This window comes from Streptomyces sp. NPDC023573 (assembly GCF_055559735.1).
Window position 1 is genome coordinate 619,115 of sequence record NZ_JBVHKB010000001.1, and the last position, 228,512, is coordinate 847,626.

195 protein-coding genes, 4 tRNA genes and 2 pseudogenes (2 of these 201 running past the window's edge) are annotated in these 228,512 nt (G+C 70.8%); 92 read left to right on the forward strand and 109 right to left on the reverse strand.

Annotated features, from left to right (window positions below):
* Nucleotides 1-232: the end of an MOSC domain-containing protein gene (locus ACZ32T_RS02865; RefSeq protein ID WP_467263491.1), read on the forward strand. The gene continues 314 nt to the left of window position 1, outside the view; 232 of the gene's 546 nt are visible here — the last part of the coding sequence; the start codon falls outside the window, past its left edge; the stop codon is at nt 230-232.
* A 12-nt stretch (nt 233-244) separates the two neighbouring features.
* On the opposite strand, the gene ACZ32T_RS02870 is transcribed toward ACZ32T_RS02865, so the two are convergent.
* Nucleotides 245-721: a DUF6194 family protein gene (locus tag ACZ32T_RS02870; RefSeq protein WP_467365012.1), complete on the reverse strand. Its 477-nt coding sequence runs from the start codon at nt 719-721 to the stop codon at nt 245-247.
* Between the two features lie 63 nt (nt 722-784).
* Between ACZ32T_RS02870 and ACZ32T_RS02875 the strand changes: the two genes are divergently transcribed.
* Nucleotides 785-1,510 (forward strand): MerR family transcriptional regulator, encoded by a 726-nt coding sequence (locus ACZ32T_RS02875; protein ID WP_467365014.1) that lies wholly within the window; start codon nt 785-787, stop codon nt 1,508-1,510.
* A 97-nt stretch (nt 1,511-1,607) separates the two neighbouring features.
* Here ACZ32T_RS02875 and ACZ32T_RS02880 read toward each other — a convergent pair whose 3' ends face one another.
* Nucleotides 1,608-2,909 carry an LAETG motif-containing sortase-dependent surface protein gene (locus ACZ32T_RS02880; RefSeq protein WP_467365016.1) on the reverse strand — a complete coding sequence of 434 codons (1,302 nt, stop codon included), beginning with the start codon at nt 2,907-2,909 and terminating at the stop codon, nt 1,608-1,610.
* 253 nt (nt 2,910-3,162) lie between these two features.
* Nucleotides 3,163-4,014 carry a helix-turn-helix transcriptional regulator gene (locus ACZ32T_RS02885; RefSeq protein WP_467263498.1) on the reverse strand — a complete coding sequence of 284 codons (852 nt, stop codon included), beginning with the start codon at nt 4,012-4,014 and terminating at the stop codon, nt 3,163-3,165.
* An 86-nt stretch (nt 4,015-4,100) separates the two neighbouring features.
* Here ACZ32T_RS02885 and ACZ32T_RS02890 point away from each other — a divergent pair, with 86 nt between their 5' ends.
* Entirely contained in the window at nt 4,101-4,883 is a 783-nt protein-coding gene (locus tag ACZ32T_RS02890) for an SDR family NAD(P)-dependent oxidoreductase (protein ID WP_467263500.1), read from the forward strand.
* Between the two features lie 45 nt (nt 4,884-4,928).
* Here ACZ32T_RS02890 and ACZ32T_RS02895 read toward each other — a convergent pair whose 3' ends face one another.
* On the reverse strand, nt 4,929-5,579 hold the full coding sequence (locus tag ACZ32T_RS02895) for a TetR/AcrR family transcriptional regulator (protein WP_467263502.1): 651 nt from the start codon (nt 5,577-5,579) through the stop codon (nt 4,929-4,931).
* Between the two features lie 46 nt (nt 5,580-5,625).
* Between ACZ32T_RS02895 and ACZ32T_RS02900 the strand changes: the two genes are divergently transcribed.
* On the forward strand, nt 5,626-6,498 hold the full coding sequence (locus ACZ32T_RS02900; RefSeq protein ID WP_467365018.1) for an SDR family oxidoreductase: 873 nt from the start codon (nt 5,626-5,628) through the stop codon (nt 6,496-6,498).
* An 89-nt stretch (nt 6,499-6,587) separates the two neighbouring features.
* Here ACZ32T_RS02900 and ACZ32T_RS02905 read toward each other — a convergent pair whose 3' ends face one another.
* The 6 genes from ACZ32T_RS02905 to ACZ32T_RS02930 form a co-directional block, all read right to left on the reverse strand.
* Entirely contained in the window at nt 6,588-7,166 is a 579-nt protein-coding gene (locus ACZ32T_RS02905) for a dihydrofolate reductase family protein (RefSeq protein WP_467263505.1), read from the reverse strand.
* A 123-nt stretch (nt 7,167-7,289) separates the two neighbouring features.
* A complete protein-coding gene (locus ACZ32T_RS02910) occupies nt 7,290-7,535 on the reverse strand; it encodes a hypothetical protein (RefSeq protein ID WP_467365020.1) in 246 nt (81 codons plus the stop codon).
* 113 nt (nt 7,536-7,648) lie between these two features.
* Nucleotides 7,649-8,191, reverse strand: coding sequence for a DUF1707 SHOCT-like domain-containing protein (locus tag ACZ32T_RS02915; protein WP_467365022.1), 543 nt, complete (start codon nt 8,189-8,191; stop codon nt 7,649-7,651).
* Nucleotides 8,192-8,404: 213 nt separating this feature from the next.
* Nucleotides 8,405-9,295 carry an NmrA/HSCARG family protein gene (locus ACZ32T_RS02920; protein ID WP_467263510.1) on the reverse strand — a complete coding sequence of 297 codons (891 nt, stop codon included), beginning with the start codon at nt 9,293-9,295 and terminating at the stop codon, nt 8,405-8,407.
* Nucleotides 9,296-9,409: 114 nt separating this feature from the next.
* Nucleotides 9,410-9,835: a MarR family winged helix-turn-helix transcriptional regulator gene (locus ACZ32T_RS02925; RefSeq protein WP_467365024.1), complete on the reverse strand. Its 426-nt coding sequence runs from the start codon at nt 9,833-9,835 to the stop codon at nt 9,410-9,412.
* Nucleotides 9,836-10,017: 182 nt separating this feature from the next.
* Nucleotides 10,018-10,092, reverse strand: a tRNA-Val gene (locus ACZ32T_RS02930).
* A 202-nt stretch (nt 10,093-10,294) separates the two neighbouring features.
* Between ACZ32T_RS02930 and ACZ32T_RS02935 the strand changes: the two genes are divergently transcribed.
* From ACZ32T_RS02935 to ACZ32T_RS02950, 4 genes are all read left to right on the forward strand, one after another.
* The gene (locus ACZ32T_RS02935) at nt 10,295-11,068 is read left to right on the forward strand and encodes a DUF4097 family beta strand repeat-containing protein (RefSeq protein ID WP_467263513.1); all 774 of its coding nucleotides are present in this window, start codon (nt 10,295-10,297) and stop codon (nt 11,066-11,068) included.
* A 70-nt stretch (nt 11,069-11,138) separates the two neighbouring features.
* A complete protein-coding gene (locus ACZ32T_RS02940; RefSeq protein WP_467365026.1) occupies nt 11,139-12,506 on the forward strand; it encodes a hypothetical protein in 1,368 nt (455 codons plus the stop codon).
* A gap of 174 nt (nt 12,507-12,680) precedes the next feature.
* Complete coding sequence (locus ACZ32T_RS02945) at nt 12,681-13,265, forward strand: DUF4383 domain-containing protein (RefSeq protein ID WP_467365028.1); 585 nt, start codon at nt 12,681-12,683, stop codon at nt 13,263-13,265.
* Between the two features lie 9 nt (nt 13,266-13,274).
* On the forward strand, nt 13,275-13,502 hold the full coding sequence (locus ACZ32T_RS02950) for an FmdB family zinc ribbon protein (RefSeq protein WP_467365030.1): 228 nt from the start codon (nt 13,275-13,277) through the stop codon (nt 13,500-13,502).
* A gap of 33 nt (nt 13,503-13,535) precedes the next feature.
* On the opposite strand, the gene ACZ32T_RS02955 is transcribed toward ACZ32T_RS02950, so the two are convergent.
* From ACZ32T_RS02955 to ACZ32T_RS02970, 4 genes are read right to left on the reverse strand one after another with little or no spacing between them, the layout of a single operon-like run.
* Nucleotides 13,536-14,195 carry an O-methyltransferase gene (locus ACZ32T_RS02955; RefSeq protein WP_467263518.1) on the reverse strand — a complete coding sequence of 220 codons (660 nt, stop codon included), beginning with the start codon at nt 14,193-14,195 and terminating at the stop codon, nt 13,536-13,538.
* A 56-nt stretch (nt 14,196-14,251) separates the two neighbouring features.
* Nucleotides 14,252-15,130, reverse strand: a complete 879-nt coding sequence (locus tag ACZ32T_RS02960) for an HAD family hydrolase (RefSeq protein WP_467365033.1) — start codon at nt 15,128-15,130, stop codon at nt 14,252-14,254.
* Nucleotides 15,127-17,613 carry a phosphoribosyltransferase gene (locus tag ACZ32T_RS02965; protein ID WP_467365035.1) on the reverse strand — a complete coding sequence of 829 codons (2,487 nt, stop codon included), beginning with the start codon at nt 17,611-17,613 and terminating at the stop codon, nt 15,127-15,129. The genes ACZ32T_RS02960 and ACZ32T_RS02965 overlap by 4 nt, the downstream gene beginning before the upstream one ends.
* Before the next feature lie 8 nt (nt 17,614-17,621).
* A complete protein-coding gene (locus ACZ32T_RS02970) occupies nt 17,622-18,782 on the reverse strand; it encodes an HpcH/HpaI aldolase/citrate lyase family protein (RefSeq protein ID WP_467365037.1) in 1,161 nt (386 codons plus the stop codon).
* Between the two features lie 221 nt (nt 18,783-19,003).
* Here ACZ32T_RS02970 and ACZ32T_RS02975 point away from each other — a divergent pair, with 221 nt between their 5' ends.
* Nucleotides 19,004-19,873 (forward strand): TerD family protein, encoded by an 870-nt coding sequence (locus tag ACZ32T_RS02975; RefSeq protein WP_467263522.1) that lies wholly within the window; start codon nt 19,004-19,006, stop codon nt 19,871-19,873.
* Between the two features lie 33 nt (nt 19,874-19,906).
* Here the strand turns inward: ACZ32T_RS02975 and ACZ32T_RS02980 are convergent, their stop codons facing one another.
* The 6 genes from ACZ32T_RS02980 to ACZ32T_RS03005 form a co-directional block, all read right to left on the reverse strand.
* Nucleotides 19,907-20,641 (reverse strand): TerD family protein, encoded by a 735-nt coding sequence (locus ACZ32T_RS02980; RefSeq protein WP_467263523.1) that lies wholly within the window; start codon nt 20,639-20,641, stop codon nt 19,907-19,909.
* A 162-nt stretch (nt 20,642-20,803) separates the two neighbouring features.
* Nucleotides 20,804-21,940 (reverse strand): DUF475 domain-containing protein, encoded by a 1,137-nt coding sequence (locus tag ACZ32T_RS02985; protein ID WP_467365039.1) that lies wholly within the window; start codon nt 21,938-21,940, stop codon nt 20,804-20,806.
* 71 nt (nt 21,941-22,011) lie between these two features.
* Nucleotides 22,012-22,587 carry a TerD family protein gene (locus ACZ32T_RS02990; RefSeq protein ID WP_356707529.1) on the reverse strand — a complete coding sequence of 192 codons (576 nt, stop codon included), beginning with the start codon at nt 22,585-22,587 and terminating at the stop codon, nt 22,012-22,014.
* A 139-nt stretch (nt 22,588-22,726) separates the two neighbouring features.
* The gene (locus tag ACZ32T_RS02995; protein ID WP_356707530.1) at nt 22,727-23,302 is read right to left on the reverse strand and encodes a TerD family protein; all 576 of its coding nucleotides are present in this window, start codon (nt 23,300-23,302) and stop codon (nt 22,727-22,729) included.
* 194 nt (nt 23,303-23,496) lie between these two features.
* Nucleotides 23,497-23,964: a peroxiredoxin gene (locus ACZ32T_RS03000; protein WP_467263527.1), complete on the reverse strand. Its 468-nt coding sequence runs from the start codon at nt 23,962-23,964 to the stop codon at nt 23,497-23,499.
* Between the two features lie 166 nt (nt 23,965-24,130).
* Complete coding sequence (locus ACZ32T_RS03005) at nt 24,131-24,568, reverse strand: DUF3052 domain-containing protein (protein WP_404105678.1); 438 nt, start codon at nt 24,566-24,568, stop codon at nt 24,131-24,133.
* Between the two features lie 489 nt (nt 24,569-25,057).
* Here ACZ32T_RS03005 and aceE point away from each other — a divergent pair, with 489 nt between their 5' ends.
* Nucleotides 25,058-27,790: a pyruvate dehydrogenase (acetyl-transferring), homodimeric type gene (gene aceE / locus ACZ32T_RS03010; protein ID WP_467263529.1), complete on the forward strand. Its 2,733-nt coding sequence runs from the start codon at nt 25,058-25,060 to the stop codon at nt 27,788-27,790.
* Nucleotides 27,791-27,881: 91 nt separating this feature from the next.
* On the opposite strand, the gene ACZ32T_RS03015 is transcribed toward aceE, so the two are convergent.
* Nucleotides 27,882-28,310 carry a peptidase inhibitor family I36 protein gene (locus ACZ32T_RS03015; RefSeq protein WP_467365041.1) on the reverse strand — a complete coding sequence of 143 codons (429 nt, stop codon included), beginning with the start codon at nt 28,308-28,310 and terminating at the stop codon, nt 27,882-27,884.
* A 266-nt stretch (nt 28,311-28,576) separates the two neighbouring features.
* Complete coding sequence (locus ACZ32T_RS03020; protein WP_467263533.1) at nt 28,577-30,187, reverse strand: MFS transporter; 1,611 nt, start codon at nt 30,185-30,187, stop codon at nt 28,577-28,579.
* Between the two features lie 193 nt (nt 30,188-30,380).
* On the opposite strand from ACZ32T_RS03020, the gene ACZ32T_RS03025 reads away from it, so the two are divergent.
* The 7 genes from ACZ32T_RS03025 (at nt 30,381) to ACZ32T_RS03055 (ending at nt 38,032) form a co-directional block, all read left to right on the forward strand.
* Nucleotides 30,381-30,995, forward strand: a complete 615-nt coding sequence (locus tag ACZ32T_RS03025) for a TetR family transcriptional regulator (RefSeq protein ID WP_467365657.1) — start codon at nt 30,381-30,383, stop codon at nt 30,993-30,995.
* Nucleotides 30,996-31,229: 234 nt separating this feature from the next.
* Entirely contained in the window at nt 31,230-32,441 is a 1,212-nt protein-coding gene (locus ACZ32T_RS03030; RefSeq protein ID WP_467365043.1) for an alpha/beta hydrolase, read from the forward strand.
* A 117-nt stretch (nt 32,442-32,558) separates the two neighbouring features.
* Nucleotides 32,559-33,479 (forward strand): DUF4429 domain-containing protein, encoded by a 921-nt coding sequence (locus ACZ32T_RS03035; protein ID WP_467263537.1) that lies wholly within the window; start codon nt 32,559-32,561, stop codon nt 33,477-33,479.
* A 109-nt stretch (nt 33,480-33,588) separates the two neighbouring features.
* On the forward strand, nt 33,589-34,938 hold the full coding sequence (locus ACZ32T_RS03040) for a sensor histidine kinase (protein ID WP_467273525.1): 1,350 nt from the start codon (nt 33,589-33,591) through the stop codon (nt 34,936-34,938).
* Nucleotides 34,935-35,615 (forward strand): response regulator, encoded by a 681-nt coding sequence (locus ACZ32T_RS03045; protein ID WP_467273527.1) that lies wholly within the window; start codon nt 34,935-34,937, stop codon nt 35,613-35,615. The genes ACZ32T_RS03040 and ACZ32T_RS03045 overlap by 4 nt, the downstream gene beginning before the upstream one ends.
* Nucleotides 35,616-35,783: 168 nt before the next feature.
* On the forward strand, nt 35,784-36,827 hold the full coding sequence (locus tag ACZ32T_RS03050; RefSeq protein ID WP_467365045.1) for an alpha/beta hydrolase: 1,044 nt from the start codon (nt 35,784-35,786) through the stop codon (nt 36,825-36,827).
* Entirely contained in the window at nt 36,824-38,032 is a 1,209-nt protein-coding gene (locus tag ACZ32T_RS03055) for an acyltransferase family protein (protein WP_467273531.1), read from the forward strand. The genes ACZ32T_RS03050 and ACZ32T_RS03055 overlap by 4 nt, the downstream gene beginning before the upstream one ends.
* Nucleotides 38,033-38,051: 19 nt before the next feature.
* Here the strand turns inward: ACZ32T_RS03055 and ACZ32T_RS03060 are convergent, their stop codons facing one another.
* Together ACZ32T_RS03060 and ACZ32T_RS03065 are read right to left on the reverse strand one after the other, a co-directional pair.
* Complete coding sequence (locus tag ACZ32T_RS03060) at nt 38,052-39,071, reverse strand: aldo/keto reductase (protein ID WP_467365047.1); 1,020 nt, start codon at nt 39,069-39,071, stop codon at nt 38,052-38,054.
* A 4-nt stretch (nt 39,072-39,075) separates the two neighbouring features.
* Entirely contained in the window at nt 39,076-39,537 is a 462-nt protein-coding gene (locus ACZ32T_RS03065; RefSeq protein ID WP_467365049.1) for a MerR family transcriptional regulator, read from the reverse strand.
* 87 nt (nt 39,538-39,624) lie between these two features.
* Here ACZ32T_RS03065 and ACZ32T_RS03070 point away from each other — a divergent pair, with 87 nt between their 5' ends.
* A complete protein-coding gene (locus ACZ32T_RS03070) occupies nt 39,625-40,452 on the forward strand; it encodes a serine hydrolase domain-containing protein (RefSeq protein WP_467365051.1) in 828 nt (275 codons plus the stop codon).
* A gap of 2 nt (nt 40,453-40,454) precedes the next feature.
* Here the strand turns inward: ACZ32T_RS03070 and ACZ32T_RS03075 are convergent.
* Nucleotides 40,455-40,862 (reverse strand): annotated as a pseudogene (locus tag ACZ32T_RS03075) (ATP-binding protein); the annotation flags it as partial.
* 83 nt (nt 40,863-40,945) lie between these two features.
* Between ACZ32T_RS03075 and ACZ32T_RS03080 the strand changes: the two are divergent.
* Genes ACZ32T_RS03080 through ACZ32T_RS03095 form a run of 4 tightly spaced genes read left to right on the forward strand, consistent with a single transcriptional unit; the run spans nt 40,946 to nt 42,919 of the window.
* The gene (locus ACZ32T_RS03080; protein WP_467273539.1) at nt 40,946-41,794 is read left to right on the forward strand and encodes a helix-turn-helix domain-containing protein; all 849 of its coding nucleotides are present in this window, start codon (nt 40,946-40,948) and stop codon (nt 41,792-41,794) included.
* Nucleotides 41,754-42,020, forward strand: a complete 267-nt coding sequence (locus tag ACZ32T_RS03085; protein WP_467273541.1) for a DUF397 domain-containing protein — start codon at nt 41,754-41,756, stop codon at nt 42,018-42,020. The genes ACZ32T_RS03080 and ACZ32T_RS03085 overlap by 41 nt, the downstream gene beginning before the upstream one ends.
* A gap of 3 nt (nt 42,021-42,023) precedes the next feature.
* Nucleotides 42,024-42,530, forward strand: coding sequence for an HAD domain-containing protein (locus ACZ32T_RS03090; RefSeq protein WP_467365054.1), 507 nt, complete (start codon nt 42,024-42,026; stop codon nt 42,528-42,530).
* Nucleotides 42,531-42,541: 11 nt separating this feature from the next.
* Complete coding sequence (locus ACZ32T_RS03095; protein WP_467273544.1) at nt 42,542-42,919, forward strand: hypothetical protein; 378 nt, start codon at nt 42,542-42,544, stop codon at nt 42,917-42,919.
* A gap of 533 nt (nt 42,920-43,452) precedes the next feature.
* Here ACZ32T_RS03095 and sigJ read toward each other — a convergent pair.
* Nucleotides 43,453-44,346, reverse strand: a complete 894-nt coding sequence (sigJ, locus tag ACZ32T_RS03100; RefSeq protein ID WP_467365057.1) for an RNA polymerase sigma factor SigJ — start codon at nt 44,344-44,346, stop codon at nt 43,453-43,455.
* A gap of 104 nt (nt 44,347-44,450) precedes the next feature.
* On the opposite strand from sigJ, the gene ACZ32T_RS03105 reads away from it, so the two are divergent.
* The gene (locus tag ACZ32T_RS03105) at nt 44,451-44,813 is read left to right on the forward strand and encodes a hypothetical protein (RefSeq protein ID WP_467273548.1); all 363 of its coding nucleotides are present in this window, start codon (nt 44,451-44,453) and stop codon (nt 44,811-44,813) included.
* 28 nt (nt 44,814-44,841) lie between these two features.
* Here the strand turns inward: ACZ32T_RS03105 and ACZ32T_RS03110 are convergent, their stop codons facing one another.
* The gene (locus tag ACZ32T_RS03110; protein ID WP_467365059.1) at nt 44,842-45,414 is read right to left on the reverse strand and encodes a maltokinase N-terminal cap-like domain-containing protein; all 573 of its coding nucleotides are present in this window, start codon (nt 45,412-45,414) and stop codon (nt 44,842-44,844) included.
* A gap of 210 nt (nt 45,415-45,624) precedes the next feature.
* Here ACZ32T_RS03110 and ACZ32T_RS03115 point away from each other — a divergent pair, with 210 nt between their 5' ends.
* From ACZ32T_RS03115 to ACZ32T_RS03125, 3 genes are read left to right on the forward strand one after another with little or no spacing between them, the layout of a single operon-like run.
* A complete protein-coding gene (locus tag ACZ32T_RS03115) occupies nt 45,625-47,832 on the forward strand; it encodes an MMPL family transporter (RefSeq protein WP_467365061.1) in 2,208 nt (735 codons plus the stop codon).
* Between the two features lie 4 nt (nt 47,833-47,836).
* The gene (locus ACZ32T_RS03120) at nt 47,837-49,021 is read left to right on the forward strand and encodes a sensor histidine kinase (RefSeq protein ID WP_467365063.1); all 1,185 of its coding nucleotides are present in this window, start codon (nt 47,837-47,839) and stop codon (nt 49,019-49,021) included.
* A gap of 1 nt (nt 49,022) precedes the next feature.
* The gene (locus tag ACZ32T_RS03125; RefSeq protein ID WP_467273556.1) at nt 49,023-49,673 is read left to right on the forward strand and encodes a response regulator; all 651 of its coding nucleotides are present in this window, start codon (nt 49,023-49,025) and stop codon (nt 49,671-49,673) included.
* A 2-nt stretch (nt 49,674-49,675) separates the two neighbouring features.
* On the opposite strand, the gene ACZ32T_RS03130 is transcribed toward ACZ32T_RS03125, so the two are convergent.
* Nucleotides 49,676-50,344 (reverse strand): pirin family protein, encoded by a 669-nt coding sequence (locus tag ACZ32T_RS03130; protein WP_467365659.1) that lies wholly within the window; start codon nt 50,342-50,344, stop codon nt 49,676-49,678.
* 81 nt (nt 50,345-50,425) lie between these two features.
* On the opposite strand from ACZ32T_RS03130, the gene ACZ32T_RS03135 reads away from it, so the two are divergent.
* From ACZ32T_RS03135 to ACZ32T_RS03160, 6 genes are all read left to right on the forward strand, one after another.
* Nucleotides 50,426-51,625 carry a PucR family transcriptional regulator gene (locus tag ACZ32T_RS03135; RefSeq protein WP_356707558.1) on the forward strand — a complete coding sequence of 400 codons (1,200 nt, stop codon included), beginning with the start codon at nt 50,426-50,428 and terminating at the stop codon, nt 51,623-51,625.
* Between the two features lie 89 nt (nt 51,626-51,714).
* A complete protein-coding gene (locus tag ACZ32T_RS03140) occupies nt 51,715-52,629 on the forward strand; it encodes an ACP S-malonyltransferase (protein WP_467273560.1) in 915 nt (304 codons plus the stop codon).
* A gap of 13 nt (nt 52,630-52,642) precedes the next feature.
* The gene (locus tag ACZ32T_RS03145) at nt 52,643-53,674 is read left to right on the forward strand and encodes a beta-ketoacyl-ACP synthase 3 (protein ID WP_467273562.1); all 1,032 of its coding nucleotides are present in this window, start codon (nt 52,643-52,645) and stop codon (nt 53,672-53,674) included.
* 63 nt (nt 53,675-53,737) lie between these two features.
* Nucleotides 53,738-53,986, forward strand: a complete 249-nt coding sequence (locus ACZ32T_RS03150) for an acyl carrier protein (RefSeq protein ID WP_467273563.1) — start codon at nt 53,738-53,740, stop codon at nt 53,984-53,986.
* A 79-nt stretch (nt 53,987-54,065) separates the two neighbouring features.
* Nucleotides 54,066-55,328, forward strand: a complete 1,263-nt coding sequence (gene fabF, locus ACZ32T_RS03155; protein WP_467273565.1) for a beta-ketoacyl-ACP synthase II — start codon at nt 54,066-54,068, stop codon at nt 55,326-55,328.
* 95 nt (nt 55,329-55,423) lie between these two features.
* Nucleotides 55,424-56,035, forward strand: coding sequence for a hypothetical protein (locus ACZ32T_RS03160; protein WP_467365065.1), 612 nt, complete (start codon nt 55,424-55,426; stop codon nt 56,033-56,035).
* Nucleotides 56,036-56,146: 111 nt separating this feature from the next.
* Here the strand turns inward: ACZ32T_RS03160 and ACZ32T_RS03165 are convergent, their stop codons facing one another.
* A complete protein-coding gene (locus ACZ32T_RS03165) occupies nt 56,147-56,641 on the reverse strand; it encodes a DUF3145 domain-containing protein (protein WP_467273568.1) in 495 nt (164 codons plus the stop codon).
* Nucleotides 56,642-57,003: 362 nt separating this feature from the next.
* Here ACZ32T_RS03165 and ACZ32T_RS03170 point away from each other — a divergent pair, with 362 nt between their 5' ends.
* The 3 genes from ACZ32T_RS03170 to ACZ32T_RS03180 all read left to right on the forward strand — a co-directional run bounded on the left by ACZ32T_RS03170 (nt 57,004) and on the right by ACZ32T_RS03180 (nt 60,959).
* A complete protein-coding gene (locus ACZ32T_RS03170; protein WP_467365068.1) occupies nt 57,004-57,900 on the forward strand; it encodes an SGNH/GDSL hydrolase family protein in 897 nt (298 codons plus the stop codon).
* 11 nt (nt 57,901-57,911) lie between these two features.
* Nucleotides 57,912-58,904, forward strand: a complete 993-nt coding sequence (locus ACZ32T_RS03175; protein WP_467365070.1) for an aldose epimerase family protein — start codon at nt 57,912-57,914, stop codon at nt 58,902-58,904.
* Nucleotides 58,905-59,030: 126 nt separating this feature from the next.
* Nucleotides 59,031-60,959, forward strand: coding sequence for a flavin monoamine oxidase family protein (locus ACZ32T_RS03180; RefSeq protein WP_467273573.1), 1,929 nt, complete (start codon nt 59,031-59,033; stop codon nt 60,957-60,959).
* Nucleotides 60,960-60,999: 40 nt separating this feature from the next.
* Here the strand turns inward: ACZ32T_RS03180 and ACZ32T_RS03185 are convergent, their stop codons facing one another.
* A complete protein-coding gene (locus tag ACZ32T_RS03185) occupies nt 61,000-61,791 on the reverse strand; it encodes an EI24 domain-containing protein (RefSeq protein WP_467365072.1) in 792 nt (263 codons plus the stop codon).
* A 111-nt stretch (nt 61,792-61,902) separates the two neighbouring features.
* On the opposite strand from ACZ32T_RS03185, the gene ACZ32T_RS03190 reads away from it, so the two are divergent.
* From ACZ32T_RS03190 to ACZ32T_RS03220, 7 genes are all read left to right on the forward strand, one after another.
* Entirely contained in the window at nt 61,903-63,057 is a 1,155-nt protein-coding gene (locus ACZ32T_RS03190) for a mandelate racemase/muconate lactonizing enzyme family protein (protein ID WP_404105582.1), read from the forward strand.
* A complete protein-coding gene (locus tag ACZ32T_RS03195; RefSeq protein WP_467365074.1) occupies nt 63,054-64,073 on the forward strand; it encodes a zinc-dependent alcohol dehydrogenase in 1,020 nt (339 codons plus the stop codon). Before ACZ32T_RS03190 ends, ACZ32T_RS03195 begins: the two co-directional genes overlap by 4 nt.
* Nucleotides 64,074-64,184: 111 nt before the next feature.
* Nucleotides 64,185-65,168 (forward strand): hypothetical protein, encoded by a 984-nt coding sequence (locus ACZ32T_RS03200; RefSeq protein ID WP_467273578.1) that lies wholly within the window; start codon nt 64,185-64,187, stop codon nt 65,166-65,168.
* A 131-nt stretch (nt 65,169-65,299) separates the two neighbouring features.
* Nucleotides 65,300-66,409, forward strand: a complete 1,110-nt coding sequence (gene chvE, locus ACZ32T_RS03205; protein ID WP_467273580.1) for a multiple monosaccharide ABC transporter substrate-binding protein — start codon at nt 65,300-65,302, stop codon at nt 66,407-66,409.
* Between the two features lie 32 nt (nt 66,410-66,441).
* Nucleotides 66,442-67,992: a multiple monosaccharide ABC transporter ATP-binding protein gene (gene mmsA / locus ACZ32T_RS03210; RefSeq protein ID WP_467365076.1), complete on the forward strand. Its 1,551-nt coding sequence runs from the start codon at nt 66,442-66,444 to the stop codon at nt 67,990-67,992.
* Nucleotides 67,989-69,233 (forward strand): multiple monosaccharide ABC transporter permease, encoded by a 1,245-nt coding sequence (gene mmsB, locus ACZ32T_RS03215; protein WP_467273584.1) that lies wholly within the window; start codon nt 67,989-67,991, stop codon nt 69,231-69,233. Before mmsA ends, mmsB begins: the two co-directional genes overlap by 4 nt.
* 30 nt (nt 69,234-69,263) lie before the next feature.
* Nucleotides 69,264-70,430: an aldose epimerase family protein gene (locus tag ACZ32T_RS03220; protein WP_467365078.1), complete on the forward strand. Its 1,167-nt coding sequence runs from the start codon at nt 69,264-69,266 to the stop codon at nt 70,428-70,430.
* 53 nt (nt 70,431-70,483) lie between these two features.
* On the opposite strand, the gene arfA is transcribed toward ACZ32T_RS03220, so the two are convergent.
* Together arfA and ACZ32T_RS03230 are read right to left on the reverse strand one after the other, a co-directional pair.
* Nucleotides 70,484-72,001 carry an arabinosylfuranosidase ArfA gene (gene arfA, locus ACZ32T_RS03225; RefSeq protein ID WP_467365080.1) on the reverse strand — a complete coding sequence of 506 codons (1,518 nt, stop codon included), beginning with the start codon at nt 71,999-72,001 and terminating at the stop codon, nt 70,484-70,486.
* A 179-nt stretch (nt 72,002-72,180) separates the two neighbouring features.
* The gene (locus ACZ32T_RS03230) at nt 72,181-72,609 is read right to left on the reverse strand and encodes an organic hydroperoxide resistance protein (RefSeq protein WP_467273590.1); all 429 of its coding nucleotides are present in this window, start codon (nt 72,607-72,609) and stop codon (nt 72,181-72,183) included.
* Nucleotides 72,610-72,726: 117 nt separating this feature from the next.
* Between ACZ32T_RS03230 and ACZ32T_RS03235 the strand changes: the two genes are divergently transcribed.
* On the forward strand, nt 72,727-73,197 hold the full coding sequence (locus tag ACZ32T_RS03235) for an MSMEG_6728 family protein (RefSeq protein WP_467365082.1): 471 nt from the start codon (nt 72,727-72,729) through the stop codon (nt 73,195-73,197).
* Nucleotides 73,198-73,237: 40 nt separating this feature from the next.
* Here ACZ32T_RS03235 and ACZ32T_RS03240 read toward each other — a convergent pair whose 3' ends face one another.
* On the reverse strand, nt 73,238-74,257 hold the full coding sequence (locus tag ACZ32T_RS03240) for an NADP-dependent oxidoreductase (protein WP_467365084.1): 1,020 nt from the start codon (nt 74,255-74,257) through the stop codon (nt 73,238-73,240).
* A 114-nt stretch (nt 74,258-74,371) separates the two neighbouring features.
* Between ACZ32T_RS03240 and ACZ32T_RS03245 the strand changes: the two genes are divergently transcribed.
* Nucleotides 74,372-74,806: a MarR family winged helix-turn-helix transcriptional regulator gene (locus tag ACZ32T_RS03245; RefSeq protein WP_467273595.1), complete on the forward strand. Its 435-nt coding sequence runs from the start codon at nt 74,372-74,374 to the stop codon at nt 74,804-74,806.
* A 13-nt stretch (nt 74,807-74,819) separates the two neighbouring features.
* Here ACZ32T_RS03245 and ACZ32T_RS03250 read toward each other — a convergent pair whose 3' ends face one another.
* Nucleotides 74,820-75,509, reverse strand: a complete 690-nt coding sequence (locus tag ACZ32T_RS03250; RefSeq protein ID WP_467365086.1) for an SCO2400 family protein — start codon at nt 75,507-75,509, stop codon at nt 74,820-74,822.
* A gap of 123 nt (nt 75,510-75,632) precedes the next feature.
* Here ACZ32T_RS03250 and ACZ32T_RS03255 point away from each other — a divergent pair, with 123 nt between their 5' ends.
* The 3 genes from ACZ32T_RS03255 (at nt 75,633) to ACZ32T_RS03265 (ending at nt 78,904) form a co-directional block, all read left to right on the forward strand.
* Entirely contained in the window at nt 75,633-76,211 is a 579-nt protein-coding gene (locus tag ACZ32T_RS03255; RefSeq protein ID WP_467262424.1) for a hypothetical protein, read from the forward strand.
* Between the two features lie 133 nt (nt 76,212-76,344).
* Entirely contained in the window at nt 76,345-77,382 is a 1,038-nt protein-coding gene (locus ACZ32T_RS03260; RefSeq protein WP_467365088.1) for a rod shape-determining protein, read from the forward strand.
* A gap of 16 nt (nt 77,383-77,398) precedes the next feature.
* On the forward strand, nt 77,399-78,904 hold the full coding sequence (locus ACZ32T_RS03265; protein WP_467365090.1) for a sensor histidine kinase: 1,506 nt from the start codon (nt 77,399-77,401) through the stop codon (nt 78,902-78,904).
* Here ACZ32T_RS03265 and ACZ32T_RS03270 read toward each other — a convergent pair.
* Nucleotides 78,882-79,313, reverse strand: coding sequence for an Lrp/AsnC family transcriptional regulator (locus tag ACZ32T_RS03270; RefSeq protein WP_467262429.1), 432 nt, complete (start codon nt 79,311-79,313; stop codon nt 78,882-78,884). The two genes, ACZ32T_RS03265 and ACZ32T_RS03270, sit on opposite strands and share 23 nt — an antisense overlap.
* A gap of 233 nt (nt 79,314-79,546) precedes the next feature.
* Between ACZ32T_RS03270 and ACZ32T_RS03275 the strand changes: the two genes are divergently transcribed.
* From ACZ32T_RS03275 to ACZ32T_RS03290, 4 genes are all read left to right on the forward strand, one after another.
* A complete protein-coding gene (locus tag ACZ32T_RS03275; protein WP_467365661.1) occupies nt 79,547-80,686 on the forward strand; it encodes an MFS transporter in 1,140 nt (379 codons plus the stop codon).
* A 44-nt stretch (nt 80,687-80,730) separates the two neighbouring features.
* A complete protein-coding gene (locus ACZ32T_RS03280) occupies nt 80,731-82,188 on the forward strand; it encodes an acyl-CoA synthetase (protein ID WP_467365093.1) in 1,458 nt (485 codons plus the stop codon).
* A gap of 4 nt (nt 82,189-82,192) precedes the next feature.
* Entirely contained in the window at nt 82,193-83,542 is a 1,350-nt protein-coding gene (locus tag ACZ32T_RS03285) for a carboxyl transferase domain-containing protein (protein WP_467365663.1), read from the forward strand.
* Nucleotides 83,543-83,970: 428 nt separating this feature from the next.
* Complete coding sequence (locus ACZ32T_RS03290; RefSeq protein WP_467262431.1) at nt 83,971-84,768, forward strand: VOC family protein; 798 nt, start codon at nt 83,971-83,973, stop codon at nt 84,766-84,768.
* A gap of 12 nt (nt 84,769-84,780) precedes the next feature.
* On the opposite strand, the gene ACZ32T_RS03295 is transcribed toward ACZ32T_RS03290, so the two are convergent.
* On the reverse strand, nt 84,781-86,049 hold the full coding sequence (locus tag ACZ32T_RS03295) for an MFS transporter (RefSeq protein ID WP_467262432.1): 1,269 nt from the start codon (nt 86,047-86,049) through the stop codon (nt 84,781-84,783).
* A 179-nt stretch (nt 86,050-86,228) separates the two neighbouring features.
* Here ACZ32T_RS03295 and ACZ32T_RS03300 point away from each other — a divergent pair, with 179 nt between their 5' ends.
* Nucleotides 86,229-88,574: a GH92 family glycosyl hydrolase gene (locus tag ACZ32T_RS03300; RefSeq protein WP_467365095.1), complete on the forward strand. Its 2,346-nt coding sequence runs from the start codon at nt 86,229-86,231 to the stop codon at nt 88,572-88,574.
* Between the two features lie 274 nt (nt 88,575-88,848).
* Nucleotides 88,849-90,381 carry a PQQ-dependent sugar dehydrogenase gene (locus ACZ32T_RS03305; protein ID WP_467365097.1) on the forward strand — a complete coding sequence of 511 codons (1,533 nt, stop codon included), beginning with the start codon at nt 88,849-88,851 and terminating at the stop codon, nt 90,379-90,381.
* Between the two features lie 95 nt (nt 90,382-90,476).
* Here the strand turns inward: ACZ32T_RS03305 and ACZ32T_RS03310 are convergent, their stop codons facing one another.
* From ACZ32T_RS03310 to ACZ32T_RS03360, 11 genes are all read right to left on the reverse strand, one after another.
* Nucleotides 90,477-94,754 carry a discoidin domain-containing protein gene (locus ACZ32T_RS03310; RefSeq protein WP_467365099.1) on the reverse strand — a complete coding sequence of 1,426 codons (4,278 nt, stop codon included), beginning with the start codon at nt 94,752-94,754 and terminating at the stop codon, nt 90,477-90,479.
* 774 nt (nt 94,755-95,528) lie between these two features.
* Nucleotides 95,529-97,136: a glycoside hydrolase family 13 protein gene (locus tag ACZ32T_RS03315; RefSeq protein WP_467262440.1), complete on the reverse strand. Its 1,608-nt coding sequence runs from the start codon at nt 97,134-97,136 to the stop codon at nt 95,529-95,531.
* A 123-nt stretch (nt 97,137-97,259) separates the two neighbouring features.
* Nucleotides 97,260-98,135: a carbohydrate ABC transporter permease gene (locus ACZ32T_RS03320; RefSeq protein WP_467262442.1), complete on the reverse strand. Its 876-nt coding sequence runs from the start codon at nt 98,133-98,135 to the stop codon at nt 97,260-97,262.
* A 16-nt stretch (nt 98,136-98,151) separates the two neighbouring features.
* Nucleotides 98,152-99,111 carry a carbohydrate ABC transporter permease gene (locus tag ACZ32T_RS03325; RefSeq protein ID WP_467262443.1) on the reverse strand — a complete coding sequence of 320 codons (960 nt, stop codon included), beginning with the start codon at nt 99,109-99,111 and terminating at the stop codon, nt 98,152-98,154.
* 126 nt (nt 99,112-99,237) lie between these two features.
* Entirely contained in the window at nt 99,238-100,653 is a 1,416-nt protein-coding gene (locus ACZ32T_RS03330) for an extracellular solute-binding protein (RefSeq protein ID WP_467365101.1), read from the reverse strand.
* Nucleotides 100,654-100,826: 173 nt separating this feature from the next.
* Complete coding sequence (locus ACZ32T_RS03335; protein ID WP_467262446.1) at nt 100,827-101,870, reverse strand: LacI family DNA-binding transcriptional regulator; 1,044 nt, start codon at nt 101,868-101,870, stop codon at nt 100,827-100,829.
* Nucleotides 101,871-102,034: 164 nt separating this feature from the next.
* On the reverse strand, nt 102,035-105,451 hold the full coding sequence (locus tag ACZ32T_RS03340; protein ID WP_467365103.1) for a CARDB domain-containing protein: 3,417 nt from the start codon (nt 105,449-105,451) through the stop codon (nt 102,035-102,037).
* Nucleotides 105,452-105,855: 404 nt separating this feature from the next.
* The gene (locus ACZ32T_RS03345) at nt 105,856-106,527 is read right to left on the reverse strand and encodes a hypothetical protein (protein WP_467365105.1); all 672 of its coding nucleotides are present in this window, start codon (nt 106,525-106,527) and stop codon (nt 105,856-105,858) included.
* A gap of 90 nt (nt 106,528-106,617) precedes the next feature.
* Nucleotides 106,618-107,151, reverse strand: coding sequence for a MarR family winged helix-turn-helix transcriptional regulator (locus tag ACZ32T_RS03350; RefSeq protein ID WP_467262452.1), 534 nt, complete (start codon nt 107,149-107,151; stop codon nt 106,618-106,620).
* A gap of 155 nt (nt 107,152-107,306) precedes the next feature.
* Nucleotides 107,307-107,762 carry a hypothetical protein gene (locus tag ACZ32T_RS03355; RefSeq protein ID WP_467365108.1) on the reverse strand — a complete coding sequence of 152 codons (456 nt, stop codon included), beginning with the start codon at nt 107,760-107,762 and terminating at the stop codon, nt 107,307-107,309.
* A 39-nt stretch (nt 107,763-107,801) separates the two neighbouring features.
* On the reverse strand, nt 107,802-108,314 hold the full coding sequence (locus ACZ32T_RS03360; RefSeq protein ID WP_467365110.1) for a nitroreductase family deazaflavin-dependent oxidoreductase: 513 nt from the start codon (nt 108,312-108,314) through the stop codon (nt 107,802-107,804).
* Nucleotides 108,315-108,862: 548 nt separating this feature from the next.
* Between ACZ32T_RS03360 and ACZ32T_RS03365 the strand changes: the two genes are divergently transcribed.
* The 5 genes from ACZ32T_RS03365 (at nt 108,863) to ACZ32T_RS03385 (ending at nt 113,966) form a co-directional block, all read left to right on the forward strand.
* Nucleotides 108,863-110,398, forward strand: coding sequence for an alanine/glycine:cation symporter family protein (locus ACZ32T_RS03365; protein WP_467262456.1), 1,536 nt, complete (start codon nt 108,863-108,865; stop codon nt 110,396-110,398).
* 292 nt (nt 110,399-110,690) lie between these two features.
* Nucleotides 110,691-111,224 (forward strand): TerD family protein, encoded by a 534-nt coding sequence (locus ACZ32T_RS03370; RefSeq protein WP_467262458.1) that lies wholly within the window; start codon nt 110,691-110,693, stop codon nt 111,222-111,224.
* Between the two features lie 257 nt (nt 111,225-111,481).
* Complete coding sequence (locus ACZ32T_RS03375) at nt 111,482-111,919, forward strand: NfeD family protein (RefSeq protein ID WP_467365112.1); 438 nt, start codon at nt 111,482-111,484, stop codon at nt 111,917-111,919.
* Between the two features lie 35 nt (nt 111,920-111,954).
* The gene (locus ACZ32T_RS03380) at nt 111,955-113,064 is read left to right on the forward strand and encodes an SPFH domain-containing protein (RefSeq protein WP_467262462.1); all 1,110 of its coding nucleotides are present in this window, start codon (nt 111,955-111,957) and stop codon (nt 113,062-113,064) included.
* 62 nt (nt 113,065-113,126) lie between these two features.
* Complete coding sequence (locus ACZ32T_RS03385) at nt 113,127-113,966, forward strand: MBL fold metallo-hydrolase (RefSeq protein WP_467365114.1); 840 nt, start codon at nt 113,127-113,129, stop codon at nt 113,964-113,966.
* A 300-nt stretch (nt 113,967-114,266) separates the two neighbouring features.
* Here ACZ32T_RS03385 and ACZ32T_RS03390 read toward each other — a convergent pair.
* Nucleotides 114,267-115,462 (reverse strand): annotated as a pseudogene (locus tag ACZ32T_RS03390) (MFS transporter).
* A 6-nt stretch (nt 115,463-115,468) separates the two neighbouring features.
* Here ACZ32T_RS03390 and ACZ32T_RS03395 point away from each other — a divergent pair.
* On the forward strand, nt 115,469-116,260 hold the full coding sequence (locus tag ACZ32T_RS03395; protein ID WP_467365116.1) for an AraC family transcriptional regulator: 792 nt from the start codon (nt 115,469-115,471) through the stop codon (nt 116,258-116,260).
* Nucleotides 116,261-116,364: 104 nt separating this feature from the next.
* On the opposite strand, the gene ACZ32T_RS03400 is transcribed toward ACZ32T_RS03395, so the two are convergent.
* Nucleotides 116,365-116,832, reverse strand: coding sequence for a MarR family transcriptional regulator (locus ACZ32T_RS03400; protein ID WP_467365118.1), 468 nt, complete (start codon nt 116,830-116,832; stop codon nt 116,365-116,367).
* A gap of 208 nt (nt 116,833-117,040) precedes the next feature.
* Between ACZ32T_RS03400 and ACZ32T_RS03405 the strand changes: the two genes are divergently transcribed.
* Nucleotides 117,041-117,454 carry an adenine nucleotide alpha hydrolase family protein gene (locus ACZ32T_RS03405; protein WP_467365120.1) on the forward strand — a complete coding sequence of 138 codons (414 nt, stop codon included), beginning with the start codon at nt 117,041-117,043 and terminating at the stop codon, nt 117,452-117,454.
* Here the strand turns inward: ACZ32T_RS03405 and ACZ32T_RS03410 are convergent.
* The gene (locus tag ACZ32T_RS03410) at nt 117,408-118,670 is read right to left on the reverse strand and encodes an SMI1/KNR4 family protein (protein WP_467365122.1); all 1,263 of its coding nucleotides are present in this window, start codon (nt 118,668-118,670) and stop codon (nt 117,408-117,410) included. The two genes, ACZ32T_RS03405 and ACZ32T_RS03410, sit on opposite strands and share 47 nt — an antisense overlap.
* Before the next feature lie 373 nt (nt 118,671-119,043).
* Here ACZ32T_RS03410 and ACZ32T_RS03415 point away from each other — a divergent pair, with 373 nt between their 5' ends.
* Complete coding sequence (locus tag ACZ32T_RS03415; RefSeq protein WP_467365686.1) at nt 119,044-119,166, forward strand: hypothetical protein; 123 nt, start codon at nt 119,044-119,046, stop codon at nt 119,164-119,166.
* Between the two features lie 131 nt (nt 119,167-119,297).
* Nucleotides 119,298-119,882: a hypothetical protein gene (locus ACZ32T_RS03420; RefSeq protein ID WP_467262476.1), complete on the forward strand. Its 585-nt coding sequence runs from the start codon at nt 119,298-119,300 to the stop codon at nt 119,880-119,882.
* Here the strand turns inward: ACZ32T_RS03420 and ACZ32T_RS03425 are convergent.
* From ACZ32T_RS03425 to ACZ32T_RS03445, 5 genes are all read right to left on the reverse strand, one after another.
* Nucleotides 119,866-120,015, reverse strand: a complete 150-nt coding sequence (locus tag ACZ32T_RS03425; protein WP_467365124.1) for a hypothetical protein — start codon at nt 120,013-120,015, stop codon at nt 119,866-119,868. The genes ACZ32T_RS03420 and ACZ32T_RS03425 overlap by 17 nt on opposite strands.
* 180 nt (nt 120,016-120,195) lie before the next feature.
* Nucleotides 120,196-121,029: an alpha/beta fold hydrolase gene (locus ACZ32T_RS03430; RefSeq protein ID WP_467365126.1), complete on the reverse strand. Its 834-nt coding sequence runs from the start codon at nt 121,027-121,029 to the stop codon at nt 120,196-120,198.
* 107 nt (nt 121,030-121,136) lie between these two features.
* On the reverse strand, nt 121,137-121,976 hold the full coding sequence (locus ACZ32T_RS03435) for an alpha/beta fold hydrolase (RefSeq protein WP_467365128.1): 840 nt from the start codon (nt 121,974-121,976) through the stop codon (nt 121,137-121,139).
* Between the two features lie 386 nt (nt 121,977-122,362).
* Nucleotides 122,363-123,544, reverse strand: a complete 1,182-nt coding sequence (locus tag ACZ32T_RS03440) for a serine hydrolase domain-containing protein (protein WP_467365131.1) — start codon at nt 123,542-123,544, stop codon at nt 122,363-122,365.
* A 147-nt stretch (nt 123,545-123,691) separates the two neighbouring features.
* Nucleotides 123,692-124,165, reverse strand: coding sequence for a Dps family protein (locus tag ACZ32T_RS03445; protein WP_467262485.1), 474 nt, complete (start codon nt 124,163-124,165; stop codon nt 123,692-123,694).
* 538 nt (nt 124,166-124,703) lie between these two features.
* On the opposite strand from ACZ32T_RS03445, the gene ACZ32T_RS03450 reads away from it, so the two are divergent.
* Nucleotides 124,704-125,045, forward strand: a complete 342-nt coding sequence (locus tag ACZ32T_RS03450; protein WP_467365133.1) for a beta/gamma crystallin domain-containing protein — start codon at nt 124,704-124,706, stop codon at nt 125,043-125,045.
* Nucleotides 125,046-125,646: 601 nt separating this feature from the next.
* Here the strand turns inward: ACZ32T_RS03450 and ACZ32T_RS03455 are convergent.
* From ACZ32T_RS03455 to ACZ32T_RS03495, 9 genes are all read right to left on the reverse strand, one after another.
* On the reverse strand, nt 125,647-126,228 hold the full coding sequence (locus ACZ32T_RS03455) for a sigma-70 family RNA polymerase sigma factor (protein WP_467365135.1): 582 nt from the start codon (nt 126,226-126,228) through the stop codon (nt 125,647-125,649).
* A gap of 59 nt (nt 126,229-126,287) precedes the next feature.
* Nucleotides 126,288-127,121 (reverse strand): alpha/beta fold hydrolase, encoded by an 834-nt coding sequence (locus ACZ32T_RS03460; protein WP_467262490.1) that lies wholly within the window; start codon nt 127,119-127,121, stop codon nt 126,288-126,290.
* Between the two features lie 129 nt (nt 127,122-127,250).
* Nucleotides 127,251-130,001 (reverse strand): ATP-binding protein, encoded by a 2,751-nt coding sequence (locus ACZ32T_RS03465; protein ID WP_467365138.1) that lies wholly within the window; start codon nt 129,999-130,001, stop codon nt 127,251-127,253.
* A gap of 602 nt (nt 130,002-130,603) precedes the next feature.
* Entirely contained in the window at nt 130,604-132,061 is a 1,458-nt protein-coding gene (locus ACZ32T_RS03470; RefSeq protein WP_467262492.1) for an NAD(P)/FAD-dependent oxidoreductase, read from the reverse strand.
* A gap of 56 nt (nt 132,062-132,117) precedes the next feature.
* Nucleotides 132,118-133,290, reverse strand: coding sequence for a LuxR family transcriptional regulator (locus ACZ32T_RS03475; RefSeq protein ID WP_467263384.1), 1,173 nt, complete (start codon nt 133,288-133,290; stop codon nt 132,118-132,120).
* 75 nt (nt 133,291-133,365) lie between these two features.
* The gene (gene paaN, locus ACZ32T_RS03480) at nt 133,366-135,102 is read right to left on the reverse strand and encodes a phenylacetic acid degradation protein PaaN (RefSeq protein WP_467365140.1); all 1,737 of its coding nucleotides are present in this window, start codon (nt 135,100-135,102) and stop codon (nt 133,366-133,368) included.
* 88 nt (nt 135,103-135,190) lie between these two features.
* On the reverse strand, nt 135,191-136,069 hold the full coding sequence (locus ACZ32T_RS03485) for an SDR family oxidoreductase (protein WP_467365142.1): 879 nt from the start codon (nt 136,067-136,069) through the stop codon (nt 135,191-135,193).
* On the reverse strand, nt 136,066-137,304 hold the full coding sequence (locus ACZ32T_RS03490) for an FAD-dependent monooxygenase (protein WP_467365144.1): 1,239 nt from the start codon (nt 137,302-137,304) through the stop codon (nt 136,066-136,068). Before ACZ32T_RS03490 ends, ACZ32T_RS03485 begins: the two co-directional genes overlap by 4 nt.
* Nucleotide 137,305: 1 nt before the next feature.
* Nucleotides 137,306-144,532: an amino acid adenylation domain-containing protein gene (locus tag ACZ32T_RS03495; protein ID WP_467365146.1), complete on the reverse strand. Its 7,227-nt coding sequence runs from the start codon at nt 144,530-144,532 to the stop codon at nt 137,306-137,308.
* Between the two features lie 179 nt (nt 144,533-144,711).
* On the opposite strand from ACZ32T_RS03495, the gene ACZ32T_RS03500 reads away from it, so the two are divergent.
* Nucleotides 144,712-145,527, forward strand: coding sequence for an alpha/beta fold hydrolase (locus ACZ32T_RS03500; RefSeq protein WP_467365148.1), 816 nt, complete (start codon nt 144,712-144,714; stop codon nt 145,525-145,527).
* A gap of 130 nt (nt 145,528-145,657) precedes the next feature.
* Here the strand turns inward: ACZ32T_RS03500 and ACZ32T_RS03505 are convergent, their stop codons facing one another.
* Nucleotides 145,658-146,866, reverse strand: a complete 1,209-nt coding sequence (locus tag ACZ32T_RS03505) for an MFS transporter (protein WP_467365149.1) — start codon at nt 146,864-146,866, stop codon at nt 145,658-145,660.
* A gap of 122 nt (nt 146,867-146,988) precedes the next feature.
* Here ACZ32T_RS03505 and ACZ32T_RS03510 point away from each other — a divergent pair, with 122 nt between their 5' ends.
* Nucleotides 146,989-147,888, forward strand: coding sequence for a LysR family transcriptional regulator (locus ACZ32T_RS03510; protein ID WP_364947699.1), 900 nt, complete (start codon nt 146,989-146,991; stop codon nt 147,886-147,888).
* 432 nt (nt 147,889-148,320) lie between these two features.
* On the opposite strand, the gene ACZ32T_RS03515 is transcribed toward ACZ32T_RS03510, so the two are convergent.
* The 3 genes from ACZ32T_RS03515 to ACZ32T_RS03525 all read right to left on the reverse strand — a co-directional run bounded on the left by ACZ32T_RS03515 (nt 148,321) and on the right by ACZ32T_RS03525 (nt 148,756).
* A tRNA-Ile gene (locus ACZ32T_RS03515) sits at nt 148,321-148,394 on the reverse strand.
* Nucleotides 148,395-148,605: 211 nt separating this feature from the next.
* Nucleotides 148,606-148,678: transfer RNA gene (locus tag ACZ32T_RS03520), tRNA-Asn, on the reverse strand.
* Nucleotides 148,679-148,683: 5 nt separating this feature from the next.
* Nucleotides 148,684-148,756, reverse strand: a tRNA-Asn gene (locus ACZ32T_RS03525).
* 171 nt (nt 148,757-148,927) lie between these two features.
* Between ACZ32T_RS03525 and ACZ32T_RS03530 the strand changes: the two genes are divergently transcribed.
* The 4 genes from ACZ32T_RS03530 (at nt 148,928) to ACZ32T_RS03545 (ending at nt 154,533) form a co-directional block, all read left to right on the forward strand.
* A complete protein-coding gene (locus ACZ32T_RS03530) occupies nt 148,928-149,239 on the forward strand; it encodes a YtxH domain-containing protein (protein WP_467262524.1) in 312 nt (103 codons plus the stop codon).
* Between the two features lie 81 nt (nt 149,240-149,320).
* Nucleotides 149,321-150,766: an FGGY family carbohydrate kinase gene (locus ACZ32T_RS03535; RefSeq protein WP_467365152.1), complete on the forward strand. Its 1,446-nt coding sequence runs from the start codon at nt 149,321-149,323 to the stop codon at nt 150,764-150,766.
* 111 nt (nt 150,767-150,877) lie between these two features.
* Complete coding sequence (locus ACZ32T_RS03540) at nt 150,878-152,611, forward strand: ABC transporter ATP-binding protein (protein WP_467365154.1); 1,734 nt, start codon at nt 150,878-150,880, stop codon at nt 152,609-152,611.
* Nucleotides 152,611-154,533, forward strand: coding sequence for an ABC transporter ATP-binding protein (locus tag ACZ32T_RS03545; RefSeq protein WP_467262529.1), 1,923 nt, complete (start codon nt 152,611-152,613; stop codon nt 154,531-154,533). Before ACZ32T_RS03540 ends, ACZ32T_RS03545 begins: the two co-directional genes overlap by 1 nt.
* Nucleotides 154,534-154,605: 72 nt before the next feature.
* On the opposite strand, the gene ACZ32T_RS03550 is transcribed toward ACZ32T_RS03545, so the two are convergent.
* The 5 genes from ACZ32T_RS03550 to ACZ32T_RS03570 all read right to left on the reverse strand — a co-directional run bounded on the left by ACZ32T_RS03550 (nt 154,606) and on the right by ACZ32T_RS03570 (nt 161,494).
* Nucleotides 154,606-155,682 carry an RNA polymerase sigma factor gene (locus tag ACZ32T_RS03550; protein ID WP_467262530.1) on the reverse strand — a complete coding sequence of 359 codons (1,077 nt, stop codon included), beginning with the start codon at nt 155,680-155,682 and terminating at the stop codon, nt 154,606-154,608.
* A gap of 177 nt (nt 155,683-155,859) precedes the next feature.
* Nucleotides 155,860-157,767, reverse strand: a complete 1,908-nt coding sequence (gene dnaG / locus ACZ32T_RS03555) for a DNA primase (protein WP_467365156.1) — start codon at nt 157,765-157,767, stop codon at nt 155,860-155,862.
* Between the two features lie 96 nt (nt 157,768-157,863).
* Nucleotides 157,864-159,123 (reverse strand): NAD(P)/FAD-dependent oxidoreductase, encoded by a 1,260-nt coding sequence (locus ACZ32T_RS03560; protein WP_467262533.1) that lies wholly within the window; start codon nt 159,121-159,123, stop codon nt 157,864-157,866.
* Nucleotides 159,124-159,241: 118 nt separating this feature from the next.
* The gene (locus ACZ32T_RS03565) at nt 159,242-160,552 is read right to left on the reverse strand and encodes a deoxyguanosinetriphosphate triphosphohydrolase (protein ID WP_467262535.1); all 1,311 of its coding nucleotides are present in this window, start codon (nt 160,550-160,552) and stop codon (nt 159,242-159,244) included.
* 36 nt (nt 160,553-160,588) lie between these two features.
* On the reverse strand, nt 160,589-161,494 hold the full coding sequence (locus ACZ32T_RS03570; protein WP_467262537.1) for a sirohydrochlorin chelatase: 906 nt from the start codon (nt 161,492-161,494) through the stop codon (nt 160,589-160,591).
* 217 nt (nt 161,495-161,711) lie between these two features.
* On the opposite strand from ACZ32T_RS03570, the gene ACZ32T_RS03575 reads away from it, so the two are divergent.
* Together ACZ32T_RS03575 and ACZ32T_RS03580 are read left to right on the forward strand one after the other, a co-directional pair.
* Complete coding sequence (locus tag ACZ32T_RS03575; protein WP_467365158.1) at nt 161,712-162,464, forward strand: SanA/YdcF family protein; 753 nt, start codon at nt 161,712-161,714, stop codon at nt 162,462-162,464.
* A gap of 67 nt (nt 162,465-162,531) precedes the next feature.
* A complete protein-coding gene (locus tag ACZ32T_RS03580) occupies nt 162,532-164,607 on the forward strand; it encodes a molybdopterin oxidoreductase family protein (RefSeq protein ID WP_467262541.1) in 2,076 nt (691 codons plus the stop codon).
* A gap of 221 nt (nt 164,608-164,828) precedes the next feature.
* Here ACZ32T_RS03580 and cutA read toward each other — a convergent pair whose 3' ends face one another.
* Together cutA and ACZ32T_RS03590 are read right to left on the reverse strand one after the other, a co-directional pair.
* Nucleotides 164,829-165,167, reverse strand: coding sequence for a divalent-cation tolerance protein CutA (gene cutA / locus ACZ32T_RS03585; RefSeq protein WP_467365160.1), 339 nt, complete (start codon nt 165,165-165,167; stop codon nt 164,829-164,831).
* Between the two features lie 55 nt (nt 165,168-165,222).
* Nucleotides 165,223-165,807, reverse strand: a complete 585-nt coding sequence (locus ACZ32T_RS03590; protein WP_467365162.1) for an NADPH-dependent FMN reductase — start codon at nt 165,805-165,807, stop codon at nt 165,223-165,225.
* Nucleotides 165,808-165,875: 68 nt separating this feature from the next.
* Here ACZ32T_RS03590 and ACZ32T_RS03595 point away from each other — a divergent pair, with 68 nt between their 5' ends.
* The 4 genes from ACZ32T_RS03595 (at nt 165,876) to ACZ32T_RS03610 (ending at nt 168,926) form a co-directional block, all read left to right on the forward strand.
* Complete coding sequence (locus ACZ32T_RS03595; protein WP_467262547.1) at nt 165,876-166,670, forward strand: aminotransferase class IV; 795 nt, start codon at nt 165,876-165,878, stop codon at nt 166,668-166,670.
* A gap of 28 nt (nt 166,671-166,698) precedes the next feature.
* A complete protein-coding gene (locus ACZ32T_RS03600) occupies nt 166,699-167,175 on the forward strand; it encodes a DUF5990 family protein (protein ID WP_467365665.1) in 477 nt (158 codons plus the stop codon).
* Nucleotides 167,176-167,542: 367 nt separating this feature from the next.
* The gene (locus tag ACZ32T_RS03605) at nt 167,543-168,232 is read left to right on the forward strand and encodes a hypothetical protein (RefSeq protein WP_467365164.1); all 690 of its coding nucleotides are present in this window, start codon (nt 167,543-167,545) and stop codon (nt 168,230-168,232) included.
* A gap of 61 nt (nt 168,233-168,293) precedes the next feature.
* Nucleotides 168,294-168,926, forward strand: a complete 633-nt coding sequence (locus ACZ32T_RS03610; RefSeq protein ID WP_467262551.1) for a class F sortase — start codon at nt 168,294-168,296, stop codon at nt 168,924-168,926.
* 48 nt (nt 168,927-168,974) lie between these two features.
* Here ACZ32T_RS03610 and ACZ32T_RS03615 read toward each other — a convergent pair whose 3' ends face one another.
* Nucleotides 168,975-169,763, reverse strand: coding sequence for a sulfite exporter TauE/SafE family protein (locus ACZ32T_RS03615; protein WP_467262553.1), 789 nt, complete (start codon nt 169,761-169,763; stop codon nt 168,975-168,977).
* Between the two features lie 138 nt (nt 169,764-169,901).
* Between ACZ32T_RS03615 and ACZ32T_RS03620 the strand changes: the two genes are divergently transcribed.
* The 4 genes from ACZ32T_RS03620 to ACZ32T_RS03635 all read left to right on the forward strand — a co-directional run bounded on the left by ACZ32T_RS03620 (nt 169,902) and on the right by ACZ32T_RS03635 (nt 175,367).
* The gene (locus ACZ32T_RS03620; protein WP_467262555.1) at nt 169,902-171,140 is read left to right on the forward strand and encodes an NAD(P)/FAD-dependent oxidoreductase; all 1,239 of its coding nucleotides are present in this window, start codon (nt 169,902-169,904) and stop codon (nt 171,138-171,140) included.
* On the forward strand, nt 171,140-173,725 hold the full coding sequence (gene nirB, locus ACZ32T_RS03625) for a nitrite reductase large subunit NirB (protein WP_467262557.1): 2,586 nt from the start codon (nt 171,140-171,142) through the stop codon (nt 173,723-173,725). The genes ACZ32T_RS03620 and nirB overlap by 1 nt, the downstream gene beginning before the upstream one ends.
* The gene (nirD, locus tag ACZ32T_RS03630; protein ID WP_356707647.1) at nt 173,725-174,084 is read left to right on the forward strand and encodes a nitrite reductase small subunit NirD; all 360 of its coding nucleotides are present in this window, start codon (nt 173,725-173,727) and stop codon (nt 174,082-174,084) included. The genes nirB and nirD overlap by 1 nt, the downstream gene beginning before the upstream one ends.
* 116 nt (nt 174,085-174,200) lie before the next feature.
* Nucleotides 174,201-175,367: an alkaline phosphatase PhoX gene (locus ACZ32T_RS03635; protein WP_467262559.1), complete on the forward strand. Its 1,167-nt coding sequence runs from the start codon at nt 174,201-174,203 to the stop codon at nt 175,365-175,367.
* Nucleotides 175,368-175,414: 47 nt separating this feature from the next.
* Here the strand turns inward: ACZ32T_RS03635 and ACZ32T_RS03640 are convergent, their stop codons facing one another.
* The 5 genes from ACZ32T_RS03640 to ACZ32T_RS03660 form a co-directional block, all read right to left on the reverse strand.
* Nucleotides 175,415-175,837 (reverse strand): VOC family protein, encoded by a 423-nt coding sequence (locus ACZ32T_RS03640; protein WP_467365166.1) that lies wholly within the window; start codon nt 175,835-175,837, stop codon nt 175,415-175,417.
* Between the two features lie 180 nt (nt 175,838-176,017).
* Complete coding sequence (locus tag ACZ32T_RS03645) at nt 176,018-177,019, reverse strand: ArsR/SmtB family transcription factor (protein ID WP_467262562.1); 1,002 nt, start codon at nt 177,017-177,019, stop codon at nt 176,018-176,020.
* A 546-nt stretch (nt 177,020-177,565) separates the two neighbouring features.
* Nucleotides 177,566-180,277, reverse strand: a complete 2,712-nt coding sequence (gene ppdK, locus ACZ32T_RS03650) for a pyruvate, phosphate dikinase (protein ID WP_467365169.1) — start codon at nt 180,275-180,277, stop codon at nt 177,566-177,568.
* Between the two features lie 574 nt (nt 180,278-180,851).
* Entirely contained in the window at nt 180,852-182,000 is a 1,149-nt protein-coding gene (gene dusB / locus ACZ32T_RS03655; RefSeq protein ID WP_356707653.1) for a tRNA dihydrouridine synthase DusB, read from the reverse strand.
* A gap of 45 nt (nt 182,001-182,045) precedes the next feature.
* Nucleotides 182,046-182,981 carry a helix-turn-helix transcriptional regulator gene (locus ACZ32T_RS03660; protein WP_467262565.1) on the reverse strand — a complete coding sequence of 312 codons (936 nt, stop codon included), beginning with the start codon at nt 182,979-182,981 and terminating at the stop codon, nt 182,046-182,048.
* Between the two features lie 101 nt (nt 182,982-183,082).
* Between ACZ32T_RS03660 and ACZ32T_RS03665 the strand changes: the two genes are divergently transcribed.
* Nucleotides 183,083-184,552 carry an MFS transporter gene (locus ACZ32T_RS03665; RefSeq protein ID WP_467365171.1) on the forward strand — a complete coding sequence of 490 codons (1,470 nt, stop codon included), beginning with the start codon at nt 183,083-183,085 and terminating at the stop codon, nt 184,550-184,552.
* 70 nt (nt 184,553-184,622) lie between these two features.
* On the opposite strand, the gene ACZ32T_RS03670 is transcribed toward ACZ32T_RS03665, so the two are convergent.
* From ACZ32T_RS03670 to ACZ32T_RS03680, 3 genes are all read right to left on the reverse strand, one after another.
* Complete coding sequence (locus ACZ32T_RS03670) at nt 184,623-184,823, reverse strand: DUF6243 family protein (RefSeq protein WP_467262569.1); 201 nt, start codon at nt 184,821-184,823, stop codon at nt 184,623-184,625.
* Nucleotides 184,824-185,008: 185 nt separating this feature from the next.
* Nucleotides 185,009-185,212, reverse strand: coding sequence for a hypothetical protein (locus ACZ32T_RS03675; RefSeq protein ID WP_467262571.1), 204 nt, complete (start codon nt 185,210-185,212; stop codon nt 185,009-185,011).
* A 94-nt stretch (nt 185,213-185,306) separates the two neighbouring features.
* A complete protein-coding gene (locus ACZ32T_RS03680; protein WP_356707657.1) occupies nt 185,307-186,689 on the reverse strand; it encodes a glycine--tRNA ligase in 1,383 nt (460 codons plus the stop codon).
* Between the two features lie 259 nt (nt 186,690-186,948).
* On the opposite strand from ACZ32T_RS03680, the gene ACZ32T_RS03685 reads away from it, so the two are divergent.
* From ACZ32T_RS03685 to ACZ32T_RS03700, 4 genes are all read left to right on the forward strand, one after another.
* On the forward strand, nt 186,949-187,920 hold the full coding sequence (locus ACZ32T_RS03685) for a metal ABC transporter substrate-binding protein (protein ID WP_467365173.1): 972 nt from the start codon (nt 186,949-186,951) through the stop codon (nt 187,918-187,920).
* 41 nt (nt 187,921-187,961) lie between these two features.
* Entirely contained in the window at nt 187,962-188,738 is a 777-nt protein-coding gene (locus ACZ32T_RS03690; protein WP_467365175.1) for a metal ABC transporter ATP-binding protein, read from the forward strand.
* Nucleotides 188,738-189,637 carry a metal ABC transporter permease gene (locus ACZ32T_RS03695; RefSeq protein WP_467263388.1) on the forward strand — a complete coding sequence of 300 codons (900 nt, stop codon included), beginning with the start codon at nt 188,738-188,740 and terminating at the stop codon, nt 189,635-189,637. Before ACZ32T_RS03690 ends, ACZ32T_RS03695 begins: the two co-directional genes overlap by 1 nt.
* Nucleotides 189,638-189,702: 65 nt before the next feature.
* Nucleotides 189,703-190,137 (forward strand): Fur family transcriptional regulator, encoded by a 435-nt coding sequence (locus tag ACZ32T_RS03700; protein WP_356707660.1) that lies wholly within the window; start codon nt 189,703-189,705, stop codon nt 190,135-190,137.
* A 60-nt stretch (nt 190,138-190,197) separates the two neighbouring features.
* Here the strand turns inward: ACZ32T_RS03700 and ACZ32T_RS03705 are convergent, their stop codons facing one another.
* The 4 genes from ACZ32T_RS03705 to leuA all read right to left on the reverse strand — a co-directional run bounded on the left by ACZ32T_RS03705 (nt 190,198) and on the right by leuA (nt 194,531).
* Complete coding sequence (locus ACZ32T_RS03705; protein ID WP_467262576.1) at nt 190,198-191,010, reverse strand: isoprenyl transferase; 813 nt, start codon at nt 191,008-191,010, stop codon at nt 190,198-190,200.
* A 22-nt stretch (nt 191,011-191,032) separates the two neighbouring features.
* The gene (gene recO, locus ACZ32T_RS03710) at nt 191,033-191,779 is read right to left on the reverse strand and encodes a DNA repair protein RecO (RefSeq protein ID WP_104785535.1); all 747 of its coding nucleotides are present in this window, start codon (nt 191,777-191,779) and stop codon (nt 191,033-191,035) included.
* A 54-nt stretch (nt 191,780-191,833) separates the two neighbouring features.
* On the reverse strand, nt 191,834-192,535 hold the full coding sequence (locus tag ACZ32T_RS03715; protein ID WP_467365177.1) for a TerB family tellurite resistance protein: 702 nt from the start codon (nt 192,533-192,535) through the stop codon (nt 191,834-191,836).
* A 202-nt stretch (nt 192,536-192,737) separates the two neighbouring features.
* Nucleotides 192,738-194,531 (reverse strand): 2-isopropylmalate synthase, encoded by a 1,794-nt coding sequence (gene leuA / locus ACZ32T_RS03720; RefSeq protein WP_467262580.1) that lies wholly within the window; start codon nt 194,529-194,531, stop codon nt 192,738-192,740.
* A gap of 292 nt (nt 194,532-194,823) precedes the next feature.
* Here leuA and ACZ32T_RS03725 point away from each other — a divergent pair, with 292 nt between their 5' ends.
* Both ACZ32T_RS03725 and ACZ32T_RS03730 read left to right on the forward strand, forming a co-directional pair.
* On the forward strand, nt 194,824-195,900 hold the full coding sequence (locus ACZ32T_RS03725; protein ID WP_467262582.1) for a M4 family metallopeptidase: 1,077 nt from the start codon (nt 194,824-194,826) through the stop codon (nt 195,898-195,900).
* Nucleotides 195,901-195,961: 61 nt separating this feature from the next.
* The gene (locus ACZ32T_RS03730; protein WP_467262584.1) at nt 195,962-196,228 is read left to right on the forward strand and encodes a protealysin inhibitor emfourin; all 267 of its coding nucleotides are present in this window, start codon (nt 195,962-195,964) and stop codon (nt 196,226-196,228) included.
* 16 nt (nt 196,229-196,244) lie between these two features.
* Here ACZ32T_RS03730 and era read toward each other — a convergent pair whose 3' ends face one another.
* The 7 genes from era to ACZ32T_RS03765 form a co-directional block, all read right to left on the reverse strand.
* Nucleotides 196,245-197,219, reverse strand: coding sequence for a GTPase Era (era, locus tag ACZ32T_RS03735; protein ID WP_187281951.1), 975 nt, complete (start codon nt 197,217-197,219; stop codon nt 196,245-196,247).
* 51 nt (nt 197,220-197,270) lie between these two features.
* Nucleotides 197,271-197,624 (reverse strand): cytidine deaminase, encoded by a 354-nt coding sequence (locus tag ACZ32T_RS03740; protein ID WP_356707668.1) that lies wholly within the window; start codon nt 197,622-197,624, stop codon nt 197,271-197,273.
* 111 nt (nt 197,625-197,735) lie between these two features.
* Nucleotides 197,736-198,089, reverse strand: coding sequence for an MmcQ/YjbR family DNA-binding protein (locus ACZ32T_RS03745; RefSeq protein WP_467262585.1), 354 nt, complete (start codon nt 198,087-198,089; stop codon nt 197,736-197,738).
* Complete coding sequence (locus tag ACZ32T_RS03750; protein WP_467262587.1) at nt 198,086-199,369, reverse strand: hemolysin family protein; 1,284 nt, start codon at nt 199,367-199,369, stop codon at nt 198,086-198,088. The genes ACZ32T_RS03745 and ACZ32T_RS03750 overlap by 4 nt, the downstream gene beginning before the upstream one ends.
* Nucleotides 199,366-199,863 (reverse strand): rRNA maturation RNase YbeY, encoded by a 498-nt coding sequence (gene ybeY / locus ACZ32T_RS03755; protein WP_467262589.1) that lies wholly within the window; start codon nt 199,861-199,863, stop codon nt 199,366-199,368. The genes ACZ32T_RS03750 and ybeY overlap by 4 nt, the downstream gene beginning before the upstream one ends.
* A gap of 12 nt (nt 199,864-199,875) precedes the next feature.
* On the reverse strand, nt 199,876-200,898 hold the full coding sequence (locus tag ACZ32T_RS03760) for a PhoH family protein (protein WP_467262591.1): 1,023 nt from the start codon (nt 200,896-200,898) through the stop codon (nt 199,876-199,878).
* Nucleotides 200,899-201,025: 127 nt separating this feature from the next.
* Nucleotides 201,026-202,123: a carbohydrate kinase family protein gene (locus ACZ32T_RS03765; RefSeq protein ID WP_467262593.1), complete on the reverse strand. Its 1,098-nt coding sequence runs from the start codon at nt 202,121-202,123 to the stop codon at nt 201,026-201,028.
* 381 nt (nt 202,124-202,504) lie between these two features.
* Here ACZ32T_RS03765 and ACZ32T_RS03770 point away from each other — a divergent pair, with 381 nt between their 5' ends.
* Nucleotides 202,505-203,842, forward strand: coding sequence for an MFS transporter (locus ACZ32T_RS03770; protein WP_467262595.1), 1,338 nt, complete (start codon nt 202,505-202,507; stop codon nt 203,840-203,842).
* Here ACZ32T_RS03770 and ACZ32T_RS03775 read toward each other — a convergent pair.
* The 8 genes from ACZ32T_RS03775 to hrcA all read right to left on the reverse strand — a co-directional run bounded on the left by ACZ32T_RS03775 (nt 203,827) and on the right by hrcA (nt 213,756).
* Nucleotides 203,827-204,819, reverse strand: coding sequence for an adenosine deaminase (locus ACZ32T_RS03775; RefSeq protein WP_467262596.1), 993 nt, complete (start codon nt 204,817-204,819; stop codon nt 203,827-203,829). The genes ACZ32T_RS03770 and ACZ32T_RS03775 overlap by 16 nt on opposite strands.
* An 11-nt stretch (nt 204,820-204,830) precedes the next feature.
* Nucleotides 204,831-205,739 carry a ribonuclease Z gene (locus ACZ32T_RS03780; protein WP_467262598.1) on the reverse strand — a complete coding sequence of 303 codons (909 nt, stop codon included), beginning with the start codon at nt 205,737-205,739 and terminating at the stop codon, nt 204,831-204,833.
* A 4-nt stretch (nt 205,740-205,743) separates the two neighbouring features.
* Nucleotides 205,744-206,103 (reverse strand): histidine triad nucleotide-binding protein, encoded by a 360-nt coding sequence (locus tag ACZ32T_RS03785; protein ID WP_356707678.1) that lies wholly within the window; start codon nt 206,101-206,103, stop codon nt 205,744-205,746.
* A gap of 134 nt (nt 206,104-206,237) precedes the next feature.
* Nucleotides 206,238-209,480 (reverse strand): S41 family peptidase, encoded by a 3,243-nt coding sequence (locus tag ACZ32T_RS03790; RefSeq protein WP_467365179.1) that lies wholly within the window; start codon nt 209,478-209,480, stop codon nt 206,238-206,240.
* A gap of 181 nt (nt 209,481-209,661) precedes the next feature.
* Entirely contained in the window at nt 209,662-210,408 is a 747-nt protein-coding gene (locus tag ACZ32T_RS03795; RefSeq protein WP_467262602.1) for a 16S rRNA (uracil(1498)-N(3))-methyltransferase, read from the reverse strand.
* Nucleotides 210,405-211,478: a nitronate monooxygenase gene (locus tag ACZ32T_RS03800; RefSeq protein WP_467262603.1), complete on the reverse strand. Its 1,074-nt coding sequence runs from the start codon at nt 211,476-211,478 to the stop codon at nt 210,405-210,407. The genes ACZ32T_RS03795 and ACZ32T_RS03800 overlap by 4 nt, the downstream gene beginning before the upstream one ends.
* 121 nt (nt 211,479-211,599) lie before the next feature.
* Nucleotides 211,600-212,739 (reverse strand): molecular chaperone DnaJ, encoded by a 1,140-nt coding sequence (dnaJ, locus tag ACZ32T_RS03805; protein ID WP_356707682.1) that lies wholly within the window; start codon nt 212,737-212,739, stop codon nt 211,600-211,602.
* The gene (gene hrcA, locus ACZ32T_RS03810) at nt 212,740-213,756 is read right to left on the reverse strand and encodes a heat-inducible transcriptional repressor HrcA (protein ID WP_104785565.1); all 1,017 of its coding nucleotides are present in this window, start codon (nt 213,754-213,756) and stop codon (nt 212,740-212,742) included.
* A gap of 165 nt (nt 213,757-213,921) precedes the next feature.
* Between hrcA and ACZ32T_RS03815 the strand changes: the two genes are divergently transcribed.
* From ACZ32T_RS03815 to ACZ32T_RS03825, 3 genes are all read left to right on the forward strand, one after another.
* Nucleotides 213,922-214,644, forward strand: coding sequence for an MBL fold metallo-hydrolase (locus ACZ32T_RS03815; protein ID WP_467365181.1), 723 nt, complete (start codon nt 213,922-213,924; stop codon nt 214,642-214,644).
* A gap of 25 nt (nt 214,645-214,669) precedes the next feature.
* Nucleotides 214,670-215,488: a DUF3097 domain-containing protein gene (locus ACZ32T_RS03820; protein ID WP_467262607.1), complete on the forward strand. Its 819-nt coding sequence runs from the start codon at nt 214,670-214,672 to the stop codon at nt 215,486-215,488.
* 119 nt (nt 215,489-215,607) lie between these two features.
* Nucleotides 215,608-218,493 carry a type 1 periplasmic-binding domain-containing protein gene (locus ACZ32T_RS03825; protein ID WP_467262609.1) on the forward strand — a complete coding sequence of 962 codons (2,886 nt, stop codon included), beginning with the start codon at nt 215,608-215,610 and terminating at the stop codon, nt 218,491-218,493.
* 40 nt (nt 218,494-218,533) lie between these two features.
* Here the strand turns inward: ACZ32T_RS03825 and hemW are convergent, their stop codons facing one another.
* The 4 genes from hemW to lepA all read right to left on the reverse strand — a co-directional run bounded on the left by hemW (nt 218,534) and on the right by lepA (nt 225,976).
* Nucleotides 218,534-219,766, reverse strand: coding sequence for a radical SAM family heme chaperone HemW (hemW, locus tag ACZ32T_RS03830; protein WP_467365183.1), 1,233 nt, complete (start codon nt 219,764-219,766; stop codon nt 218,534-218,536).
* An 11-nt stretch (nt 219,767-219,777) separates the two neighbouring features.
* Nucleotides 219,778-221,736 carry a SpoIIE family protein phosphatase gene (locus ACZ32T_RS03835; RefSeq protein ID WP_467262613.1) on the reverse strand — a complete coding sequence of 653 codons (1,959 nt, stop codon included), beginning with the start codon at nt 221,734-221,736 and terminating at the stop codon, nt 219,778-219,780.
* A gap of 175 nt (nt 221,737-221,911) precedes the next feature.
* Nucleotides 221,912-223,801 carry an AMP-dependent synthetase/ligase gene (locus ACZ32T_RS03840; RefSeq protein WP_467262615.1) on the reverse strand — a complete coding sequence of 630 codons (1,890 nt, stop codon included), beginning with the start codon at nt 223,799-223,801 and terminating at the stop codon, nt 221,912-221,914.
* 300 nt (nt 223,802-224,101) lie between these two features.
* On the reverse strand, nt 224,102-225,976 hold the full coding sequence (lepA, locus tag ACZ32T_RS03845) for a translation elongation factor 4 (protein ID WP_467262617.1): 1,875 nt from the start codon (nt 225,974-225,976) through the stop codon (nt 224,102-224,104).
* 215 nt (nt 225,977-226,191) lie between these two features.
* On the opposite strand from lepA, the gene rpsT reads away from it, so the two are divergent.
* Nucleotides 226,192-226,458, forward strand: a complete 267-nt coding sequence (gene rpsT, locus ACZ32T_RS03850; protein WP_467262619.1) for a 30S ribosomal protein S20 — start codon at nt 226,192-226,194, stop codon at nt 226,456-226,458.
* A gap of 184 nt (nt 226,459-226,642) precedes the next feature.
* Here the strand turns inward: rpsT and holA are convergent, their stop codons facing one another.
* Nucleotides 226,643-227,632: a DNA polymerase III subunit delta gene (holA, locus tag ACZ32T_RS03855; protein WP_104785575.1), complete on the reverse strand. Its 990-nt coding sequence runs from the start codon at nt 227,630-227,632 to the stop codon at nt 226,643-226,645.
* A gap of 89 nt (nt 227,633-227,721) precedes the next feature.
* Here holA and ACZ32T_RS03860 point away from each other — a divergent pair, with 89 nt between their 5' ends.
* On the forward strand, nt 227,722-227,967 hold the full coding sequence (locus ACZ32T_RS03860) for a hypothetical protein (RefSeq protein ID WP_467262620.1): 246 nt from the start codon (nt 227,722-227,724) through the stop codon (nt 227,965-227,967).
* Nucleotides 227,968-228,081: 114 nt separating this feature from the next.
* Here ACZ32T_RS03860 and ACZ32T_RS03865 read toward each other — a convergent pair whose 3' ends face one another.
* A protein-coding gene (locus ACZ32T_RS03865) for a YceI family protein (protein WP_467263390.1) crosses the window boundary here: on the reverse strand, nt 228,082-228,512 show its 3' portion. The gene runs 454 nt beyond the window's last position; 431 of the gene's 885 nt are visible here — the last part of the coding sequence; the start codon falls outside the window, past its right edge — the gene reads right to left on this strand; its stop codon occupies nt 228,082-228,084.

The window sequence follows — 228,512 nt, forward strand, 5'->3', positions numbered from 1 at the left end:
CGGCGCGGAGGCGGTGGTGGAGCTGACGGGCCTGCGCAATCCGTGCGCGAAGATCAACGACTTCCGGCAGGGCCTGCTCGGAGAGATGTTCGCCATCGATCCGGTGTCGGGGGACTTCACCTTCAGGTCCGGCGTCATGGCCGTGGTCCGCCACGGCGGCCCGGTCCGCCCGTACGACGCGGTGGAGGTGGAGCTCCCGCCGGCCCCGCACCGCCCGCTGGAGCGCGTCTGAGGGGGATGGCTCCTACGAGTTCGGCGCCGACCCGGTCCGTCGCTCGTGTCGCGTACGTGCGAGGTGATGAGCTTCGCGCAGCAGCCGGCGCACCACCTCGTCGGTCCGCCTGCCCGGATTGACCACCGCGAGCCAGCCGGCGGACCCGTAGACCGGGTGCCCGATCACGGTGTCGGTGACGCTCGGGTCGCCCTCAGGGGCCGGCTCGCGCGGCGCGTGGCCGGTCCAGTGGCTGAACGCCTCCTTCCCGGCGGCGATGTTGACGCGGAAGGTGTCCGGGCGGTCCAGGCGCGACACCTCGTCGCCCGGGTAGTTCTTCGTCACGATCGTCACGAAGGGCTGGGTCGCTTCCGGCGCGACGCCGTCGGGCGCGTAGGTGAAGAACGTGTCCCCCCAGCTGATCTCGGGCGTTCCGTCGCCGGGTGCCGGCCTGACGGCCAGCACCCCGCCGAGGCCGGTCACGAAGTCGGTGATCTCGTCGATGGTCATGTGCTCAAGCGTTTCATTAAGGTGCTTGTGGAGGCTTTGGACGGGAATCCGGAGGAGCGGCGGGTGGCAACCCACAAGTCGTCGGACCTGCGCACGGTCGATGTCGCGCGGCGGGCGGGGTACTCCGTCCAGCAGATCCGCAACCTCGAACGCGACGGTGTCCTGCCGCCGACGACGCGTACGGCCTCGGGCTACCGGATCCATGGGGAGGCGCACGTCCGGTCGGCGCTGGCCTACCGGGCCCTCGCCGCCGCCACAGGCCCGGTCGAGGCCAAACGGATCATGCGTACCGTGCACACGCGCCCGGTCGGTGAGGCACTCGCGCTGCTCGACGCGGCCCACGCCCGGCTCGACCGGGAGCGTGCGGATCTGGGGCTCGCCAGGGAGGCCGTGACGGCGATCTCCGCCGAACCGATCGAGGACGTACGCACGTCGGACTCGATGGGCGTCTCGGAACTCGCCGCCGCCCTCGGAGTGCGCCCGTCCACCTTGCGGCACTGGGACGCGGAGGGCCTCGCCGTTCCGGAGCGTGTGCCCCCACGGGGGACGCGACGGTACTCACCCGCGCAGACCCGGGACGCCCGGATCGTTCACCAACTGCGCAGCGCCGGCTACCGGATCGAACCGCTGCGGGCCTTGATGCCGAGCCTGCGACGCGGGCCCGGCAGGGAGGAGGCCGAAGCCGCCCTGGCTGCCCGGGACGCGAGCATCGCGGCTCGCTCCCGCGCTCTTCTCGACGCCGCGGTGCCGATCCGCTCGGTGCTGACGGCTCGTCAGGACGCGGGCTGAGCCGTGTCACCACGGAGGGGCCGGCACCGTCCGGTGCCGGCCCCTCCGGGCGGTCAACGCGTGTGGCGGGTGCCTGGCCGGCACCTCACCTCATGCCTCAGGAGTGCGAACCCGCCTTGCGACGGCGCACGACGAACACCGCGCCCGCACCGATCGCCAGGGCCGCGCCGCTCGCGAGCGCGAGCTGCGAGGTGGCGGAGGACGAGCCGGTGGCGGCGAGGCTGCCGCTCACGGGGCTGGCCGACGCGCCGCTCTGCGGCTTGAGGTCCGCGGTCTTCGGCTTCTTCGAGGGCTTGGCGTCGGGGACCTTGCCGGGGTTGCTGCCCGCGGCGGCGATCATGAACTCGTAGCCCTCGAGGTCCGGGCTTCCGCCGCAGGTGCCGTCGGCGTTCCAGTAGTCACCGGCGACGAAGGTGACACCGTTGCCCGCCGGAGCCTTGGCGTCGACCGTCAGGCGCAGCTTGATGTCGGCATGGGCGCCGGCCTTCAGCGGGCTGATCTTCTCGATGTAGTTCTCGTTGTCGACGTTCTTCCACGTCGAGGAGGAAGCGGACGACCACTGCAGGTGCACCAGGTGGTCGAGGTCGTTGACCCCGCTGCGGTCGGTCGCGTGGGCGTAGACGAACGGGAACACCTCGTCCAGCGTCTTGTCGGTTCCGTTGGTCACGCGGAGCTTGAAGTTGACCTTCGTGCCGGCGACGACCGTGGACGGCAGTCCCGTGACGACGGTGGTGAGCTTGGGCTCGGGGACGCACGTGTCGTCCTCCCCGCCGTTCTCGCCGCCGTTCCCGCCGCCCTGGGCCTCCTCTTCCTTCGCCTTGGCGAGCGCCGCGTCGGCGGCGTTCTTGTCGGCGAGCGCGGCCTCGGTGGCCTTTGTCGCCTCCCTCAGCTTCTGGCGAGCTTCGTTCTGGTCGACGGCGAGTGCGGTCCGGGCCGTCACGACCTCGGCCTCGGCGTCATCCAGGGCCTTCAGGGCATCCTCGGCGTCGGACACGGCTTCGGCGAGCTTCGCCTCAGCGTCGAGTTTCTCCTCGTCGGTGCCCGTCTCCTGGAGTTTCTCGACCTCGGCCTCGGCGGCCACGACCGCCTTGTCGGCGTCGGTCTTCGCCGTACCGGCGGCCGCCGCCACGACCTCGGCGGCCTTGGCGGCCACGGCCAGGGGGGCGGTGTCGGACAGTGCCTCGTCCAGAGCCGCCTCGGCCGCGCTCTCGGCCGCCAAGGCGTCGTCGTACGCCGCCTGCGCTGCGGCGGCGGCCTTTTCCAGCTCCGTGACGGACGGCTTCTCCTGCGTCTGCGCGGCCGGCTTGTCGTCGGCGAACGCGGGGGTGACCGACAGCAGGACCGCAGGCGTGGTCACTGCGGCGGCAACAGCGGTGGCAAGAATCTGGCGAATCTTCACTAGAGCCCTTCGGGGTCCGAAAAAAGAGAGAAGGGGTCGCAGCGGAATGGGACACGCCTACGCGACTTGAGGCGATCGTATGACCGGAGAGAGGGTCAGCCATCACATTTTCTTCACCTGCTTCCGCCGACAACCCACTGCGGAGCAGACAGAAAAGACGAATGGGTGCAGTTGCTTTCGCCACCTGTGCTTTCACTGTGAGGAACGCCACACCGCTCCCGAGACGCCTTTCCCCGGCCGGCAGGCCGCGTCGCTACCGGCGGTACTCACCGGCCTCGGCTCCGAGTACGTTCAGCAGAGCCAGGGCCTCGGCGTCGGGGGATCCCTTCGGCGCGCTGTAGAGCACGAGGTGCTGGTCGCGGTCCGCGAGGGTGAGTGTGTCGCAGTCGACGGTCACCTCCCCGACGACCGGGTGACGGAACGTCTTCGTGAGCATCGGCGCGGCCTGAACGTCGTGCCGTTCCCAGAGCCGGACGAAGTCGGAGCTCCCGTCGCGGAGTTCGCCGACAAGACCGGTGACCTCGGGATCGGCCGGGTAGCGGGCGAGCGTGGCACGGAGTTCCATGACCACGCGGTGCCGGAACTCGGCCGCGTCGGAGACCCCGTAGAGCGGCGTTCCGGGCCGCGTCTGTCCGAGGAACGCCCGGCGCGCGAGATTGCGGTCCTCGGGAGCGAGCCCGCCGAAGTCCTCCATGAGCGCGGCCGCGAGGTCGTTCCACGCGAGCACCTCGAACGCGGCGGACACGACGATGGCCGCCGTCTGCGGCAGCCGCTCGACCAGCGTGAGGACGCTCGGCCGGACGTCGCGCCGGTGCACCCGGGCCCGGGTCGACGCCGTGCCGGCGAGGACGTGCAGATGGTCGGACTCGGCGTCGGTGAGCCGCAGGGCTCCGGCGATCCCGGCGAGAACCTCGCCCGAGGGACGCGGCGCCCTGCCCTGTTCGAGCCGGACGTAGTACTCGGTGGAGATGTGCGCGAGGACGGCGGTCTCCTCGCGGCGCAGACCCGGTGTCCGGCGCCGCGGTCCGGAGGGAAGGCCGACGTCCTCCGGCCGGAGCCGCTCGCGACGGCTGCGGAGGAACGCCCCGAGCTCCTGCTTGTCCATGGTCCAAGTCTGCACAATCCGCGGCGACGGATCCTGGTACAGCTTGTGCCTGTATCCGGCTCCGGGTCCCGGCCGACACTGCCGTCATGACGAACCACACCGACATCGCACCCATCGGCCTGCTCACCGGCAAGGTCGTGTTCATCACCGGCGCCAGCCGTGGCATCGGGGCGGCCGCGGCCCGGCTCTTCGCCTCCGAGGGCGCCTCCGTCGTGCTCGCCGCCCGCAGCACGGACGCCCTCGACCTCATCGTCACCGAGATCCGCGCCGACGGCGGCGTCGCCGACTCCGTCACCCTCGACCTCGCCGACCGTGCGAGCATCCGCGCGGCGGTCGACCGCGTCGAGGAGCTGCACGGGCGGCTCGACGGCGCCTTCAACAACGGCGCGGCGATCCAGCAGCCCGGCCCGCTCGACACCACGGGCGAGGAGGACATCGACGAGCAGTTCGTCGTGAACTTCCGCTCGCACTGGACCGCCATGAACGCCGAGGCCGCGCTCATGCGAAGGAACGGCGGCGGGGCGATCGTCAACACGTCGAGCATCGGCAGCCGCCGCGCGAACCCCGCCCTCCCCGCCTACGGCGCCATGAAGCGCGCGCTGAACAGCATCACCGAGACCGCGGCGGTGACCTGGGGCCCTCAGGGCATCCGGGTGAACGGCATCACCCCGGGGGGCACCGCCACGGAGATGATCGACGCGTGGGAAGCGGTGTCCCCGGGCATCATCGAGCGCAACAACGCGGCGACCCCTCTCCGCCGCATGGCCGAGCCCCGCGAGGTGGCCGAGGCAGCCGCGTGGCTGCTCAGCGACCGCGCCTCGGTGGTGACCGGGGCGCTGGTGCCGGTCGACGGGGGCGCCGGCGCCTGAGAGGGCCTGAGCGAGCCGCGGCGGCTCCCCGCCACGGCTCAGCCGCTATAGCGTTCCGCCGGCGTTCGCGACCATGCGTACGAGGGTGTCGACGAGTTCCTCCGCGGGGGCACTCAGGCTTCCCGTGCCGAGGTGGCCGCTGAGCTCCATGTCCGTGATGCCGTGGGCGCCGGCGAGCAGGAGGGCGCCGTAGTGCTGCCGGTCCCGCTCCCCGACGAGACCGGCGACGACGGCCAGGAACTCGTCCTGGAAGCGTCCGGCCGCGCGGACGCGGTCCGCGGCCGGGTCCTCCCCCGGTCCGCACAGCTGACGCCGGACGCGGTCGAGTCCTTCGCCGAGTTCCTCAGGACGGTGTCCGTGGCGCCTGAACAGCATCTGGTACAGATGCGGCTGGTTCCGGCCGACCCCGAGCAGAGTGCACAGAGCGCCGTGCAGCTTGCCGGCGGCCGACAGGGCCGGATCGGTCCGGAGGGCGTGGACCTGGTCGGCGATCCGTTCCCAGCCCTCGGTCACGACGGCGGTCAGCAAGCTGTCCTTGCCCGTGAAATGGCGGTACGGCGCTCCCCGGCTCACGCCCGCCCTCGCCCCTACCTCGCGCAGGGTGACGGCTTCGGGGCCGCCGAGGTCGAGGAGGCCGGCGGCCGCGTCGAGCAGGGCGCGCCGGGTGACGGCGGCGGATTCCGCACGGGAGACCATGGCGCCCATCCTACAGTTGACGCTGTCATCTGTTAGCGTCAGGAAGATGACAGCGTCAACTGAAACACAGAAGCTGGTCGTCGTGACCGGAGCCTCCACGGGCATGGGCGCGTCGACCGCCCGCGAGCTGGCCCGCCGGGGGTTCCACGTCCTGGCCGGCGTGCGACGCGACCGTGACGCCGACACCATCCGGTCGGCCGGCGTCGAGCCGGTCATCCTCGACATCACCGAGCCGGAGCAGGTGGAGGCGGTCGCCGCGCGGGTGGCCGATGACCCGCGCGCCCTGCACGCGGTCGTCAACAACGCCGGCGTCCAGGTGAACGCCCCGGTCGAGACACTGCCGATGGCCGAGTGGCGGCGGGTCTTCGACGTCAACCTGTTCGGCCACATCGCCGTCACCCAGGCGCTCCTGCCCGCACTGCTGCGCAGCAAGGGCCGTGTGGTCAACATCAGCTCGATCGGCGGCAAGTACGCCATGGCCACGTACGGCGCGTACGCCGGCGCGAAGTTCGCCCTGGAAGCAGTCAGCGACTCCCTCCGCCGGGAGGTCGCGCCGCTGGGCGTACAGGTCGTCGTGGTCGAGCCCGGCGGTGTCCGGACGGAGATCGCGGCCCGTGGGATCGCGACGGCGAACGACCTCGCGGCCCGGATGACACCCGAGCACGGCGAGCGCTACGGCAGCCTGGTCCGGGCGAACAACGAGTTGATGGCCTCGGGCACGGCCTCGGGCCTGACCGCCGACGCCGCCGCCCGGGTCATCGCGAAGGCCGTGACGGCCCGCAGACCGCGCACCCGGTACACCGCCGGCCGGGACGCCGCCCTGATCATGCGCCTGGGCCCCCTGCTGTCCGACCGCGCGCTCGACCGCGTCCTCGCGGCCAACCTGCGCCGCCACTACCCGAAGGAAGCCACGGCTTGACCTTGCCCGTGCGTCAGGGCTGGAGCCGGCCGCATGACGGAGAACAGCACGTCCCCGACCGGGCCCGCCGCCGGTCGGAGGGACTGGCGTCAGACGTGCAGGGCGGGCCGGTAGACGAGTTCCTGGATGTGGCCGTCGAGCGTCCGGTGCTCGATCAGTTCGAGGTCGAAGTCGGCCGCGCCGTGGAAGACCGGGTCCAGCCCGGTCTGGCCTGTGATCACGGGAAAGAGCGTGACCTGGACGCGGTCGACCAGCCCGGCGGCCATCAGCGCCCGGTTCATCGACAGGCTGCCGTGGGAGCGCAGAGGCACGTCGGACTCCTTCCTGAGCCGGTCGACCACGTCGACGGCGTCGCCGCTCGCAACGGTCGCGTCCGGCCAGTCGAGGGGCCCTTCCAGCGTGGTCGACACCACCGTTGCCGGCAGGCTCCTCATCCGCGTGACCCACGGGTCACGCACCTCGGACTCCGGGCTGCTCGACGCCAGCATCCGCGCGAACGCGCGGTAGGTGTGGGCACCGAAGACCATCCGCTGCTCCTCGCGGTACAGACCGAGGCGGCGGTCGAGGAGTTCGGGGCCTTGCCTGCCCCAGTAGCCGGTCCAGTTCCCGCCGGCGGCACCGAAACCGTCGAGGCTGGAAAAGACATCGAATGTGTAGGTGGCGGTCATGGCGCTCTCCTCGGCTGCGACGGTTCGCCTACATGGGTGAAGACCGGAGACCACGGTCGAACTCACCGCTGCCGAAGTACCGGATGTCCGGACACCCGTCCGCTGCCCACGGCGCTCCGTCCGTCACGGACTCTCGGTGAAGCGGACGCACCAGGCATAGCCACTCAGGTTGTCGTGGGGAACGCGCCGGACCTCTCTGACCTCGCATTTGTCATGGGCGTACTTGAGGGCGAAGCGGTCGTGGCGCTGTGCGTCGGTGAGGTCCTCCATCGACAGGGGTGCTCCGACAACGAGATCTTCGTGCAGGACCTCGTCCTTGGCGGCCCCGGTCGAGCAGGCCGAGCAGTGATGCGCTTTCGGTAGGGCCATGCGTTCAGTGTGCTCCTGACCCGGGGCCTCCGGCACTGGCAGCGCATACGTCCGCGCCGCACAGCGCCTCGAAGGGCCGCGCCGGACGGACCGCCCTGGTGACGGAGGGAACCTCAACGCCACGCGTGGCGGACCTTCAACCGTCCGAACCCCATGGCTCCCGAGATCCGGATCTTCGGTCCCCCGGGACGGGAACGCCGGGTGGTCCTGTAGCGCGAGTCCTTCCACCCGGTCTGCAGGCCCTCGAGATCGACGACCGCGTCGCGGGGCACGGTGATCCTGGCCTTGCCGATGCCGAGTTGCAGCTCGATGTCGACCACCGCGTGCTCGATGACCGTCCGGGACAGGTCCAGATACACCTTTCCGTATGCGGACTCGACCTTCAGGCGCCGAGGCACCCGCCACACACCGCGCCGCCGGATCCGTCCGGCGGCGGCGGCGATCGTGGACGTGGTGGCCTCCTTCTCCGCCGGCAGCGAGGCCAGAGCCGACGTGAGCTCGCTGTGCGAGGTGACGGTGAGCGCCTGGTGGAGGCGATCGTCCAGTTCCTCGTGCGTCATGTGCCCTTCGGCGTACGCCTCCTGCAAGCGCCGCACGGCCGTGTCACGGTCGTCATCGCTGATCAGTGGCGGCCGGTCTTCCGGCATAGCGGTCACCGCAGCACTCTACTGCCGCGCGAGCCGCCATCGACGGCGTCGGTGGGAGGTCACGGACAGCGGCGCACCCCGAAAGGACCCGTAGGTGTCCCCGACTTACCGTCGACCACCGGCCACCCGAGGGCGGGCGTCCGCGATCCGCGGCCGTCACACGGTGGCCGTGCCGTGTCCGGGACCGCCACGCCTGCAAGATCACGGCCTACGGCTGGAACATCAGGAACGGATCCGGTCCGCGGGCGCGGTCCAGCCGGTGGAGCGGATCCACTCGGCCAGGTCCCAGGCGGTCGGCACGATCGCCTTCACCGCCGCGAGGTCTGACGGGTGTTCGGACGCCTTGGCGAAGTGGCGGAACATCGCCTTGTCGAGGTCGTTGCCGAGGACGCTCAGCGGCAGGGCCTCGTAGCGTGACGGCAGCCCGGCGCGCGCGCCGAACGCGGCGGCGATCTGGGGGCCCGTCGGCTCGTCGCCGATGACCTCGATGGCTCCGCCGGGCACGTCCGCGGTGTCGAGCAGGATTACGGCGGCGACCTGGCCGATGTCCTTGATCGAGATCATCTTCAGGGCGATGTCGTTCGGCAGCGGCAGCCTCAGCACGATCGTTCCGTCCTCCAGGCTCGGCGCCATCACGGTCGCGAAGTTCTCCATGAAGGCGGCCGGGCGAACCATCGTGGCCCTCAGGCCGGAAAGCTTCAGGTATTCCTCGATCCGGTGCTTCGAGTCGTGGTGCGGCACGCCCGTTTCGCGATCCGCTCCGAAGACCGAGTTGAACACGACGTGTGGCACGCGCGCTGCGGCCGCCGCATCGACGAGGGCGGTGCCCACTCGGATCTCCTCCTCGATCTCCTCGAGGCTGTTCGCCTCCGGGGTCATGAAGTAGAACGCCTCGACCGCCTCCAGCGCGGCGACCGTTGACGCCGGGTCGTCGATCCGGACGGTCGCCAGCTCGACGCCCCGGGCGGCCAGCGCCTGCGCTCGATCGGACTTGAGGGTGCGGACGAGAGCCCGCACCCGCGCTCCTCGGGCCAGGAGCGCGTCGACGACCGCCCCGCCCTGCTGTCCCGTCGCACCGAAGACCGCGATCGCACCGTTTTCCCGCGTGACCATGTCGTCACCTCTCGCTAGGGCATGAACCCTGACTAGTTCACAGCGTGAACAATAGTAGTTCACGCCATGAACTGATTCAAGGCATGAGGGTGCCCAGGAGGTCTGCGCGGTATGTCAGGACGAGGTGGACGCCGAGACGCCCGACGTGTCCACGATGGCGGTGGCCAGGCGTTCGAGCTCGCGCTGGTCGTCGGCGTCGAGGTTCTCCGCGACGTCGGGCAGGCGCTTGGTGGTCTCGGCGAACACCGCCTCGGCGAGCACTTTCCCCGCGGGCGTCACGCTGAGCATGATGACCCGCCGGTCCTGCTCCGAACTCGCTCGGCTGACCAGGTGGCGCCGCTCGGTGCGATCGACAAGCTGGCTCAGCGCGTTCTTGGTCATGCCGAGCGCGGCGGCGAGGTACGCCATCCGCCGCGGCTCGTCCTTGATCGCGCACAACAACGTGGCCTGCAAGGAAGTGAGGTCGTACTCGGCGCAGATCTGCGCGTACCTCCGCTGGATCAGGACCGAGAGCCAGAAGAGCTTGTCACCGTAGTCCACGCCCGCCGCCCCTCGTCCGGTGCCGACCGCCCAGTCTACCGACGCGACCGGCTTGCCCGACCGTCCAGCGGCGGCGGCGTCGGCCGGTGCTCGCGATGCTCGCCCACGCTCCGCTCGCGCCCGTTGGTGTCAGAAGTAGATGCCAAAGGCCCCCAACCATGATCGGTTGGGGGCCTTCGCACTGGTGGGCGCGGACGGTTTCGAACCGCCGACATCTGCTTTGTAAGAGCAGCGCTCTACCCCTGAGCTACGCACCCGTGGATGAGGCAACAGGTTACATGGCCCATGCCTCCCGGCCGCAATCCGGTTCCTGGCCGCCCGGCCAGGCCTGCGGACCGTGGACCGGGCGTACGGGGGTTACCCCCACCCCGAAACGGTAGCCGTCCGGATCGTCGCGGGGGTGGGCCCGTACATACGGTGGAAACACATTCGCCGGCGCTCTCAGGGGGACCCGACACCATGACCATCCGTACACGACGCACCGACGCACTCGTGGCCGCCGCAGGGACCGTGCTCCTCGTGGCCGCGCTCAGTGGCTGTGGGAGTGCGGATGCCGAGGACTCCGCCGCCGAGCACAAGTCGTTCGCGTTCAGCGGGGACGCGCTCACCATCGACGCCGAGAACTCGACCCTGGATCTCGTGCCCGCCGACGTGGAGCAGATCGAGGTCACCCGCCGGGTCGACGGGTGGGTCGTGCTGGGCAGTGGGCCGGATCCCGTGTGGAAGCTCGAGGGGGACGAGCTGCGGCTCCGGGTGAAGTGCCACGCGGTGATCAGCAACTGCGAGGCGCACCACGAGGTGAAGGTGCCCCGCGGGCTGGCCCTGACCGTGCAGGGGGACAACGGGAAGGTCACCGCGTCCGGCTTCAGTACGCCGCTCAAGATCACCGCCGACAACGGCGGCGTCGACGTGCGTGACATCTCCGGGCCGCTGGAGCTGGTCTCCGACAACGGCTCGGTCGCGGCGGAGCGGATCTCCGGGAGTTCCGTGATCGCCCGTTCGGACAACGGGGCGGTACGGATCGGGTTCGCACGGGTCCCGGACCTGGTGGACACCGTGAGTGACAACGGGAGCATCTCCATCGACCTGCCGGCCGGGAAGAGCACGTACGCGGTGTCCGCCGAGGCCGACAACGGTGACGTGTCCGTCGACGTGCCCCGCAGCGAAAGCAGCAAGCACGTGGTGAGGGCGCGCAGCGACAACGGTGAAGTCACCGTCCGAAGTGCGAACTAACCGGCCCGTGCGTTCGTCCTAACTGGTGGGAGAATGAACCGGGCAGGGCGAATCGGCACGGGAGAGGGATGTGACGGCGACACACACGCGGCCGCAGGCGAAAGCGAGTGTTGGTTCCGCCGTCAGGGACGTCCTGGTGCTGATGCTGCTGCCGGTCCCGCTGGTCGCCGCCGCGCTGCCCGGCGCCTTCGCGGGCGGGGGTACGCGCCGTTGGTTCGGGGGGCGCGGGGAGAATCAGCGCGCCGACGCGCAGGCGGCGAAGGACGCGGCGGCGGCCGCTTTCTACGAGCTCGACACCGCCCAGCGCGATCTGCGGATCTCGATCGAGACGATCACCGCCGTGGACAGCTCGCCCCGCGCCCGCAAGGCCGTGGACGACTTCGCGGCGCTGGGCCGGCGGATCGACGAGGTCAGCCACGAGTACATCACCGCGGTCGACGCCCATGACCTCGACCGGGACGATCTGGAGCCTTCGGCGGCGGCCGGTGCGCGGACCCAGCTGACCCGGGCCAAGGACGATCTCGTGCGGGTGAAGGGTGAGCTCGACCGGTTCGCCGCCGGGCTCGGGACGCTGCTCAGCAGCGCCGAGTCCCAGCTCGCGCGGCTCGCTCCCGCTGTGGAGCGGGGCCGCCAGGCGTTGCTCGCCGCGAGTAACGCGCTGGACACGGTGCGCGCGTCAGGGCTGCGGGCGGACGATCTCGCGGCCCGGCTCGCGGCTCTCGCCCCGGAGCTGACCAAGCTCAACCAGGGCGCCGGACAGCACGGAGTGGCGGAGACCCTTCAGCGTGCGGACAAGGTGCTGCGGGACGCCGAAGCGATCCGGTCGGAGGCGGAGCAGCTTCCCGAGCGGGCCGCCGAGATCGACCGCAGGCTGGTGTCGCTGCGCACCCGGGCCCAGGCGCTGACCACGCGCGCCGGGCAGGTCGAGCCGGTGCTCAGCGAGCTGCGGCGGCGTTTCTCGGCCGCCTGCTGGCAGGACCTGCAGCCGGTTCCCGAGCAGGCGGCGGTCAATGTCCGGCAGGCCGAGGCGAAGCTGGCGGAGGCCGCCGAGGCACGGTCCGAGCAGCGCTGGCCTGATGCGACGTCCCGGCTGAGTACGGTCCGGGCGCTGCTCAACGCGACCGACGAGGCGGTGTCCGCCGCCGGGGACCGGCTGCAGCGGCTCGACGCGGTGGCGAAGAATCCGCAGGCGGAGATCGACCGGACCAGGTTCGCGATCCGGGACGCCCAGCGCCTCGCCATGGCCGGGCGCAACACGCCCGACCCGCGTCACGCCCGCCCGCTGGACGATGCCGTGGCGCGGCTGGAGCGGGCGATCGAGGGGCTGGACGGGCGCCACCCCGACTACTGGCACTTCCTCACGGAGACCGAGGCCGTGCGGCAGACGGCGACCCGGGTGGTCTCCGCGATCCGCGAGGAGCTGGGCGGCGGCACCTGAGCGCGCCCGGGGACGGCGGACCGGGCTGGGTCCGCGCCGGGGACGGCGGGCAGCGCTAAGTTGTCGACGGCGGGCAGCGCTGACTTGTCGACGGCGGTCCGCGGGCCGATCCTGGAGGTACGCAGCGGTTCCCGCTGAGGCGTCCCTGGCCGTACCCGGCCGAAGGAGACCGTCATGGCCACTCACGTCCTGCATCCCACGCGACGGCCCGGCAAGCCGGTCCGCCGCCAGGCCGTCCTCGACGACCACCTCCCCGTCGACCACCGCCTCAGCCGGGTCTACCGGGTGGGGGCGGGCCTGATGGGTCTGCTGCTGGTGGCTTTCGGGATCCTGGGGCTCATCGACCGTATCGGCTTCTTCGACACCGGCGGCGACACGGTGGCGGGCCTCAACACCAACGGCGCGCTGAGCATCCTGTCCATCTGCGTCGGGCTGCTCCTCTTCGTCGGCATGGTCATCGGCGGGAACTTCGCGTCGACGCTGAACATGGTCCTGGGCATCCTCTTCATCCTCAGCGGGTTCGTGAATCTGGCCCTGCTGGACGGCAGCATGAACTTCCTGGCCTTCCGCATGCAGAACGTGCTGTTCAGCTTCGTGGTCGGGCTGATGCTGATGATGTTCGGCATGTACGGGAGAGTCAGCGGCGGCCTGCCCCACGACAATCCGTACTGGCGCGCCCGCCACCCCGAGCAGGTCGCGAGGGAGGAACGCCGTCCCCGTCCCCCGATGCCCGAGGTCACGAAGGGGAAGAGGCTCTAATCTGGAGCCATGCCTCGTTACGAGTACCGCTGCCGCCCTTGCGGCGAGACGTTCGAACTCAGCCGCCCGATGGCCGAGTCGTCCGACCCCGCCTCCTGCCCCGCCGGGCACGAGGACACCGTGAAGCTGCTCTCCACCGTGGCGGTGGGCGGCGGCTCGGCCTCCTCCGCGCCCGCCGCCGCTCCCTCGGGCGGCGGCGGTGGCGGTGGCTGCTGCGGTGGGGGCTGCTGCGGCTGATCCCCCGCCTGAGCAGGGACCGGGGCGGTCCCGCTACTTCCTGCGCGAGAGCGTCAGCCCGTCCGCGACCGTCAGCATGACGCTTTCCATCCGGTCGTCGGCGCGGACATGGTTGTTGAAGCTCCTGATGGCGGCCGCGGCCCCGGTCGCCAGCGGGTCGGTGACGCCTCCGTGGAAGAGCACGTTGTCGGTGACGACGAGCCCGCCGGGGCGGATGCGCGGGACCAGCTCCTCCCAGTACGCGATGTAGTTGCCCTTGTCCGCGTCCAGGTAGGCCATGTCGATGTGCGGCTCGGCCGGCATCGCGCGCAGGGTGTCCAGGGCGGGCGCGATCCGCAGGTCGATCCGGTCGGCGACACCGGCCTTCTCCCAGGCCTCGCGGCCGTACGCCGTCCATTCCTCGGAGATGTCGCAGGCGATCAGCACGCCGTCCGCGGGCAGCGCCCGGGCCATCGACAGGGCCGAGAAGCCCGTGAAGGTGCCGACCTCCACGATGTGCCGGGCCCGCGTCAGCCCGACGAGGAAGGCGAGCAGCGGCCCCTGCTCCTGTGCGGACTGCATGCCGGCGTGGTCGGGCAGCTCGGCGTACGTGGTCTGCACGAGCTCGCGCTGCACCCCGTCCAGCGGAGGATTGTGCGCCAGGGTGTACGCGTACAGCTCGTCGGTGATCTCGGTGGTGTTGCCCTTGGTCATGAACGTCTCCTCGGGTCGGCGGCCCGACCAGCTTGCCGAAGACCGCCCGCGCGCGCTCAGCGATTCGCCCGCAGGGGGTCGGAGGCGCGCAGGAAGCGGCGCAGGATCTCCTCGCCCGCGGCGCCGCCCCGCTCCCGGAGCACCTCGGTGTTGGGCGCGCCCCAGCCGCAGTCGGCCAGCTCTCCGTGGCCCGGTCGCCAGGCCTTGTCGGCGGCGAGCAGGAGGTCGGCGTCCAGGAGCGAGTCACCGGCGGCGAGCGTCAGCGTGGCACCGCTGCGGCGGGCCACCTCGTGCATCGCGGCACTCTTGGTGAGCGGCTTCGGGACGGCGTAGATCTTGCGGCCCTGGAGCGATACGGTCCAGCCCTTGGGGTCCGCCCAGGCGGACAGCTCCTTGACCCAGCCCTCGGGGAGGGCTCCGCGGTCGACGACGAGGTAGGCGAAGAGGTCCTCGGCGACCCGTTCCTTGAGCAGCCAGGAGGGGTCGCCCGCCGCCTGGAGGTGGGCACGGACCTCGCCGAGGGAGGCGCACTCGCCGGCGATCCGCCGGGCCACGTGGTCCTGCCAGTCCGGGTCGGAGACGCCGTCGACCAGGATGTGTCCGCCGTTGGCACAGATGGCGTAGCGGGGGGCGGGCCCGGGGAGATGGATGCGGCCGTACTGCTCCCGGGTCCTGGTGGTGGTAGGGACGAACACCGTGGTGCGGGCCAGCTGGTCGAGCAGTGCGGCGGCCGTCTCCGTCATGTAGCAGAGGGGGGCGCCGCCGTACACCTCGACGCACAGCAGGCGGGGGGCCTGCTCGTCCGGCATGGTCAGCTGGAGGGAGGCCGCCGAGTAGATGAGGGTGCGGTCCAGGTCGCTGGCCACCAGCGTCACGCGGGCGCTCCCGGGGGCGCCCGTGGTCGCGTCGTCAGGCGTGTTCACGGTGTCGCTCACTTCGCCGTCACCGCCGTGCCGTCCGCGCCGGTGGCGCCGCGGGTGTACTTGGGGTGGATCAGCCCGACGCAGGTGTACGGGAGGTCCCCGACCTCCTCGACCGGGACTCCGCGCTGCTCGGCGAGCAGCCGTACGTGGTCGAGGTCGGCGCCGGCTCCCCGCTTGGCCAGGATCTTCCAGGGGACGCGGCGCAGCAGCACCCGGGTGGTCTCGCCGACGCCGGGCTTGACGAGGTTCACGTCGTGGATGCCGTACTCCTCGCTGATGCGTTCGACGGCGGCCCAGCCCTCCCAGGTGGGGGCGCGGTCCGCGGCGAGCAGTTCCTTCGCCTCGGCGTCCACGGCGTCGCCGACCTCGTCGAAGCGGGCGGCGACCGTGTCCAGGAAGAGGCCGGAGACGTCGGCACCGGCGAGCTCGCTGTAGAACTTCGCGCCGTGGAAGTCGTGCGGGCCGACCAGGTCGGAGCGCAGGACCGTACGGGAGATCAGCCCGGACACCGTGGAGTTGAGGCAGGCGGACGGGATGAGGAAGTCCTCGCGCGTCCCGTACGTCCGTACGCAGCCGCCCGGGTCGGCCAGTACGGCGATCTCCGGGTCGAAGCCGCCGAACTCCTCCAGTGCGGCGGCCAGTTCGCGGGTGATGGCACCCTTCCCGGTCCAGCCGTCGACGAAGACGACGTCCGCCGGGTCGTGGTGGGCGGCCAGCCAGCGCAGGGCGTTGGCGTCGATGCCGCGGCCCCGGACGATGGAGACGGCGTAGTGCGGCAGGTCGAGGCCGTGCCGGTGCTGGGCCCATCGGCGCATGAGGACCCCGACTGGGGTGCCGGCCCGGGCGAGGGAGACCAGGACGGGGCGGGGGCCCCTCTCGGCCAGGACGGTCTCGGTGACGGTGCCGACGGCCCGGGCGATACGGGCGGCGGAGGTGTCCAGCGCCGCCTTGAACAGCTCCTGGTACTGCGGGCTGGGCTGGTACTCGACGGGCAGCGACTCGGCGTAGTGCGCACCGCCGCTCTGGATCGCCTCCTCGCGCTCCTCGGTGGGTGCTTCCAGGGCCGTGTCGGAGAGGTCCTGGAGCAGCCAGCCGACGTCGTCCGCCGCGTAGGAGGAGAAGGCGGGTCCCCGGAGAGGTTCGGGCAGCATGGCGGCTTCCTGCCTGTGGGTGGCCGACGGCGAGGCCGGCGACGGCACGTACGAGGGGACGACCGCGAGCACGACCTGGTCGGCGTGGCCCGCGAGCCGGGCCAGCAGCCCGTCCGGGGCGTGCAGGGCGGGGGTGTCGGCGGTGGAGTCGACGACCGCGACGACGGCGTCGAAACCCGCGCCCGCGACGTTGTACGCGTACCGGTCGCCCGGTCCGTCGGCGGGATCGTCGTGGGCCGGGAAGACGAGGCGGCTGCGTATGGCGTAGCCGGGGTCGTCGACGGCGAGGACGGGCGAGCGGGTGGTGGTGGAGTAGCGCACGTCGGCGGTGGTGGCGTCCTCCAGCGCGGTGGCGAGCCGCAGGGGCGCGTACATCAGCTCCTCGAAGCCGAGGACGAGCACCCTGCGCGCGTCGCCCACGGCGTCGGCGATCCGGGCCGCCATGCCCGGCAGAGCGGCTTCCAGGGCCGCGCGGTGGACGGGAGTGAAGCCGTGCCGTCCGCCGTCGGGTACGCCGGCCGGCCAGTCCAGGGCGACGCGCACGGGGGCGGTCCGTGGTGCGGGGGGCTCGTCCGGCGCGTGTCCGGCTTCGTGCGCGGCCACCAGGTCCCGCCCCTTCTCCAGGACTCCTTCGGGCAGGTGCACGGTGCCCCGGGCGCGGGCCACCAGGTCGACGCGCGCGCCGATCTCCTCGGCGAACTCGGCGAGCCGCCCCTGGTCGGCCTCGGAGCGCATGTCCACCAGGGCGACGATGACGTACCGGTCGCGGGGGTAGCGCGCGTGGAGGGCCCGGACGGTGTTGAGCACGGTGTTGCCGGTGGAGAACTCGTCGTCGACCAGGACCAGCACGGAGCCCTCCGCCGAGGCGTGCAGCAGGTCCGGGTCCTCGGGCAGCAGCAGATGGGAGGTGGCGTGGGAGTGTGCCTCCTCGAAGCCGCCGGCCTGGGCGACACCGGCGACGGGGCGCCGGGTCGAGTGGAGGTAGGGAGCCACCCCGAGCCCGTCCGCGACGGCGTGGCCGAGGCCCGTGGCCGTCTCCGCGTAGCCGAGGACGACCGCGCGGCGGGCCTCCGCCTCCCCCAGCAGGTTCCGCACCCGCTCGCCGAGCTCGAAGCCCACGCCGTGGACGACGGACGGCCGTTGCGGCACGTGTTTGCCCAGGACGTTCGACACGAGCAGATGGGCTCGCTTCGGATTGCGGCGCAGGGCGAGGCCCAGCAGTTCCCGGAGCTCCCCGTCGCCGATGAGCTCGACCCCGAGCCGCTCCGCGACCCAGTTACCCGACCACTCCACGTCCACTGCCTCTTCCCGTATCCGCTCGTCCGCTCGCCCGTACCCGTCCATGTGCGCGCTCAGGCCGTCACGCCGGCGGCCAGGAGCTCCACGAAGCCGATGTCCTCGCGGGCCACGCCGAAGACCTCGGCCCGCAGCAGGGTCCGCTCGGCCCAGGCCCGGTGGGGCTTCACTTCGTTCATCTTGTTCGTGTAGGCGGAGCGCAGCACTCCGCCGCCGCCCCGCTCCGGCCGCAGGATGTCCTGAGCGTCGCTGTACTCCTCGTGGCTGACGACCGACAGCGCGTGCACGGGCAGGACGTGCGACGGATGGATGCAGGTCTTGCCGAGCAGGCCGTTGGCCCGGTCCAGCTCGATCTCACGCAGCAGCCCGTCGAGGTCGTGCTCGATGAGCGCGGTGCGCAGCTCCTCGGCCTGGCCCATGAAGGGGCTGCGGCGCAACTGGGGCTTGAACATCCGCTCCTGGAGCCGGAAGTACTCCCAGACGGGCCCGGTGATGGTGAAGCCGGTGCCGTCCGACCGGCCCAGCACGTTGACGACGTCGCCGATGACGGCGCCGACGATCTGGACGTCGTACGCCGTCATGTCGGGTGCCCGGCGCAGACCGTAGGCGGAGCAGAAGTCGGTGACGCCGAGCCGCAGCGCCAGGACCCGGTCGCGGTACTTGTCGACGGTGCGGGAGATTCCCCGCAGGGTCTCGCCCCTGGTCTCCAGGTGCAGCAGCTCGGGCGATTCGAGGACGGGCATCGCGAAAAGCCGGTGCCCGCTGCTCGCTTCGGCCGCGGTGAGCGCCTCCAGGAAGAGCTCGCCCCGATCCTCCGTGAATTTCGGAAGTACGAATCCGGACAACAATCGGACGGAGCTGCCGAGCCGCCGTACGAGGTCGGAGATCTGCTCCGGCTCGCGGACCCTGATGAAGAGCAGCGGCACATCGGCGTCCCGCGCGTCGAGGTCGGCGAACTGCTGGACCAGATTCGCCTCGGCGCCGACGACCTCGGCGTCGTCGATGGAATCCTCCAGGCAGAGCACCATGGAGACCACTCCCTGGCCGCCCTGCTTGATCACGTCCTCGGCCAGCCTGGGCCGGGTCGCGGGGCTGTAGAGCGTGGCCCCGAGGGCCGTGGACAGCAGGCGGGAGGAGGAATCCGCGTCGAATGCGCACGGCTCCCTGAAGAAGAGGTTTTCCCGGACAGCGGGCGAGATATGCCCGAAATGACGCATGTGATTCCCCCGTACTGCCTGATGGACCGGATAAACGTATGGCCGGTAATAGTACGTTCGGAGAGGTGTCGCCGGTTCCCCGCCCTTATGAACTTCAGGTGTCCCCGGCGTATCTCACATCCCGCGCGGCGCGCCTGCGTGCCCCTCGCGAACCCTGCCTGGCCTACTGGTTCGTACCCCCGCGTTGTCCGGACACCACCCCAGCAGGCAGGATGACCGCCATGACGCACGCGATGCTGAAGGGCTCGAACGTCCCTCTCGACGCCATGGCCGTACGGGCCGTGCTGCGATGGACCCCCGGCGCCGGGGTCCCTGATGTGGATGCCTCCGCCCTGCTGATCGGCCCCTCCGGGCAAGTGCGTTCCGACGAGGACTTCGTCTTCTACAACCAGCCGCGGCACCCGTCGGGCCTGGTGCGCCGCCTGCCCAAGCGCAGCGGCCCCGAAGGGCTCACGGACACGATCGAGGCGGACCTGTCCGCGCTCGACGCCTCGGTGGACCAGGTGGTCATCGCCGCGTCCTGCGACGAAGAGGCCTTCGAACGCGTGACGGACCTGCGGATATCGCTGTACGACGCGGCCTCCGCCGACAGTGAGCCGCTCGCGGTGTTCGATGTGCGTGCGGAGACCGGCGAGGAGACCGCCATCATCTGCGGCGAGCTGTACCGGCGCGGCGACGGGTGGAAGTTCCGGGCGGTGGGCCAGGGGTACCCGACGGGGCTCGTCGGGCTTGCGACCGCCTTCGGGATCTCGGTGGACGAGGCGGAGGCCGCCTCCGAGCCGGGCCCGGCGGCCGTGCCCAGCACCCCCGAGGCGCCCGCGCCGGAGGCCACCGCGCCCTCTCCCGACTCCCAGGCCACGGTCCAGCACCAGCAGCCGGCGTACGGCTACCCGCAGCCGTCCGTGGCGCCGCAGCCCGCGTACGGCTACCCGCAGCAGCCCGCGGTGGCCCCTCAGCCCGCCTACGGCTACCCGCAGCCCGCCCCGGCCCAGCCGGCCTACGGCTACCCGCAGCCCGCCGCGGCGGCGGCGCACGCCCCGGACCCGAATTTCGTGCTCCCTCCGCAGGGCCCGCAGTTCCTCCGGTCGTGAACCGGAAGGGCGGCCGCCTTTCACGGTGCGCACTCAGGCCCGCGTCTTGTAGCCGCGTCCCCACTGCATGCCGAAGCCGTACATCCGGTCCAGCTCCGACTGGAATCCGTACACGAACTTCACCTCGCGGCGCACGATCAGCTCGCCCTTGACGTTGTCCACCGTGAACACCGCGCAGGAGCGGGCCTGCGGGGCCCGTTCGTCCAGCTCGATCTCGATGCGCGGACCGTTTCCCGGATAGAGCGTCACCTTGGCGTGCGTGCGGTCGAAGGCCGGGGTCTGGTCGTAGATGTACACGAAGAACAGCAGGCGCTTGATCTCGTCGCGCTTGTCGAGGTTCACGTAGACGGTCTCGCCCGACGGCGCACCGAAGCGGTCGTCGCCGCTGAGCCTGACGTACGGCGCCACGTTCAGATCGCCGATGAGGTTGCCCAGGGGCTGCACAACGCCCTTGGTGCCGTCCGCCAGTTCGTACATGCAGCCCAGGTCCAGGTCGACGTTGACCATGCCCTGGGTGTGCGCCTGGACGACGTCGGGCTTGAAGAGCTTCAGCGGTCGCAGCAGCCGGCCGCTCTGCCGCGACCTTCCGCCGAAGTCCGATGTACGCATCCGCCACGACAGGTTGACGCGCAGGTTGCCCGACAGGGCACCCTGCTTGTTCAGCGAGACCGTGGCGTTGCGCTTGGAGAGCACGATCGAGTTCGTCGCGGAGTTACCCGACTCGAACTGCGCGGCCCGCCGCGGAAACAGGCCGTCCCAGAAGGCCATCCCAACCCCCCTATGTATCGGTGGTAACGCCCGACCCCCGGACGTGCGGCTCACACGCCCCGCACGTCACTGCGGGGCGGCCGCCGGGCCGGGTCCGGGTGTTCCCGGAGAACCGCCGCCGTGGCCGCCCCGCAGAGAGAGCGTTCCTCAATCCTTACCGGGTCACACCCCGGAGGACACTTCCGCCTTGGAATCGGAGCCGCCGGCCGCCGCGATCGCCTTGTTGCGCCGCACCGAGGACAGGAAGGACCAGCCGATCAGGATGACCCCGACGGAACCGGTGATGAGCTCGTTGATCTCGTACTGGATGGTGACGAGCAGGATGACCGCCAGCGCGCCGATCGCGTAGTGCGCGCCGTGCTCCAGGTAGACGTAGTCGTCCAGGGTGCCCTGGCGGACCAGGTACACGGTGAGCGAACGGACGTACATGGCGCCGATACCGAGGCCGAGGGCCATCAGGACGATCTCGTTGGTGATGGCGAAGGCGCCGATGACACCGTCGAACGAGAAGGAGGCGTCGAGGACCTCGAGGTAGAGGAACATGAAGAACGCGGCCTTGCCGGCCAGGACCACCGCGGAGGGGGACTTGCCGGACTTCCTGGCCTCTTCCTCGGCCTCGTGCTCGCGCTCCTCCTCCTCCTCGAGCTTGTTCTCGAAGAACCCGGAGAGACCGCCGACCACGAGGTAGGTGATCAGACCGGCGATGCCGGAGAGCATGACGGTCTCCGCCTTGTCGGCGTGGCCGCCGCCGTGCTGGTGCGCCTGGGTCGCGACGGTCATGGCCGCGATCGCCAGGACGATCAGCGCGACGCAGACCGACAGCATGTCGACCTTGCCGAGCTTGGCGAGCGGACGCTCGATCCAGCGCAGCCACTGGATGTCACGGTCTTCGAAGATGAAGTCGAGGAAGATCATGAGCAGGAACATCCCGCCGAAGGCGGCGATGGACGGATGGGCGTCCGTCACCAGTTCCTTGTACCTGTCAGGGTCGTTGAAGGACAGGTCGATGGCCTCGATGGGCCCCAGCTGAGCGCTGATGGCCACGATCACGACGGGGAAGACCAGCCGCATACCGAAGACGGCGATGAGCACACCGATGGTGAGGAAGATCTTCTGCCAGAAGGCACTCATCTTCTTCAGGATTCCGGCGTTGATCACCGCGTTGTCGAAGGACAGCGAGATCTCCAGGACCGACAGGATCGCGACGACGCCGAATGCCTGCCACCCCCCGTAGAACACCGCTGCGACCAGGCCGAGCGCGGTAACCGCGAACGACCAGCCGAAGGTTTTCAGAAGCACTGGCTACCCCATCGTGTATGTAACGGGTCTCCCCCGGTTGAGTACGGGGCTCCCCCGCGCCGTGCGCGGCTTTACGAAACGTTGACCCCGAAGTCTAGAGCGATGCCTCGCAGCCCTGACGCGTACCCCTGTCCGACTGCACGGAATTTCCACTCGCCGCCGTAGCGGTAGAGCTCACCGAAGATCATCGCCGTCTCCGTCGACGCGTCCTCGCTGAGGTCGTACCGCGCCAGCTCCTGGCCGTCCGCCTGGTTCACCACGCGGATGAAGGCATTGGCCACCTGACCGAATGTCTGCCCACGATTGTCGGCTTCATGGATCGAGACCGGGAAAAGAATCTTGTCGCAGTGCGCCGGCACCTGTGTGAGGTTGACGATGACGGACTCGTCGTCGCCGTCGCCCTCCCCCGTGAGGTTGTCGCCGGTGTGCTCGACGGAGCCGTCGGGGCTGGTGAGGTTGTTGTAGAACACGAACCACTCGTCGCCGAGGACCCGGCCCGACTGGCACAGCAGTGCGCTGGCGTCGAGGTCGAAGTCGGCTCCCGTCGTGGATCGTGCGTCCCAGCCGAGCCCGATCAGCACCTGGGTGAGATCGGGTGCGGCCTTGGAGAGGGAGACATTGCCTCCCTTGGCGAGCGTGACGCCCATGGTGTGTCCTCCCCGAGTCGATGGACGGTCTTCCGGGCCCGGAGGACGCGGGGCGCCCTGCCGAGCGCGTCCGGCGCCGCACGGAGTGCGACGCCGGACGCGATGGAGCTGCGGGTGTCCGGGGGACCCCCGGACCGGCTCAGACGTTGACGCCGAAGTCCTGCGCGATGCCGCGCAGACCCGAGGCGTACCCCTGGCCGATGGCACGGAACTTCCACTCCGCGCCGTTGCGGTAGAGCTCGCCGAAGACCATGGCGGTCTCCGTCGAGGCGTCCTCGCTCAGGTCGTAGCGGGCGAGCTCGGTGTTGTCGGCCTGGTTCACCACGCGGATGTACGCGTTGCGCACCTGGCCGAAGCTCTGCTGGCGGCTCTCGGCCTCGTAGATCGAGACCGGGAAGACGATCTTGTCGACGTCGGCCGGGACAGAGGCCAGGTTGACCTTGATGACCTCGTCGTCGCCCTCGCCCTCACCGGTGGTGTTGTCACCGGTGTGCTCGACCGAGCCGTCGGGGCTCTTGAGGTTGTTGAAGAAGACGAAATTCCCGTCGCTGCCGACCTTGCCCTCGGCGTTCGTCAGCAGCGCGCTGGCGTCGAGGTCGAAGTCACCGCCGGTGGTCGTCCGGGCATCCCAGCCCAGACCCACGATGACCGCGGTCAGGTTCGGCGCGGCCTTGGTCAGCGAGACGTTGCCGCCCTTGCTGAGGCTGACTCCCACGAGTCCTCCAAAAGTTTTGAGAGGGCCGGCAGACACCAGCGCCCCCGTCGTGCGTTGGCATCGGATCAACGATTGGATCCTAGTGACCGGTTCCCGGCCAAAACAGGCTTTTGGCCGGTCGCGGCCAGGAGATCCCCGGATCAGGCTGGTCGCAAACCCCGGATCCCGTACAAGCCGTATCAGGTCGGGCCGGATCAGATCGAGTCGAGTGCCTTGATGTAGTCGTTCAGGTCGCGCGCGTCCGGCAGGCCGTTGACGACGGTCCAGCGGACCACGCCCTCCTTGTCGATGATGAACGTGCCGCGCACCGCGCAGCCCTTGTCCTCGTCGAAGACGCCGTACGCCCGCGAGGTCTCCCCGTGCGGCCAGAAGTCCGAGAGCAGCGGGTATGCGAGGCCCTCCTGCTCGGCGAAGACGCGCAGGGTGTGCATCGAGTCGTTGGAGACGGCGAGCAGCTGGGTGTCGTCGTTCTCGAACCTGGGCAGTTCATCGCGGAGCGCGCACAGCTCCCCCGTGCAGACGCCGGTGAAGGCGAAGGGGTAGAAGAGCAGCACCACGTTCTTGGCACCGTGAGGACCCTGGAAATCAGAGAGCTTCACGGTGCGCCCGTGGTTGTCCTTCAGCTCGAAATCCGGAGCCTTCGTGCCGACCTCGATCGCCATGTACAACGCGTCCCTTCACGAACGTCACACTTCCCCGGCCTGAGCCGTCCGGGTGACACCCACCCTACGCAGCGTCCACCGCGAGAACCGGGCAGGCCCGCACCGGCGCGTACGAAGACCCCCGGCGGCGCGGTGCCGTCGGGGGTCTCGGGTGGTGAAAGAGCTCTCAGCGCTTGGCCGGAGCCCCCTTGGGGGTGACCAGACGGCTGCCCGTCCAGTCCTTGCCCGCGCTGATGCTCTTGGTCTGGGCGAGACCAGCTGTCTGGGCAGCCTCGTTGATGTCGCTCGGCTCGACGTATCCGTCGCGGCCGGTCTTGGGCGTCAGCAGCCAGACCGCCCCACCGTCCTCGATCAGACCAATGGCATCCACCAGCGCGTCCGTAAGGTCGCCGTCCTCGTCGCGGAACCAGAGCAGGACGACGTCAGCGACGTCGTCGTACTCCTCGTCGACGAGTTCCTGGCCGATTGTGGCCTCAATGCCCTCACGGAGCTCCTGCTCGACGTCGTCGTCGTAGCCGATCTCCTGGACCACCTGTCCGGGTTCGAACCCAAGCCTCGCGGCCGTGTTGGTCCGTTCCTCCGCGTGGTCCGCGGTCGCGCTCACGGGTTGCCTCCTGATCATGTTTCGGAAAATGCTTCAGCCACGCGCGTGCGCGGGGCATTGGCCGTAGTCCACACGGGCTCGGCGAATCGCGCAAGTACCCGGCGTCCGAGACCGCCTAAACGGTGACGTTCCCTGCCACGTCGCCGCAACTTCCGGCATCTCTCCTGCGGGGCCCGAAACGGTGTCCGGACCCTTTGTGGAACTCTCGTCCTTCCTCAGCTTATGCCGTTTCGCCCCGCCATTCGGATTCGAACGGGCTTTGGGAACGCTTGGCCGGGTTGGGCGTATGGTTGCGGTTTGGGCAGGACTGCTCTCGCGCTGCTGGTACAGGTGCCCGGACACGGCGTCCTGGAACCTCGTGTTACCTCACAGTAGAGATGACGTCCAGCTCCTCGCGGTACACGATGGAGGCGGCGTACAGCAGCCGCCCGGGGGTACGTTCCCCGTGCACAGGCCCCGAAGAGCACCACCGAACAGCGAAGGAACAGCGTGGCTTCCGGATCCGATCGCAACCCGATCATCATTGGCGGCCTTCCGAGCCAGGTCCCGGACTTCGATCCTGAAGAGACCCAGGAATGGCTCGACTCCCTCGACGCCGCCGTCGACGAGCGCGGCCGTGAGCGGGCCCGCTATCTGATGCTCCGGCTCATCGAGCGCGCGCGCGAGAAGCGCGTGGCCGTGCCCGAGATGCGCAGCACCGACTACATCAACACGATCGCCACGAAGGACGAGCCGTTCTTCCCGGGCGACGAGGAGATCGAGCGCAAGGTCCTCAACGCGACCCGGTGGAACGCCGCGGTGATGGTCTCCCGCGCGCAGCGTCCCGGGATCGGTGTCGGCGGCCACATCGCCACTTTCGCCTCCTCCGCCTCGCTGTACGACGTGGGCTTCAACCACTTCTTCCGCGGCAAGGACGACGGCCTGGGCGGCGACCAGATCTTCTTCCAGGGACACGCGTCCCCGGGCATCTACGCCCGCGCCTTCCTGCTCGACCGGCTGAGCGAGGCCCAGCTCGACGGCTTCCGCCAGGAGAAGTCGAAGGCGGGCCACGCGCTCTCCAGCTACCCGCACCCGCGGTCGATGCCGGACTTCTGGGAGTTCCCGACCGTCTCGATGGGCCTCGGCCCGCTCGGTGCGATCTACCAGGCGCGGATGAACCGCTACATGGAGGCGCGCGGCATCGCCGACACCTCCAAGTCGCACGTCTGGGCCTATCTCGGCGACGGCGAGATGGACGAGCCCGAGTCGCTCGGCCAGCTCTCCATCGCCGCCCGTGAGGGGCTGGACAACCTCACCTTCGTGGTGAACTGCAACCTGCAGCGCCTCGACGGTCCGGTGCGCGGCAACGGCAAGATCATCCAGGAGCTGGAGTCGCAGTTCCGCGGCGCCGGCTGGAACGTCATCAAGCTGGTCTGGGACCGCACCTGGGACCCGCTGCTCGCGCAGGACCGCACGGGCATCCTGGTCAACAAGCTGAACACCACCCCGGACGGCCAGTTCCAGACGTACGCGACCGAGACCGGGGCGTACATCCGTGACCACTTCTTCGGTGACGACCCGCGGCTGCGGGACATGGTCAAGGACATGTCCGACGAGCAGATCCTGCACCTGGGCCGCGGCGGTCACGACCACCGCAAGGTCTACGCGGCGTACTCGGCGGCCAAGGCCCACAAGGGCCAGCCGACCGTGATCCTGGCGCAGACGGTCAAGGGCTGGACGCTCGGACCGAACTTCGAGGGCCGCAACGCGACCCACCAGATGAAGAAGCTCACGGCGGACGACCTGAAGCGCTTCCGTGACCGCCTGCACATCCCGATCGCGGACAAGCAGCTGGAGGACGGCAACCCGCCGTACTACCACCCGGGCCGCGACTCGGAGGAGATCCAGTACATGCACGACCGCCGCCAGGGTCTGGGCGGTTACGTCCCGACGCGTGTGGTGCGGGCGAAGCCGCTGCCTCTCCCTGACGACAAGGCGTACGCGACCGCGAAGAAGGGTTCGGGTCAGCAGTCGATCGCCACGACCATGGCGTTCGTCCGTGTGCTGAAGGACCTCATGCGGGACAAGGAGATCGGCAAGCGCTTCGTGCTGATCGCGCCCGACGAGTACCGCACCTTCGGCATGGACGCTTTCTTCCCGAGCGCGAAGATCTACAACCCGCTCGGTCAGCAGTACGAGTCCGTGGACCGTGAGCTCCTCCTCGCGTACAAGGAGTCGCCGACCGGCCAGATGCTGCACGACGGCATCTCCGAGGCCGGCTGCACGGCCTCACTGATCGCCGCGGGTTCGGCGTACGCCACGCACGGCGAGCCGCTGATCCCGGTGTACGTCTTCTACTCGATGTTCGGTTTCCAGCGGACCGGTGACCAGTTCTGGCAGATGGCCGACCAGCTTTCGCGCGGATTCGTCCTGGGCGCGACCGCCGGCCGTACGACGCTGACCGGCGAGGGCCTGCAGCACGCGGACGGCCACTCGCAACTGCTCGCCTCGACGAACCCGGCCTGTGTCTCCTACGACCCGGCGTTCGGGTACGAGATCGCGCACATCGTCAAGGACGGCCTGCGCCGGATGTACGGCGAGGACAGTGAGGACGTCTTCTACTACCTCACCGTCTACAACGAGCCGATCCAGCACCCCGCCGAGCCCGCCGACGTGGATGTCGAGGGCATCCTCAAGGGCGTGCACCGCTACCGTGCCGGCGAGCGGGGCGAGATCCCGGCCCAGATCATGGCGTCCGGCGTGGCCGTCCCGTGGGCGGTCGAGGCCCAGCGGATCCTCGCGGACGAGTGGAACGTGAAGGCGGACGTCTGGTCGGCGACCTCCTGGAACGAACTGCGCCGCGAGGCCGTCGAGGTGGAGCGCCACAACCTGCTCCACCCGGAGGAGGAGCAGCGCGTCCCGTACGTGACGCGGAAGCTCTCCGGCTCCGAGGGCCCGTTCGTGGCGGTCTCGGACTGGATGCGTTCCGTGCCCGACCAGATCGCGCGCTGGGTCCCCGGCGCCTACCAGTCGCTGGGCGCGGACGGCTTCGGCTTCGCCGACACCCGGGGGGCGGCCCGCCGGTTCTTCCACATCGACGCGCAGTCGATCGTGCTCGCGGTGCTGACGGAGCTGGCCAAGGAAGGCAAGGTCGACCGCTCGGCGCTGAAGACGGCGCTGGACCGCTACGAACTGCTGGACGTGGCCGCCGCGGGCCCCGGCCCGGAGGGCGGCGACGCGTAAGGAACCCACGGTTCCGGAAGACGCGTAAGGAACCCACGGTTCCGGAAGAGGGCGGCGGAGCTTCACGGCTCCGCCGCCCTTCGGCGTCCGCTCAGCTCTCCCAGATCTTGAAGGCCCGGACGGCATACGGTGACCGGGGTACCCAGGTGCCGCCGCCCGGGTACGTCTCGAACTCGCCGGTCTCCGCGCACTCGGCCGACTGGTAGGTGGTGACGGGCCGCCCGGTGCGGTTGACGAGCGCCTGGGCGTGGCCGCCGGCCGGGAGGGGGACACAGCTCTCGATGTCCACGGTGGACAGTTCATGGACCTGCCTGGCCCCGGTGAAGTCCGACTTCACCCAGAGGCAGAGCTGTCCCGCGCCGCACGGCGCGAGTCCTGCCGGAGCGGACTGCGGGGCGCTGCGGGCACGCTCCTGTCCGGCGGGCCCATGAGGGGCGGCCGGCGCGGCGCCGGAGGACAGGGCCGTGGCCGGGACGAGTGCGGTGGCCGCCAGGGCGGCGGCGAGAACGGTCTTGCGCATGGTGGATCAACCCCCGTGGTCGAGTGCCGCGCCGGCCGAGGTGTGCCCGACGGGGCGGACCTCGGCCGACGTGGCGCCGGCGAACCGGGCGGCTCGCCATGTCCGCACTCTGACCTGCGGAAGGACGGGCCGGGAAGGGGGCGGGCGGCGGACCACCCTGATAGGCGACAGCCCCGCCGGAACCGTCCGGCGGGGCTGTCGGGTGCGCTGTGTTGACGTCCGGTGCCCAGTGGCCGCCCAGGGGCGGGCCGGGACTCCGCGACGGGTCAGATGTGGCCCGCGCCCATTCCGGCCTCGGCGTTCTTGCCCCGCTTGGTGAGCGTGGCGACCAGGGCGGCCACCACCGCGACGATGCCGGCGACCATGAAGGCCGAGCTCATGCCCGACACGAACGTGTCATGGGCGACGTCCGTGATCTTCGCCGCCACCTCCGGCGGGGTGCCGGGCGCGACCGGTGGCATACCGACCTTGATGGCCGCGGACGCCTGGTCCAGCTGCGCCGGGTCGACCGGCGGGAGTTCCGCGGCCTTCCAGTTGTCGCCGAGCTTCGCGTCGACCTGGGCGGCCATGACGGCGCCCAGGACGGCCGTACCCAGGCTTCCGCCGACCTGCATGCCGGCCTGCTGGAGCCCGCCCGCGACACCCGAGAGCTCCATGGGGGCGTTGCCCACGATGACCTCGGTGGCGCCGACCATGACCGGCGCGAGGCCGAATCCGAGCAGTGCGAACCAGAGCGACATGGTCAGCGTGCCGGTGCCGATGCTCAGCTGGGACATCCCGAACATGGCGACCGCGACGGACACCATGCCGCCGACCAGCGGCACACGCGGGCCGAACCGGGTGATGGCGGCGCCGGCGAGCGGCGAGCCGACGATCATCATTCCGGTCAGCGGCAGCAGGTGCAGTCCGCTGTCGACGGGGCTCATGCCATGGACGTTCTGCAGGTAGAAGGTGACGAAGAACAGGCCGCCCATGAAGGCGAAGGCCATCAGCACCATCAGGACCACACCGGCCGACAGCGGCACGGAGCGGAACATGGTCAGCGGAATCAGCGGCTCCCTGACCTTCGTCTGGGCGAACGCGAACGCGGCGAACAGGACGACGGCGGCGACGAGGAAGCCGATGGTCTTCGGGTCGCCCCAGCCCCACTCGGAGCCCTTGATCAGCGACCAGATCAGGCAGAACATCGCCGACGACAGCAGCACGATGCCGCCGATGTCGAAGGACCTGGGCGCGTTCTCGGCACGGTGGTCCCTGAGGATCACGAGACCGAAGACGAGCGCGAGCACGCCGACCGGCACGTTGATGAAGAAGACGGACTGCCAGTTGACGTGCTCCACGAGCACACCGCCGAGGATGGGGCCGCCCGCGGTCGAGGCGCCGATCACCATGCCCCAGATGCCGATCGCCATGTTCAGCTTCTCGGCGGGGAAGGTGGCGCGCAGCAGGCCCAGCGCCGCCGGCATCAGCAGGGCGCCGAAGAGACCCTGGAGCACCCGGAAGACGATCACCAGGGTCACGCCCTGGGAGAGGCCGATGGCGGCCGACGCGGCGGCGAAGCCCGCGATGCCGATGAGGAACGTCTGCCGGTGGCCGAAGCGGTCACCGAGCTTGCCCGCGGTGATCAGCGAGACCGCGAGGGCGAGCATGTAGCCGTTGGTGATCCACTGGACGTCGGCGAGCGAGGCGCCGAGGTCCTGCTGGATGGCGGGGTTGGCGATCGCGACGATCGTGCCGTCGAGCGCCACCATCATCACGCCGATGGCGACGGCGAACAGCGTCAGCCACGGGTGGCCTCGCAGCCCCTTCGCCGATGCGGGAACAAGGGCGTCTTCAGGCTCCCGCGGTGCCTTGTCGACAGTGGTCTGACTAGTCATACGCAGGACGTTATGTCAGCTACTGACAGTTGACCAACCAATTCACGAGACGGTAACTGTCATGTAGCTCACAGGTAGGCTGAACAGGTAAAAGCAGGGAAAAGAGGTCCGGCACGTGACACGCAGGCAGACTTCCGGGGCTCCCGCGCCGGTAGCTCCGACCGGGGTACCCGCGCCGGGGGCCCCGACGGGACTGCGTGAACGCAGGAAGCGGCGCACCCGCGAGGCCCTGCTGCACACCGCCCTCAGGCTCTTCACCGCGCAGGGTTACGACCGGACGACGGTCGACGAGATCGCCGGCGCCGTCGACGTCTCGCAGCGCACCTTCTTCCGCTACTTCGCCAGCAAGGAGGCCGTCGCCTTCGCCGTCCAGGAGGCGGTGGACGCGCGCTTCCTCGCGGAGCTGCGTCAACGTCCCGCCGCGGAAGCCCCTTTCGAGGCAATGCGGCGAGCGGCTCTGGACGCCTGGATGGGCATCGCCGAGGCCGATGACGACGTCACGGTCGAACTCCAGATGCGGGCCTACCGGGTGATCGAGTCGACCCCCGTCCTGCACGCCGCCCATATGCGCCGCCACATCGGCCTGGAGCAGCAGACCGCCGTGCTGATCGCGGAGCGTGAGGGTGTCGATCCGGAGGCGGATCCGCGCCCGCGGGTGGCCGTGGCCGCGTTCTCCGGGGTGATGCGGATGACCGGACAGCTGTGGGGCCGCCGGAGGGACGCGGGGGTGGAGGTGCTGCGGGAGCTGACCGAATTCCACCTGGACCAGCTCGGACCCGCGCTCTCCGGGAGCTGGCGCGCCGCGTAGGCATACTTACGCGAACCGCACAGCTGTGCCGCACCCCTCACCACTCCCGCATGGCCGAACTCACAATGCCCCTGCTCCGCAGGCCGATTCGCGTACGCGGCGGGCGCCAACAGCGTCGGATCGTGGATCCGGCGCTCACGGAGCGTAAGAGACGGACGGTCAATTCCCTGCGGTCGAGTGATCCGCGTCACCCCTGCCACGACGTCACGCGCGCGTCTCCTAGGGTGGGGCGCAGTGAATTCCTTCGACTCCTCCCCCACTCTCACCGCGTGGCGCGCTGTGCTCGCCGTCGCGGTCGTGTTCGTGATGCTGGCGACCACCGGCTGGACCGCCGTACGCCATCAGCACTCGTCAGCGCCGCGCGAGACGGCGCTCGCGTCCTGGGCGAAGGACCGCATAGCCGGTCACGCCCTCCCGGACGTGAGCGCTCCGGCCTACCGGCTGGCGCACTTCTTCGCGACGCTCACGGCGGTCCAGCAGGTCGCTCTGGCCGACAAGTACCCGCTGGTGGTGGGAAATCTCGACGGCGCCCCGGTCACCCTGCGCTACCGGGCCAACCGGCACGCACTGGCGCAGGCGGAATCGGCCGAGGAACAGCGGTCACAGGACACACGTCTGTCACCGGACGGGCGCCATCAGTCCGCGCTCCGGCTGGAGCGTTTCCGGTCCATGCTCTCCGGTGACCGGCAGTTCCTCTCCTTCGACCCGTCGGGGCGCGGCAGGGCGGCCGAGGTCCTCGGCGATCTCGACCGGGCCGAGCGGGTCTCGGTCGTGGTGCCGGGGGTCGACACGAATCTCCTGACGCTGGAGCGCACGGGCGTCAAGAAGAACGCGGCGCCCGTCGGCATGGCGCAGTCGCTGTACGCCGCGGAGCGCTCGGCGCGTCCCGGTTCGCGTACGGCGGTCATCGCGTGGGCCGACTACACGGCGCCCGTGGGGATCGGCATGGACTCCGCGCTGGGCGGACTCGCGACGGAGGGGGCCGAGCGGCTGAACGGCCTCCTGGACGCGCTGCCCGGCGCGTCGGACGTCTCGCTGTTCTGCCACAGCTACGGCTCCGTGCTGTGCGGCGTGGCGGCGGACGAGCTGCCGTCCAGGGTGTCCGACATCGCGGTGGCCGGCAGCCCCGGGATGCGGGCGGACAACGCCGACGCCCTGCGCACGGGGGCGCGGGTCTGGGCGATGCGGGACAGCGACGACTGGATCGCGGATGTGCCGAACATGGCGTTCGGCGGGCTCGGACACGGCGCCGACCCGGTCGATCCGGCCTTCGGTGCGCGGATCGTGTCGGCGAACGGGGCGATCGGGCACAGCGGCTATTTCGAGCCGGGGACGGAGAGTCTCGACAACTTCGCCGCGATCGGCGTGGGCGCCTACGATTCGGTCAGCTGCGCGAGCACCGACGGAGCGTGCCACCGGGAGATTTCCGGCGAGTCAGAGGCCTGACGCGCGTAGAAAGACGTCTGACGCGCGTAGAGAGCGGCGAACGGCCTGTCTGCCTGGGCGCGATTCTGCCTGTACCGAAGGGGGACGTGCGAGCCTGTGCCACATACGATGAGGCACATGGGTGATGTGCTGGCCGGAATTCATGCCACCTGGGAGTTCGACACCGACTCCGTGCTCATCCGCTTCGAACGGGGGATCCGCACGCCGAAGCTCTTCCAGAGCCTGCGTGAGCGCCGTATTCCGTACGCGGCGTTGTCTTCGGTGACGCTGACCCCCGGCAAGCGGGGCACGGTGGTCCTGCGCGCGGTGCCGAGACCAGGTGCCGATCCACTGCTCGCGGCCGCGGCCGGGCAGCTCAAGGAGGGGAACGACCCCTACCGCCTGGTGCTGCCCGCCGAACGCGAGACGCTCGCCGAGTACTACGCCGACGAGCTGCGCGCCGTGCTCGGGTCCGAGGCGTCCCTGCCCGCCGAGCGCTTCATGGTGACGGCACCCGAGGCGCCGATGCACTTCAAGGCGTACGACGGCCGGGCCGGCTTCGACGGCTCCCTGGTCTCCTTCCGGTGGTTCTGGACGGGGGCGTCGAGCGCCAAGTGGAAGGCGGGCGACCAGACGTTCCCCGTCGCGGAGCTGGGCGGGATCGAGTGGCGTTCGCCCGAGGCCTTCGAGGGGTACCTCCGGCTGCTGCCACGCGGCGCGGCGGCGGACTCCGACGCGGACGGCCCCGGGCCGGACCCGGGGCCCGGCGGGCAGGCGCCCGTCCGCGCCCAGCCGGACCAGGACCCCGCCGCCGTGGTGTTCGGTCTGGGCTACGGGCCGGTGCACGAGTCGCTGCCCTTCGCCGCGGCGGTCCTGGAGTCCGTCCGCCGGACGCAGTCGGTGCCCGTCGCGACCGCGCCGGTCCCGGTGGGCGGCGCACGGCGCGACCCCGCGGACATCGCGGAACGGATACGCCACCTCGGGGACCTGCATCAGGCGGGCCTGGTGACGGACGCGGAGTACAGCGCGAAGAAGGCGGAGCTCCTCGCGGAGCTGTGAGACGGGCCGCGGGCCCCCGGCCCCCTACCCGGGTACGGGACCGGCGGCCCGCGGTCCACCCCCCGGTATGACGCCGCCCGGCACACTCCGCGCCTACTCTGACCCGATCATGCCCCCATCTCCCACCGGGCCCCCGCCCGCCGACGGTCTGCTGAGCGCCGCCCGCCGCAATCTGCGCGAGCTCGCCCACGGGCTGTCCCACGCGTCCCACCCGCCGACCCCCCTGTTCGCCGACTCCCCGAAGCGCTGGCTGCGGCTGCTGCCGTACGCGGTCGTGCTCGCCCTCAGCGCCGTCTTCATCCCCGTCACGATCAACGTGCTGACCAACGACTACGGGGTGCGCGGTGTCGTCGCCGGGGCGCTGGCCGTCGGGCAGGCAGTGCCCCTGCTGATGCTGGCGCACCGGCCGCTGCAGGCCTGGTGGATCGTCTTCACCGCCGACGTCGTGGGCGCCCTGGTGCTGCTGGTGCGGCCCGGGCCGCAGGACAACATCTGGCCGTGGACCCCACCGGTCATGGTCGGCTACCTCTTCGTGTTGCTGGCCCTGGGACTGCGCGAGAGCCGGCGGACCGCGATCGGGGTCTGGCTGATGACGGGCGCGGCCGGGCTGTTGCTGCACCTCGTGGCGCCCGCGCGCAGCGACGGCAGCGCGCTCCTCCTGTTCATTCTCGGCGCGGTGGTGCTCGTGATCGGGGCGGCGGTACGCGAGCGGAGCGAGGCCCAGCGCCGGCTCGTGGAGCAGGAGACGATCAGCGAGGCCGAGCGGGCGCAGCGCACGCTGCTGGAGGAGCGCACCCGGATCGCCCGGGAGCTCCACGACGTGGTCGCGCACCACATGTCGGTGATCACGGTGCAGGCCGACTCGGCGCCGTACCGGGTCGGCGGGCTCTCCGAGGAGGCGCGGGCGGAGTTCGCCTCGATCGCGGCCGGGGCCCGGGAGTCGCTGGCCGAGATGCGCCGGCTGCTGTCGGTGCTGCGCAGCGACGGCAGCCGGGGCGAGCTCGCCCCGCAGCCCGGACTCGACCGGGTGCAGCAACTGGTGGAGGCGACCGTACGGGCGGGGCTCCCGGCCGAGCTCTCCATGGCGGCGGACGTGCGGGAGGCGGTGGAGCGGGGCGGAGTTCCGCAGGCGGTGGACCTGTCGGCGTACCGCATCGTGCAGGAGGCGCTGGCCAATGTGGTGCGGCACGCGCCGGGTGCGCGGACCCGGGTGTCGGTCACTGCGCGCGACGGCCATCTGACGGTGCTGGTCGTGAACGAGGAGGGGCGGAGGCCGAGTTCGCCGCTGGAGACGTCGGGGACGGGACACGGACTGGTCGGCATGCGGGAACGCGTACGGTTGACCGGCGGCACACTCGACACCGGTCCCCTGCCGGACGGGGGCTTCCGGGTGGCCGCGCGGATCCCGCTGCCACCGCATCGGCCGCCCTCTGCATCCGTGACCCCGGAGGAATCGTGACCATCCGTGTGATCATCGTCGACGACCAGGCCATGGTGCGGGCCGGGTTCGCCGCACTGCTGGCGGCGCAGAGCGATATCGACGTGGTGGGCGAGGCCCCGGACGGGCGCCAGGGCGTCGAGGTCAGCAGGTCGGTGCATCCGGACGTCGTCCTGATGGATGTCAGGATGCCGGAGATGGACGGACTGGCCGCCGCCCGCGAGCTGCTGAGCCCGCCGATGGGGGTGGTGCACCGTCCGAAGGTCCTGATGCTCACCACCTTCGACGTGGACGACTACGTCTACGAGGCGCTGCGCGCCGGCGCGTCCGGGTTCCTCCTGAAGGACGCCCCGCCGGCGGACCTGATCTCCGCGGTGCGGGTCGTGGCGGCGGGGGACGCGCTCCTCGCGCCGTCCGTGACGCGGCGGCTCATCGCGGACTTCGCACGTCAGCGCCCGGCACCGCCGTCCGGCGGTCCGGCGCTGCGGCTGAACGGCCTGACACCGCGCGAGACGGAGGTCCTTGAGCTGATCGCCCGGGGCCTGTCGAACCAGGAGATCGCGGCGCGGCTGGTGCTGGCCGAGCAGACGGTGAAGACACACATCGGCAGGGTGCTGGCGAAGCTCGGGCTCCGGGACCGGGCACAGGCCGTGATCTTCGCGTACGAGTCGGGGCTGGTGGCTCCGGGCGAGGGGTAACCGCCCCTGCCGGCCCCCTGCTCGACGTGGGGCTGTCCCCCCGTACACCCCCTACCCCGGTAGCCCCGGACAGTTGGCTCCCCGGGGTGACGCCTTGTCCCCCACCGCCTTCCTACCTTCCTCTCCGGCACACCGCACGGTGCGCCGGAACCGGAAGGGGAGGGCACGATGCGCCGATTCGCGAGGACGCTGGCCGCGGTCGCACTGGCGACCACCGTGGTGGCGGGGACGGCCGGCTGGGCGTCCGGGGACACCCAGCGGGCGGTGACGGGGCCGCCGCCCGGCAGCGCCTCGTGGCGTGCCGACGGGGTGCTGGGGCGGGAGCTGCCGGACCCGGGCCGGGCGACGCCCGAGCAAGTGGGGGCGTTCTTCCGTGGGTTGAGCGCGGCCGAGCAGCGGGTGCTGCTGGAGCGGCACCCGTCGGTCGTCGGCAATCTGGACGGGGCGCCGCTGGAGCTCCGTTACCGTGCCAACGCCCGCGCGCTGCGCGCCTCCGACGACGACCGGTACGCCGGTCTCGCCGCGACCGGCCGGCAGATCCTCGCTTTCGACCCCCGGGGGCGCGGCCAGGTCGCCGAGGTGTTCGGGGACCTGCGTTCCGCACGGCACGTGTCCGTCGTGGTGCCCGGGTCGGACATCGACGCGGGAACCTTCGACCGGCGCGGCGACGTGTACGGCACCCCGGCGGGCATGGCCAAGTCCCTGTACGCCGGCACGGGTCGGGGCAGTGCGGTGATCGCCTGGGCCGGCTACACCACCCCGGTCGGCCTCGGACTGGACGCCGCGACGGGCGGCCTGGCCGAAGCGGGGGCCGAGCGGCTGACCCGGTTCACGGCGGGGCTGGCGGCCGACGGACTGCCCGCGCCGGTGGTGTTCTGCCACAGCTACGGCTCGGTGGTGTGCGGGCTGGCGGCCTCCGGTCTCGGCGCCACGGACCTGGTGGTGCTCGGCTCCCCCGGGATGCGCGCGGACGACGTGGCCGGTCTGCACACCGGGGCACGCGTCTGGGCCGCCAAGGACGACACCGACTGGATCGACGACGTACCGCATGTCCAGGTGGCGGGTCTCGGCCACGGCGCCGACCCGGCCGACGAGGACTTCGGCGCGCGACGGGTACCCACGGAGGACGCCGAGGGCCACACCGGTTACTTCGCCCCCGGCACGGACTCGCTCGCCGCCTTCACCGCCATCGCCGAGGGGGTCGCGCGATGAGCGTCCGACAGTTGGTCTCCAGGATCGACGCGAGCACCCCCGCCCACCGCGACCGCGCGGTCGACGGGCTGCGCGCCCTGGCGCTGATGGCCGTGCCGGCCGGCCACTGGCTGCTCGGCGGGTTCGGCCTGGACAGCGAGGGCGGCCTGCACAACGCCAGCCCGCTCTCCACGTTCGCCGTGTTCTCCCCGGTGAGCTGGGTGCTCCAGATGCTCGGCGTGTTCTTCCTGGTCGGCGGCTACGCCTCCGTCCTCTCCTACCACCGCCGTCCGTCCACCACCGGCGCGTGGCTGCGTGGCCGGATGGTCCGGCTGGGCAGGCCCGTGCTCGGTGTGACCGCCGTGTGGGCGCTGATGATCCCGGTGCTGTACGCCGTCGGCGTCCCCGAGGACACCTTGCGTACGGGGGCGAAGCTGGTGATCCAGCCGCTCTGGTTCGTCGGGGTGTACGCCGTGGTCACGGCGTTGACGCCGTACTGCGTACGGATGGCCCGGCGGCTCGGCGGCTGGGCGGCCGCCCCGCTGATCGGCTCGGTCGCCGCCGTCGACCTCCTGCGCTACGGGCCGTACGCGGACGCCGTGCCGTCCTGGCTGAGCCTGCTGAACATCCTGCCCGGCTGGCTCTTCGCCTATCAGCTCGGCGTCTCCTGGGGTGAGGGCCGTCTCTCCCGCCGGGGCGCCGGGCTCCTGCTCGTCGGCGGCACGGCCCTGTTCGCCGTGCTGCTGCTCGCCTTCCACTACCCGGCCTCGATGGTCGGCGTGCCCGGCGAGGCCCGGACCAATTCGCATCCGCCGTCGCTGCTGGTCCTCGCGCTGGCCTCGGCGCAGAGCGGTGCGGCGGTCCTGCTGCACGGCCGGATCGGCCGGGCACTGCGCCGCCCCGCCCTGTGGGCGCCCGTGGTGGTCGTCAACCTGTCGGCGATGACGATCCTGTGCTGGCACCAGACGGCGATGCTGGCCGCCGCCGTCCCGGCCTCCTTCGCCGGAGCCGTGCCCGGGCTGACCACGGACCCGGACTCGATCGGCTGGATCCTGGCCCGGCTGGCGTGGATGCCCCTGTTCGCGGCCCTGCTCGTGGGGATCTCCCGGTACGCCCGCAGGTTCGAGGCGCCCTGGCAGACCACCGGCCGGACCGCGAACGCCGGCCGGGCAGCGGCCGGGCTGCTCGCGGCGGGCTTCGCGGTCTTCGCGCTCCGGCTGGCGTGAGCCGGCCGGGGGGGGCGCCCTACTCCCGCGCGGTGGCCGTGTTGCTCATGTCCGGGTAGCGGTCCCCCGCCACCTGGCCCGCGATGGGCTCCAGCAGCTCCAGCTCCTGCCCGGTCAGGGTGAGCCGCGTCGCCGCCACGTTCTCCAGCAGACGGCTGCGCTTACGCGTGCCGGGGATCGGCACCACGGTCAGGCCGTGCACCTCGGCCCGCTGGTGCACCCAGGCCAGGGCGACCTGCGCGGCCGTCACCCCGTGCGCCGCAGCGATCTTGTGCACCGGTTCCAGCAGCGCGGCGTTGGTCTTCGCGTTCTCCCCGGTGAAGCGCGGCTGGTGCTTACGGAAGTCGTCCTGCCCCAGGTCCTTGGACGCGTCCGCGAACGCCCCGGTCAGGAAGCCGCGCCCGAGCGGCGAGTACGGCACGAGGGTCACCCCGAGCTCGACGGCCGCGGGCACGGCGCTGCGCTCCACGTCCCGGCTGAAGAGCGACCACTCGGACTGCAGGGCCGCGATCGGATGCACGGCGTGCGCCTCACGGAGCTCGTCCCCGGTCACCTCGCTCAGCCCGAGCTGCCTGACCTTGCCTTGCTGGACCAGCTCGGCCATCGCGCCCACCGATTCGGCGAACGGGACGAGCGGGTCGCGGCGGTGCATGTAGTAGAGGTCGATGACCTCGGTGCCCAGCCGGCGCAGGCTGGCCTCCACGGCCTGGCGGATGTACGCCGGGTCGTTGCGCACACCCCGGTAGTGCGGGTCGTCGGCCCTCCGCTCGATGGCGAACTTGGTCGCCAGCGTGATCTCGTCGCGGTGCGCCCCGACGAACGGCGCGAGGAACGTCTCGTTCGCACCGCTCCCGTAGATGTCCGCGGTGTCGAAGAGGGTGACGCCGACCTCCAGCGCGGCCTCCAGGGTGTCCCGGGCGCCCGCCTCGTCGGTGGTCCCGTAGAACTCGCTGATGCCCATGCAGCCGAGCCCCTGCACACCCACCTGCGGGCCCCCGTCGGCGAGCTGTACGGTCGCGATCTTTCCGGTCTCGCTCATGTCGTCAGGCCCTTTCCGCTTGCGACGCCGCGCGGGCGCCACCGTAGAAGTCGATCTTGAAGTCGAGCACGGCGAGCGTCCCCTGGAGTTCCGCGATCCGCGTCTTCACATCGCGCCGGGTCGCCTCCAGCAGCTCCTGCCGCTCGGCGAAGGTGTGGTCGCCCTCCCTGAGCAGTTCGGCGTACCTCACCATGTCGGCGACCGGCATCCCGGTCAGCCTCAGCTTGCCGACGAAGGTCAGCCAGTCCAGGTCGCGGTTGCTGAAGCGGCGCTGACCCGTGTGGGAGCGGTCGACGTGCGGCATCAGTCCGATCCGCTCGTACCAGCGCAGCGTGTGGGCGGTGAGCCCGCAGAAGGCGACGACCTCGCTGATGGTGTAGTGGTCCTGGCCCTCGGGGCGCGGATACGCCTTCGGGGCGGAAGCGCGGGTGTCCGTCGTTACGGAACTGCTCTCCATCACCGTCATGACCTCCACGCTAGAACGTTGGAGTGCACTCCAGGCAAGCGTCATCGGGTCGCGATCCAGGATTCGGCTCCCGTTAGGCTCATACGCATGCAGAGCCTGGCGATGATCGAGAACTGGCCCGTCCCCACCGCGGCAGCCGCCGTCGTCACCTCGGACGGCACGCTCCTGGGTACCCATGGTCCCACCGCGCACCGCTTCCCGCTGGCCTCGGTGACCAAGCCGCTGGCGGCCTACGCGGCGCTGGTGGCCTACGAGGAGGGCGCCGTCGAGCTCGACGAACCGGCCGGCCCCGAGGGCTCGACCGTCCGCCACCTCCTCGCGCACACCAGCGGCCTCGCCTTCGACGAGCACCGGGTCACCGCGCCTCCCGGCACCCGCAGGCTGTACTCCAACGCCGGCTTCGAGGTGCTCGGCGACCACATCGCGAAGGCCACGGAGATCCCGTTCGCCGAGTACGCCCGCCAGGCGGTCCTGGAACCCCTGGGCATGACGTCGACCTCCCTGGAGGGCTCCCCCGCGAAGGACGGCGTCTCGACCCTGGACGACCTCGTGCGCTTCGCGGCCGAGGTGCAGGCCCCGCGCCTCCTCGACCCGCGTACGGTCCTGGAGGCGCAGACCGTCGTCCATCCCGGCCTCAAGGGCGTGCTCCCCGGTTACGGTCACCAGAACCCCAACGACTGGGGGCTCGGCTTCGAGATCCGCGACTCCAAGTCGCCGCACTGGACCGGGCTTTCCTCCTCCCCCGCCACCTTCGGCCACTTCGGCCAGTCCGGCACGTTCCTCTGGATCGACCCGGCGGCGGGCGCGGCCTGCGTCGCGCTGACCGACCGGGCCTTCGGACCGTGGGCGGCCGAGGTCTGGACGCCGTTCACCGACGCGGTGCTCGCGGAGCTCGCCACCTCCGCCTCCCGCTGAGCGCACTCGAACCACACCGCCTTCCCGCAGCCGTCGCGGCGCTCCTCCACGCCCCACTTGTCGGCCACGGCGTCCACCAGGAGCAGCCCCCGCCCGCCCTCGTCGAGCACGTCCCCGGCGACAGGGCGGGGCAGCCGGGGGCACGCGTCCGCGACCTCGACGCGTACGCCCCCGGCGGGGAGCAGGAAGATGAAGACCTGGCAGCGGCGGCCGGGAACATGCCGCACGACGTTGGCGATCAGCTCGGTGAGGGCGAGCTCCGCCGCGTCCGCCACATCGAGCAGCGCCCAGCGGGTGAGGTAGAGCCGCAGGATGCGGCGCAGATGACGGGCCGAGTGCGCGCCCATCGCGAGGTCGGCGCGGTAGACCGCTTCCATGTCACCGGTCCGGGTACCGGATACGTGATTCATGTCACCAGGATGCAGTGTCCTGATTACTCTCGGCTACGAAATCAACCGAACGCCGCCAGGCGTTGGAGCGAGAGGCACCCTCCATGGCCTACGTGCAGTCCCTCGACCCGAGCGCTTCCCCGTTGGACTTCTACGGCTGGGAGCTGCGCCGCCGGCGGGAGGCCGCCGGGCTCAAGCAGGGCCAGCTCGGCGAGATCATCTTCTGTACGGGCTCGCTGATCGGCCAGATCGAGACGACGAGGAAGATCCCGACCCGCGACTTCTCGGAACGCCTGGACGCCGCGCTGGGCACGGACGGGGTCTTCTCACGGCTGGTCGGCCTGGTCCTACGGAGCCAACTGCCGACGTGGTTCCAGCCGTACGCGGAGATGGAGGCGCGGGCGACGTACATCTCCACGTACCAGGCGCAGTTGGTGTACGGGCTGCTGCAGACGGAGGAGTACGCGCGGGCGGTCCTGGCCACCGGCATGCCCGACGACCTGGAGGGCCTGGTCGCGGCCCGGATGGAACGCCAGCGGATCCTGGAGCGGGAGCAGCCGCCCCTGGCCTGGGCGATCCTGGACGAGGCGGTGCTGCACCGGCCGATCGGCGGGCGCGAGGTCATGCGGAACCAACTGGCGCGCCTGTTGGAGTTCAGGAGGCACCGGTGGATGCGGATCCAGGTGCTGCCGTTCGTGACGGGGGAACACTCAAGCCTTGCTGGGTCGTTCAACCTCCTGCGCTTTGATAGCGACCCGGACCTGATCTACACGGAAGACATCATCTCCGGCCACATGACCGCCAGCCCCGAGACCATCAGGGAGGCCATGCGCCGCTACGCTCACTTGCAGGCCGCAGCCCTCTCCGTCGAGGAATCCGCGGCGCTGATCGCCCGTGTGATGGAGGAGCGTTATGGCAACCGGCCCGAACCTGAAGACCACGTCGTGGCGTAAGTCCAGCTACAGCGGAAACACCGGCGGCGACTGCGTCGAGTGCACCGTCACCGGCGGCGCAGCCTGGCGGAAGTCCTCGTACAGCGGGAACACCGGCGGTGAGTGCGTAGAGGTCGCCGACGGCTGCGCCGCCTCCGTCCCCGTCCGCGACAGCAAGAACCCGTCCGGCCCTGTACTCGTCATGAGCACCCACGCCTGGCAGGCCTTCGTGGACGGGCTCCGCTGACGCGTGGCCGGTACTCCCCTGCCCGTCCTCTTCCTCGACGTGGACGGTCCGCTCATCCCCTTCGGCGCGTCACGGGAACAACTCCCGGACGGCTACCCCACCTTCGGAGATCCCGGTCCGAATCCGCTGATGGGGCGGATCGACCCTGATCACGGTCGCCGGCTGAGGGCGCTGCCGTGTGAGGTGGTGTGGGCCACGACGTGGATGGCTGACGCGAACGAGTACGTCGCGCCGTGGCTCGGTCTGCCGCAACTCCCCGTCGTGTCCTGGCCGGGGCCGTCCCCCGAGGGCGAGACGCCCGGGCTGCACTGGAAGACTCCGGCACTCGTCCGATGGGCCGCCGGGCGCCCCTTCGCGTGGGTCGACGACGAGATCACCGAGGCCGACCGCGCCTGGGTGGAGGGCCACCACCCAGGGCGGGCACTTCTCCACCGGGTGGAGGCCTGGCGCGGTCTCACCGGCGCGGACTTCGACGTACTGGAAGCGTGGCTGGGGTCCGGGCTCCGATAGGTACGACCGCTGTGCGATCACGCTATTACGACATGGACTTCCGGAAACGGGCCGGGAGGACCCGCACCTGGGGCCTGGTCCTGCTGGCCCTCGCCGCGGTCCTCTGGATCTGGTGCGCCATGCTGTTGATGCTGCCGTACGAGGCCGGCACCGCCGACTGCAAGGCCCCGCTGTTCACGGAGAGGGGCACGGCCAACACGGGCGAGGACGGCAGCAACTGCGCGAGGGAGCGCGACTGGCCGGAGATCGTGGCCGTGCTCGGGAGCTCCATACCGGTCTCGGTCGTCGGTGGAGCGCTCTTCACGATCGGCACGGTCTCGCGCCGGATGAGCGCCCACGGCCAGGCCATACGCGAACTGGACAAGCCGGCGGACAAGCCGAAGAGCTAGGTTCCGTCCGGCCCGGTCACGCGAGAAGCCGGCGAACGTGTGGACGGCCTGGGCATGGTCAGCATCTGCGGTGCCACCACGGCAACTCCGGGTCTGCCGTGGGCTCGTGAAGCGTTCGCCTGAGCAGTACCTCATCCAGCCTCTCGACGTGTACCCGGAGCTCGGCAGCGGCGCTCGCCGGCAGCATGAGCAGAGCTTCCTGCAGCTTGTCCCGGGCCCAGCCTTCGCCGCAGCACGGACAGGTGTACTCAGCCTCTTCGCGCCTCCAACGGCGCTTGCTGCCGTGGACGTGGACAGACCAGACGCTCAGCGCCACCGACACGATGCCAGGGGTCAAACGTTCCCGTTCGAGGACGCGGACGGCCGCATTCGCGGCTCCGGACAGGCTCGGGACATCGCGATAACGCACCCACGGTCGTCCCCAGCCGCGTTGACGCGGCCGAAGTGAAGCTGGTGTTCTACGCGGCACGGCCCCTTCGGACATCAGTCATGAGCAGCATCCTCGCACACCCCGGGATCGACCGAACTGGACCTCAACGCCCCCACGCCCGCAGCTTCTCCGGGTTGCGGACCACCCAGATCCGGGTGACGCGGCCGTCGGCGACTTCGAACGAGGCCACGGTCATGACCGCGCCGCCGCGCCGGGCCACCAGGCCCGGTACCCCGTTGACCGACCGCTCGACGAGTTCGAGACCCGGCGCCTTGTCGGCGATGGCGACCATGTACTGAGCGATGCGCGCCCCGCCTTCGACCGGGCGCAGGACCGTACCCACCATGCCCCCGCCGTCGGCCGTCATCACGGCGGCCGGGTCGAGGAGGTCGACGAGGGCCGCGATGTCCTTGGTCTCCCACGCCTCCTTCACCTGCCGCACCGCGTCGGCCTGCCCCTCCCCCGTCACGGGTGCCCTCACGCCGCGCACCCGGCGCCGGGCGGAGGCCGCGAGCTGTTTGCAGGCCGCGGGGGTCCGGTCGAGGATGCCGCCGATCTCGGCGAAGGGATATCTGAAGACGTCGTGCAGGACGAACGCCACCCGCTCGGCCGGGGTCATCGACTCCAGGACGACGAGGAAGGCCATCGTCACCGATTCGTCCAGGACCAGCTGGTCGGCGGGGTCGGTGCCGGGACCGCTGTCCCATTCGGCGCGGGTGGGCAGCGGGTCGGGCAGCCACGCCCCGACGTAGCGCTCACGCCGGGCGCGTGCCGAGCCGAGCACGTCCAGGCAGACGCGGCCGGTCACCGTCGTCAGCCAGGCCCCGGGTGACGCGATCTCTTCCCGCCGGCTTCGCGGCAGCGCGTACCAGCGTGCGTAGGCCTCCTGTACGGCGTCCTCGGACTCGGCCAGCGAGCCGAGCAACCGGTAGGCGACGTTGATCAGTTGGCGCCGTTCGCCGGCCACCTCGTCGGCGCTCGCCCCCGCCGTCCCCATGGTCCCGGTCGCCCCCTCGCCTTACCTTTCGCGGGCCCGCGTCGTCGGGCTGGTGAGACCTTATCGATCTACTGCCCTCGGGGCGGGAAAAGGGGACCGGATCCATGACGACCCAGGCGACGGCACAGCACCGCTTCTCGTTTCTGAGGATCGCGATCACCTTGCAGACCCTGACCATCTTCCTCCAGGCGGTCTCCGCCGGACTGCTGCTCACCGTGTCCTACGGAGAGACCTTGCACAGCGTCGGAGCCCGCGTGATGTACGGGGCGTCGATGCTGTACGTGATCGCGGCGGTGCTCGCGTGGAAGCCGGGCGGCGGCTCGGCCCGCCCCATCTGGCACGCGTCCGGCTTCCTGATCCTCGCCTCGGTCCAGGTCGTGCTCGGCATCGCACACATACCGTCGGTCCATCTCCCGCTGGGCGTAATGATGTTCGGGCTGAGCGTGCTGGCGCTGGCCCGGCGTTGACGTCCGGGGCCGGCGCCGCCTCCCACGACTACGCGACGACCACGAGCGCCCCCCGTGCGGCCGTGCCGTCCGGCCAGGTCCATCCGGCGACGAGGCCTTCGGCCGGCGCCTGCGCGGCGTCCGCCGGCCGCAGGACGCGGTTGACCCGTACGTCCTGCCCGTCGTCGGGGCCGGCCCCGTGCGCGGTGACGGTCGGGTCGGGGGTGTCGCTCCGGGTCAGGTGCTGCGGCGCCGCGTCACCGCGCAGGAACGCGCGCAGTTGCGCCGTCACGACCGGGTCGTGGACACCGTCGTAGATCCATCGGGTGCCGAGAACCCCGTGCTCGGAGGTGCCGAGCAGCGCCTCGCCGGAGGCGTCCTCCAGCGGCTCGCCCCGGTAGCTCAGCGGGACCGCGTAGGCCACGGGCTCCGGGCCGGCGGTGTCCACCACGACCATGAACTCGATCCCGACCGCGCCCTCCGGGTCGTCCAGCCGGAAACCACCGGCCCGTGTCAGCTCCGGCGTCCCGGTGCCGCCCACGTACCAGTCCTGCCTGGGCAGCCAGTCGGTGAGCAGCTCCAGCTTGGTGGGCGTCATGGTGGTGGCGTGGATAACGGCCATGCGAACTCCTTCGACGTACGTGGTCCTCCATCCTGCCCGGTCGGTCGTTGGGAAGTTTGGGAAGTTACGGACGGTCCAGCCCCCTTTATCAGCCCGATTCCGGTCCGTAAGTTCCCAGTGACGCCCCGCCCTTGTCCACCGGGTGGTGGACACGAGGTTCAGCCGGGAGGTCGTGTCGGGGGCAGGCCCCCTCCGGCCAGGCTTTCCGGCATGAGACAACTACCTGTACGCATGGCCCGATGGAGCGCCCGGCACGCCGGGCGGGCGATCGCCGGCTGGTTCGCGTTCGTCGTCCTGTGCCTCGTGGCCGGCTTGGCGGTGGGCACCAACGAGGCGACCACCGAGGACTTCTGGGTCGGTGAGGCGGGACGCGCCGAGGCGATGGCCACCGAGGGCGGCCTGGAGCGCTCCCCCACCGAGCGGATCATGATCCGGGCCAGGTCGGGGCAGCTGGACATGGCGGCCGCCGGTGCGGCGGCCCAGGACGTGACCGCGCGGATGCGGGACCTGCCCGAGGTGGAGAGCGTGGCCGCTCCCGTCCGCTCCGAGGACGGCGACGTCCTGCTGGTCTCGGTGGTCCTGAACGGCCCCGAGCTGGAGGGGAAGAAGAACGTCGTGCCGCTCCTGGAGCAGACGGCGGCGGTGGGCGCGGACCACCCGGACCTGGTGGTGGAGGAGACCGGGTCCCCGGCCATCAGCAAGGGCGTCAACGACCAGCGCGGTGAGGACCTCGCGCTCTCCGAGCGCATCAGCCTGCCCGTCACCGTCCTCACCCTGCTGCTCGTGTTCGGCTCGGTGATCATGGCGGGTGTGCCGTTGCTGCTGGCGCTCTCCTCGATCGCCGCGGCGATCGGGCTGTCCATGGTCGCGTCGCACGTCATGCCCGACTCCGGGGTCGGGATGAACCTCATCCTGCTCATCGGCCTGGCGGTGGGCGTCGACTACACGCTCTTCTATCTGAAGCGTGAGCGTGAGGAACGGGCCCGTGCGGGCGGGCTGCTGAGCTCCGAGGCGCTGGTGGAGCTGGCGGCGGCGACTGCGGGCCGGGCCATCGTGATCTCGGGCCTCGCCGTGATCGTCTCCACGGCCACGCTGTATCTGGCCACGGACGTCATCTTCTCCTCACTGGCGACCGGGACCATCCTCGTCGTGGCCGTCGCCGTGGCCAGCTCGCTCACCGTGCTCCCCGCGCTGCTGGTCACGATCGGCCGCCGTACGGAACGTCTCGCACCCCGGAGAGCCGCCCGCCGGGCGAAGCGCGGCACACCGGACCGGGCCGGGAAGCCGGAGACCGGCCGGGTGTTCGGCGCCCTTCTGCGCCCCGCCCGGACCCGGCCCGCCCTCACCCTGTGCCTGTCGGTCCTCGTCATGCTCGGCCTGGCGGCTCCCGCGCTCGGCCTGAAGCTCGTCGATCCGGGCAAGGACACCTTCTCCCGCGACATCCCGGCCATGCAGGTCTACGACCGGCTGACCGGGAGCTTCCCCGAGCTCCTCGTCACGCACGAGGTCGTCACCCGCTCCACCCCGGAGCGGGCCACGGAGGTGAAGCGGGCGCTGGTGGACCTCGGCCGGCGTGCCCAGGCCGATCCGCTGTTCGCCAGGAAGACCGAACCGACGGTGCGTACGTCCGCCGACGGCCGGATCAGTGTGCTGGAACTCGCCGTCCCCCACCCCGCGCCCTCCGCCGAGGCGATCGAGTCGCTCGGACACCTTCGTCAGGACCACATCCCCGCGACCGTCGGCCGGCTGTCCGGCGTGGAGACGGGGGTCAGCGGCGATGTGGCGCGGGGCCAGGACTACGTGGCGCACGAGAGCGACAAGCTGCCGCTGGTCCTCGGGTTCCTGCTGCTGATGACCTTCCTGATGACCGTGTGGGCGTTCCGCTCGGTGGTGATCGGCGTCATCGGCGTCGTGCTCAACCTGCTGTCCGCCGGCGCCTCACTCGGCGTGCTCGTCCTGGTCTTCCAGGGGACGTGGGCGGAGGGCCTGCTGGCCTTCGACTCCCTCGGGGCGATCGCGTCCAGGGTGCCGCTGTTCCTCGTGGTGATCCTCTTCGGCCTGTCGATGGACTACCAGGTGTTCGTGGTCAGCCGGATCCAGGAGGCCAGGCAGAACGGCACGTCCGCCCGGGAAGCGGTGCTGGAGGGCATCAACCGGTCGGCCAAGGTGGTGACCAGCGCGGCGATCGTGATGGTGACCGTGTTCGGCGCGTTCGTGGCCCTGCACCTCACCGAGATGAAGCAGATGGGCTTCTGCCTGGCCGTGGCCGTGCTGCTGGACGCCGTGGTCATCCGGCTCATGGTCCTGCCGTCGGTGCTGCTGCTCCTCGGTGAACGCGCCTGGTGGCCGTCCCGCTCCGGGCGGCGGGACGAGCGGGCCGAGGTCCCTGCCCCCGGGCTGCCGGCGGAAGTAGGCTGACGCGGTGAAGCAACGGCCGCAGCCCGAAACCGAGTTGACCGTACCGTCGCTGCACCGGTGGAACGCCGTGTTCTGGGTGCTGCTGGGCGTGGTCCCTCCGGCCCCGGCGGTCGCCGACGCCCCCGGCACGACGAGGTATCCGGTGCTGGCGCTGCTGGCCGTGCTCGCCCTGTCGTACGGCGCGGTGGGGCTGTTCCCCGGCAGCCCCGTCCTGCGCCCCCGCCCCTACCTGTACGTGCTCGTCGTGGGCCTGGGCGCTATGTCGTACCTCCTGGACGGCAGCGCGGCGCTCTTCGTGGTGACGCTGCCGCACTTCTGGATCTACACCACGAGCGCGCTGGCCGCGATCGCCCTCAGCGGGGCCGCCGCGGCGGGGGTGGTGGCCGGCAACGTCGTACGCCAGGGCTGGGACGGGGAGTTCTTCACCGGCAACGTGATCTTCACGGTCATCGGTTACGCGGCCGGCGTGCTGATCGGGCTGGGCGTACGCCGCCTCACCGAGGACGCCGACGCGCGGGCCGCCCGGCTGAGCGCCGAACTGGAGGACGCCCGGCTCCGGCTGGTCGAGGCGCACCGGCGCCAGGGGGCGGCGGACGAGCGGGAACGTCTCGCGCGGGAGATCCACGACACGCTCGCCCAGGGCTTCGCGTCCATCATCGTGCTCGCGGAGGCCGCCAGATCCGGCCTGGAGACCGACCCGGGCCGGAGCGGGAAGCAGCTGCTCGCGATCGAGAACACCGCCCGTGAGAACCTCGCCGAGGCGCGTGTCCTCGTCGGTTCCGCCCCGCACGGCGGTGTCGCCGCCGGCACGGTGGCGGCCACCCTGCGACGGACCCTGGACCGCTTCACCGAGGACACCGGGATCGGCGTCGCCTCCGAACTGCCGGACGTCGACTGCGACCAGCAGACCCGGATCGCCCTCCTGCGCTGCACCCAGGAGTCCCTCGCCAACATCCGCAAGCACGCGGCGGCCTCCGCCGTGGAGGTGGTCCTCACCGCGCAGCCGTACGGGGTGGAGCTGGAGATCACCGACGACGGCCGCGGCTTCGTGGCCGAGGACTCCCACGGTTTCGGGCTGCACGGCATGCGCAAGCGGCTGGCCGAGCTCGGCGGTGAGCTCACCGTCACCAGCTCGGTCGGCGACGGCACGCGCGTCCTGGCCATGATTCCCACCGACGGACAGGACTGAGATGACACATGGGGCGGCGGGGAAGAGGGTCCGCATCATCGTGGCGGACGACCACACGGTGATGCGCGCCGGGGTCGTGGCCCTGCTGGCCGACGAGCCCACCATCGAGATCGTCGGCGAGGCCGAGGACGGCCGGGCGGCCGTCGGGCTCGTCGAACGGCTGGAGCCCGACGTGGCGCTGATGGACCTGCGGATGCCCGTCCTCGACGGGACGAGCGCCACCGAGGAGATCGTCGCCGGGCCCGCCCGGACCCGGGTGCTGATCCTGACCACATACGACACCGACGCGGAGATCGAGCGCGCCGTCGAGGCCGGTGCCGTCGGCTACCTGTTGAAGGACGCCACCCGCGAGCAGCTGGTGGACGCGGTCCACTCCGCGTCCCGGGGCGAGACGGTGCTGGCTCCGCGTGTCGCGGCGCGGCTGGTGGCCCGGATGCGGATGCCGGCCCCGGTGGCGCTGACGAGACGGGAGGTCGACGTGCTGGGAGCCGTGGCGGACGGGCTCTCCAACGTGGAGATCGGCCGCCGGCTGGTCATCACGGAGGCCACGGTGAAGACGCACCTGCTGCGGGTCTTCGCCAAGCTCGACGTCGGCGACCGTACGCACGCGGTGGTCAAGGCACTGGAGCTGGGGCTGCTGGCGCGGCCGTGACCTCACACCTCGGCGAGCTCCCAGAGCAGCGCCTCGGCGGGTTCCAGCGCCTCCAGCTCCAGCCCCCGGGGCCCGGTGATCCGGGCCGAGTCGCCCGGCCCGAGCTCCTCGCCCGCGAGGAGCACACGGCCCCGTACGACGTGGACGTAGACGCCCGCCGCGTCGGGGACGGCGGTCCGCTCGCCCTCCGACTGCCGGCGCACATGGAGCATCGCACCCGCCTCGGGGAGGGCGTAGGGGGTGGAGTCGGCGATCCCGGCGACATGCGTGTACGAGGGCTCCCCGCCGGCCCGCAGAGGGGCCAGCCACATCTGGATGAACGTCAGCGGGTGTTCCCCGTCGTTGCGTTCGACATGCCGCACCCCGGCGGCCGAGCTGAGGTGCTGGACGTCCCCGGGCCGTACGACGGTGGCGTGCGAGGCCGAGTCGCGGTGGGTGAGCTCGCCCTCCACCACCCAGGTGACGATCTCGGTGTGGCTGTGCGGATGCTCGTCGAAGCCGGCGCCCGGGGCGAGACGCTCCTCGTTGCAGGCCAGGACCGGCCCGAAGCGCAGGTTGTCCGGGTCGTAGAACCGCCCGAAGGAGAAGGCGTGCAGCGTCTCGATGCCCGCGGAGTCGCCTGTGGCCGGGTCTCCGCCGCGGAACCGGTCCGCGGAGCGGCGTACGTACATCACGCCACCAAGGTAGCCCCGTCGGCCGGTCTTCCGCCCCGCCCCTCCGGGCACCTGTCCCGATAAGGCAGTCTTGTGTGCGTGCCCCGACCCGATCCTGAGCAGCCCGCCTCGCATGACCCCCATCTCCACGCCGCGACCCTGAAACGCCTGGAGCAGTCCTCCGGCCGGCTGGCCGCGAACGCCATCGCCCGCATGGACGAGACGCTGCCGTGGTACCGGGCGATGCCACCGGAGAACCGGTCCTGGATCGGCCTGGTCGCCCAGGCCGGTATCGCCGCGTTCACCGAGTGGTTCCGGCATCCGGAGACGCCGCAGGCCATCTCCACCGATGTGTTCGGCACGGCTCCGCGCGAGCTGACGCGGGCGATCACCCTGCGGCAGACCGTGGAGATGGTGCGTACGACGATCGAGGTCATGGAGACCGCGATCGAGGAGGTCGCGGCGCCCGGCGACGAGTCGGTGCTGCGCGAGGCGCTCCTCGTCTACGCGCGCGAGATCGCCTTCGCGACCGCGCAGGTCTACGCGCAGGCCGCCGAGGCCCGCGGCGCGTGGGACGCCCGCCTGGAGTCGCTCGTGGTGAACGCGGTGCTGTCCGGCGAGGCGGACGAGGGCGCCGTGTCCCGGGCCGCCGCCCTCGGCTGGAACTCCCCCGAGCATGTGTGTGTCGTCCTCGGCACCGCCCCCGAGGGCGACAGCGAGCTCACCGTGGAGGCGATCCGGCGGGCGGCCAGGCACGCGAAGCTCCAGGTCCTGACCGGGGTTCTCGGACACCGTCTGGTGGTGATCGCCGGGGGCAGCGACAACCCGCTGAACGTCGCGAAGTCGCTGATCGGGCCGTATGCGGCCGGTCCCGTCGTCGCCGGCCCCGTGGTCCCCGACCTCCTCGCGGCCACCCGGTCCGCGCAGGCCGCGGCCGCCGGTCTCAAAGCCTGCTCGGCGTGGCAGGACGCTCCGAGGCCCGTCCTGTCGGACGATCTCCTTCCTGAGCGTGCGATGGCGGGAGACCCTGCCGCGCGCGATCAACTGGTGGAGGAGATCTACAGACCGCTCGAAGAAGCGGGTTCGGCACTTCTGGAGACGCTGAGTGTGTATCTGGAGCAGGCGAGCAGTCTGGAGGGCGCGGCACGGATGCTGTTCGTGCACCCCAATACCGTGCGCTACCGGCTGCGACGTGTGACCGACGTCACCGGCTGGTCGCCCTCCGACGTCCGTTCCGCGTTCACGCTGCGGATCGCCCTCATCCTGGGGCGCTTGGCCGCCGGGGACACCCAGTCCTAGACTTTTGTCGAACTTCAACAATTCCCCTGACGGTTCTTCGTCCCTGTCCCCACGGGCCTCCGGGGCCGTCCACAAGAGAGAGTGTGAGGGTGCTCGTACTCGTCGCTCCCGGCCAAGGCGCTCAGACGCCCGGCTTCCTGACTCCCTGGCTCGACCTCCCCGGTGCCGCCGACCGCATCGCGGGATGGTCCGACGCCATCGGGCTCGACCTTGCCCACTACGGCACGAAGGCCGACGCGGACGAGATCCGCGACACGGCGGTGGCCCAGCCGCTGCTGGTCGCCGCGGGTCTGCTCTCCGCGGCCGCCCTGGACGCCTCCCCCGGCGTCGTCGCCGGACACAGCGTCGGTGAGATCACCGCCGCCGCGCTGGCCGGTGTCATCGACGACGAGGCGGCGCTCCGTTTCGTACGCACCCGGGGTCTCGGCATGGCCGAGGCCGCCGCGGTGACCGAGACCGGCATGGCCGCACTCCTCGGCGGGGACCCGGACGTCACGGTCCCCCACCTGGAGAAGCTGGGGCTCACTCCGGCCAACGTCAACGGCGGCGGGCAGATCGTCGCCGCCGGCACCGCGGCTCAGATCGCCGCGCTGGCCGAGGACAAGCCCGAGGGCGTACGCCGTGTGGTGCCGCTCAAGGTCGCCGGCGCGTTCCACACGCACCACATGGCTCCGGCCGTGGAGAAGCTGCGTGAGGCCGCCACCGCCCTCACGGTCACCGACCCGAAGATCACGTACGTGTCGAACGCCGACGGGAAGACGGTCGCCGCCGGCGACGAGGTCATCTCGCGGCTCGTCGGCCAGGTCGCCAACCCGGTCCGCTGGGACCTGTGCATGGAGACCTTCGCCGAGCTCGGTGTCACCGCCCTCATCGAGGCGGCGCCCGGCGGGACCCTGGTCGGGCTCGCCAAGCGCGCGCTGCCCGGTGTGCGGACCCTCGCGCTCAAGACCCCCGACGACCTCGACGCGGCCCGCGCGCTCATCTCCGAGCACGCAGGCGCCTAAGGAGCCCGAGAGCATGTCGAAGATCAAGCCCAGCAAGGGCGCCCCGTACGCACGGATCATGGGTGTGGGCGGCTACCGTCCGACGCGTGTCGTGCCCAACGAGGTGATCCTCGAGACGATCGACTCGTCCGACGAGTGGATCCGCTCCCGCTCCGGTATCGCCACCCGCCACTGGGCCTCCGACGAGGAGACCGTGTCGATGATGTCCGTGGAGGCCTCCGGCAAGGCGATCGCGGACGCCGGTATCGATCCCGGGCAGATCGGCGGAGTCATCGTCTCCACCGTCTCGCACTTCAAGCAGACCCCCGCCGTGGCGACCGACATCGCGCACAGGATCGGCGCGGGCAAGCCCGCCGCCTTCGACATCTCGGCCGGCTGCGCGGGCTTCGGCTACGGCCTCACGCTCGCCAAGGGCATGATCGTCGAGGGCTCGGCGGAGTACGTACTCGTCATCGGCGTCGAGCGGCTCAGCGACCTCACGGACCTGGAGGACCGCGCGACGGCCTTCCTGTTCGGTGACGGCGCGGGCGCGGTCGTGGTCGGCCCGGCCCAGGAGCCGGCCATCGGCCCCACGGTCTGGGGTTCCGAGGGCGACAAGTCCGAGACGATCAAGCAGACGGTGGCGTGGAACGACTTCCACATCGGCGACGTCTCGAACCTGCCCCTCAACGAGCGGGGCGAGGTCAAGTTCCCGGCCATCACGCAGGAGGGCCAGGCGGTCTTCCGCTGGGCCGTTTTCGAGATGGCGAAGGTCGCCCAGCAGGCGCTGGAAGCGGCCGGGATCTCCCCGGAGGACCTGGATGTCTTCATTCCGCACCAGGCAAACATGCGGATCATCGACTCGATGGTGAAGACGCTCAAGCTGCCGGAGCACGTCACGGTCGCCCGTGACGTGGAAACCACCGGCAACACGTCGGCCGCCTCGATTCCGCTCGCGATGGAGCGGCTCCTGGCGACCGGTCAGGCCAAGAGCGGCGACACGGCGCTCATCATCGGCTTCGGGGCGGGTCTCGTCTACGCCGCGACGGTCGTTACCCTCCCCTAGGCACACCGGACCTTTCGGTCCGCACGCCCGAACCCTGCAGAAACATATCGAAGGAGCGCCAACATGGCCGCCACCAAGGAAGAGATCGTCACCGGTCTCGCCGAGATCGTCAACGAGATCGCCGGTATCCCGGTCGAGGACGTCCAGCTGGACAAGTCCTTCACCGACGACCTGGACGTCGACTCGCTGTCCATGGTCGAGGTCGTCGTCGCCGCCGAAGAGCGCTTCGACGTCAAGATCCCCGACGAGGACGTCAAGAACCTCAAGACGGTCGGCGACGCCGCCGAGTACATCCTGAAGCACCAGGGCTGATCCCAGCCCGTCCCGTGTGTCGCCACCCGGCGGTGGCGCCGCTGATTCACGACCCTCTACACGTGGAGAAGATTTTCCAGTGAGCCCGACCAATCGCACCGTGGTCGTCACCGGTATCGGCGCAACCACTCCGCTGGGTGGCGACTCCGCATCGACCTGGGAAGGTCTGATGGCCGGCCGTTCCGGCGTCAAGCCTCTCGAGGGCGAACGTTTCGCCGAACTGCCCGTCCGGATCGCCGCCCTCGCGGCCGTCGATCCCGGCGAGGTACTGCCCCGACCGCTCGCCCGCAAGCTGGACCGCTCGGCACAGTTCGCGCTGATCGCCGCCCGCGAGGCGTGGGCGGACGCCGGCTTCACCGGCAAGGCCGGTGAGGACGAGAAGATCCAGCCCGAGCGTCTGGGTTCGGTCATCGCCTCCGGTATCGGCGGCGTGATCACCCTGCTCGACCAGTACGACGTGCTGAAGGAGAAGGGCGTACGCCGCGTCTCCCCGCACACCGTTCCCATGCTCATGCCCAACGGCCCGGCCGCCAACGTCGGCCTGGAGGTCAACGCCCAGGCGGGTGTCCACACCCCGGTCTCCGCCTGCGCGTCGGGCGCCGAGGCCATCGGGTACGCCGTCGAGATGATCCGTACCGGCCGTGCCGATGTGGTCGTCGCCGGTGGCACCGAGGCGGCCATCCACCCGCTGCCGATCGCGGCGTTCGCCAACATGATGGCGATGTCCAAGAGCAACGACGAGCCCGAGAAGGCCTCGCGTCCGTACGACACGGGGCGTGACGGCTTCGTCCTCGGCGAGGGCGCCGGCGTCGTGATCCTGGAGTCCGCGGAGCATGCCGCCGCGCGTGGCGCCAAGGTCTACTGCGAGGTGCTCGGCCAGGGTCTGTCCGCGGACGCCCACCACATCGCGCAGCCCGAGCCCACCGGGCGCGGGATCGCCGCCGCGATGCAGAACCTGCTGGACTCCACGGACCTCAAGCCGTCGGAGGTCGTCCACCTCAACGCGCACGCCACGTCCACGCCGCAGGGTGACGTCGCGGAGATCAAGGCGCTGCGTGCGGTGCTGGGCGACGACCTGGACCATGTCGCGATCTCCGCCACGAAGTCCATGACGGGCCACCTGCTGGGTGGCGCGGGCGGTATCGAGACCGTGGCGACGGTCCTGGCGCTGCACAACCGGATGGCGCCGCCCACGATCAACGTCGACGACCTCGACGAGGCGGTCGACGCGGACGTCGTACGCGGAGAGCCGCGCGCGCTGCCGGAGGGGTCGATCGCCGCGATCAACAACTCGTTCGGCTTCGGCGGCCACAACGTGGTGCTGGCGTTCCGCTCGGTCTGACCGGCTGTTCCTGCCGTGAGGCCCGCTTCCCCACGGGGAGGCGGGCCTCACGCATGAGTCCGCGCACCGACACGTCCGACCGGAGAGGGACAGACATGCACACGACGATCAGTTCGTTCACGCTCGCGTACCTGAAGGAGAGGCAGCCGGTCGGACTCACGAAGTCCGGCTGGCAGGGCACGTCCGCGGAGTTCGGTGACATCCGGGTGGTGTACCCGGCGGGCCGGGACACTCCGGACGCGATCGTCGCCGAGGCGCGCGGCGGGCTGATCCCCACTGCCGTGTTCGAGACGCGGGGCCCGCACGCGGAGGTCGTGTCGATGCCGACCCTCAACCGCTCGACGCTCCGGGTCGGCGACGGGCTCGTGCGGATGAGCCGGAACCGCTGGGCGCCGACGCACCGGGGGCGTGCCCTGCGGATGACGTACCTGGGTGATGTGTACGTGCTCAGGGCGGTCAACCGCCGGGCGTACGAGCTGTCCCGTCGGCCGGACTCCGAGGACCCCGGCTCCGTCGTCACGGTCCGGCAGTCGGGCCTCGGGAGCGGCAGGCGGATGACCGTGCGGGCGGCAGGCCGTGTCCTGCCCGCCGACATCGCCCTCGCCGTCCTCTTCACGGGGGTCGACCGGTCCGTGCTGACCCGGCGTGGGGCGGTCCGGGCGGGCCTCTCCAGGCTTTTCGGCTTCTGGGCCGAGTCCCATGCCTGAGCACCGGCCCGGTGGCCCGTCCCCGGGCCCCGTCCGAAGGGGTCCGGGCAGTCGGGACCAAACGTTTCTGCGCAGTCCCCGGCCGGGACTCGGAGCCGGAACAGGCCCCTGCTAGACCACCTGGTGCAGCCACCGCACCGGCGCGCCCTCGCCGGCGTGGCGGAAGGACTCCAGCTCGTCGTCCCACGGCTTGCCGAGGAGCTTGGCGACCTCGGCCTCCAGGTCCGTCTCGCCGTTCATCGAGCGTGCCAGGGCCGCCCGCAGCCGGTCCTCCGGGACCAGGATGTCTCCGTGCATGCCGGTCACGGCGTGGAAGATGCCGAGACCCGGCGTGGAGCTGTAGCGCTCGCCCTCCGCCGTGGGGCAGGGCTCCGCCGTCACCTCGAAGCGCAGCAGGTCCCAGCCGCGGAGGGCCGAGGCCAGCTCCGACGCCGTGCCCGCCCGGCCCTTCCAGGAGAATTCGGACCGCCAGGTGTTGGGCGCGGCCGGCTGTCTGGTCCAGTCCAGCTGGACCCTCACACCGAGTACGCCCGCCACCGCCCATTCGACATGCGGGCACAGCGCGCGCGGTGCGGAGTGAACGTAAAGGACTCCACGTGTCGTCACCGGGACCTCCAGTGTGGGACGAGGTTCGCCTTCACCAGCGGCCTCGCGCCCGTACCGTCTCTTCCCGGCCGGTCCCCGAGGTTGTCATCAGTAAACAGCATCGGGAGTGAATCTCCAGAAAAGGGACAGTATGTGACGTGAGATAACTTACCGGACCCGCTGATCAGTCCGCGGGCCGGTCGGGCGCCACTGGTTCGACGGGGAAAAGCTACCGTGCGCCGGGGTCGGGTGTGTGACGTACCGTCGGTCCCGGGCCCATGATTCGCTCCGCATTCACCCGCGAGGGCGTGAGGGCCCCCCACCTGGGGCTGCCCGGGTGTGCCAGGGGCACAATCACCCGTGTGACCGAAGGGACAGCAGGGATGCCTGAGCGTTCGCCACGCCGCCGCGCCCGCGGCGCCGCGGCCACTCTGGCGGCGGTCGCGCTCGCCGGTGCGGCCGCGCTCACGGGCTGCTCCTCCGACGGGGGCACGGAGCCACCGGGCGCGCGGAGCCCTTCTCCGACGCCGGCGTGGGACGCGAGCCCCGCCTCCATCGCGGCCGTCGGGGATTCCATCACCCGGGGCTTCGACGCCTGCTCGGTGCTGGCCGACTGTCCCGAGGTGTCCTGGGCGACCGGGACCGACGGCGGGGTGCGCAGCCTCGCCGTACGCCTCCTCGGGGCCTCGAAGGCGGCCTCACACAGCTGGAACCACGCCGTGTCGGGTGCCAGGATCGCGCAGCTGCCGGAGCAGATGGCCATGGCGGCGAAGGAGAAGCCGGGGCTGGTCACGGTGATGATCGGCGCGAACGACGCCTGCCGGGACTCGGTGCGGCTGATGACCCCGGTGGCCGAATTCCGGGCCTCCTTCGAGGCGTCGATGCGGCAGTTGCGGGCCTCGGCCCCGAAGTCGCAGGTGTACGTGTCGAGCGTGCCGGATCTCAAGCGGCTCTGGTCCACCGGGCGGGAGAACCCGCTGGGCAAGCAGATCTGGAAGCTGGGCATCTGCCGGTCGATGCTGGGCGACGCCGACGACATGGGGGCGGCGGCCGTCGCGCGGCGCGACGCGGTGCTGGAGCGGGTCGTCGCGTACAACGACGCGCTGCGGGACGTCTGCGCGCGGGACGAGCTCTGCCGCTACGACGGCGGGGCGGTCTTCGACTACCGGTTCACCGGTGCGCAGCTCAGCGAGTGGGACTGGTTCCACCCGGGCCGTGACGGCCAGGCCAGACTGGCGGAAATCGCTTACCGCGAGGTCACGGCGGCCAGTCGGCCTTAAGCTTGTTGATCATGACTACGGGTGCGGCGGTACACAGCGAAGACTTCTCCAGGCTCGGCGACGGCACGCCCGTCCGGCGCTGGACCCTGGAACGCGGGGGCACGCGGGTGCGCGTGCTGACGTACGGCGCCGTGGTGCAGTCCGTCGTGGTGCCCGGGCGGGACGGCACCCGGGCCGAGGTGGCCCTGGGTCTGCCGGATCTCAAGGCGTACGAGACGCACACGGGCCCCTACTTCGGCGCCACCGTCGGGCGGTACGCGAACCGGATCGCGGGCGGCTCCTTCGTCCTCGACGGGCGCACGCACCGGGTGACACAGAACGAGGGCCGCAACACCCTGCACGGCGGCGCGCGCGGCTTCGACAAGCGGGTGTGGGACGCCGAGGAGGTGGCGGACGGTGTGCGGCTCTCCCTGGTCTCCGGGGACGGCGAGGAGGGCTTCCCGGGGCGGCTGGCGGTCTCGGTGACGTACACCCTGGGCGAGGACGGCGCGCTGCGGATCGCCTACCGGGCGACGACGGACGCGCCGACCGTGGTGAACCTGACGAACCACACGTACTGGAACCTGGCCGGGGCGGACAGCGGGAGCGCGCTCGGGCACGAACTGCGGCTCGCGGCCGGGCGGATCACCCCGGGGGACGAGGAGTCGATCCCCACGGGTGAGCTCGTGCCGGTGGAGGGGACCAGGTTCGACTTCCGGGAGCCGAAGCCGGTGGGTCCCGGCTACGACACCAACTACGTGCTTGACGAGACCGGCGGCAAACCGGTCGCCGAGCTGCACGACCCCGCGTCCGGACGCCTGCTGACGGTGCGTACGACGGAGCCGGGGCTCCAGCTGTACACCGGCGACCACATCGACGACGGCCCGTTCGGGGCGTGCGCGGGGATCGCGCTGGAGACGCAGCACTTCCCCGACTCGCCGAACCGCCCGGACTTCCCGAGCACGACCCTGCGGCCGGGCGAGGAGTTCGCCTCCACGACGGTGTACGGATTCTCCGTGCGCTGATCCCCAACTCCCCCTGCCATGCCACCGGGTCAACACCGGTCGACCAAGATCACCACCGGGTGAATCAGCGCGGAGGGCGCGCGTCCACGAGGGTCCTGGCGGGTCCGGCACAGCAGGGTGATCGACATGACCTCACCCGTTGATGAATCGTCATCCTCCCTGCCGTCCCGCCGTGCCGTGATCGCGGGCGCCACGGCCGGTGCCGCGGCCCTCGCCATGACCGGCTCCGCCGCGTCCGCCGCGGCGCCCGGGACCACGGCCGCCGCGCCGGGAGCGGCGCCCGGCTCCGCCCGGGACGCCGCTCTCACCGTCGCCCGCGCCATCCTCGTCCGCGACGAGAACGACAAGGACCTGATCCCCGGATACCGTGAGGTCCTGCTGGGCAAGGGTCTGCCCCGCACCCGTGCCGCCCGTAAGAAGGTGCTGGTCGTCGGCGCCGGGCCGGCCGGGCTCACGGCCGCGCGGCTGCTGCACGACGCCGGTCACGACGTCACCGTGATCGAGGCCAACGGCAACCGTGTCGGCGGCCGTATCAAGACCTTCCGGGCCGGCGGCCACGAGCAGTCGAAGCCGCCCTTCGCCGATCCGAAGCAGTACGCCGAGGCCGGCGCCATGCGCATCCCGGACAGCCACCCGCTGGTCACCGGGCTGATGGCCCATCTCGGCCTGAAGACCCGGCGCTTCCACCTGGTCGACGTGGACACCGAAGGGCGCCCCGCCAACCGCACCTGGATCCATGTCAACGGCGTCCGCGTCCGGCGCGCCGACTACGCGGCGAAGCCGCAGGCGGTCAACCGCTCCTTCGGGGTCCCCGCGGCCTACGAGGACACCCCCGCCTCGAAGATCGTGCGGGACGCCTTCGCCCCCGTGCGCGCGGAGATCGAGGGCAAGGAGGGCAGCGCCCTGGTCGAGGGCTGGGCGACCGTGCTCCAGCGGTACGGACACTGGTCGATGTACCGGTACATGACCGAGGTGGCCAAGCTCGACGAGCGCACGATCGACCTCATCGGCACCGTCGAGAACATGACCTCACGGCTCCATCTCGCCTTCCTGCACAGCTTCATCGGGGCTTCGCTGATCAGCCCCGCCACCTCCTTCTTCGAGCTGCCCGACGGCACCGCGACCCTGGCCGACGCGATGTACGCGCAGGTGAAGAAGCTGGTGCACCTGGACCGCCGGGCCACCCGGATCACCCACGGCAAGGACGGGGTGAGTGTGGAGACGGTCTCCGAGGGGCGGGGCGGCCCCGTGGTCCGGGAGACCTTCACCGGCGACAAGGCCATCGTCACGGTGCCCTTCTCCGGGCTGCGGCACATCCCGGTGACACCCGCGCTCTCGTACGGCAAGCGGCGTGCGATCACCGAGGTCCACTACGACGCGGCGACCAAGGTGCTGCTCGAATTCAGCCGCCGCTGGTGGGAGTTCGACGAGGCGGACTGGAAGCGCGAGCTGGGAGCGGTGCGGCCCGGGCTGTACGAGGAGTACCGGGCGGGGAAGGCTCCGGCCGACGGTTCGCTGCTGGGGGCGCACCCCTCCGTGCCGCGCGGTCACATCCCGCCCAACCAGCGGGTGCACTACGCGGCCTGCCGGTCCACCGCACGCGACCAGCCCGAGGCGGCCCACGTCATCGGCGGCGGCTCGGTGACCGACAACGCCAACCGGTTCATGTACCAGCCCTCGCACCGGGTCGAGGGCAGCGAGGGCGGGGTCCTGCTCGCCTCGTACAGCTGGGCCGACGACGCCCTGAAGTGGGACTCGCTGGAGGACGACGAGCGCTATCCGCACACCCTGGGCGGCGTCCAGGACGTGTACGGGCAGCGGATCGAGGTCTTCTACACGGGCGTCGGCCGCACCCAGTCCTGGATGCGTGACCCGTACGCCTACGGCGAGGCGTCCGTGCTGCTGCCCGGGCAGCACACCGAGCTGTTCCCGGACGTGCGGACCCCTGAGGGCCCGCTGCACTTCGCCGGGTGTCACACGTCCATCAAGCCGGCCTGGATCGAGGGCGCCCTGGAGTCCGCGGTCCGGACGGCGCTGGAGGTCCACGGCGCCTGACCGGTGCGGGGCCCCTGGACCGGCCGGTCCAGGGGCCTCCTCAGTCCTTGTGGAGGGTGTACGGCGACGAAGGGGCCGGCTCCGGGACGGGCGAGGGCGGTGCCGTGAGCTCGCGGGCCAGCAGCGTGGCCCCCGCGACGGCGCCCGGCATCAGGAGCACGGCCACGAAGGGGACGAGGAAGGCGAGCACGAGCGGGACACCGAAGCCCAGGACCAACATGCGGCGGCCCCGCAACAGCGCGAGCCGGTCCTTCAGGACCATGCCGCGGCGCTGGAGGGCGACGGCGGTGAGCTCCTCGGACAGGAAGTAGCCGGAGACGCAGAAGCCGAGGGCGGGGATCACGGTCTGCCCGATGACGGGGATGAACCCGAGGGCGAAGAGCAGCACCCCGTAGAGCGCGACGCGCAGCAGGATGCGGACCGAGTCGCGGGCGGAGATCCACAGTTCTCGCCAGAGCGGCAGGCCCGACGCGGGCACCTCGCCGCCCTCGCTGCGGTCGACCTCCTCGGAGAGCGACTCGTAGAACGGCTGGCCGACCAGCAGGGTCACCGCGGTGAAGGTGATGACCGCGAGGAACGCCCCGAAGACGAAGACCAGGACGGTCAGGGTGTTGCGCAGGAGCCCCAGCCAGGGCGAGGACCAGTCGTCGGCGAACGGGGTGGCCCAGCCGACGAAGTCGTCGGCGCCGTAACCGAGTCCGACCAGCGCGCCCGCGTAGACGACGAGAGTGACCAGCGCGGGCAGCAGGCCGAAGCCGAACCACCTGCCGTGTCCGAGGACCCAGCGCTGGCCCTTGATCAAGTACCCGAAACCCGCCCCGAGATCACTCATGGCGTCAGCCTACGTGTGCAAACCATTGACACGTGCCCTGGCCCGTCATTACCGTCACGCCAGCATTTCGAACGAGTGACGAAATACCGAACACGTTGAGAGGCACCCCTCGTGCGCATCACCGGAATCAGTACGCATGTCGTCGGCACGCCGTGGCGCAACCTCACCTACGTCCAGGTCCACACCGACGAGGGTCTCACCGGGGTCGGCGAGACCCGGATGCTGGGCCGCACCGACGCACTGCTCGGCTATCTGCGTGAGGCCTCGGCCAACCACATCAACGGCTCCGACCCGTTCGCGATCGAGGACCTCGTCCGCCGGATGAAGTACGGCGACTACGGGCGCGCGGGCGAGATCGTGATGTCCGGCATCGCGGTCATCGAGATGGCCTGCTGGGACATCAAGGGCAAGGCGCTCGGCGTCCCCGTGTGGCAGCTGCTCGGCGGGAAGGTCACCGACCGGGTCAAGGCGTACGCCAACGGCTGGTACACCACCGAGCGCACCCCGGAGGCGTACCACAAGGCGGCACAGGGAGTCGTCGAGCGCGGTTACCGTGCCCTGAAGATCGACCCCTTCGGCACGGGGCACTTCGAGCTCGGCCAGGAGGAGACGCGTTACGCCGTGTCCCTCATCGAGGCCGTGCGGGACGCCATCGGGCCCGACACCGAGCTGATGCTGGAGATGCACGGGCGGTTCAGCCCCTCGACGGCGGTGCGGATCGCCCGCGAGATGGCGCCGTTCACCCCGGCCTGGCTGGAGGAGCCGGTGCCGCCGGAGAACCTCAAGGCGCTGAGCAAGGTCGCGGAGAAGGTCGACATGCCGATCGCGACCGGTGAACGCATCCACGACCGGATCGAGTTCCGCGAACTCTTCGAGTCGGGCGCCGTCGACATCATCCAGCCGGACGTCGGCCACATCGGCGGCATCCTGGAGACCCGCAAGCTCGCGGCGACCGCGGAGACCCACTACACGCTGATCGCCCCGCACAACGTGGGCGGTTCGGTGCTGACCGCGGCGAGTCTCCAGGTGGCCGGCTGCACCCCCAACTTCAAGATCCTCGAACACTTCAACGACTTCGCGGACGCCGACATCAAGAAGGTCGTCAAGGGCGCCCCGACGGTCGACCCGGCCACCGGCTGCTTCGAACTCTCCGACGCCCCCGGGCTCGGCGTGGAGCTGGACGTGGACGCGGCGGCCGAGTTCCCGCAGCAGCAGGCGCGTTTCGACCTGTGGGCGGACGGCTGGGAGAAGAGGCAGCCCAAGTGACGTCTCTCTCGCGGTCGTTGACCGTCGAGCGGCCCGGCAGCCACACGCTGGCCGAGGGGCCGCTCCCGGAGCCGGGCCCCGGCGAGGTCAGGGTGCGGGTCGCCGCGGCCGGGATCTGCATGAGCGACCGCGAGGTGTACGACGGCCACCGCGACCCCGCCTATGTGCGCTATCCCGTGGTGCCGGGTCACGAGTGGTCGGGGACGGTCGACGCGGTCGGCGAGGGCGTCGACCCCGCGCTGACCGGACGGCGCACGGTCGCCGAGGGCTTCCGGGCGTGCGGTCGCTGCGAGCGGTGCCGTTACGGGGAGACCTCCCTGTGCACGGCGGGGTACGACGAGACCGGGTTCACCCGGCCCGGCGCCTTCGCCGACCACCTGGTGGTCCCGGCGCGGCTGCTGCACCCGCTGGCCGACGACGCCGATCTGCGCGCGGCGGCGCTGCTGGAGCCCGCCGCGGTGATCGCCGCGGCGGTACGGGCCGGGGCGCCCGAGCCGGGTGAGCGCATCGCCGTCCTGGGAGCGGGCACGCTCGGCCTGCTCGCGGTGCAGCTGCTGGCCGCGGTCTCACCCGCGGAGCTCACCGTGATCGACCCGAGGGCGGGGCGGGCCGCGCAGGCCCTGGACTTCGGGGCGAGCGAGGCCCGGGTGCCCAAGGAGGCCGAGGAGGTGCGCGGCCGTTACGACCTGGTCGTCGAGACGGCCGGGGCGCCGTCCACCGCTGCCGACGCGTGCCTGCTGGCGCGGCGCGGCGGGCGGGTGGTGCTGACCGGGATGTTCACCCCGGGCGCGGTGGGCATCGACCCGGTGCACCTGTCGCTGAGCCAGCTCACCGTGCGCAGCGTCTTCGGCGCACCCTCGGCGGCGTGGTCCTACGCGGTGCGGGCGTTCACGGCCGGGCTGCTCGATCCCGCCCCGCTGATCACCCACGAGTTCCCGCTGGAGCGGTTCGCCGAGGCGGTCGCACTGGTGGGGTCCGGGGACCCGGACACCGGGAAGGTGCTGCTGCGGCCGTGACGGGCCCGCCCTGATCCGTGCGCCGGCACGGCGGCGTCCTGACCGCCTCCGTGCCGGCGCATACCCAAAGACCCGAATGTCGTCCGAAATACCGAACATGAAGGACCAGCCGTGAACGACGTCCCTGTCTCTTCCCCCGGTGCCGCCGGTGCCCGGCGTCCCGGTGACGCCGCGCTCACCGCGCTCGGTCTCGGCCCGGCGCCGCTGGCCCCGGCCGACGCCTCCCCGCACTCCTTCCCCGACGGCGGGAGCTGGCGCACCGAGGTGCCGTCCGTGGAGGGTCCGGAGGCCCTCGGCGTCGTACTCGAGGAGTCCGCGAGGCTCGACGTCCCGGTGCACCGCATCAGCCAGGGCAGCGGCATCTGGATGCTGACCGACGCGGAGATCACCGAGATGGTGGAGGGCTGCGCCGAACGGGACATCGAGCTCTGCCTGTTCACGGGCCCGCGCGGCACCTGGGACACCGGCGCGTCCGTACGTACGGACTCCGGCGGCGCCGGGCTGCGCTCCCGGGGGCACGACGCCCTGGCCGGCTGCGTGGAGGACGCCCTGCGTGCGGCGGCGCTGGGCGTCAAGTGCCTCCTCGTGGCCGACGAGGGCGTGCTGTGGACCCTGCACCGGCTGCGTGCACAGGGTGTCCTGCCCGCCGACACCACCTTCAAGGTGTCGGCGCTCATCGGCCCGGTGAACCCGGCGTCGTACGCCGTGTTCGAACAGCTCGGCGCCGACTCCATCAACATCCCGTCGGACCTGACGCTGGCCCAGTTCACCGAGATCCGCCGGGTCTCCCGGGCGCCGATGGACCTCTACATCGAGGCCCCGGACGACCTGGGCGGTTATGTGCGGATGTACGAGGTCGCCGAGCTGATCCGGCGCGGGGCGCCGCTGTACCTGAAGTTCGGCCTCTCCAAGGCCCCGGGCATCTATCCCTACGGCCAGCACCTGCGCGAGCTGGCGCTGTCGACCGCGAAGGAGCGGGTGCGGCGCGGCCGGCTCGCGCTGGATCTGCTGGCGCGGCACGGGGCGGACGGGGAGATGGCCGCGCTCGGCAGCCGACTGCCGGGCCCGCTCAACCGCTTCGAGATCTCGTCATAACGCTTCGGAAACACTCTCCCCAAATAAAGACACAGCCGCGCACAATCCCACAACACCTGTTCTCGGTCGATCGCCCTCAGCCTTCCGGCACCACCGGACCGAGCACTGACCCCACATCAAGGATGATGACTATGCGCAACCGCAGAGCCGCACTTGCCGCCATAGCCTCCGCCGCCTCCCTCGCGCTCACTCTGACCGCCTGTGGCCAGAGCGGCGAGGGCGGCAGCGAGGAGAAGAAGGGCGGCGCCGACGGCGCCACCATCGGCATCGCGATGCCGACCAAGTCCTCCGAGCGCTGGATCTCCGACGGCAACAACGTCGTGAAGGAACTGAAGGCCAAGGGTTACAAGACCAAGCTGGTCTACGGTGAGGACGACCCTGACCAGCAGGTCTCACAGATCGAGAACATGATCACGCAGGGTGTGGACGCCCTGATCATCGCCGCGATCGACAACAAGTCCCTCAACAACGTGGTCCAGCAGGCCAAGGACTCCGACATCCCGGTGATCTCCTACGACCGGCTGATCCTCGGCACGGAGAACGTCGACTACTACGCCTCGTTCGACAACGAGAAGGTCGGCGAGCTCCAGGGCACGTACATCGCGGACAAGCTCGGCCTGACGGACGGCAAGAAGGGCCCCTTCAACATCGAGCTGTTCGCCGGCTCCAACGACGACAACAACACCAAGTACTTCTTCCAGGGCGCGATGAACGTCCTCAAGCCCTACATGGACAAGGGCGAGCTGGTCGTCAGGTCCAAGCAGACCGCGCTCAACCAGGTCACCACCCTGCGCTGGGACGGCGGAACCGCGCAGAAGCGCATGGACGACCTGCTGACGTCCAGCTACCGCAGCACCCAGGTCGACGCCGTGCTCTCGCCGTACGACGGCATCTCCATCGGCATCCTCTCCGCCCTCAAGTCGGACGGTTACGGCTCCAAGGCCAAGCCCATGCCGGTGGTCACGGGTCAGGACGCGGAGCTCGCCTCCGTGAAGTCGATCATCGCGGGCGAGCAGACCCAGACCGTCTACAAGGACCTGCGCAAGCTCGCCAAGGTCGCCTCGAACATGGTCGAGGCCTCCCTGAACGACAAGAAGCCCGAGACCAACGACACCAAGTCCTACGACAACGGCGTCAAGGTCGTCCCCGCCTACCTGCTCCAGCCGGTCAGCGTCGACAAGTCCTCCTACAAGGAGGCCCTCGTGGACACCGGTCAGTACACCGAGAACGACCTCAAGTAACCGGGCCCCCTCAAGGATTGGAAGGCAAGACCATGGCGGGACCCGTCCTGGAAATGCGCTCGATCGTCAAGACCTTTCCCGGTGTCAAAGCGCTCTCGGACGTCACACTGACCGTCCGTCAGGGCGAGGTCCACGCCATCTGCGGCGAGAACGGCGCCGGCAAGTCGACCCTGATGAAGGTGCTCTCGGGAGTCCATCCGCACGGCAGCTACGAGGGGGACATCCTCTTCGACGGCGAGGCCTGCCGGTTCAAGGACATCCGGGCGAGCGAAGAGCGCGGCATCGTGATCATCCACCAGGAGCTGGCGCTGGTGCCCTACCTCTCCATCGCGGAGAACATCTTCCTCGGCAACGAGCACGCCAAGCGTGGACTGATCAACTGGAACGACACCCTCAGGCACGCCGGCGAACTGCTGCGCCGGGTCGGCCTCGACGAGCACCCGGAGACCCGGGTCGCCGACATCGGCGTGGGCAAGCAGCAGCTGGTGGAGATCGCCAAGGCGCTCTCCAAGAAGGTGAAGCTGCTCATCCTCGACGAGCCGACGGCGGCGCTCAACGACGAGGACAGCGGCAAGCTCCTCACCCTGATCCTCTCGCTGAAGGAACAGGGCATGACCTCGATCATCATCTCGCACAAGCTGAACGAGATCCGCCGGGTCGCCGACTCGGTCACGATCATCCGCGACGGGCACTCCATCGAGACGCTCGACGTGAAGGCGGCGGAGACGACCGAGGACCGGATCATCAGCGGGATGGTCGGCCGCGACCTGGAGCACCGCTTCCCGGAGCGCACCCCCCACCACCCGGAGGAGGGGAGCGCTCCCGCCCTGGAGATCCGTAACTGGACCGTTCACCACCCCATCGACCAGCAGCGCAAGGTCGTCGACGACGTCTCGGTCGAGGTGCGGCGCGGCGAGATCGTCGGTATCGCCGGGCTGATGGGCGCCGGCCGCACCGAGCTGGCGATGAGCGTCTTCGGCCGCTCGTACGGCCGGTACGCGGGCGGCACCGTCCTCAGGGACGGCACCGAGATCCAGACGAAGTCCGTACCCGCGGCGATCAGGCACGGCATCGCGTACGCCACCGAGGACCGCAAGCACTACGGCCTCAACCTCATCGACACCATCAACCGGAACATCTCGCTGACCGCGCTGGGCAAGGTCGCGAAGCGGGGCGTGGTCGACGAGCACGGGGAACGCCAGGTCGCCGAGGGCTTCCGTAAGTCGATGAACATCAAGGCGCCGACCGTCTTCGAGCCGGTGGGCAAGCTCTCCGGAGGCAACCAGCAGAAGGTCGTCCTCAGCAAGTGGATCTTCGCGGGTCCCGAGGTGCTGATCCTGGACGAGCCCACGCGCGGGATCGACGTGGGCGCCAAGTACGAGATCTACACGGTCATCGACCAGCTGGCCGCCCAGGGCAAGGCGGTCGTCTTCATTTCCTCCGAACTGCCGGAGCTGCTCGGCATGTGCGACCGCATCTACACGATGGCCGCGGGACGGCTGACGGGTGAGTTCTCGCGGGCCAAGGCCTCGCAGGAAGCGCTGATGCGTCAGATGACGAAGGACAAAGAGGTAACGCGATGAGCACGGACCTGACCGCCAAGACCCCGGCCCCCGGGCCGTCCGGTGGAGGGGGTGCGGCCTCCGGCGGGGGCCTGCTGCAGCTGATGATCGGCGGCATGCGCCGCAACATGCGCCAGTACGGCATGCTGATGGCCCTCGGCCTGATCGTGGTGCTGTTCGCGGTGTGGTCGGGCGGCGACCTGCTGCTGCCGCGCAACGTCTCCAACCTGGTGCTGCAGAACAGCTACATCCTGATCCTCGCGATCGGCATGATGCTCGTCATCATCGCGGGCCACATCGACCTGTCGGTCGGCTCACTGACCGCGTTCATCGGCGCGATGTCCGCCGTGCTGATGGTCGAGAACGATCTCGCCTGGCCGCTCGCCGTGGTGCTCTGCCTGGCCATCGGCGCCGTCGCCGGCGCGGTCCAGGGCTTCTTCATCGCCTATCTCGGCATACCGTCGTTCATCGTGACCCTCGCGGGCATGCTGCTCTTCCGCGGTCTGACGGAGATCTTCCTGAAGGGCCAGACCCTCGGCCCCTTCCCGAAGGACCTGCAGAAGATAGCCAACGGCTTCCTTCCGGAGGTCGGCCCGGACACCAACTACCACAACCTCACCCTGCTGCTGGGCCTCGCGCTGATCGCCTTCGTCGTCTACCAGGAGGTCCGCGACCGCAAGCGGCAGCAGGAGTTCGCCCTCGACGTGCCGCCGCTGAAGCTGTTCCTGCTGAAGCTGGTCGCCCTGGTCGCCGCCGTCCTGGTCGTCACCCTGCTGCTCGCCAGCTACAAGGGCGCCCCGGTCGTGCTGCTCATCCTGGGCGTGCTGGTCGTCGGGTTCGGCTATCTGATGCGCAACGCGATCATCGGCCGCCACATCTACGCGATCGGCGGCAACCTGCCCGCGGCGAAGCTGTCGGGCGTGAAGGACAAAAAGGTCACCTTCCTGGTCTTCCTGAACATGGGCATGCTCGCGGCCCTGGCGGGCCTGGTCTTCGCCGCCCGCTTCAACGCGGCCTCGCCCAAGGCCGGCCTCAACTTCGAGCTGGAGGCCATCGCCGCCTCGTTCATCGGCGGCGCGTCGATGAGCGGCGGCGTCGGCACGGTCCTCGGCGCGATCATCGGTGGTCTGGTCCTCGGCGTGCTCAACAACGGGATGAACCTCGTCGGCATCGGCACCGACTGGCAGCAGGTCATCAAGGGCGCGGTGCTGCTGGCCGCGGTCGGCTTCGACGTCTGGAACAAGCGCAAGGTCGGTTCGTAACAACACCCCTTCTCACGACAGGAGTCGTTCATGACCTTCAGGACCGGAACCAGCAGACGCACCGTACTGGCGGCCACGGCCGCCGCCGGGCTGGCCGTGGCGGCGGGCGCCCCGGCCGCGCAGGCCGCGGCCACCGGGCGCACGCCGTCCAGGGAGCTCTTCGGCACTCTCGCCGACGGGACGAAGGTGCACCGCTGGACCCTCGCCAACGGCGGGACCCGGCTGAAGGTCCTGTCCTGGGGCGGTGTCGTCCACTCCCTGGAGCTCCCCGACCGCAGGGGCCGCACGAAGAACGTCGCGCTGGGCTTCGACAACCTTCCGGACTACGTGGCGAAGTCCCCGTACTTCGGCGGGCTGATCGGACGGTACGGCAACCGCATCGCCGAGGGGCGCTTCACCCTCGACGGGGTCACGCACCAACTGCCCGTCAACGACGGCCCCAACAGCCTCCACGGGGGCGACCAGGGCTTCGACAAGCGGGTCTGGGACGTGGAGCCGTTCACCGCACGCGGCGACGTCGGGCTGGTCCTGACCCGGACCAGCCCGGACGGCGAAGCCGGCTACCCGGGCGCGCTCGCCGTCCGTGTCGTCTACACCCTCTCCTCCCGGGGTGAGTGGCGCATCGACTACACGGCGACGACGGACCGTGCCACGGTCCTCAACCTGACCAGCCACACCTATTTCAACCTGGCGGGCGAGGGCAGCGGCAGCGTCGACGGGCATCTGCTGGAGCTGGCGGCGGCACGCTACACGCCGGTCGGCTCGACGCTGATCCCGACGGGTGAGCTCGCGCCGGTGGCACGTACGCCGTTCGACTTCCGGCGGTCCCGGGCCATCGGGGAGGCCGTCCGCACCCCGCACGAGCAGGTGGGATACGGACAGGGGATCGACCACAACTACGTGCTGGACAAGGGGATAACGGCCCGCCCGGAGTACGCGCTGACCGTGACGGACCCCGGCTCCGGCCGGGTGATGAAGATGTACACGACGGAGCCCGGCATGCAGGTCTACACGGGGAACTTCCTCGACGGCACGCTGACGGGCACCTCGGGTCGGGTCTACCGGCAGGGCGACGCCTTCTGCCTGGAGTCCCAGCACTTCCCGGACTCCCCCAACCAGCCGTCCTTCCCCTCGACGGTGCTGCGGCCCGGCGAGACGTACCGCTCGACGACGGTGCACGCCTTCTCGGCCCGCTGACCGCTCACGCGTACGGCGCCCTCCCCCGCTCGGGGAGGGCGCCGTACGCGTTGTCACACCAGCCGGATCATGTTCCAGGACATCGGCTCCAGCACGGCCTTCAGCGTGGAGCCGGCCAGCTCCGTACCCTCGGCGGTGTGCGGGAGCACCCGCTCGGGCTCGGCGAGGGTGTTGCGGGCCTCCGGGTCGGCGTCCGCGACGACCTGGTGCTCGGCGACCCGGCTCAGCTCCAGCCCCGTCAGGGCGACTTCGAGCGGCAGCGCCGCGTCCTGGCCGCGGTTGACGGCGAACACCGTGACGGCACCCGTCTCCGGGTCGCGTACGGCGGTGGCGTGCAACAGGTCCGTCTCGCCGTACTTCGCCGTCGCGTAGGTCGGCGAGTCCACCCGTACGTCCAGGACCTGGCCCCGCCCGTACCGCGCGGCCTGGGCGAAGGGGAAGAAGGTGGTCTGCCGCCAGGCCGGCCCGCCGGGCTCGGTCATGATCGGCGCGATCACGTTGACCAGCTGGGCGAGGCAGGCGACGGTCACCCGGTCCGCGTGGCGCAGCAGCGCGATGAGCAGGCTGCCGAAGACGACGGCGTCGGTGACGCTGTAGTTGTCCTCCAGCAGTCGCGGTGCCTCGGGCCAGTCGAGGGGGTTCTCCTCCGTCTCCTGCTGGAAGCGCTTCTGGTACCAGACGTTCCACTCGTCGAAGGAGAGGTTGATCTTCTTCGGGGACTTCAGGCGCGCCCCCACGTGGTCGCAGGTCGCGACGACGCTCTCGATGAAGGACTCCATGTCGACGGCCGAGGCGAGGAAGGAGTCGCGGTCGCCGTCGGTCTCCTCGTAGTAGGCGTGCAGCGAGACGTAGTCGACGAGGTCGTAGGTCTCGGCGAGCACCGTCGCCTCCCAGGCCGCGAACGTCGGCATGGCGCGGCTGGAGGAGCCGCAGGCGACGAGCTGGACCGAGGGGTCGATCTGCCGCATCGCGCGCGCGGTCTCGGCCGCCAGCCGGCCGTACTCCTCGGCGGTCTTGTGGCCGGTCTGCCAGGGGCCGTCCATCTCGTTGCCCAGGCACCACAGCTTGATGCCGAAGGGGTCCTTGTCCCCGTGGGCGGCGCGGCGGTCGGAGAGCTCCGTGCCGGACGGATGGTTGGCGTACTCCTGGAGCTGGATGGCCTCCTGGACGCCACGGGTGCCGAGGTTGACCGCGAGCATCGGTTCGGCCTGCGGGCCGATCTTCCTGAGGAAGCCGATGTACTCGGAGAGGCCGAAGCGATTCGTCTCGGTGGAGCGCCAGGCGAGGTCGAGGCGGCGGGGGCGCTCGTCGGCGGGACCGACGCTGTCCTCCCAGCGGTAGCCGGAGACGAAGTTGCCGCCGGGGTAACGGATGGCGGTGACGCCGAGTTCGCGGACGAGATCCAGGACGTCGGTGCGCAGTCCGGCCTCGTCCGCCGCCGGGTGGCCGGGCTCGAATATGCCGTCATAGACGCAGCGGCCGAGGTGCTCGACGAAGGAACCGAAGAGCCGGGGGTCGACGGCGCCGACGGTGAAGGCCGGGTCGAGGGTGAAGCGCGCGGTGCGGGTCATGGCTTCCTTACTCGTTCGATATTTCGAATGCTGCTCGTAACCTCGAACGGGACCGTAGAGTTCAACCTCCACGGCCGTCAATGCCTCTGCGCGCTTTTACGGACCCGGACGGCCGCACACGGCCGAGGGCCACATCCCCGTGCTTGCGGGATGCGGCCCTCGGACGTACGCGACCGGACTCAGCCGACGGACAGCTCGACCTTGATGTTGCCCCGGGTGGCGTTCGAGTACGGGCACACCTGGTGCGCCTTCTCGACGAGCGCCTGCGCGGTGGCGGTGTCGACGTTCGGGATGGAGGCGCTGATCGCGACCTCCAGGCCGAAGCCGCCCGCCTCCGTCTTGCCGATGGAGACCGAGGCGGTCACCGTCGAACCGGAGATGTCGGCCTTCTCCTGCCGGGCGACCACGCCGAGCGCGCCCTGGAAGCAGGCGCTGTAGCCGGCCGCGAAGAGCTGCTCGGGGTTGGTCCCCGCGCCGCTGCCGCCCATCTCCTTCGGCGGGTTGACGACGACGTCGAGCTTGCCGTCGTCGGTGGAGACGCGGCCGTCGCGGCCGTTCTCGGCGGTGGCGACGGCGGTGTAGGCCACGTCGATGCTCTGGATGGTCATACGGTCATTCCTCCTGCTTGGTGCGCCGCGACTCGCGCCCACGATCGCGACGGCCTGCGCCGAGCCTAGCGGGTGACGCCGGCGGTCACCCGGCGGCGGACGCGGTAGGCATGGTTCATGCAGACTTTCCTGCCGTACGCCGATTTCTCCCGAAGCGCCCTCGCACTCGATCCCCGACGGCTGGGCAAGCAGCGGGTCGAGGCGATCCAGGTGCTGCGCGGACTCACCGTCCCCGGCTACGGCTGGCGGCACCACCCCGCCGTCCGCATGTGGACCGGCTACGAGGAGGCTCTTGTCCGCTACGGCCTGGACATGTGCGCCGCGTGGACCGCGGAGGGCAGGGCCGACACCTGTGCGGCGACCCTGCGCAAGGACCTCGCCGCCTCGCTCGGGCGCTCCGCCGTCCGGTCCACCGCGGAGCTCGCGGCGGCGGCCGAACTGCCCCCGTGGCTGGGTGACGAGGCACTGCACGAGAGCCACCGCTCCGCGCTCGTACGCAAGGACGCGGCGTTCTACCGCCCGCTCTTCCCCGACGTGCCGCCCGATCTGCCGTACGTGTGGCCTTCCTCCGACCGCGAAGGGCGGTGACAGGTGGCTCACGGGCGGCTTCACGGGCGGCCGGGGCCGGTCAGGCGTCCAGCGAGACGATCATCTTGCCGGTGTTCTCGCCGCGCAGCAGGCCGACGAAGGCGTCGTAGCCGTTCTCGATGCCCTCGACCTTCGTCTCGCGGTACTTGAGCTCACCGGAGGCCAGCCAGCCGGCCACGTCCTCGACGAACTTCGGCTGGAGCGCCGAGTGGTCGCCGACGAGCATGCCCTGCAGACGCAGCCGCTTGCCGATGACGAGCGCCAGGTTGCGCGGGGCCGGGGTGGGCTCCGTGGCGTTGTACTGGGCGATCATTCCGCAGATGGTGGCGCGGCCGTGGACGTTGAACGAGGAGATCGCGGCCTCCAGGTGCTCACCGCCGACGTTGTCGAAGTAGACGTCGATGCCGTCGGGGGCGGCCTCGGCCAGCTGGTCCCGGACGGGGCCGTTCTTGTAGTTGAAGGCCGCGTCGAAGCCGTACTCCTCGGTGAGGAGCTTGACCTTCTCGTCGGAGCCGGCCGAGCCGATGACCCGGGAGGCGCCCTTGATCTTCGCCATCTGGCCGACCTGGCTGCCGACCGCACCGGCGGCGCCGGAGACGAAGACGGCGTCGCCCTCCTTGAAGGAGGCGACGTCGAACAGCCCGGCGTAGGCGGTGAGCCCGGTCATGCCGAGCACGCCGAGGTAGGCGGAGAGCGGGGCGAGCGAGGCGTCGACCTTCACCGCGTGCTTGGCCGGGACGTCGGCGTACTCACGCCAGCCGAGGCCGTGCAGGACGTGGTCGCCGACGGCGAAGCCCTCGGCGTTCGACGCGACGACCTCACCGACCGCGCCGCCTTCCATGGGGTGGTCGAGCTTGAAGGGCGGGGTGTACGACTTCACGTCGTTCATCCGGCCGCGCATGTAGGGGTCGACCGAGAAGTGGAGGTTGCGGACGAGGAGGCGGCCCTCACCGGGGGCTGCCACCGGCGCCTCGCGCAGCGCGAAATCCGAGGCCTCGGGCCAGCCGTGCGGACGGGCGACGAGGTGCCATTCGCGGCTGGACGTGGGAAGTGCGGACATGGGCTCGGGTCTCCTCGATGTCGTGCGGGGCGGGAAGCCGAAAAGCTTCAGGACATGAAACAACCATGCGTCCAGATATTTCACCTTGTCAAGTAATTCGGTACCCTGGGTGTCATGGCCACCTCGCGCACGGATCCGCTCACCCTCGACGTCATCCAGCTCATCGGCGGCGTCGTGGCGCGCTACCACGAGGAGTACGAGCGGGCCGCGGCCACACACGCGCTGACCGGCGCGCAGGCCAGGGTCCTCGGGCTGCTCTCCCTGGAGCCGATGCCCATGCGCAAGGTTGCCCGAAAACTGAAATGCGAACCGTCCAACATCACCGGAATAGTCGACCGGCTGGAGCTCCGGGGCCTCGTGGAACGCCGCCCGGACCCGGCCGACCGGCGGGTGAAGCTCGCCGCCCCGACCGAGGAGGGCGTCAGGACGGCCCGGCGGCTGCGCGACGCGCTGGACTTCGCCCGGGAGCCGCTCGCCGAGCTGTCGGAGTCGGAGCGGACGGTGCTCCGCGACCTGCTGCGCAGGATGCTCGGCGAGGACGCCGCCTAGGACCTCTGCCGGGTCAGGGGCAGAAGATCCACCAGACGCAGGTCTCGGTCGGTGACGGAGTGGGTGCGGGTCCGTCCGAGGGTTCCGGCGAGGTCGGGTCCGCGGTCGGCTTTCCGGAGTCCGAGGGCTCGGCCGGCGCTTCCGTCTCCTCCGGGTCCGCGGGCTCGGAGGCGGACGGCGAGGTGGCCTCGGGCGCGGAGGGCGACGGGGGGACGGGCGCCGTGGTGCGGGCCGGGCCGCCGGTCGCGGCCGCGGAGTGGGAATCGGTGACCGGCACGACGGTCGGCGCCTCCACCGGTCCGGGGGCGTCGGGCTCCGTGCTCGACGACGCGGACGGGGCAGGCTCCGTGGCCGCGGTCGTGGCCTCGCTCACGTACTCCGAGGCACCGCTGTCGCCCTCGGGCTCCATGGCCAGCTCGGCGAGGCTCAGCGCGCCCAGCGCGAGCACCACACCCGCCGCCGTCAGCAGCAGCGCGCGGCCACGCCTCCGGTGCCCCCTTCGACGGCGTGGCCGCGCGGCGCCCCGGACACGGCGGCGGTGACCGGCGGCCCCGGACGCGTCCAGGGTCTCGCCGGGCGGCTCCGGGTCACCGGCGAAGGGGCCCACGACGGCATAGGGGACCAGCGCGTCGGCGGGGGTCCCGCAACCGGCGCAGGCCAGGGCCCCGTTGAGGTGCCGTTGGCACGGGTGGCAGTAATCCATGGCGCCCGCAGACTAGACGTGCGCGGAACAACACAGGAAGCCGCACAGGTGAGGATCCTGTGTGGAACCAAGGACTCCGGGGTACGCCGCCCGATACGTTCGGTACGCGGCAGGATGGGCCCCATGACCGCTCCCGCCCCGTTCGGGCCGCTCCAGTTCCAGCTCGTCCTGCTGCGCCGGATGGCCGACCACCAGCCGGACCTCGTCGAGGACGCCCGTCATGAACTGAGCGCCTCCCTCGCCGAGATGCGGGAGGCGAACCGCCGCTGGCAGGCCATGCTGCGCGCCCCGCGCGGCCGGGGCGCGCTGCGCCGCTACCGCTCGGTCCTGGGCGAGCCCGAGTCGTCCGTACGCCGCAAGGTCGGCGACCTGGAGTGCGACGCGCTGCTCTGGCCGCTGCCGCTCTGGCCGGACCTGCGGTTCGAGGTGATGGCGGGCCCCGGCGGAGCCGTGTGGAACGAATGGCTGGTCCGAGCCCCGGGCGCGGCGGGCCCCGAGCTGCGTACGGCCGCCGACCTGCTTCCCTGGTCGTGCACCGTGGACGAGGTGGCCAGGGCGTTCGCCCCGGCGCGCCCCATGGAGGGCAGCGCGCCGACCCGCTGGGCACTGGCCTTCACCGATCCGGCCGCGCCCGGCGGCCGGCCCCGCGTCGCCGAGTTCACCTGGGGACTGTTCCAGCGGCTGCTGCCTGACGGTCCCTGAGATCTGTCGCGCCGTCAGCTCGGTGTCCCCCCTACGGCTCACCCAGCGCGCGCCGCACCGGCCACGGAGCGACGATGCCAGGACAGCCGGCTGCCGCCGGTGCCCCCCGTCAGCGCTCTCGGGAGAACCTGCCGTGACCGTCAGTCTCGAACAGTTGCGCCGTTGCCATGTCGCCGTCGATCTCGGGGCCGCGAGGACCCGTGTGTACATCAAGGGAGTGGGGCTCGTCGTCGACGAGCCCAGTGTCGCCGCCGTGAACATGCGGACCGGCTCACTCATCGCCGTCGGCGCGCTCGCCGAGCAGATGACCGGCCGTACGCCCGCGTACATCCGGGTGGCCCGTCCCGTCTCCGGCGGGACCGTCGTCGACATCGACATGGCGCAGCGGATGCTGCGCCATCTGCTCGGTGAGAAGCTCCGCCGCCAGCTGCGCCGCAAGCCACGGCTGCGCGCCGCCGCCTGCGTCCCGCACGACGCCGATCCGCTGGCCCAGCGGGCGGCCGTCGAGACCCTCGTGGGGCTCGGCGCGCGGCGGGTGGAGCTGGTCGACACCCTCATCGCCGCGGCCATCGGCTGCGGGCTGCCGGTCGAGCAGCCGACCGCCACCATGATCATGGTCTGCGGGGCGGCCACCACCCAGATCGCCGTGCTCTCGCTCGGCTCGATCGTGACGGCCGTACGCATCCCGATCGGCGGCGAGGCCATCGACCAGGCGGTCATCCAGCATCTGCGCCAGCACCACGAGCTGATGCTGCCCAGCCAGTCCGTGCGCCCCCTGCAGCTGGCGCTCCGGGGCAACGGACTCACGCTCGCCGGCCCGGCGGTGACGGAGATCCACGGGCGGGACGTGGCGACCGGTCTGGCCCGTTCGGTCCAGGTCGACACCGCCGCCGTACGCCAGGCGATCCACACCCCGCTGACCGCGGTGCTCGACGGGCTGGGGAAGGTGCTGCGTGAATGCCCGCCCGACCTGGTGGCCGACATCGCGGAGTCCGGAATCATGATGGTCGGCGGCAGCGCGCTGCTGCCGGGGCTCGACCAGATGCTGCGCGACGCCACGGGTGTGCCCGTGAACATCGCCGAGCGGCCCGACGTGTGCTCGGTGCTGGGGCTCGGCGCGATGCTGGACGGCACGGTCCAGCCGCTGGTCCTCGCCCCGCTCGCCGGCTGAAGCCGGCGGGCCGCCGGTGGACGGGACGGATCCGGACCTGCGGACCACCCTCCAGCACATCGTGGACACCGCGACGGCGCTGGCCGGGGCGCGTTACGGCGCGCTGGCCCTCCTCCACGGGGAGGACCGCCATGTCACCGACCTGTTCACCACCGGCCTGTCCGACGGCGAACGCCGCGCGGCGAGCCCGCTCCTGGACGGGCGTACGGGGATCCTCGGGGCCCTCGTGGACGAGGACCAGGCCGTGCGCGTCGACGATCTGACGGCAGGCCCGCACCCCCGCGTCCTTCCGGAGCCGCTCCTGCCGATGAGTTCCTTCCTCGGGGCGCCCGTCCGGGTGCACACCGAGGTGCTCGGCAGCCTCTGCCTCACCGCCGGGGAGCCGGGGCGCTTCACGGACACCGAGTCGGCGCTGCTGCGGCTGCTCGCCTCCCAGGCCGCCGCGGCGATCAGCGGCGCCCATCTGTACGAGGCGGCACGGCAGCGGGAGCACTGGATCGAGGGGGCGGCGGCCGTCACCCGGGCGCTGCTGACCGGAGCGGGCACGACGGACGCCCTGACGACCGTCGCCGAGCGGGCCAGGGTGCTGGCCGACGCGGCGGCCGGGGTGATCCTCCAGCCGACCCCGGGCGGCGGGATGGAGATCGTCGCCGCCTCCACGCTGGACGATCCGGCCGGCCTGGTCGGCACCGCCATCGAGCCCGGCTCCCCCGTCCTCGTGCAGTTGCTGGGCGGGGAGGAGGTCTTCATCGATGACTCCGCGACGGACGACCGGATGACGACGCCCGTACGCTCCCGGTTCGGCCCCAGCATGATGCTGCCCCTGGAGAACGAGGGCAGGCTCATCGGCACACTGGCCCTCCCCCGGCGGCGCGGCGAAGCCCCGTACACGGCGATGGACCGGCAGCTCGCCTCCCAGTTCGCCTCCCAGGCGGCGCTGGCCCTGGTGATGGCCGACGCGCAGCACTACAGGGAACAGCTGGCGGTCTACGAGGACCGCGACCGCATCGCGCGTGACCTGCACGACCTCGTCGTACAGCGGCTCTTCGCCACGGAGATGATGCTTGAGTCGACCCGCCGCAAGGACCTCGCGGGCGACGCCCGGACCGCCGAGCTGCTCGGCCACGCGGTCGACGAGCTGGACTCCACGATCCAGGAGGTCAGGACCGCGATCTTCGCGCTGCAGCAGCCGCCGGCCGAGGCCCCCACGACCTTCCGCGGCCGGGTCCTGCGCGAGACGGGCGGAGCGGCGGCGGTGCTCGGCTTCCAGCCGTCGGTCCAGTTCACCGGCGCGGTGGACGCCCTGGTGCGGGAGCCGGTGGACGGCGAACTGCTCGACGTGCTGCGCGGCGCCCTGGCGGCCGCGCACCGGCGGGCGGAGGTGTCGGCCGTCGAGGTCGAGGTGGACGCGACGGCGCGGCTGCCCGACGGGCGGGCGGCGGTGCGGCTGGTGGTCGCGGACAACGGGCGCGCCGAGGACGGCGGCCGGTCCGCGACCGTCACCTGGACGGCGCCGCTCTGAGTGCGATCCGGGTGTTGGAGTGGGCGACGCCCGCGTCCTTCTTCAGCCGTCGCAGCAGCGTGTCCAGGGAGCCGGGGTCGGCCGCCGTGGCGCGTACGAGGTAGTCGTGGGCGCCCGTCACGTGCACCACCTCGGTGATGCCGGGCAGGGTCAGCACCGAGCGTTCGAACTCCTCGTTCGTCGTGTCGAGACGCAGCGACACGTCGATGAAGACGACGAGGCCCGAACGAGTGTCGGCGGCGGGGTCGACGATGACCGTGAAGCCCCGGATCACCCCGTCGCGGCGCATCCGGCGCACACGGTCGCCCGCGGCGTTGGCACTGAGCCCCACGCGCACGCCCAGATCGCGGTACGAGATCCGGGCGTCCTCCTGGAGAATGCCGAGTATCTCTCTGTCCAACCGGTCCATACCGGTGATTGTCGCAGCTCGGGGCGGGAAACGGCGGGTCACAAGCCCGTCCGTGGGCCGCCTGGAGGCCGTACGCCCATGGGGCGTCTGCCGTGCGACGGCCTTACCCGGATGGCGCAGCCCGCCGTGCCGCACCCTCCCCTCCCCCCTTGACTTGCGGTGTGGAGACAACCGCCCAGCAGGCCCCCGCCCCGGACCGGAAGCAGTCCGCCGCCGCCTACCGGAACCTGGTCATGGCCACGATCGGATTCACGCTCACCTTCTGGGCGTGGAACCTGATCTCCCCCCTGTCCGGTGACTTCAAGGAGCGGCTCGGCCTGAGCTCCTTCCAGCAGTCGCTGCTGGTGGCGGTGCCCGTGCTCGTCGGCTCGCTCGGCCGGATCCCGGCGGGCGCGCTGACCGACAAGTACGGCGCCAAGCTGATGTTCCCGGCCGTCTCGGCCCTGACGATCGTCCCGGTGCTGCTGCTCATCCCCGCGAAGGACTCGTACGGGGCGATGCTGGCGGTCGGCTTCCTGCTCGGGCTCGGCGGCACGACGTTCGCGATCGGCATCCCGCTGGTCAACTCGTGGTTCCCGCCGGTGAAACGGGGTCTCGCGCTCGGGGTGTTCGGGATGGGCATGGGCGGCGTCGCGCTGTCCGGCTACTTCACGCCGAGGATCGCCGAGCACGACGTGAACCTGCCGTTCTGGATCGTCGCCGGAGCGCTCCTGGTCTACTCGCTGCTCGCGGCGGTCCTCATCACCGACCACCCGGGCCGGAAGGTGCCGACGGACTCCCTGGGCCACCGGCTGGGCGAGGCGGGCCGGCTGCGGGTGACCTGGGAACTGTCCGCGCTGTACGCGATCGGCTTCGGCGGCATCGTCGCGTTCGGGGTGTATCTGCCGACGTATCTGAAGACCTGGTACGAGATGTCACCGACGGAGGCGGGCACCAAGGCGGCCGGGTTCGCGCTGGTCACCGTCATCTTCCGGCCGATCGGCGGCTGGCTGTCGGACCGGATGCACCCCGCCCTGGTCACGGCCGGGGCTCTGCTGCTGGCCGCGCTGATGGCCATCGTCCAGGCCTTCGACCCGTCGCTGGATCCGCTCGGCACGATCGCGCTCCTCTGCATGGCGGCCGGTCTCGGCACCGCGAGCGGAAGCGTCTTCGCCCTGGTCTCGCAGGTGACCCCGCAGGCCAAGGTGGGCAGCGTGACCGGCATCGTCGGTGCGATGGGCGGGCTCGGCGGCTTCGTCCCGCCGCTGGTCATGGGGGCGATCTACAGCGCGAAGGACTCGTACTCGATCGGCTTCATGCTGCTCTCCGACCTGGCGCTGGCGGGCGCCGTCTACGCCTACGGCCGGATGCGGACCGTCCGGCGCGACGGCTGACGGCCCTCTTCGGGACTCCGGGGTCAGCCCTTAGGCTTCGCCGGGTGACCTCTCTTCTGCCCGCGCTGAGCGGAGCGTCCGGCCGCACGGACTCCCCCGAGGCCGTCCGGTTCGGCGAACACGCCCTTACCTACGCACAGTTGGCCGATGCGACCGCCTCCCTCGCCGTCCGGATCGCGGGGGCGGGGCGCGTCGCGGTGTGGGCCACGTCCACCCCGGAGACGGTGGTCGCCGTCGTGGCGGCGCTACGGGCGGGGGTGCCCGCCGTGCCACTCAATCCGAAGACCGGTGAGCGGGAACTCACGCACATCGTCGCCGACAGCGCCCCGTCGGTGGTGCTGGCCGGGGCCGACGACGTACTGCCGTCCGCGCTGGGCGGCCTGGAGCGGCTGGACGTCGACACGGCCGCCCGCCCGACGGAGGCCGGCGTCGCCGAGCCCTCCGCGGACGCCCCCGCGCTGGTCGTCTACACCTCGGGCACGACGGGCCCGCCCAAGGGCGCCGTCCTGCCCCGCCGGGCGATCGCCGCGACGCTGGACGCGCTGGAGGACGCCTGGCGGTGGACCGCCGAGGACGTCCTGGTCCACGCCCTGCCGCTGTTCCATGTGCACGGGCTGATCCTGGGCGTCCTCGGCCCGCTGCGCCGGGGCGGCTCCGTGCGTCACCTCGGCCGGTTCTCGGCGGAGGGGGTGGCCCGGGAGCTGCGCTCCGGGGGGACGATGCTGTTCGGGGTGCCCACGATGTACCACCGGCTGGCAGGCGCGCTGGACGGCTCCACGGGGTCCGGCGACCTCGCGAAGGCCCTGGCGGGCGCCCGGCTGCTGGTCTCGGGCTCGGCGGCGCTGCCGGTCCACGACCACGAGCGGATCGCCGCCGCCACCGGCCGGAGGGTCATCGAGCGGTACGGGATGACCGAGACCCTGATGAACACGGGCGTACGGGCCGACGGCGCGCCCCGGGCCGGGACGGTCGGCCCGCCACTGCCGGGCGTGGAGCTCAGGCTCGTCGAGGAGGACGGCACCGTGCTCCTGGACACCGCGTCCATCGGCGAGATCCAGGTGCGCGGCCCGAACCTCTTCACCGGTTATCTGAACCGGCCGGACGCCACGGCCGCCGCCTTCACCGAGGACGGCTTCTTCCGTACGGGCGACATGGCCACGGTCGACCCCGACGGCTATGTGCGGATCGTCGGACGCAAGGCCACCGACCTCATCAAGAGCGGCGGCTACAAGATCGGTGCCGGTGAGATCGAGAACGCCCTCCTCGACCACCCCGGTGTGCGGGAGGCGGCCGTCACCGGTGAGCCGGACGCGGACCTCGGCGAGCGCATCGTCGCCTGGGTGGTGCCGGCCGACCCCGGATCGCCCCCGGGAGAGCGGGAGCTGGCGGACCATGTGGCGGACCTGCTGGCACCGCACAAACGCCCGCGCGTCGTCCGCTACCTCGACGTACTGCCCCGGAACGAGCTGGGCAAGATCATGAAGAGGTCGCTCGGTGTCTGACCCCATGTGCGCCCGCCTGTCGGCACGGGAGGCGATCGCCGCCGTCGCCGGCAGCTTCACGGAGCACCGTCCGGCCGGGCGGGCCGTCCCGCCGGACGGCCCGCTCGGCTGGGGCGGTTACGCGGAGTCCAGGGCGCGCGCCTCGGCACGGACCGGCGAGGAGGAGTCCGTCCTGTACGGGACCGCCGTCGTCGGCGGCCGGGAGTGCGTCCTGGTCTCGTTCGAATTCGGCTTCCTGGGCGGCTCGTTGGGCGGTCACACGGGAGACCGGCTGGAGGCCGCGTACACGCTGGCGGGTGAGCTGAGGCTGCCTCTCGTCTCGCTCGTCGCCACCGGGGGCAGCCGGATGCAGGAGGGCATGATCGCGCTGATACAGCTTCAGCGGGTGGCCCGCGCGTCCACGCGGCTGAGGGCCCAGGGGCTGGCGCAGATCGCGGTGCTGCGGGACCCGACGACCGGCGGCGGCTGGGCGACCGTGGGAGCGGGCTCCGACGTGGTGCTGGCGCTGCCCGGTGCGCAGATCGGCTTCGCGGGGTCCCGGGTGCGGCCCGCGGACGCGGATCCGTACGCGTACACCGCCGAGGGGCAGCTCGCGGCGGGCCAGGTCGACGCGGTCGTCACGCCGCGGGAGCTGCCGGGCACGCTGGGCCGCTGGCTGGCCGCGCTGGCGGTCGCGGAGCCGGTGCGGGCCGCCCCGGTGCCGGGCGCCCTGTCGGCCACGGGGCTGCCGGCGACGGGCTGGGAGGCGGTGGAGCAGGCCCGGGCGGCGGCACGGCCACGGGCCGAGGCCTATCTGGACGCGTACTTCGACGACCGGCTCCCCTTGAGCGGCGACCGGTGCGGCGGCAGGGATCCCGGGCTGCTCTGCGGGGTGGGTCTGCACGCCGGGCGCCCCGTGGCGTACGCCGCGCAGTGCGGCACCGCGACCCGCCCCGCGGGCTACCGCACGGCGGCCCGGGTGATCCGGATGGCGGACCGGCTCGGCCTCCCCGTGCTGACCCTGATCGACACCCCCGGCGCCGCCAACGACGCGGAGGCGGAGCGGGCGGGCGCGGGCGCCGCCATCGCCGACGCCTTCGCGGCGGTGGCCGGGGCCCAGGTCCCCGTGACGACGCTCGTGATCGGCGAGGGCGGCTCCGGCGGGGCACTGGCCCTGGCCGCGCCCGACAACACCTATGTCACGGCGGACAGCTACTTCTCGGTGATCGCCCCGGAACTGGCGGCGGCCATCCTGAAGCGCGGTCCCCACGAGGTGCGGTCCACCGCCGACCAGCTCCGGCTGCGCCCCCAGGACCTGGTGGAGCTCGGAGTTGCCCGTTCGGTGGTCGGACACGCCCGGACATCCGGCGGCTGACGGGCGTCGCACGAGCCCGCCCGGGGCTCCGACGGCGCCTCACGGCAGGCCCAGGACACGTATGCGGACGGTGGCGCAGGCGGAGCGGCACGGCTTCGAGACGTACAGCCGGCAGCTCGCCTGGGCGCTCACCGCCTACCTGGCGCCCCACGGCCTCTGGCAGGACCAGCGCGCGATCCAGGGGACCGCCCTCGTCGCCGCTGAAAGAGCCGGCGACGCGACGGGCCAGGCCATGACCTGCCGCCTGCTCGCCCGTGCCGCGCCGGCTCCGGGAGCCGTGACCGCCGGAACCCGAGAGGGGTCGAGCTCCCACGACCGGTCGTGGCCGCGCTCCGCCGGGAGCGCCGGGAGGCGTTCGGCGCGCCGTTGGAGCAGCCGTTGGCTAGCTTTACGTGGAGACCATCCGTCGAGCGAGAAAGGCCCGAGTCATGGCCGTAGAACCCGAGGGCACTCCGTGCTGGGCCGACGGCACGTTCGGCGACCTCGAAGGGGCGAGACGTTTCTACGGTGAGCTCCTGGGCTGGACGTACGCCGACTCGATGCCGGAGTTCGGCGACTACACCCAGGCCTACGTGGACGGGAAGGCGGTCGCCGCGCTGTCGCCTCCGATGCCCGGCCAGGAGGCATCGAACGCCTGGTGTCTGTACCTCGCGTCACCGGACGCCGCCGCCACCGCCACGAAGATCCGCGAACACGGGGGCCAGGTGGTGGTGGAGCCGATGCGGGTCGGCGACTTCGGGACGATGGTGCTGGCCACCGACCCCGGCGGAGCGGCCTTCGGGGTGTGGCAGGCCGGCAGTCATGAAGGGTTCGGGGCCCGGGCGGTGCCCGGCGCCTTCGCCTGGGCCGAGATCTTCACCCGGGAGCCGGCGAAGGCGGACTTCTTCTTCCCGTCCGTCTTCGGATACGGCGTGAAGCACCTGGACGACGACGCCATCGACTTCTCGCTCTACGACCTGGGCGCCGACCCGGTGCTCGGCCGGATGAAGATGGGCGAGGAGTTCCCGCCCCAGGTGCCGGCCCATCTGAACGTCTACTTCGGCGTGGCCGACTGCGACGCGGCGGTGGAGAAGGCGAAGGCGCTCGGGGCGGAGCTCCGCGTCGGGCCGATGACCATCCCGTTCGGCCGGTTCGCGACCCTCACGGACCCGCAGGGCGCGGTGTTCTCGGTGTTCGACCCCACGACGACCGGGGGCGGGATGCCGGACGTCACCGACGTCTCCTGACCGGCCCCGGTCCTACGGCTGGGGATCGCGTGCGTCGTAGCGGGCGAAGGCGCGCCAGCGCAGCCCGAGCAGGGACACCACCAGCACGCACGCGATGCCGCCACCGGTCACCGCCACGGCCGGTGAGGTCAGATCGGCCACGGAGCCGGCCACGAGATCGCCGAGCCGCGGGCCGCCCGCCACGACGACGATGAACACGCCCTGCAGCCGGCCGCGCATGTCGTCCGGCACGGCCGCCTGGAGCATGGTGTTGCGGAACACCATCGAGATGGAGTCCGCGCACCCGGCGAGCGCGAGCAGGACCAGCCCGGGCCAGAGCTGCCGGGTGAGCCCGAACACCGCGATGGCTCCGCCCCAGCAGGCCACGGCGATCAGCACCGCGAGCCCGTGCCGGCGGATGCGGCCCAGCCACCCGGAGAAGACACTGCCGAGCAGCGCCCCCAGCGCCGGGGCGGCGACGAGGAGTCCGGTGGTCTTCGCGTCGCCGCCGAACCAGACCACGGCGACCACGGGGAAGAGGGCCCGGGGGTGGGCGAGCACCATGGCGCTCAGGTCGGTGAAGAAGGTCATCCGGAGATTGGGCCTGGTGCCGAGGAAGCGCAGGCCGTCCATGACGGACGCCCGCCCCGCCCCCTTCTCCCCCGCGGCCCGGTCGGGCAGCATCGAGGGCAGCCGCCACATCGCGTACAGCGAGGCCGTGAAGGTGATGGCGTCGACGGTGTACGCCGCCCGGTAGCCCCACCAGCCGACGATGAGGCCGCCGAGCATCGGGCCTGCCAGGCCGCCGGTGGTGGACGTCATGGCGTTGAGCGCGTTGGCGGCGGGCAGCTGCTCGGCCGGCAGCAGCCGGGCGATCATCGAGCTCCGGGCCGGGGAGTTGAGCGCGAAGCACACGGCCTGGAGGGCCACGACCGCGTAGAGCAGTCCCACGTGCTCGACCCCGGCGAACGTCACCGCGGCCAGCACGAGGGAGAGCAGGAACGAGCCGGTGGCGCTGAAGAGCCCCAGCCGGCGCCGGTCGACGGTGTCGGCGACGGCTCCGCTGTACAGACCGAGGAGCACCAGCGGGACGAGTGAACAGAGACCGATCAGCCCTACGGAGAACGCTGACCCGGTGATGTCGTAGACCTGGAGGGAGACGGCGAGCGCCGTCATGCCCTGCCCGATCCAGGAAACGGTGTTCCCGAACCAGAGCCGCCGGTAGTCGGGTGAGGAACGCAGCGGCGTCAGGTCGGCGAGTATGCGGGTGCGGGATACACCTTGTTTGGCTGTTTCGGTCACAAGGGATGGTAGCGAGCCCTCGCGGCGGATGCTTCGGGCCCGGTCCCGGCCGGACCGGACACCCGGACAGGCGAGTGGCAACGATGGGTTGACGCAACAGCAGGGCAACGGCAAAGATCGTCGAGCTCGAGATTGACAACGTTGTCTACGAGAGGATCGCGATGAGAGCGTTTCAGCGCGTGTTCACCACCTTGCTGGTCACCACCACCGTGGCCGCGGCTTCCGTCACCTCCGGCGCCGCCTACGCCAAGGAGCACGGCCCGAAGTTCGCCGATGACCCCACCACTCTTGTCGACACATCGATAGGCAACAACGGTGACGGGACGACCTTCCCGGGCGCCACGGCCCCGTTCGGCATGGTGCAGCTGAGCCCCGACACCCAGCTGAACAAGTACGCCTCCTACGACTACGCGCAGGACACCATCCTCGGCTTCAGCCACACGCACCTCTCGGGTGTCGGCTGTCAGACGATGGGCAACTTCCGGTTCATGCCGACCACCGGTGCGGTCACGTCGTCCGACCCGGCCCGGTACGGCGCGAAGTTCAGCCATGACAACGAGACCCGCGCGCCGGGCTACTACGGCGTGAAGTTCGACAACGACATCCAGGCCGAACTCAGCGCGACCGAGCGCACCGGCCAGCACCGCTACACCTTCCCCGCCGGGGCGACATCGCAGAACGTGCTCATCGAGAGTGGCCAGAGCAACGGCAGCACCTTCGCCGGCGACATCAAGGTGGTCGGTGACGACACCGTGGAGGGCTGGCTCCAGGGGGGCAACTTCTGCGGTGAGACCGGCAAGGAGCGTTACCGGGTCTACTTCAGCGCCAAGTTCGACCGTGCGTTCTCGAAGTTCGGCACCTGGTCCGACGACACCCTCGCCCCGAACCGTCGCGAGGCGTCGCGCGGCACCGAGCGCGCCGGCGCCTGGCTGACGTTCGACCCGTCCGGCGGCGACCAGGTCGGTGCCTCGGTGGGCCTCTCCTACACCTCGGCCGACGGCGCGCGCCTCAACCGCAGGGCCGAGCAGCCGCGCTCGTTCGACAAGGCACGCACCGGCGCGCACGACGCATGGCAGGACGAGCTGAACCGCATGCGCGTGGCCGGTGGCAGCACCGCCGACCGGCGCACCTACTACAGCGCGCTCTACCGCTCGCTGCTGCACCCGTCGATCGGTTCCGACGTCGACAACCGTTACCGCGGCTTCGACGACAAGGTGCACCGCGCGGATTCCACGTACTACCAGATGTTCTCGCTCTGGGACACCTACCGCTCGCAGAACCAGTTGGTGGCCCTGCTCAACCCGGACAAGGCCGCGGACATGGCCAAGTCCGTGCTGCGCGTCTACCAGGACGGCGGCTGGCTGCCGCGCTGGGGGCTCGGCAACGGCGAGACCAACGTGATGAGCGGCGACCCCGTCACCCCGTGGGTCGTCGACATCTACAACCGGGGCCTGCTCGACGACCGCACCTCGCGACAGCTCTTCGACGCACTCTGGAAGAACGTCAACGAAGTCCCCTCGGACCAGTCGGCCTTCCGCGGCCGTGACGGCAACCCGACGTACCTGAAGAACGGCTGGGTCGGCTACCAGGACCTCCCCGGTTACACGTACGGCGACAGCCGCCAGGCGGGCTCGGCGACGCTCGAGTACTCGGCTGCCGACTGCGCGCTGTCCACGATGGCCGACGGCCTCGGCTACAAGGACAAGGCCGCGGCGCTCGCCCCGCGGTGCGAGAACTTCACCAAGCTCTGGGACAACGACGTCACGTCGCAGGGCTTCTCGGGGTTCCCCGTCACGAGGAACGCGGACGGCACCGTGGCCGGCGACCCCGACCCCACCCGGTCCGGCGCGTTCCACGAGGGCACCGCATGGCAGTACCAGTGGCTCGCCCAGCAGGACCCCCGGACCCTCTTCGGCCTGATGGGCGGCCAGAAGAAGGCTGAGCAGCGGCTCGACACGTTCTTCGACATGCCGACAGTGCTCTCCGACCCGGCGAAGGCCGCTTCGGAGTCGTGGGTGACCGGCGCGTACGACTACCACAACAACTTCGCCTTCAACCCGAACAACGAGCCCGACTTCCACGCCCCGTGGATGTACTCGTGGACCGGCGCACCGTGGAAGACCTCGGCGGTGCTGCGCGCGATGCGAACGCTGTTCACCGACGACGCCTACGGCATGCCCGGCAACGACGACCTCGGCTCCACCTCGTCGCTGCTCGTCTTCGCCATGGCCGGCGTCTTCGAGGCCCAGCCGGGGTCCGCCGACTACATCGTCAGCGCCCCCATGTTCGAGAAGGTCGAGATCAGGCCCGAGCACGGACGCAGGATCAGCATCGAGGCACCGGGCGCGAGCGCGTCGAAGCTCCAGTACGTGTCCTCGGTGGACACGGGCAAGGGCAAGCTGCGCCGCAGCTGGGTCTCCCACGAGGACCTGCTCCGCTCCGGCACGATCAGGATCAAGCTCTCCGGCAAGCCGACGAACTGGGGCGTCGACGCCGCCCCGCCGGCCCTGGTCCCCCGGGGCTGAGGCTTCGGGGTGCGGTCCCTCATGCGAGGGGCCGCACCCCTGTAACGCCGGGCGGGCGCCCCCGGAGTCGGTTTTGCGCCACCCGCCGTGAAGGTGGCGCGATCAAGCGTTGCCGCCCCGTTCCACGACGCGCAGCCTGGTGCGGGAGCGCTCCCATGCCGCCGCAGCCACGGTCTGGCCGCGCTCGTTCTCCATGGAACCGCCACCGCGTGCAAGCACCACCGATGTGCGAAGACCGCCACTGCGCAAGCGTCCCCCACTCTGGAGCCGACACATGCCAAGACGCCGCTGGGCCGGGTCAGTTCTGCTGGCCCTCCTGCTGACCGCGCCCCTCTCGCTCCCGGCCACCGCCGCCGATGCCGGGCCGCCCCGGACAGGAGCCGCACAGGCCTCGTCGACCGTCCCCCTTCCCTCGCTCAGCGCGACCACCACCCAGGTCGCCTCAGGACTGAAGCGGCCCACCGCCCTCGTCGCCCCCGACGACGGCACGGACCGGCTCTTCATCACCGAGAAGTCCGGCACCGTCCGCGTCTACCGGCCGGACACCGGGCTGGCCGCCACGCCGATCGTCGACATCAGGTCGGCCGTGGACGAGTCGGGCAACGAGCGCGGCCTGCTCGGCATCGCCGTGCCGCCCGACTTCGCCGACAGCCAGGACCTGTATCTGGCGTACACGGCGCTGCCCGACGGCGCGGTCACCCTCGCCCGCTACCGGCTCGACGAGTCCCGGCTGGAGGTCCTGCTCTCGCAGGAGCACGCCGAGAACAGCAACCACAACGGCGGCCAGCTCGCGTTCGGCCCGGACGGTCATCTGTACTGGAGCATCGGCGACGGCGGCGGCTCGGCGGACCCCCTGCGCGCCGCGCAGCGGCTGGACACCCTGCTCGGCAAGATCATGCGCATCGACGTGAGCGGGAGCTGCGGCGAGCTCGCGTACTGCGTCCCCGACGACAACCCCTTCGTGGGCACCCCCGGCGCCCGCGAGGAGATCTGGCTGTACGGACTGCGCAACCCCTGGCGGTTCTCCTTCGACGACGCCGACGGCTCGCTGTGGATCGGCGACGTCGGCCAGGGCCGCTGGGAGGAGATCGACCACCTCGCGCCCGGGCAGGGCGGGCTGAACCTCGGCTGGTCCTGCTACGAGGGGCTGGAGAAGTTCGAGGGCGGCCACTGCGTGACCGGCGAGACGTACACCGAGCCGGTCTTCACGTACTCGCCGTACACCGGAGGCTGCTCGGTCATCGGCGGCCGCGTCTACCGGGGCCAGGAGTACGCCGGACTGGTCGGCGGCACGTACATCGCCACCGACTACTGCTCGTCCACGGTCTGGGCCCTGCGCCCCGACGGCGCGGGCGGCTACGAGCAGGCGGAGATCGGGGAGATGCCCACCCAGGTGACATCGATCGGGGCGACCGCCGACGGGGAGTTCTACGTGGTCAACGATCTGCCCGGCGGCCTGCACCGGGTGTCGTTCGCCCAGGAGGAACCCACCTGCCGCGTGGACCGCACCGTGAAGGCCTGGGGTACGGGCACCACGGTCGACCTGACCGTCACCAACACGGGCAGCGCCCCCGTGGACGGCTGGCGGCTCGACTTCACGCTGCCCCTCGGCCAGACCGTCGTCTCCGACTGGAACACGGACCTGACCCAGCTGAGCAACACGGTCAGGGCGACCGACGCCTCGCACAACTCCCGGATCGCTCCGGGCGCGAGCATCACCCTCGGCTATCTCGTCGAGCACACCGGTGACGCGTCGGCCCCGCCGCGGTTCATGCTCAACGGAGACGCCTGCGCCGTCGGCGGCTGACCGGCCGGCCCGCTTCCGGCCGCCGTCCGAGGGTCTGAGCAAGGCCGAAGGGGCCCGCTCGAAGAGCGGGCCCCTTCGGTACGTCCCATCTGACGCTACTCGATGTTGATCTTGAATGTGCTGGTCCTGTTGCGGATGTCCTCGGCGTTGCCGCTCATCCGCAGGCCGCGGAAGGTGACGTCACCGACCGCGGGCCCCTGACCGGGTTCGGGCATCTCGTTCGCCCAGATGCCGAACCCGGACCTGGCGTCGAAAGCGTCGCCGCTCTTCCTGGAGTTCGTGATGGAGATGTCGGTGAAGAGCGTGTCCTTGACCGGGAACTGCGGCTGCCCGCCGACGTAGTTGGTCTGGAACATCACGCCGCCGTACGTGGAGTCCTCGATGTCGACGTCGTTGACGCGGATGCCCTGGAAGACCTTGGAGGCGGAGAAGACCCAGATGGCCGGGAAGACCTGTGAGCCCCAGAAATGGCCGCCTGTACGTTCCAGGGATACGTTGTCGATGGTCGTGGGCTCGCTGCCGAAGCCGTTCATCGGGTACCCGAAGTCCAGCGAGGAGATCGTGATGCCGGAGTACACCAGGGTGTCGGCGATCCGGATGTTGCGGAAGGTGTTGTCGTAGCCGCCGTAGACGGCCAGACCCGCCGCCCGCCAGGTCAGTGTCGCGGTGAGGTTCTCGTAGAGGTTGTTCTTCATGTCCGCTCCACCGGCGTCGATCGCCGAGAAGAGCGCGAAGCTGTCGTCACCCGTGGCCCGGGCGTCGTTGTTGACGACGTGGTTGTCCGTGGACCCGTTGGTCATGTTGACGCCGTCGGCGAACATGTCGCGGATCCGGGAGTTCTTGATGGTCATGCCGTCGGTGTTGGCGCCCCAGTAGAGGCACACCATGTGCTCGACCCAGATGTTGTCGATGGTGATGTCGGAGACGTTGGAGAAGTCGAACACCTTGCCGGGCCCGTCGATCCGGGACGTGTAGTTGCCGAAGTAGGCGAACCCAGAGAACGAGGAGCCCTTGGCGCTCGCGTCCGCCCGGAAGCCGACGTCCGTGTTCTCCTGGGAGGAGGGCGCGTGGAAACGGGTGAACCAGGGACCGGCCCCGACGATCTTCACCGCCTTGCCGTAGACCTGGAACTTGCTGGACGTCTCGTAGTCACCGGCCGGCAGGAAGACGCCGACAAGCTTGCCCGTGCTGTCCATGCGCACCTTGTCGATGGCGTTCTGCACGTCCTGGTGCGAGAAGCCGGCGGGCACGGTGTACGCGGCCGGGTCCGGGTTGGCCGCCGCGGTCGCCTGCTCGGTGTCGACGAAGTCGATGGCGTAGCTGGAGCTGTTGCCGGCGTCCTTCTGCAGCCGGATCCTGGAGCCGGCCGGGACGTTCCTGCCCAGTTGCAGGCTCGCCTCGTCGTAGATGTGCCGCGGGGCTCCGGCGCCGGGCGAGTTGCCGGGTGAGGCCTCGTTGCCGTAGAGCCAGGCGTACTTCGCCGTGAGGTCGATCGCCTTGAGGAACTGGCCGTCCACGTACACGTTGAGGGTCGTGTCGGTGCCGTCGGGGACCGAGAAGCGGGTGACGAGGGTGTTGGTGGCCGCGCGCGTGGTCCATTCGACGTACTGGCCGGTTCCGGTGAGGGTCACGGCCTTGCGGCCGCTGGCCTCACCGGCGATGTCACCGACGGTCCGGTTGGGGCCGACGGTCCTGGCGCCGCCACCGAGTGTGCCGTCCTCGGCCTCGTACATGTCGTAGGGCATGCTCGCCCCGCGTCCCACGAACAGCGACTGCGTCGTGGTGTTGTTGGCCCGCTTGACCGGCAGTTCGTTGGCGTCGTCGGCGATGACGGTCTTCACGGTGTACTTGCCGTTGCCCGCCGTCCACGAGCCGAGGCCGACCGGGGCGGCGGTCCGGCCCGCGGCGACGACGCCGTCATGGGAACCGGTGAGGGTCTTCACCGTGGCGCCCTTGTCGTCCTGGATCACCAGGGACACCCGGTGGGCACCGGACGCGGAGTCCGTCGTTCCCTGGTTCTTGATCGCTACGGAGAACGTCACCTCGTCGCCGGCCGAGGGGCTGGAGGGAGCCCAGGAGACCGGGGCGGCGATCAGGTCGGAGCTGGAGACCGGCTTGACGACCAGGGCGGCGGGCCGGACGAAGACGTTGTTCGCCTCGTCCTGCTCGATGACCCTGTTCGCCGGATCGGCCTCGGCGCCCACCTGGTAGCTGCCCTCGCTCCGGACCCCGATGCTCGCCGTGACGTTCTTCGACTCGCCGGGGGCGAGGGCGGGCACGTCCGCGGAGGCGGCCCTCTCGCCGCCCAGCGTGAAGTCCACGGTGGTGGCCGCCGCCGGCTTGCTCCCGCTGTTGGTGACCGACGCCGTGAGACCGACGGGGTCGGACTCGACCGGTGCGGCGGGCGCGTGGGTGATGCCGGTGATCTCCAGGTCCGGATTGGCGGCCGGGGTGCCGATCACCTGGACCTCGGCCACCTGCGCACCGGGAGCACCGGTGTTCTTGGTGAACTCGAGCTGGATGTCGGCGGCGGAGCCGGAGACCGGGATGGTCACCGTGTTGCCGCTGCCGGGTGAGAACGCGTAGTCCTTCGCCGCCGCCAGGTCCCTGAAGGCCGTCGTGCCCTGGCCGCGGCCGAGCACCTGGATGGTCTGGGTGCGCGCGGCCCATGCGGCGTCGGGGTTCAGCTTGACGACGACCTGGCTGAGGTCCGCGTCAGCGCCCAGCTTCGTGGTGAGGGTGGCCGGGTAGGCCCCGCTCGCCCCTTCCCAGTACGTGCTGGTGGAGCCGTCGTTGGCGTTGGCCGCGAGGTAGGTGGAGTTGTTCGAGGACGCCTCGACGGGCTTGCCCTGGGCGAGGTCGGAGCCGGTGCCGCTGGTCGAGCCGGGGCGTGTGACGCTGTTGCTCGGCGCCGACGTGTTCCCGGCGGCGTCCTTCGCCCTCACGTGGTAGGTGACCGTGGAGGCCGCAGGCGGGCGGTGGGTGAACGTCGTGACATCACCAGCGACGGACTCGACGAGCCGGCCGTCCGCGTAGACGTCGTAGCCGCTGACCCGGGTGTCGTCCTGGGACGCCTGCCATCTGAGCTCGACGTCACCACCGGACTGCGTGTACGCGAGGTTGCCGGGAGCCGTGGGCGCCTGGGTGTCGCCGCCGGAGCCCTTGCGGGTGACGCTGTTGCTGTCGGAGGAGACGTTGCCCGCCGCGTCCTTGGCGCGGACGAAGTAGGTGACGTCGTCGGCGGCCGGCCGGTTGTCGGTGTACGTCAGGGTGTTCGCGGGGAGGCTCGCCCGCAACTGGCCGTTGGCGTAGACGTCGTAGCCGGTGACGCCCGTGTCGTCCGTCGACGCCTTCCAGCTGAGCGCGATCTGCCCGGTGGCGGGCTCGGTGTAACTGAGGCCGGAGGGAGCGGTGGGCGCCTGGACGTCACCGGCCGCGGGCCCGTACACCTCGAGCTCGGACAGCTGACCGGCCGGCCAGCCCGTGTTGGCGGTGATCAGCACCCGGACGTAGCGGGTCGTGGTGGTGTCGAAGCTGATGTCGGCCGACTGACCGCTGCCGCTGTCGAACGCGTACGCCTTCGATGCCGTCAGGTCGGTGAAGTTCCGGTTGTCGGTGGAACCCTGGAGCTTGAGTGTCTGGGTGCGGCCCGGCCATCCGCCCGGCAGGCGCAGCGCCACCTGGTTCACCTTGACGGAGGAGCCGAGGTCCACCTGCACCCACTGGGGGAACGCGTTGTTCTCGCTCTCCCAGTAGGTGTCGCGGTTGCCGTCCCCGGCGTTGGCCGCGCGGTACACGTCGGCGTGGCCGCTGGCGCTGAAGGGCTTGCCCTGCGCGAGGTCGGGGGTGGAGGCGGTGGTGGTGAGCACCCGCAGCTCGGCCAGTTGCGCGGTTGCGGCGCCGGAGTTCCCGCTGAAGTCGGCGCGGACGTGGCGGGCGAGGGTCGCGGGTACGGAGATCTTGACCGTGTTGCCGTTCCCGGGGCTGAAGACGTACTGCGCCGAGGTCTTGAGCGTGGTGAAGCTCTTGCCGTCGGCGCTTCCCTGCAGGGCCAGCGTCTGCTTGCGGGTCTGCCAGTGGGCGGGCAGACGCAACACGACCTCCCGGACGCGCCGGGCCCTCCCGAGATCGGTCTGCACCCACTGGGCCGACTTCTTGCCGGCCTGCCAGTAGGTGCGGGCGTCCCCGTCACTCACCTTGCCGGCGGAGTGCGCGCCGAGGGTGCTGCCTGCTCGGGCCGGGGCGCCGGCGGCGGTGTCCGGACCGCCGGCGGCGTGCGCGTCGATGGCCGGCAGTCCCAGGACCATGACGGTCGAGGCCAGTGCGGCGGTGGCGGTGCGCTGCTTCCAGCGACCGGCCTTGGATGGGGGCATGCGGGGTCCCTCCCTGCGAAGGCTCACGTACCGGGGGCAGTACGCGAGTGCGGCTCGTTAAGGGCTGAGCGGTGGCGCGGTACTGCGGGCGGATCCGGAAGTGGCCTGTGGGGTCATCGCGGGCATGAACGCGATCCCACCGTCACGGACATCAGCTTCTTGCGTCGATCGATCGCAATATTGCAGACTCCTGATGGAGCCGTCCATGGGTCTGACGCCATAAATTCTGTCCGTCCACGGAAAACCGACTACGCGCGGACTGCCGGGCCGTCGCGGTCCCGCACACCGCTCGCCCCTCGCAGCGCATGCGGGGTGAGACGACCGGGACGCGTCGGAGGGCAGGCCGGTCTGCCCTCGGCCGGTGAAGGTGGAAGAGCTCGGGGTCCCCCTCGTCGAGCCCGTGGAGAAGACCCACGGGGTCCCAGCCGGCTCCCCGGAGCAACCGCTGCATCGGCACGTCGGAGACGTGGGCCGAGGTGAACAGTTTCGGGGTCGTACACCGGGCCGCCGCGGCGGCCGGCAACCGGTGTCCGACCCCTCCGCGGCGCGCCGGCGGAGTCACCGTCAGCATCGGGACGAAGCCCTGGCCGAAGAACGTGTACTCCAGGACGCAGTAGCCGAGCGGGCGGTTCGCGTCCTGCGCCACGAGCGCCTGACCCGGTCGGCACCACCTTGCGATGCTCGTCCGCCGCTCGGCGTCACCCGCGACGGCGACCACGTCGATCGCGGCCGGCGCCTCCGCGTCCGACTCGGTCGCCCGGCGCACCGGATGACTCACCGCACGCGCAGCCAGACCGCGGTGTCCTGGGGCAGCCGTCCCTCGTCGTCGAGCGGTCCGCTGCTCAGGAGTCGGGTGTGGTGGGCCGGCAGGCCGACCGCTCCGGCGGAGAGGTTGACCACGCAGACGAGGCCGTCCGGCCGCGCGAAGGACAGCACACCCTCAGGCGCGGGGAGCCAGCTCATGGACCCGTCGCCGAATCCGGTCTCGGAACGCCTCAGGCGCAGGGCGTCGCGGTAGAGGGTGAGCATCGAGCCGGGTTCGGCGGTCTGGCGGTCGACGGCGTATCCCGACCAGTCGTCGGGCTGTGGCAGCCAGGGCTCCGCCTCGGTACCGAAGCCGTAGTGGGGCTCGTCAGCCGCCCATGGCATGGGTACCCGGCATCCGTCACGGCCCGGGTCCGTGCCCCCGGACCGGAAGTGCATGGGGTCCTGGATGCGGCCGTGCGGGATGTCCGCTTCGGGCAGGCCCAGTTCCTCGCCCTGATAGAGGTAGACCGAGCCCGGCAGGGCCAGCGTGAGCAGGGCGGCGGCCCGGCTCCGGCGGGTGCCGAGTGCGAGGTCGGTCGGGGTGCCGAAGACCTTGGTGGCGAAGTCGAAGCCCGTGTCCGCACGCCCGTAGCGGGTCACGGTCCGAGTCACGTCGTGGTTGCACAGGACCCAGGTGGCGGGTGCGCCGACGGGGGCGTGCTCGGCCAGTGTGTCCTCGATGGCGCGGCGCAGGCAGGCGGCGTCCCACGGGCAGGACAGGAAGTTGAAGTTGAAGGCGGTGTGCAGTTCGTCGGGTCGCAGGTAGCGGGCGAAGCGTTCGGAGTCGGGCAGCCAGACCTCGCCCACGAAGACCCCGTCGTACTCGTCGGCGATCGCCCGCCACGCGCGGTAGATGTCGTGCAGCTCGTCCTGGTCGATGTACGGATGGGGGTCCGCCCCCTCCACGAAGTCGGGCAGGCCCGGCGCCTTGGCGAGCAGCGCCGCGGAGTCGATGCGTACGCCCGAGACACCCCGCTCGAACCAGAAACGGAGTACGTCCTCGTGCTCGTGGCGGACCTCGGGGTTCGCCCAGTTGAGGTCGGGCTGCTCCGGAGTGAACAGGTGCAGGTACCACTCCCCGTCGGGGACCCGGGTCCATGTGGTGCCGGAGAACTGGGAGGGCCAGTCGTTGGGGGGCAGTTCGCCCTGCGGGCCGCGGCCCGGCCGGAAGTGGAAGCGCTCCCGCTCCGCGCTGCCGGGTCCGGCGGCGAGGGCCGCCCGGAACCAGGCATGCTGGTCGGAGACGTGGTTGGGCACGATGTCGACGATGGTGCGGATGCCGAGGTCGCGGGCCTCGGAGATCAGTTTCTCCGCCTCCGCCAGAGTGCCGAAGGCGGGGTCGATGGTGCGGTAGTCGGCGACGTCGTAGCCGCCGTCGACCAGTGGCGACGCGTACCAGGGCGTGAACCAGACCGCGTCGACACCCAGCTCGGCGAGGTAGGGCAGTTTCGCCCGGACGCCCGCGAGGTCTCCGGTGCCGTCACCGTCGCCGTCGGCGAAACTGCGCGGATATATCTGGTAGATGACGGCGTCGCGCCACCAGTCGTCGGAGCGGGGCGGGAGGGGGGCTGCCACGTTGTGGTCCTTTCGGGCAGGGTGGGTCCTCGCCGCCGGCACGGACAGCGGGGCGTCGGGACGTGCCGGCGGCGAAGTCTGGGGAGGTGCGTACGGGTGGCCGTCGACGCGGCCCGCTGGGTCTCAGCCCTTGAGCCCGCCGGCGGTCAGGCCGCTCATGATGTTGCGCTGGAAGATGAGGAAGATCAGTAGCGTGGGGAGCGAGGCGATCGTGAGGGCGGCGATCAGCACGTTCACGGGGACGCCGTTCGACAGGGAGTAGATGCCGACGTTGAGGGTCTGCATCGCCGGGTCGGGGAGGGTGAGCATCGGCCAGAGGAAGTCCTTCCAGACTCCGACGATCGCGAAGATGGACACGACTCCGAGGATCGGCCTGGAGATGGGCAGGACGATCGAGCGCAGGGTGCGCATGGGGCTCGCGCCGTCCATGGACGCGGCGTCCAGGAGTTCCTGCGGGATAGAGTCGAAGAACCGCTTCAGCAGGAAGATGTTGAAGGCGTTCGTCACCGACGGCAGCCAGATCGCCCAGGGCGTGTTGAGCAGGTTCCGCTCCACGATCGGGACGTCGAGCACGGTGAGGTACTGGGGGACGACGAGCACCGTCGCGGGGATCATCAGCGTGGCCAGCATCATGCCCAGGATCGCCTTGCCGAAGACCGGGCGGAGCTTGGAGAGCGAGTAGGCGGCGGCCACGTCGAACACGAGCTGGAAGGCCAGCGCGCCGAACGCGTAGTAAAGGGTGTTGAACAGCAGCCTGGCCAGGTCCATGACCTCCCAGGCCCGGGTGTAGTTGTCGGGCTCGAAAGAGCCGGGGACGAGGGTGGGCGGGCTCTGGATGACCTCCTGGGCGTCCTTGAACCCACTGGACACCAGCCAGTACAACGGTCCGAGGAACACGAGGGTGAAGCACCCGACGACCACGGCGAAGGCCACCCAGTAGACCGCTCTGCCACGAGGCCTGGCGAGTTGGGCCGGCGAAATGAGCGTGCGTGTAGACATGTCGGATCTCCCGGTCCTACTCGTCCTCGGAACGGCTGAGCTTGACGTACGCCGCCGAGAATCCGGCGAGGAGCACGAGCAGGAGCAGACCCAGGGCTGCCGCGGCGCCGTAGTTGTTGAAGTTGAAGGCGTACTGGTAGATGAGGTAGACGACCGTGGTGGTGGAACCCTCGGGCCCGGCGCCGCCTGTCAGCAGGAAGGGCTCGACGAAGACCTGCATGGTGGCGATGATCTGCATCAGCAGCATCAGCGAGAGGATCAGCCGCGTCTGGGGGATCGTGACGTGCCAGATCTTGCGGAGCACACCCGCGCCGTCGAGCTCGGCCGCCTCGTACAGCTCGCCCGGGATGCCCTGGAGCGCGGCGAGGTAGATCAGTGCCGCACCGCCCATGTTCATCCAGGTGGAGGCGACGACGACCGACAGCATGGAGGTGTCGGGGTCCTGCAGCCACTGCTGTGCGGGCAGCCCCAGGAAGCCGAACAGTTCGTTGAGCAGCCCGTACCCGGGGTCGTACAGGTATTTGAACAGGAGCACCGAGGCGACCGGGGGCAGCATCACGGGGAGGTAGACGAGCAGCCTGAGGTAGCCCTTGCCGTGCCGGAACTCGTTGATCACGATGGCGACGACGAAGGGCACGACGAAGCCCAGGACGAGCGCGAGGGCCGTGTAGAGCAGGGTGTTGCGCCACGCCTGCCAGAACGCGGGGTCGTTGACCACCGTGTTCAGGTTGTCCAGACCCACCCAGCTGACCTCGCCGCCCTCGGTCTTCTGGAAGGCGAGGAGGAACTCGCGGACCATCGGATACCAGGAGAACAGCGCGAAGCAGATCAGCGCGCCGATGAGGAAGCCATGGGCGGTGAGGTTGCGTCGCAGGTTCTTGGCGAAGCCGCCGCCGGACGGCACGGGACCCGCCGGGCGGCGCGGGGTGTGGCGGGGGCTGGCCGCCTTGCTTGTGGTCAGGCCGGGGGCCGACATCGATGCTCCTTGGTACGGACTGCTGGTGTCGTTCCCGCTCGCGGCGGTGCGCCGGCGCGGATCCGTGCAGGTGCCGGTGGATCACGGCGGGGCCGGGCGGTTCCGTCCGCCCCCGCCGCGGCGGCGTCACTGCGTGGCGAGGACCTGGTTGACCTGGCTCTCGGCGGTGTCGAGGAGCTTGTCGACGTCGGCGTCCTTGTTGGTGAGGATGCTGGACATGACGTTGTCCAGAACTTTGTAGACCTCCTGCGCCTTCGGCGGCTCGGCCTTGCCGTTGACGGGGTTGTCCATGAAGGTCTTGAAGTTCTCCACGGGCATGGTGGCGTGCTCGACCCGGGCGGCGTCGTCCTTGACCTTGGACTCGCCCAGCCAGAAGTTGGGCTGCGGAATGCCGACGGGCAGCTTGTCGGCCTTGGTGCGGGCCCAGTCGAACTGTCCCTTGCCGACGGTGAGGTTCTTGTAGTTCAGCCAGGCGATCGCGGCCTTGATCTTGTCGCCGGAGATCCCCTTCTTGACCATGTAGTTGTTGCCGCCGGCCAGGGTGTTATTCCCGCCCGGAATCGGCCCCATGCCGAAGTTCTCGTACTGGGCGCCGAGTTGCTGCACCATGTAGGCGATGTCGTCGGGGGCCGCGAGGAACATGCCGAGCTTGTCGGTGGCGATCTGCTTCTGAAGGTCGCCCCACTTGAGCAGCTGGGTCTTGCCCATGCTGTCGTCCTCCCAGCGCATGGCGTGGAGGTTCTTCGCGACCTGCTTGCCGGTCTCGTCGTTGAAGGCGGCCTTCTTGCCGCTCGCGTCGACGACGTCGCCGCCGAGGCTGTACATCTGCGCGGTGAAGTGCCAGCCGCCCGTGTTGCCCGCGCTGTACTCACCGAACCCGGCGATGCCCTCGCCGAGGCCGGCGATCTTCTCGGCCGCGGCCCTGACCTCTTCCCAGGTGCGCGGCGGGGCGTCGGGGTCGAGGCCGGCCTTCTCGAAGAGCTTGCGGTTGATCAGCAGGCCCATCGTGTAGTTGCTGGTGGGCAGGCCGTAGAGCTTGCCGTCCTGCTTCAGGGAGTTGAGGACGTTCGGGTCGATGTCCGCCAGGGCGGGAACGGTCTTGTCGCTGACGTACGCGGTGATGTCCTCGGCGCCGTCGTTGTCCAGGACCTGGGGGAGGTCGGTGAAGTAGGTGTAGAAGACGTCGGGCTGGGACTTGGCCTTCAGCATGGCGGTGAAACGCGGCGGCTCCAGACACTGGCCGGGCGTGGAGCGGCCCTCGATCGTGACGTTGGGGTACGTCTTGTTGAACTCCTTGACGTCCTCCTTCCACTCCTTCAGCTCGGCCGCCTTCGCCGTCGGCGGCATGCAGTCGATGGTGAGCGTGACCTTGGTCTTCGGGTCGAGCGGAGCCGCGGGGTCCGAGGAACCACTGTTCTTGGATCCGGTGTCGTCGTCGCTGCTGCTGCTCGTACCGCAGGCAGCCAGGGTGGTCAGCGCGAACGCGGAAACGAGAGTCATGGCGCCGACACTGCGGGCACGACGCATCTGGGCACTTCTCATGGGTGGACCCCTTCGGGCATGAACGTGGAAGGCGCCCCACCGCCGATGCGTTGTGGGGCGCCGCTCACTCAACCACCGCGACCAGGTGAACGCAATATCTCTTTCTAATTTCGTAATTGATTGACAGTGCAGTGTTAAGGGGGAGGCAGACGGCCTCAAGTGCCCTGCCAGGCCTACGCGGTGGCGGCCTCGGCCACTCGGGGCGAGACCCCGGCACGCAGGTCGGCCGCCTGGGCCGTCGAGGCGCGGACGACGAGCTCGGGCTCGAAGAGGAGTTCCGCCTGAGGGACGGCACTGCCCTGGATCTGGGTCACCAGAAGCTCCACGGCGGCGCGCCCCATGGCCTCGATCGGCTGGCGCACGGTGGTCAGCGGCGGCTCGGTGCACGTCATGAAGGCGGAGTCGTCGTAACCGACCACCGAGACGTCCTCGGGCACCCGGAGCCCTCGTCGGCGCGCGGCCCGCACGGCACCCAGGGCCAGGGGATCACTCGCGCACACGATCCCCGTCACACCCTGGTCCAGCAGCCGTGAAGCGGCCGCCTGGCCGCCCTCGAGCGAAAAGATCGAGCGCGCCACGAACTCGTCGGCCGGCGACCCGCCGGCGGCCTTCACCGCGGCGCGCAGACGGCGCTGCGACGGCAGGTGATCGGCGGGACCCAGCACCAGTCCGATCCGGTCGTGCCCCAGCGACACCAGGTGTCGCCAGGCCTGTTCCACCGCCACCTCGTCGTCACAGGCCACACAGGGGAAGTCGAGGCCCTCGATCGCCGCGTTCATCAGGACCACCGGGATCTTGCGCTCCGCGAGGAGCCGGTAGTGCTCGTGCGGGGCGTCGGCCTGGGCGAAGAAGCCTCCGACGAAGACCACGCCGGAGACCTGCTGCTGCAGCAACAGGTCCACGTAATCCGCTTCGGAGACCCCTCCCTTGGTCTGGGTGCACAGCACCGGGGTGAGCCCCTGCTGCGCCAGCGCACCGCCGATCACCTCGGCGAACGCCGGAAAGATCGGGTTCTGCAGCTCCGGCAGGACGAGGCCCACCAGCCGGGCACGCTCTCCACGCAGCTGGGTCGGACGCTCGTAGCCCAGCACGTCCAGCGCGGTCAGGACCGTCTGCCGGGTCGCTTCCGAGACCCCGGCCTTGCCGTTGAGCACCCGGCTGACCGTGGCTTCACTGACCCCAACCTTCTTCGCTACCTGAGCAAGTCGTCGCGTCATGCACGCAAGACTATCGCAAGGACCGCAAACTCTTGCGTCGCGCGTGCTCACGACGGTCCGGGGATGGCCGCCCGCCCTGTGTCCTCCACGCGGAATGGCGGCCGGAAGACGCGCACACCCCGAAGGGGTGACCGGGTGCACCGGCCACCCCCGAGGAGATCGGATCAGTCACGCGCCCCCTTCTCCCCCGACGCCGCGGAGTTCGCGTTCGGTACGCCGTTGATCACGAACTGGGAGCCGGGCTCGACCAGGACGTCGCCCTGCGCCGAGTTGGTGATGGTCACGTCGTTCAGGTCCGCGCTGCCGCGCGCGCCGCCCATCGCGAGGATCCCGGACCCGTTGACCGAGTTGTCTATGGTCACGTTCTCGATCGCGACGCCGGGCACCGTGCCGCCGCCGGTCTTGAACTGGATGCCGTCGTAGGTCGAGTCGTGGATGTCGGTGTCACGGATGGTGACACCGGGGATGTCGGGCCCCTGGGCGAACAGCGTGATGGCGCCGAACTCCTGGTCCTCGTTCCAGAACGCGCCGCCCGTGCGGTACAGGCCGTTGTTGGCGATGAGGGTCTTGCCCGAGAAGGGCAGCGGGTCGTGGTCCGTGGCCAGCATGATCCCCGGGTAGTTCATGGTGTCGGAGATCAGGTTGTTCTCGATGGTGTTGCCGTGACCGCCGTAGACCGCGATGCCGTTCGCGCGCCAGGGCAGCTGGATCGTGTTGTTGCGGAAGTGGTTGTCGTGGCCGATGTCGACCGCGGTGTCCTTGACGTACTTGTTGGCCCAGACGGCGAGCGCGTCGTCACCGGTGTTACGGAAGGAGGAGTTCGACACGGTCGAGTTGCGCGTGCCGTTGGAGAAGTTGACCCCGTCGGCGTAGGTGTTGCGGATCCGTACGCCGTCGAACTCGACGCCGTCGCCGGGGCCCCACAGCTCGGGGATGTTCGAGTAGTCGCGCCCGACCCAGGCAGCGACGTTCGCGTGCTCGATCCACACGTTCGTGATCTTGGTGTCCTCGCCGAAGCGGCCGTTCAGCGCGACACCGCCCTCCGCGTTGCCGTCACCGCCCCGGATGGTTCCGGAGCCGAAGACGGCGATGTCGGAGATCTTGGTGTTGTCGTCGATGTCGAAGCCGAAGTTGCCCTCGTGAGGGTGGTTGATGCCACCGGCCTCGTGGGGCGGGGTGAGGGAGTAGAGCTGGGAGTGCCACATGCCGGCTCCGCGGATGGTGACGTCCCGGATGCCCACCTGGTTGTACTGACCGCGGTTCTGCGGGTCGTCGGTGAGGATCTTCTTCTCCTGGCGCCACTGGCCGGCGGGTATCCACACGCAGGGGATCTCACCCTCCTGGTCCGCCGTGACGGCGCGCTGGATGGCGTCCGCGTCGTCGAGTCCGTCGTTGGGGACGGCACCGTACGCGGTGATGGAGGCGCACTGGTCAGGTTTGGCGGCGGGGGCCGCGACCTGCTCCAGGTCGATCAGATCCACGATGTAGAAGGCCGCGTCGTCACCGGCGTCGCGCTGGAGACGGAACTCGGTCCCGACCGGGTAGGTCTCCTCGAGCAGGGCGTGGGACTCGTCGAAGAGGCGCCGGGCGTCGCCGCCGGGCCGGTTGGTCAGTCCCTCCGGGTCGTCGGTCGAGCCGTACAGCCAGCTGTGCTTGGAAGAGAGGTCCAGCTTGCGGACGAACGTCCCGTCGGCGTAGAGGCTGAGCGTGGCCTCCTGGCCGCCGCCGCCCGCCGCGTCCGGGATCGAGTTGCGTACCACGATGGAGTTCGAGGGGGTGGTGGACGTGAACTCCACGTACTCACCCGTGGAGTTGAGCCGGACGGACTCCCGGCCGGAGGACTCGGTGGCGAAGTTGGTGTGGCCGAACGTGCGCTTGGCGTCCGACTTCAGCAGCGTGCCGTCGTAGCGCGCGTCCTCCGCCTCGTACTCGGTGTAGGGCACGGCGGCGCCACGTCCCACGACCAGGGAGCGGGCGAAGGTGTTGTTGTCCTCGTTGGTCTCGTCGACGACGGCGGTCGCGTCGGCGGTCGCGGTGAGTGAGGCACCACCACCCGTGGCGGTCCACGCGCCGCTGATGGCGACCGTGGCCGAGCCCCCGGCGGGGATGCTGGCGGTGGTGCCGTTCAGAGTGGTCCCGCCGACCGTGAGCCGGGTGACCGATCCGGCCGGCACGGCGCTGGTGCCGCTGTTGCGCACGGACACGGCGAACGTCACCTCGGTGCCCGGAGCCGGGCTCGCCGGGCTGGTGGTGATGCCCGTGACCTGAAGGTCCGGCCCCGGGGCCCGTACGACGACCAGTTCGTCGGCGGCGTTGCGGCTGTTGTTGCTGTTGTCGAGCTCGGCGACGGTGTCGGCCGGGTCGACCACCGCGGACACGGTGTAACTGCCCGCGGCCCGCTTGCCGGCCTCGACCGGCACCTTCACCGACGCGCCCGGGGCGAGAGTGCCGACGTCGCCGCTGCCCGCGACCTGGCCTTCCAGGCTGACGTCCACCGTGGTGGCGGACGCGGCGGTGGTCCCGGCGTTGCGGACGGTCGCCTCGACGGTGATGTCGTCCTTCTCGGACGGGGAGCCGGCGGGCCAGGTCAGATCGGTGACCATCAGGTCGGGAGCCGGCGCGGCATCGCCGACGACCTCGAACTCGGCGACCTGTCCCCCGGCGGCGCCGGTGTTGCCGAAGAACCGCAGCCGTATGTCGGCGGCGCGGCCGGTGACCGGGACGGTCACGGTGTTCTTGTTGCCCGAGGGGCTGAAGGCGTAGTCGGCCCGTGCCTTCAGGGAAGTGAAGCCGGACTCGCCGGCCTTCCGCCCCAGCACCTCGACGCTCTGGGTCCTGCTGCTCCAGGCGGCGTCAGGGTTCAGCTTGATGACGACACCGGTGACGTCGGCGTCGGCTCCGAGCTTCGCGGTCAGCGTCGAGTCCGGGCCCGCGGCCTCCCAGTAGGTGGAGGTGCTGCCGTCGTTGGCGTTGCCCGCGACGTAGTTCTGCGTGGTCGACGAGGCCTCGATGGCTTTGTGCAGGGCCAGGTTGGTCCCCGTCGGCGGGGAGGTGGGGTCTTCCCCGCCCGCCTCGCCGTGGACCTCCACCTCGGAGAGCTGAGCGGCGTTCCATCCGGTGTTGCCGCTGACCTGGACCCGCAGATACCGGGCTTCCCCGGTGACGTCGACTGTCACGGTGTTGCCGGAGGAAGGAGAGAAGGACTTCACCGAACTCGTGGCCAGGGTGCTGAAGTCCCTGCCGTCGGTGCTGCCCCGCACACTCAGGGTCTCGGTGCGCGACTCCCAGGAAGCGGGGAGTTTCAGCACCACGTCGTCGACATCGGCGGTGGCTCCGAGATCGATCTGCACCCACTGGGGGAACGAGCCGGCGGGGCCTTCCCAGTACGAAGCCTGGATGCCGTCGGTGACGTTGGCGGGGACATAGGAGCCGTTCTGCCCGCTGGCTGTCGCCGGTTTCCCGAGCGCCAGGTTCGGCCCCTCCACTGCCGCGTGGGCTGTCTGGGGCAGCAGCCCGACCGACAGCAGCCCGCCGGTCACCAGGCCGGCGAACATGCGCCGGCCGTGTCGTCTTCCTGTCATGGGGCCCTCTTGATTCGTTTCCTGGGCGAACCAGCACTCGCCGTGCCGCCCGGCCCCGGACAGCGGTGCGTCCGTGACGGGCGGTCATAGGGGCCGGTGCGCAGCGTGGACACTTAGCCGCTTTGGGCGGACATGGGCGGTACATGGCGAACCAAGCACTCGAACATCAATTTGTTGAGTGATTCAGTTCATCTTTTGCAAGCGGCAGGGCACAGGTTTCTATCACGTGACCAGTTTGTCAACGGCCTGTCACCCGAACTTTGCAAGCCCGGCTGCGCCGGCGTGAAGGGGACCGCACCTGACCAGGGGTGAAGCGCTTCCGCCCGGATGCCGGAGGCAGCGGGCATCCGGGCCGCCCTCAGCTGAAGGACCTCGGCGGCACGGTGATCAGCCGGGACCGGCCTTCACGGCAGCGTGAAGCGGAAGGAGCGCACGACCGCCAGCGTCGCCCCTCCGGCGAACAGCAACGCGAGAGTGGCCAACCGTGCTTCGGACGCTGCCTGTTCGCCCGGCTGCGCCATGCCCCGGACCGGCACGCGGCCCGTGGGGTCGTACAGCACCTGGAGCACGTCCCCCGGATCGGTGGAGCCGGTGCAGCCCCGCCAGATCTTCATACGCGGGGACGCCCCGGGCCCGTCAGGGTCCACTTCGCACAGGAAGCGACGCTGGTGGTGCCCACTGCTCTCGACCGACGTGACATGAGCGGACTGCACCTGTCCGCGGTCGGCCATCGCGAGGCCGGCGGCGGTCTGAGGTGCCGCGAAGGCGAGACACGTGCCCAGCACGCCGACGAGTCCGACGAGGATGCGCCCGGCCCGCAGAGCGGTCAGATACAGCACCAGCGCGGCGACGAGCACCAGACCGGCCTCACCGCTACGGAGGAACACGGGACCGGCCCACATGCCCATGGCCCCCGTGCCGGTGACCAGAATGCCGCTGAGGAGGCCGACCGCCAGACCATGCCCCAGAATGCCTGCCCCCGGAACACCGACGAACTCCGCCGGACCCCACAGAGCCGACCTGAGATGGGCCGCGAGACCGTGATCCGGAGCAGCCCTACGGCCGCGGCCACTCACGTGCAAGCGGGTTCCTCTCCCTTCCCGGATCGGCTGGGGCGCCGCGGACCGTGCCGGCCGACGCCGGCACTTCGCCGCCCACGACGATGTTCAGGCGCCGTGCCCCGTCGCCAGGTCCGCCCACCCCAGGGGGTGCGGAGCGCTGTCGTCGCGCGTCGGCACGGCCGGTTCCCCGCCCGCCTCGTTGAAGGCGGTCAGAGCGCTGACGAGGGCGAGGCGCTGGACGGGGTCGAGGCGCTCGACGATCGCGGCGATCTCCTGTTGCCGCCGTGTCGTCACGTCCTCGACCGTACGGCGGCCCTCGTCGGTGAGCTGGAGCAGCGTCTCACGGCGGTTGACCTGGTTGACCTGCCGGTCGGCGAGCCGGGCCGCGATGAGCCGGTCCACCATCCGCATCGCTGTCGAGGGGGCCACACCCAGCAGGTGCGCGAGGGTGACGAGCTTGGTCGCACCACGCGTGTCCAGGACTACGAGCATCCGGAACTGCGGCAGTGTCACGCGGTCCTCGACCTCGGCGAGCGAGCGTGCCGACACCGCGACGAGAAGCCGTGACGCCGTCAGCACCGCACGGGTCACGGCGTCCACATCAAACGTGCCCTCGACCGGGGCGTCTCGCTCAGCCATGTTCCCTTTCTACCGCGCTCACCAGCTTCGCCGTACCAGCCCGTGTCTCACCTCCGGTCCGGTGCACGCGGGAGTTGCTGCGGCACTTCCGCCGGGCGATTCCGCAGTCAGCCTGTGCGACCTTCCCCCGTGCGCCGGGGCCGGCCGGCAACCGGTCAGCCGAGCGAGGCCGACGGCGTACTCGGACGCCGGCAACACTCCTGCTCCTGCTCCTGCTCCTGCTCCTGCTCCTGCGACACGACGTCTCCCCGTCGGCTGTCATCGTCGTCCGGCACAGGCGTCCCCCTGGAGACTGTCAACAGGGCTGCTGTCATGACAATGACCACAAGGAGTGCCTGAGCCAGGTAGCGCCACCGCTCCCTTCCACTCATCTCCCGCCACGCCTGCTGCGGTCGGGGAACGTCGTAGCTCTCGCCGACCCACTCGGCGGGTCCGTCGACCGGTGCGGGGTGCACACCGCTCCACGCGCCGCCGGGGAGTTCCGCTGCTCGCTCGAGAGCGGAAGGCTCCCGGGGGGCGGACAGGCGTATCGCTGCCTCGTTGTCCTCGGCGAACTTCCGCCACACCGCGTTCGGCACGGACGAGTCTTCCTGGTCGCCCGAATCGTTCATTCACTCCCCCACTGGGATCCAGCCACTCGATGTCTTGCCTCAGGGCAGTCGTTGACCAGGCCCCGCATCCAGCCGCACGAAGGGAATCTCACGCCCCACGCGCCGGAAGGACCCCGGGGTCCCGTCGACCTCGAAGCCCATCATCGAAGAGAGACGGCGGGCGGTGCGCGGTCGGGCAAGCGCGTATCGGGCCATGACCTCGGCCCCTTCCGCCGCCGAGAGGGAATGGGCCGTGACGGCGTAGTGCCGGTTGCCGACCTGAACTGTGGTTTGGGGCGCCCTGCCCAGATTCTGATACCAATCGGCCGTCGGCCCGAACCCGGACGCCAGGGTCCAGCTGCCGTTCTCCCGGTCGTACGCGACGACCTCCAGAGCGACGGTCCGGTCGAAACCGGTCCTGCGGCCCTTGTGATGCAACAACAGCACCCGCCGCCCCAGGACCGGGCCCAGCCCGACCCGGAAGAGGACGAGAGGCAGACGCGCCACGCGCCGCCGCCACCCTCGCGGAAGCCCTGGGCGACCGGAAACCGCCCGCCGCCTCTCTGGCGCCATCACGCTGCCTCTCGGAGATCACTCGGTCCGGACGGGAAGCCAGGTCGGACCACGGCGCGCCGCTTCCCAACCATTAGATTGTGCAATCTTTGCACGATCTAAATAAGACTGGAAGCCGGAACGGGCGGAACCAGCGCCGGTGACGCGTCGGCAGGACCGGAGGAGCGACGCACCGATCCGCGGACACGGTGCTCCGCACGCCGGTCACCCCGCCGGCCCCACAGATAAGTGCAAGCAGCACACGTCCCTGCATGCGAATAACGGTCCCGTCTCGCTGGCTGGGACTTCCTCCGCACACCAGCCGTGACGTGAGATGCGTCACCCAAGGTTCGGTAAAGACGTGGTAGAAAATCGCAACTCCGCAGGTGGATCCACCGAGGACCGTGCTGCGGAGGCAGGCCCCCCACCCGCACTCGGCCCCGACGTGGCAACCGTACGAAGCCGTGCCACACGCCATCGGCCGCATACCGGACAACGACGTTCGATCAGAGAACACCCATCCGGCGACAACGCCTGCTTGCCGTCCCCGTGCCAACGAGGTAGTCACCTTGTCACTCGACTCAGTCACACAGTCCGTCGATGAAGCGGTCAGCGGATTCTTCGAGCCCATAGCCAAGTGGCTGGGGGAGGTGGTCTTCTACGCCGTTCCCGTGGGCGGGACCGACCTGCCTCTCATCGTCGCCTGGCTCGTCGTCGCCGGCCTGGTCTTCACCGGCTGGTTCGGTTTCATCCAGTTCCGCAAGTTCAGACTCGCCGTGGACGTGGTCAGGGGCAAGTACGACGAGGAGGGGTCTGCCGGCGAGGTGAACCACTTCCAGGCTCTGACCGCCGCCGTCTCCGGCACCGTCGGCCTCGGCAACATCGCCGGTGTGGCCGTCGCCGTCTCCATCGGCGGCCCGGGAGCCACCTTCTGGATGGTCCTGTGCGGCCTCCTCGGCATGGCCACCAAGTTCGTCGAGGTCACTCTCGGCGTGAAATACCGCGAGGTGCACGCGGACGGCACCGTCTCCGGCGGCCCCATGCACTACCTCCCCAAGGGCCTCGCCGAACGCTTCGGCAAGAACGGCAAGGCGCTCGGCAAGGTCCTCGCGGTCCTCGCCTCCTTCATGATCCTTTTCTTCGGCCTCTTCGGCGGCAACCTCTTCCAGGTCAACCAGTCCTACGCACAACTGGTCTCGGTCACCGGTGGCGAGGACGGCGCGCTGGGGTCCTCCGCCGGAGCCCTGCTCTTCGGCATCCTGGTCGCCGCACTCGTCGGCATCGTGCTCCTCGGCGGCATCCGCTCCATCGCCAACGTCACCAGCAGGCTCGTCCCGGCCATGGCCGGTATCTACATCGTCGCGTGCCTGGTCGTCATCCTGGTCAACGTCACCGCCGTACCGGACGCCGTGGCCACCATCGTCAAGGGCGCGTTCGACCCCGAGGGTGTTGCCGGCGGTGTGCTCGGCGCACTGATCATCGGCTTCAAACGAGCCGCCTTCTCCAACGAGGCCGGCCTCGGCTCCGCCCCGATCGCGCACTCCGCGGTCAAGACCAAGCACCCCGCCAGCGAGGGCCTGGTCGCGCTGCTGGAACCATTCATCGACACCGTCGTCATCTGCACGATGACCGCCCTGACCATCGTCATCGCCAACCCGGCCAGCTGGGCGGAGGCCCGAGGCGGCGAGGACATCGGTGGCGTCACCATCACCTCCGACGCCTTCGAGACGGTCCTGCCGTGGTTCCCGTACGTCCTCACCGTCGCGGTGCTGCTCTTCGCCGTCTCCACCGTGCTGACCTGGGGCTACTACGGCCTCAAGTCGTGGACGTACCTGTTCGGCCGCAGCCGGGCCAGCGAGCTGACCTTCAAGGTCCTCTACACCGTGTTCGCCGTCGCGGGATCACTGCTGACCCTGCAGACCCTGATCGACCTGGCCGACGCGGTCCTCTTCACCCTCGCCGTCATCAACATCATCGGCCTGTACCTCCTCGCTCCGGTCGTGAAGCGCGAACTCAACACCTTCCTGGCGTACGTGCGGGACCGGAAGGCGGGCAAGCCCTCGGTGAGCACGGAAGACGAGCGCCCGAAGAAGTCCGCGGTCTGACCTGCCGGCACGGCCGGGCTCTGACGGGTCCGCGTTCCCCTTGCGCCTCCGTGCGCACCGGGCGCGGGCCCGTCCGCTGCTCCGCAGCGGTGAAGGCAGCGGCTCGGATCCGTAACTTCTGCCGGCCACGGCGCCGTTCGAGGCGTAACGCCCGTTTCCCATGGGTGGCCGACTGGAGCACGGCGGTCGGTCAGTGCACCGGTCCGGCTGTTCCGCAGGTCAACTAGGCTGCGGTCAGTCATACTTACCCGGTCACTCACTGGAGTGGACCGACCGGAGAGGCAGCCGCAGGATGAGCAGCGAAAGCCGGGCGGTGAGGAAGGCCACGGTACGGCTCAAGTGGGACCCGAGCCCGTGGAACGAGTCACCTCAGCATCTGGACATCATCGCCACCACCTACTCGGAAGACGCCGCTTACGGACCGCCTGCTTACGTCGTCCACTTCGACAGCCGCTCGCCGGACGGCACCATCAACATGAGTCGGCACAGCCAGACGGGGCAAGGTCTCGGTTACGTCGAGGAGATGACCTTCGAGCTCGATCGTCTCGCTCCCTCCTTCACCCGGGTCGTCGTGGGTGTGGCGATCCACCAGAACAACGGCCGCAAGGTGTTCGCCGACATCTCGAACGCCGGAGTTCTGGTCGTCGAGGGGTACGAGGAGCTCCTCAAGGACGACTTTTCTCAGGTCGGTGAAGCCTGCGCGGCAACGGTCGCGGAGTTCGTACGGGGCACTTCCGGAGCATGGACGTTCCAGCAGGTGATCCGCGGGTTCGACGCTGATCCGGCACAGTTCACGGCAGAGATGGGCCGCTTCCGGCAGCCATGACTGCCGGCGTACCGACCACGCGCCGGGGGCCGGTGAACGGCCCCCTCAGCTCGTCCAGGGCGCTGATCGGAAGTGACCGAGCCCGGTGCACCGGGTGGCGGGGAAGCAGCCCTCACCTCCGCCCCACCGCCTCCGCCCCACCGCCTCCGGCAGTGCCGCCCTCCGGTGACCGCCCGTAGCCGCATCGCCACGGCAGGTCGGCCGGGCGCCCCGGGGGGTAGCTTGGTAGGGAAGGCCCCTCGAAGGAGGGCGGGACGATGCCGTGGTTCGTATGGCTGCTCGCCGCTGCGGCACTGGGTGCCGCAGAGTTCTTCACCCTGACGCTGGTCCTCGGGCTGCTGGCGGGCGCCGCGCTGGTTGCCGCCGTGGTCGCCGGTACGGGTGTCGGCCTGTTCGGCCAGCTCATAGCGCTGGGGGCGGCAGCGGCGGCAGGCCTCGTCATGGTCCGTCCCATCGCGCTGCGGCACATGGCGCGGCAACCCGTCACGCGCGAGGGCAGTGACGCACTGATCGGCAAGCGGGCCGAGGTCGTGCAGGAAGTGACCGCAACCCACGGCCTGGTCAAACTGTCCGGCGAGGAATGGTCCGCCCGCGCCCTCGACGAGAGCCAGGTGATCCCGGTGGGAGCGCTGGTACATGTCATGGAGATCGAAGGCGCCACAGCCATCGTCTACCCCCGCGAACTCCTTCCCTGACCGGCTGAACGCAGAGCAACACGAGGCAGGCGGCGATGGACCCAGTTGTCATACCCATCCTCGTGGCGGCCATTGTCGTCATCTTCCTGGTGGCTGCCACCGTACGGATCGTGCCGCAGGCGCGCCGTTACAACATCGAGCGGTTCGGCCGGTACCGCAGAACACTCCAGCCCGGCCTGAACCTGGTCCTGCCGGTGGCGGACCGCGTCAACTCCAAACTCGACGTGCGCGAGCAGGTCTACTCGTCCGAGCCCAAGCCGGTGATCACCGAGGACAACCTCGTGGTGAACATCGACACCGTGCTCTACTACCAGATCACTGATCCGCGATCGGCGGCCTACGAGGTCGCCGACTATCTGCACGCGATCGATCAGCTCACCGTGACCACACTGCGGAACGTCATCGGCAGCATGGACCTGGAGGGAACCCTCACCTCGCGTGAGGAGATCAACGCCCGGCTCCGCGCCGTCCTCGACGACGCCACCGGCAAGTGGGGCATCCGGGTCAACCGCGTCGAGATCAAGGCCATTGATCCGCCGAACACCATCAAGGAAGCGATGGAGAAGCAGATGCGGGCCGAGCGCGACAAGCGCGCGGCCATCCTGCACGCCGAAGGGGAGCGCCAGGCCAAGATCCTCACCGCGGAGGGCACGAAGCAGAAGGACATCCTCGAAGCCCAGGGCACGCAGCAGGCCATGATCCTGCGGGCGGACGGCGAGGCCAAGGCGGTGGAGCACGTATTCCAGGCCGTCCACCGCAACAACGCCGACCCGAAGGTCCTGGCCTACAAGTATCTGGAGACCCTCCCCCACCTGGCGAGCAGCGACAACAACACGTTCTGGGTGATCCCGGGTGAGTTGACCGAAGCGGTGCGGACCGTCACCAGTGCGTTCGGTGACCGGTCGACGGCGGATGGTCCCGCCCCGGCCCGGCCTGACGAAGCCGCCACCGACGGCACCGCCGACCCGGCGGACGAGGGCCGGCCCCCGGAGCTCGACGCGGGCTCGACACTCCCGCTCGATGCCGCCACGGCTACGGACGAGGCCGAGAAGCAGGCCGCCGCCGCAGTGAGCGACGCCAAGGCAGAGGCAGAGGCCGCACAGTCCTCCCAGCTCCCGCACACAGGACAGACTTCCGGCGGTTGAGCCTGAGCCACTCCGGGCGTCGCGGTTGCGCCGCGTCGTCGGCTGCGCGAAAGGACAGCAGCATGACGCCATCAGAGGACGAGGCTGTGCGGATACGGTTCGTCGGTAACGCGACCCTGCTCGTGCGCTACGGACCACTGACCCTGCTCACCGACCCCAACTTCCTGCACCGCGGCCAGCACGCCCACCTGGGATATGGGCTGCTGACGAAGCGGCTCAAGGAACCGGCGCTGAGTGTCGACCAGCTCCCCGATCTCGACGCTGTCGTCCTGTCCCACCTGCACGGCGATCACTGGGACCGGGTGGCTCGCAGAGACCTCGACCGGGCGTTGCCCGTCCTGACGACCCCGCAGGCGGCCCGGGTGCTGCGCACCTTCCAGGGCTTCCGCCGCGCAGAGGGGCTGAGGGACTGGGAGGACCACATGCTCGTCAAGGGCGGGCATCAGGTCCGGCTGACCGCGATGCCCGGGCGTCATGCGACCGGTCCGCTGCGCGGGCTGCTCCCGCGAGTCATGGGAAGCATGCTCGAGTTCGGCCCGAAGGGCGGCCCGGTGCGGCTGCGCGTCTATGTCTCCGGCGACACACTCCTCTTCGACGGACTCGAAGAAATCGGCCGCCGTTACCCCGGTACCGACGTCGCGGTCCTCCATCTGGGAGGGACCCGTTTGCCGGGTGGACTGCTGGTCACCATGGACGGACGGCAGGGTGCGGAACTGGCCCGGCGGCTGGGCCCACGGTTCGCGCTGCCCGTGCACTACGACGACTACAGCGTGATGAAGTCCCCGCTGACCGCGTTCCTGGACGAGATGGACCGGCGCGGCATCGGAGAACGGATCGTCCACTGCGACCGAGGCCAAGTCGCGACGTTCACGCCGGGAAGCCCGGGCGTCCACGTGGCCTGACTCCCGGCCCTCCGCAGCGCGCGGTCGGCGCCGGGCAGGCGGCGGACGACCGGCTCATCCTGGCGAGTACGGCGTGCGCGGCGTCGACGGCCGGCAGGGTCGCGCCGCGTAGGGGCGGCGGCGCACCGGGTCGAGCCGGCAGACGATGATGGTGAACAACAGTCCGACGGGAAGGTCAGCCGGCTGGTGGGGCGGCAGTGCACTCGTTCTCGTGATCACGATTTCCGCGCGGCGACCTATACAGCTTCGTCGACAGACCGATGCACGGTGTGCGACGCGAGCGGGGGGCGGGCCAGTTCCTCAGCGGCGCCGAGCTGCACCGGTGCCGGTTCCCTCCGCGGGCGCCGCGGTCCGACGTTGCGGCCCGCCCGGTTCGGGCAGGGACCGGAAGAGCAGCCAGCTCATCACGGGCATCAGGACGAGAGGTGCCAAGGCTGTTTGCAGGGACGTGGTGTCGGCGAGACTGCCGATGGCAGGGCCGGCCAGGCCGCCGATGCTGACGGTCAGGCCCAGGGTGATCCCGCTGGCGGTGCCGACACGGGAGGGCAGATAGTCCTGGCCGAGCGTGACCTGCAGCGAGAAGGGCACATACAGGCCGACCGAGGTCAGTGCCACGAACAGGTAGATGGCCGGGCCCGGTACCCACACCACGCCGGCGACGGCCGCAGCCGTGATCAGGTACGACCGGCGTGAGACCGTCACCCGGTCCCACCGGGTGGCCAAGCTCCCGCCGAGTACCGAGCCGATCGCACCGCCGAGGTAGAGCACGGACAGAGCCGCGGTGCCCGCGGCCGTGCTGCCGTCCAGGCGCTGGCGAGCGTACAGCGAGATGAAGGTGCTCAGACCGATGAACGCGATCGACCGGAAGACCACGGCTAGTGACAGTTTCACGAAGGAGGCGGTGTCGTCGCTCCCCGCAGGCACCCTCGTCGGGGTCCACCGGCCCGCCCTTGCTGGAGGGCACGTACGACGGGCAGGCACATCCCGGCACCGGCGAGAGCCGGCAGCACCAGCAGGGGCGTCCAGCTCAGTCCTCCGGTGGCCACCACCGCGGCGACCAGGAGCGGGGCCAGGGCGAAGCCGATGTTGCCGCCCGTGGAGAACCAGCTCATCGCCCGGTGGCTGCCCTCGCTGGCAATGCGGGCGACGCGGGCGGACTCGGGGTGGTAGGCGGCCACGCCGATCCCTGATATCGCGACGCACACGAGGGTGACCGTATAAGAACCGCTGAGACCGCTCAGCGCGATCCCGACGCCGCCGAGCAACGTGCTGACCGGCAGCAACCAGGGCAAGGCCCAGCGGTCGGTGAGCGCGCCGAACATCGGCTGCACCACCGAGGACAGCAGCGAGGCGGCCAGCACGATGCCCGAGGCGACCGCGTAGGTGTAGGCACGCTCGGCGATGAAGAACGGCACCAGTGCCGCCACGGCACCTTGGTAGACGTCGACACAGGCGTGGCCCACGGACAGCAGAACGATCGATGTGTTCCTTCGCATCCAGCCATGTTCCGAGCCCGACATCGTGTCGCGCTTCCGATAAACTGCCACATGGTAACGACAATCCGCCACGCTCCCGTAGCGCCCACCCGCACCCAGTCGCTGGCGCCAGGCGGCTCGATCGACGCCCACCGGCACGACGACCACCAGATCATCTATGCAGGCCGCGGGGTTCTGGCTGTCACGACCAGCGAGGGATCCTGGGTCGCCCCGGGCACGCGCGCCATCTGGGTGCCCGCCGGTACCGTGCACGGGCACCGTGCCTACGGCGCACTCGACCTGCACCTGGTGGGGCTACCCGCCACCGAGAACCCGCTCGGCCTCGACGCACCGACCGTGCTGGCTGTCAGCCCACTGCTGCGCGAACTGATCATCGCTCACACGCGCGCCGAGGACGATGGCGGGCCCGAACGGGCCCGCCTTCGCGCGGTGCTCCTCGACCAACTGCGGGTATCCCCCCAGCAGCCGTTGCATGTGCCTTCTCCCACCGCTCCCCTGCTGCGCGCCATGTGCGACATCTTGCAGGCCGACCCGGGCGATGGCCGCACGCTCGCCGAACTCGGCCGCGAGGTCGGGGCGAGCGACCGCACCCTGTCCCGGCTGTTCCACAGTGACCTCGGCATGACCTTCCCGCAGTGGCGCACCCAACTCCGTCTCCACCGCGCACTGCTCCTCCTGACCGAACGGACGCCGGTGACCGCGGTGGCCCATCAGTGCGGCTGGTCGTCCACCAGCGCCTTCATCGACGTCTTCCGCCGCACCTTCGGCCACACCCCGGGTTCCCACCCGACGGGCTGAGGGCACATACGAACCTGGACCCGGCGGCCTCCGGCCCCGGCAGCCAGAGGGCGTGGCGCGCACACGCCCATGCCTCGGCCGGCGCGGCCTGCGTGGCTCCTCGGTCAGGTGATGGGCTTGCCGGTGTTGCGGATCAGTTGCCGGAGCACCCTCACCGTCGTGACGTAGTCCGCGTCGTCGATGCCCCGGTGGAGGGTGGCGCGGATCGCGGGCGCGTTGCGTGCGAGGTCGACGCGAGCCCTTTCGCCCTCCTCGGTGAGCCACAGCCGGTCTCCTGCGTCCCGGATCAGCCAGCCGCGCGCCAGGAGCACCTCGGCCTCCGCCGCCAGATCGTCCTCTGGCCGGATGTAGGAGGTCATGGCCTCCCTGAGCTCGGGAATGGTCATTCCCTCTCCGTCGGGTGAGATGTCGTTCTCCGACAGGTTGCGCAGCAGCCAGAACTGGGGCTGGGTGTAACCCTTTTCGGCCTGCTGTGCCCGCGTGTATTCGATAAGTGCCTGGTAGGCGACGCCGGTCCAGTATGCCGCGGGCTGTCCGGCGAGTTCGGCGTCAGAGGTCGGTTGAGTCCCCATGGGATGCCCCTTTCAGGTTCGTCGGACAGGAGTTGTTTCCTTCGCGCAGCTGATAGGGAGACCGTAGGAACTCAAGTGCGGTTGAGGTCAAGTCGCAGCCCTTGTCGCGGAGCGGGCGACCTGGAGGGGTGCCGCGGAGCAGCGCGTTGATCTGACGCTCCGGCTCACGCGCACGAGTCCGGGTAGGCGGACTTCCGGCACTCAGATGATGGTCCTCGTTCTCCGCCAGGAACTGATCACCCGCTTGAAGCCGTGGCGCCGGCGCTCTCCCGAGATCACGGTGACCGAATATATCGAACAGGGATTCGCCGCGGAGATGCTGGTGACTCTGGCCGCCGGGGCTCAGCTTCTGGTCGTCGGGCGCAACAGCAAGACAGGGAGCCGCTACGTGGGGCACGTCGTCCATTCGACACCGCACGGGGCGGGGCACCCGCTCCGTGGTGTGCCCGACGATCCGGCCGACCACCTCGCTGTCATGCAGGTGGTCCGCCGCCGCAGGCACCGTCGTTCCAGGACGCCGTGTCGGCTCGACGCAGAACGGACGTCTCGTCGCGACGACCACGAGTTCTCCCGCGTCACCCTGACTGTTGCCGCCCGTGCACCTCGCCCCGTGGCGTCGTGACTACGAGACGGGCCCGGGGTGCGGTGATCACCTCCCGGAAGGCCGGGTCGGTAAGGAGCACGACCGGGGCTATCCGGTGCGGCGACTCGGAGTGCCAGTGGGGCAGAGCGCTCTCGATCACGGTCCATGCCTCGTCGGTGGAGCCGGACAGGGCGATCGTCCGGGCCGTGTCCAGAGCCGCCTGGAAGACGGGGGATTCGGGAAGCATCGGCGGGGCGGACGCGGCGGCGTGGGGGATCCAGTCCGTGACGGGTTTCCCCTCGGACATACGGAGCTCGGGCACGAGCACCGACGAGAAATTCGTCCCCGCTCCGTACTCCTCCACCGTACGACGCAGATACAGCGGCACGGCCTCCGCACGTACCTGTTCGAGGCCGACCGCCTCGATGACGTGCGGGCGCCCGAGGATGCCGTTGCGGACATGGTGATGCGCGTAGGTCAGGTCGAGGAAGGCGCCCAGTACGACAGCCAGGTAGGCACCGGCCCCCGATCCCTTGACCGCTGCCTGCTCGAAGGTGGCCGCCGCCCTCTCGGCCTCGCCCCGCAGGGCCTGCGCGCGGCCCTCGGCCACCAGCTGCTCGGCACCCTCTGGATTGACGGCGCGGCCTTCGTAGCCCTTGAGTACCTGGAACGAGTCGCGCTCCGCCGCGACCAACTCGGCGAAGGACCCGTACCGGTCGCTCAGACCCGGTTGCCAACTCGACCAGGTGTACGCGGCCCACTCCCCGTCGTGCGACACGTCCCCGGAGTCCAGCAGCCAGCACTGGGCGTCGCCCTCGTCCGCGATGAGCAGGACGGGGGCCCTGACGCGCTCGCCCGCGTCGTCCGGCTCATCGTCATAGGTGTCCATGTACATGTCGGCGTCATCGTCGTCGAGCCAGTCGACGGCGCCGGTCGTACGCATCTCATACATGAAAGGGCCGAGGCGCAACCAGCCGTCGGAGGCGCCCAGGAACGAGCGGTAGCTGGGCGGGAGCCGGGTGCCGAGCCGGTCCTCCAGAGCCGCGATCCGCAACTCGTCCGCGCCCTCGTAGCCCAGCCATCCGGTGGCCCGCTGCTCGTCGCTGACATTGAACAACTCGCGCTCGACCGACACCCGCAGAACGTCGGCACCGTACTCAGCCAGGAAGGAGCGCCACTGTTCGACGGTCCTGAGCCGCTCCGCGGCTGTCCCCGTTCCCGGGTCGGCGGCGGAATCCCCGAAGATCGATCGCACAGCACTCCTACGTTCTGATGTCCCGATGCCCGCATGGTCGCCGAACGGGCGGGGGCCTCGGGCCTGTTCAGCGCACTCGGCCCAACGCTCCGGCATCGGTCATGCTAGAGACGCCCACTGACATCGCGGCCGGGACCGTCGGCCCACCGGCACCGGACGCCTCAGTCGCCGTCGGTCAGCCGATGAGGTGGTACGTCCCCGATCCGGTGGCGAAGACGGCGCAGCTGTTCCCTCTCAGGGGGCCGTTCGAAATGTACTGGCGGTCGAGCCCGTTGGTGTTCTCGTCCGTTCTCGTCGGTGCCGCGCTGCGCTGCGCTGCCAGGGCCATGTGAGTCGGCGAAGTAGACCGCCCGGTGTCGATGCGCAGTCGAACGTGACCGTGGCGGCTACCACGTCCTTCACCGCCTCCACCCCGGCCGCAGGCGCCCTGCGACCGCCACGCGATCCGGACGCACCGGAACTGGACGGAAACGAGGACGAGTCGGCTGCCGTCTGAAGCGGGTCGTCAGCCGGCAGGCACCGACGCGGTGACGTACCGAACGACGGCTGAGCAGCTGTGTTCTGACGCTGACGTCTCAACCTCGTCGAAGGCCCGCCGTTGTCAGTGGCCCCCTGTTTACTCGGCATATGACCGACAAGGTGAGTCACAGCGATGTCTACCGAACCACGGCTCTCACTCCCGACACCGAGATGGTCGAGCCGTACGAGGGCGGGACGGGATTTCGGTTCAAGATCCGCAACGTGAGGATCGATGGCCAGGCCGAAGTGGTACACGTCCGCGAAGGAGGTTCGCACGAGGTCGGTTTCGAGGTGCTGCACGATTGCTCGGAGTGTGGCAACGCCATCAATCAGGTGATCGTTGGTCTGGCGGGCCAGGATCGTGCCCAGGCGTCGGTATGGAACGGTATGCGGCGCAGCGGGGGCGGATTGAAGGTGGTCAACGCCGGCACGCACGTCGAGGCCCTGGCGGAAGACAACCCAGGTCCGGCGGAGTGGGTGAGTGTCTCGTGCGACCTCGTTGTTCCCGACGAACCCGGCGTCTACTCGGTTCGAGCACGTTACGCCCAGGCGTATCAGGGACGCCTGATGACTGCCGAGGGACGTGCGATCCCACAGCCGGAGTACCAGGACGTGCTGGGTTGGTGGAAGGTCGACCGTCCGGAAGGGCCCGGCCCGGGATCGACCATAGGCACCATCATCGTCGAGGGGTGATGCTGCCCGGGCTCCGCGGCTCGTAGAGGTGGATGGGCATCCCGGTCTCGGCGCTGATGGTCAGGTGCTCGACGATCTCCCGGCTCTCGTGCCCCGGGGAACCCTTGACGTGTGACGCGTGCTTCTGGGTCAATTCCCGATCCCCTCCACTGGACGGTGCCGCTGACTCGGCCGTCGGCCGCAAGCCCTTGCGACCGAGTCAGCCACTTGTCGGTGGACCGAGCGGCCCGGTCGCCGCGGCTCGACGACGCCGCCAGTGTGCGTAGGTCAGTACGGCGAGCATCGGCCCCCCAGGTGGGGTGCCGGCCGCCGGTCACTTGGCGAGGAACGCCAGCAGGGCGTCGGTGACTTCCTCGGCGTGGGTCCACAACAGGCCGTGGGGGGCGCCGTCGACGACGACGTAGTCGGCATCCGGGACTGCCTGGTGGAAGAGTTCACCGGTGGCCTCGATGGGCAGGATGCGGTCGGCGGTGCCGTGCAGGATGAGCGCCGGTACGTCGATCTTGGGCAGGTCGGCACGGAAGTCGGTGGACCAGGTGGCCACGCAGGCCAGGGAGGCGTACGAGGAGGCCCCGGCGGCGACGTTCCAGCTGTTGCGGACGGCCTCCTCGCTGATCCGGGTGCCGAGGTTCTCGTCGAGGTTGTAGAAGTTCTCGTAGAACTCGGTGAAGTAGGCGTAGCGGTCAGCCGTGACGGCGCCTTCGATGTTCTCGAAGACGGTGCCGTCGACGCCGCCGGGGTTGTCGTCGGTCCTGAGGAGGAAGGGTTCGAGGGAGGCGAGAAAGGCGGCCTTGGCGATCCGGGCGGATCCGTAGGTGCCCAGGTAGCGGCCGACCTCGCCGGTGCCCATGGAGAAGCCCACCAGAACGACGTCGTTGAGGTCGAGGGTCTCCAGGACGACGTTCAGGTCGGCGGCGAAGGTGTCGTAGTCGTAACCGGTGGTGGGCTGGCTGGAGCGGCCGAAACCGCGCCGGTCGTACGTGATCACTCGGTAGCCGGCCGACAGGAGTGCGGCGGACTGCTTCTCCCAGGAGTGGCCGTCGAGCGGGTAGCCGTGGATCAGCACGACCGGCTGCCCCGTGCCGTGGTCCTCGTAGTACAGGTCGATGCTGGTGGAATTTTCCTGGTCGACGGTGATGAACGCCATGGTGGTTTCTGCCTTCCGGTGTGGATGCGTCTGATGGTGAGGTGCACGATCGGGAACGGTGTCGCGGGTGCGGTGAGGGGCGTCGGGCGACAGGGCGGGGCCGGCGGTCATCGGACCGTGCGGGCAGCCTGCTCGACGATGCGGGTGACGGCTTCGGGGCGCGACACGGACACCGCGTGCGACGCGTCGATCGTCGTCGTGCGGGCCTTGGCGCGGGCCGACATGAAGCGCTGGGCGGCCACGGGGATGTTGCGGTCCTCCGTGGTGACCAGCGACCAGGAGGGGATCGTCTTCCAGGCGGCCTGGGTGGACTTCTCCTCCAGTGCGGCGGCGGCGACGGGGCGCTGGCCGGCTGCCATGAGCCTGGCCTTGTCCGCCGGCACGTCCGCGGCGAACTGGTCGCGGAACTTCTCCGGCTTGATGTACACGTCCGCGCCCTGACCGCCATCGGGCAGGGAGTAGTTGACGGACTCGATGGCCTGGCCGAGCGTGCTGCCGGGGAACTTGTTCGTCAGCCCCAGCGAGCTCTCGCCCGCATCCGGCAGGAACGCGGCGATGTAGACGAGTGCCTTCACCTTGCCCTCCATGCCGACGGCGGCCTGGCTGATGACGGTGCCGCCGTAGGAGTGACCGACCAGGACGACGGGCCCGTCGATGTTCTCCACGACGCTGCGCAGGTAGGCGGCGTCGGTCGCCGGACCGCGCAGCGGGTTGGCGGCGGACACCACCGGGTAGCCGGCGCGCTGAAGCCGGGCGACGACACCGTCCCAGCTCGCGGCGTCGGCGAACGCCCCGTGTTCCAGCACGATCGTTGGGCGTACAGGGTGGTTGGGTGCCGCGCCGGCTGCGGTGGGCAGGGTGATGGCGGCCACGGACAGGCTTACGGCCGCGGTGACACCGAGCAGCGCGGATCTGCGACTCGGACGGGCCGGACGGGCGATGCGCATGAGTGAAATTCCTCTTGGTTGGTTGATGGTCCTCGACGGACCGTGCGGGCTGAGCAGGACTGGTGCGCCCGAGGAGCAGGGCCCCGGTCACCTCGCCGGTGCTCGGGTTCGCCTACGTCCGCCCGTGCTGTGTGATCAGCACGGATCGGACTGCTGGTGGCCGGCGGCGGCAGCGGCACGGGAGGCGGCTGCGGGTCTGCGGCTCGAGTGGCCCCGAGGTATCGATCTCGGCCGGTCACCGGGGAGCGGAGGGTGCTTCGTCTCGTACGACGACCGGACGGCCGGACCGGTTCACCCGAAAATGTGCTGCTCGTTCGGGGAGACGGCAGCCTGACCCACCGGTCGACAGCTCCGCGCACGTCCTGCCGAGCAAGGGACTGCGCGCCTCAGTCGGTGGATTCCAGGACTGCGTAGACGTGCTTGATGTAGTCGTGGGTGCGTTCCGAGCCGAGGATCCCGTCGCCCACCCGGTTCATCGTGTACGCGAACGTGACGCCCCGGTCGAGGTCCATCATGACGATCGAACCGCCCCGGCCGACCCAGAAGCAGATGTTGCCGGTGGGCATGTGCGGCATCGTCCTAGGGTCGGCGAGTGCGTAGCCGATGCCCCAGCGGACGGGGACGCCCAGGAACAGGTCGACACCGTCGGCCTGTACATCGAGCACCGTGTCCACTGTCTCCTCGGAGAGAAGCCGGAGGCCGTTCACCTGGCCGCGCCGTGAGATGACGGAGAGAGCACGGGCCATACCTCGTGCGTTGCCGTGGCCGTTGACTGCTCCGAGTTCCGCGGAGCGCCACTGCGGTGTGTCCACGTGCTCGTCACGGGCGGGGCTTCCGAGCAACGTCCTGGTGAAGATCCCTTCGGGATCGAGGCCGGTGGGTATCCCGGAAAGCTGCGAGGGGGCCACCAGTTCGGCGATGCGCGGCCAGTCAGCCTGACGCGCACCGATCTGGACATCGGCTTGCGCCGGCTTGGCGATCTCGGTGTCGACGAACTCCGTCAGCGTCCGGCCACTGACCCGCCGGACAAGCTCTCCCACCATCTGTCCCTGTGTCTGCACGTGGTAGCCCGAAGTGGAGCCCGGCTCCCACCACGGGGCCTGGGCGGCCAGCCGGGCACTCGCGGTAGGCCAGTCGTACAGGTCTTCCATGGTGAAGGGCTGCTCCCAGCCGGAAAGTCCCGAGGTGTGGGACAGGACGTGCCGCACCTCGATGTGTTCCTTTCCCCGGGCGGCGAACTCGGGCCAGTAGTGCGCCACGGGACGGTGCAGATCCAGTGCGCCCCGGTCGACGAGGATGAGGGCCGCGAGATTGGTGAGGGTCTTCGTGGTCGACCACATGCTCACCAAGGTGTCCCGCTGCCACGGCGACGTCCGCGCTCGATCCGCGTGGCCACCCCACAGATCGACTTCCATGACCCCGTCCACATCGACGGCAATCGATGCCCCCACCTCCTCGCCGGCTTCGAGGTGCGCTGCCAGCGCCGCTCGTACCGGTTCGAACCGGGCAGTGCTCGTTCCTTCGACGACCATGTTCTTCTCCACTCCGGACGACAGCCGTTCGCTCACTCAACGGGCTGAATGTCACATCGGTTCACGTATCGCCGCAGGCCATGAAATCTGTTCACATACCGCTCGTGCGGGGCGCGGACGGGTGCCCGACGAAATGGTCGCGAGCCGTCGGGCCCGGGCAACGCGGATTCCGGTCTGCGGAGGTCAGGACCGGTTCTCCGCCTGGAACATCCAGCTCTGCTTCTCAAGATCGGCCGTGAGTTCGATGAGGAGGTCCTCGGTGACGACGTCCACCGGGCCGATCTCGACGATGCGGTTACGCAGTCTCCCGGTCACTGCCGAGAGCGCGTGCGCAAGGGCCTCGACGGCGTCGCTGTCCTTGGTCCAGCCTGACGGAATGGCGGGCACCCCGCTGGTTCCCGCTATGGTCGCGGCCCGTCCGTCCGGGCTGATGCCCAAGGCGGCCGCACGCTCGGCCACCGTGTCGGCGTGGTTCCTGGCGATGGTGGCGACCTCGTCGAGCTGGACGTGGACCGAGCGGAAGCGCGGGCCGTACAGGTTCCAGTGAGCCTGCTTGGCCACCAGGGACAGGTCGAGAAGGTCGACCAGAGTCGCCTGCAGTGCCGCACCTGCGGACTCGCGGTCGCGCTTCGGCAGAGAGTTGTTGATGACCGGCATGAAGTGCGGTCCTTTCGTGAGTGGCACCGGCGTCCTGGGCGCGGCCGTCGGCGACTGCCGTTCGCAGAAACGTGCAGCAGCTCGTTTCTGTGAGGCGTGATGAGCCCGAGGCCAGGAACGGCGAAAGCCCTCCGCGGGTTCAGCTCGTCCGACACATGATTCCGAATCGAGCGCGCGGGATACTGCCGGAGGTCGCCGTTCCCCGGCTCGGGCTCGCCTGTCCACGCGTCCGTGAACGTGGCCGGCTGCGTTCCGGCTCATCCCTCGCCCCGCGCCCGGACCCGCCGACCGGACTCCGTCGGCCTCACGCCGCAGGACACGACACCCAGCGATCGCTGTGGCCCATCCTGTCCGCCTGAATCGGGCGCGTGAACGGCCGAGGAAGATCGCGACCTCCCTCGAAGTAAGGCACTCATGTGGTGAACGGGGGCGCGCTTTTCCACGTTGCGCTGATTGGACGCGCCTGCGTCCCTGCGATGCCGCCGTGCGCTACGGCCCTCGGCGGCACCTCCCCCCTCATGGAAGGAACAACTCACCGGTGAAGCGCTTCATCACACGCCTCGCGGTAGTAGCGGCGGCCGGGGCCATGGCCGTCGTGCTGCCTGCCTCGTCGGCGTCCGCCATCAACCGCACCGATTGCAATGGACTGGGTCTCCTGTCGCTTCACAACGCAGGCGGCTCCCTCTGCTTCGCCAACGCGGGCGTGCAGAGCGTGGCGATCTACGGCGTGGATCAGATCTGGACCGGAGACAACAAGGTCACCTTGGAGTACGTACCGAGGCTGGGCGCGTCTGCGACCAGCGCGACCGTGGACAAGTGGCATTTCGGCAATGTCCCCGGCGAGCCCATCCACAAGATCACAAAGATCAGGATCTGGTAGGCCCGCCGGCGCGAACGACGAAGGCGGAGGCCACGGCGGCGATGTACGTCATGCGGCTCGGGCTGTGGCGGCCCCGGCGGAGAATCCGCCGGGGCTTCCGGCTGGCGACGCCCCGTGGCCCCGTGGTGCCGTGCAACACGAGCGCGGGCCTGGGCGAGTGCCCGGTTCAGCGTCCGTTCGGTCGGTGACAGCCCGCCGTCGAGCGGGCGGCGGCCCAGGAGCCGGCACCGGTGCAGGTGCGCTCGACGATCGGAACGTCCTGGCGCTCGCGGATTCGGATGAGGCGGTGGGAGCGCGCGGCGATCAGTTCCTGAGCCCGGCACGGCAAGGTCTGCGAGATCCGCAGAGGGCCGGCCTTCGGGATCGGTGACGATCCGCTCGCCCTCACCGCGGCGCCGGTGTGTGTGCGCCATGTGCTCCGCCCTGCGGTCGCACTCATTGAGGGTGCCGTCCGCCGGCGCGCAGTTCGGGTCGTGCTCGCGCGATGTCTGAGCACGCCTGGCGTCCGAACGGCGAGGAGCCGCACGACGGTGGTGGCACACCACTGCATGGAGGCTCGTACGTCTCCTGGGTCCATGGGAGAGCACGCGCCTCGGGGCGGCTACACCCCCAGGATCCCCTGCTTCTCCAGCGCCTTGCGCAACGCCCGCACGGCATAGAACGCACGGCTCTTGACGGTGCCGGGCGGTATGCCGAGGTGCTCGGCAGCCTGATTTACGCTGCATTCCAGGAAGTACATGAGGCGGATGACGGTTTGCTGCTGCTCGTTCAGCTCCCCCAGGGCCTGCACCAACACGTGGGAGTTGATCGTGGATGCCGTGCTGTCGCTGGATGCGTCCAGCTCCTCCACGGGCATGAGCTCCAGCGGCCTGACCTGGCGTGCCCTGTAGTGGTCGATGACGAGATTCCTGACCACGGTGAACAGCCAGGGTCTGAGGCGTTCGTTGCGGCTGCCCAGGAAGCGGGCGTGCTTCCAGGCGCGGGCCGCGGTCTCCTGGAAGATGTCCTCCGCCTTGTGCCAGTCACCGTCCAGCAGCCGCGTGGCGTACCGGACGAGCAGATGGCCGTACTGGTCGTAGATGTCTTTGACGAAGGCGTCGCAGTCAGCGTCCGACGCGAGGTGCCGGGTCCGTGACGAAGCCGGAACGAGGGCAGTGGCCTCCGTTTCCATGATTGCGTTCATGAGCGGTGCCCAATCCTGTTCGAGTGTTCCGTGGCGTGCAGAGCGAAAGACACCGGCTTTCAGGTGGTGAGAAAGTCGATCAGAGCTGCGTTGACCTCGGCTGCGTGGGTGAGCAGCAGTCCGTGCGGAGCGCCGTCGATCTCGACGTAGCGCGCGTCGGGCAGGCGGCGGCGGAACTCGCGGGCTGTGGCGTCGATCGGCAGGATGCGGTCAGCGGTCCCGTGCAGGATCAGCGATGGCACATCGATGCGCTCCACGTCGGCCCGGAAGTCCGTCAGCCACGCCGGGACGCACGCGTACGCCGCCATGGGCGCCGAGCCGATGGCGGTGGCCCAGTTCGCCCGCAGCGCGGCTTCGCTGAGCCGCGTCCCGAGCGTCTCATCGGTGTTGAAGAAGTCGACGAAGAAGCTTTCGAACCAGGCGTAACGATCGGCCTCTGCCTGCTCCGCGATGCCGTCGAAGACGCCCTGCGGCACACCGGCGGGGTTGTCCGGCGTCTGCAACAGGAACGGCTGGAGCGAACCGAGGAACGCCGCCTTCGCCACCCGCTGCGAGCCGTGGACGCCGAGGTAGCGGGCGACCTCGCCCGAGCCCATCGAGAACCCGACGAGTACCACGTCCCGTAGGTCCAGCTGCGTCAGTACGGTGTCCAGGTCGGCGGCGAAGGTGTCGTAGTCGTAGCCCGTCGTGGTCTTGCTCGACCGGCCGAAGCCACGGCGGTCGTAGGTGATGACGCGGTAGCCGGCCTTGACCAGCGCATCGGTCTGCTTCTCCCACGACTGCCCGTCCAGTGGGTAGCCGTGGATCAGGACGACCGGCTGCCCCGTCCCGTGGTCCTCGTAGTAGAGCTCGACGCTGGTCGAGCCCTCGGCTCCGACGGTGATGGTTCCCATGGTGTGCCTTCCCGCCCGTCCGCCGTGTGCGAACCGGGCATGGCGCAAACCTAGGAAACAAGCAGGCGGGACCGCGTCCGTCGGACTACGTCTTCGGCGTACGTCATGACGCCGCGTCCTCGGCGTACGTCATGACCGCGCGCCTTCGGCGTACGTCATCGTGCCGCCCAGCACCGCGGCGAGCTCGCCGCGGGACGTCACCCCCAGTTTGGGGAACATCCGCTGGAGATGGGTGCTCACCGTCCTGGGCGAGACGTACAACCGCTCGCCGATCTCCCGGTTCGTCAGACCCTGCGCGGCGAGCTGTGCGACATGCAGCTCGGTGGAGGTCAGCTGGTCCACCGCGGCCGGATCCTGGCGAGGGGACGAGGCGCCCGCGGCGCGCAGCTCCTGCCGAGTCCGCTCCGCCCATGCCGACGCGCCGAGGGCGTCGAAGATCTCGCGCGCGGCCTGCAGGGAGGCTCGGGACTCCGCGGGCCGCCGGTGCCGCCGCAGCCACTCGCCGAGGGCGAGGCACGCACGCGCCCGCTCGAACGGCCATTCTGTCGGGACGGCGTCGAGGGCCGCTCTGTAGAGCGGCTCGGCGGCATCCTGTGGGCTCAGCAGGGCCCGGCCCAGTCGCAATCCGCAGAGCAGGGCGGGGGAAGAAGTTGCTTCCCCGAGCGGGGTCAGCTCCTGCACAAGGTTGCGCGCCACCTCCGGGGATTCGCTGCGCACTGCCGCCTCGACCAGTTCCGCGACCGCGTAGAAGCGCAACCAGGGGTGGAAGGCGGAGTCAGCCGGGTCGAAGACACGGTGCAGGTGCCCGTACGCGTCGCCGTAGCGGCCCTGGCAGAGCGCCGCCTGCCCGCGGGCCATCTGCACGATGGCCAGCACCGGACGCCCTCCGCTGGGCAGGGCCGCGCGCTCGGCTTCCGCCGCCCATGCCTCCGCCGCAGGGTCGCCGCTGACGGCGGCCAGCTGCGCGCGGATGGCGTTCACCATCGCGTGCACGAGCGGCTGACCGGTCTCGCGGGCCAGTGACGCGGCCTCCTCCGCGGCGAGGTGACCAGCGCGCACGTCACCCAGCCGTGCTGCGCTCCCTGCCTGGACGCAGAGGGCGCGGGCCAGCATCGACAGCCTGCCTTGCGCGCGCAGGGCGTCCAGCGACCTCGTCGTCAACCTGCTCGCCAGGGCGGGAGCACCCACCGTCACGGCGGCGCCCCCCAGGAGCTGGTCCCCCTCTGGGTTCTCCGACGAGCGCTCCATCTGCCCCGCCAGGCCTTCCATGACCCCTGCCCCGCGCTCGACCGGGGCTGAGTACGCCCGCAGAGCGACCAGGTCGGCGTTGTCGGTATCCACGGGCATCCGGTCGGCGGCCGCGGCGACCCGCTCGCGGGCGGCCGGCCCTGGCTCTCCCCAGAAGCATTGCAGGACCGCTCCCCACAGCATGCGCAGGCCCAGTGTCGGTTCGCCGCCAGCGGCGATCTCGACCGCCAGCTCGGCCAGTTCGGCGGTCGCGGCGCCCTCGCCCCGTGTCCCCTCGGCCAGAGCGATGCTCACCCAGGCCGCACGGCCTCGGTCCCGGACCGAAAGGTCCAGTGAGCGCGCCTGGGCCAGCAGAAGTGCCGCGACCTCTCCTTGGCCCGACTCAAGCGCGAGCTCCGACGCCCGGAGCAGCCGGTCCGCCCGCGCGGACGGATCCCTTGTCAGCTCCGTCGCCCGCATCAGCGCAGCGAGGGCTGCGGCGACACCGCCCCGCCGCAGGGCTCTGCCGGCAGTGGAGTCCAGATCCCGTGCTACTCGTTCGTCGGGCCCCGCTGTGGCGGCGGCACGGTGCCATGCCTGCCGGTCGGGCTGCCCCTGGAGCGCGGCGGCCAGAGCGGCGTGTGCGGTCTGCCGTTCCGCCGCGGTAGCGGCGTGGTACATGGCCGAGCGGATGAGCGGGTGCCTGAAGGCCAGCCCCTGGGCTTCGACCAGACCCGCGTCGATCGCTGTCTCGAGAGCGGCGACTTCGACCACCGTTCCGAGCATCCGGGTCGCCGCGGCGAGGCATTCGTCCATCGTTCCGTCACCGTTGAGGGCCGAGAGGAGCAGAACCGTATGGGTGTCGGCCGGAAGGCGGGAGACCCGTGCCGTGAAGGTCCTCTCCAGCCGTGCGGTGAGCGGCAACGGACCCGGGTTGAGTGCGTACGCCCCGCCGACCGACTGCAGGGCGACCGGCAGCTCGGTCAGCGCCAGCGGGTTTCCGGCGGACTCCTCCAGCAGCCGCCGCCTGACCTGCTGTCCCAGGCCGGGGGCCACCGCGTCCAGCACCTCGCCCGACACCTCATCCGTCAGCGGGCCCAGGTGCAGCACGGGCAGGCCGGCGGTGCTGAGGCGATCATCGAGGCGCCGGGTGACGGCGACCAGGACGAGGGGGTCGGACTCGATCCGCCGCGCCACGAACCCGAGCACGTCGAGGCTGGCATGATCCATCCAGTGGGCGTCCTCGACGACCACCAGCAGCGGCGCCTTTGCTGCCGCGTCCGTCAGCAAAGTCAGCGCGGCCAGGCCGACAAGGTACAGATCGGGGACGGCCTCGTCGACGAGCCCGACGGCTGCGAGCAGCGCCGTACGCTGGCGCTCCGGCAAGTCGTCGATTCCGTCCCGCAGTTGATGAACCAGCTGGTGCAGGCCGGCACAGGGCAGGTTCTCCTCCGACTGGACCCCCACAGCAGTGATCACATGGGTCCCGCCGCGCGCCGCCGCAGCCGCGGCCTCCGCGACCAGCGCCGATTTGCCGACCCCCGGCGCTCCGGTGATCACCGTCGCGCCGCCCGACCCGGCGGCCCCCTGCTCGACCAGGGCAGCCAGCGCGCGACGCTCCGTCTCGCGCCCCAGCAGCGCCCGCCTCTGCATGCCTCACTCCGATTCTCTGCATCTCACCGGCACGGAGGGTTCCGCGTCATCGCGGGACCCGGCACCCCGGCGACATCTGCACTGGCAGGCGACCTGGAGGCCGGGTCCGGATGCCAACCGCACAATGGTAGGCACGCCGCCGGGTGGAAACGACCGCGGTCCGCGCCCGTCGAACCGAGCAGCCGAGATCACGGCGGGGCCGAGCGGCTATCGGGCCTCGACCACAGGCCCGGGTTCACATCCGCCCTCCGGATGGTGGCCGGAGCCGCCCTCGCGGCGGGCATCATCGCCTGCCTCACAGGCACGCGTCGCATGAGAGGAAGTTCAGCCTTTCGTCCTGTCAGGCTCTCCCCTGCGTGCCGCCCGGCTCTGACAGCCTCGACCCACTCCTGCCCAGCCCGGCTCGGCGGAGAGCGCGCGCACAGGCGAAGCCGTCAACGATCACCTGGTGGCCGCTGCGCCGTCAGACTGCACTCCCCGTGCCAGCCCATGTTGCCCCTGGGCGAAGTACGGCGGACCGCGTCTGCCGCAGAGCGAGGTCCGGGCGAGTGGCGCGGGCGGTTTATGGGCGCGGACAAGGGCGGGGCTGCAAGCGGCCCCGGTCAGCGCTTGCCGCCCCGGCCGGCACGGAAGGCGGAGGGATCGGTCGAGACGAGCCGCTTGAGCAGGGCGGGAGTCCGCCCGCCCCGGTCCTCATGGTTCTCTACGGCGCGCAGCGCGGGCAGCAGGATGCCCGCTCCGGCGGACCGCAGCGGGTCCGGCGGTATCCAGCCGCCCGGGGTGCGGGCCAGGGCCGAGCGGCTCCACTCGTCGGTAACGCCGAGGGCGAACGAGGCGAGTATTCGGGCCATCAGCCGTGAGGGCCCCACCCCGTCGCCGGAGTAGCCGGTCGCGTAGCAGGCGTTCGGGACGGAGCGAAGCCAGCCCGCGAAGGGCAGTGAGGTGACGGAGTACTCGACGGGGGCGGTCCATGACGAGGCCACGGGCGCGTCGGCGAGGGAGGGGAAGAGCCGAACGAGGTGGCGGCGCATCTCGGCCATCCGCAGGGGCGGCCCCCACTGGGTGCTCGGCGCGGAGCCACCATAGGCCATCCCGGCACCGCCCTTGCCGAACAGCAGTCGGCCGTCCGGTGTCCTACGGTAATAGTTCAGCCGCCGCCGGGCGTCGCAGACCGAGGTGCCGTCGTCCCATCCCAGGGCGTCCAGCTCGTCGGCGATCGGCGCGGTCAGCAGGGTGTCGCTGGCTATGGTCACCATGGTGCGGCCCAGGTCTTCCAGGGAGGACGCCCAAGCGTTGATGGCCAGCACCACCCTGTCGGCGAGGACGCTCCCGTACGGGGTGACCGCCCGGGTCCGCGGGCCCGGGCGCAGGGCGAGCAGGGGGGTGCGCTCATGGATGCGCACCCCGGCGTCCAGGGCGACCCGGCGCAGCCCGCGGGCGAGCTCGGCGGGCTGCAGTGTGGCGCAGCCCGGGTCGATCAATCCGCCGTAGTGGCTCTCGACGCCGACAGCTTCGCGTGCCTCGGTCACGGAGACCTGGTGCAGTGGCTCGACGCCGGCGCGGTGCAGGTCCTCCAGGGTCTGCCGCCAGGAGCCGCGCTGCGCCGGGGACGACGCCGCGAGCAGCCACGGTCCGCGCCGGTGCCCGATGTCGATGGCGTGCTCGTCGGCGAAGTCGATGATCTCGTCGACCGCCCGGGCCGAGGCCTCCGCTATCCAGCGGGCCTCCTCCGGGCCGCTGAGGGCGACGAGGCTGCTGAACCGTGCCCACATCGGCATCAGGAAGCCGGCGTTGGCGCCGCTCGCTCCGCTGCCGCAAAGGTCCGCATCGATCAGCACCACGTCGGTACCGGGAGCCCTGCGAACGATCTCCAGAGCTGTCCAGAGGCCGGTGAAACCGCCGCCCACGATGCAGACGTCGCAGCGCAGTTCATCCTCCAGCATCGGTGAACGGCCGTCATCCGGCTCGTGCGCCAGGGCGTCGTGCAGCCATCCGGAGCGGTGTTGGGGAGCGGGGGCGTCGTGGTGCGGCCAGGTACGGGGCAGAACCAGATCGGTCACAGCGTCTCTCCGTCGGGCAGGGATACGGGTTACGGAATCGGGCGGGTGCGGTGCGATCAGCGCGGGTCCGGGTCCCGCAGGTCCGGAGCGACGGGGACGCCTGCCCGCACGGCGGCGTTGAGCAGGTCGATCCTGGAGCCCACGCCGAACGTCCGGAACAGTTTGCGGAGGTGGTAGTTGACCGTGTGGGGGGACAGCTGGAGGCGTCCGGCCATCTCCTGGTTGGTCAGCCCCTCGGCCACCAGCCGCAGAAGCAGGCGCTGCCGCTCATCGAGCTCGGGGCCCGCCAATTCGTCGAGGGGCGGCGGGGGCGCCGTCGGCCCGGCCAGGGCGGCCCGCTCGCGGCGCAACGCGGTCCGCAGCACCTGGGGGACCGTTTCCGCAACCAGGCAGCGCGCGAGCAGGCTGACGAAGGCGGGGGCCCCGCCCTGGTCATGGAGCAGGCCGGTCGCGTACGCCTCCTCCAGCACGGGGATGAGGGCGGCGGTGGAGGTGCCCAGGAGTCGGCCCAGCGTCTTGGGGCTGCACCCGTCGTCCAGCACGGCCATCAGGCACAGCAACTGACGGCAGAGGCCGGAGGAAACGGCGAGGGTGTCCCGGACGTAGAAGCCGGCCTGTTCCGAAACGCGGGAGGTGACCAGTTCGGCCACCCCGGACACGGTCCGCACGCTGCCCTCCTCCTGCAGCCCGCGCACAAATTCGATCAGCAGTCCGGGGTGCCCGCCGACCTGTTCCAGCAGCCGCAGCAGCGGTCCGTCGAGCCGCGCGTCGAGGAGGTCGGACGCCAGCTCACGGGCGGCGTCCCGGGACAGCGGGCCCAGCACCAGGCGCGTCGTGCAGAGGAAGGGAGACACGTCGATGCCGTCGGCCCGGCGCGGAGGCGTGCCCGCCGGGGAGGCCGTCATCCACACCGTGTGGCTGAACGGGCGGGGGCCAGGGCCTTCTCGGCCCAGCCCGCTGCCGGGGCGGAAGGGTTCGTCGACAACGACGAGAGTGGGCACGGAGTCACCGGGCGTGGCTGCCGGGGTCTCCCCGCGCAGCAGGCGGAATCCCCGCCTGCGCGCGGTCTCCGCCGCCTCCTGCAGCATCCTGGTCTTACCCATTCCCCGGGGGCCGACCACGTGCATCAGGGCGCTCCCGCCTGTGCAGGCGCAGTCGAGCGCTTCGTACACACGACGGGTCTCGGATTCCCTTCCGCGCTGGGGCAGAGCGGGCAGAGTGCTGGACAGAGGGCTCTCCTCGTCGGGGCCGGTGGTGCCGGCGCGGTCCGTGCGGTCGGGGCCAAAGCCCCTCCGGGGCGGCGGTCAGCGGGCGTCGCCGTAGCGGCGCACTCCTACGGTGCGGAAGCGTTCGGCCACGTAGGCGCCGTCGCAGTAGACGGAGTTGCCGGAGGGGTTGAGGCCGGTGCCGTGCAGGTCGGAGTAGACGGCGGACTGAGTGATGAACCAGTCGCCCATCAGATTCACCGAGAGCATCACCCCGGCGCGTTCGCACACCTCGGCGACAAGGGCCTCGACCTCGGGAGACGTGGTGTGGACGCCGACGGTCAGCGCACCGGCCCGCCGGGTCACGGCGCCCAGCACCTCGGCCCCGTGCGCGGCCGAGTCCACGGCCACCACGAAGCCGACCGGCCCGAACCACTCCCGCCCGAACGTCTTGTGGCTCTCCTCCCGGGAGGCGTCCAGCGCGACCAGGACCGGGGTGCGCAGGGTCGCTTGCGGGTGGTCGGGGTGCGCCACGGTACGCGGCGCCAAAGCCACCGGCCCGATGGCGCCGGAGGCCGCGTGTTCGACGTCCTCCAGGACGTCGGGCCCTACCAGCGCACCGAGCACCGCGATCGCGGACGTGTCCTCAGCGAGCAGAGCGGTGACGGTGGCCGCGAGGTCCCGCACCACTTCGGCGTACGTCCGGTGGCCTTCGTCCGTCGCGATCCCGCCACGGGGTACGAGCAGGTTCTGCGGGCTGGTGCACAGCTGGCCGCTGTACAGGGCCAGCGAGAAGGCGAGGTTGTGCAGCATGCCGCGGTAGTCGGCGGTGGACTCGACGAGAAGGGAGTTGACCGCCGACTTGGCGGTGAAGACCCGGGCCTGCCGGGCGTTGGCCTCCAGCCACTCGCCGAATTCCGATGTCCCGGCGTAGTCGACGATGCGTACCTCGGGACGGAGCGCGAGGGTCGCGGCCAGCCGTTCCCCCGGACGTTCGGGGGCCAGCGCGACGAGATTCGGGTCGAAGCCGGACTCCCGCAACACCTCGCGGGCGATGCGGACGGTCAGCGCGAGCGGGAGGACGGCCCCCGGGTGCGGCTTGACGAGCACGGCGTTGCCGGTGGCCAGCGAGGCGAAGAGGCCTGGGTAGCCGTTCCAGGTGGGAAAGACCCGGTTGGCGACCACCAGGCTCCCCCCGCGCGGGACCACGGTGAAGGTCTTGGCCAGGGAGAACACCCGGCCGTCGGGCATGGGTTTGCTCCAGGTCGCCTCGGTGGGCATCCGGGTCTGCTCGGACAGTGCGTAGGCGACCGCTTCCAGCCCCCGGTCCTGGGCGTGCACGGCTCCGGCGTGAAAGGCCATCAGGAAGTTGTGGCCGCTGGTGTGCACGGCCGCGTAGGCGAGTTCGAAGGAGCGCGCATTGATCCGTCGGAGGATCTCGGCGCACACCGCGGCGCGTCCCCACGGACCCGCTTCCCGCCATCCCGCCATCGCGGCCTCCATGGCCGGCAGCAGGACGTCGGGGTCGGCGTGCGCGTAGGTGATGCCCAGTCCGAATCCGTACGGGGAGGACTCGCCGCCGTCCTCGGGACCTGGCCCGACCGAACCGTCCCGGCCCGGCTGGTCCGAGGCGAACTCCTGGCCCAGTAACCGGTGGAAGGCCTCGTCGCCCGCCGTCCGGGCGAGCTCTCCGTAGGCGGCGGCCTCGTCCGGGTACGGGGACCAGTACTCCCTGGTGCGGATCGCCGTGACGGCACGTTCGAGTGGTGCTCGGTGACGCGTCAGCAGGTCCTGTGCCGCTTCGGCGGCTGCTCTTACGGACCGGGCGGTGGTCATGCGGTTGCCTCCAGGGGCAGAACGGTCGGGACGTCGGTACGCCGGGCCGGCGGGACGCGGTGGTTCCGCCGGCCCGGCATCGGAGCGGTCAGTCGGTACGGACCCGGAAGCGCCGGTCCAGCGCCCGATCCGACAGCACCCGCTTGAGGATGTGGAAGGAACGGGCGTCCTTGCCCACCTGATAGCGGGTTCGGGGTTCGGCGGCCGTCAGCGCCCGGTAGACCGCACGGGCGAAGTCCTCGGCGCTGGTGCCGGTCGCGGTCTGCTGCTCGTTCGCGTCGAGGAAGTGTCCGAACGCGGTGCGGTAGGGCTCGCTGACCGCCCGGGGAAGGTCGTCGAAGTCGCTCCGGGCGCCGGCCGTGAGCTTGGCCCAGATCGGCGTCATGATCGCCCCCGGCTGGACGACGCAGACGCCGACACCGGCCCCGCGCAGTTCCCGCCGCAGCACGTCCGACATCGCCTCCTTGGCGAACTGAGCCGTCGCGTAGGCCCCGAGGAAGGGCAGCGCGACGCTGCCTAGGCCGGAGGTCACGTTGACGATGCGCCCACCGGAGCGCCGCAGCTGCGGCAGGAATCCCTGGGTGACGGTCAGTTGACCGATGACGTTGGTGTCGAGCTGCTGCCGCATCCGCTGCGGGGTGACGCACTCCAGCGGCGCGGACACCGCGATGCCAGCGTTGTTGACGAGGCCCCAGAGCCCGGATCGGCCGGTCTCCGCGGCGACCTCCTTGACGGCGGCGGCTACCGACTCCTCGTCGGTGACGTCGATGTGGACGGGCCGGATGCGCCCGGAGGGGGACAGGGCTGCCAGCTCTTCGCCGTCACGCGTCCTGCGGACGCCGGCGAAGACCTGGAAGCCGACCCGGGCCAACTGCAGTGCGCAGGTGTGGCCGAGGCCCGAGGAAGCGCCCGTCACCAGAACGTGCTTGTCCCCGGGCGGGAGGAACTTCGCCGATCGGTAGGTCATGGTCGCTCCTTCTGTTCGGGCCGGTCGGGCGTGACGGCGGGGTAGGTGAGGGCGCTCTCCAGGGTGCGGGCCAGCCGTCGCTTCGGCAGGAACTTGAAGTAGGCGTCCCGGACCGGCCTGCGGACGGGGTTCTCGGACTGTTCGAAGGTGCTGATGGCGCGGGAGGCGGCGACCAGGGCGCGGGTGCGCTCACGGCGGTCGTCCTCGTAGCGGCGCAGCGCCGCCGGCAGATCGGTGGCACCGGCCAGCCTGCGGCCGAGCACGACGGCGTCCTCGATGGCCATGCACGAGCCCTGGCCCAGGCTGGTGAGCATCGGGTGCGCGGCGTCGCCGAGAAGCGTGACGGAGCCCTCGCCCCAGCGCTCCAGGAAGACCCGGTCCCGGGAGGGCACGGCGAGGATGTCCTCCTCGGGGGTGACCCGGACGGCTTCCTGGACGACGTCGGCCCAGCCCGCGTAGGCCCGCTGCACGTCGGCCTTGCAGCCCTTCCAGCCGTGGGACTCCTCGGTGGGCATGTTCTTGGTGCCCCACCAGTACAGGCGTCCGCCTCCCATGTCGACGAGGCCGAAACGGCTGCCGCTGCCCCAGTAGTGGGTGACGGACCCTGGTGCGAAGTGGGGGTGGGAGAAGGGGACGACGGCCAGCCAGCAGATGTATCCGCTGTCCATGGACTCCTCGGGGCCGGTCAACTGGCGGCGGACCACCGAGTTGAAGCCGTCGGCGCCGATGAGGACGTCCCCGCGCGCATCGGTGCCGTCCGCGAAGCGGACGCGTACGCCTCCGTCGGCCTGGCTCTCGTATCCGGTGGCCTGAGCACCGAGTGTGATCGAGATACCCGACGCGGCGTCGAGCAGGGCCTGCTGGAGGTCGGAGCGGGTGATCAGCACACTGGGTACGCCCAGCCTGCCGATGATTTCCGGGAACGGGAACTCGCGGATGAGGCGGCCCCTGGCGGTGCGGACGTGGTACGACTCCAGCACGCTGCCGCGCTTGGCCAAGTCGATGCCGAGGCCGAGCGAGTCCAGGGCGGCGATGGCGTTGCTCATCACGGAGAGCCCTGATCCGGCGGCCCGCAGTTCGCCCGCGCGCTCGTAGACCTCGACGTCGAGGCCCGCCGCGCGCAGCGCGACGGCCGCAGTCAGCCCGCCGATCCCGGCGCCGATGACGAGGGCCTTGCGCCGCGGGCCCCAGCCGGATCCGCCCGCTGTCCGATGGTCGGTTCGCAGTGTTGTCATCTCAGTGCCCGATCAGTTCGTCGACGGTCCTGACCATGTGGCCGATGTGCGGCTCCTCCATGATGGTCAGGTGGTCTCCGGGGACGAGGACGACGTCTAGCTTGCCGCTTGTGCGCTCCCGCCACCCGTTGGACGGGTCCTTGTGCATGCTGTCGATCGCGGTGTGCATGGTGTCGAGGACCGCGGGCAGCGGCTCGGTGGCCCGGATGAGCACCGTGTCCTGCTCGACCGGATCGGGGCGGTAGTCGAACGCCGCCCGCCAGTTCGCCTCGTACACCCGGAACAGCCTCCGTACGATCGTGCCGGTACTGCCGGCAGGGAGCACACCTTCGTCGATGGCGAGTTGGGCGATGAAATCGAACTTCTCCTCCAGCGTGTTCAGTTCGACAGGGATCAGCTCCATGGGCGAGTCCCCGCCCCGCCGGAGCCACAGCAGCTCCCAGAAGAACCAGCCGAGCAGCGCGTCGTCGTCAGTGGTGAGTCGGCGGCCTGGGTTGAGCGCCGTCGTGTCCAGCAGGACCAGGCGCTGGAGCCGCTCCCCTGCCGCCCGCAGCTGGCGGGCGATCTCGAAGGCCACGAACCCGCCGAAGGACCAGCCGCCGATGGTGTAGGGGCCGGTGGGCTGGACGCGCCGGATGGACTCGATGTAGCGGGCGGCGATCTCCTCGACCGTACGGAGCGGTTCGGTGCCGGCGTCGACACCGGCCGCCTGGAGCGCGTAGAACGGTTGGTCGTCCGGGAGATGGGCGGCGTACCGGAGATAGCAGAGCACGTTGCCGCCCATGGGGTGGACGAAGAACATCGGCCGCTTGGTGCCGTTCCCGCGAATCGGGACGAGCGGATCGAACGCACCCTCGGCCCCGCCGGAGCGCAGCCTGGCGGCGAGGGACGCGACGGTCGGCGCGGCGACGAACTCCGACATGGGGACGTTGATGCCGTAGCGCTGCTCGATCACGACCACCAGCCGCATCGCGGTGAGCGAGGTGCCGCCCAGGTCGAAGAAGTTCTGGTGGACTCCGAGTTCGGACAGCTGGAGGTGGTCGCGGACGATGTCGGCGAGTGTGTGTTCGTAGGCGTCGCGCGGCGGTGTGACGTCGTGCGCCGTGCTCGCGGCGAGCGGAACCCGCCTCAGCGCCGCGTCGTCCCGCTTCCCGCTCGGGGTGAGGGGCAGGGCATCCACGACCTGGTAGTGCGAGGGCACCATGTACTCGGGCAGCACGGTGCGCAGTTGCTTGTCCAGCAGGTCCCGCCCGGCGTCGGAGAGCCGCCCGACCAGGAAGGCGGCCAGGAACGACTCGTCGTCCCGGCGCCGGCGGGCGACGACGGCCGCTTCGGTCAGGCCCAAGTGGTCGCCGAGGAAACCGGTGATCGCGAGCTCCACCTCCGAGGGCTCCACGCGGTAGCCGCGAATCTTGACCTGGGAGTCCGCCCGGCCCAGGCACACGATCTCACCGCCCGGGAGAGTGAAGCCGAGGTCACCGGTCCGGTAGAGCCGCTCGCCGGGAGCCCCGAAGGGGTGCGGCAGGAAGCGCTCCTCGGTCAGTTCGGGCAGTCCCACATAGCCGTCGGCCAGGCAGGATCCGGCTAGGTAGATCTCGCCCTTCACGCCGGCGGGCACCGGTCGCAGCCGGGCGTCCAGGACCAGGGCCCGGCTCCCGTCGATGGCGGTGCCGATGGGAGGCATCGCCGGGAAGGCGGCGGGATCACCCGTCATGGTGTGACTAGTGACGACGTGCGACTCGGTAGGCCCGTACTGGTTCTCCAGGATGATCCCGGGCAACTGGGCGCACAGTCGGCGGATCTCGTCGGTGACCCGCAGCTGTTCCCCGGAGGAGAGCAGCGCCTTGAGATGGTGTGGGACCAGGCTCAGTGCCTGGGAGGTCTCGGCGAGCTGCTGGAGCGCCACGTAGGGCAGGCACACCCGTTGGACGCGCTCCTCGTCGAGCAGCCGCAGCAGGGCCGGCATGTCGCGGCGCTGCTCCTCGGCCAAGACGACCAGGGTGCCGCCGCCGCAGAGCGTGGAGAAGATCTCCTGGAAGGAGACGTCGAAGCTCATCGGCGCGTACTGCGCGGTGACGCCTCCCACGACGCCGCTGGGGATGCTGTTCTGCCAGGCGATCAGGCGGCCGAGCGTCCGGTGGGACTGGACGACTCCCTTGGGCCGGCCCGTGGATCCGGAGGTGAAGAGGATGTACGCCGTGTCCTCCGGCGCGATCCGGCGCGGCTCCGCCGAGGCGTCGTCGCCTTCGTCGGGCCCGGCGGCGAGCAGTTCGGCGGCGGGAACCAGGGGCGAGACGCTCCCGAGGCCCTCCGGCTGCTCGGCGCCGGTGATGATCCGGAAGGGACGGGCCTGCGCCACCATGTCCAGGAGCCGCTCGACCGGATAGGCGAGGTCCAGCGGTACGGTCGCGGCGCCCGCCTTCATCACACCGAGGATCACGGTGACGGTCTCCGGTGAGCGGTTCATGGCGATGCCGATCCGGTCGCCGGGCCGGGCGCCGAGGGCGATCAGCCGGCGCGCCACCCGGTCGGAGGCCTCGCCGAGTTCGGCGTAGGTGAGGCTCTCCCGGCCGTGGGCCACGGCCCTCGCGCCCGGGGTGCGCAGCGTCTGCTCCCGTACGGCGGCGACCACGTCCATGAACGGCTCGGCCGCGGTGTGTCCGGGTGCGGGAGCGGCGGTCGGCAGTTCCAGCAGCCCGGGATCGGCCGGTTCGTCGGGATGGCGGACCAGGTGCGCCAGGACGGCGGTGAAGCCTTCGGCGTACAGGTCGGCCTGGGCCGGGGTGAAGGTGCGTCCGTGGCAGTCGATCCGGAGCTGGATCCGGCCGTCGACCGGGTCGGTCATGGCGTTGACCAGAAGCTGGAAGTTGGTCTCCTCCCAGGTCCGGAAGGAGCGCATGGCGACGCCGGGTAGCGCGAACACCTCGGTCAGCTGCCGAAAGTGGATGTAGTTGAAGGCCGTCTCCAGGACGGTGACGCCGAGGTCCTCCTGGACGGCACTGAGCGGGTAGCGGCGGTGGGGGTAGGTGGCCCGTTCCTGGCGGAGCGCCTCCTCGACCACGTCGGCCCAGGTGGGCTGGGCGGTGTCGACGCGGACCGGGAGGGTGTTGAGGAACAGGCCGGCGGTGCGCTCGGCATCCTCGTACTCGGGACGTCCGTGGGTGACCAGGCCGGTGGTGACGTCCTCGGTGCCGGAGTACAGGCGGAGCGCGAGGACGTGCGCCGCGAACAGTACGGACTTCATGGTCAGCTGGCGGCCGGCGGCGAAGGCGCGCGCGTCGGCGGTGAGTTCGTCAGGCAGGTCGACGACGCGGGTGATCAGGTCGTCCGGGCCGGGCGCCTCGTGCTGCCGGAAGGATTCCAGGCGGAGCAGTTCGACGTCCTTGAGGTAGCCGGTCCAGAACTCCTTGCTCGACGCGGACTCCAGCGCGTTGCGCTCGGCGAGCACGTGGTGGGCGGCCGAGGGCAGCTCCCGTACGGGGACGGCCGGGATGTCCAGGCCCAGGCTGTGGAGGTAGTCCTGGAGCAGCTCCCGCACCAGGTTGGCGACGCTGCCGCCGTCGAGGATCGCGTGGTGGAAGCTCAGCACCAACTCCACGGTCTCCGGCCGCACGTGCACCCGGAAGTGGTAGAGGGGTGCCTGCTCCATGTCGTAGCGCCAGTAGCGGCGTTCGTCGACATGGGCGCCGATCTCCGCTTCCGCCTCCGCCTCGTCGCGGTCGCGGAGGTCGACGATGCGCAGACCGTGCGCGGCCGTGCGGTCCACGATCTGCAACGGTTCGGAGAAGCCTCCGAGGTCGAAGGCGGAGCGCAGGACGGGATGCCGGGCGACCAGGCGCGCGAACGCCTGCTCAAACCTTTCCGCATCCCATCCGAAGGTGAAGCTGTACCGGAAGACGTCGTGGTAGACGGCGGAGTCCTCCTGGGCCCGGCTGTGATAGATCAGGCCGAGCTGGAGGCGGGTGAGCGGATAGGCGTCCTCCCGGCCCGCCAGGCGGGCCCGGTCCACCCCGGAGACCAGCTCGAACGGCTCCAGCCGCCGGGACCCACCGGCCGCTCCGGTGGTGGCGCGTTCGGCCAGCGCCGCCACCGTGGGGTGGCTCACCACATCGTTGAGCGTGAAGTGAATGCCCTGCTTCTCGGCCAGCGCGCGCACCCGGAGCACGGTGATGGAGTCGCCGCCGAGCGCGAAGTAGTCCTCGTCGATACCGACGGCGTCCCGGCCGAGCACGTCGGCCCAGATCGCGGCGATCGTCTCCTCGACGGGATTGCGCGCGGTGGCCGGGGCGCTCTCGGGAGCGGTCACCGGTGCGGGCAGGGCGCGCCGGTCGGCCTTGCCGTTGGGTGTCAGCGGCACCCGGTCGATCCGTACGAAGTGGGCGGGCACCATGAAGGCGGGCAGGGCGGCACGGAGTTCGGCGTCCAGCCGTCGTACGTCCAGCTCCGCGTCGGAGACGTAGTAGGCGACGAGGTAGGCACCGCGCGCGGTGGAGTGGTGGTCCACAACCAGGGCGGTGCGCACCCCGGCCACCTGGGCGAGCTGGTTCTGCACCTCGCCCAGCTCCACCCGGTTGCCGCGGATCTTCACTTGCCCGTCGATCCGGCCGAGGTACTCCACGGTGCCGTCCGCCAGCCACCGGGCCAGGTCGCCGGTGCGATAGACGCGGCCTCCGGGTGCGAACGGGTCGTCGGTGAACTTCTCCGCGGTCAGCTCGGGGCGGTCCAGATAGCCTCGGGCCACCTGGACACCGCCGATGCATAGTTCGCCGGGTACGCCGCCGGGCTGGAGGTTTCCGTGCGTGTCCAGCACGTACAGCTGGGTGTTGTCGACGGGGCGGCCGATGGGCACCCGGGTCACGGAGGCCTCGGGGCCGGCGGGGCAGTCGTGGTAGGACACGTCGACGGTGGCCTCGGTCGGCCCGTACAGGTTCACCAGCAGCGGCGGCCGCCCCGCCCCGTCGAAGACTCGGTTGAACTGCTCGACGAGTGCGGCGGGCAGGGCCTCTCCGCTGCAGAAGACCCGGCGCAGCGAAGCCGCTTCCTGGCGCAGGTCGGGACGAACCTCCAGCAGGTCCAGGAACGGCCCGAGCATGGAGGGGACGAAGTGCGCGGTGGTGACCCTGTGCCTGGCCAGGGTGTCGAGGATGGTGCGCGGGTCCTTCTGGCCGTCCGGCGGCAACAGCGACAGGCTCGCGCCCTCGACGGCCCACCAGAACAGCTCCCACACCGAGACGTCGAACGAGATGGGCGTCTTCTGCAGCAGGACGTCGTCGTCGCCGATCGGGTAGCGGTTCTGCATCCAGGCCAGCCGGTTGACGACCGAGTGGTGCTCGACCATGACGCCTTTGGGCCTGCCGGTGGAGCCCGAGGTGTAGATGACGTAGGCGAGGCCGCGCGCGTCCGTGGCGGGTTCCGGCGGCGTGTCCGGGCCGTCGGCCAGTTCGTCGGCGCCGATCACCACGACGCCGTCCTCGGCCGGCGGAGGCGGCGATCCCGCGTCCACGAGCACCGCGCGAGCGCCGCTGTCGCGGAGAAGCAGGGCGATGCGTTCGGCGGGGTAGCCGGGGTCCACCGGCACGTAGGCGCCGCCTGCCTTGAGCACTCCCAGCAGGACGGCCAGCAGCTGAGGGCTGCGCTCCATCATCACGGCGACCCGGTCCTCGGCGCCGATGCCCCGGGCCCGCAGTCCGTGCGCCACCCGGTTCGCGAGGGTGTCCAGCGCACGGTAGGTGAGGGGTGCGGAGCCGTCCGAGGGCCGGACGGCGATCCGGTCGGGTGTCCGTGCGGCCTGCTCGGCAATCAGGTCGTGCAGCGTGCGGTCCCGGGCGTGGGCGACGACGGGGCCGCGGCTCTGCTCCAGGAGCCTGCGCCGCTCGTCCTCGGTCGTCAGCGGCAACTCCTCCGCCGGGCGCTCCGGTTCGGCGACGCCGCTCTCCAGCAGGGTGAGCAGATGCCCGGCGACGGCGTGGAGCGGGAAGTCGTCGTCGAAGACGTCGGGGGCGCCGTCGAGGTCGATGTGCAGGTCCCCGTCGTCACCGGAGACGTTGACCATGACGGACAGCGCGTCCTGGACGTGCACCGGGGCGAGTACGGCAGCGTGTCCCCGGCCGTCCGGGCGCGGGTGGCGCATGTAGGAGAGCGTGACGTCGAAGAGCTTGCGGGAACCGTCCGCGTCGGCCGGGAGATCGCGCAGTACGTCGCCGAGGGCGAGCCGCTCGTGGCCGCGTACGGCGTCGGCACCGGCCCGGACGCGTCGTGCGAGATGGTGCAGGGAGGCGCCGGGACGCGGGGCGACCCGTACCGGCAGGCTGTTCGCGCGCTGTCCGACGGCGGTGAGCTCGGCGTCGGTGGCCCGGTTACGGAAGGGGATGCCTAGGACGACCTCCTCGGTGCGGTGGAGCCGCGCCAGATACGTGCCGAGGGCCGCGGAGAGGAAGGCGAAGGGGGAGCTGCCCTGTCGGCGGATGCGTGTGGCCAGCTCGGCGTCCACGGTGAAGGAGTGGCGGACCCTCGGCCGTTCGGCGTCGGCCGGCCGCAGAGGGTTGCGCGTGAACAGAGCGGGGGCGACGCCCTCCAGCGCGGTGCGGTGGAAGGAACGGTCGCGTTCGTAGGCGATGGACCTGCGGTAGGCGACGTCCGCCTCGGCGAGGCGGCGGAAGGACGGCGGTCGCGGTGCGCCGCCGGTGGAGGCGCCGGGGTCGTTCCCGGCGGCCTGGACGCGGTCGTACTCCGCCCACATCTGGAGGCTGACCTGGTTGAGCGCCCAGGCGTCGGCTATGAGGTGATGGGCCTTGAGATGCAGCCGCGCGGGTCCGTGACCGGTCGCTAATATCGCGACCGCGAACATTGGTGAGCGGCGCAGGACGAACGGCCGGGCCAGCGAGCGGGCCTGCCAGGCGGCGCGTGCCGCGGCCGGGTCGCTCGCGCCGGAGAAGTCGACGACCGCCACCGGGGCCGCGCCGTCCTCCTCGTCGTCGGTGCCGTCGTGGAACCACTGGACGGGTATGCCGTCCTGTTCGTCGAAGCGCAGGGAGAAGGCGTCGTTGCGTGTGAGGACCCGCTCAAGGCACCCTCTCAGGATTTCGGTGTCCACGTCGGTACCGATCTCCTCCTCGAAGACGACGTTGAACTGTGGGTCCGGATATCCAATGGAATCGGACACCCAGATGTCCCGTTGGAATGAAGTAAGCGCAAAGCCATGATCAGGGGTCACCGCTACACCTTCCATAGGCATTCTGGCCGATTCATTTCGGCCACCATCGAAGCCCGGAACCGTCCGCGCTCCATCGAGCACCCTACTAACCGATCTGGTCGATACGGCTACTCGTTCGAGTAGTTTTTTGAAAACGCCACACAGATTTCATCGAGAGGCAGCAACGCGTACGAGAGACCACTTATGATCTCGGCATGGACATTGACGCAGGCTTGATACCCGACCCATTGAAAGTCGGCAAAGGACCAGGTCTTCTCCTTGCACATGGTGCGGGAAGTGACATTCAGGACAGTTATGGGCCGGTGATCGAGCGGCTCTCCGCAGTCAGCACCGTGGTCGGGCCCGATTTCCCCGGGTCCGGAAAATGCCCCTTACCTCAAGGCCCGCTCACACTGGACGGCACAGCGGATTACCTTGTGGCGAGCGCCGTGCGCGCAGGCATCGAATCCTTCGCCATATCCGGATTCTCCATGGGGACGGCCGTGGCCGTCCGAGCGGCCACCCGTCATCGCGAACGGGTGACCGGACTCATCCTGTCATCGGGTTTCGCCTATCCGAACTCCCGGCTGCGCCTCGTCATCGACACCTGGCGTGCGCTCGCCCGTGACACCGTCAATCCCAGGGCCCTCGCGTCTTATCTCTCTCTCGTTGTCGGCGGCCCGCAGTGGCTCGACGGACGCACCCCGGAGGAAGTCGAGGAGCAGCTGGTCCTGTTCTCCGCAGGAATGCCGGCCGGAGCCGACGCGCAGCTGGCGATGTTCGACCACATCGATGTGCGGGAAGATCTCCACTCGATCAGCGTTCCCACCCTCGTGATCTCCCCCCTGGCCGACCTGATCACCACTCCTTTTCACTCACGCGAACTCGCCGACGGCATCCCGCACGCCGAGCTGGTCACGCTGGACTGCGGCCACGCCATCGCCGCGGAACGCCCGGAGGCGTGGGCCGACGCGATGACCAAGTTCCTCGCCACCCTGCCGCGCACCGGGGAGCCGGCCGGCCGGCCGTAACCCGGACCGGACAGCCGCGCCACATCATCGGGCCGGACCTGTCCACGCCCGCGCCGGTGCCCGGGGGACGCTCACCCCCGGGCACCGTTCGCTTGACAGAGGTGCGGTGACTGCCCGTACGCCCGGGCGGTCAGGCTCCGACGGCCGGCGTGGGAGACCGGCCGACCGTCGTGGTCACCAGCGCGCCCACCGCGAGCGCTCCACCCACCCACATCACCGCCGTGATGCCGATGCCGTCCGCCGCGAGCCCGCCGATCAGCGCGCCGAGCGCGATGGCTCCGTTGAACACCCCGACGAACAGCGAGGATGCCGCCTCGCGGGCGTCCGGCGAGGCGAGCAGGATCCAGGTCTGCGTGCTGACCGAGACACCTCCGTAGCTCAGGCCCCAGACCACCATCAGCACGGCGGCGAGAGCCACCGACCCGCCCAGCCACGGCAGCGCGATCACGGTGGCCGCCATGACCGCGCTGATCACCAGCAGTGTCCTGCGCGGCGAGCGGGCCGCCCCGGCCCCGGCCAGGAAGTTCCCGGCCACACCGGCGACCCCGTACACCAGGAGCAGCGTGCCGATCATTCCCGCGCCGACGCCGGAGACGTCCTCCAGCACCGGCCTGATGTAGGTGTACGCGGCGAAGTGGCCGGTCACCACGAAGCCGACCACGATGAGGCCCGTACGCACCTGAGCATTGCCGAACAGCCCCATCACCCCGCCGAGCGGAAGCGCACGCTCCGCGGGCAGCCGGGGCAGCAGGACCGCCGCCGCGACCAGCACCACCAGTCCGAGCCCGGCGGCCGCGAGAAACGCGGACCGCCAGCCAGCCGCCGCTCCCAGGTACGTGCCGGCCGGAACGCCCAGCACGGATGCCACGGCGATGCCGCTGAAGACCAGCGAGGTGGCGGGGCCGACCGATTTCGCCGGCACCAGCCGCACGGTGAGGCCGGCTGCGATGGCCCAGACGCCACCCATGCCGATGCCGACCAGGACGCGGGCCACGATCATGATCCCGAAGTTCGGAGCCCAGGCCGCGCCCAGGTTGCCGATCACCAGCACGGCGACCAGCGCACAGAGCGCCATCCGGCGGTCGGTCCTGCCCAGCATCGAGACGAGCACCGGGGACGAGACCGCCGCGACCAGGCCGGTGATCGTCAGCGTGAGGCCCGCCACCCCTTCGGAGACCCTCAGCGACTCGCCCATCGGGGTCAGCAGCCCGACGGGCAGCATTTCGGACGTGACCACCGTGAACGTGCCCAGCGCCAGGGCCACCACGCCCAGCCAGCCACTGAGCGGCGACCTCTGTCGGGCGGGTGGTGTGCCTGTGGATTCCTCAACCTGCGTCATGCGTCCAGCCAACAGACCGCGCGGTGAGGGAACAACGGCCAACCTCTCATCCTTCTATGAGTAAAGCTCATCGATAGACCGGCCGTCCGCGACACCGGTGCCGCGATAAGGGAGAAACCGCTGTGAGCAGTCTGGACGCCCGCGAGTTGGAGGCCTTTCTCGCGCTGGCCGACGAACTTCACTTCGGACGGGCGGGAGAACGCCTGTACGTCTCGCAGAGCCGGATCAGCCAGCTGCTGCGGTCCCTGGAGAGCAAGATCGGTGCCCGGCTCGTCGAGCGCACCAGCCGCCGCGTCCGGCTCACGCCGCTCGGCGAGCAGTTCCTGGCGGGGCTGCGCCCGGCCTTCGACTCCATCGTGAAGACGATCGACGAGGCCCGGGACGTGGCGCGCGGAGTCGGCGGGCTGCTCCGCATCGGCTTCCAGGGCACGGCCAACGACCAGGTCATGAACGCCATCGCACTCTTCCAGAGCCGGTATCCGGAGTGTGCCACCGAGATCGTGGAGATCCCGTTCTCCGATCCCTTCGGCCCGGTGCACCGGCAGGAGGTCGACACGGCGGTGGTGCTGATGCCGGTCCAGGAGAGCGAGTTGGTGCTGGGACAGGTCTTCTCCAAGCAGCCGCAGTCCCTGGCCGTGTCCACCCGGCACCCCTTCGCGAAGCGCGACGCCCTCGGCGCCGAGGACCTTGCAGCCTGTTCGCTCATCGGCGTCCACGGCGCGGCCCCGGAGTACTGGCGCCGCGCCCAGGCCCCGGCCGTCACTCCTGGGGGCCGCCCCATCCCCGCCGGCCCCTCGGTAGGCACCCTCCAGGAGGGCCTGGCGCTGGTACAGGCGGACCGAGGCGCGATGCTGCTGTGTCACCCCACCGCCGACTACTACGGCCGCCGCGCGGTCACCTTCGTTCCCCTCACCGGCCTCCAGGACTCCTTTCTCGCCCTCGTGTGGCACCGCAACTACGAGACCGCCCGCACCCGCGCCTTCTCCCAGGCCCTCGCGGCCGTCGCCGACGCCGCCGGGTGAGCGGCCCGGCGGGGACCCGGCACACGGTCGCCCGGTGCGGAATCCGGATGGCCGTACCCGACGAACCCACAGACGCACAGCAAACTTCTGTCCGCCCAGGGGGCGTTCAGGCATGTTGCGGCGGCAGGCCGAACGCACTCCCATTCCCGGCATCGACAGACCGGGCAGCACGGTGGACGTCCAAACGCCGCAGCATCGATGATCTAGTGTGATGCGCCATAAATCCTGTGGTCCAGGTGGAGGCGTGGGAGCGTTCATAACGCTCCCACGGACACGGAACCGGAAAAGGCCCAGGTCACAGCCACGTAAGGCTTGCCGCGCCTGCCCCAAGCGCCACGTTCGCCGCACCTCCGTGCAGCGTCCGCTGCACGGAAAACGCCCCCGGAAAACGCGTTTCCCCAGGTCAGAACGATTCTGCCTGGGGATGCTGAGTGGGGCGGGTGGGACTCGAACCCACGGCCGACGGATTATGAGTCCGCTGCTCTAACCGGCTGAGCTACCGCCCCGTTACGGCGTGGCGCGTACAAGTGTGCGCGCCTTCTGCCGCAGCATAGCCGGTCATACGATCTCCTGCTGCGGATGGTCGGCTTCGCATGACCATGAAGACCGCGCTGCGTGCTGCCCGGTTCCGGGCCGGGCGGAAACACCCCGAAAGAGTCACGGAACGCCCTGTGCGGGCACACGAAAAAGGGCCCCGAAGGACCCTCTTCCGTATCGCTCCCCCGACTGGACTCGAACCAGTAACCCTCCGGTTAACAGCCGAATGCTCTGCCAATTGAGCTACAGGGGATCGCGCTCCCCCGACTGGACTCGAACCAGTAACCTGCCGGTTAACAGCCGGCTGCTCTGCCAATTGAGCTACAGGGGATTGCTGCGTTGCCTCGAAACGTACCTGCCTGGCGGCTGCCGAGCGGCGCGCGTTCGCTGCGACACATACATTAGCGCAACCAGGGGGGTGCTCCGCCAATCGGTATCTCCCGGGGTGATCTCGGCGAGTGCGGGTAGGCGGGCAGCACACGTCGCACGGAGCGAAGGAAGGGTGGCAGCCATGCGGTACCGGCTCACGTTCATCGCCGGAGTGGCGCTCGGTTACGTGCTCGGCACGCGAGCCGGGCGCGAGCGTTACGAGCAGCTCAAGAAGGCCGCGCAGACGCTGGCCGAGAACCCCGCTGTGCGGAACGCGGCGGAGTCCGCCGCGCACGGCGGCCGGGACTTCGCCGGCAAGGCGTACCACTCGGTGAGCGAGAAGGTCGGGGACAAGGTCCCCGTGTCCGTCTCCGACCGGGTGCGCTCGCTGCGGGAGCGCAACGGCCACGGCGCCGGCGACGACTGGGGGACGACGAACACCTGAGGCCCGTTCCGTACCGGGCACCCGCCCGGTACGGAACGGTCCGCGTACGCGACGGTCTCCGGGTGCGGCAGAATCATCCCCATGGGCATAGTGGCCGGCTTGGACAGTTCATCCGCCTTCACGCACATCGTGGTCTGCGACACGGACACCGGTGAGGTGCTGCGGCAGGGGTACGCCGCGCATCCCATCGAGGCCAAGTCCTCGGAGGTGGATCCGCAGGCGTGGCTGCTCTCCCTCGGGGAGGCGGCCTCCGGGGGGCTGCTCGAAGGCGTGCAGGCCATCGGTGTGTCCGCGCAGCAGCACGGGCTGGTGCCGCTGGATCACCAGGGCAATCTCGTACGGCCGGCGCTGCTCGGCAACGACCGGCGGGCGCAGGCCGCCGCGGCGGATCTGATCGACGGGCTCGGCGGGCGGCAGCCCTGGGCCGAGGCCGTGGGGGCCGTGCCGCAGGCCGCGCAGCCCGTGGCGAAGCTCCGCTGGCTGGTGCGGTCGGAGCCGGAGAACGCGCAGCGCGTCGCCGCCGTCCTGCAGCCGCACGACTGGCTGGTGTGGCAGCTCCTCGGCCGGCCCGCCCGGCGTACGACCGACCGCGGTGCCGCGTCCGGCACCGGTTACTGGTCGGCGGGGACCGGGTCCTACCGGCCCGATCTCGTGGAACTCGCGCTCGGCCACCAGGCCGCGCTGCCCGAGGTCCTCGGACCGGCCGACGCCGCGGGGACGACTCCGGAAGGCCTGCTGATCTCGGCGGGCACCGGCGAGACGATGGCCGCTGCCTTCGGGCTGGGCGTCGCGGTCGGGGACGCCGTGGTGTCGCTGGGCGCCTCGGGTTCGGTGATGGCCGTGCACCACGAGGCGCTGGCCGACCCCACGGGGATGATCACCTCCTTCGCCGACGCGACCGGGATGCATCTGCCGGTCGTCCACACGTCGAACGCCGTACGCGCACTGCGCGGCACGGCCGAGATGCTGGGCCTGGAGGGCCTCGACGAGCTGTCCGCGCTGGCTCTGAAGTCGACGCCGGGCTCCTCGGGTCTCGTCCTGCTCCCCTATCTGGAGGGTGAGCGCACCCCGCACCTGCCGCACACCGCGGGCACGCTGAGCGGGCTGCGGCGCGAGTCGATGAAGCCCGAGCACCTGGCGCGGGCGTCCTTCGAGGGGATGCTGTGTTCGCTGGCCGATGCCCTGGACGTGCTGCGGGACCGGGGCGTGGAGGTGCGGCGGGTGTTCCTGCTGGGTGCCGCCGCCGAACTGCCCGCCGTGCGGGCGCTGGCGCCCGCGTTGTTCGGGACCCAGGTCGTCGTGCCGCAGCCCGCCGAGTACGCGGCGCTGGGCGCGGCGCGGCAGGCGGCGTGGGCTCTCGGGGTCGCGGAGGGGAAGCTCGACCCGCGTACTCCCCCGGCCTGGCAGGGCGCGGCCGCGCAGGTGCTGGAGCCGGGGGATGAGCTCGCCGTGGGCAGCGCGGTACGCCAGCAGTACGGGGCGACCAGGGACCAGATCCATCCCGGGGCGTTCGGTGGAACCGCCTGAGCGGAGCGGTCCCGGGATTTGACCGGGACTTGGTCAAAAGCGTTGGCAGTCGGGGTGGGGGGTGCCGGAGTATGGACCGGCCTCTGCCCTCGCCGACTCCGAGAGACTCGTGTGCTCATAAAACTCCTGCGGACCCATCTGGGTCCGTACAGACGTCCCATCGTGCTGCTGGTGCTCCTCCAACTTCTGCAGACCTGCGCGAGTCTTTATCTGCCCAGCCTCAACGCGGACATCATCGACAACGGTGTCGTGAAGGGTGACACGGGTTACATCCTGGAATTCGGCGGCGTGATGATCGCCGTCAGCGTCATCCAGATCGTCTGCAACGTCGGGGCGGTCTACTACAGCGCCCGGACGGCCTCCGCCCTGGGACGCGATGTGCGGGCGTCGGTGTTCGGCCGGGTGCAGTCTTTCTCCGCCCGCGAGGTGGGGCGGTTCGGAGCGCCCTCGCTGATCACTCGTACGACCAATGACGTGCAGCAGGTCCAGATGCTCGTCCTGATGTCGTTCACCCTGATGGTGTCGGCGCCCATCATGTGTGTCGGCGGCGTCATCATGGCGCTGGGCCAGGACGTTCCGCTGTCGGCGGTGCTGCTGGCCGTGCTGCCCGTGCTCGGCGTCTCGGTGAGCCTCATCGTGCGCAGGATGCGGCCGCTGTTCCGCACGATGCAGGAGCGGCTGGACACGGTGAACCGTGTGCTGCGCGAGCAGATCACCGGCAACCGCGTCATCCGCGCCTTCATCCGTGACCGCTACGAGGAGGAACGCTTCCGCGGCGCCAACACGGATCTCACGGACGTCGCGGTGTCGACGGGCCGGCTGATGGCCCTGATGTTCCCGACGGTCATGACCGTGGTGAACCTGTCCTCCATCGCCGTGGTCTGGTTCGGGGCGCACCGCATCGACAGCGGCGGGATGCAGATCGGGGCGCTGACCGCGTTCCTCGCGTATCTGATGCAGATCGTCATGTCGGTGATGATGGCCACCTTCATGTTCATCATGGTGCCGCGCGCCGAGGTCTGCGCCGAGCGCATCCAGGAGGTGCTGGAGACCGAGTCGAGCGTGGTGCCGCCCACGGCCCCGGTCACGAAGCTGCTCAAGCACGGTCATCTGGAGATACGAGGGGCGGAGTTCCGCTTCCCGGGTGCCGAGGAACCGGTGCTGCGCTCGGTCGATCTCGAGGCGCGGCCCGGGGAGACGACCGCGATCATCGGGTCGACGGGCAGCGGGAAGTCGACGCTGCTCGGGCTCGTACCGCGGCTGTTCGACGCGACGGACGGCGATGTGCTCGTCGACGGTACGGACGTGCGGACGCTGGATCCGGTCCTGCTGGCGAAGACGGTGAGCCTGGTCCCGCAGAAGCCGTACCTCTTCTCGGGGACGGTCGCGACGAATCTGCGCTACGGCAATCCGGAGGCGACCGACGAGGAGCTGTGGCACGCGCTGGAGGTGGCGCAGGCCAAGGACTTCGTGGAGCGGCTGGAGCACGGTCTCGACGCGCCGATCGCCCAGGGCGGCACCAATGTCTCCGGCGGCCAGCGGCAGCGGCTGGCGATCGCGCGGACGCTGGTGCAGCAGCCGGAGATCTATCTCTTCGACGACTCGTTCTCGGCGCTGGACTACGCGACGGACGCCGCGCTGCGCGGTGCGCTGTCCCGCGAGACGGCGGGGGCGACCGTGGTGATCGTGGCGCAGCGGGTGTCCACGATCCGTGACGCCGACCGGATCCTGGTGCTCGACGAGGGCCGGGTCGTCGGGACGGGCAGCCATCACGAGCTGATGGAAGGCAACGAAACCTACCGGGAGATCGTGCTCTCCCAGCTGACGGAAGCGGAGGCCGCCTGATGGCAGGGCCGGGCGGACGGATGATGGCGGGGCCCACGGAGCGGTCCATGGACTTCAAGGGGTCGGGGAAGCGGCTCCTGAGACGGTTCAGCAAGGAGAAGTCCTCGCTGTATCTGATGCTGGGCGCGGGAACCCTGAGTGTGGCGCTCTCCGTCGTGGGGCCCAAGATCCTCGGCGGGGCCACCGACCTGATCTTCGCGGGTGTCGTCGGACGGCAGATGCCGGACGGCACGACGAAGGAACAGGCCATCGACGGCCTGCGCGAGCGGGGCGACGGCGGACTCGCCGACATGCTGACCGGGGTGGACTTCGTCCCCGGCGACGGCATCGACTTCGGCACGGTGGGCCAGGTCCTGCTGGCGGCGCTGGTGGTGTACGTCGGCGCGGGGCTGATGATGCTGGTGTCGACCCGGCTGTCGATCCGGGTGATCAACCGGGTCGTCTTCCAGCTGCGCGAGGATCTGCAGACCAAGTTGGCGCGGCTCCCGCTCTCCTACTTCGACCGGCAGCAGCGCGGTGAGGTGCTGAGCCGGGCGACGAACGACATCGACAACATCTCGCAGACGATGCAGCAGACGATGGGCCAGCTCATCAACTCCCTGCTGACCATCGTCGGCGTGCTGATCATGATGTTCTGGATCTCGCCACTGCTCGCCCTGGTGGCGCTGGTGACGATCCCGCTTTCCGTCTTCGTCGCGGCCCGGGTGGGCAAGCGGTCGCAGCCGCACTTCGTGGCGCAGTGGAAGGTGACGGGCAGGCTCAACGCGCACATCGAGGAGATGTACACCGGCCACGCCCTGGTGAAGGTCTTCGGGCGGCAGGAGGAGTCCGCGAAGGACTTCGCCGAGCAGAACGACGCGCTGTACGAGGCGGGCTTCAAGGCCCAGTTCAACAGCGGGATCATGCAGCCGCTGATGATGTTCGTGTCGAATCTGAACTACGTGCTGGTCGCGGTCGTCGGCGGTCTGCGGGTGGCGTCGGGCGCGCTGTCGATCGGTGACGTGCAGGCGTTCATCCAGTACTCACGGCAGTTCTCGATGCCGCTGACGCAGGTCGCCTCGATGGCGAACCTGGTGCAGTCGGGTATCGCGTCCGCGGAGCGGGTCTTCGGACTGCTGGACGCCGAGGAGCAGGAGCCCGACCCGGATCCGGCGGAGCGGCCCCAGGAGCGGCGCGGCAGCGTCTCGCTGGAGAACGTGTCCTTCCGCTACGACCCGGAGAAGCCCCTCATCGAGGATCTCTCGCTGAGCGTGGAGCCCGGCCACACGGTCGCCATCGTCGGCCCGACCGGCGCCGGCAAGACGACGCTGGTCAACCTGCTGATGCGGTTCTACGAGGTGACGGGCGGCCGGATCGTCCTGGACGGGGTCGACGCGGCGAAGATGTCGCGTGACGAACTCCGCTCGGGCATAGGCATGGTGCTCCAGGACACCTGGCTGTTCGGCGGCACGATCGCGGAGAACATCGCCTACGGCGCGTCGCGTGAGGTCACCCGGGAGGAGATCGAGGAGGCGGCGCGGGCCGCCCACGCCGACCGCTTCGTCCGTACCCTGCCCGACGGGTACGACACGGTGATCGACGACGACGGGGCCGGGGTCAGCGCGGGCGAGAAGCAGCTGATCACCATCGCCCGGGCGTTCCTGTCCGACCCGGTGATCCTGGTGCTCGACGAGGCCACCAGCTCGGTGGACACCCGGACCGAGGTGCTGATCCAGAAGGCGATGGCGCGGCTGGCCCACGGCCGTACCAGCTTCGTGATCGCGCACCGGCTCTCCACCATCCGGGACGCGGACGTGATCCTGGTGATGGAGAACGGCTCGATCGTCGAACAGGGCACGCACGAGGGGCTGCTGGCCGCCCGCGGGGCGTACGCCCGGCTGTACGCCGCGCAGTTCGCGGAGGCGCTGGCCGAGGTCGACTGACCGGGGCGGGCCGGGCCCGGTGGGCGCGGCCCGGCCGGGCTCGGTCCAGGTGGGCGCGGGCCGGCCCGGGGTTCAGTCGAGGTAGCCGCGGAGCTGGTCGGCGAAGGCGTGGTCACGCAGCTTGTCGAGCGTCTTGGACTCGATCTGGCGGATGCGCTCGCGTGTCACGCCGAAGATTCTTCCGATCTCCTCGAGCGTGCGGGGCCTGCCGTCGTCGAGCCCGTAGCGAAGCTGGACGACCTTCCTCTCCCGCTCCCCGAGGGTGGAGAGCACCGCCTCCAGGTGTTCGCGCAGCAGGAGGAAGGCGGCGGTCTCCACGGGTGAGGCGGCGTCCCCGTCCTCGATGAGGTCGCCGAAGGCGACGTCGTCCTCCTCGCCGACGGGGGCGTGCAGGGAGACGGGTTCCTGGGCGAGGCGCCGGACCTCGACGACCCGTTCGGGCGTCAGGTCCAGCTGGGCCGCGACTTCTTCGGCGGTGGGTTCGTAGCCGCGCTCCTGGAGCAGACGGCGCTGGACGCGCACGACCCGGTTGATCAGTTCGACGACATGCACGGGGACTCTTATGGTCCTGGCCTGGTCGGCCAGCGCGCGGGACATCGCCTGGCGGATCCACCACGTCGCGTACGTGGAGAATTTGTAGCCCCGGGCGTAGTCGAACTTCTCGACCGCCCTGATCAGTCCGAGGTTCCCCTCCTGGACCAGGTCGAGCATGGTCAGGCCCCGGCCCACGTAGCGCTTGGCCACGGAGACCACGAGGCGGAGGTTGGCCTCGATGAGGCGGCGCTTCGCCATCCGCCCCAGGACCACGAGCCGGTCCAGGTCGAAGGCGAGCCGGGAGTCGGGGTCCGGGGTGGAGGCGAGCCGCTCCTCGGCGAAGAGGCCGGCCTCGACACGGCGGGCGAGGTCCACTTCCTCGGCGGCGCTGAGCAGCGGTATCCGCCCGATCTCCCGTAAGTACTGGCGGAAGAGGTCGGAGGTCGGGCCGCCCGGTTCCGGGCGGCTGCGCGGTTCCGGTGCCTCCGGGGGCTCCACCGGTTCCTCCAGCACCGGCTGGGGCGTGCCCGCCGTCTCCGGGTGACGTGTGACCCGGTTCTGCGCGGGGATCGCCGGGACATGCTCGGTCATGGTCGGCACGGTCCGGGTCTGCACGGGGGCGACCTCCAGGTGATCGCTGGCGGACCGCGGGGATGGAGGTCCGCCCCGGGCGGACCGGCCGCGCTCCGACGATTCAGGAACCGTCACCCAGTGTGGGGTACGACACATCGCCGCCACGAGGGGCGTGCGGTGACTTTTTGCGTCCGGAGCGTGACGGGTCGCTGATGCGGCTCAGAGGGCGTCGGCGCCGTGGCTCCGCAGCGACTGTGCGTACTGCTGGAGGACCCAGACCTCGTTCTGCGCGGCGGCCAGATGGTCGGGGGCGACATTGCTGCCGAGGCGGGCGAGGCTGCTCTGTACGTCGTCGATCCTGCGGTCGACGGCGCGGAGGCGGACCTTGACCAGGTGCTGGCCCGCGTACGACTCGTCGATGGTCTTGCCGTGGAAGACCTCGACCGCGAGCTCGGTGACGAGCTTGCGCACCGTGTCGTCGGGCGTCGCGTCGAGCACCTGGACCAGGTACTCACGTGTCTCGGCGACGCCCAGCTCCGCGCCGCCCGCGTCCGCGATGCACTGGCGCACGGCGGCGTAGGGCGGGGCGGTGAATTCGTCGACCCCGTAGGCGTCGAACGCCGGGGAGACCAGGGCGGGCTTCTGCAGGGCGAGCTTGAGCAGCTCGCGCTCCGTGCGGTGCGCGGGGCTGCGGAGGTTGAGCGCGGGGCCGGACGGTGCCTTCGGGGCCTGCGTCTGCTGCTGCGGGGGTCCGCCCCGGGAGGGCCCGCCCCGAGCGGGTCCGCGCTCGCCCCGGTCGCGGGCCCAGCGGGCGAGCTGCCCGACGCGCTTGACCACGAACTGGGTGTCCAGGATGCCCAGCAGGCCGGCCAGCTGGACGGCGACCTCGTGTTGCGAGGAGCTGTTCTTGATGCGGGCGACCACGGGCCCCGCCTCGTCGAGCGCGGCGGCCCGGCCGGCCGGGGTCTCCAGGTCGTACCGGCCGACGATCTGGCGGAGCGCGAATTCGAAGAGCGGGGTGCGGGGCTCGACCAGGTCCCGCACGGCGTCGTCGCCCTTGGCGAGCCGCAGGTCGCACGGGTCCATGTTGTCCGGGGCGATCGCGATGTACGTCTCGGCGGCGAACTTCTGGTCGTCCTCGAAGGCGCGCAAGGCAGCCTTCTGGCCCGCCGCGTCACCGTCGAAGGTGAAGATGACCCGGGCGCTGCCGTTGTCCATCAGGAGCCGTCGGAGGATCTTGATGTGGTCGTTGCCGAACGAGGTGCCGCAGGTGGCGATGGCGGTGGTGACCCCGGCGAGGTGGCAGGCCATGACGTCGGTGTAGCCCTCGACGACGACGGCGCGGCTCGCCTTGGCGATGTCCTTCTTGGCCAGGTCGATGCCGTACAGCACCTGGGACTTCTTGTAGATCGAGGTCTCGGGGGTGTTGAGGTACTTCGGGCCGTTGTCGTCGTCGCGGAGCTTGCGGGCGCCGAAGCCGACGATGTCGCCCGAGGTGTCGCTGATCGGCCACATCAGCCGGCCGCGGAAGCGGTCGATGGGGCCGCGGCGGCCGTCCTGGGAGAGGCCGGAGCTGATGAGCTCCTTGTCGCTGAAGCCCTTGCCGCGCAGATAGCGGGTGAGGTGGTCCCAGCCCGCCGGGCTGTAGCCGACGCCGAAGTGGGCCGCCGCGTCCTGGTCGAAGCCGCGCGAGGCGAGGAACGCGCGGCCGATCTCCGCCTCCGGGCCGTTCAGCTGCTCGCGGTAGAAGTCCGCGGCGATCTTGTGGGCCTCGACCAGGCGGATGCGCTCGCCGCGCTGGTGGGAGGGGTTGTAGCCACCCTCCTCGTACCTCAGGGTGATGCCCGCCTGGCCGGCGAGGCGTTCGACCGTCTCGGAGAAGGTGAGGTGATCGATCTTCATCACGAAGGCGATCGTGTCGCCGCCCTCCTGGCAGCCGAAGCAGTGGAACAGGCCCTTGCCCGGACTCACCTGGAAGGAGGGGGACTTCTCGTCGTGGAAGGGGCAGAGACCCTTGAGGTTTCCGCCGCCCGCGTTGCGCAGCTGAAGGTACTCGGACACGACGGCGTCGATCGGGACCGCGTCCCGGACCGCCTTCACGTCGTCGTCATTGATCCTGCCTGCCACGCGTGAAGTCTACGGGTGGGGCCGGACGTCCGGGACCGGCGGCAGCGGGGGCGTATCCCCCGGTCGCCGGCCCGTCCCGGATGTCCGGGTCACCGGTCAGAGCAGGGATTCCAGGGGCACCGAGGGGTCGCCCAGGGTGTCCGGATCGACCGGCCTGGCGGCCTTGATCAGCTTCTGGATGCTTTCGGTGACGTCCCACACATTGACGTTCATCCCGGCGAGGACCCGGCGGTCCTTCAGCCAGAAGGCGATGAACTCGCGCTTGCCGGCGTCGCCCCTGATGACGACCTGGTCGTACGAGCCGGGCGGGGCCCAGCCGGAGTACTCCAGGCCGAGGTCGTACTGGTCGGAGAAGAAGTACGGCACCCGGTCGTACGCCACGTCCTGGCCGAGCATGGCCTTCGCGGCGGCCGGTCCGCTGTTCAGGGCGTTCGCCCAGTGCTCCACGCGGAGCCGGCCGCCGAAGAGCGGATGGTCGACGGACGCGATGTCCCCGGCGGCGTAGATGTGCGGGTCGGAGGTGCGCAGGGAGGCGTCGACGACGACACCGCCGCCCTCGGCCCGGCCCGCCATGTCGAGCCCCGCCGCCTCGGCGAGCGAGGTGCGCGGGGCCGCGCCGATCGCGGCGAGCACGTCGTGGGCGGGGTGCTCCTCGCCGTCGTCGGTGCGGGCCGCGAGGACCAGGCCGTCCTGTCCGGTGATCTCGGTGAGGCGGGCGCCGAAGTGGAAGCGGACGCCGTGCTCGGCGTGCAGATCGGTGAAGATCTGACCGACCTCCGGCCCGACGACGTGGTGCAGCGGGGTCGGCGAGGCAGCGACGACGGTCACCTCCGCGCCGTAGCCGCGGGCCGCCGCGGCTACCTCCAGGCCGATCCAGCCCGCTCCGGCGATCACCAGGTGGCCGTTGTCGCGGCCGAGGGCGGCGAGGACGTTGCGCAGCCGGTCGGAGTGGGCGAGACGGCGCAGGTGGTGGACGCCGACGAGGCCGGTGCCCGGGATGTCGAGACGGCGGGGCTCCGCGCCGGTGGCGAGCAGCAGCTTGTCGTAGCGGACGACCGTGTTGTCGCCGAGCTGCACGGAGCGGCCGGCCCGGTCGATGGAGGTGACCACCTGGCCGAGGTGGAGCTCGATGTCGGCTCCCGCGTACCAGGCGGTCCTGTGGACGAACACGGAGTCCCGCTCGTCCTTGCCCAGCAGGTACCCCTTGGACAGGGGAGGCCGCTCGTACGGGTGGTCGCGCTCGTCGCCGATGAGGATCACCCGGCCGCTGAAGCCCTCCGCCCGGAGTGTCTCGGCCGCCTTCGCTCCGGCGAGCCCTCCGCCGATGATGACGAACGTCCGATGTGCGTCGACCACTTGATGCCTCCTCGGTACTGTGCTGCGCGGCGCCGCCACCTGCGAGCGTCCCGCACGCAGCGTGATGGCGAAAGAGGGTGTACCCCGATCAGGTCACCGCCGCCGGCATGTGGCCCGGTCATGGTCCAGTCTGCCCAACACCCGTGAGACTTCCGTGGAGGGATCGTGCGGAGGCGTCCGTCAGCGCGGCGATCTGGTCGACGAGGACCCTCTTGCGGGCCCGGTCGTCGGCGGCCGCCGCGTACAGGGCACGGAACTGCGGTTCGAGTCCCTCGGGCGCGCGAGCGGTGAGCTCGGCGGCGAGCTCGGCGATGACGATCCGCTGATCGGCGCGGATGACCTCCTGCTCGGCGCGCTGCATGACGTAACGGTCCGCGACGGCTTTGAGTACGGCGCACTCGTTGCGCACCTCGCGCGGGACGATCAGCTGGGCGCCGTACCTGCCGAGCCGGCCGGGCCCGTACGCGGAATGGGTCGCGGCCTCGGCGGCGAGACAGAATCTGCCGATGAGCTGGCTCGTCGCGTCCTTCAGCCGGGCCTGGGCGACCGCCGTGCCGTCGTAGCCGTGCGGCCACCACTCCTGGGCGGTGAGCCGGTCGAGGGCGTCGGCGAGCTCCTGGGGGTCGGTGCCCGCCGGGACGTACCGTCCGATGGCGACGCCCCAGATCTCCGCGCGCTCCGGATCGGAGAAGAGGCAGCCGGGGTCGATGTGTCCGGCGTGCAGTCCGTCCTCGAAGTCGTGCACCGAGTAGGCGACGTCGTCGGACCAGTCCATGACCTGGGCCTCGAAGCAGGTGCCGTCCTGGGGCGCGCCCTCGCGGACCCAGGCGAAGACGGGCAGGTCGTCCTCGTACACCCCGAATTTCGGCGAGTCGGGGTCGGTGGGGTGTGCGCCCCGGGGCCACGGGTACTTCGTGGCGGCGTCCAGGGCGGCGCGGGTCAGATTGAGCCCGACGCTGACGAGTTCGCCGCTGCGGGGATCGCGGACGAAGCGCTTGGGTTCGAGGCGGGTCAGCAGACGCAGCGACTGCGCGTTGCCCTCGAAGCCGCCGCAGTCCGACGCGAAGTCGTTGAGGGCCTGCTCGCCGTTGTGCCCGAAGGGCGGGTGGCCCATGTCGTGGGAGAGACAGGCCGCCTCGACGAGGTCGGGATCGCAGCCGAGCGCGGCGCCGAGCTCCCGGCCGACCTGGGCGCACTCCAGGGAGTGGGTGAGCCGGGTGCGGGGGCTGGCGTCCCAGGACAGGCCGCGGGTGCCCGGAGTGACGACCTGGGTCTTGCCGGCGAGCCTGCGCAGGGCGGCGGAGTGGAGCACGCGGGCACGGTCGCGCTGGAAGGCCGTACGCCCGGGCCGTTTGTCGGGTTCGGTGTCCCAGCGCTCGGTGTCAGCGGTGCCGTAGGGCGTGTCCCTGGGGTCGTGCGTACCGTCCATGTTCCCGAGATTAGACGGACGGGCTGACAGGGCGGGTCAGGCGCTGGCGAGGAGGTGCGGGTGGGCCAGGGGGCCGTGCGCGGGGGCGGTGCGGGTCAGGGCCTGGTCGTAGCGGTGCAGCAGGAGGCGTGCCATGGCGGGGTGCGCCCCGAGCGGGGCGGCGGCGATGCCAGGGGCGGCGGCGGCCGAGACGGTCGCGAAGCGGCCGGGGGCCGTGAAGTACGAGGCGAGGGCCACCCGGTGGCGGCCACGGGCGGCGAGTGCGCGCAGGGCGGTGGGCACGTCGGGGGTGGCTGCCGAGGCGTAGGCGGGCACGACGGGAACTCCGCCGAGGCGGTCGCTGAGCATGGCGGCGGTGCGGCGCGCGTCGACGTCCGAATCGGGGTCGCGCGACCCGGCGGCGGCGAGCACGACGGCGGCGTCGCGGCTCGTGCCGTCCTCGTCACGCCAGCCGGCCTCGGCCAGTCGCTCGTACAGGGCCTCGACGAGCAGCGGATGCGGCCCGAGCGGGGCTGCCACCCGGGTCCGGAGGTGACCCGCGGCCGCCGCGGCGACGGGCAGGTCGTGCCGGACGTGGTGGCCGCGGCCGAGCAGCAGGGGCACGAGCACGGCGTCCCCGCGCCCGATGCCGTCCAGTGTGTCCGGCAGCAGGGGTTCGTTCAGCTCGATGTGACCGAGCCGGACGTCGAGGGCGGGCCGCAGCTCCCGTACCCGGTCCAGGAGCTCCAGGACGGTGCTCAGGGCCTGCGGGTCCCGGCTGCCGTGCGCGACGGCGACCAGGGTGGGTGCGGATCTCCGGATGCGGTGCATGGGCCTGCGGGTTCCGTTCGGGGAGACGAGGCTGAGCTGGGTTCCGAGCTGGGCGGTGATACGGGTCAGGAGTTGCGCCGTGCTGTCGAGGGGCAGGGACTCACGAGGGTGTTCCGGTGCCGTCTCCGTCATGGACCGATGGTGCCGGGCTGACGTTGCCGGGCCGTTTCGCACCGGTGACGGGTGTTTGCCTCTGCCTCACAGGGTGGGGGGACCGGGTGTCAGTGGGCGTTCACACCGGCGGGTGAATTCGGATCGGCCGCGAACCTTTCGCCCCCGTCGTTCGTCCCTTTCCTGAGGGATTTCGTTCCTTCCTGAGAGATCCGGTACGAGCGCGGGGGGCGCGGGCATGCGGCTGTGGACACCGGGAGGGCTCCGCCATGTGGGGCGCGCGGTGCTGAGGAGGCTCGCCGCGCGGCCGCGGCTGCCGCGGACGCGGCGGGGGCAGCGGCGGCTGGTGCAGGCGGTCATGGTCGTCTGCACGGTGGCGCTGGTGCCTGCGGCGTGGCTGCACACCACGGCCGACGCCCGGGTGCGGACGGCGGCGGACGCCCCGGCGCGGGAGGTCGCCGTGGTCTTCGGGGCCGGGCTGTGGGAGGGCCGGCCGTCGCCGTATCTCGCGCACCGGCTGGACACCGCCGCCGAGCTGTTCAGGACGGGCAAGGTCCGGGCCCTGCTGGTCACCGGGGACAACAGCCGCGTGGAGTACGACGAACCGGATGCCATGCGCACGTATCTCAGGGAGCGCGGGGTGCCGGACGGCCGGATCGTCAGCGACTACGCGGGCTTCGACACCTGGGACTCCTGCGTCCGGGCCAAGAAGATATTCGGGGTCGACCGGGCCGTCCTGGTGAGCCAGGGCTTCCACATACGCCGCGCGATCGCCCTGTGCCGCTCGGCGGGGATCGACGCGTACGGGGTGGGGGCCGACGACGTACACGACGTCACCTGGTACTACGGCGGGGCGCGGGAGGTGTTCGCGGCGGGCAAGGCGCTCCTGGACGTGGTCTTCGAGCCGGACCCGCACTTCCTGGGCCCACGGGAGCCGGGCATGGCGGAGGCGCTCGCCGGTGACCTCACGGCGGCGGGCGGGGCGGGCTGAGGTGTGCGTACCGGGGGCGTAACCGGACGCACCGGCACTCGTAATACCCGCCTCGCACGCTGGGGGCATGGCCCGCACCGAGACGTCCACCCACTGCCCGTACTGCGCGCTCCAGTGCGGGATGAAGCTTCGACCGGTCACCGACGGAGGGGTGGTCGAGGTCGTGGAGCGTACGGAATTCCCCGTCAACCGGGGAGCCCTGTGCGGCAAGGGGCGCACGGCCCCCGCCGTACTCGCCGCCGGGGTGCGGCTGACGGGTCCCCTCGTGCGCGATGTGGGCGGTGAGCTGGCGCCGGCGAGCTGGGAAGAGGCGCTGGAGAGGATCGCGGACGGGCTGCGCGGGACGCGTGCGGAACACGGCGCGGACGCCGTGGGTGTCTTCGGCGGCGGCGGGCTGACGAACGAGAAGGCGTACGCCCTCGGAAAGTTCGCCCGGGTGGTGCTCGGCACCTCGCAGATCGATTACAACGGCCGCTTCTGCATGTCCTCGGCGGCCGCAGCGCACCAGCGTGCCTTCGGCCTCGACCGGGGACTGCCGTTCCCGCTGGAGGACATCCCCCGGACCGGGTGCGTGATCCTGGTCGGCTCGAATCTCGCGGAGACGATGCCGCCCGCGCTGCGCTATCTCACCGAGCTGCGGGAGAACGGCGGCCGGCTGATCGTCATCGACCCGCGCCGGACCAGGACCGCCGAGCAGGCGGATCTGCACCTGGCGCCCCGGCCGGGCACCGACCTCGCCCTCGCGCTGGGCATGCTGCATATGGTCGTGGCGGACGGGCGGGTGGACGAGGAGTTCGTCCGTGCCCGGACGAGCGGCTGGGACGAGGCCAGGGCGGGTGCGATGGCGCACTGGCCGGAGCTGGTGGAGCGCCTCACCGGGGTGCCGGTGCCGCAGCTGCGCGAGGCCGTGGAGATGTTCTGCGGGGCGGAGAGCGGGATGGTGCTCACCGCACGGGGTCCCGAGCAGCAGTCGAAGGGAACGGACACGGTCGGCGCGTGGATCAACTTCTGTCTGGCCACCGGCCGGGCGGGCCGTCCACTGTCCGGGTACGGCTGCCTGACCGGCCAGGGCAACGGACAGGGCGGCCGGGAACACGGCCAGAAGGCCGACCAGCTGCCCGGCTACCGCAAGCTCACCGATCCGGCCGCGCGGCGCCATGTGGCCGGGGTCTGGGGCGTCGACCCCGATTCCCTGCCGGGGCCGGGGCGCAGTGCGTACGAGCTGCTGGACGCGCTGGGGCGGGATGTGCGCTCGCTGCTGGTCATGGGTTCCAACCCGGTCGTGTCGGCGCCGCACGCGGGGCACATCGAGGAGCGGTTGAAGTCGCTCGACTTCCTGGCGGTCGCGGATGTGGTGCTGTCGGAGACGGCGGCGCTCGCCGATGTGGTGCTGCCGGTGACGCAGTGGGCTGAGGAGAGCGGGACGACGACCAGCCTGGAGGGCCGGGTGCTGCTGCGGCAGCGCGCGGTCACCCCGCCGGTGGGGGTGCGCAGCGACCTGGAGGTGCTGAACGCGCTGGCCGGCCTCCTGGGGCACGGGAAGGGCTTTCCGGCTGACCCGGAGGAGGTCTTCGACGAGCTGCGGAGGGCCTCGGCGGGTGGTCCGGCCGACTACGCGGGCATCACCTACGCCCGGATCGCGGCGGAGGACGGGGTGTTCTGGCCCTGCCCGGACGAGGAGCACGCCGGGACGCCGAGGCTGTTCCTGGAGCGGTTCGCCACGGACGACGGGCGGGCCCGGTTCGTGCCCGTCACGCACCGGGCAGCCGCGGAGGAGACGGACGCGGAGTACCCGGTGGTGCTGACCACCGGGCGGGTCGTGTCCCAGTACCAGTCGGGGGCGCAGACCCGCCGGGTGCCCGAGCTGAACGCAGCCGCCCCCGGGCCGTTCGTCGAGCTGCATCCCCGGCTCGCCGAGCGGATCGGGGTGGTCGAGGGCGAGGACGTCGCGGTCACCTCTCGGCGGGGGCGGGCGGTGGCACCGGCGCGGATCACCGTGGGGATCCGGCAGGACACCGTGTTCATGCCGTTCCACTGGCCGGGCGCGGGCCGGGCCAACTCCCTGACGAACCCGGCGCTGGACCCGGTGTCACGCATGCCGGAGTTCAAGGTGTGCGCCGTGCGGGTGGAGGCGGCCGGCTGAGCCGGTCACCGCCCGGTACGAGTGTGCCGCCGGCGCGCAGGGAGCGGGCGACGGCCGCGTCGGCGAGGCAGCCCCGGGCACGCACGGGCTCGACGGAGACGGGGCCCACGGACCCGGACCCGGACCCGGCGAAGCCTGACCCGCCGCACCCTGCCCCCTGGAGCCGGGTCTCACAGCGCCGGACCCGCCGGACCAAGGGCGGCCGGGCGGCCGGGCGGCCGTCACAGCGTCGCGTCGGGCGCCGTCTCCGCGGCCACCCAGGCGAGGTAGCGGTCGCTGCCACGCACGACGGGTGTCGCGATGATCTCGGGTGTCTCATAGCCGTGGGCCACGACGAGGTGGGCCTCCAGCTCGTCGTAGCGCACGGCCGTCGTCTTGAACAGCACCTGCCATTCCTCGGCGGTCTCGACGGCTCCCTGCCACCGGTAGACGGAGGTGACGGGCGCCGAGATCTGGGCGCAGGCGGCGAGCCGCGCGTCCACCGCGCCCCGGGCCAGCGCCTGAGCCTTCTCCTCGCTGTCCGTCGTGGTCAGTACGGTCAGCCATGCGGGCTCGGTCATCCCGGGGTCTCCTCGTTCTCGGCGTCCGTCCCCCCGATTGTCGGCGCTCGCGGGCTCAGCCGGCGTACGGGTGCCGGATCCTGGCCTCGCGCAGGGCGCGGCCCCACCAGACCAGCTGGTCGAGCATCTTCTTGGCCGCCCCGCCTACCTGGTCCGGGTCCCTGTGTACGCCCCGGTCGTCGAAGAGCGCGCCCGCGTTGTGGAAGGAGACCGTGTCGCGGACGGAGACGGCGTGCAGTTCGGCGAAGACCTGGCGGAGGTGTTCGACGGCCCGCAGGCCGCCGGAGATCCCGCCGTACGACACGAAGGCGACCGGCTTGGCCTGCCATTCGGTGAAGTGCCGGTCGATGAGGTTCTTCAGCGGGGCCGGGTAGGAGTGGTTGTACTCGGGGGTCAGTACGACGAAGGCGTCGGCGTGTGCCAGCCGGGGGGCCACTTCGGCGGCGGCGGCCCCGGCGGCAGGCGGTTCGGTCCCGGCGACATCGATCAGCTCGGTCTCGACGTCCGGGTGGCCGGCGGCCCGCGCCAGGAACCATTCGGCGACGACGGGCCCGAAGCGGCCCTCGCGGTTGCTGCCGAGGATGACGGCGACCTTCAGCGGGGCGTCGGACGGGGCGGGAAAAGCTGTGGTGAGGTCCATGCACCACAGACTCACACCTCAATCATGATTGAGGTCAAGCGCCGGGGCGGACACCTACGCTGGAGGTCATGACGATCTTCGCACCGGACCTCTACGCCGAGTTCGACGGTCGCCCCGCCACCGGGGACGACCTGCGCATCCCTGCGTTCGCGAGCTACGGCCACTTCACCGCGATGCAGGTCAGGGACCGCACCGTACGAGGTCTCGCGCTGCATCTGGACCGGCTGGACTCCGCGAACCGCGAGCTGTTCGGATTCCCGCTCGCCGCGGAGCGCGTGCGCGAACTGATCGGGCACGCGCTCGACGGTGCCAGGAGATACGACGCGTCGGTCCGGGTCCACGGCTTCATGCCACCGGGGAGCACGGCGCCGGTGTCCATGGTGACGGTGCGGGGGCCGGTCCCGGAGGACCGTACGCCGCGCAGCCTGATGTCGGTCCCGTTCGCGCGCTCCCTGCCGCACATCAAGCGCCCCGGCGAGTTCTGCCAGGTCTACTACGGGCAGCAGGCCCGTCGGGCGGGATTCGACGAGGCACTGCTGACCTCACCGGGCGGCATGGTCACCGAGGGATCGATCACCAACATCGGCTTCTGGGACGGCGCCTCGGTCGTCTGGCCGGACGCCCCGGCGCTGACCGGCATCACGATGACACTGCTGGAGAGCGGACTCGCACGGACGGACCGGCCCTCGGTACGGCGTGGAGTGACGCTGGACGGGCTGGACGCGTACCGGGCGGCGTTCGTCACCAACTCGCTGGGCATCGCGCCGGTCCACCGGATCGACGACACGCCCTTCGCCGTCGACGAGGACCTGATGACCCTGCTCGGCCGGGTGTACGAGACCGCCCCTCGCGAGGCCGTCTGACCATCCCGGCATGCGGGAGCATGGGGCCATGCAGATCCATATCGAAGCATCGGAACTCCCGGGCCGCACCTGCGGCCCCGACACCGACTTCGCCGGTTTCGACAACATCCACGTCGGCGTGCAGCGCAAGGACCGGCCCGGCGAACTGCTCGGCCTGCACCCGGGCGACGCGGCCCGCGCTTCCTGGACCCTGGACTGCACCGCCGTATCCACCGCGGAGGGGGTCGAGGTGTCGGGGCCGTACGTCCAGGACCGGCTCGGGGGGCGCTTCGTCTATCTGTCCTGGGGCACCGTGGACGACTCCGGCCTCTTCACGATGTTCCGCCGCGCCAAGCTGATGATGAGCGACATCGGCACGGAGGTCCTGGAGGCGGCGTCACGGACGGGACACCTCACCGCGCGGCTGCGCCTGACCGACGGCAAGGGACAGCCGCGGTGCGCCCGCGTGCGCCCGCCGGACATCGAGTGGTCCGCGACGGACAGGACCGGCCCTCGGGGAAGCTGAGCCGAGGGGGAACGTCACCGAGAATGACACCACCCTCACCGGTCCCGGGGGGGGGGTGGGCCGGTGAGGGCGGTTGCCGTGGGGCCGGCGAGGGGCTGCCGTCCCGTGGGGGGGGTAGAGACCGTGTGCCCGGCCGAGGGAGACCCATTCGTGTGATCTGCGTCACACCTCCTCCTGGAGGCGGGTCACCCGATCGGCACCGGACCGGGCGATCCTCGAACTCACCGCCGCGACCTGCGCGGGGCCGGCCGGGCGGGCGCGTGCCCGGGTCCGTACGGGTGAAAGCTGACCCCGCGTCAGCATGCGGGCAGGGGCCGGGGCCCCTTACCTCGGAGGCAGGACACATCCGTCTGCCCGGAGGATTCCCATGCGCAGCCCTGCCCGCCTCGTGACCGGTACCGCCGCCGCGGCCCTCACCGCCGCCGCGCTCGGCCTCGCCGTCCCGTCCGCGCACGCGGCCGGCCTCGGCAGACCGGAGCTCACCGCGGCGACGGCCGCGCCGGGCCCGGCGGAGTGCGCGGCCGAGGAGGGATCGGCCGGCGTGGACGCGGCCGCCTTCTGCGAGAACGGCGGGGCGGCCGACGAACCGGGGGCGCTCGAAGACCTGGAGGCGGGGGACCCGGGACCGGCCGACGGTCCGGATCCGCTCGCGGGTCTGGAGACGGCCGAGGATCCGGCAGCGGTTCCGGGGGCCTCCTGGCCGGAGACGGAGGGTGAGGGCGAGGGGGAGGACGAGGCCGGCACAGGGACCGGGGCCGAGGCCGGAACGCTCCAGCGGCCCGGGACCGACACGGGGACAGCACCCGGAACGGGAAACCGGCCCGAACCCCCGCACACGACCGACCCCGGATCCGGGAAGCCGCCCGTGCCGCCGGGGCACAGGCCCACGGCCACGCCCAGCCCCAGCCGGCCCTCCGGCCACGTCGGGACGGGTGTCGGCGGCAGCGCCGCCCCCGACACCGCCCAGCTCGCCGCCGGCGCCGGCCTCGTCGGGGCGGCGGCCGTCAGCGGTCTCCTGCTCGTGCGCCGCCGCCGCGCCGACGGTCCGCGTCACTGAGGACGGCCCGCGTCACCGAGCGCGGCACCCGGCACCCAGGACGACCGGCGAAGGACGGGACGTGGACAGGACGGCACTGAGAGCGAGGGCCTGGCTGGCGGGCGTCGCCGCACTGTGCGGCATATGGCTGGTCCACAACGGCGCGGCCATCCGGACCGCCGCCCCCCAGCCTGCCACCGCCGAGGCCTTCGCGGCGGGCCCCGAGGTGCGCCCCGGCACCCGGGTCGCCGACCCGCTGCGCCCCTCCGAGCCTGTCAGGATCCGCATCCCCGGCATCGGTGTGGACGCGCCCATGACGGGGCTCGGGCTGACCGCGGACGGCAGCCTCGACGCACCGCCGGCCGGGAACCGCAATCTCGCGGGCTGGTTCGAGGGCGGCACACCACCCGGCGCCAAGGGCACCGCGATAGTGGCCGGTCATGTCGACAACGCCGAGGGGCCGTCCGTGTTCTACGGCCTGGGGTCCCTGAAGAAGGGGGCCGGGGTCGAGATCGACCGCGGGGACGGCAGCACCGCGGTCTTCTCGGTCGACGCGGTCGAGGTGTACGAGAACGACGAGTTCCCCGACAAACGCGTCTACGGCGCCACTCCGCACGCCTCCCTGCGGCTGATCACCTGCGGCGGCGACTTCACCCGCGAGACGGGCTACCAGGGCAACGTGGTGGCGTACGCCCACCTCACCGAGGTGCGCTGACCGGGCCGTGCGCCCGGTCCGGCGCCGCCCGCCGCCGGACCGTTCGCCTCAGGCCGTCCACTGGTCGAAGCCCAGCTTGGCGACCAGCGAGAACACCACGACCAGCAGCACCCCGCGGACGAAGTCGCTGCCCTTCCTGAGCGCCATCCGCGCCCCGAGCATCCCGCCGGCCAGATTGAATACGGCCATCAGCGCGGCCAGCTGCCACAGGACGGTGCCCTGGTAGGCGAACATCGCCAGCGCCCCGCCGTTGGTGCAGACGTTCACGATCTTGGCGGTCGCGGAGGCGGTGACCAGGTCGAGGTGGAGCACCGCGGTCAGCGCCAGCACCAGGAAGGTGCCCGTGCCCGGCCCGAAGAGCCCGTCGTAGAAACCGATGCCTCCGCCCACCAGCACGATCGCGGTGACGGTACGGGCCCTGGTGACCTTCTTCCCCGTGTCGCCGGCCGCCGCCGTGCCGAAGGACGGGCGCAGCATCACGAAGGCCGCGACCGCGAGCAGCACCACCATGATCACCGGACGCAGGACGTCGCTGCTGATGCCCGCGGCGAAGAAGGCACCCGTCATCGATCCCACGAGCGCCATGAGCCCGATCCGCACGGCGGTGCCCACCCGCACCGGCGCCTTGCGTACGTAGGTCACGGCGGCGCCCGAGGTGCCGACGATGGCGACGGCCTTGTTGGTGCCGAGCACGTGTGCGGCGGGGACGTGCGGGAGGCCCAGCAGCAGTGCGGGCAGGAGGAGCAGCCCGCCGCCGCCCACCACCGCGTCGATCCAGCCGGCCACGGCGGCGGCCAGGCAGAGCAGGACGAGGGTGGTCAGCGTTATCTCGGGCACGTCCGCGACCTTATAGGTGTCCAGGCCAACCAGTCGCCCGGCCCTCACAGAGGGCCTCCGTGCGTGCTGAGCGCAAGGTTCCTCCCGGGAAACAGGAGGGATGCGGTCGGGTAACACCCGCCGCGCACTCTCATGGGCATGAGGACACAGACGGAGAACGCGGCACGGGTGGTGGTGATCGGCGCCGGGATGGCGGGCGCGCGGCTCGCCGCCCGGGTCCCCGGTGTCACCGTCATCGGCGAGGAGGCGCACGCACCGTACAACAGGGTGCTGCTGGCCGAGGTGCTCGCCGGCAGGTACGAGCCGGACGTCATCGCGCTGCCGCCCGCCGAGGTGCGGCGCGGGGTGCGGGTCGTGCGGATCGACCGGGCGGAGCGGCTGGTGCACTGCGACGACGGCGGTGTCGTCGGGTACGAGCGCCTGGTGCTGGCCACCGGTTCCAACCCGGTGCTGCCGCCGCTGCGGGGCCTCGGCCACACGCTGCCCGACGGGGTGCACCCGTTCCGCACGCTCGACGACTGCCTGGCCCTGCGTGCCGCGGTACGCCCCGGCGTGCGCGCCGTCGTCATCGGCGGCGGGCTCCTCGGGGTGTCGGCCGCCCGCGCTCTCGCCGAGTGCGGCGCCCAGGTGGTGCTGGCCCAGCAGGGCGAGCACCTCATGGAGCGGCAGCTGGACGCCGAGGCGGCCGGGATGCTGCGCCGCCACCTGGAGGCCCTCGGCGTCGAGGTGCACACCGAGTGCCGGGTGCGGGGACTGCGCTGCACCGACGGGGAGACCCCGGCGGTGCGCGCCGTGGAGATGGCCGACGGCTACGAGCTGGAGGCCGAGATCACGGTGCTGGCCTGCGGCGTCCGCCCCCGGGCGGGTCTGGCGCAGGCGGCCGGTCTGGAGGTCCGCAAGGGCATCGTCGTCGACGACGAGCTGCGCACCTCGGACCCGTACATCCATGCCGTGGGCGACTGCGCCGAACACGCCGGGACGGTCTACGGGCTGGCGGGTGCCGCGCTCGAACAGGCCGACGTCCTGGCCGAGGTGCTGGCGGGCCGTCCCGCCCGCTACGGGGGCACCAGGGCCCTGACCAGGCTCACCCTGCGCTCCCCCGCCGCGGCCCCCGTCACCGCCGGGGCCGCCGGCGGGCTCGATCTGGCCGCCTTCGGCGACTCCCGCCCGATGCCCGGCGACGACGTGATCCGGCTGGCCGACGCCACCCGGGGCGCCTACCGCACGGTCGTCGTCCGGGGCGACCGGCTGGCGGGCGGGGTGCTGTTCGGCGATCTCGCCGCGGTCGGCACCCTCGCCCGGACCTGGCAGGACGACGACGCCCTCCCCGCCGACATGTCCCTGCTCCACCTGCTCACCAACGACGGAGGCTTCTGATGCCGGTGTCCACTCCCCCGACCGCCCCCACCGCAGGCGTGCCGACGATCGTGGTCGTCGGGCACGGCATGGTCGGGCAGCGGTTCCTGGAAGCGCTCGCCGACCGCGGCCTGACCGCCGCCGCGGGCACCGCCAGGGTCGTCGTCCTCTGCGAGGAGCCCCGACCCGCGTACGACCGGGTGCAGCTCACCTCGTACTTCTCCGGGAAGACCCCGGAGGACCTCTCACTCGTCGAGCCGGACTTCATGGCGCGCCACGGCATCGAACTGCGCGTCGGTGACCCGGCCGAGAGCGTCGACCGTGAGGCGCGCACCGTCACCGCGCGCTCCGGGGAGACCTTCTCCTACGACACGCTGGTACTGGCCACCGGCTCGTACCCCTTCGTCCCGCCCGTCCCCGGCAAGGACGCCGAGGGCTGTTTCGTCTACCGCACCATCGAGGACCTCCTCGCGATCGAGGAGTACGCGAAGACCGCGAAGACAGGCGCGGTCGTCGGCGGCGGGCTCCTCGGCCTGGAGGCCGCGGGCGCGCTGAAGGGGCTCGGACTCGACACGCACGTCGTGGAGTTCGCCCCCCGGCTGATGCCGGTCCAGGTCGACGACGGCGGCGGCGCGGCCCTGCTGCGCACCATCGAGAACATGGGCCTCTCCGTCCACACGGGTGTCGGCACCCAGGAGGTCACCTCGGGCGAGGACGGCCGGGTCGACGGCATGTCCCTGTCGGACGGCTCCTCGCTGGAGACCGACCTCGTGGTCTTCTCCGCCGGTGTACGCCCCCGGGACCAGCTGGCCCGCGACTGCGGACTGGCGGTCGGCCCGCGCGGCGGCATCGTCGTCGACGAGGAGTGCCGCACCTCGGACAGCGCCGTCTTCGCGATCGGCGAGTGCGCGCTGGCCTCGGACGGCCGGGTCTACGGGCTGGTGGCGCCGGGTTACGAGATGGCGCTGGCGGTCGCCGAGGTGATCGCGGGCAACGCGGCCTCCTTCACCGGCGCCGACCTCTCGACGAAGCTGAAGCTCCTCGGCGTGGACGTCGCCTCCTTCGGTGACGCGCACGGCGCGGCCGAGGGCTGCCTCGACGTCGTCTACGCGGACTCCCGCTCGGGTGTCTACAAGAAGCTGGTGATCGGCCAGGACGGCACGCTCCTCGGCGGTGTCCTGGTCGGTGACGCCGACCAGTACGGCACGCTGCGGCCGATGACCGGCACGGTCCTGCCCGTCGCCCCGGAGCAGCTGGTGCTGCCGGCCGGTGCGGGCGGCCCGGTCACCCTCGGCCCGTCCTCGCTGCCCGACGAGGCCGTGATCTGCTCCTGCCACAACGTCACGAAGGGCGCGATCTGCGAGCACACCACGCTGCCCGAGGTGAAGAAGTGCACCAAGGCCGGCACGGGCTGCGGAAGTTGCGTCAAGGTCATCGGCCAGCTGCTGCCGCAGCCCGAGGACCAGGGACTGTGCGGCTGCTTCGCGTACACCCGCAGCGAGCTGTACGAGATCGTCCGCACCCTCGGTGTCACCACGTACGCCGGCCTCCTCGACTCGCACGGCCGCGACGCGGCCCGCGGCGGGGACGGCTGCGAGGTCTGCAAGCCCACCGTCGGCTCGATCATCGCCTCGCTCGCCCCGACGGTCGGTGCGAGCGGCTACGTCCTGGACGGCGAGCAGGCGGCCCTCCAGGACACCAACGACCACTTCCTCGCCAACCTCCAGCGCAACGGCTCCTACTCGATCGTGCCGCGTATCCCGGGCGGTGAGATCACCCCGGAGAAGCTGATCGTGATCGGGGAGGTGGCCCGGGACTTCGGCCTCTACACGAAGATCACCGGCGGCCAGCGGATCGACCTGTTCGGCGCCCGCGTCGACCAGCTGCCGCTGATCTGGACGCGCCTGGTGGACGCGGGCTTCGAGTCCGGGCACGCGTACGGGAAGTCGCTGCGCACGGTCAAGTCCTGCGTGGGGCAGACCTGGTGCCGCTACGGCGTGCAGGACTCGGTGAAGATGGCGATCGACCTGGAGCTGCGCTACCGGGGCCTGCGCTCGCCGCACAAGCTGAAGTCGGCGGTCTCGGGCTGCGCCCGCGAGTGCGCGGAGGCCCGGGGCAAGGACTTCGGGATCATCGCCACCGCGCAGGGCTGGAACCTCTATGTGGGCGGCAACGGCGGCGCGACCCCGCGCCACGCCGACCTGCTCGCCCAGGACCTCTCGGACGCCGAACTGGTGCGCCTCATCGACCGGTTCCTGATGTTCTACATCCGCACGGCGGACCGCCTGGAGCGCACCTCGACCTGGCTGGACCGCATCGAGGGCGGCCTGGACCACGTGCGCGACGTCGTCGTCCACGACTCGCTCGGCCTCTGCGACGAGCTGGAGCGACTGATGGCCGACCACGTCCGCGGCTACCGCGACGAGTGGGCCGAGACCATCAACGACCCGGAGCGGCTGCGGCGCTTCGTCACCTTCGTCAACGCCCCCGACGCACCCGACCCCTCGGTCAGGTTCGTCCCGGAGCGCGACCAGGTCAAGCCCGACCTGGACATCCTCGCGGGCCCCGTGCTTGCCATCCGTACTCTCGAAGGGACTCCCTCCTGATGACGACCCAGGCGATGGAAACGGCGCAGGACACCCGGACGATCCAGCTCGCGGACGGGGACGGCTGGCTGACGGTCTGCGACCGCGCGCTGCTGACCCCGGGGCGGGGCGTGGCGGCCCTCCTCCCGGACGGCCGGCAGGTCGCGCTGTTCGTGGACCGCGCGGGCCGGGCGTACGCGATCGACAACCGCGACCCGTTCACCGGTGCGTACGTCCTCTCCCGCGGCCTGGTCGGCTCCGCGGGCGGGCGGCCGTTCGTCGCGTCTCCGCTGCTGAAGCAGCGCTTCGACCTGGAGACGGGCGCCTGCCTGGACGACGACGACGTCACCGTGCCGGTCTTCCCGGTCCGGGGGGACTGACTGCGCTCCGTTCATCAGCTGTTGACGCACCGTCAACTACGCGCCTCTACAGTCCTGACGTTCGACCCGCCGGGCCGCCCGGTCCGGTGGGCCCGCACGTCACCCGTGGAGTGATCGTGGAACGTCGGACCTTCTTGCGCACAGCGGTGATCGGCAGCTCGGCGGCGGCTTTCGGCGGCACCCTGTGGCGGGGTGCCGCCTTCGCGGATCCGGCCCAGCCGGCCGCGGGCCCCTACGGTGCGCTGCAGGCGGCGAACAGCAACGGCATCCTGCTGCCGAGCGGCTTCACGAGCAGGATCATCGCCCGCTCGGGGCAGACCGTCCCCGGCACCTCGTACACCTGGCACAGGGCCCCCGACGGCGGTGCCACCTTCACCGACGGCAGCGGCTGGATCTACGTCTCCAACGCGGAGGTGTCCGCGAGCAGCGGCGGCGGGGCGAGCGCGGTGCGCTTCGACTCCTCGGGGACCGTCACCTCGGCCTACCGGATCCTGTCCGGCACGAACACCAACTGCGCGGGCGGACGGACCCCCTGGAACACCTGGCTCTCCTGCGAGGAGGTCACCCGCGGCTTCGTGTACGAGACCGACCCGTGGGGGGTGAACGCCGCGGTGCAGCGCCCCGCGATGGGCCGGTTCAAGCACGAGGCCGCGGCCGCGGACCCCGACCACGGCTACGTCTATCTGACCGAGGACGAGACGGACGGCCGCTTCTACCGCTTCCGCCCCGCCACCTGGGGCAACCTCTCGTCCGGCACGCTCCAGGTGCTGGTGGCGGGCACCGGCACCTCCGGCCCGGTGACCTGGACGACCGTTCCCGATCCGGACGGATCGCCCACCCAGACTCGCTACCAGGTCTCCGGCGCCAAGGTGTTCAACGGCGGCGAGGGCTGCTTCTACGCGGCGGGCACCTGCTGGTTCACCACCAAGGGCGACAACCGGGTGTGGGCGTACGACGCGAACACCTCGTCCCTCTCGCTCGCCTACGACGACTCGCTCGTCACGGGCGGCGGCGCCCCGCTGACCGGCGTCGACAACGTCACCCGTGCCGCCTCCGGTGACCTGTACGTCGCGGAGGACGGCGGGAACATGGAGATCTGCCTGATCACCCCGGACGACACCGTCGCCCCGTTCCTGCGGATCAGCGGCCAGTCGGGTTCGGAGATCACCGGTCCGGCCTTCTCACCGGACGGCCGGCGGCTCTACTTCTCCTCGCAGCGCGGCACCAGCGGGAGCTCGTCCGGCGGTATCACCTACGAGGTCACGGGGCCGTTCCGCGGCTGAACGGGCTCCCGGGGCGGCTGCGACACCGCCGCCGCCCCGCACCGCCTTCAGGCCTGGCCGCCGTTGGCCACCGCCTCGGGGGACATCCACATGACCTCCCAGATGTGGCCGTCGGGGTCCTGGAACGAACGGCCGTACATGAAGCCCTCGTCCATGGGGTCGTTGGCGGGCGACCCGCCGTTGGCGAGCGCGGCGTCGGCCATCTCGTCGACCTTCTCGCGGCTCTCCGCGCTCAGGGCGAGGAGGACCTCGGTCGTTCTCGACGCGTCGGCGATCTCCTTCTTGGTGAACTCCTTGAAACGCGGCTCACTGATGAGCATCGAGAAGATCGTGTCGCTGATGACCAGACACGCCGTCGTCTCGTCGCTGAACTGCGGGTTGAATCCGAAGCCGAGCTTCGAGAAGAAGTTCTTCGACGTCTCGAGGTCCTTGACCGACAGGTTCACGAAGATCATCTGAGGCTGGGTCATGATGTGTTCCACTCTTCCGTCCGGCACCCTGGTGCTGCCGCGCGCTCCGTACGAGCGCTTACGAGAGGTGGACGACGGCGGTGCCCAGAACTCATCGCTCCCGGCGAGGGCAGCTGCCCGCGGGGAATGAAGGCCTGGCCACGCCGAAGGCCCTCCAGGAGGACGGGCCCCGCTGACCGGTCAGGGCACGGCGAGCGGGGCTCCACCCCTGAGCAGGGCGGAGCCCAGCGGGGTGAGGGTGTGCAGGACCGAGCTGCCGTGGCGCAGGGTGCGGACCAGGCCGGCCTCGCGCAGCACACAGGCGTGCTGGCTCGCCGAGGCCAGGGACACCCCGGTCCTGCGGGCCAGTTCACTCGTCGTGCAGCCGTTGCCTATGGACCGCAGGACCGCCGAGCGGGTGTGGCCCACGAGCCGGCCGAGCCACGGGCCGGGTTCGGCGTAGGACGGGGCGCCGGGGTGGGTGACCGGGTAGACGAGGACCGGCGGGAGGCACGGGTCGCGGTAGACGACGGGGGTACCACGGCAGAAGTACGACGGCTGGAGGAGCAGGCCCCGCCCGTCGAGGCGCAGTTCCCGGTCGACCGGGTAGTCCGCCTCCAGCACGGGGGCCCGCCAGCGGATCATCGGCGGCAGGGTGGCCAGGAGCTCGTCCGCGCCGCCGTCCAGCAGCGCGCGGCCCCGGACGGCGCGGTCGGCCTCGACGCTCGCCCGGATGTGCGGCCAGTACGGCTCGACCGCGGCGCGGTGATAGGCGCGCAGCGTGGAGATGAGCCGCCCCAGCGGCTCCGTACGCCCCTCGGCGAGCGCCTCCGCCAGGGCGCCGCCCGGGGGCCGTCGCGCGCGGGGGGCGTTCCCCGCCAGCAGTCCGATCTCCTCCCGGACGCGGTCCGCGGGGGTGTCGCGCAGGGCCTCCATCCCGGCGTCGAGCCCGAATGGCTCGGCGCCTGCCCCGGCAGGCGTCAGGAAGTCGGGGAAATAGCCTCGCGGCGGGACGACCGCGGACAGCAGACGCGCTTCACCATTCAACCGGGTACGGGATTCCTTCCGCCATTTCCCGAAGACCGTGGAACCCCGCCGGTCTCTCAGCCGGTGAAAGCTGAGAACGGTCTCCCACATCGCGTCCGGCCTCGTGGCCATCCGCACACGCGAAAGGTCCACCCCGGACACATGGATACGCAGCACCGATCCCCCACCTGTTGCACCCGCAATTGCCCCCACCGAAGCGTATGCGCGGCGTCACAGGAGGTCACCACGGGGTTTCGGCCACAGTTGAAATGTCTCGCCCGTATCCCCGCCGACCGAAAGGCTGTACGACGTCGGGTGCGCATCCGGCGTCACCGAAAGAGCGGGTGAGGGCCGTGGGGGGCTTCACCTGTTCGGCGGCGGTGAGCGACGGTGCGGCTCCGTACCCGGCAGGGGTAAGCGGGTGCGGCCCGGGGGTGGGGATCCCCGGGCCGCACCCGGTCCGTACACCCCTGGTTTGCGCACCGAACGGTGAAAAGCCGGCCGCCTTGAATGGTTCGAATTTCAATTGATGCGGCGTTCAATCGGTTCGCCGCGAATTGGCTCGGTGTTCATCGGTTCCGCGTCCCGATGACGAAGCGGCGGCACCCCCGCACAGGGTGCCGCCGCTTCCGGGAAATCCGGTTCCCGCCGGGGGACCGGTGAGGGTCCGCGATGGTCCGCCGACGGGTGTCCGGAGTCGTGGCGGTCGTCGGCCGCCGGGTCTCAGCGGCTGTCGCTGCCCCGCGATTCGGCCGCCGCCCGGCCCGCTTCCAGCCGGGCGACCGGAATGCGGAACGGCGAGCAGGAGACGTAGTCCAGGCCCACCTCGTGGAAGAAGTGCACCGACTCCGGGTCCCCGCCGTGCTCACCGCAGATGCCGAGCTTGAGGTCCGGGCGGGTGGCCCGGCCCGCTTCCACGGCGCTGCGCACGAGGGAGCCCACCCCGTCCTTGTCGATCGTCTCGAACGGCGACACCCCGAAGATGCCCTTCTCCAGGTACGCGGTGAAGAACGAGGCCTCCACGTCGTCACGGGAGAAGCCCCACACCGTCTGGGTGAGGTCGTTCGTGCCGAAGGAGAAGAACTCGGCGGCCTCGGCGATCTGACCGGCGGTCAACGCGGCACGGGGCAGCTCGATCATCGTGCCGATGCTCAGCCTCAGCTGTGTGCCGGTGGCCGCCTCGACCTCGGCGATGACGCCGTCGGCCTCCTCGCGGACGATCTCCAGCTCCTGGACCGTGCCGACGAGCGGGATCATGATCTCGGCGCGCGGGTCGCCCTTGGCGTTCTTGCGCTCCGCCGCCGCCTCGGCGATCGCCCGGACCTGCATCGCGAACAGCCCCGGGATGACCAGGCCGAGACGGACACCGCGCAGACCCAGCATCGGGTTCTGCTCGTGCAGCTTGTGCACGGCCTGCAGGAGGCGCAGGTCGTTCTCGTTGGCGTCCTTGCGGGACTCGGCGAGGGCGACCCGCACGGAGAGCTCCGTGATGTCGGGCAGGAACTCGTGCAGCGGCGGGTCGAGCAGCCGTACGGTGACGGGCAGCCCGTCCATCGACTCGAACAGCTCGATGAAGTCGGCCTTCTGGAGCGGCAGCAGCGCCGCCAGCGCGGCCTCGCGCTCGTCGTCGGTGTCCGCGAGGATCAGCTTCTCGACCATCTCGCGGCGCTCACCGAGGAACATGTGCTCGGTGCGGCACAGCCCGATGCCCTGGGCGCCGAAGCGGCGCGCCCGCGAGGCGTCCTCGGCGTTGTCCGCGTTCGCCCGTACCCGCAGCCGGCGCACCCGGTCGGCGTACGCCATGATCCGGTGCACGGCGGCGACGAGCTCGTCGGCGTCGTCGGCGCCCGCGTGCATGCGGCCCTCGAAGTACTCGACGACCGGGGAGGGTACGACCGGTACCTCGCCGAGGTACACCTTGCCGGTGGAACCGTCCACGGAGACGAGGTCGCCCTCCTCCACGACGGTGTCCCCGACCGTGAGCCGGCGGCGCTTGGTGTCGACCTCGATCTCCTCGGCGCCGCAGACACAGGTCTTGCCCATGCCGCGGGCGACGACGGCGGCGTGGGAGGTCTTGCCGCCGCGCGAGGTCAGGATGCCCTCGGCGGCGATCATGCCGTCGAGGTCGTCGGGGTTGGTCTCCCGGCGGATCAGGATGACCTTCTCGCCCGACCGCGACCACTTGACCGCGGTGTAGGAGTCGAAGACGGCCTTGCCGACGGCAGCGCCCGGCGAAGCGGCGATCCCGCGCCCGAGCAGGACGGTGGTGGCCGCGTCGTCGAAGCGGGGGAACATCAGCTGCGCGAGCTGGGCGCCGTTGACCCGCTGCAGCGCCTCGGCCTCGTCGATGAGGCCCTGGTCGACGAGCTGGGTGGCGATGCGGAAGGCGGCACCGGCGGTGCGCTTGCCGACCCGGGTCTGGAGCATCCAGAGCTGGCCGCGCTCGATCGTGAACTCGATGTCGCAGAGATCCTTGTAGTGGGTCTCCAGCGTCTCCATGATCTTCATCAGCTGGTCGTACGACGTCTTGTCGATGGACTCCAGCTCGGCGAGCGCCACCGTGTTGCGGATGCCCGCGACGACGTCCTCGCCCTGCGCGTTCTGGAGGTAGTCGCCGTAGACGCCCTGGTGGCCGCTGGCCGGGTCACGGGTGAAGGCGACGCCCGTACCGGAGTCGGGGCCGAGGTTGCCGAAGACCATCGAGCAGATGTTGACGGCCGTGCCGAGGTCGCCGGGGATGCGCTCCTGGCGGCGGTAGAGCTTGGCCCGGTCGGTGTTCCACGAGTCGAAGACCGCCTTTATGGCCAGGTCCATCTGGTCGCGGGGGTCCTGCGGGAAGTCGCGCCCCGCGTCCCGGGTGACGATCTTCTTGAACTCCTTGACCAGCTTCTTGAGGTCGGCGGCGTCCAGGTCCACGTCGACGGTGACGCCCTTGGCCTCCTTGGCGGCCTCCAGCGCCTCCTCGAAGAGATCGCCGTCGACCCCGAGCACGGTCTTGCCGAACATCTGGATGAGGCGGCGGTACGAGTCCCAGGCGAAGCGCTCGTCGCCGGCCTGGGCGGCGAGACCCACGACCGAGGCGTCGGAGAGACCGATGTTGAGGACCGTGTCCATCATGCCGGGCATCGAGAACTTCGCGCCCGAGCGGACGGAGACCAGCAGCGGGTCGTCGGCCTGGCCGAGGTTCTTGCCCATCCGCTTCTCGAGCGCTTCGAGGTGCGCGCTGACCTCGTCGCGCAGCTCGGCCGGCTCGTCACCGCTGTCGAGGTAGACCTTGCAGGCCTCGGTGGTGATGGTGAAGCCCGGAGGGACGGGCAGCCCGAGATTGGTCATCTCGGCGAGGTTGGCACCCTTGCCGCCGAGAAGATCTTTCAGATCCTTGTTGCCCTCGGTGAAGTCGTAGACGAACTTCTGGGGATCTTTGTGTTCCGACACGGGTCTCGACTCCTCGAGGACGCGGTGGCTGCCCTGACGGCGAGGAACATACCCAGATCGAAGGTGTCTGGGTACGGCCACTTGCGCGTCATGAGGGCTCAACCACCCGTCCGCCAGCAGATCGAAAGTAACGCGCCGGTACACAACAGGGAGGAGGCGCGTTCACCTCTTGGAGGCATCACCACGATGAGTACACGACATGGTGCGCATCGATGACGCAGGGTGAGGGATGCTTTGATCGATCAAAGTAAACTCACCTGGCACCCAGTGCCGTCATTTGAGAAGTACAGCAACCAAAAAAGCGCTCATCTGAGCCAAGCGCCCCTCAGGGGTGGCGAGAATCACGCCTGGACCCGCGCTCAGATGTCACCATCCGGACGCTCGCGCGCCGACGAACGGTCACCGCGAGGCCACTCGTGGCGCACACAGCGTCACCACCTGACCTCTTGAAGAGAGCGGGCACACACCCCTGTCGCGGAATCGTGTGGGAACGCACCGCATCCCAGCAGAAATGCCCGCTCATATGAGCGGGCATTTCGTGGGGCACTCGGTGCCCCGGCGTGGAGTCGGCCGCTCAGCCGCCCGAAGTGTCCAGCTCGGCCTCGGCGCCCACGCCCGCGCAGTCGTACGGGTCCTTGAGCCAGCCGTCCGGCAGCGCCACCCGGTTGTTGCCGGAGGTACGGCCACGGGGGCCGTCCGCGCCGTCCGGCCAGGGCTGGTCCAGGTCGAGTTCCTGGAGCTGGCCGCCCAGCTCCTCCAGCGACGAGGTGACCGCGAGCCTCCTGCGCATGTCCGAGCCGACCGCGAAGCCCTTGAGATACCACGCCACGTGCTTGCGGAAGTCGATCACGCCCCGGCTCTCGTCGCCGATCCACTCCCCCAGCAGCGTCGCGTGGCGCAGCATGACGTCCGCGACCTGGCGCAGGGCGGGCGCCTGACGCGTCCCCGTGCCCTCGAAGGCGCTCACCAGGTCACCGAAGAGCCAGGGGCGCCCGAGACAGCCACGGCCCACGACGACGCCGTCGCAGCCCGTCTCACGCATCATCCGCAGGGCGTCGTCGGCGCTCCAGATGTCGCCGTTGCCGAGGACGGGGATCTCGGGGACGTGCTCCTTGAGGCGCGCGATGGCGTCCCAGTCGGCCGTGCCGCCGTAGTGCTGGGCGGTGGTCCTGCCGTGCAGGGCGACCGCCGTGATGCCTTCCTCGACGGCGATGCGGCCCGCGTCGAGATAGGTGGTGTGGTCGTCGTCGATGCCCTTGCGCATCTTGATGGTGACCGGGAGGTCGCCCGCCTGCGCCACGGCCTCGCGGAGGATCGCGCGCAGCAGGGGCCGCTTGTACGGGAGCGCGGAGCCGCCGCCCTTGCGGGTGACCTTGGGGACGGGGCAGCCGAAGTTCAGGTCGATGTGGTCGGCGAGGTCCTCGTCGACGATCATGCGGACCGCCTTGCCGACGGTGACCGGGTCCACCCCGTACAGCTGGATGGAGCGGGGGGTCTCGCTCGCGTCGAAGTGGATGAGCTGCATGGTCTTCTCGTTGCGCTCGACCAGCGCCCGCGTCGTGATCATCTCGCTGACGAACAGTCCCTTGCCGCCCGAGAACTCTCGGCACAGGGTGCGGAAGGGCGCGTTGGTGATGCCGGCCATGGGGGCGAGCACGACCGGCGGCTGCACGGTGTGCGGGCCGATCCGGAGCAGCGGGAGGGCGGGGGCGAGCGTGGTCATGGCCCCATTGTCCCGTACGCCACCGCGGCGCGGATGCCCGCCCGCTCAGGCCCCGGCGGCGGATCCCGTGAGGGCCCCTGCGCGCGGTTCGGCGAGGGGCTCCGAGGAGGCCCCGGCCCGGGGCTCCGCGAGCACGGACTCCATCAGCCGCTCCAGTCCCAGCCGTGACTCCTCGTCCGAGGGGACGTACGTCACCATGCGCGGTCCCGCCGAGGGGCCGAGCCACAGGTCGGTGTGGTCGAGCCTGAGCAGACCGACCCGGGCGTTACGGAAGATCTTGGTGCGGTTCGAGGGTCCGACGACCTCGTGCCGGGCCCAGATCTCGCCGAATTCGGGCGACGCGGCCTCCAGACGCCGCAGCAGGGCCTTCCAGGCGGGCTCGGCGAGGTGCTCCGCCATGGAGGCGCGGAATTTGGCGGCCATCACCCGGTGCATGGCGGGCAGATCGACGACGGAGGCGCGCCAGTCCTCGTCGGTGTAGGCGAGCAGCATGCAGTTGCGGTCCTCGGGGGCGACGGCGTCCAGGTCGCACAGCAGCCGGCCGTAGGTGCGGTTGTACGCGAGGATGTCGTACCGGCTGTTCTGGATGCAGGCCGGGAAGGGCTCCAGGCGCCTGAGCATCTCGTGGAAGGCCGGGGTGATGCCCGTGCAGTCCGAGCCCGGCGCCGGGTCGACGGCCCCGGCGAGGGAGAAGAGGTGGCTGCGTTCGCTGCGGTCGAGCAGCAGGGCGCGGGCCAGGGAGTCGAGGACCTGCGGGGAGACCTGGATGTCGCGGGCCTGCTCCAGCCACGTGTACCAGGTGACGCCGACGGCCGAGAGCTGGGCGACCTCCTCGCGGCGCAGCCCGGGGGTGCGCCTGCGGCGGCCGCGCGGCAGACCGACCTGCTCGGGGGTGATCCGCTCACGGCGGCTGCGGAGGAACCCGGCGAGCTCGTGCCGCCGGATGTCGGTCTCGGGTGCCTCGGTCGCCACGGTCGTCATGCTCCCAGCGTGCCCAATGCCCCGGCGTATTGCCAGGTGCTCCGTGTACCAGGATAAAGAGACTCTGGTACCAGGCTGAGTGCCGGTCCATGGTCGATGACGTGAGTGAATCCTCTGTACTGACGAACGCGTCCGCCACCCGCACGCCGGGGGCGCGGTACGACCATCCCGCGCCGGTGCTCGGCGGACTCGGGCTGTTCACCGTGCTGCTCGGCGCAGCGCTCCCGCTCATCGACTTCTTCATCGTCAACGTCGCCCTGCCCACCATCGACCACGACCTGGCCGCGGGCCCCGCCCTGCTGGAGCTGGTCGTCGCGGGATACGGCCTCTCCTACGCCGTGCTGCTCGTCCTCGGCGGGCGGCTGGGCGACATGGCCGGACGGCGCAGGCTCTTCCTCGTCGGGATGGCCGCCTTCGGTCTCACCTCCCTCGCCTGCGGACTCGCTCCGGACGCCTGGACCCTCGTGGGGGCCCGGGTGGCGCAGGGCGCCGCCGCCGCCCTGATGCTGCCGCAGGTGCTCGCCACCATCCAGGCGGCCACGGCCGGACATCACAGGGCGCGAGCCATGAGCCTGTACGGGGCCACGGCGGGGCTCTCGATGGTCGCCGGCCAGATCCTCGGCGGCGTCCTGGTCTCCGCGGCCCCGCTGTCCTCGGTCTTCGGTGAGAGCGCCGGCTGGCGCTCGGTGTTCCTGGTGAACGTCCCGGTGGCGGTGGTCGGGCTGATCCTGGCCGCCCGCTCGATGCCCGAGTCCCGCTCGGACCGGCCCGCCCCCGTCGACGTACCGGGCACGCTGCTGCTGGCGGTCTCCCTGGTGACCCTGCTGGCCCCGCTGACGGAGGGGCGGGCGGCGGGCTGGCCGCTCTGGACCTGGTTGTCCCTGGGCCTGTTCCCGTTCGCCGCGGCGGCGTTCTACCGGGTGGAGCGCCGGGCCGACGCCCAGGGGCGGACGCCGCTCGTGCCGCCGAGCCTGCTGCGGCTGGAGTCGCTGCGGCGCGGACTGGTCCTGGTGGTGCCGTTCTCGATCGGCTTCGGCGGATTCATGTTCGTGATCGCGGTCGCCCTCCAGCAGGGCCTGGAGATGGGTCCGGCCGAGGCGGGGCTGTCCCTGGCGCCGATGGCCGCCGCCTTCTTCGCCGCCTCGCTGGCCGGCCCCCGGCTCGTACGGCGCTTCGGCAGCCGGGTCGTGACGGCCGGCGGGCTGATCCAGGGGGCGGGCGTGACGGTGCTGGCGCTGACCGTGTGGAGCTCCTGGCCCGGCCTCGGACTGCTGGGCCTGCTGCCCGGCATGGCGGTCTCGGGTCTGGGGCAGGGGCTGCAGCTCCCCGTCCTGATCCGGATCGTGCTGTCCGACGTACCGGCCGAGCGGGCGGGGGTGGGAGGCGGCGTGATGACCACGACCCAGCAGGCCGCCCTGGCGCTCGGGGTCGCCACGCTCGGGACGCTCTTCCTCTCGCTGGCATCCGGCTCGGGGATGCGGGACGCGCTGGTCGTGACGCTGCTGGTGCAGCTGGCGGCCGTGGTCCTGACGACCCTGCTGAGCCTGCGGCTGCCCCGCACGGTGGGGTGAGGCCGGACGGAGACGGGCCCGGATCACCGAGGTGATCCGGGCCCGTGGTCGTACGGGTGGTGCGAGGAGGTCAGCTCCCGGCCGGTGCGTCCTGCTCCGGGGCGGCCTCGGCGGCGGCGCGCTCACGCATCTTGCGCACCAGCTCCTGCTTCTTGTCCTCGGCGGCCTTGCGGTCGTTGTTGCGCGCGGGGCCCGCGCCCTGCCGTTCGGCGCGGGACAGCTTCTTGCGCTGTCCGCCCACGCCGAGGAGGTTGTTGCGGCTCTTGGCCACGGCGTTCTCCCGTTCTTGAGTTGAGGAAGTGAGGATGACGTGTCGTGTATCGATCCGATGGGCGACGGGCGGTCGGGCCCGTCGCGCGCTCACTCGTAGATCTGGAAGAACGAAGACATGCCGAAAAGGTACCCCGGCCGGAGGCGTGCCTCATCCGGTTTTTCCGGCCGGGCCCCGTCGCCGGCTCAGGCGGTCGGGTCGACCGTGGCCTGATGGGCCTCGGTCAGGTGCTCCTCGGCCTTGAGCCAGGGCAGGAACTGCGCCCCCTTGCGCCACCCGCAGGTGCCGCAGGTCAGCTGCCGCTGCATCCCCGACTTCCTTACGTGGACGGTGTGTTCACGGCCGTGCTGGTCCCATCTGGTGACCTTGCTCGTGGTCATGGACGGCATGTGGGGCCTCCCTGTGGACGAGTGCGCCCAGTCTGCACGACGCCCCCGGTTCCGTACGCCGGAACCGGGGGCATCGTCATGAGGCCGCGTGCGTTCAGCAGCCCAGGAGGCGGGAACCGAGGTAGCTCTGGATCTGGTCCAGGGAGACGCGCTCCTGCTTCATCGTGTCGCGCTCGCGCACGGTCACCGCGTTGTCGTCCAGGGTGTCGAAGTCGACGGTGACGCAGAACGGCGTGCCGATCTCGTCCTGGCGGCGGTAGCGGCGGCCGATGGCGCCCGCGTCGTCGAACTCGATGTTCCAGTTCTGCCGCAGGTCGGCGGCGAGGCCCTTGGCCTTCGGCGACAGCTGCGGGTTGCGGGACAGCGGCAGGACGGCGACCTTGACCGGCGCGAGGCGCGGGTCGAGACGCATCACGGCGCGCTTCTCCATGACGCCCTTGGCGTTGGGGGCCTCGTCCTCGTTGTACGCGTCGAGGAGGAACGCCAGCAGCGAGCGGCCGACACCTGCCGCGGGCTCGATGACGTACGGCGTGTAGCGCTCGCCCTTCTCCTGGTCGAAGTAGGAGAGGTCCGTGCCGGACGCCTTGGAGTGCGCCGTCAGGTCGTAGTCGGTGCGGTTGGCGACGCCCTCGAGCTCGCCCCACTCGCTGCCGCCGAAGCGGAAGCGGTACTCGATGTCAGCGGTGCGCTTCGAGTAGTGGGAGAGCTTCTCCGCGGGGTGCTCGAACCACCGCATGTTCTCCTCGCGCAGGCCGAGACCGGTGTACCAGTTCCAGCGCTGCTCCATCCAGTACTCCTGCCACTGCTCGTCCTCGCCCGGCTTGACGAAGAACTCCATCTCCATCTGCTCGAACTCGCGCGTGCGGAAGATGAAGTTGCCCGGAGTGATCTCGTTCCGGAAGGACTTGCCCATCTGCGCGATGCCGAACGGCGGCTTCTTGCGCGAAGTCTGCTGCACCTGACCGAAGTTGGTGAAGATGCCCTGGGCGGTCTCGGGGCGCAGGTAGGCGACCGACCCGGAGTCCTGGGTCGGGCCGAGGTGCGTGGAGAGCAGGCCGGAGAACTGCTTGGGCTCGGTGAAGGTGCCCTTGTTGCCGCAGTTGGGGCAGTTGAGGTCGGCCAGGCCGTTCACGGGCGGCTTGCCGTGCTTCTCCTCGTACGCCTCCTCCAGGTGGTCCGCGCGGTAGCGCTTGTGGCAGGAGGTGCACTCGGTGAGCGGGTCGGAGAACGTGGCCACGTGGCCGGACGCGACCCAGACCTCGGGGGCCAGGATGACCGACGAGTCGAGACCGACCACGTCCTCGCGCGAGGTGACCATGTAGCGCCACCACTGACGCTTGAGGTTCTCCTTCAGCTCGACGCCCAGGGGCCCGTAGTCCCAGGCGGCCTTCTGGCCGCCGTAGATCTCACTGCAGGGGTAGACGAAGCCACGGCGCTTGCTCAGGCTGACGATGGTGTCGATCTTGTCGGCGGCCACGGTGCTCTCTTCATTACGACGGCGGAACTGGACAGGTGGGCGGCGCGAACGCCTCGGTGAGGGAAGACGTACACACAGGGGCGCGGAGCGCCTCGGTGGGGGGTGGTGGTCGGGTGACGGGCGGGTGAATACCCCAGATTACCGGCGGGCGCACCCCCCATATCAAATCGGTGGGGCGCATCGCGGTCACCGGCTCCGGATCCGGGCATCTCATCAGCCTTGTTGACAATCGTTTCCACTTTTGTTGAAAATGACTGTCATGAACGTACGTCGCCTCATACCCACAGCCGTCGTCGCCGGAGCAGTCACCCTCGGCCTCACCGCGCTCTCCGCCTGCTCCTCCTCCGACGCGGCCGAGGGCGGGAGCGACGGCAAGCTGGACGTCGTGGCGTCCTTCTACCCGATGCAGTTCCTCGCCGAGGAGATCGGCGGGTCGCACGTCTCCGTCACCTCGCTGACGAAGCCGGGCGTCGAGCCGCACGACCTGGAGCTCTCCCCCAGGCAGATCGGCGGCCTCGGTGACGCCGACTACATCCTGTACCTCAAGAACGTCCAGCCCGCCGTGGACGACGCCGTCACGCAGGCCGGCGTCGAGAACACCGTGGACGCGGCCGGCCTCACCACGCTCGAGAGCCACGGCTCGGAGGTCGACGGACACGACCACGGCGCCGAGGAGCACGCCGGGGAGCACGAGGGCGAGGAGGAGGCGGCCCTCGACCCGCACGTCTGGCTGGACCCGGTGAAGTACGCCGAGGTCGCCGAAGGCGTCGGGAAGTCGCTCGAGAAGGCCGACCCGGACAACGCCGCCGACTACCGCAAGAACACCGAGACCCTGGTCGCCGAGCTGAACAAGCTGGACAAGGCCTACGAGACCGGACTGAAGAACACCGCGACGAAGACGTTCATCACGACGCACTCCGCCTTCGGGTACCTCGCCGAGCGCTACGGCCTCACCCAGGAGGGCATCGCCGGCCTCGACCCCGAGACCGAGCCCAGCCCCGCCCGCATCGACGAGATCCACCACGTCGCCGAGGAGAACAAGGCCACCACCGTATTCTTCGAGACGCTCGCCAGCGACAAGACCGCCAAGACCCTGGCGAAGGACCTCGGCCTGAAGACCGGCGTCCTCGACCCGCTGGAGGGAATCACCGACAAGTCCGCGGGCGCTGACTACATCGAGGTCATGGAGTCCAACCTGGCCGCGCTGCAGAAGGCCCTCGGCGCGAAGTGACCCGAGCAGTACCCGAACCAGCCGCAGCACCGGAGGCGACCATGCCTGAGCCCAGTACGCCACAACCCGTGATCAGCATGCGCGGAGCCACGGCGACGCTCGGTGCCCGCCCGGTGCTGCGCGGTGTCGACCTCACCGTCGACCGCGGCGAGGTCGTCGCCCTGCTCGGGGCCAACGGCTCCGGCAAGTCCACGGCCGTACGCTCCGTCATCGGCCAGGTGCCGCTCACCGGCGGGAGCGTCGAGCTGTTCGGCACGCCGCTGCGCCGCTTCCGCCGGTGGGGCCGCGTCGGATACGTACCGCAGCGCACCACTGCGGCAGGCGGCGTCCCCGCCACGATCCGCGAGGTCGTCGCCTCGGGGCGGCTGTCGCGTACGAGGTTCGGACGGCTCGGCAAGGCCGACCGGGCGGCTGTGGACCGGGCCATAGGGCTCGTCGGGCTCACCGACCGCGCCAGGGACTCCGTGAACGCCCTCTCCGGCGGCCAGCACCAGCGGGTCCTGATCGCCCGCGCGCTCGCCGCCGAGCCCGAGGTGCTGATCATGGACGAGCCGATGGCCGGGGTCGACCTGGCCAGCCAGGAGATCCTCGCCACGACGCTGCGCGAGCAGGTCGCCGGCGGGGCGACCGTGCTGCTCGTCCTGCACGAGCTCGGCGCCCTGGAGCCGCTGATCGACCGGGCGATCGTCCTGCGCGACGGCTGTGTCACGCACGACGGGCCGCCCCCCGAGGCCGTCGGCCAGCACGCGCTGCCCGGCCATGACCACGTACACCCCCACGCGGCCTCCGAGCCCGTCCGGACGGGACTGCTGACCTGATCATGCTGGAATTCCTGAACCCCCCCTTCATGCAGCGGGCGCTGCTCGCTGCCGTCCTGGTCGGGATCACCGCCCCCGCCATCGGCATCTATCTGGTCCAGCGCCGCCAGGCCCTGATGGGCGACGGCATCGGGCACGTCGCGATGACCGGTGTCGGTCTCGGCTTCCTGCTCTCCACCAACCCCGTCTGGATGGCGACGCTCGTCGCCGTGGCGGGCTCGGTCGTGATGGAGCTGATCCGCTGGTACGGACGCACGCGCGGCGACATCGCCCTGGCCATGCTGTTCTACGGCGGCATGGCGGGCGGGGTGATGCTGATCAACCTCTCGGACACCGGCTCCAACGCCAATCTGACGTCGTTCCTCTTCGGCTCCCTTTCCACGGTCTCCGAGGAGGACATCACCGCGATCGTCGTGCTGGCCGCCTTCGTGGTGCTGGTCACCGTCGGGCTGCGGCGGCAGCTGTTCGCGGTCAGCCAGGACGAGGAGTTCGCCCGGGTCACCGGGCTGCCGGTGCGCGCGCTCAACCTGCTGGTCGCCGTGACCGCAGCCGTCACCGTCACCGTCGCCATGCGGGTCGTCGGTCTGCTGCTGGTCAGCGCGCTGATGGTGGTGCCGGTCGCCGCCGCCCAGCAGATCTCGAAGTCCTTCAGGGTGACGTTCGTCCTCGCCGTCGTCATCGGGACGGCCGTCACCCTGGCCGGCACCGTGACCTCGTACTACCAGGACGTGCCGCCCGGCGCGACGATCGTGCTGCTGGCCATCGCCGCGTTCGTCCTGCTGACGGCGCTCGCCACGCCGCTGGCCCGCAGGCGCGCCAAGGGCCGCGGGAGTGAGGAGGACCGGTGCACCCTTGAGGTACCGGCGGCCCGCCCGGCCTCGGACGACGTTCGGGTGTGACCGTGCCGCCGGAGCGGGCTGGCACAATGGCCCGACATACGTACGGGCGACATGAGGAGGCAGCTGTGGCGACGGCGCCGATCAGTGGCACGAACGCGGCTCCGGTGCGCGGCCGGTCCACCCGGCAGCGGGCGGCGGTCGCTGCGGCGCTCGACGAGGTCGACGAGTTCCGCAGTGCCCAGGACCTGCACGATGTGCTCAAGCACCGGGGTGACTCGGTCGGGCTGACCACGGTCTACCGCACGCTCCAGTCCCTCGCCGACGCGGGCGAGGTCGACGTGCTGCGCACGACCGACGGTGAGGCGGTCTACCGGCGGTGCTCGACCGGTGACCATCATCACCACCTGGTCTGCCGCGTCTGCGGCAAGGCCGTCGAGGTGGAGGGTCCCGCCGTGGAGCAGTGGGCCGAGACCATCGCCGCACAGCACGGCTATGTCAACGTGGCCCACACGGTGGAGATCTTCGGGACCTGCTCGGACTGCGCGGGCGCCAAGGGCTGAGCCCCGGCACAGGCTGACCGACCCCGGAGGGGCCCCGCGATGGGGCCCCTCCGCGTCGTCTCAGGCCTTGGTGATCTCCTCGGCCCCGCCGAAGCGCCGGTCGCGCCGGGCGAATTCCAGACAGGCGTTCCACAGGTCACGCCGGTCGAAGTCCGGCCACAGCACGTCCTGGAAGACCATCTCGGCGTACGCGCTCTGCCAGATGAGGTAGTTGGACGTGCGCTGCTCGCCGCTGGGGCGCACGAAGAGGTCCACGTCCGGCATGTCCGGGTAGTAGATGTACTTCGCGAACGTCTTCTCGTTGACCTTCGCGGGGTCGAGCTTCCCGGCCGCGACGTCCTCGGCGATGCGCTGCGCGGCGTCGGCGATCTCGGCCCGCCCGCCGTAGTTGACGCAGAAGTACAGCGTCATCTTGTCGTTGTCCTTGGTCTGCTCCTGGGCGACCTGGAGCTCCTGGACGACGGACTTCCACAGCTTGGGCATGCGGCCGACCCAGCGGATCCGGATGCCGAGCTCGTCCATCTCGTCGCGCCGGCGCCGGATGACGTCGCGGTTGAAGTTCATCAGGAACTTCACCTCGTCCGGTGAACGCTTCCAGTTCTCCGTGGAGAAGGCGTACAGCGAGAGGTTCTTGACGCCCATCTCGATACAGCCCTTGAGGACGTCCATGACGACGCTCTCACCGACCTTGTGACCCTCGGTGCGCGGAAGACCCCGCTCCTTGGCCCAGCGGCCGTTCCCGTCCATCACGACGGCGACGTGCTTGGGCACCAGCTCGCCGGGGATCTTCGGCGGGGTGGCGCCGGAGGGGTGCGGCTCGGGGGTCTTGTACTCACGCCGGTTACGGCCGCCGAGCATCCCGCGTACTGCCATGGGCTTCTCTCGTCTCCCTGTGTCACTTTTCCACGTACCGCAGTGAGCGCAGACCGCGCTCCAGATGCCAGTGCAGATAGGCGGACACCAGCCCGCTCCCCTCCCTGACATGGCGCGCCTCGGACGCGTCCGCCGTCTCCCAGTCGCCGCTGAGCAACGCGCTCAGCAGTTCGACGGCCTCAGCCGAGGGTACGACGCTGCCGGGCACCCGGCAGTCGCCGCATATGACGCCGCCCGCCGCGACGGAGAAGAACCGGTTCGGGCCGGGCATTCCGCACTTGGCGCAGTCGACGAAGCTGGGGGCGTAGCCGTTGACGGCCAGGGAGCGCAGCAGGAACGCGTCCAGGATGAGGTTCGGCGCGTGTTCGGCGCGGGCGAGGGTGCGCAGCCCGCCGACCAGCAGCAGATACTGCTGGACCGCGGGCTCACCCTCGTGGTCGGTGAACCGCTCGGCGGTCTCCAGCATCGCGGTGCCGGCGGTGTAACGGGCGTAGTCGGAGACGATCCCACCACCGTACGGAGCGATCGTCTCGCTCTGGGTGCAGAGGGGAAGGCCCCGGCCGATCAGCTCGCTGCCGCGCGCGAAGAACTGCACGTCCACGTGGGAGAAGGGTTCGAGCCGCGCCCCGAATTTGGACTTGGTGCGGCGCACACCGCGCGCCACGGCACGCACCCGCCCGTGGCCGCGGGTCAGGATCGTGATGATCCGGTCGGCCTCGCCCAGCTTCTGCGTACGCAGCACGACGCCGTCGTCCCGGAACAAGCTCATGCACCCATTGTCGCCCACCGGTGCCCCGGTGGGCCCCCGAGGGCGTACGAGGGCCTACGACGGCGTACGCGCCGCCTCCAGCAGCTTGACCGTGTCCGCGGGGCAGAGCTGGAGCGCGCCGCCCACCGTGGTCAGCACCTCGCGCTCGGCCGGGCTGTAGGGACCGTCGGCGAGTGCGATCCTGGCGCCCTGCAGCAGAACCGATTCCCGTCCCGCGGTGGCGAGGTGCGGGGCGAGTGGCTTCAGGACCTCGTGCAGCTCGATCGCCAGGGCCGCCCCGCAGGCCTCGGCCGCGGGGTCGGTGCCGTCACCGGGCCCGGTGTCGGCGGCAAGCACCTCGACGATGGTGAAGAGCTGTTCCTGGGTGCAGTCGTCGAGCCCCGCGTCGCGGACGATGGCCGCGGCGGTCTCCAGGACCGTACGGGAGGTGGTGCCGCCCGCGGCGAGCACGGCGAGGGTGACGGTGTGCACGGCCTCCCGCAGCATGGCCGAGAAGCGGGTGGTGGTGGGGTGGTCGAGAACGTCGGGCGCGAAGTGCGTCCCGCAGGCGGCGCATTCGACGACGGGCCCGGCGCTCCCCCGGGCGAGCAGCGGCAGCCCGAGGACGGTGAGGCGGTGGCGTCCCGTGAGGCGCCGGTAGTTGCGGTCGCCCCCGCAGCACGGGCAGAAGAACTCCCCGTCGCCGACGGTGTCCCAGACGGTACGGATGCCGTAGAGGCGCGGTCCTACGGCGCGTTGTCCTTTGGCTGTCCGCACGTCGCACACCTCCGTAACCCCACGGCAACATTGCCGCGCTGGACGTGATGTTAGCCACATGCGTGATGTGGCGTCAGTATCCCGGAGGTCAAAACCCCGGTATATGGCCGAACCCCGCCCACCCTCGGCGGGTGAACGGGGCTCTCGGGCCGGGCAGTTCAGCGGCGTATCAGACGTATGCCCGGAATGCCGCGTTACGGGATCAGCGGGTCGCGCGGTTGACCGCGGAGACGACCGCCTTGAGCGAGGCGCGCGTGGTGTTGGCGTCGATACCGATGCCCCACAGCACCTTGCCGTCGATCGCGCACTCGATGTAGGAGGCGGCCTGCGCGCTCGCGCCCTCGCTCATCGTGTGCTCGGTGTAGTCCAGCAGACGGGCGTCGATGCCGATGGCCTGCAGCGCTTCGAAGAACGCGGAGATCGGGCCGTTGCCCGTGCCGGTCAGCACCGTGTCCGAGCCGTCGACGGTGGCCTCGACGGTGATCGTGTCCTGGCCGTCGGAACCGGTCGTCGTCTGACCCGAGCGGATCTGCACGCGTCCCCAGGCGTTCTCCGGGCTCGGCAGGTACTCGTCCCGGAAGGTCGACCAGATCTGCGTCGGGGTGACCTCGCCGCCCTCGGCGTCGGTCTTGGCCTGAATGATCCGGGAGAACTCGATCTGCATCCGGCGCGGCAGGTCCAGCTTGTGGTCGTTCTTCAGGACGTAGGCGATTCCGCCCTTGCCGGACTGCGAGTTGACCCGGATGACCGCCTCGTAGGAGCGGCCGACGTCCTTCGGGTCGATCGGCAGGTAGGGCACCGCCCACTCGATGTCGTCGACGGTCTTGCCCTGGGAGGCGGCGTCGGCCTCCATGGCGTCGAAGCCCTTCTTGATGGCGTCCTGGTGGGAGCCGGAGAAGGCGGTGTAGACCAGGTCGCCCGCGTAGGGGTGGCGCGGGTGGACCTCCATCTGGTTGCAGTACTCGCTGGTGCGGCGGATCTCGTCGATCTGCGAGAAGTCGATCTGCGGGTCGACGCCCTGCGAGAAGAGGTTCATGCCCAGGGTGACCAGGTCGACGTTGCCGGTGCGCTCGCCCTGACCGAACAGGCAGCCCTCGATGCGGTCGGCACCCGCCATGATCGCCAGCTCGGCGGCGGCGACGGCGGTGCCCCGGTCGTTGTGCGGGTGGACGGACAGGCAGACGTGCTCGCGGCGGGTCAGATTGCGGGACATCCACTCGAAGCGGTCCGCGTGGGTGGAGGGCGTCGAACGCTCCACGGTGGCGGGCAGGTTGAGGATGATCTCGCGCCCCTCCTCCGGCTGCCAGACGTCACAGACGGCCTCGCAGACCTCCAGGGCGAAGTCCAGCTCGGTGTCGGTGAAGATCTCCGGGCTGTACTGGTAGCCGAAGATCGTCTCGTCGCCCAGGATCTTGTCCGCGTACTCCATGACCAGGCGGGTGCCGTCCACGGCGATCTGCTTGACCTCTTCCTTCGAGCCGCGGAAGACCACACGGCGGAAGGTGGGTGCGGTGGCGTTGTACAGGTGGACGGTGGCGCGCCGCGCACCGACCAGCGACTCGACGGTGCGCTCGATCAGTTCCTCGCGGGCCTGCGTCAGGACGGAGATCGTCACGTCCTCGGGGATCGCCCCCTCTTCGATGATGGAGCGTACGAACGCGAAGTCCGTCTCGCCGGAGGACGGGAACCCGACCTCGATCTCCTTGTAGCCCATGCGTACGAGCAGGTCGAACATCTCGCGCTTACGGGCCGGCGACATCGGGTCGATCAGGGCCTGGTTGCCGTCACGCAGGTCGGTGGACAGCCACCGGGGCGCCACGGTGATGCGGTTGTCCGGCCAGGTGCGGTCGGAGATGTCCACGGCCTCGTAACCGCGGTACTTGTGGACCGGCATCCCGGAAGGCTTCTGCAGCTGCTTCGCGTTGGTCACCGGCGTGGGGCCACCGACGGGGGTGGGGACGGCATCGGTGTGCGCGGAGGGATTCACTGCGGTCATGGCGTACGGCTCCTCGGAGGTCCAGCAGGGGCGGCCGACTGTGTCGCTGCAACAGCGAACTCCGCGGGGAGGGAGCCGGCCTACGACTACAGGCCCTCGCCGCGGCAGCTAAGAAGGAGCAGCCCGAAACGCATGATGCGGCAACACTAACCGAGGGGCGCCTGGTGCGTCGGTCCGTATCAGTATGCGGGATCGCCTCTTCATGGAGGCGGAACAGTGATACACCACTCTATTTCGTCAATCACGATCGCAACCAGTGACAGCGCGGTGACGGAGTGCCACAGTCGTTTGCATGCAGCCTCGACCGAACAACGGGTTCCAGCCCGTCTTCTGCACCATCGTGCCGCCCCACGTCCTCGACAAGCTGTCCCAGGCAGACGATCCGCTCCTGGCCGATCCCGCACGGCGCACCCTGGAGGCCGACGGGGCCCGGCGCCACCACCGGCGGGTGACCGCGCTGGCCAGGACACCCCAGACCGCCCGCACCTCCGCCCCGGTCCCCACCAAGCCCCACCGCGTCCTCCACGACTGCCGGCACGGCACGGACCTGCCGGGCGTCAAGGTCCGTGAGGAGGGGGAGGAAGCCACCCAGGACGCCAGCGTCAACCGTGCGTACGCGGGGCTCGGCGCCACCTTCGACCTGCTGCTCACCGAGTACGGCCGCAGCTCGATCGACGGCAAGGGGCTGCCGCTCATCGGCTCCGTGCACTACGACGAGAAGTACAACAACGCGTTCTTCGACGGCGAGCAGATGGTCTTCGGGGACGGCGACGGCGAGATCTTCCTCGACTTCACCGTCGCGATCGACGTGATCGCCCACGAGCTGGCGCACGGCCTCACCCAGTACACGGCCAATCTGGCGTACGAGGGCCAGTCGGGCGCGCTCAACGAGTCCGTCTCGGACGTCTTCGGCTCCCTGGTCAAGCAGCACTCGCTGGGCCAGAGCGCGGACCAGGGCGACTGGCTGATCGGCGCGGGGCTGCTCGCCCCCCGGGTCAGTGGCGTCGCGCTGCGCTCGATGAAGGCTCCGGGCACGGCGTACGACGACGATGTGCTCGGGAAGGACCCGCAGCCCGGGTCGATGGACGACTACGTCGAGACGGACGAGGACAACGGCGGGGTCCACATCAACTCCGGCATCCCCAACCGGGCGTTCTACCTGCTGGCCACGGCGCTCGGCGGTAACGCCTGGGAGCGGGCGGGGCGGATCTGGTTCGACGTGCTGACCGGCGGTGAGCTGGCCCAGGACGCGTCCTTCACGGACTTCGCCAAGCTGACCGTCGCGGCGGCGCGGCACAGGTTCGGGGAGGGCGACGAGGCCGAGGCGGTGCTCAAGGCATGGTCGGAGGTGGGCGTGCCGACCCGTTGACCGGGTAGATACACGCGGAGCCGTCCGAGCGGGTCGAGGTGTCAGGCAGGAGCCGGTACGCATGCGCATCAAGGTGAGCCGGACCGGCGGGTTCGCCGGCATCGCACGCCACGGTGAGATCGAGACCTCCGGGCGGCCCGACGCGGGCGACTGGGAGGCCCTGGCCGAGTCGGCGCTCGCCGCCGGCCGGGGCGGCCCGCCCGCCGGTGTGCCGGACGGCTTCCGCTACCGGATCACGGTGGGCGACCGGACGGTCGACTGCGCGGACCCACGGCTGACCGAGGCGCAGCGGACGCTGATCTCCCGGGTCCTCAAGGAAGGCGCGTAGGCCCGGGAGACCGGCCTCAGAACCCCAGCTTCCTCAGCTGCTTCGGGTCGCGCTGCCAGTCCTTGGCGACCTTCACGTGCAGGTCCAGGAAGACCGGTGTGCCCAGCAGTGCTTCGATGTGCTTGCGTGACTTGGTGCCGACGTCCTTGAGCCGCTTCCCCTTCGGGCCGATGATGATGCCCTTCTGGCTGGGCCGCTCGATGTAGACGTTCGCGTGGATGTCCAGCAGCGGCTTGTCCGCCGGCCGGTCCTCGCGGGGCAGCATCTCCTCGACGACGACGGCGATGGAGTGGGGAAGCTCGTCCCGTACGCCCTCCAGCGCGGCCTCGCGGATGAGCTCCGCGACCATGACCATCTCGGGCTCGTCGGTGAGGTCGCCCTCCGGGTAGAGCGGGGGGCTCTCCGGAAGCAGCGGGGCGATCAGGTCGGCCAGCAGGCTCACCTGCTGGTCCTTGACCGCCGAGACGGGGATGATCTCGGCCCACTCGAAGCCGAGCTCGTCGGCCAGCGCGGAGACGGCGAGGAGCTGCTCGGCGAGCGCCTTGGACTCCACCAGGTCGGTCTTGGTGATGATCGCGATCTTCGGGGTCTTCTTGATCCCGGCGAGCTCCTTGACGATGAACTTGTCGCCGGGGCCGAGCTTCTGGTCGGCGGGCAGGCAGAAGCCGATGACGTCGACCTCGGCCCAGGTGGTCCGCACGACGTCGTTCAGCCGCTCCCCGAGCAGCGTGCGCGGCTTGTGGAGGCCGGGCGTGTCGACCAGGATCAGCTGGGCGTCGTCGCGGTGCACGATGCCGCGCACCGTGTGCCGGGTGGTCTGGGGGCGGTTGGAGGTGATCGCCACCTTCTGACCGACCAGAGCGTTCGTGAGGGTGGACTTGCCCGCGTTGGGGCGGCCCACGAAGCAGGCGAAGCCGGCCCGGTGGGGGGCGGTGTTCTCAGCCTGCTGCGCAGCAGCTTCTGTGTTCGGTCGAGCGCTCATGGCGCCCATTCTCCCCGATCCCGGCGGCGGCGTTGCACAGCAGGGCGCCGCCGGCCCGGATCAGCCCGCGGCGGTCGTGGACCGGAGCGTGCCGTCGGGCCCCGCGAGCAGCACGGGAGTGCCGGGCCCGCCCAGGTCACGGACGGCGGCCCGGTCGGCGTCCGAGGAGGTCGCGGCCTCGGAGACCACGGCCGCCGCCTCCAGGGACGTGGCGCCGCCGGCCACCGCCATCGCGACGGCGGTCTGCAGTGCGCTGAGCTTCAGCGAGTCCAGGGTCACGGTGCCGGCGGCGTACGTACGTCCCGTCTCGTCCCGTACGGCGGCGCCCTCCGGCACTCCGTTGCGGGCGCGGACGCTGCGCGCCAGAGTGACGATCTTGCGGTCCTCGGCGCCGAGGTCAGTGCTGTCGGTCATGTGCTGAGCATACGAAGGAGGCGTGCGCCTGTCCGTCGACGGGGTCACTTCATCCCGGCACCGGGCACATCGAGCCGCGCCGGTCTGCGGCGGGCCGGCTGAGCCCCGCCCCTACGGCCGGTCCAGGCGCAGCCGTTCCGCCTTGGGCAGCCCGGCCACCACGAGGTCGTAACTGTCCTCCACGAGCTCCCTGACCATCCTGTCCGGGAGCTCGGAGACCGTCACGGTGTTCCAGTGGCGCTTGTTCAGGTGCCGGCCGGGGACGATCGCGGCGTGCTCCTTGCGGAGCCGCAGCGCCTCGTCCGGGTCGCACTTGAGGCTGACCTGCAGGGGCCGTCCGTCCAGCGCGCTCAGGGCGAACATCTTTCCCAGGACCTTGAAGACCGAGGCCTCGGGCCCGAAGGGGAACTCCTCCGCGCTCGCGTTGAACTCCAGGCAGAACGTGCGCAGCTCCTGGGGAGTCATGGCGTTTGTGTTCCCTCCGGTTCCACCAGCACCGTGACGATCTTGTTCCTGCGGCCCGCCGGGGACTCCGCGGTGAGGCGGAGCTTGCGCCCGTCGGGAAGGTCGACGATCGAGGAGGCACCGGAGATCGGGACCCGCCCGAGCGCCTTCGCCAGCAGTCCGCCGACGGTCTCCACGTCCTCGTCGTCGTACGCGTCGAGACCGAACAGCTCTCCGAGGTCGCCGATGTCGAGCCGGGCGGTCACCCGGAAGCAGCCGTTCTCCAGCTCCTGGACCGGTGGCAGTTCGCGGTCGTACTCGTCGGTGATCTCGCCGACGATCTCCTCGAGGATGTCCTCGATGGTGACGATGCCGGCCGTGCCGCCGTACTCGTCGATGACGACGGCGACGTGGCTGCGGTCCTGCTGCATCTCGCGCAGCAGGTCACCGGCGTTCTTCGTGTCGGGGACGAACGCGGCGGGGCGCATCGCCGTGGAGACCAGGTCGGCCTCCGCGTCCCGGTTGACGTGCGTCTTGCGGACCAGGTCCTTGAGGTAGACGATCCCGACGATGTCGTCCTCGTTCTCGCCGGTGACCGGGATCCGCGAGAAGCCGGAGCGCAGCGCGAGGGTCAGAGCCTGACGGACCGTCTTGTACCGCTCGATGCAGACCAGGTCCGTACGGGGCACCATGACCTCGCGCACGAGGGTGTCGCCGAGCTCGAAGACCGAGTGCACCATGCGGCGCTCCTCGTCCTCGATGAGCGACTCCTGCTCGGCGAGGTCGACCATCGCGCGCAGTTCCGCCTCACTGGCGAAGGGGCCCTTGCGGAAGCCCTTGCCCGGGGTCAGCGCGTTGCCCAGGAGGATCAGCAGCTGCGGGACCGGGCCCATGATCCTGGCCAGCGGCAGCAGGGCGTACGCCGCGGCCGTGGCCGTGTTCAGCGGGTGCTGGCGGCCGATGGTGCGCGGCGAGACCCCGATGGCGACGTAGCTGACGAGGACCATGACACCCATGGCGACGGCGAGCGCCTCCCAGGTCTCGGGGAACTCCTTGAGGCAGGCGTACGTGACGAGCACCCCGGCCGACATCTCGCAGGCGACCCGCACGAGCAGGGCCACGTTGAGATAGCGGGTGGGGTCGGCGGCGACCTGCTCCAGCTTCGCGCTGCCCCGGCGTCCTGCCCGCACGGCCTCCGCCGCACGGAAGCTCGACGTCCGCGCGATGCCGGCCTCGGCGCAGGCCGCGAGCCAGCCCACGACGACCAGCAGGACGGCGCCGGCGATGAGGGGCACGCTCACGAGACGGTGGGGGCGGGGGACGGGCCGGTCAGGCCGCGCTCGCCGCGCCAGCCGTCGACGATCGCCGCCTGGAGGCCGAACATCTCGGCCTTCTCGTCCGGCTCCTCGTGGTCGTACCCGAGGAGGTGCAGCACCCCGTGGACGGTGAGGAGCTGGAGCTCCTCGTCCATCGAGTGCCGTGTCTCGGCGTCCTCGCCCTGCTTCTTCGCGACCTCGGGGCAGAGCACGATGTCACCGAGGAGCCCCTGCGGGGGCTCCTCGTCGTCCTTGACCGGGGGACGGAGCTCGTCCATCGGGAAGGACATGACGTCCGTCGGGCCGGGGAGGTCCATCCACTGGATGTGGAGCTGCTCCATGGCGGCGGTGTCCACCACGATCACCGAGAGTTCGGACAGGGGGTGGATCCGCATCCGGGCGAGGGCGTAGCGGGCGATGTCGAGGATCGCCTGCTCGTCGACCTCGGTTCCGGACTCGTTGTTGACGTCGATCGACATGGTGCGCTGCGACTACTTCCCGTTGCGGCCCTTGGGGCCCTCTGCGTTGTCGTACTTCTCGTACGCGTCGACGATACGGCCGACGAGCTTGTGCCGGACCACATCCTGGGAGGTGAGCCGGGAGAAGTGCACGTCGTCCACGTCCTGGAGGATCTCCTGGACCTGGCGCAGACCGCTCTTGGTGCCGGTCGGCAGGTCCACCTGGGTGACGTCACCGGTGACGACGATCTTCGAGTCGAAGCCGAGGCGGGTGAGGAACATCTTCATCTGCTCGGCGCTGGTGTTCTGCGCCTCGTCGAGGATGATGAACGCGTCGTTCAGGGTCCGGCCACGCATGTACGCCAGCGGCGCGACCTCGATCGTGCCCGCGGCCATCAGCCGGGGGATCGAGTCGGGGTCGAGCATGTCGTGCAGGGCGTCGTAGAGCGGACGCAGATACGGGTCGATCTTGTCGAAGAGCGTGCCGGGCAGGAAGCCGAGCCGCTCCCCCGCCTCGACGGCGGGCCGGGTGAGGATGATCCGGCTGACCTGCTTGGACTGCAGGGCCTGGACCGCCTTGGCCATGGCGAGATAGGTCTTGCCGGTGCCCGCGGGGCCGATGCCGAAGACGATGGTGTGCTTGTCGATCGCGTCGACGTAACGCTTCTGGTTGAGCGTCTTGGGGCGGATGGTGCGGCCACGGCTGGAGAGGATGTTCTGGGTGAGCACCTCCGCGGGGGTCTCGGCGCCGTCCCCGGTGCCGTTCCCGCTCGCCCTGAGCATGGCGATCGAGCGTTCCACAGCATCCTCCGTCATCGGCAGCCCGGTGCGGAGCACCAGCACCATCTCGTCGAACAGGCGCTGGATGAGGGCGACGTCCGCCGCGCTTCCAGTCGCGCTTATCTCATTGCCCCGGACATGGATGTCGACGGCCGGGAACGCCGTTTCGATGACGCGCAACAGCGAGTCGCCCGACCCCAGGAGCATCACCATGGGGTGTGCGGCCGGAATGCTGATCTGGGCGCGCGCCTGCGGCTGTGTCGGTGACTGAGTCATGGGCCGGCCCTCGGGCCTGCGCATACCTCCCGTTGCAGGGCAGTCGCGGCTCGACCGCCTCTGGAGTACCAGCGTACGACTCCCCGCCGACAACGCCGAGAGGTTTTACCCGGTGATCATCAGGGCTTCACCGGCGGAAGCCGATGGTCGGGACGGCGCGGCGCAGGGGCCACGCCCTGCTGGAGGCGGGCAGCAGCTCGTCCAGGAAGGCGTAGCGCTCCAGGGCCGCCGGGTCCTGGCCGGCGCAGGTGCGTACCTGCTGCCACCAGCCGGCGATCTCCGCCCATCCGGGTGCGGACAGTGATCCACCGAACTCCTGCACGGACAGCGCGGCCGTCAGTCCCGCGAAGGCGAGGCGGTCGGCGAGCGGCCAGCCGGCCAGCGTCCCGGTGACGAATCCGGCCACGAAGACGTCACCCGCGCCGGTGGGGTCCAGGGCCTCCACCGCGATGGCGGGCACCTCGGCGGCCGTGCCGCTCTCCCGGTCCACCGCGTAGGCGCCCTCCGCGCCCAGGGTGACCACGGCCAGGGGGACCCGCTCGGCCAGGGCGTGGGCGGCGGCGCGCGGACAGTCCGTACGGGTGTAGCGCATGGCCTCCTCGGCGTTCGGGAGGAAGGCCAGGCAGTGCCCGAGGTCGGGCAGGGCGTCCAGGTCCCAGCGGCCGGTCTCGTCCCAGCCGACGTCGGCGAAGACCATCGCTCCGTTGCGGGCGGCCCCGGCCACCCAGGGCTCGCTGCGGCCGGGGGTCAGCGAGGCGACGGCGGCACGGGCGCGGGGCGGGCAGTGCGGGAACGTACGGCCGGGGGCCACGGCGGGGGCCGGCGCCTCGTGACCGTGCGAGACCATCGTGCGCTCGCCCTCGTAAGCCATGGAGACGGTGACGGGCGAGTGCCAGCCGGGGACCGTGTGCGACATGGCCAGATCGATGCCCTCACCCTGTTCGAGGGCGTCCCAGCAGTACTCGCCGTAGTGGTCGTCACCGAACGCGGCGGCCAGCGAGGTGTGGAGGCCGAGCCGGGCGAGGGCGGTGGCCATGTTGGCGACGCCTCCGGGGCTGGAACCCATCCCCCGCGCCCAGGACTCCGTCCCGCGCACCGGGGCGCTGTCCAGGCCGGTGAAGATGATGTCGAGAAAGACCGTGCCGGTCAGGAAGACATCGCAGGCCGGGTCCTGCGGAGCTCGCAGCCCGACCAGCGGGTCGATGCCTGGATCAGCTGTGCTCACCGTGCGCTCCCCGGCCTCGGCAGATCTGAACAGTGCGGGATGCGGCCAGTGTGCCGGATCGGCCGCCGCATCCGGAGGGTCCGCGCCGTACCGCGCAGACTCACTCCCACCTGCATAAACATGCGCAGCTACCCGGCTCTGACACCTATAAACCTGTGTGTGATCCAGATCACATCGAGCCGACTTTCCGTTGCCTGGGCGCGCTTGATACAAATTGCCCCGCGAGCACCGTTCGGGACCGTTGACGAGAGTGCCGCTTCTCTCGCGTTTTTCTCGCTCCACCCTCCCCTGCCCTGCCTCGCACCACCCTCCCCTGCTCCACCTCTGCCTTGCCCTCCCCTGCCTTCTTCCGCCTGCTCAGGCATGTCTTCAGGAACGCCCATGTCCTCGCGCCCTCGCGCCGCGTGGCCCCTGGTCGCCGTGTTCACCGCCGGTTACCTCGCCGCCTATCTGCTCCCCACCATCGTCGGCCGCCTCAGCACCTATCTGGGCCTGAGCTCCGCCCAGGCCGGCCTCGTCGGCAGTGCCCTCCTGCTCAGCTCGGCCTCGGCCGGCTTCGCGCTGGCGGGGCGCGTCGAGAGATTCGGGTCGTGCCGCCCGGCGCGCGCAGGACTGCTGCTGGCGATACTCGGCTACGGCTGCGCGGCGTCGACCACCTCGATGCCGCTGGTGATCACGGGTGTCGTGGTCGGCGGCCTCGGATCGGGCACGGCGACCGCCGTCGCGGCGTCCGGCATCGCGGCGCAGAGCGATCCGCACCGGACCTCGTCGCTCGGCCTGCTCAGCGTCTCGGCCACGGCGGGGGCCCTCTACCTGACGATCCCCCACATGGGCGGCGGCCACCGGCTGCCGTTCGCCTCCATCGCGCTGGTCGCGCTGCTCGTCTGGCCCGCGACCTCCCGGCTGGGCGGCTCCTCCCAGGCAGGCGGCATGTCGCCGGCGCAGGGAAGGCTGCCGCACCGGCGGTCGGGGCTGGTGCTGGCGGGCGGGATGCTCGTCTGGTCCATGGCACAGAACGCCCTGTGGGGCGTGAGCAGCCGCATCGGCGCCGTCCAGGTCGGACTCTCCGAGGTGACCATCGGCGCCGTGTTCGCCGCCGCGCTGGGAGCGGGACTCCTCGGCGTGATGGGTGCGGGCGTGCTGGGGGCCCGGCTCGGGCGGGCGGTGCCGATCGGCCTCGGGACGATGATCATCGCGGGGAGCATCGTGCTCAGCTCGTCGGCCGAGGACCTGGGGTCGTTCGCGACCGGTGAGATCGCGTGGAACACCTTCTACCCGGTGGTCCTGTCGTATCTGATCGGGCTGGCCGCGTCGCTGGACGTGCGCGGCCGCTGGGCGGTCCTCGCGGGTTCGGCGGCGTCCGTCGGCACGGCCTGCGGGCCTCTCCTCGGCAGCGTGCTCTCCGAGCAGGCGGGCTACGCGGTGATGGGCCTGATCCTGGGGGCCGCCACGCTCCTGGTCGCGGTCCCCGTCACGGCGGTGGCGCTGCACACCGGCGGCCGGCCCCTGGTGCCCGGCTCCGTCCGGCGCAGGGGCGGTGCCCCGGCCGCGCTCCTCGCCGCCACGACCAACAGCCTCTCCGGCGCGGTGCCCAGGCTGGGCGCGCCGGAGCAGGAGGTCGCGGAGATCAGTGTGCCCGCGCTGCGGCGCAGGCGGCTGGTGCGGAGCGCGATCCGGGCGGCGGGACCGGACGGCGGAACCGGTCAGTCGAACGTGTAGGCCTCGACCTCGGAGAGATAGCGTGCCCTGCGCTCCTCGTCGTGGTCGAGGAAAGCCGCCTCGAAGGAGTTGCGGGCCAGGGCGCGCAGCTGCTCACGGTCCAGGCCCAGCGCCTCGTGCACGGCGTGGAAGGTGTCCCCGACGTATCCGCCGAAGTAGGCCGGGTCGTCGGAGTTCACCGTGCAGAGCAGGCCGGCGTCCATCATGGACCGCAGCGGGTGCTCCTCCAGGACGTCGATGGCGCGCAGCCGCACGTTGGAGAGCGGGCAGAGGGTCAGCGGGATCCGCTCGGACACCAGCCGGTCCACCAGCTCCGGGTCCTCCATACAGCGCAGGCCGTGGTCGATCCGTTCGACGCCGAGGACGTCGAGGGCCTCCCGGATGTACTCCGGCGGGCCCTCCTCGCCCGCGTGGGCGACCTTGCGCAGGCCGAGGGCCGTCGCGGCGGCGTACACCTCGCGGAACTTCGCGGGCGGGTGTCCGACCTCCGCCGAGTCCAGGCCCACGGCGCTGATGCGGTGCAGGTACGGCTTCGCGGCCTCCAGGGTCTCCAGCGCGGACTCGGCGGACTTGTCGCGCAGGAAGCACATGATCAGCTGGGTGGAGACGCCGTGCGTCTCCTCGCTGCGGTCCAGCGCCCTGCCGAGTCCCTCGATCACGGTGCCGATCGGGACGCCCCGGTCGGTGTGGGCCTGCGGGTCGAAGAAGATCTCCGCGTGCCGGACGCCCTGGGCGGCGGCGCGGGCGAGGTAGGCGTCGGCCAGTTCGGTGAAGTCGTCCTCGGTGCGCAGCACCGCCATGAGGGCGTAGTAGAGGTCGAGGAAGCTCTGCAGGTCGTCGAAGAGGTAGGCGGTGCGCAGCTCTTCGGTGTCCGCGTAGGGCAGGTCCACGCCGTTGCGTGCGGCGAGCGCGAAGGCCAGCTCGGGTTCGAGGGTGCCTTCGATGTGGAGGTGGAGTTCGGCCTTGGGGAGGTGCACGGGGGTTCTCGTTACGTGTGGCGGGTGGGTACCGGGACCCTGATCAGGTCCTGGGCGATGGTCAGTTCACCTTCGAAGCCGGCTGCCCTGGCCTGGCGCTCGAAGACGTCGGGGTCGGTGTAGCGCTGGGAGAAGTGCGTCAGCACGAGGTGCCGGACGTCCGACTCCTTCGCCACCCGGGCCGCCTGGCCGGCCGTGAGGTGACCGTGGTCGGCGGCGAGCCTGCCGTCCTCGTCGAGGAACGTGGACTCGATGACCAGCATGTCGCATCCCTCGGCGAGGGCGAACGCGCCGTCGCAGAGCCGGGTGTCCATGACGAACGCGAACCGCTGTCCGCGGCGGGGTTCGGAGACCTCCTCCAGCGGGATGCCGCGCAGTACCCCGTCGCGCTGGATCCGTCCGACGTCGGGCCCGCCGATGCCGTGCTCGGCCAGCTTCGCGGGCAGCATGCGCAGCCGGTCGGGCTCGGTGAGGCGGTAGCCGTAGGACTCCACGGGGTGCGAGAGCCGGCGGCTGTCCAGGGTGTACGCGTCGGTGGTGGCGAGGACGCCGTCGGCGGCGACCGGGACCTCGGTCAGCTCGACGGACTCGCGGTAGGCGGTCGCGTACCGCAGCCGGTCGAAGAAGCGCTGTCCGCTCGCCGGGAAGTGGGCGGTGACGGGGTGCGGGACCTGGTCGAGGTTGATCCGCTGGATCACGCCGGCCAGGCCCAGCGAGTGGTCGCCGTGGAAGTGCGTGACGCAGATCCGGTCGATGTCATGAGCGGCCACGCCCGCCCGCAGCATCTGGCGCTGGGTGCCCTCTCCCGGGTCGAAGAGGATGCCCTGACCGTCCCAGCGCAGCAGATAGCCGTTGTGGTTGCGGTGGCGGGTCGGCACCTGGCTGGCGGTGCCGAGGATCACGAGTTCTCGTACGGACACGGTGTCAGCCGGGGGGCCACTGCATCCCGCGGCCGCCCAGGACGTGGGCGTGCGCGTGGAAGACGGTCTGCCCGGCGCCGGCACCGGTGTTGAGCACGATGCGGTAGCCGGTGTCGGTGAGCTTCTCGTCGGCGGCGACCAGACCCGCCTCGCGCAGCACGTCCGCGGCGGCCTGCGGGTCGGCGGCGGCGAGCGAGGCGGCGTCCGGGTAGTGCGCCTTGGGGATGACGAGGACGTGGGTCGGGGCCTGGGGGTTTATGTCGCGGAAGGCGACGGTCGTCGCGCTCTCGCGGACGATGGTGGCCGGGATGTCACCCGTGACGATCTTGCAGAACAGACAGTCGGTCTGCGGCTCTCCCGCCATGGGGTGCTCCTGGGTCGTGGTGATCGGCTACGGGCAGCCTAGCGGGCGCCGCGCGGCGGAAGACGGCCGACTCGGGGCCCGGGGCGATCGGGGGCGGTGGCGCGGGTCCCGCCCGCGCCACCGCCCGCGCCGTGCTACCGCGCCCCGTCCGCCGACGGCAGTCGCGGGGCCGTCTTCGCCGGCGTCCGCGTCAGCGACTCCAGCGCGATCCGGACCGCTTCGTCCAGCTGCGGGTCCCGTCCCGCCGCGTGGTCCTGCGGGGCCGTCACGACCTCGACGTCCGGGTCGACGCCGTGGTTCTCGACGCCCCAGCCGTACCCCTCCAGCCAGAAGGCGTACTTCGGCTGGGTGACCAGCGTGCCGTCGACCAGGCGGTAGCGGCTGTCGATGCCCACGACACCGCCCCAGGTGCGCGTGCCCACCACCGGGCCGATGCCGAGCGCCTTGATGGCCGCGTTCACGATGTCGCCGTCCGAGCCGGAGAACTCGTTCGCCACGGCCACGACCGGTCCGCGCGGCGCGTCAGCGGGGTAGCTGGAGGGCCGCATGCCGCGCGGCAGGTCCCAGCCGACGATGCGGCGGGCCAGCTTCTCGACGACCAGCTGCGAGGTGTGGCCGCCCCGGTTCTCCCGTACGTCCACCACCAGCCCTTCGCGGGCGACCTCGGTGCGCAGGTCCCGGTGGATCTGCGCCCAGCCCGAGCCGACCATGTCGGGGACGTGGAGGTAACCGAGGCGGCCGGCCGACCGCTCGTGCACGTACGCACGCCGGCCGGCGACCCACGCGTGGTAGCGCAGTGCCTCCTCGTCGGCGACGGGGACGACGACCACATGGCGGGGCTCGCCGCCGTCGACCGGTGAGACGGTCAGCTCGACCGGCTTGCCTGCCGCGCCGGCGAGCAGGGGGGCGGGGCCGGTGAGGGTGTCGACGGGGTGCCCGTCGACCGCCAGGATCACGTCACCGGGGCGCACCGCGACGCCGGGCGCGGCGAGCGGGGACCAGGCCGCGGGGTCGGAGGTCTCCGAGGGCAGGATCCGGTCGACGCGCCAGCCCCCGTCGCCGGCGCGGGAGAGGTCGGCGCCGAGCAGTCCCTGCCGGGCGAAGTCGTCGCCGTGGCCACCGGACGGCGTCACGTAGGCGTGGGAGGTGCCGAGTTCGCCCTGCACCTCCCAGAGCAGATCCATCAGGTCGTCGTGGGTGGAGACCCGGTCCAGCAGCGGCCGGTAGCGGTCCAGGACGGCGTCCCAGTCGACCCCGCCCATGTCGGGGCGCCAGAAGTTGTCCCGCATGACGCGGCCGGCCTCGTCGTACATCTGGCGCCATTCGGCGGCCGGGTCGAGGGTGCGGCGGACGCGGGAGAGATCGACGGTGACGTGGGTGTCGCCGTCGTCGTCGGACTCCCCCGACACCCGGCTGTCGGAGGGGACGACCCGCAGGGTGCCGTGGCTGTGCAGGACCAGCCGCCTGCCGTCGCCGCTGACCGCGAACCGGCTGATGCCGGAGGCGACTTCCTCGCAGCGCAGCTTCTCCAGGTCGTACCGCTCCAGGGTGGGTCCGGGGCTGGGTGCGCCGGGCGTGGCGGCGCCGGCACCGAGCACTCCGTTCACCGGGTGGCGCAGCCACAGCAGCCCGTCCCTGGCGGCCCGGAGCGAGGAGTAGCCGGCGGCCTCGACGGGGAACGGCACGATCCGGTCGGCGAGACCGTCGAGGTCGACGCGGGTGATGGGGAGCGCGGTGGGGTTGTCCTCGCCGTCACCGCCCTTCTCCTTCTCGGCCGGGCGGCCGTGGAGCTGCGGCCCGAACGGGGAGGGCGTGGTGGCGGCGAGTGTCAGCAGGTGCGGCCGGCAGGATCCGCCGAACGCCATGTCGAAGACGTGCGCGTCGTAGATCGGGTCGAAGACGCGCTCGGAGAGGAAGGCCAGGTGCTTCCCGTCGGTGGTGAAGGCGGGGGCGTAGTCCCGGAACCGCAACGGGGTGGCCTCGGTGACCGACAGGTCCGCGAGGTGGGCCAGTCTGAGCTGGCTGAGCGGCTCGGGGCCGGGGTGCGACCAGGCGAGCCAGGCGGAGTCGGGCGAGAAGACGAGTCCGGACGCGTCCCCGTCCTCGCTGCGGTCCACCTCGTGCACCTCGCCGCTCTCCCGTTCGACGATCAGCACCCGTCCGTCGTGGGCGGCGACGGCGAAGCGGCTGCCGTCGGGGGCGGGGGCCAGATCCAGGACCCGGCCGATCCGGCCGGCCGCGAGGCGGCGCGGCGCGGTGCCGGGAGCGGTGCCGGTGGCCGGCGCACACTCCAGCGCGTCATCGCCTTCGGCGTCGGTGACCCAGACGACGTGCTGGCCGCCGTCGGCCTGGAAGGTGTGCGGGAGCCTGGCCCGCACACCGGGTTCGGCGGCGAGCGCGCGGGCCGGACCCTCCCGGTGCGTGACCCAGTGGACGGCGCCGCGGGACCCGACCGCGCTGCCTCGGCCGGTGCGGTCCGGGGACGCGCTGTACGGATGGCTGCCGGCGTCCACCGGATGCGGTTGCAGGTCGGCGCGCTGTCCGCCGAGCCGGATGTCGAGACGGCGGGGGCCGTCGCTCTCCAGACCGTCCAGGAGCCAGAGTTCACCGGCGCGGGCGTAGCTGATCCGGGTGCCGTCGGTGGTGGCGTGCCGGGCGTAGAAGCCGTCGACGCCGCTGTGGCGGCGCAGGTCCGTGCCGTCGGGCAGGGACGAGTACAGCGCGCCGACGCCCTCGTGGTCGCTGAGGAAGGCGATGCGCTCACCGACCCACATCGGGCATTCGAGGTTGCCGTCGAGGCCCGCGTGGACGCGGGTGAACTCCTCGGGGGCGCCGTCCGTGGGCCGGTCGGCCGCGGCGATCCAGAGCTTGCCGGCCGTCCCGCCCCGGTAGCGCTTCCAGGCGGCGGCCTCGCGTCCCATCGTGGCCGAGAGCAGCAGGGGCCGCCCGCCGGGTCCGTACGCGAGCGAGCCGACCGGTCCGTACGGCAGGGTGCGGGCGGGGCCGCCGTCGACCGGGACGGCGCGGGCCCAGCTGCGCCGCAGGGACACCTGGCCCTGGGTGCTGATCGCCAGCACATCGCCGTCGGGCGTCCAGCCGCGTACGGACGTGCGCGCGTCGCCCCAGTGGGTCAGCCGCCTGGAGGGGCCGCCGTCGGCCGGCGCGATATGCACCTCGGGGGCCCCGTCCCGGGTGGACGTCCAGGCGACGAGAGTGCCGTCGGGAGAGATCCGCGGCTGGCTGACCGGGCGGTTGTCGGCGCTCACACGCCAGGCACGGCCGCCGTCGAGCGGCGCGAGCCAGACGTCGTCCTCGGCCGTGAAGGCGATCAAGTCGCCCTGGACATGGGGATACCGGAGGTAGGAAGGCTGCGTCACACGGATCACCCTAGGCTGCGGCACCGCTCCGGGTACCGGAGTTGGCCGGAGTCCGCCGTAGGGCCGGTGGCCCGCGCACTCACATTCCGCGGAGGTTCTCGGTGACCACGGCGGTCCCCCTCCCTCCCCCTCACCACGCGGTGCTGTGCGGGTGAGATCCGGCCCGCCCCGTGGCCCTCGGCTACGACCAGCGCCCGGTGCGTCCCATCAGGAGGGCCGCCGCGGCGGTCCCCGCGGTCGAGGTGCGCAGGACGCTCGGGCCGAGCCGGTAGGCGGGCGCCCCCGCCTCGGCGAAGGCCGCCAGCTCCTGGGGCGACACCCCGCCCTCAGGGCCCACGACCAGCACGATCGTGCCGCCGGCGGGGAGCTCGGCGGTGGCCAGCGGCTCGCTGCCGCTGTCCCGGTCCTCGTGCAGCACGCCCGCGAAGTCCGCCCCCGCCAGCAGGGCGGCGACCTGCTTGGTCGTCATGGCCTCCGCGACCTCGGGGAAACGCACCCGGCGCGACTGCTTCCCCGCCTCGCGCGCGGTCGTGCGCCACTTGGCGAGGGACTTGAGACCACGGTCGCCCTTCCACTGCGTGATGCAGCGCGCGGCCTGCCAGGGCACGATCGCGTCGACGCCCGTCTCGGTCATCGTCTCCACGGCGAGCTCGCCGCGGTCACCCTTGGGCAGCGCCTGGACGACGGTGATGCGGGGCGCGGGCCCGTCCTCCTCGTGGACGCTCGTGAGGCCGGCCACCACGAGCCGGTCCTTGCCCTCGGCCGCCCGTACGACGCCTTCCGCCCAGCGGCCCCGCCCGTCGGTCAGGACGACGTCCTCCCCGGGGTTCAGCCGCTTCACGGACACGGCGTGCCGTCCCTCGGGGCCGTCCAGGACGAACTCCGGCCCGGCGGGCAGCTGATCGACGACGAAGACTGGTGCCGTCACCGGGCACTCCTCACACTCACTGCCGCACGCGCGGCTTCCGTTTCGGCGGCGAGCAGGCCCACGAGCTCCCCGGCGGGCAGCTCGCGTGCCATCCGGTGTCCCTGGCCCGCCCACAGGGCCATGCCCTGGGCGTCCCCGGTCTTCGCCGCGGCCTTGCGCAGTCCGCCGGTCAGCTGGTGCACCTGCGGGTAGGCGGCGGGGGCGTACGGCCCGTGTTCCCGCACGAACCGGTTGACCAGTCCACGCGCGGGGCGGCCGGAGAAGGCCCGGGTCAGGGCCGTGGTCACGAACAGCGGGTTGGTCAGGGCCTGCTTGTGCAGCGGGTGGGCTCCGGACTCCGGGCACGGCAGGAACGCCGTGCCGAGCTGGGCGGCGTCGGCTCCGGCCGCCAGGACGGCCGTGATCTGGGAACCGCGCATCAGCCCGCCGGCCGCGACGACCGGCAGCGGCACGGACTCGCGGACCTCGGTGACCAGGGCGAGGAGCCCGGTGCCGGAGAGACCGCCCTGCGGGTCGTCCCGGTGCGTGGACTGGTGGCCGCCCGCCTCGGTGCCCTGCACACAGACCGCGCCCGCGCCCGCCCACCTGGCGTTGCGCGCCTCCTGGGCCGAGGTGACCGTGACGACGGTGAACGTGCCGGCGGCGGCGAACGCGTCGAGGACCTCGCGTGTGGGGCAGCCGAAGGTGAAGGACACCACCGGGACCGGATCCTCCAGCAGGATCGCGATCTTGGCCTCGTAACCGTCGTCGCCGCTGGAGTCCGGGTCGCCGAGCGGGGTCTCGTACCAGGAGGCCTCACCGGCGAGCTGCTCGCGGTAGACCTCGACGGCGCTGGGGTCGGCGACCAGCGGCTGGGGCATGAAGAGGTTGACGCCGAAGGGCCTGCCGGTCATCCGCCTGAGCTGCTCGACCTCGTTGTACATCCCGTCCGCCGTCTTGTAGCCGGCGGCGAGGAAACCGAGCCCTCCGGCCTCGGAGACGGCGGCGGCCAGCTCCGGGCGGGAGACGCCTCCCGCCATCGGGGCCTGCACGATCGGGTACCGGCAGAGATCGGTCAGCGCCAAGGACATGCCCGCATCGTGCCACGTCCCGCGGACCGTGCCGAATCAGCCCCTTTCGCACGGCGGAGGACCACCGCACGCACCGCACCGCCCGCCGGTACGGGACCGGCGGGCGGTGCGGTGACAGGGTTCAGCGGCCGTTGAAGGCGTCCTTCAGACGGGAGAAGAGCCCCTGCTGCCCGGGCTGGAACTGACCGGTGGGCCGCTCCTCGCCACGCAGCTTGGACAGCTCCCGCAGGAGGCGCTCCTGCTCGGGGTCCATCTTCGTCGGGGTCAGGACCTCGACGTGCACGATCAGGTCGCCGCGCCCGCCGCCACGCAGGTGCGTGATGCCGCGCCCGTGCAGCGGGACCGACTGGCCGGACTGGGTGCCCGGCCTGATGTCGATCTCCTCCAGCCCGTCGAGCGTCTCCAGCGGCACCTGGGTGCCGAGCGCCGCGGCCGTCATCGGGATGGTGACCGTGCAGTGCAGGTCGTCGCCGCGCCGCTGGAACACGGCGTGCGAGACCTCGTGGATCTCGACGTACAGGTCGCCGGCGGGGCCGCCGCCGGGGCCGACCTCGCCCTCGCCCGCGAGCTGGATCCGGGTGCCGTTGTCGACACCGGCGGGGATCTTCACGGTGAGGGTGCGCCGCGAGCGGATGCGGCCGTCACCGGCGCACTCGGGGCAGGGGGTCGGCACGACCGTGCCGAAGCCCTGGCACTGCGGGCAGGGCCGCGAGGTCATGACCTGGCCGAGGAAGGACCTCGTGACCTGGGAGACCTCGCCACGGCCGCGGCACATGTCACAGGTCTGCGCGGAGGTGCCGGGTGCGGCGCCCTCGCCACTGCAGGTCGTACAGACGACCGCCGTGTCGACCTGGATGTCCTTGGTCGTGCCGAAGGCCGCCTCGTTGAGGTCGATCTCCAGGCGGATCATGGCGTCCTGGCCGCGACGGGTCCGCGAACGGGGCCCGCGCTGTGCGGCGTTGCCGAAGAACGCGTCCATGATGTCGCTGAAGTTGCCGAAGCCGCCGGCTCCGAACCCTCCAGCGCCACCGCCGCCGCCCGACTGGGACAGCGGGTCGCCACCGAGGTCGTAGACCTGCTTCTTCTGCGGGTCCGACAGAACCTCGTAAGCGGCGTTGATCTCCTTGAACCGCTCCTGGGTCTTCGGATCCGGGTTGACATCCGGGTGCAGCTCGCGGGCGAGCCGACGGAATGCCTTCTTGATCTCGTCCTGAGATGCGTCGCGGCGCACGCCTAGTACGGCGTAGTAGTCCGTGGCCACTTACGAATCCGCCAGGATCTGTCCGACGTAACGTGCCACTGCGCGTACCGCTCCCATCGTTCCGGGGTAGTCCATGCGGGTCGGTCCGACCACGCCGAGTTTGGCGACTGCCTCGTCGCCCGAACCGTAGCCGACCGCGACGACGGACGTGGAGTTGAGGCCCTCGTGGGCGTTCTCGTGCCCGATCCGTACGGTCATGCCTGAGTCCGTTGCCTCACCGAGCAGCTTCAGCAGCACGACCTGCTCCTCCAATGCCTCCAGCACCGGCCGGATCATCACAGGGAAGTCGTGCCCGAAACGGGTGAGATTGGAGGTGCCGCCGATGATCAGCCGCTCCTCCGTTTCTTCGACCAGAGTCTCGAGGAGGACGGAGAGGACCGTCGATACGGTTCCCCGGTCCTCGGTCTCGAAGGACTCCGGCAGGTCCTGCACCAGCCGCGGGACGTCCGCGAAGCGTCGTCCGACGACCCGGCTGTTGAGCCGGGCCCGCAGATCCGCCAGCGAGGTGTCACCGAACGGCGCGGGACAGTCGATCATACGCTGTTCGACCCGGCCCGTGTCCGTGATCAGGACGAGCATCAGGCGGGCCGGAGCCAGCGACAGCAGCTCCACGTGCCGGACCGTCGACCGGGTCAGCGAGGGGTACTGCACGACGGCGACCTGCCTGGTCAGCTGCGCGAGCAGCCGGACCGTGCGGCCCACGACGTCGTCGAGGTCGACCGCGCCGTCGAGGAAATTCTGAATGGCCCTGCGCTCCGGCGACGACAGGGGCTTGACGCCCGCGAGCTTGTCGACAAAGAGACGGTAGCCCTTGTCCGTCGGAATGCGCCCCGCACTCGTGTGAGGCTGGGCGATGAAGCCCTCGTCCTCCAGCACCGCCATGTCGTTGCGGACAGTCGCCGGGGAGACCCCGAGGCTGTGCCGCTCCGTGAGCGCCTTGGAGCCGACGGGCTCCTCGGTGCCGACATAGTCCTGAACGATGGCGCGCAGCACTTCGAGTCTGCGTTCGCTGAGCACCGCGCACACCTCCAGCTGTGGTTCTTCGGCGTCTGCCTGGCACTCTGTGCGTTCGAGTGCCAGCAATCCCCCCGGTCAGTGTACGGGGGCGGGGTGGGCCCGGGGCAAGGGCGACCGGCCACGCCGTCGTGGGACCGCGCAGGTCGTTGCCGATAGCGTCGTCGTATGGACGTCTCTTGGGAAGAGTTCGGCTGGGAGCGGTTGGGCAACGCTACGGGGCGGCGGCGCCTCCCCGTCTGGGACGCGACCGCCGCGCTGGTGGCGGGGCCGGACGGTGCGCTGCTCTACGACACCGGCGCGACGCTCCGCGAGGGGGCCGGACTGCGCACCCAGGCCGAGGGCCTGCTGGGCCGCAGGGTGACGCATATCGCACTGAGCCATCCGCACTTCGACCATGTGCTGGGCACCGCCGCCTTCTCCGGGGCGGAGGTCTACGGGGCGGTCGGCACGGCGGAGCTGCTGGGGCGGGGTGCCGAGGAGCTGCGCGCCGACGCGCTGCGGCACGGGATGAGCGAGGCGGACGCCACGGCGGCCACGGACGCCCTGGTGGCCCCGCGGCACCAGGTGAGCGGCGAGTGGACGCTCGATCTCGGCGGCGGCTTCCAGGTGCTGCTGGCCAATGTGGGGCCCGGTCACAGCGGCCACGACCTCGTGGTGCTGGTACCGGGCTCGCCCGTCGTGGTGCTTTGCGGCGATCTGGTCGAGGAGTCCGGCGAACCGCAGGCGGGCCGGGACGCGGTCCCCTCCCACTGGCCGGCCGCGCTGGACCGGCTGCTGGAGCTGGGTGGCGAGGACGCGCTGTACGTGCCGGGGCACGGGGCGGTGGTGGACGCGGCGTTCGTCCGGGCGCAGCGTGAGCACCTGGCGGTCCGGTTCGGCGTGTCGTGAACGCTGCCCCGATTATCGTGCTGCCATGCGCAGCTACCAGCCGGATCTGACCCCGCCGTGGAAGAAGTCCGCCCCCGCCCCCGAGGTCCCCGCCGAGCCCGGTCTGGTGGTCGAGGAGGCCGTCACCGGCTTCTGCGGGGCGGTGATCCGGTGTGAGAAGACGGCCCAGGGGCCGACGGTCACCCTGGAGGACCGCTTCGGCAAGCACCGGGTCTTCCCGATGGAGCCGCGCGGCTTCCTGCTGGAGGGCCGGGGTGTCACCCTGGTGCGCCCGTCGGCCGCCGGTCCCGCCCGGCCCGCGCGTACGGCCTCCGGTTCGGTGGCGGTGCCCGGGGCGCGGGCGAGGGTCGCCCGGGCGGGCCGGATCTATGTGGAGGGGCGGCACGACGCCGAGCTCGTCGAGCGGGTGTGGGGCGACGACCTGCGCATCGAGGGCGTGGTCGTGGAGTACCTGGAGGGCGTCGACGACCTCCCGGCGATCGTGCGCGAGTTCGCGCCCGGTCCGGACGCCCGGCTCGGTGTCCTGGTCGACCATCTGGTGCCCGGTTCCAAGGAGTCCCGGATCGCCGCCCAGGTCACCGACGCGGACGTGCTGGTGGTGGGGCACCCGTACATCGACGTCTGGGAGGCCGTGAAGCCGTCGTCCGTGGGCATCCCCGGGTGGCCGGCGGTTCCGCGCGGTCAGGACTGGAAGACGGGCGTGTGCCGTGCGCTGGGCTGGCCGGAGAACACCGGTGCGGCCTGGCAGCACATCCTTTCCAGGGTCGGCTCGTACAAGGACCTGGAACCGCAGCTTCTGGGCCGCGTCGAGGAATTGATCGACTTCGTCACCCTTCCTTCCTGATGTCCCGGGAGCGTTGAAGAGGATCAGGTATCGATCCCCGCGAACACCTGCGCCGCACACGCACCATCCGTTATTGAGAGGTGACGGCAAGGCCCGGCACAGGGGAAGGCACGGGGCGGATGACGCGTGAAGTGTGGCGGGACAGCGCGGACAACGAGGCGGCCTCCGCCGTTTTCCACCTCATGCAGGAGCTGATCGACCAGTACCGGGTCAACCGGCCCGTGATGCCCCTGGTCGTGGCACAGGCGGAGGACGCCGCCGCCGGTACGGAGATCGACGACAGGGTCGAGCGCATCGTCCATCAGGTCCACCGGGCGAACCAGCTGCGCCGGGTCCCGGTGAAGCTGCTCGACGGCCACGGCACCACCCCGTACGAGGCGGCCCTCTCCATGGTCCGCACCCTCACCGAGCGGCCCTGGGAGACCCGGGGCACCTCGCAGTACAAGCCCTTCACGTTTCCCCGCTCCCGGCTGCTCGCCGCCATCGAGCAGGCCACGGCGACGGTCGTCGCACAGCAGGACGTCAGATCCCCCCGAGAGCGCGACGAACGGATCCTGGAACAGCTGGGCAGCCTGCGGTGGCGGGCGAGCCGGTCGGGCGGCTCCAACTGGTGGGACTCGCTGCGCGCCTCGATCCGTCCGGAGACCTTCGTCGGGGCCGTCTTCATCGCGGTGCTCAGCGTGCTGCTGGGGGAGATCGGCTGGGTGCTGACGGCGCTGGTCGCCGCCTCGGCCCTGCTCGGCCTGGCGGTCGTACGCCTGGTGACCACGTCGGCGCCGCCGCTGCTGTGGCTGCGCCGGGCCAGCCGATGGCTCGCGACCACGTCCTCACTGGCCGCGTCCAGCACCGCGTACCCCTCCGACGGTTGGTCGTGGTTCTCCCCCAGCGGTTCGTGGCGGGTGATCCGGGCACGGGCGGCCGCCGTCGCGGAACGGGTGGCCGACGCGGGGACGGGCGACGAGCACGCGCGCCAGTTCCACCTGGAGCTCCGGGTCCAGGCGCTGCTGGAGGACCTGCTGGACAACTACCGGCCGCACGCCCTGGACTGGAGGCGCGGCAAGCGCACCGTCCCGCCGGTGGTCTTCCTGCCGACCGCCACCCACGACAACGGCGGCATCCTGCTGATCAACGCCGTCAACAACGTGCGGTCACGGCGCAGCGAGGTGGATCCGCTGCTGCTCCTGGCCTCGCTGCCCGCCGACCGGATCATGCGGCACACCCCGCCGCTGCCTCCGGAGCCGTCCGTGCCCGCCGGCGTCAGGTCGGGCGCGCGCGCCCGGTACGAGAGCTGGGTCGACGACCTGAGTGTCGGCCAGGCGCCGGCGGCGGCCGTGACGCTGGCCTGGGTGCTGCGGCTGCCGCTGTCCACCGGCCAGCTGACCCATGAGTACGCCCACGCCCAGCTCGTCACCCATCGGGTCCGCCGGACCTGGGCCTGGTGGGTGATGTCGAGGACGACCGTCGCCCTCGCGCTGGTCGGCGCGCTGCTGGGGACCTTCCTGTGGAGCGAGCACCTGAAGGAGAAGTACTGCTACGGCCCGCTCGTCGGCGTCAGCACCGACGCGGTCAGGCTGACCGGTCCTGGAGGTGTCAAGGAGTGCATCGGGGTGGCGACGGTCCCCGAGGTGCGCTTCGCCGAGGGCAACAGCCTCCCGCTGAACGGGGTGGGCAAGGGCGTCACCTTCGAACGGATCGAGCAGGCGATACGGGAGCAGAACGCCTCCATCGGGCCGGGCGAACCGCGTGTCACGGTCGTCTACGCGGGCCCGCTCACCGGCACCGACAAGAACCGGGAGGACACCCGCAAGGGCCTGGAGGAGCTGACCGGCGTCTATCTCCACCAGCGGTTCGTCAACGACACGGCGAATCGTTCCGTCAAGCTCCGGGTCCTGACGGCCAACGGCGGCCAGGACATGCTGCGGCAGACGACCGCGGTCGGGAAGATCATCGAGGTCGCCCGCCGGGACTCCTCCGTCGTCGGTGTGGTCGGCCTCGGCCGCAACACCACGGAGAGCGCCGAGGCCACCGGACTCCTCCAGCGCGCGGGACTGCCCGTGGTGGACAGCACGAACTCCGGCAGCGAACTGGCCCGTGAGTACCCGAACTACTTCGGCACGTCCGCGACCGACGAGGAGCAGGCGGACGCCCTCGGGCTGATCGCGGGCCGGCTGGCGGACGGGCTGGACGATCCGCAGGCCGTCGTCCTGTCCAGGAAGGTGGGCAACGAGGACAAGGACCGCTACACCACCGAGCAGCGCAGGGTCGGTCTGGAGATGCTGAAGGAGTCCGGCTTCACCGTGGCCTCCGACACCCAGTACTCCCTGTCCAAGGACGGCGGCTCCGCGAACCTCGACGCACCCCTGCACGCGATCTGCGGGGCGGAACGCGTGCCCGACGCGCTCTACTTCGCCGGCCGGGTCGAGGACGTCAACACGCTGATGTCCGGCCTCGGACAGACCGCGGGCTGCTCGGACAAGAAGATGACGGTCTTCACCGGGGACGACCTGACCAAGGCGCGTTTCGACGACTCGACGAAGCTCGCGGACAAGGTCACGCTCTACTACGGCGCCCTCGCGCCCATGAGCCAGGGCGGCGGCCGGGCGTTCTACGAGGACTCCCGCAAGGCCCTGGAAGCGCTGCTTCCCGAGGGGCAGCGGCTGCCGGCGCTGCCGAAGGTGCGCCCGTACGAGGACAGGCTGTTCGCCAGCGGGCAGACCGTGATCTCCTACCAGGCCACGGCCGCCCTCTACGCGGCCGCGACCCGCAGCGACAACCCGCAGAGCGCGGCGGAGACCTGGGCGACGCTCTACTCGGTGGCCCTGCACGACATGCCGACCGGGACCATCACCTTCCGGGGGACGATCCCGTACGCCGACCAGAAGGTGCACGGCCTGAACATCGTCGAGGTCACCCGTCCAGGGCCGGACGCGCAGAGCCGCGTCGTGTGCGGCCGGGCCGCGGGCGACCGGACACCGCTCACCCGCGCGGACTGTCCGGTGGGGTAGGCCCGGCGCGCCGGCCGCCTCGTACGGGCCGGGCGGGTGCTCAGTCGACCAGGTCCCGCACCACGGCGTCGGCCAGCAGCCGCCCCCGCAGCGTGAGGACCGCGCGGCCCTCGCCGTACGGTCCGGGTTCCAGCAGGCCGTCCTTCACCGCGCGGCCCGCTGCGGCGAGGCCGGCGGGGGCGAGCAGCGAGAGCGGGCAGCCCTCGACGAGCCGCAGCTCCAGCAGGATGCGCTCGACCCGGCGGTCCTCGTCGCCGAGCACCTCACGGCCGGCGCCGGGCGAGCGGCCCTCGGCCAGGGCCTGCGCGTAGGCCCCGGGGTGCTTGACGTTCCACCACCGCACCCCGCCGACGTGACTGTGGGCCCCGGGGCCCGCGCCCCACCAGTCGGCCCCGCGCCAGTACAGCTCGTTGTGCAGGCAGCGGCCCTCGGGCGTACGGGACCAGTTCGACACCTCGTACCAGGAGAAGCCCGCGGCGGCCATCGCCTCGTCGGCGATCAGATAGCGGTCGGCGTGGACGTCGTCGTCCGTCATCGGGACCTCGCCGCGGCGGATGCGCCGGGCGAGCTGGGTCCCCTCCTCGACGATCAGCGCGTACGCCGACACGTGGTCGGGCCCGGCGCCGATCGCCGCGTCGAGCGAGGCCCGCCAGTCGTCGTCGGACTCGCCGGGCGTCCCGTAGATCAGGTCGAGGTTGACGTGCTCGAAGCCGGCCTCGCGGGCCTCTGCGACGCAGGCCTCGGGCCGGCCGGGCGTGTGGGTGCGGTCCAGGACCTTCAGGACGTGCTGCCGGGCGCTCTGCATGCCGAAGGAGACGCGGTTGAAGCCGCCCTCCCGCAGCGCCGCGAGATACGCCGGGCCGACGGACTCCGGATTGGCCTCCGTGGTGATCTCGGCGTCCTCCGCCAGCCCGAACTCCTCACGGATCGCCGCGAGCATCCGGACGAGGTCGGCCGCGGGCAGCAGCGTCGGCGTGCCGCCGCCGACGAAGACCGTGCGGACCGGACGGGGGTCGTCGCCGAGCACCTTGCGGGCCTGGCGGACCTCCTCGACGAGGTGGGCCGCGTAGTTGTCCCGGGAGGCCAGGGCCCCGCCGGAGCCGCGCAGCTCGGTCGCGGTGTAGGTGTTGAAGTCGCAGTAGCCGCAGCGGGTGGCGCAGTAGGGCACGTGGAGGTAGAAGCCGAGCGGCCGGTCGACGGCGCCTTCCAGGGCATGGCGGGGCAGCGCCCCGTCGTCGGGCACGGGCTCACCATCGGGCAGTACGGAAGGCATACCGTCCATTGTCACTCGCCGGCGGAGCTGTCCCGCACATCCGCGGATCCGTCGACCTGGAGCACGAGCAGGGCCAGGTCGTCGTCGGGCGGTCGCTCGGCGAAGGTGTGGACGGCGCGCTTGATCCGGTCGGCTATCCCGGCGGCCGGCAGCCCCGCACAGCCGGCGAGGACCCGGGCGAGGCCGTCGCCGTCGTCGAACATCAGCCGCCCGGAGCGCCGCTCCGTGACCCCGTCGGTGACGCAGAGGAGGCTGTCGCCGGGCATCAGCACGAAGCTCTGGCTCCCGTACGCCACGTCCTCCACGACGCCGAGCAGCACCTGGGACTCGGCGGCCGGGCGTACGGAGCCGTCAGGACGCAGCAGCAGCGGGAGCGGATGGCCGGCGCTCGCCACGGTGCAGCGCACACCGCCGTCCGGGAGCGGCACGAGATCGCCGTACAGCAGGGACAGGAAGCGGGACTGGGAGCCGTCCTGGGTCTGCTCGCCGCCCTGGAGCTGCTGGCCGCCCGCCGCCGCGACCATGAGGGCGGCGGCCTCGGCCGCCTCCATGGCGTCGTCCAGGAGGAGCCGGTTGAGCCGGTCGAGGACCTCGCCGACGCGGAAGCCCTCCCGGGACAGCAGGCGCAGCCAGGGGCGGGCGAGACCGGTGACGACGGCGGCTTCGGGGCCGCTGCCCTGGACGTCCCCCAGGACGAAGCACCAGCGGCCGCCGGGGCACGGGAAGAGGTCGTAGAAGTCGCCGCCGACCACGCCGTCGTCCCCGGGCTCGTACACCAGCGCGCTGCTGACCCCTGGTATCTCGGCGACCTTGCTCGGCAGCAGGCCGCGCTGCAGGATGCGGCTGATGGTGGCCTGGCGGGTGTAGGCGCGGGCGGCTCCGACGGCGAGGCCGACCCGGCGCACGAAGTCCGCGAGGAGGGCGGCGGCCTCGTCGGGGATGTGGTCGGTGCCCTCGCGGCCGACCAGGACCGCGCCGAGCGTGCGCCCGCCCGAGACGATGCGGTGGGCGAGCGCGGCGCCTCCTGTGCCGTCCTCACGCCCGGCCGTGGCGCCTCCCGGCCACGGGATGGGCACGGGGCCCGTACCGACGCTGCCGGGCAGGCGCAGCGGCTCCTTCTCCAGTGCGGGGCGCAGCAGCGCGGTCCGGGCCTCGTCGCGGTGCCAGACCCCGGCGAGCCTGGGGGCGGCCGCGGGGCCGCCGCCCTCGCTCTCCAGCCAGATCGCGCACCAGTCGGCGATCCGGGGCACCAGGAGCCGGCCCGCTGTCGCGGCCACCAGGTCCTCGTCGAGCTGGCCCGCGAGGAGACCGGATGCCTCGGCGAGGAAGGAGAGGCCGCCGCCGCGCCCGCCCCAGCGCTCGTCGTCGCGCGCCGCGCGCCCGGTGGCCGGGGCGAGGACCCGGCCGGTGCGCGGACCCGGGCCGCGGGCGTCGTCGTCGGCCGGGGAGTCGGGCAGTCCGTAGCGGTCGTCGCCGGGGAGGCGGGCCCAGACGGTCTTGAGGCCGGTGCGGTAGGTGATGCCCCAGGACTCGGCGAGGGTGGCGACGAGCTGCAGCCCCCGGCCGTACTCGGCGGGGTCGGGCCGTTCGGCGCGCTCGTCGCGCACCGACCGGGCGGGATGGTGGTCGGTGACCTCCAGCACCAGCGCGGCCGGCTCGTGCCCGGCGGAGTCCTCCAGCCTGAGGAGCAGCTCGACCGTCGTGCCGGCGTGCACGACCGCGTTGGTGACCAGTTCGCTCGCCACGGTCAGCGCGTCGTCGGTGAGCCGTTCGCCGAACTCGGCGGCGGAGGGCAGGCCGAGTCCGGTCCACTCGGCGAGCGCCGCCCGGACGAATCTGCGGGCCGCGGCCGAGGCCTGCGGGACTCCGGGCAGGCTGGTGCGCGCGACCGGACGCGGATCACCGCCCTGACCGGCGACGAGGGTGCCGGGACGCTGGACGATGTCCCGCTGCAAGGGAATGGGCCCCACGGTGCGGCTCCTGACAGTCTCGCGAAACGCCGCTGACGTATCCCGACAGGGTGACAGACCGGGCGTGTCCATAAGCGCCGAGTGACGGAAGTGGCCGGAGGCGTACAGGAGACGGGCCGGGGCCGGTGGGTGCTCCCGCACCCACCGGCCCCGGCTCCGAACTGCTCTTCGGCTGTCACACCTCGCGGGAGCCCGCGTACATGTCCTCGATGAGGTCCTTGTACTCGCGCTCCACGACCGGCCTCTTCAGCTTGAGGCTGGGGGTCAGCTCACCGTGCTCGATGTCGAGGTCGCGCGGCAGGAGCCGGAACTTCTTGATGGTCTGCCAGCGCTGCAGACCCTCGTTGAGTCGCTGCACATAGCCCTCGATGAGCTCCACGGCCTGCGGGGACGCCACCACGTCGGCGTACGGCTTGCCGCCCAGCCCGTTCTCCTGCGCCCAGCCGAGGATGGTCGGCTCGTCGAGCGCGATGAGGGCGGTGCAGAAGTTACGGTCCGCGCCGTGCACGAGGATGTTGGAGACGAACGGGCAGACGGCCTTGAACTGCCCCTCGACCTCGGCCGGGGCGATGTACTTGCCGCCGGACGTCTTGATCAGGTCCTTCTTGCGGTCGGTGATCCGCAGGTAGCCGTCCTGGGAGAGCTCGCCGATGTCACCGGTGTGGAACCAGCCGTCCGACTCCAGGACCTCGGCGGTCTTCTCCGGCAGCCGGTGGTAGCCCTCCATGAGGCCGGGGCCGCGCAGCAGGATCTCGCCGTCGTCCGCGATCCGGACCTCGGTGCCGGGGAGCGGCTTGCCGACGGTTCCGGTGCGGTAGGCCTCGCCCGGGTTGACGAAGGAGGCGGCGCTGGACTCGGTGAGTCCGTAGCCCTCCAGGATGTGGATACCGGCGCCCGAGAAGAAGAGGCCGATGTCGGGAGCGAGCGCGGCCGAGCCGGAGACACAGGCCCGGAGCCGCCCGCCGAAGGCCTCGCGGATCTTCGCGAAGACGAGGGTGTCGGCGACCTTGTGCTTGGCGCCCAGCCCGAACGGCACGGAGGCCTTGCCGGTGCGTCGGAAGTTGTCCTGCGAGACCGTGGCGTACTCCCGGGCGACCCCGGCCGCCCACTGGAAGATCTTGTACTTGGCGCCACCGCCGGCCCGGGCCTTGGCCGCGACCCCGTTGTAGACCTTCTCGAAGATGCGGGGGACGGCCGCCATGTAGGTCGGCCGGACCACCGGAAGGTTCTCGATGATCTTGTCGACGCGTCCGTCGACGGCCGTGACGTGACCGACCTCGATCTGGCCGGAGGTGAGCACCTTGCCGAAGACGTGGGCGAGCGGCAGCCAGAGGTACTGGACGTCGTCCGCGGTGATGAGCCCGGTCGCGACGGTCGCCTTGGCCATGTACGACCAGTTGTCGTGCGGCAGCCGTACGCCCTTGGGACGGCCGGTGGTGCCCGAGGTGTAGATCAGGGTCGCCAGCTGGCCGGGGGTGATCGCGGCGACCCGGTCGGTGATCGCGTCCGGGTTCTTCACCAGGTGTTCCGCGCCCCGGGCCTCGAGGTCGGCCAGGGTGAGCACCCAGCCCTCGGGGTCGCCCTCCACGGCCTGCGCGCCGGCGGGATCGATGACGACGACATGCGCCAGGTCGGGCAGCCCGGCCCTGTTCTCCCGTGCCTTCGCCAGCTGGACGGCGTCCTCGGCGATCAGGACGCGGCTGTCGGAGTCGGCCAGGATGAAAGCGGACTCCTCGGTGTTCGTGGAGGGGTAGATCGTCGTGGTCGCGGCGCCCGCGCACATCACACCGAGGTCGGCGAGGATCCACTCGACGCGGGTGGAGGAGGCGAGCGCGACCCGCTCCTCCGGCCGGACACCGAGAGCGATCAGACCGGCCGCGATGGCGTACACCCGCTCGGCGGCCTGCGCCCAGGTGAGCGACTTCCAGTCGTCCGGGCCCTGACCGGAGGCGGCGGGCACCGGATAGCGGTACGCCTCTCCGTCCGGGGTGGCCGCCACGCGGTCGATGAAGAGAGTCGCCACGGAGGGCGGTCGGCTATCGATCAAGGTCTGTGTGTCGCTCACGACGTCCTCCGGGCCTGCGGCATTGCTACGACCGGCTTATGGGTGCTGCTGCTTGTATGTCCTGCTTCTCGTTCCCGCTCGGCCTGCTTGTTTAACTGGCGAGTAACTAACGGGTGGTGATCAGAGTAGAGCGCGCCGGACCGTCACGTAAGAGGCAACAGGCCGCCGCTTGATAACGAACCGGGCCCCCGGACCGCGGTGTCCGCGGTCCAGGGGCCCGTTGAGCTACTCCCGGGTACGCCCGACTACGTACTCCCGGGTGGCCCCGGGCGGGCCGGGAGGGCCGGCTCGGGGTCGGTGCTAGTTCTTTCCCTTGCTCTCACCGGCCGACTCGTCGGTCGACAGGACGGAGATGAACGCGTCCTGCGGCACCTCCACATTGCCGACCATCTTCATCCGCTTCTTGCCTTCCTTCTGCTTCTCCAGCAGCTTCCGCTTACGGGAGATGTCACCGCCGTAGCACTTGGCGAGGACGTCCTTGCGGATGGCGCGGACGGTCTCACGGGCGATGACCCGGGACCCGATGGCCGCCTGGATCGGCACCTCGAAGTTCTGCCGGGGGATGAGCTTCTGCAGCTTGGCCACGAGCCGGACGCCGTACGCGTACGCCTTGTCCTTGTGCGTGACGGCCGAGAAGGCGTCGACCTTGTCGCCGTGGAGCAGGATGTCCACCTTGACGAGCTGGGCGGACTGCTCGCCGGTGGGCTCGTAGTCGAGCGAGGCGTAACCACGGGTCTTGGACTTCAGCTGGTCGAAGAAGTCGAAGACGATCTCGGCGAGCGGCAGGGTGTAGCGGATCTCGACCCGGTCCTCGGAGAGGTAGTCCATGCCGAGCATGGTGCCGCGCCGGTTCTGGCAGAGCTCCATGATCGCGCCGATGAACTCGCTGGGCGCCAGGACCGTGGCCCTGACGACCGGCTCGTGCACCTTGTCGATCTTCCCCTCGGGGAACTCGCTCGGGTTGGTGACGGTGTGCTCGGTGCCGTCCTCCATCTCGACGCGGTAGACCACGTTGGGGGCGGTGGCGATGAGCTCGAGACCGAACTCGCGCTCGAGGCGCTCGCGGATCACGTCGAGGTGCAGCAGGCCGAGGAAGCCGACACGGAAGCCGAAGCCCAGCGCGGCCGAGGTCTCCGGCTCGTACACCAGGGCGGCGTCGTTGAGCTGGAGCTTGTCCAGGGCCTCGCGCAGGTCCGGATAGTCGGACCCGTCCAGGGGGTAGAGCCCCGAGAACACCATCGGCTTGGGGTCCTTGTAGCCGCCCAGCGCCTCGGTCGCCCCCTTGCTCAGGGAGGTGATGGTGTCACCGACCTTGGACTGCCGGACGTCCTTGACACCGGTGATGATGTAGCCGACCTCGCCCACACCGATACCGTCGGCCGGGGTCATCTCCGGGGAGGAGACACCGATCTCCAGCAGCTCGTGGGTGGCGCCCGTCGACATCATGCGGATGCGCTCGCGCTTGTTGAGCTGGCCGTCGACGACCCTGACGTAGGTGACGACACCGCGGTAGGCGTCGTAGACCGAGTCGAAGATCATCGCCCGGGCGGGGGCGTCCGCCTGGCCGATCGGGGCCGGGACGTCCCTGACGACCCGGTCGAGCAGCGCGTCCACGCCGATGCCGGTCTTCGCGGAGACCTTGAGCACGTCCTCCGGCTGGCAGCCGATGAGGTTGGCCAGCTCCTCGGAGAACTTCTCGGGCTGGGCGGCGGGCAGGTCGATCTTGTTGAGCACCGGGACGATGGTGAGGTCGTTCTCCATCGCCAGGTAGAGGTTGGCCAGCGTCTGCGCCTCGATGCCCTGGGCCGCGTCGACGAGGAGGACGGTGCCCTCGCACGCGGCCAGCGAGCGGGACACCTCGTAGGTGAAGTCCACGTGGCCCGGGGTGTCGATCATGTTGAGGACGTGGGTCGTGCCCTTGTCCTCACCCTCGTTGGGCGCCCACGGCAGACGTACGGCCTGGGACTTGATGGTGATGCCGCGCTCGCGCTCGATGTCCATCCGGTCGAGATACTGGGCGCGCATCTGCCGCTGGTCGACCACTCCCGTCAGCTGGAGCATCCGGTCGGCAAGGGTCGACTTGCCGTGGTCGATGTGCGCGATGATGCAGAAGTTGCGGATCAGCGCCGGGTCGGTACGGCTCGGCTCGGGCACGTTGGTAGGAGTCGCGGGCACGCAGGGTCCTGATTCTTGAGACGCCGGACGCCGTGTCTCGGGTCGATGTCGGGTCGGACGGATCGATACGTAGCCTCCATGCTCCCACGCCCGCGGGGCCGGGACCGGTTTGGGCCGGTCCGAGGGTGGCTGCTACCGTGGACAGCTGTGCCTCGTGGCCCTCAGAAGCGGCGTGGCGCACATAGAAGATCCAACGAACCTGAAAAGGCTCTTTCGTGGCGAACATCAAGTCCCAGATCAAGCGGAACAAGACGAACGAGAAGGCGCGCCTGCGTAACAAGGCCGTCAAGTCCTCGCTCAAGACCTCGATCCGCAAGGCCCGTGAGGCTGCCGCTGCCGGTGACGTCGAGAAGGCCACTGTGGCCGTCCGCGACGCCTCCCGCCAGCTCGACAAGGCTGTCTCGAAGGGTGTCATCCACAAGAACTCCGCCGCCAACAAGAAGTCGGCGCTTGCTTCCAAGGTTGCCGCCCTCCAGGGCTGAGCTACTGATGTGATCGCCGGAACGGACTCAGCGGGCCCTCTCTCCCGCTCCTGACCGGCACCCGCGCCGCACACCGAACCTGCGTTCGCCACGCGGGTGCGGCGCACCGAGCGTGAACCGAAGGCCCCGGCCGCGCGTCCTCCCCAGGACGCCGGCCGGGGCCTTCGGCGTGCCCCTCACGGGTTCAGCGGCCGCCGGAGCGGGCGGCGCGGGCCACCGCGACCACGGCCTTCTCCAGGGCGTACTCGGGATCGTCCCCGCCGCCCTTCACACCGGCGTCGGCCGCGGCCACCGCGATGAGCGCCGCCGCCACGCCGTCCGGGGTCCATCCGCGCATCTGCTGACGCACCCGGTCGATCTTCCAGGGCGGCATGCCGAGCTCGCGGGCCAGGTCCGCGGGCCGGCCGCCCCGGGCGGAGGAGAGCTTGCCGATCGCCCGGACACCCTGCGCGAGGGCGCTGGTGATCAGGACGGGGGCGACGCCGGTGGACAGCGACCAGCGCAGCGCCTCCAGCGCCTCCGCGGCCCGGCCCTCGACCGCGCGGTCGGCGACCGTGAAGGAGGACGCCTCGGCGCGGCCCGTGTAGTAGCGGCCGACGACCGCTTCGTCGATGGTGCCCTCGACATCCGCGGCCAGCTGGGAAACGGCGCTCGCAAGCTCCCGCAGGTCACTGCCGATGGAGTCCACCAGCGCCTGGCAGGCCTCCGGGGTCGCGGAACGCCCGAGCGCCCGGAACTCCGACCGCACGAAGGACAGCCGCTCCGCGGGTTTGGTGGTCTTGGGGCAGGCCACCTCACGCGCCCCCGCCTTCCGCACCGCGTCCAGCAGGCTCTTGCCCTTGGCTCCGCCCGCGTGCAGGAGGACGAGGGTGATCTCCTCGGCGGGGGCGCCCAGGTACGCCTTGACGTCCTTGACCGTGTCGGCGGAGAGATCCTGCGCGTTGCGCACGATCACCACCTTGCGCTCGGCGAAGAGCGAGGGGCTGGTGAGCTCGGCGAGCGTGCCGGGCTGCAACTGGTCCGGGGTGAGGTCGCGGACGTCCGTGTCGGCGTCGGAGGCGCGGGCCGCGGCCACCACATGCTGCACGGCACGGTCCAGGAGCAGGTCTTCCTGGCCCACGGCGAGCGTGACGGGGGCGAGCGGATCGTCGGTGGAACTACGTCTGGTGGCCATCGCGGTCCAGCATCCCACGGCCCTGTGACAAGGCTGCCGGGCAGCCGACCCCGCGCATCGCTCAGCCGGGCGTACCGGAGAATGACCGGGTGAGCGATGTGAGACATGTGCTGGTGCTGCCGGACCGCGACGCGGCCGAGGAGGTCGCCGGGGAGCTGTCCGACCGTTTCGGCGTCACCGAGGAGCCACAGCTCGTGCGGGACGCCCTGGCGGGCGAGGACGACGCCGAGGACGCCCAGTGGCTGGTGGTGGTGGAGGACCCGGCCGCACGGCTTGACCCGGCGGCGCTCGACGCGTTCGCCGCGGAGTACGAAGGATGGCTGGAGACGCCGTAGCGGCCCGGCCGCAGGGGACACGCGGCCGGGTGTCGGCGGGCCGGTGCGTCGGTGGGCCCGGGCCTCGGTGGGCCCGGGCCTCGGTGGGCGGAGTGGGATTCCTGCGGAGCGGGGTCAGCCCTTGGGGACGATCTGGATGTCCATCTCGATCTTGATGCTCGGGCCGACGACGGCGATGCCCCGCGCCACCATCGTCTGCCACGTCAGCGTGAAGTCCTCGCGGTGCAGCTCGGTGGTCGCCCGGCAGGCGGCCCGGGTCTCGCCCTCCAGGCCGTTGCCCAGGCCGAGGTACTGGGTGTCCAGCGTGACGGTACGGCTCACACCGTGCAGGGTGAGCGCACCGGTGACACCCCAGCGGGTGCCGCCGCGGTGGACGAAGCGCTCGCTGTAGAACTCGAGGGTCGGGTAGCGCTCGACATCGAGAAAGTCGCCGGACCGCAGGTGGTCGTCGCGCATCCGGACGTTCGTGTCGATCGACGAGGCGTCGATGATGACGTGCATGGCGGAGTCCTCCATGCGGTCGGCGATCCGCACGGCACCGGCGA

Excerpts from the sequence above, each read along its gene's own strand:
- ACZ32T_RS02870 (WP_467365012.1), bottom strand. The coding sequence starts at position 721 with ATGACCATCGACGAGATCACCGACTTCGTGACCGGCCTCGGCGGGGTG.
- ACZ32T_RS02885 (WP_467263498.1), bottom strand. The coding sequence starts at position 4,014 with ATGGACAAGCAGGAGCTCGGGGCGTTCCTCCGCAGCCGTCGCGAGCGG.
- ACZ32T_RS02890 (WP_467263500.1), top strand. The coding sequence starts at position 4,101 with ATGACGAACCACACCGACATCGCACCCATCGGCCTGCTCACCGGCAAG.
- ACZ32T_RS02895 (WP_467263502.1), bottom strand. The coding sequence starts at position 5,579 with ATGGTCTCCCGTGCGGAATCCGCCGCCGTCACCCGGCGCGCCCTGCTC.
- ACZ32T_RS02900 (WP_467365018.1), top strand. The coding sequence starts at position 5,626 with ATGACAGCGTCAACTGAAACACAGAAGCTGGTCGTCGTGACCGGAGCC.
- ACZ32T_RS02905 (WP_467263505.1), bottom strand. The coding sequence starts at position 7,166 with ATGACCGCCACCTACACATTCGATGTCTTTTCCAGCCTCGACGGTTTC.
- ACZ32T_RS02910 (WP_467365020.1), bottom strand. The coding sequence starts at position 7,535 with ATGGCCCTACCGAAAGCGCATCACTGCTCGGCCTGCTCGACCGGGGCC.
- ACZ32T_RS02920 (WP_467263510.1), bottom strand. The coding sequence starts at position 9,295 with ATGGTCACGCGGGAAAACGGTGCGATCGCGGTCTTCGGTGCGACGGGA.
- ACZ32T_RS02935 (WP_467263513.1), top strand. The coding sequence starts at position 10,295 with ATGACCATCCGTACACGACGCACCGACGCACTCGTGGCCGCCGCAGGG.
- ACZ32T_RS02945 (WP_467365028.1), top strand. The coding sequence starts at position 12,681 with ATGGCCACTCACGTCCTGCATCCCACGCGACGGCCCGGCAAGCCGGTC.
- ACZ32T_RS02950 (WP_467365030.1), top strand. The coding sequence starts at position 13,275 with ATGCCTCGTTACGAGTACCGCTGCCGCCCTTGCGGCGAGACGTTCGAA.
- ACZ32T_RS02955 (WP_467263518.1), bottom strand. The coding sequence starts at position 14,195 with ATGACCAAGGGCAACACCACCGAGATCACCGACGAGCTGTACGCGTAC.
- ACZ32T_RS02965 (WP_467365035.1), bottom strand. The coding sequence starts at position 17,613 with ATGGACGGGTACGGGCGAGCGGACGAGCGGATACGGGAAGAGGCAGTG.
- ACZ32T_RS02970 (WP_467365037.1), bottom strand. The coding sequence starts at position 18,782 with ATGCGTCATTTCGGGCATATCTCGCCCGCTGTCCGGGAAAACCTCTTC.
- ACZ32T_RS02975 (WP_467263522.1), top strand. The coding sequence starts at position 19,004 with ATGACGCACGCGATGCTGAAGGGCTCGAACGTCCCTCTCGACGCCATG.
- ACZ32T_RS02980 (WP_467263523.1), bottom strand. The coding sequence starts at position 20,641 with ATGGCCTTCTGGGACGGCCTGTTTCCGCGGCGGGCCGCGCAGTTCGAG.
- ACZ32T_RS02990 (WP_356707529.1), bottom strand. The coding sequence starts at position 22,587 with ATGGGCGTCACGCTCGCCAAGGGAGGCAATGTCTCCCTCTCCAAGGCC.
- ACZ32T_RS03000 (WP_467263527.1), bottom strand. The coding sequence starts at position 23,964 with ATGGCGATCGAGGTCGGCACGAAGGCTCCGGATTTCGAGCTGAAGGAC.
- ACZ32T_RS03015 (WP_467365041.1), bottom strand. The coding sequence starts at position 28,310 with ATGCGCAAGACCGTTCTCGCCGCCGCCCTGGCGGCCACCGCACTCGTC.
- ACZ32T_RS03020 (WP_467263533.1), bottom strand. The coding sequence starts at position 30,187 with ATGACTAGTCAGACCACTGTCGACAAGGCACCGCGGGAGCCTGAAGAC.
- ACZ32T_RS03035 (WP_467263537.1), top strand. The coding sequence starts at position 32,559 with ATGGGTGATGTGCTGGCCGGAATTCATGCCACCTGGGAGTTCGACACC.
- ACZ32T_RS03040 (WP_467273525.1), top strand. The coding sequence starts at position 33,589 with ATGCCCCCATCTCCCACCGGGCCCCCGCCCGCCGACGGTCTGCTGAGC.
- ACZ32T_RS03050 (WP_467365045.1), top strand. The coding sequence starts at position 35,784 with ATGCGCCGATTCGCGAGGACGCTGGCCGCGGTCGCACTGGCGACCACC.
- ACZ32T_RS03055 (WP_467273531.1), top strand. The coding sequence starts at position 36,824 with ATGAGCGTCCGACAGTTGGTCTCCAGGATCGACGCGAGCACCCCCGCC.
- ACZ32T_RS03060 (WP_467365047.1), bottom strand. The coding sequence starts at position 39,071 with ATGAGCGAGACCGGAAAGATCGCGACCGTACAGCTCGCCGACGGGGGC.
- ACZ32T_RS03065 (WP_467365049.1), bottom strand. The coding sequence starts at position 39,537 with ATGACGGTGATGGAGAGCAGTTCCGTAACGACGGACACCCGCGCTTCC.
- ACZ32T_RS03070 (WP_467365051.1), top strand. The coding sequence starts at position 39,625 with ATGCAGAGCCTGGCGATGATCGAGAACTGGCCCGTCCCCACCGCGGCA.
- ACZ32T_RS03080 (WP_467273539.1), top strand. The coding sequence starts at position 40,946 with ATGGCCTACGTGCAGTCCCTCGACCCGAGCGCTTCCCCGTTGGACTTC.
- ACZ32T_RS03085 (WP_467273541.1), top strand. The coding sequence starts at position 41,754 with ATGGCAACCGGCCCGAACCTGAAGACCACGTCGTGGCGTAAGTCCAGC.
- sigJ (WP_467365057.1), bottom strand. The coding sequence starts at position 44,346 with ATGGGGACGGCGGGGGCGAGCGCCGACGAGGTGGCCGGCGAACGGCGC.
- ACZ32T_RS03105 (WP_467273548.1), top strand. The coding sequence starts at position 44,451 with ATGACGACCCAGGCGACGGCACAGCACCGCTTCTCGTTTCTGAGGATC.
- ACZ32T_RS03110 (WP_467365059.1), bottom strand. The coding sequence starts at position 45,414 with ATGGCCGTTATCCACGCCACCACCATGACGCCCACCAAGCTGGAGCTG.
- ACZ32T_RS03115 (WP_467365061.1), top strand. The coding sequence starts at position 45,625 with ATGAGACAACTACCTGTACGCATGGCCCGATGGAGCGCCCGGCACGCC.
- ACZ32T_RS03125 (WP_467273556.1), top strand. The coding sequence starts at position 49,023 with ATGACACATGGGGCGGCGGGGAAGAGGGTCCGCATCATCGTGGCGGAC.
- ACZ32T_RS03130 (WP_467365659.1), bottom strand. The coding sequence starts at position 50,344 with ATGTACGTACGCCGCTCCGCGGACCGGTTCCGCGGCGGAGACCCGGCC.
- ACZ32T_RS03145 (WP_467273562.1), top strand. The coding sequence starts at position 52,643 with ATGTCGAAGATCAAGCCCAGCAAGGGCGCCCCGTACGCACGGATCATG.
- ACZ32T_RS03150 (WP_467273563.1), top strand. The coding sequence starts at position 53,738 with ATGGCCGCCACCAAGGAAGAGATCGTCACCGGTCTCGCCGAGATCGTC.
- ACZ32T_RS03160 (WP_467365065.1), top strand. The coding sequence starts at position 55,424 with ATGCACACGACGATCAGTTCGTTCACGCTCGCGTACCTGAAGGAGAGG.
- ACZ32T_RS03170 (WP_467365068.1), top strand. The coding sequence starts at position 57,004 with ATGCCTGAGCGTTCGCCACGCCGCCGCGCCCGCGGCGCCGCGGCCACT.
- ACZ32T_RS03175 (WP_467365070.1), top strand. The coding sequence starts at position 57,912 with ATGACTACGGGTGCGGCGGTACACAGCGAAGACTTCTCCAGGCTCGGC.
- ACZ32T_RS03180 (WP_467273573.1), top strand. The coding sequence starts at position 59,031 with ATGACCTCACCCGTTGATGAATCGTCATCCTCCCTGCCGTCCCGCCGT.
- ACZ32T_RS03185 (WP_467365072.1), bottom strand. The coding sequence starts at position 61,791 with ATGAGTGATCTCGGGGCGGGTTTCGGGTACTTGATCAAGGGCCAGCGC.
- chvE (WP_467273580.1), top strand. The coding sequence starts at position 65,300 with ATGCGCAACCGCAGAGCCGCACTTGCCGCCATAGCCTCCGCCGCCTCC.
- mmsA (WP_467365076.1), top strand. The coding sequence starts at position 66,442 with ATGGCGGGACCCGTCCTGGAAATGCGCTCGATCGTCAAGACCTTTCCC.
- mmsB (WP_467273584.1), top strand. The coding sequence starts at position 67,989 with ATGAGCACGGACCTGACCGCCAAGACCCCGGCCCCCGGGCCGTCCGGT.
- ACZ32T_RS03220 (WP_467365078.1), top strand. The coding sequence starts at position 69,264 with ATGACCTTCAGGACCGGAACCAGCAGACGCACCGTACTGGCGGCCACG.
- arfA (WP_467365080.1), bottom strand. The coding sequence starts at position 72,001 with ATGACCCGCACCGCGCGCTTCACCCTCGACCCGGCCTTCACCGTCGGC.
- ACZ32T_RS03230 (WP_467273590.1), bottom strand. The coding sequence starts at position 72,609 with ATGACCATCCAGAGCATCGACGTGGCCTACACCGCCGTCGCCACCGCC.
- ACZ32T_RS03235 (WP_467365082.1), top strand. The coding sequence starts at position 72,727 with ATGCAGACTTTCCTGCCGTACGCCGATTTCTCCCGAAGCGCCCTCGCA.
- ACZ32T_RS03240 (WP_467365084.1), bottom strand. The coding sequence starts at position 74,257 with ATGTCCGCACTTCCCACGTCCAGCCGCGAATGGCACCTCGTCGCCCGT.
- ACZ32T_RS03245 (WP_467273595.1), top strand. The coding sequence starts at position 74,372 with ATGGCCACCTCGCGCACGGATCCGCTCACCCTCGACGTCATCCAGCTC.
- ACZ32T_RS03250 (WP_467365086.1), bottom strand. The coding sequence starts at position 75,509 with ATGGATTACTGCCACCCGTGCCAACGGCACCTCAACGGGGCCCTGGCC.
- ACZ32T_RS03255 (WP_467262424.1), top strand. The coding sequence starts at position 75,633 with ATGACCGCTCCCGCCCCGTTCGGGCCGCTCCAGTTCCAGCTCGTCCTG.
- ACZ32T_RS03270 (WP_467262429.1), bottom strand. The coding sequence starts at position 79,313 with ATGGACCGGTTGGACAGAGAGATACTCGGCATTCTCCAGGAGGACGCC.
- ACZ32T_RS03275 (WP_467365661.1), top strand. The coding sequence starts at position 79,547 with ATGGCCACGATCGGATTCACGCTCACCTTCTGGGCGTGGAACCTGATC.
- ACZ32T_RS03285 (WP_467365663.1), top strand. The coding sequence starts at position 82,193 with ATGTGCGCCCGCCTGTCGGCACGGGAGGCGATCGCCGCCGTCGCCGGC.
- ACZ32T_RS03290 (WP_467262431.1), top strand. The coding sequence starts at position 83,971 with ATGGCCGTAGAACCCGAGGGCACTCCGTGCTGGGCCGACGGCACGTTC.
- ACZ32T_RS03305 (WP_467365097.1), top strand. The coding sequence starts at position 88,849 with ATGCCAAGACGCCGCTGGGCCGGGTCAGTTCTGCTGGCCCTCCTGCTG.
- ACZ32T_RS03310 (WP_467365099.1), bottom strand. The coding sequence starts at position 94,754 with ATGCCCCCATCCAAGGCCGGTCGCTGGAAGCAGCGCACCGCCACCGCC.
- ACZ32T_RS03320 (WP_467262442.1), bottom strand. The coding sequence starts at position 98,135 with ATGTCTACACGCACGCTCATTTCGCCGGCCCAACTCGCCAGGCCTCGT.
- ACZ32T_RS03325 (WP_467262443.1), bottom strand. The coding sequence starts at position 99,111 with ATGTCGGCCCCCGGCCTGACCACAAGCAAGGCGGCCAGCCCCCGCCAC.
- ACZ32T_RS03330 (WP_467365101.1), bottom strand. The coding sequence starts at position 100,653 with ATGAGAAGTGCCCAGATGCGTCGTGCCCGCAGTGTCGGCGCCATGACT.
- ACZ32T_RS03335 (WP_467262446.1), bottom strand. The coding sequence starts at position 101,870 with ATGACGCGACGACTTGCTCAGGTAGCGAAGAAGGTTGGGGTCAGTGAA.
- ACZ32T_RS03340 (WP_467365103.1), bottom strand. The coding sequence starts at position 105,451 with ATGACAGGAAGACGACACGGCCGGCGCATGTTCGCCGGCCTGGTGACC.
- ACZ32T_RS03350 (WP_467262452.1), bottom strand. The coding sequence starts at position 107,151 with ATGGCTGAGCGAGACGCCCCGGTCGAGGGCACGTTTGATGTGGACGCC.
- ACZ32T_RS03355 (WP_467365108.1), bottom strand. The coding sequence starts at position 107,762 with ATGAACGATTCGGGCGACCAGGAAGACTCGTCCGTGCCGAACGCGGTG.
- ACZ32T_RS03360 (WP_467365110.1), bottom strand. The coding sequence starts at position 108,314 with ATGGCGCCAGAGAGGCGGCGGGCGGTTTCCGGTCGCCCAGGGCTTCCG.
- ACZ32T_RS03370 (WP_467262458.1), top strand. The coding sequence starts at position 110,691 with ATGAGCAGCGAAAGCCGGGCGGTGAGGAAGGCCACGGTACGGCTCAAG.
- ACZ32T_RS03375 (WP_467365112.1), top strand. The coding sequence starts at position 111,482 with ATGCCGTGGTTCGTATGGCTGCTCGCCGCTGCGGCACTGGGTGCCGCA.
- ACZ32T_RS03380 (WP_467262462.1), top strand. The coding sequence starts at position 111,955 with ATGGACCCAGTTGTCATACCCATCCTCGTGGCGGCCATTGTCGTCATC.
- ACZ32T_RS03385 (WP_467365114.1), top strand. The coding sequence starts at position 113,127 with ATGACGCCATCAGAGGACGAGGCTGTGCGGATACGGTTCGTCGGTAAC.
- ACZ32T_RS03395 (WP_467365116.1), top strand. The coding sequence starts at position 115,469 with ATGTTCCGAGCCCGACATCGTGTCGCGCTTCCGATAAACTGCCACATG.
- ACZ32T_RS03400 (WP_467365118.1), bottom strand. The coding sequence starts at position 116,832 with ATGGGGACTCAACCGACCTCTGACGCCGAACTCGCCGGACAGCCCGCG.
- ACZ32T_RS03405 (WP_467365120.1), top strand. The coding sequence starts at position 117,041 with ATGGTCCTCGTTCTCCGCCAGGAACTGATCACCCGCTTGAAGCCGTGG.
- ACZ32T_RS03420 (WP_467262476.1), top strand. The coding sequence starts at position 119,298 with ATGACCGACAAGGTGAGTCACAGCGATGTCTACCGAACCACGGCTCTC.
- ACZ32T_RS03430 (WP_467365126.1), bottom strand. The coding sequence starts at position 121,029 with ATGGCGTTCATCACCGTCGACCAGGAAAATTCCACCAGCATCGACCTG.
- ACZ32T_RS03435 (WP_467365128.1), bottom strand. The coding sequence starts at position 121,976 with ATGCGCATCGCCCGTCCGGCCCGTCCGAGTCGCAGATCCGCGCTGCTC.
- ACZ32T_RS03445 (WP_467262485.1), bottom strand. The coding sequence starts at position 124,165 with ATGCCGGTCATCAACAACTCTCTGCCGAAGCGCGACCGCGAGTCCGCA.
- ACZ32T_RS03455 (WP_467365135.1), bottom strand. The coding sequence starts at position 126,228 with ATGAACGCAATCATGGAAACGGAGGCCACTGCCCTCGTTCCGGCTTCG.
- ACZ32T_RS03460 (WP_467262490.1), bottom strand. The coding sequence starts at position 127,121 with ATGGGAACCATCACCGTCGGAGCCGAGGGCTCGACCAGCGTCGAGCTC.
- ACZ32T_RS03465 (WP_467365138.1), bottom strand. The coding sequence starts at position 130,001 with ATGCAGAGGCGGGCGCTGCTGGGGCGCGAGACGGAGCGTCGCGCGCTG.
- paaN (WP_467365140.1), bottom strand. The coding sequence starts at position 135,102 with ATGACCACCGCCCGGTCCGTAAGAGCAGCCGCCGAAGCGGCACAGGAC.
- ACZ32T_RS03485 (WP_467365142.1), bottom strand. The coding sequence starts at position 136,069 with ATGACCTACCGATCGGCGAAGTTCCTCCCGCCCGGGGACAAGCACGTT.
- ACZ32T_RS03490 (WP_467365144.1), bottom strand. The coding sequence starts at position 137,304 with ATGACAACACTGCGAACCGACCATCGGACAGCGGGCGGATCCGGCTGG.
- ACZ32T_RS03495 (WP_467365146.1), bottom strand. The coding sequence starts at position 144,532 with ATGGAAGGTGTAGCGGTGACCCCTGATCATGGCTTTGCGCTTACTTCA.
- ACZ32T_RS03500 (WP_467365148.1), top strand. The coding sequence starts at position 144,712 with ATGGACATTGACGCAGGCTTGATACCCGACCCATTGAAAGTCGGCAAA.
- ACZ32T_RS03505 (WP_467365149.1), bottom strand. The coding sequence starts at position 146,866 with ATGACGCAGGTTGAGGAATCCACAGGCACACCACCCGCCCGACAGAGG.
- ACZ32T_RS03535 (WP_467365152.1), top strand. The coding sequence starts at position 149,321 with ATGGGCATAGTGGCCGGCTTGGACAGTTCATCCGCCTTCACGCACATC.
- ACZ32T_RS03545 (WP_467262529.1), top strand. The coding sequence starts at position 152,611 with ATGGCAGGGCCGGGCGGACGGATGATGGCGGGGCCCACGGAGCGGTCC.
- ACZ32T_RS03565 (WP_467262535.1), bottom strand. The coding sequence starts at position 160,552 with ATGGACGGTACGCACGACCCCAGGGACACGCCCTACGGCACCGCTGAC.
- ACZ32T_RS03570 (WP_467262537.1), bottom strand. The coding sequence starts at position 161,494 with ATGACGGAGACGGCACCGGAACACCCTCGTGAGTCCCTGCCCCTCGAC.
- ACZ32T_RS03575 (WP_467365158.1), top strand. The coding sequence starts at position 161,712 with ATGCGGCTGTGGACACCGGGAGGGCTCCGCCATGTGGGGCGCGCGGTG.
- ACZ32T_RS03580 (WP_467262541.1), top strand. The coding sequence starts at position 162,532 with ATGGCCCGCACCGAGACGTCCACCCACTGCCCGTACTGCGCGCTCCAG.
- cutA (WP_467365160.1), bottom strand. The coding sequence starts at position 165,167 with ATGACCGAGCCCGCATGGCTGACCGTACTGACCACGACGGACAGCGAG.
- ACZ32T_RS03590 (WP_467365162.1), bottom strand. The coding sequence starts at position 165,807 with ATGGACCTCACCACAGCTTTTCCCGCCCCGTCCGACGCCCCGCTGAAG.
- ACZ32T_RS03595 (WP_467262547.1), top strand. The coding sequence starts at position 165,876 with ATGACGATCTTCGCACCGGACCTCTACGCCGAGTTCGACGGTCGCCCC.
- ACZ32T_RS03600 (WP_467365665.1), top strand. The coding sequence starts at position 166,699 with ATGCAGATCCATATCGAAGCATCGGAACTCCCGGGCCGCACCTGCGGC.
- ACZ32T_RS03605 (WP_467365164.1), top strand. The coding sequence starts at position 167,543 with ATGCGCAGCCCTGCCCGCCTCGTGACCGGTACCGCCGCCGCGGCCCTC.
- ACZ32T_RS03620 (WP_467262555.1), top strand. The coding sequence starts at position 169,902 with ATGAGGACACAGACGGAGAACGCGGCACGGGTGGTGGTGATCGGCGCC.
- nirB (WP_467262557.1), top strand. The coding sequence starts at position 171,140 with ATGCCGGTGTCCACTCCCCCGACCGCCCCCACCGCAGGCGTGCCGACG.
- nirD (WP_356707647.1), top strand. The coding sequence starts at position 173,725 with ATGACGACCCAGGCGATGGAAACGGCGCAGGACACCCGGACGATCCAG.
- ACZ32T_RS03640 (WP_467365166.1), bottom strand. The coding sequence starts at position 175,837 with ATGACCCAGCCTCAGATGATCTTCGTGAACCTGTCGGTCAAGGACCTC.
- dusB (WP_356707653.1), bottom strand. The coding sequence starts at position 182,000 with ATGACCACGCTCGCCCCCGCCCTCCCGCTGCTCCGGATCGGCCCGCAC.
- ACZ32T_RS03660 (WP_467262565.1), bottom strand. The coding sequence starts at position 182,981 with ATGACGACCGTGGCGACCGAGGCACCCGAGACCGACATCCGGCGGCAC.
- ACZ32T_RS03675 (WP_467262571.1), bottom strand. The coding sequence starts at position 185,212 with ATGCCGTCCATGACCACGAGCAAGGTCACCAGATGGGACCAGCACGGC.
- ACZ32T_RS03685 (WP_467365173.1), top strand. The coding sequence starts at position 186,949 with ATGAACGTACGTCGCCTCATACCCACAGCCGTCGTCGCCGGAGCAGTC.
- ACZ32T_RS03690 (WP_467365175.1), top strand. The coding sequence starts at position 187,962 with ATGCCTGAGCCCAGTACGCCACAACCCGTGATCAGCATGCGCGGAGCC.
- ACZ32T_RS03705 (WP_467262576.1), bottom strand. The coding sequence starts at position 191,010 with ATGGCAGTACGCGGGATGCTCGGCGGCCGTAACCGGCGTGAGTACAAG.
- recO (WP_104785535.1), bottom strand. The coding sequence starts at position 191,779 with ATGAGCTTGTTCCGGGACGACGGCGTCGTGCTGCGTACGCAGAAGCTG.
- leuA (WP_467262580.1), bottom strand. The coding sequence starts at position 194,531 with ATGACCGCAGTGAATCCCTCCGCGCACACCGATGCCGTCCCCACCCCC.
- ACZ32T_RS03725 (WP_467262582.1), top strand. The coding sequence starts at position 194,824 with ATGCAGCCTCGACCGAACAACGGGTTCCAGCCCGTCTTCTGCACCATC.
- ACZ32T_RS03730 (WP_467262584.1), top strand. The coding sequence starts at position 195,962 with ATGCGCATCAAGGTGAGCCGGACCGGCGGGTTCGCCGGCATCGCACGC.
- era (WP_187281951.1), bottom strand. The coding sequence starts at position 197,219 with ATGGGCGCCATGAGCGCTCGACCGAACACAGAAGCTGCTGCGCAGCAG.
- ACZ32T_RS03740 (WP_356707668.1), bottom strand. The coding sequence starts at position 197,624 with ATGACCGACAGCACTGACCTCGGCGCCGAGGACCGCAAGATCGTCACT.
- ACZ32T_RS03745 (WP_467262585.1), bottom strand. The coding sequence starts at position 198,089 with ATGACTCCCCAGGAGCTGCGCACGTTCTGCCTGGAGTTCAACGCGAGC.
- ybeY (WP_467262589.1), bottom strand. The coding sequence starts at position 199,863 with ATGTCGATCGACGTCAACAACGAGTCCGGAACCGAGGTCGACGAGCAG.
- ACZ32T_RS03760 (WP_467262591.1), bottom strand. The coding sequence starts at position 200,898 with ATGACTCAGTCACCGACACAGCCGCAGGCGCGCGCCCAGATCAGCATT.
- ACZ32T_RS03770 (WP_467262595.1), top strand. The coding sequence starts at position 202,505 with ATGTCCTCGCGCCCTCGCGCCGCGTGGCCCCTGGTCGCCGTGTTCACC.
- ACZ32T_RS03785 (WP_356707678.1), bottom strand. The coding sequence starts at position 206,103 with ATGGCGGGAGAGCCGCAGACCGACTGTCTGTTCTGCAAGATCGTCACG.
- ACZ32T_RS03800 (WP_467262603.1), bottom strand. The coding sequence starts at position 211,478 with ATGTCCTTGGCGCTGACCGATCTCTGCCGGTACCCGATCGTGCAGGCC.
- ACZ32T_RS03815 (WP_467365181.1), top strand. The coding sequence starts at position 213,922 with ATGGACGTCTCTTGGGAAGAGTTCGGCTGGGAGCGGTTGGGCAACGCT.
- ACZ32T_RS03820 (WP_467262607.1), top strand. The coding sequence starts at position 214,670 with ATGCGCAGCTACCAGCCGGATCTGACCCCGCCGTGGAAGAAGTCCGCC.
- ACZ32T_RS03825 (WP_467262609.1), top strand. The coding sequence starts at position 215,608 with ATGACGCGTGAAGTGTGGCGGGACAGCGCGGACAACGAGGCGGCCTCC.
- hemW (WP_467365183.1), bottom strand. The coding sequence starts at position 219,766 with ATGCCTTCCGTACTGCCCGATGGTGAGCCCGTGCCCGACGACGGGGCG.
- holA (WP_104785575.1), bottom strand. The coding sequence starts at position 227,632 with ATGGCCACCAGACGTAGTTCCACCGACGATCCGCTCGCCCCCGTCACG.